190 protein-coding genes, 1 tRNA gene, 1 other RNA gene and 1 pseudogene are annotated in these 195,108 nt (G+C 42.9%); 90 read left to right on the top strand and 103 right to left on the bottom strand.

Annotation, left to right across the window (positions count from 1 at the left end; genetic code table 11):
- Nucleotides 1-2 precede the first annotated feature (2 nt).
- A complete protein-coding gene (locus FTU95_RS15135) occupies nt 3-530 on the top strand; it encodes a M15 family metallopeptidase (RefSeq protein WP_373688055.1) in 528 nt (175 codons plus the stop codon).
- 7 nt (nt 531-537) lie between these two features.
- Here FTU95_RS15135 and FTU95_RS02855 read toward each other — a convergent pair whose 3' ends face one another.
- The 7 genes from FTU95_RS02855 to FTU95_RS02825 form a co-directional block, all read right to left on the bottom strand.
- Nucleotides 538-1,299: an alpha/beta fold hydrolase gene (locus FTU95_RS02855; protein ID WP_180077450.1), complete on the bottom strand. Its 762-nt coding sequence runs from the start codon at nt 1,297-1,299 to the stop codon at nt 538-540.
- 861 nt (nt 1,300-2,160) lie between these two features.
- A complete protein-coding gene (locus FTU95_RS02850; protein ID WP_180077448.1) occupies nt 2,161-2,529 on the bottom strand; it encodes a hypothetical protein in 369 nt (122 codons plus the stop codon).
- The gene (locus tag FTU95_RS02845) at nt 2,530-2,892 is read right to left on the bottom strand and encodes a hypothetical protein (protein WP_005171032.1); all 363 of its coding nucleotides are present in this window, start codon (nt 2,890-2,892) and stop codon (nt 2,530-2,532) included.
- Nucleotides 2,893-3,021: 129 nt separating this feature from the next.
- Nucleotides 3,022-3,624 carry a nitroreductase family protein gene (locus FTU95_RS02840; RefSeq protein ID WP_180000770.1) on the bottom strand — a complete coding sequence of 201 codons (603 nt, stop codon included), beginning with the start codon at nt 3,622-3,624 and terminating at the stop codon, nt 3,022-3,024.
- 462 nt (nt 3,625-4,086) lie between these two features.
- The gene (locus tag FTU95_RS02835; protein ID WP_100357164.1) at nt 4,087-4,578 is read right to left on the bottom strand and encodes a hypothetical protein; all 492 of its coding nucleotides are present in this window, start codon (nt 4,576-4,578) and stop codon (nt 4,087-4,089) included.
- Between the two features lie 126 nt (nt 4,579-4,704).
- Nucleotides 4,705-6,099 carry a class II fumarate hydratase gene (gene fumC, locus FTU95_RS02830; protein WP_180077445.1) on the bottom strand — a complete coding sequence of 465 codons (1,395 nt, stop codon included), beginning with the start codon at nt 6,097-6,099 and terminating at the stop codon, nt 4,705-4,707.
- A gap of 136 nt (nt 6,100-6,235) precedes the next feature.
- Nucleotides 6,236-7,246, bottom strand: coding sequence for an NAD-dependent epimerase/dehydratase family protein (locus tag FTU95_RS02825; protein ID WP_005096840.1), 1,011 nt, complete (start codon nt 7,244-7,246; stop codon nt 6,236-6,238).
- Nucleotides 7,247-7,317: 71 nt separating this feature from the next.
- Between FTU95_RS02825 and tusD the strand changes: the two genes are divergently transcribed.
- The 4 genes from tusD to FTU95_RS02805 are packed head-to-tail and all read left to right on the top strand — an operon-like array spanning nt 7,318 to nt 8,711.
- Nucleotides 7,318-7,686 (top strand): sulfurtransferase complex subunit TusD, encoded by a 369-nt coding sequence (gene tusD, locus FTU95_RS02820; protein WP_005096839.1) that lies wholly within the window; start codon nt 7,318-7,320, stop codon nt 7,684-7,686.
- Between the two features lie 44 nt (nt 7,687-7,730).
- On the top strand, nt 7,731-8,081 hold the full coding sequence (locus tag FTU95_RS02815) for a hypothetical protein (RefSeq protein WP_005096837.1): 351 nt from the start codon (nt 7,731-7,733) through the stop codon (nt 8,079-8,081).
- A gap of 19 nt (nt 8,082-8,100) precedes the next feature.
- Complete coding sequence (locus FTU95_RS02810) at nt 8,101-8,385, top strand: DsrH/TusB family sulfur metabolism protein (protein WP_005171040.1); 285 nt, start codon at nt 8,101-8,103, stop codon at nt 8,383-8,385.
- A gap of 14 nt (nt 8,386-8,399) precedes the next feature.
- Nucleotides 8,400-8,711, top strand: a complete 312-nt coding sequence (locus FTU95_RS02805) for a TusE/DsrC/DsvC family sulfur relay protein (RefSeq protein ID WP_005096835.1) — start codon at nt 8,400-8,402, stop codon at nt 8,709-8,711.
- Between the two features lie 112 nt (nt 8,712-8,823).
- Here the strand turns inward: FTU95_RS02805 and FTU95_RS02800 are convergent, their stop codons facing one another.
- From FTU95_RS02800 to ybaK, 3 genes are all read right to left on the bottom strand, one after another.
- Nucleotides 8,824-9,312, bottom strand: coding sequence for a hypothetical protein (locus FTU95_RS02800; protein WP_180075824.1), 489 nt, complete (start codon nt 9,310-9,312; stop codon nt 8,824-8,826).
- A gap of 62 nt (nt 9,313-9,374) precedes the next feature.
- On the bottom strand, nt 9,375-10,628 hold the full coding sequence (locus FTU95_RS02795; RefSeq protein WP_180077443.1) for a YncE family protein: 1,254 nt from the start codon (nt 10,626-10,628) through the stop codon (nt 9,375-9,377).
- Between the two features lie 172 nt (nt 10,629-10,800).
- Nucleotides 10,801-11,268, bottom strand: a complete 468-nt coding sequence (gene ybaK / locus FTU95_RS02790; protein ID WP_005171051.1) for a Cys-tRNA(Pro) deacylase — start codon at nt 11,266-11,268, stop codon at nt 10,801-10,803.
- A 913-nt stretch (nt 11,269-12,181) separates the two neighbouring features.
- Here ybaK and aroQ point away from each other — a divergent pair.
- The 3 genes from aroQ to accC are packed head-to-tail and all read left to right on the top strand — an operon-like array spanning nt 12,182 to nt 14,456.
- The gene (gene aroQ / locus FTU95_RS02785) at nt 12,182-12,637 is read left to right on the top strand and encodes a type II 3-dehydroquinate dehydratase (RefSeq protein WP_005096831.1); all 456 of its coding nucleotides are present in this window, start codon (nt 12,182-12,184) and stop codon (nt 12,635-12,637) included.
- A 16-nt stretch (nt 12,638-12,653) separates the two neighbouring features.
- Nucleotides 12,654-13,070 (top strand): acetyl-CoA carboxylase biotin carboxyl carrier protein, encoded by a 417-nt coding sequence (gene accB / locus FTU95_RS02780; RefSeq protein WP_005096830.1) that lies wholly within the window; start codon nt 12,654-12,656, stop codon nt 13,068-13,070.
- Nucleotides 13,071-13,088: 18 nt separating this feature from the next.
- Complete coding sequence (gene accC / locus FTU95_RS02775) at nt 13,089-14,456, top strand: acetyl-CoA carboxylase biotin carboxylase subunit (protein ID WP_100535033.1); 1,368 nt, start codon at nt 13,089-13,091, stop codon at nt 14,454-14,456.
- A 59-nt stretch (nt 14,457-14,515) separates the two neighbouring features.
- Here accC and FTU95_RS02770 read toward each other — a convergent pair whose 3' ends face one another.
- A complete protein-coding gene (locus tag FTU95_RS02770; RefSeq protein WP_005096827.1) occupies nt 14,516-14,959 on the bottom strand; it encodes a hypothetical protein in 444 nt (147 codons plus the stop codon).
- Nucleotides 14,960-15,274: 315 nt separating this feature from the next.
- On the opposite strand from FTU95_RS02770, the gene FTU95_RS02765 reads away from it, so the two are divergent.
- Both FTU95_RS02765 and FTU95_RS02760 read left to right on the top strand, forming a co-directional pair.
- The gene (locus FTU95_RS02765; protein ID WP_180077441.1) at nt 15,275-16,705 is read left to right on the top strand and encodes a diguanylate cyclase; all 1,431 of its coding nucleotides are present in this window, start codon (nt 15,275-15,277) and stop codon (nt 16,703-16,705) included.
- Nucleotides 16,706-16,753: 48 nt separating this feature from the next.
- Nucleotides 16,754-18,244, top strand: coding sequence for an amidase (locus FTU95_RS02760; protein WP_159515793.1), 1,491 nt, complete (start codon nt 16,754-16,756; stop codon nt 18,242-18,244).
- Between the two features lie 19 nt (nt 18,245-18,263).
- Here the strand turns inward: FTU95_RS02760 and FTU95_RS02755 are convergent, their stop codons facing one another.
- A complete protein-coding gene (locus tag FTU95_RS02755) occupies nt 18,264-19,433 on the bottom strand; it encodes an MFS transporter (RefSeq protein ID WP_074382824.1) in 1,170 nt (389 codons plus the stop codon).
- Between the two features lie 680 nt (nt 19,434-20,113).
- On the opposite strand from FTU95_RS02755, the gene FTU95_RS02750 reads away from it, so the two are divergent.
- Nucleotides 20,114-20,290, top strand: a complete 177-nt coding sequence (locus FTU95_RS02750; RefSeq protein ID WP_180077439.1) for a hypothetical protein — start codon at nt 20,114-20,116, stop codon at nt 20,288-20,290.
- A gap of 137 nt (nt 20,291-20,427) precedes the next feature.
- On the opposite strand, the gene FTU95_RS02745 is transcribed toward FTU95_RS02750, so the two are convergent.
- The gene (locus tag FTU95_RS02745) at nt 20,428-20,571 is read right to left on the bottom strand and encodes a hypothetical protein (protein WP_005171065.1); all 144 of its coding nucleotides are present in this window, start codon (nt 20,569-20,571) and stop codon (nt 20,428-20,430) included.
- A gap of 159 nt (nt 20,572-20,730) precedes the next feature.
- On the bottom strand, nt 20,731-21,000 hold the full coding sequence (locus FTU95_RS02740) for a hypothetical protein (RefSeq protein ID WP_074382825.1): 270 nt from the start codon (nt 20,998-21,000) through the stop codon (nt 20,731-20,733).
- A gap of 458 nt (nt 21,001-21,458) precedes the next feature.
- On the opposite strand from FTU95_RS02740, the gene FTU95_RS02735 reads away from it, so the two are divergent.
- A complete protein-coding gene (locus FTU95_RS02735; RefSeq protein WP_180077437.1) occupies nt 21,459-22,094 on the top strand; it encodes an SOS response-associated peptidase in 636 nt (211 codons plus the stop codon).
- 40 nt (nt 22,095-22,134) lie between these two features.
- Here the strand turns inward: FTU95_RS02735 and FTU95_RS02730 are convergent, their stop codons facing one another.
- The 3 genes from FTU95_RS02730 to FTU95_RS02720 all read right to left on the bottom strand — a co-directional run bounded on the left by FTU95_RS02730 (nt 22,135) and on the right by FTU95_RS02720 (nt 23,180).
- Entirely contained in the window at nt 22,135-22,275 is a 141-nt protein-coding gene (locus FTU95_RS02730) for a hypothetical protein (RefSeq protein WP_005096816.1), read from the bottom strand.
- Between the two features lie 211 nt (nt 22,276-22,486).
- Complete coding sequence (locus FTU95_RS02725; RefSeq protein WP_180075069.1) at nt 22,487-22,888, bottom strand: type II toxin-antitoxin system HigA family antitoxin; 402 nt, start codon at nt 22,886-22,888, stop codon at nt 22,487-22,489.
- 1 nt (nt 22,889) lies between these two features.
- The gene (locus tag FTU95_RS02720) at nt 22,890-23,180 is read right to left on the bottom strand and encodes a type II toxin-antitoxin system HigB family toxin (protein WP_180001698.1); all 291 of its coding nucleotides are present in this window, start codon (nt 23,178-23,180) and stop codon (nt 22,890-22,892) included.
- 1,294 nt (nt 23,181-24,474) lie between these two features.
- Between FTU95_RS02720 and FTU95_RS02715 the strand changes: the two genes are divergently transcribed.
- Entirely contained in the window at nt 24,475-24,816 is a 342-nt protein-coding gene (locus tag FTU95_RS02715) for a hypothetical protein (RefSeq protein WP_005096809.1), read from the top strand.
- Between the two features lie 172 nt (nt 24,817-24,988).
- Here FTU95_RS02715 and FTU95_RS02710 read toward each other — a convergent pair whose 3' ends face one another.
- Nucleotides 24,989-25,225: a hypothetical protein gene (locus FTU95_RS02710; RefSeq protein WP_005096808.1), complete on the bottom strand. Its 237-nt coding sequence runs from the start codon at nt 25,223-25,225 to the stop codon at nt 24,989-24,991.
- Between the two features lie 646 nt (nt 25,226-25,871).
- Complete coding sequence (locus tag FTU95_RS02705; RefSeq protein ID WP_004280185.1) at nt 25,872-26,102, bottom strand: hypothetical protein; 231 nt, start codon at nt 26,100-26,102, stop codon at nt 25,872-25,874.
- Between the two features lie 253 nt (nt 26,103-26,355).
- On the opposite strand from FTU95_RS02705, the gene FTU95_RS02700 reads away from it, so the two are divergent.
- The gene (locus FTU95_RS02700) at nt 26,356-26,829 is read left to right on the top strand and encodes a CinA family protein (RefSeq protein ID WP_005171076.1); all 474 of its coding nucleotides are present in this window, start codon (nt 26,356-26,358) and stop codon (nt 26,827-26,829) included.
- 98 nt (nt 26,830-26,927) lie between these two features.
- Nucleotides 26,928-27,548 carry an aminotransferase gene (locus FTU95_RS02695; RefSeq protein WP_213064370.1) on the top strand — a complete coding sequence of 207 codons (621 nt, stop codon included), beginning with the start codon at nt 26,928-26,930 and terminating at the stop codon, nt 27,546-27,548.
- A gap of 52 nt (nt 27,549-27,600) precedes the next feature.
- On the opposite strand, the gene prpC is transcribed toward FTU95_RS02695, so the two are convergent.
- Together prpC and prpB are read right to left on the bottom strand one after the other, a co-directional pair.
- Complete coding sequence (gene prpC, locus FTU95_RS02690; protein WP_005096804.1) at nt 27,601-28,740, bottom strand: 2-methylcitrate synthase; 1,140 nt, start codon at nt 28,738-28,740, stop codon at nt 27,601-27,603.
- Nucleotides 28,741-28,744: 4 nt separating this feature from the next.
- Nucleotides 28,745-29,629, bottom strand: a complete 885-nt coding sequence (gene prpB / locus FTU95_RS02685; protein WP_005096803.1) for a methylisocitrate lyase — start codon at nt 29,627-29,629, stop codon at nt 28,745-28,747.
- 231 nt (nt 29,630-29,860) lie between these two features.
- Here prpB and FTU95_RS02680 point away from each other — a divergent pair, with 231 nt between their 5' ends.
- The 3 genes from FTU95_RS02680 to FTU95_RS02670 all read left to right on the top strand — a co-directional run bounded on the left by FTU95_RS02680 (nt 29,861) and on the right by FTU95_RS02670 (nt 32,119).
- The gene (locus FTU95_RS02680) at nt 29,861-30,508 is read left to right on the top strand and encodes a TetR/AcrR family transcriptional regulator (protein WP_005171084.1); all 648 of its coding nucleotides are present in this window, start codon (nt 29,861-29,863) and stop codon (nt 30,506-30,508) included.
- Between the two features lie 113 nt (nt 30,509-30,621).
- Nucleotides 30,622-31,542, top strand: a complete 921-nt coding sequence (argF, locus tag FTU95_RS02675) for an ornithine carbamoyltransferase (protein WP_005171086.1) — start codon at nt 30,622-30,624, stop codon at nt 31,540-31,542.
- Nucleotides 31,543-31,645: 103 nt separating this feature from the next.
- Entirely contained in the window at nt 31,646-32,119 is a 474-nt protein-coding gene (locus tag FTU95_RS02670) for a hypothetical protein (RefSeq protein ID WP_180077435.1), read from the top strand.
- 104 nt (nt 32,120-32,223) lie between these two features.
- Here FTU95_RS02670 and FTU95_RS02665 read toward each other — a convergent pair whose 3' ends face one another.
- The 7 genes from FTU95_RS02665 to rpiA form a co-directional block, all read right to left on the bottom strand.
- The gene (locus FTU95_RS02665; RefSeq protein WP_005096798.1) at nt 32,224-32,577 is read right to left on the bottom strand and encodes a YnfA family protein; all 354 of its coding nucleotides are present in this window, start codon (nt 32,575-32,577) and stop codon (nt 32,224-32,226) included.
- Between the two features lie 96 nt (nt 32,578-32,673).
- Complete coding sequence (gene clpA / locus FTU95_RS02660; RefSeq protein WP_005171089.1) at nt 32,674-34,950, bottom strand: ATP-dependent Clp protease ATP-binding subunit ClpA; 2,277 nt, start codon at nt 34,948-34,950, stop codon at nt 32,674-32,676.
- A gap of 9 nt (nt 34,951-34,959) precedes the next feature.
- Complete coding sequence (gene clpS, locus FTU95_RS02655; protein ID WP_005171093.1) at nt 34,960-35,373, bottom strand: ATP-dependent Clp protease adapter ClpS; 414 nt, start codon at nt 35,371-35,373, stop codon at nt 34,960-34,962.
- Nucleotides 35,374-35,391: 18 nt separating this feature from the next.
- Nucleotides 35,392-36,141 carry a DUF6776 family protein gene (locus FTU95_RS02650; protein ID WP_074382830.1) on the bottom strand — a complete coding sequence of 250 codons (750 nt, stop codon included), beginning with the start codon at nt 36,139-36,141 and terminating at the stop codon, nt 35,392-35,394.
- Between the two features lie 77 nt (nt 36,142-36,218).
- Nucleotides 36,219-37,274 carry an N-acetyl-gamma-glutamyl-phosphate reductase gene (gene argC, locus FTU95_RS02645; protein WP_180039757.1) on the bottom strand — a complete coding sequence of 352 codons (1,056 nt, stop codon included), beginning with the start codon at nt 37,272-37,274 and terminating at the stop codon, nt 36,219-36,221.
- Nucleotides 37,275-37,476: 202 nt separating this feature from the next.
- Nucleotides 37,477-38,154 carry a M48 family metallopeptidase gene (locus tag FTU95_RS02640; RefSeq protein ID WP_074382831.1) on the bottom strand — a complete coding sequence of 226 codons (678 nt, stop codon included), beginning with the start codon at nt 38,152-38,154 and terminating at the stop codon, nt 37,477-37,479.
- 149 nt (nt 38,155-38,303) lie between these two features.
- Complete coding sequence (gene rpiA, locus FTU95_RS02635; protein WP_005096791.1) at nt 38,304-38,975, bottom strand: ribose-5-phosphate isomerase RpiA; 672 nt, start codon at nt 38,973-38,975, stop codon at nt 38,304-38,306.
- 104 nt (nt 38,976-39,079) lie between these two features.
- On the opposite strand from rpiA, the gene ilvA reads away from it, so the two are divergent.
- The 3 genes from ilvA (at nt 39,080) to FTU95_RS02620 (ending at nt 42,774) form a co-directional block, all read left to right on the top strand.
- Entirely contained in the window at nt 39,080-40,618 is a 1,539-nt protein-coding gene (gene ilvA / locus FTU95_RS02630) for a threonine ammonia-lyase, biosynthetic (protein WP_180049477.1), read from the top strand.
- Between the two features lie 162 nt (nt 40,619-40,780).
- Nucleotides 40,781-41,437 carry a TrkA family potassium uptake protein gene (locus FTU95_RS02625; protein WP_005171105.1) on the top strand — a complete coding sequence of 219 codons (657 nt, stop codon included), beginning with the start codon at nt 40,781-40,783 and terminating at the stop codon, nt 41,435-41,437.
- A complete protein-coding gene (locus FTU95_RS02620) occupies nt 41,434-42,774 on the top strand; it encodes a TrkH family potassium uptake protein (RefSeq protein WP_180077433.1) in 1,341 nt (446 codons plus the stop codon). Before FTU95_RS02625 ends, FTU95_RS02620 begins: the two co-directional genes overlap by 4 nt.
- A gap of 71 nt (nt 42,775-42,845) precedes the next feature.
- Here FTU95_RS02620 and FTU95_RS02615 read toward each other — a convergent pair whose 3' ends face one another.
- From FTU95_RS02615 to FTU95_RS02605, 3 genes are all read right to left on the bottom strand, one after another.
- Entirely contained in the window at nt 42,846-43,988 is a 1,143-nt protein-coding gene (locus FTU95_RS02615; protein WP_074382833.1) for a phospholipase A, read from the bottom strand.
- Between the two features lie 21 nt (nt 43,989-44,009).
- Nucleotides 44,010-46,949, bottom strand: a complete 2,940-nt coding sequence (locus tag FTU95_RS02610; protein WP_005171109.1) for an insulinase family protein — start codon at nt 46,947-46,949, stop codon at nt 44,010-44,012.
- A 165-nt stretch (nt 46,950-47,114) separates the two neighbouring features.
- Nucleotides 47,115-47,567, bottom strand: a complete 453-nt coding sequence (locus FTU95_RS02605; RefSeq protein ID WP_100535023.1) for a GNAT family N-acetyltransferase — start codon at nt 47,565-47,567, stop codon at nt 47,115-47,117.
- A 277-nt stretch (nt 47,568-47,844) separates the two neighbouring features.
- Between FTU95_RS02605 and FTU95_RS02600 the strand changes: the two genes are divergently transcribed.
- The 3 genes from FTU95_RS02600 to FTU95_RS02590 are packed head-to-tail and all read left to right on the top strand — an operon-like array spanning nt 47,845 to nt 49,807.
- On the top strand, nt 47,845-48,849 hold the full coding sequence (locus FTU95_RS02600; RefSeq protein ID WP_180039767.1) for an adenosine kinase: 1,005 nt from the start codon (nt 47,845-47,847) through the stop codon (nt 48,847-48,849).
- A 14-nt stretch (nt 48,850-48,863) separates the two neighbouring features.
- Nucleotides 48,864-49,172: a Rieske (2Fe-2S) protein gene (locus FTU95_RS02595; RefSeq protein ID WP_171304337.1), complete on the top strand. Its 309-nt coding sequence runs from the start codon at nt 48,864-48,866 to the stop codon at nt 49,170-49,172.
- A gap of 20 nt (nt 49,173-49,192) precedes the next feature.
- Entirely contained in the window at nt 49,193-49,807 is a 615-nt protein-coding gene (locus FTU95_RS02590; protein ID WP_005096777.1) for an OB-fold-containig protein, read from the top strand.
- Nucleotides 49,808-49,872: 65 nt separating this feature from the next.
- Here FTU95_RS02590 and FTU95_RS02585 read toward each other — a convergent pair whose 3' ends face one another.
- Both FTU95_RS02585 and FTU95_RS02580 read right to left on the bottom strand, forming a co-directional pair.
- Nucleotides 49,873-50,553 carry a YidB family protein gene (locus tag FTU95_RS02585; protein WP_100355015.1) on the bottom strand — a complete coding sequence of 227 codons (681 nt, stop codon included), beginning with the start codon at nt 50,551-50,553 and terminating at the stop codon, nt 49,873-49,875.
- Nucleotides 50,554-50,651: 98 nt separating this feature from the next.
- Nucleotides 50,652-51,122 (bottom strand): DUF6231 family protein, encoded by a 471-nt coding sequence (locus FTU95_RS02580; RefSeq protein WP_074382836.1) that lies wholly within the window; start codon nt 51,120-51,122, stop codon nt 50,652-50,654.
- A 34-nt stretch (nt 51,123-51,156) separates the two neighbouring features.
- Here FTU95_RS02580 and FTU95_RS02575 point away from each other — a divergent pair, with 34 nt between their 5' ends.
- The gene (locus FTU95_RS02575) at nt 51,157-52,026 is read left to right on the top strand and encodes a DUF2797 domain-containing protein (RefSeq protein WP_180000903.1); all 870 of its coding nucleotides are present in this window, start codon (nt 51,157-51,159) and stop codon (nt 52,024-52,026) included.
- 63 nt (nt 52,027-52,089) lie between these two features.
- Here the strand turns inward: FTU95_RS02575 and FTU95_RS02570 are convergent, their stop codons facing one another.
- The 3 genes from FTU95_RS02570 to FTU95_RS02560 form a co-directional block, all read right to left on the bottom strand.
- Nucleotides 52,090-53,955, bottom strand: coding sequence for a SurA N-terminal domain-containing protein (locus FTU95_RS02570; RefSeq protein ID WP_074382837.1), 1,866 nt, complete (start codon nt 53,953-53,955; stop codon nt 52,090-52,092).
- Nucleotides 53,956-54,085: 130 nt separating this feature from the next.
- Nucleotides 54,086-54,358, bottom strand: a complete 273-nt coding sequence (locus FTU95_RS02565; protein ID WP_004786051.1) for an HU family DNA-binding protein — start codon at nt 54,356-54,358, stop codon at nt 54,086-54,088.
- 157 nt (nt 54,359-54,515) lie between these two features.
- Nucleotides 54,516-54,995 (bottom strand): phasin family protein, encoded by a 480-nt coding sequence (locus FTU95_RS02560; RefSeq protein ID WP_005096772.1) that lies wholly within the window; start codon nt 54,993-54,995, stop codon nt 54,516-54,518.
- A 203-nt stretch (nt 54,996-55,198) separates the two neighbouring features.
- On the opposite strand from FTU95_RS02560, the gene FTU95_RS02555 reads away from it, so the two are divergent.
- The 8 genes from FTU95_RS02555 to fdx all read left to right on the top strand — a co-directional run bounded on the left by FTU95_RS02555 (nt 55,199) and on the right by fdx (nt 61,370).
- Nucleotides 55,199-55,849 (top strand): hypothetical protein, encoded by a 651-nt coding sequence (locus tag FTU95_RS02555; protein ID WP_005171121.1) that lies wholly within the window; start codon nt 55,199-55,201, stop codon nt 55,847-55,849.
- Nucleotides 55,850-55,961: 112 nt separating this feature from the next.
- On the top strand, nt 55,962-56,435 hold the full coding sequence (locus FTU95_RS02550) for an Rrf2 family transcriptional regulator (RefSeq protein ID WP_005171122.1): 474 nt from the start codon (nt 55,962-55,964) through the stop codon (nt 56,433-56,435).
- A gap of 1 nt (nt 56,436) precedes the next feature.
- On the top strand, nt 56,437-57,654 hold the full coding sequence (locus tag FTU95_RS02545) for an IscS subfamily cysteine desulfurase (RefSeq protein ID WP_180077431.1): 1,218 nt from the start codon (nt 56,437-56,439) through the stop codon (nt 57,652-57,654).
- A gap of 107 nt (nt 57,655-57,761) precedes the next feature.
- A complete protein-coding gene (gene iscU / locus FTU95_RS02540; protein ID WP_005096767.1) occupies nt 57,762-58,148 on the top strand; it encodes a Fe-S cluster assembly scaffold IscU in 387 nt (128 codons plus the stop codon).
- Between the two features lie 34 nt (nt 58,149-58,182).
- Nucleotides 58,183-58,503, top strand: a complete 321-nt coding sequence (iscA, locus tag FTU95_RS02535) for an iron-sulfur cluster assembly protein IscA (protein WP_005096766.1) — start codon at nt 58,183-58,185, stop codon at nt 58,501-58,503.
- A 103-nt stretch (nt 58,504-58,606) separates the two neighbouring features.
- Nucleotides 58,607-59,122 carry a Fe-S protein assembly co-chaperone HscB gene (gene hscB, locus FTU95_RS02530; protein ID WP_100328683.1) on the top strand — a complete coding sequence of 172 codons (516 nt, stop codon included), beginning with the start codon at nt 58,607-58,609 and terminating at the stop codon, nt 59,120-59,122.
- Between the two features lie 34 nt (nt 59,123-59,156).
- Nucleotides 59,157-61,016: a Fe-S protein assembly chaperone HscA gene (gene hscA, locus FTU95_RS02525; RefSeq protein WP_180077429.1), complete on the top strand. Its 1,860-nt coding sequence runs from the start codon at nt 59,157-59,159 to the stop codon at nt 61,014-61,016.
- A 15-nt stretch (nt 61,017-61,031) separates the two neighbouring features.
- Nucleotides 61,032-61,370, top strand: coding sequence for an ISC system 2Fe-2S type ferredoxin (fdx, locus tag FTU95_RS02520; protein ID WP_005171126.1), 339 nt, complete (start codon nt 61,032-61,034; stop codon nt 61,368-61,370).
- 66 nt (nt 61,371-61,436) lie between these two features.
- Here fdx and FTU95_RS02515 read toward each other — a convergent pair whose 3' ends face one another.
- The 5 genes from FTU95_RS02515 to aspA form a co-directional block, all read right to left on the bottom strand.
- The gene (locus tag FTU95_RS02515; protein ID WP_179999929.1) at nt 61,437-62,927 is read right to left on the bottom strand and encodes an adenylate/guanylate cyclase domain-containing protein; all 1,491 of its coding nucleotides are present in this window, start codon (nt 62,925-62,927) and stop codon (nt 61,437-61,439) included.
- A 56-nt stretch (nt 62,928-62,983) separates the two neighbouring features.
- A complete protein-coding gene (locus tag FTU95_RS02510; protein ID WP_004646760.1) occupies nt 62,984-63,418 on the bottom strand; it encodes an HIT domain-containing protein in 435 nt (144 codons plus the stop codon).
- 229 nt (nt 63,419-63,647) lie between these two features.
- Entirely contained in the window at nt 63,648-67,106 is a 3,459-nt protein-coding gene (mfd, locus tag FTU95_RS02505; protein ID WP_179999927.1) for a transcription-repair coupling factor, read from the bottom strand.
- A 123-nt stretch (nt 67,107-67,229) separates the two neighbouring features.
- On the bottom strand, nt 67,230-67,595 hold the full coding sequence (locus tag FTU95_RS02500) for a hypothetical protein (protein WP_005171129.1): 366 nt from the start codon (nt 67,593-67,595) through the stop codon (nt 67,230-67,232).
- A 130-nt stretch (nt 67,596-67,725) separates the two neighbouring features.
- Complete coding sequence (gene aspA / locus FTU95_RS02495) at nt 67,726-69,168, bottom strand: aspartate ammonia-lyase (protein WP_218944608.1); 1,443 nt, start codon at nt 69,166-69,168, stop codon at nt 67,726-67,728.
- Nucleotides 69,169-69,587: 419 nt separating this feature from the next.
- Between aspA and putP the strand changes: the two genes are divergently transcribed.
- Nucleotides 69,588-71,096 (top strand): sodium/proline symporter PutP, encoded by a 1,509-nt coding sequence (gene putP, locus FTU95_RS02490; RefSeq protein ID WP_074383168.1) that lies wholly within the window; start codon nt 69,588-69,590, stop codon nt 71,094-71,096.
- A gap of 77 nt (nt 71,097-71,173) precedes the next feature.
- Here putP and FTU95_RS02485 read toward each other — a convergent pair whose 3' ends face one another.
- Nucleotides 71,174-71,668 carry an Lrp/AsnC ligand binding domain-containing protein gene (locus FTU95_RS02485; RefSeq protein WP_005096755.1) on the bottom strand — a complete coding sequence of 165 codons (495 nt, stop codon included), beginning with the start codon at nt 71,666-71,668 and terminating at the stop codon, nt 71,174-71,176.
- Nucleotides 71,669-71,826: 158 nt separating this feature from the next.
- Here FTU95_RS02485 and putA point away from each other — a divergent pair, with 158 nt between their 5' ends.
- The 4 genes from putA (at nt 71,827) to FTU95_RS02465 (ending at nt 78,241) form a co-directional block, all read left to right on the top strand.
- The gene (putA, locus tag FTU95_RS02480; protein WP_373688056.1) at nt 71,827-75,540 is read left to right on the top strand and encodes a trifunctional transcriptional regulator/proline dehydrogenase/L-glutamate gamma-semialdehyde dehydrogenase; all 3,714 of its coding nucleotides are present in this window, start codon (nt 71,827-71,829) and stop codon (nt 75,538-75,540) included.
- 184 nt (nt 75,541-75,724) lie between these two features.
- Nucleotides 75,725-76,807: a tRNA (uridine(54)-C5)-methyltransferase TrmA gene (trmA, locus tag FTU95_RS02475; RefSeq protein WP_005096751.1), complete on the top strand. Its 1,083-nt coding sequence runs from the start codon at nt 75,725-75,727 to the stop codon at nt 76,805-76,807.
- A 243-nt stretch (nt 76,808-77,050) separates the two neighbouring features.
- Nucleotides 77,051-77,275 carry a hypothetical protein gene (locus FTU95_RS02470; protein WP_005096749.1) on the top strand — a complete coding sequence of 75 codons (225 nt, stop codon included), beginning with the start codon at nt 77,051-77,053 and terminating at the stop codon, nt 77,273-77,275.
- Between the two features lie 405 nt (nt 77,276-77,680).
- A complete protein-coding gene (locus tag FTU95_RS02465) occupies nt 77,681-78,241 on the top strand; it encodes a lecithin retinol acyltransferase family protein (RefSeq protein ID WP_034608524.1) in 561 nt (186 codons plus the stop codon).
- Nucleotides 78,242-78,323: 82 nt separating this feature from the next.
- On the opposite strand, the gene FTU95_RS02460 is transcribed toward FTU95_RS02465, so the two are convergent.
- Together FTU95_RS02460 and FTU95_RS02455 are read right to left on the bottom strand one after the other, a co-directional pair.
- The gene (locus FTU95_RS02460; RefSeq protein WP_005096746.1) at nt 78,324-79,235 is read right to left on the bottom strand and encodes a bestrophin family protein; all 912 of its coding nucleotides are present in this window, start codon (nt 79,233-79,235) and stop codon (nt 78,324-78,326) included.
- Between the two features lie 68 nt (nt 79,236-79,303).
- The gene (locus tag FTU95_RS02455) at nt 79,304-81,031 is read right to left on the bottom strand and encodes a glutamine--tRNA ligase/YqeY domain fusion protein (protein WP_005171137.1); all 1,728 of its coding nucleotides are present in this window, start codon (nt 81,029-81,031) and stop codon (nt 79,304-79,306) included.
- 422 nt (nt 81,032-81,453) lie between these two features.
- Here FTU95_RS02455 and FTU95_RS02450 point away from each other — a divergent pair, with 422 nt between their 5' ends.
- Both FTU95_RS02450 and FTU95_RS02445 read left to right on the top strand, forming a co-directional pair.
- Nucleotides 81,454-81,963 carry a peptidylprolyl isomerase gene (locus FTU95_RS02450; RefSeq protein WP_005171140.1) on the top strand — a complete coding sequence of 170 codons (510 nt, stop codon included), beginning with the start codon at nt 81,454-81,456 and terminating at the stop codon, nt 81,961-81,963.
- Nucleotides 81,964-82,088: 125 nt separating this feature from the next.
- Nucleotides 82,089-82,808 (top strand): UDP-2,3-diacylglucosamine diphosphatase, encoded by a 720-nt coding sequence (locus tag FTU95_RS02445; RefSeq protein WP_074382842.1) that lies wholly within the window; start codon nt 82,089-82,091, stop codon nt 82,806-82,808.
- Between the two features lie 30 nt (nt 82,809-82,838).
- Here FTU95_RS02445 and FTU95_RS02440 read toward each other — a convergent pair whose 3' ends face one another.
- A complete protein-coding gene (locus tag FTU95_RS02440) occupies nt 82,839-83,057 on the bottom strand; it encodes a hypothetical protein (protein ID WP_005096740.1) in 219 nt (72 codons plus the stop codon).
- Between the two features lie 733 nt (nt 83,058-83,790).
- Here FTU95_RS02440 and nfsB point away from each other — a divergent pair.
- Together nfsB and FTU95_RS14970 are read left to right on the top strand one after the other, a co-directional pair.
- Complete coding sequence (gene nfsB / locus FTU95_RS02435; protein WP_005096739.1) at nt 83,791-84,444, top strand: oxygen-insensitive NAD(P)H nitroreductase; 654 nt, start codon at nt 83,791-83,793, stop codon at nt 84,442-84,444.
- Nucleotides 84,445-84,550: 106 nt separating this feature from the next.
- A complete protein-coding gene (locus tag FTU95_RS14970) occupies nt 84,551-84,778 on the top strand; it encodes a hypothetical protein (protein WP_005096738.1) in 228 nt (75 codons plus the stop codon).
- On the opposite strand, the gene FTU95_RS02425 is transcribed toward FTU95_RS14970, so the two are convergent.
- The 4 genes from FTU95_RS02425 to FTU95_RS02410 form a co-directional block, all read right to left on the bottom strand.
- Nucleotides 84,741-85,595, bottom strand: coding sequence for a DMT family transporter (locus tag FTU95_RS02425; protein ID WP_005096737.1), 855 nt, complete (start codon nt 85,593-85,595; stop codon nt 84,741-84,743). The genes FTU95_RS14970 and FTU95_RS02425 overlap by 38 nt on opposite strands.
- Before the next feature lie 85 nt (nt 85,596-85,680).
- Nucleotides 85,681-86,721: a class II fructose-bisphosphate aldolase gene (fba, locus tag FTU95_RS02420; protein WP_180077423.1), complete on the bottom strand. Its 1,041-nt coding sequence runs from the start codon at nt 86,719-86,721 to the stop codon at nt 85,681-85,683.
- Nucleotides 86,722-86,840: 119 nt separating this feature from the next.
- Nucleotides 86,841-87,119 (bottom strand): hypothetical protein, encoded by a 279-nt coding sequence (locus tag FTU95_RS02415; protein ID WP_100535005.1) that lies wholly within the window; start codon nt 87,117-87,119, stop codon nt 86,841-86,843.
- 153 nt (nt 87,120-87,272) lie between these two features.
- On the bottom strand, nt 87,273-88,460 hold the full coding sequence (locus FTU95_RS02410) for a phosphoglycerate kinase (protein WP_074382847.1): 1,188 nt from the start codon (nt 88,458-88,460) through the stop codon (nt 87,273-87,275).
- A gap of 139 nt (nt 88,461-88,599) precedes the next feature.
- On the opposite strand from FTU95_RS02410, the gene FTU95_RS02405 reads away from it, so the two are divergent.
- Genes FTU95_RS02405 through FTU95_RS02395 form a run of 3 tightly spaced genes read left to right on the top strand, consistent with a single transcriptional unit; the run spans nt 88,600 to nt 90,772 of the window.
- A complete protein-coding gene (locus tag FTU95_RS02405) occupies nt 88,600-88,983 on the top strand; it encodes a DUF2237 family protein (RefSeq protein ID WP_005096732.1) in 384 nt (127 codons plus the stop codon).
- A complete protein-coding gene (locus FTU95_RS02400) occupies nt 88,983-89,576 on the top strand; it encodes a nucleoside triphosphate pyrophosphatase (protein ID WP_005171155.1) in 594 nt (197 codons plus the stop codon). The genes FTU95_RS02405 and FTU95_RS02400 overlap by 1 nt, the downstream gene beginning before the upstream one ends.
- A 26-nt stretch (nt 89,577-89,602) precedes the next feature.
- Nucleotides 89,603-90,772, top strand: coding sequence for a cupin domain-containing protein (locus tag FTU95_RS02395; RefSeq protein ID WP_180077421.1), 1,170 nt, complete (start codon nt 89,603-89,605; stop codon nt 90,770-90,772).
- A gap of 58 nt (nt 90,773-90,830) precedes the next feature.
- Here FTU95_RS02395 and FTU95_RS02390 read toward each other — a convergent pair whose 3' ends face one another.
- From FTU95_RS02390 to FTU95_RS02370, 5 genes are all read right to left on the bottom strand, one after another.
- Nucleotides 90,831-92,753 (bottom strand): ATP-binding protein, encoded by a 1,923-nt coding sequence (locus FTU95_RS02390; RefSeq protein ID WP_180077419.1) that lies wholly within the window; start codon nt 92,751-92,753, stop codon nt 90,831-90,833.
- Nucleotides 92,753-93,436: a response regulator transcription factor gene (locus FTU95_RS02385; RefSeq protein WP_005096728.1), complete on the bottom strand. Its 684-nt coding sequence runs from the start codon at nt 93,434-93,436 to the stop codon at nt 92,753-92,755. Before FTU95_RS02385 ends, FTU95_RS02390 begins: the two co-directional genes overlap by 1 nt.
- Nucleotides 93,437-93,656: 220 nt before the next feature.
- Nucleotides 93,657-94,439, bottom strand: coding sequence for a glutathione S-transferase N-terminal domain-containing protein (locus FTU95_RS02380; RefSeq protein WP_180039791.1), 783 nt, complete (start codon nt 94,437-94,439; stop codon nt 93,657-93,659).
- 117 nt (nt 94,440-94,556) lie between these two features.
- A complete protein-coding gene (gene rraA / locus FTU95_RS02375) occupies nt 94,557-95,066 on the bottom strand; it encodes a ribonuclease E activity regulator RraA (protein WP_005096725.1) in 510 nt (169 codons plus the stop codon).
- 11 nt (nt 95,067-95,077) lie between these two features.
- On the bottom strand, nt 95,078-95,743 hold the full coding sequence (locus FTU95_RS02370; RefSeq protein ID WP_005171169.1) for an NAD(P)H-binding protein: 666 nt from the start codon (nt 95,741-95,743) through the stop codon (nt 95,078-95,080).
- A 214-nt stretch (nt 95,744-95,957) separates the two neighbouring features.
- Between FTU95_RS02370 and rpsT the strand changes: the two genes are divergently transcribed.
- Nucleotides 95,958-96,224, top strand: a complete 267-nt coding sequence (gene rpsT / locus FTU95_RS02365) for a 30S ribosomal protein S20 (protein ID WP_005171172.1) — start codon at nt 95,958-95,960, stop codon at nt 96,222-96,224.
- Nucleotides 96,225-96,426: 202 nt separating this feature from the next.
- A complete protein-coding gene (locus tag FTU95_RS02360; protein ID WP_180077417.1) occupies nt 96,427-96,867 on the top strand; it encodes a hypothetical protein in 441 nt (146 codons plus the stop codon).
- An 85-nt stretch (nt 96,868-96,952) separates the two neighbouring features.
- Here FTU95_RS02360 and FTU95_RS02355 read toward each other — a convergent pair whose 3' ends face one another.
- Nucleotides 96,953-97,687, bottom strand: coding sequence for a phosphoglycerate mutase family protein (locus FTU95_RS02355; protein ID WP_034608526.1), 735 nt, complete (start codon nt 97,685-97,687; stop codon nt 96,953-96,955).
- A gap of 60 nt (nt 97,688-97,747) precedes the next feature.
- Entirely contained in the window at nt 97,748-98,599 is an 852-nt protein-coding gene (locus FTU95_RS02350; RefSeq protein WP_100355033.1) for a 3'(2'),5'-bisphosphate nucleotidase CysQ, read from the bottom strand.
- Nucleotides 98,600-98,612: 13 nt separating this feature from the next.
- Between FTU95_RS02350 and FTU95_RS02345 the strand changes: the two genes are divergently transcribed.
- The 4 genes from FTU95_RS02345 (at nt 98,613) to FTU95_RS02330 (ending at nt 101,620) form a co-directional block, all read left to right on the top strand.
- Nucleotides 98,613-99,299, top strand: coding sequence for an HAD-IA family hydrolase (locus FTU95_RS02345; RefSeq protein ID WP_034608527.1), 687 nt, complete (start codon nt 98,613-98,615; stop codon nt 99,297-99,299).
- Complete coding sequence (locus FTU95_RS02340) at nt 99,292-99,732, top strand: RNA-binding S4 domain-containing protein (protein ID WP_005096718.1); 441 nt, start codon at nt 99,292-99,294, stop codon at nt 99,730-99,732. The genes FTU95_RS02345 and FTU95_RS02340 overlap by 8 nt, the downstream gene beginning before the upstream one ends.
- Before the next feature lie 145 nt (nt 99,733-99,877).
- Nucleotides 99,878-100,918 carry a recombinase RecA gene (gene recA, locus FTU95_RS02335; RefSeq protein WP_100328697.1) on the top strand — a complete coding sequence of 347 codons (1,041 nt, stop codon included), beginning with the start codon at nt 99,878-99,880 and terminating at the stop codon, nt 100,916-100,918.
- Between the two features lie 90 nt (nt 100,919-101,008).
- A complete protein-coding gene (locus FTU95_RS02330; protein WP_180077415.1) occupies nt 101,009-101,620 on the top strand; it encodes a regulatory protein RecX in 612 nt (203 codons plus the stop codon).
- A gap of 192 nt (nt 101,621-101,812) precedes the next feature.
- On the opposite strand, the gene ffs is transcribed toward FTU95_RS02330, so the two are convergent.
- An RNA gene (gene ffs, locus FTU95_RS02325) (signal recognition particle sRNA small type) lies at nt 101,813-101,909 on the bottom strand.
- Between the two features lie 293 nt (nt 101,910-102,202).
- On the opposite strand from ffs, the gene FTU95_RS02320 reads away from it, so the two are divergent.
- Nucleotides 102,203-103,000, top strand: coding sequence for a YbgF trimerization domain-containing protein (locus FTU95_RS02320; protein ID WP_074382857.1), 798 nt, complete (start codon nt 102,203-102,205; stop codon nt 102,998-103,000).
- A 72-nt stretch (nt 103,001-103,072) separates the two neighbouring features.
- Here FTU95_RS02320 and lpxA read toward each other — a convergent pair whose 3' ends face one another.
- The 12 genes from lpxA to rimO all read right to left on the bottom strand — a co-directional run bounded on the left by lpxA (nt 103,073) and on the right by rimO (nt 115,382).
- Complete coding sequence (gene lpxA / locus FTU95_RS02315; RefSeq protein WP_074382858.1) at nt 103,073-103,861, bottom strand: acyl-ACP--UDP-N-acetylglucosamine O-acyltransferase; 789 nt, start codon at nt 103,859-103,861, stop codon at nt 103,073-103,075.
- Complete coding sequence (gene fabZ / locus FTU95_RS02310; protein WP_171063349.1) at nt 103,858-104,343, bottom strand: 3-hydroxyacyl-ACP dehydratase FabZ; 486 nt, start codon at nt 104,341-104,343, stop codon at nt 103,858-103,860. The genes lpxA and fabZ overlap by 4 nt, the downstream gene beginning before the upstream one ends.
- A 5-nt stretch (nt 104,344-104,348) precedes the next feature.
- Complete coding sequence (gene lpxD, locus FTU95_RS02305) at nt 104,349-105,419, bottom strand: UDP-3-O-(3-hydroxymyristoyl)glucosamine N-acyltransferase (protein ID WP_005096712.1); 1,071 nt, start codon at nt 105,417-105,419, stop codon at nt 104,349-104,351.
- 3 nt (nt 105,420-105,422) lie between these two features.
- On the bottom strand, nt 105,423-105,920 hold the full coding sequence (locus FTU95_RS02300) for an OmpH family outer membrane protein (RefSeq protein WP_180077412.1): 498 nt from the start codon (nt 105,918-105,920) through the stop codon (nt 105,423-105,425).
- An 82-nt stretch (nt 105,921-106,002) separates the two neighbouring features.
- Nucleotides 106,003-108,447, bottom strand: a complete 2,445-nt coding sequence (gene bamA, locus FTU95_RS02295; RefSeq protein ID WP_180077410.1) for an outer membrane protein assembly factor BamA — start codon at nt 108,445-108,447, stop codon at nt 106,003-106,005.
- A gap of 39 nt (nt 108,448-108,486) precedes the next feature.
- Nucleotides 108,487-109,842 carry an RIP metalloprotease RseP gene (gene rseP, locus FTU95_RS02290; protein WP_180077408.1) on the bottom strand — a complete coding sequence of 452 codons (1,356 nt, stop codon included), beginning with the start codon at nt 109,840-109,842 and terminating at the stop codon, nt 108,487-108,489.
- A 3-nt stretch (nt 109,843-109,845) separates the two neighbouring features.
- The gene (gene ispC, locus FTU95_RS02285) at nt 109,846-111,042 is read right to left on the bottom strand and encodes a 1-deoxy-D-xylulose-5-phosphate reductoisomerase (protein ID WP_100534993.1); all 1,197 of its coding nucleotides are present in this window, start codon (nt 111,040-111,042) and stop codon (nt 109,846-109,848) included.
- The gene (locus FTU95_RS02280; protein ID WP_005096707.1) at nt 111,043-111,867 is read right to left on the bottom strand and encodes a phosphatidate cytidylyltransferase; all 825 of its coding nucleotides are present in this window, start codon (nt 111,865-111,867) and stop codon (nt 111,043-111,045) included. It abuts the gene before it with no gap.
- Between the two features lie 3 nt (nt 111,868-111,870).
- Complete coding sequence (gene uppS, locus FTU95_RS02275; RefSeq protein ID WP_005096706.1) at nt 111,871-112,623, bottom strand: polyprenyl diphosphate synthase; 753 nt, start codon at nt 112,621-112,623, stop codon at nt 111,871-111,873.
- 7 nt (nt 112,624-112,630) lie between these two features.
- Nucleotides 112,631-113,185 (bottom strand): ribosome recycling factor, encoded by a 555-nt coding sequence (frr, locus tag FTU95_RS02270; protein ID WP_005096705.1) that lies wholly within the window; start codon nt 113,183-113,185, stop codon nt 112,631-112,633.
- Nucleotides 113,186-113,263: 78 nt separating this feature from the next.
- Nucleotides 113,264-113,992, bottom strand: a complete 729-nt coding sequence (gene pyrH / locus FTU95_RS02265) for a UMP kinase (RefSeq protein WP_004279886.1) — start codon at nt 113,990-113,992, stop codon at nt 113,264-113,266.
- A 46-nt stretch (nt 113,993-114,038) separates the two neighbouring features.
- On the bottom strand, nt 114,039-115,382 hold the full coding sequence (gene rimO, locus FTU95_RS02260; RefSeq protein ID WP_005096703.1) for a 30S ribosomal protein S12 methylthiotransferase RimO: 1,344 nt from the start codon (nt 115,380-115,382) through the stop codon (nt 114,039-114,041).
- A 341-nt stretch (nt 115,383-115,723) separates the two neighbouring features.
- Between rimO and glnL the strand changes: the two genes are divergently transcribed.
- Nucleotides 115,724-116,833, top strand: coding sequence for a nitrogen regulation protein NR(II) (gene glnL / locus FTU95_RS02255; RefSeq protein WP_005096702.1), 1,110 nt, complete (start codon nt 115,724-115,726; stop codon nt 116,831-116,833).
- Nucleotides 116,820-118,301 (top strand): nitrogen regulation protein NR(I), encoded by a 1,482-nt coding sequence (gene glnG / locus FTU95_RS02250; protein ID WP_180000891.1) that lies wholly within the window; start codon nt 116,820-116,822, stop codon nt 118,299-118,301. Before glnL ends, glnG begins: the two co-directional genes overlap by 14 nt.
- 42 nt (nt 118,302-118,343) lie before the next feature.
- On the opposite strand, the gene FTU95_RS02245 is transcribed toward glnG, so the two are convergent.
- The 3 genes from FTU95_RS02245 to mnmG form a co-directional block, all read right to left on the bottom strand.
- Entirely contained in the window at nt 118,344-118,670 is a 327-nt protein-coding gene (locus tag FTU95_RS02245; RefSeq protein WP_035337926.1) for a hypothetical protein, read from the bottom strand.
- Between the two features lie 132 nt (nt 118,671-118,802).
- Nucleotides 118,803-120,008: a 3-(3-hydroxy-phenyl)propionate transporter MhpT gene (gene mhpT / locus FTU95_RS02240; RefSeq protein ID WP_180077406.1), complete on the bottom strand. Its 1,206-nt coding sequence runs from the start codon at nt 120,006-120,008 to the stop codon at nt 118,803-118,805.
- Nucleotides 120,009-120,324: 316 nt separating this feature from the next.
- Complete coding sequence (gene mnmG, locus FTU95_RS02235) at nt 120,325-122,205, bottom strand: tRNA uridine-5-carboxymethylaminomethyl(34) synthesis enzyme MnmG (RefSeq protein ID WP_100328704.1); 1,881 nt, start codon at nt 122,203-122,205, stop codon at nt 120,325-120,327.
- 255 nt (nt 122,206-122,460) lie between these two features.
- Here mnmG and FTU95_RS02230 point away from each other — a divergent pair, with 255 nt between their 5' ends.
- The 20 genes from FTU95_RS02230 (at nt 122,461) to FTU95_RS02135 (ending at nt 148,432) form a co-directional block, all read left to right on the top strand.
- A complete protein-coding gene (locus FTU95_RS02230) occupies nt 122,461-122,931 on the top strand; it encodes a hypothetical protein (protein WP_180077404.1) in 471 nt (156 codons plus the stop codon).
- A 145-nt stretch (nt 122,932-123,076) separates the two neighbouring features.
- On the top strand, nt 123,077-123,964 hold the full coding sequence (locus tag FTU95_RS02225; RefSeq protein ID WP_005096695.1) for a bile acid:sodium symporter family protein: 888 nt from the start codon (nt 123,077-123,079) through the stop codon (nt 123,962-123,964).
- A gap of 88 nt (nt 123,965-124,052) precedes the next feature.
- Nucleotides 124,053-124,940 (top strand): bile acid:sodium symporter family protein, encoded by an 888-nt coding sequence (locus FTU95_RS02220; RefSeq protein ID WP_005096694.1) that lies wholly within the window; start codon nt 124,053-124,055, stop codon nt 124,938-124,940.
- A gap of 130 nt (nt 124,941-125,070) precedes the next feature.
- Nucleotides 125,071-125,976, top strand: coding sequence for a 50S ribosomal protein L11 methyltransferase (gene prmA, locus FTU95_RS02215; protein ID WP_005096693.1), 906 nt, complete (start codon nt 125,071-125,073; stop codon nt 125,974-125,976).
- A gap of 15 nt (nt 125,977-125,991) precedes the next feature.
- Nucleotides 125,992-126,846: a DUF3426 domain-containing protein gene (locus FTU95_RS02210; RefSeq protein WP_180077403.1), complete on the top strand. Its 855-nt coding sequence runs from the start codon at nt 125,992-125,994 to the stop codon at nt 126,844-126,846.
- A gap of 396 nt (nt 126,847-127,242) precedes the next feature.
- Complete coding sequence (gene fis / locus FTU95_RS02205) at nt 127,243-127,512, top strand: DNA-binding transcriptional regulator Fis (RefSeq protein WP_001086304.1); 270 nt, start codon at nt 127,243-127,245, stop codon at nt 127,510-127,512.
- 95 nt (nt 127,513-127,607) lie between these two features.
- Nucleotides 127,608-129,182 (top strand): bifunctional phosphoribosylaminoimidazolecarboxamide formyltransferase/IMP cyclohydrolase, encoded by a 1,575-nt coding sequence (purH, locus tag FTU95_RS02200; RefSeq protein WP_005096691.1) that lies wholly within the window; start codon nt 127,608-127,610, stop codon nt 129,180-129,182.
- A 162-nt stretch (nt 129,183-129,344) separates the two neighbouring features.
- On the top strand, nt 129,345-130,628 hold the full coding sequence (purD, locus tag FTU95_RS02195; RefSeq protein ID WP_100357115.1) for a phosphoribosylamine--glycine ligase: 1,284 nt from the start codon (nt 129,345-129,347) through the stop codon (nt 130,626-130,628).
- A 942-nt stretch (nt 130,629-131,570) separates the two neighbouring features.
- Nucleotides 131,571-132,446 carry a MetQ/NlpA family ABC transporter substrate-binding protein gene (locus FTU95_RS02190; RefSeq protein ID WP_005096689.1) on the top strand — a complete coding sequence of 292 codons (876 nt, stop codon included), beginning with the start codon at nt 131,571-131,573 and terminating at the stop codon, nt 132,444-132,446.
- Nucleotides 132,447-132,522: 76 nt separating this feature from the next.
- Nucleotides 132,523-133,548 carry a methionine ABC transporter ATP-binding protein gene (locus FTU95_RS02185; RefSeq protein ID WP_005171261.1) on the top strand — a complete coding sequence of 342 codons (1,026 nt, stop codon included), beginning with the start codon at nt 132,523-132,525 and terminating at the stop codon, nt 133,546-133,548.
- Nucleotides 133,545-134,240, top strand: a complete 696-nt coding sequence (locus FTU95_RS02180; protein WP_005096687.1) for a methionine ABC transporter permease — start codon at nt 133,545-133,547, stop codon at nt 134,238-134,240. The genes FTU95_RS02185 and FTU95_RS02180 overlap by 4 nt, the downstream gene beginning before the upstream one ends.
- A gap of 576 nt (nt 134,241-134,816) precedes the next feature.
- Entirely contained in the window at nt 134,817-138,389 is a 3,573-nt protein-coding gene (gene dnaE, locus FTU95_RS02175; protein WP_180077401.1) for a DNA polymerase III subunit alpha, read from the top strand.
- A gap of 37 nt (nt 138,390-138,426) precedes the next feature.
- Entirely contained in the window at nt 138,427-139,275 is an 849-nt protein-coding gene (locus tag FTU95_RS02170) for an RNA methyltransferase (protein WP_180077399.1), read from the top strand.
- Complete coding sequence (cysE, locus tag FTU95_RS02165; RefSeq protein WP_005096684.1) at nt 139,275-140,084, top strand: serine O-acetyltransferase; 810 nt, start codon at nt 139,275-139,277, stop codon at nt 140,082-140,084. Before FTU95_RS02170 ends, cysE begins: the two co-directional genes overlap by 1 nt.
- 120 nt (nt 140,085-140,204) lie before the next feature.
- Entirely contained in the window at nt 140,205-141,146 is a 942-nt protein-coding gene (locus FTU95_RS02160) for an ABUW_2363 family tetratricopeptide repeat lipoprotein (protein ID WP_005171266.1), read from the top strand.
- 123 nt (nt 141,147-141,269) lie between these two features.
- Nucleotides 141,270-143,276, top strand: a complete 2,007-nt coding sequence (locus FTU95_RS02155; RefSeq protein WP_180077397.1) for a triacylglycerol lipase — start codon at nt 141,270-141,272, stop codon at nt 143,274-143,276.
- A 335-nt stretch (nt 143,277-143,611) separates the two neighbouring features.
- Entirely contained in the window at nt 143,612-146,260 is a 2,649-nt protein-coding gene (gene mutS / locus FTU95_RS02150; protein ID WP_180077395.1) for a DNA mismatch repair protein MutS, read from the top strand.
- 196 nt (nt 146,261-146,456) lie between these two features.
- Complete coding sequence (gene fdxA, locus FTU95_RS02145; RefSeq protein ID WP_180077393.1) at nt 146,457-146,780, top strand: ferredoxin FdxA; 324 nt, start codon at nt 146,457-146,459, stop codon at nt 146,778-146,780.
- Nucleotides 146,781-146,916: 136 nt separating this feature from the next.
- The gene (locus tag FTU95_RS02140) at nt 146,917-147,633 is read left to right on the top strand and encodes a D-Ala-D-Ala carboxypeptidase family metallohydrolase (RefSeq protein ID WP_005096679.1); all 717 of its coding nucleotides are present in this window, start codon (nt 146,917-146,919) and stop codon (nt 147,631-147,633) included.
- Nucleotides 147,634-147,766: 133 nt separating this feature from the next.
- Complete coding sequence (locus FTU95_RS02135; protein WP_180077391.1) at nt 147,767-148,432, top strand: O-methyltransferase; 666 nt, start codon at nt 147,767-147,769, stop codon at nt 148,430-148,432.
- Between the two features lie 170 nt (nt 148,433-148,602).
- Here the strand turns inward: FTU95_RS02135 and FTU95_RS02130 are convergent, their stop codons facing one another.
- From FTU95_RS02130 to FTU95_RS02080, 11 genes and pseudogenes are all read right to left on the bottom strand, one after another.
- Nucleotides 148,603-149,445, bottom strand: coding sequence for a universal stress protein (locus FTU95_RS02130; RefSeq protein ID WP_005171275.1), 843 nt, complete (start codon nt 149,443-149,445; stop codon nt 148,603-148,605).
- A gap of 351 nt (nt 149,446-149,796) precedes the next feature.
- Entirely contained in the window at nt 149,797-150,414 is a 618-nt protein-coding gene (locus FTU95_RS02125; protein ID WP_100355049.1) for an acyltransferase, read from the bottom strand.
- A complete protein-coding gene (locus tag FTU95_RS02120) occupies nt 150,407-151,006 on the bottom strand; it encodes a YigZ family protein (RefSeq protein ID WP_159515872.1) in 600 nt (199 codons plus the stop codon). Before FTU95_RS02120 ends, FTU95_RS02125 begins: the two co-directional genes overlap by 8 nt.
- Nucleotides 151,007-151,124: 118 nt before the next feature.
- Nucleotides 151,125-152,312, bottom strand: coding sequence for an HlyD family efflux transporter periplasmic adaptor subunit (locus FTU95_RS02115; protein WP_100534979.1), 1,188 nt, complete (start codon nt 152,310-152,312; stop codon nt 151,125-151,127).
- Nucleotides 152,309-154,447, bottom strand: a complete 2,139-nt coding sequence (locus FTU95_RS02110) for a type I secretion system permease/ATPase (protein WP_180077389.1) — start codon at nt 154,445-154,447, stop codon at nt 152,309-152,311. Before FTU95_RS02110 ends, FTU95_RS02115 begins: the two co-directional genes overlap by 4 nt.
- Nucleotides 154,444-155,919: pseudogene (locus FTU95_RS02105) on the bottom strand (TolC family protein). The gene FTU95_RS02110 and the pseudogene FTU95_RS02105 overlap by 4 nt, the downstream one beginning before the upstream one ends.
- A 207-nt stretch (nt 155,920-156,126) precedes the next feature.
- Nucleotides 156,127-156,870: an LPS export ABC transporter ATP-binding protein gene (lptB, locus tag FTU95_RS02100; RefSeq protein WP_005096670.1), complete on the bottom strand. Its 744-nt coding sequence runs from the start codon at nt 156,868-156,870 to the stop codon at nt 156,127-156,129.
- The gene (gene lptA, locus FTU95_RS02095) at nt 156,870-157,436 is read right to left on the bottom strand and encodes a lipopolysaccharide transport periplasmic protein LptA (protein WP_005171293.1); all 567 of its coding nucleotides are present in this window, start codon (nt 157,434-157,436) and stop codon (nt 156,870-156,872) included. The genes lptB and lptA overlap by 1 nt, the downstream gene beginning before the upstream one ends.
- Nucleotides 157,420-157,968 (bottom strand): LPS export ABC transporter periplasmic protein LptC, encoded by a 549-nt coding sequence (gene lptC / locus FTU95_RS02090; RefSeq protein ID WP_005096668.1) that lies wholly within the window; start codon nt 157,966-157,968, stop codon nt 157,420-157,422. The genes lptA and lptC overlap by 17 nt, the downstream gene beginning before the upstream one ends.
- 33 nt (nt 157,969-158,001) lie before the next feature.
- Nucleotides 158,002-158,541 carry an HAD family hydrolase gene (locus FTU95_RS02085; protein WP_005096667.1) on the bottom strand — a complete coding sequence of 180 codons (540 nt, stop codon included), beginning with the start codon at nt 158,539-158,541 and terminating at the stop codon, nt 158,002-158,004.
- 3 nt (nt 158,542-158,544) lie between these two features.
- Nucleotides 158,545-159,537 carry a KpsF/GutQ family sugar-phosphate isomerase gene (locus FTU95_RS02080; RefSeq protein WP_071851229.1) on the bottom strand — a complete coding sequence of 331 codons (993 nt, stop codon included), beginning with the start codon at nt 159,535-159,537 and terminating at the stop codon, nt 158,545-158,547.
- 484 nt (nt 159,538-160,021) lie between these two features.
- On the opposite strand from FTU95_RS02080, the gene cysS reads away from it, so the two are divergent.
- From cysS to FTU95_RS02060, 4 genes are all read left to right on the top strand, one after another.
- Nucleotides 160,022-161,443 carry a cysteine--tRNA ligase gene (gene cysS, locus FTU95_RS02075; RefSeq protein WP_005171297.1) on the top strand — a complete coding sequence of 474 codons (1,422 nt, stop codon included), beginning with the start codon at nt 160,022-160,024 and terminating at the stop codon, nt 161,441-161,443.
- Nucleotides 161,444-161,505: 62 nt separating this feature from the next.
- Nucleotides 161,506-161,581, top strand: a tRNA-Gly gene (locus FTU95_RS02070).
- Between the two features lie 189 nt (nt 161,582-161,770).
- Entirely contained in the window at nt 161,771-162,559 is a 789-nt protein-coding gene (locus FTU95_RS02065; RefSeq protein ID WP_159138181.1) for a PaaX family transcriptional regulator C-terminal domain-containing protein, read from the top strand.
- Nucleotides 162,560-162,650: 91 nt separating this feature from the next.
- Complete coding sequence (locus FTU95_RS02060) at nt 162,651-163,631, top strand: fatty acid desaturase family protein (RefSeq protein ID WP_180077387.1); 981 nt, start codon at nt 162,651-162,653, stop codon at nt 163,629-163,631.
- A 26-nt stretch (nt 163,632-163,657) separates the two neighbouring features.
- Here FTU95_RS02060 and FTU95_RS02055 read toward each other — a convergent pair whose 3' ends face one another.
- Nucleotides 163,658-164,599: a cation diffusion facilitator family transporter gene (locus tag FTU95_RS02055; protein ID WP_180000879.1), complete on the bottom strand. Its 942-nt coding sequence runs from the start codon at nt 164,597-164,599 to the stop codon at nt 163,658-163,660.
- A 132-nt stretch (nt 164,600-164,731) separates the two neighbouring features.
- Nucleotides 164,732-165,373 (bottom strand): glutathione transferase, encoded by a 642-nt coding sequence (yfcF, locus tag FTU95_RS02050; RefSeq protein ID WP_180077384.1) that lies wholly within the window; start codon nt 165,371-165,373, stop codon nt 164,732-164,734.
- Between the two features lie 239 nt (nt 165,374-165,612).
- On the opposite strand from yfcF, the gene FTU95_RS02045 reads away from it, so the two are divergent.
- Both FTU95_RS02045 and FTU95_RS02040 read left to right on the top strand, forming a co-directional pair.
- Entirely contained in the window at nt 165,613-166,332 is a 720-nt protein-coding gene (locus tag FTU95_RS02045) for a glutamine amidotransferase (RefSeq protein WP_180077382.1), read from the top strand.
- Between the two features lie 49 nt (nt 166,333-166,381).
- Nucleotides 166,382-167,014: a LysE family transporter gene (locus FTU95_RS02040; RefSeq protein WP_100357102.1), complete on the top strand. Its 633-nt coding sequence runs from the start codon at nt 166,382-166,384 to the stop codon at nt 167,012-167,014.
- A gap of 71 nt (nt 167,015-167,085) precedes the next feature.
- Here FTU95_RS02040 and FTU95_RS02035 read toward each other — a convergent pair whose 3' ends face one another.
- From FTU95_RS02035 to FTU95_RS02015, 5 genes are all read right to left on the bottom strand, one after another.
- On the bottom strand, nt 167,086-167,676 hold the full coding sequence (locus tag FTU95_RS02035) for a YceI family protein (protein WP_005171307.1): 591 nt from the start codon (nt 167,674-167,676) through the stop codon (nt 167,086-167,088).
- 128 nt (nt 167,677-167,804) lie between these two features.
- Complete coding sequence (locus tag FTU95_RS02030) at nt 167,805-168,260, bottom strand: GNAT family N-acetyltransferase (RefSeq protein ID WP_005171309.1); 456 nt, start codon at nt 168,258-168,260, stop codon at nt 167,805-167,807.
- Between the two features lie 174 nt (nt 168,261-168,434).
- A complete protein-coding gene (locus FTU95_RS02025) occupies nt 168,435-168,650 on the bottom strand; it encodes a hypothetical protein (RefSeq protein WP_005096650.1) in 216 nt (71 codons plus the stop codon).
- Between the two features lie 134 nt (nt 168,651-168,784).
- Nucleotides 168,785-170,773: a transketolase gene (gene tkt, locus FTU95_RS02020; RefSeq protein ID WP_180077380.1), complete on the bottom strand. Its 1,989-nt coding sequence runs from the start codon at nt 170,771-170,773 to the stop codon at nt 168,785-168,787.
- A gap of 452 nt (nt 170,774-171,225) precedes the next feature.
- The gene (locus tag FTU95_RS02015; protein WP_074382886.1) at nt 171,226-171,609 is read right to left on the bottom strand and encodes a prepilin-type N-terminal cleavage/methylation domain-containing protein; all 384 of its coding nucleotides are present in this window, start codon (nt 171,607-171,609) and stop codon (nt 171,226-171,228) included.
- A 473-nt stretch (nt 171,610-172,082) separates the two neighbouring features.
- On the opposite strand from FTU95_RS02015, the gene metK reads away from it, so the two are divergent.
- The 3 genes from metK (at nt 172,083) to FTU95_RS02000 (ending at nt 175,506) form a co-directional block, all read left to right on the top strand.
- The gene (gene metK / locus FTU95_RS02010; RefSeq protein WP_005096646.1) at nt 172,083-173,249 is read left to right on the top strand and encodes a methionine adenosyltransferase; all 1,167 of its coding nucleotides are present in this window, start codon (nt 172,083-172,085) and stop codon (nt 173,247-173,249) included.
- 353 nt (nt 173,250-173,602) lie between these two features.
- Complete coding sequence (locus FTU95_RS02005) at nt 173,603-173,947, top strand: hypothetical protein (protein WP_005096643.1); 345 nt, start codon at nt 173,603-173,605, stop codon at nt 173,945-173,947.
- 347 nt (nt 173,948-174,294) lie between these two features.
- On the top strand, nt 174,295-175,506 hold the full coding sequence (locus FTU95_RS02000) for a YeeE/YedE family protein (protein ID WP_180077378.1): 1,212 nt from the start codon (nt 174,295-174,297) through the stop codon (nt 175,504-175,506).
- Between the two features lie 52 nt (nt 175,507-175,558).
- Here the strand turns inward: FTU95_RS02000 and FTU95_RS01995 are convergent, their stop codons facing one another.
- The 3 genes from FTU95_RS01995 to FTU95_RS01985 all read right to left on the bottom strand — a co-directional run bounded on the left by FTU95_RS01995 (nt 175,559) and on the right by FTU95_RS01985 (nt 178,168).
- Entirely contained in the window at nt 175,559-176,068 is a 510-nt protein-coding gene (locus FTU95_RS01995) for a hypothetical protein (RefSeq protein WP_180077376.1), read from the bottom strand.
- A gap of 61 nt (nt 176,069-176,129) precedes the next feature.
- A complete protein-coding gene (locus FTU95_RS01990; RefSeq protein WP_180077374.1) occupies nt 176,130-176,909 on the bottom strand; it encodes a TIGR03915 family putative DNA repair protein in 780 nt (259 codons plus the stop codon).
- Nucleotides 176,909-178,168, bottom strand: coding sequence for a putative DNA modification/repair radical SAM protein (locus FTU95_RS01985; protein ID WP_100355061.1), 1,260 nt, complete (start codon nt 178,166-178,168; stop codon nt 176,909-176,911). Before FTU95_RS01985 ends, FTU95_RS01990 begins: the two co-directional genes overlap by 1 nt.
- A gap of 206 nt (nt 178,169-178,374) precedes the next feature.
- Here FTU95_RS01985 and FTU95_RS01980 point away from each other — a divergent pair, with 206 nt between their 5' ends.
- Nucleotides 178,375-179,418: a nitronate monooxygenase family protein gene (locus FTU95_RS01980; RefSeq protein WP_180077372.1), complete on the top strand. Its 1,044-nt coding sequence runs from the start codon at nt 178,375-178,377 to the stop codon at nt 179,416-179,418.
- A 55-nt stretch (nt 179,419-179,473) separates the two neighbouring features.
- Here FTU95_RS01980 and FTU95_RS01975 read toward each other — a convergent pair whose 3' ends face one another.
- Both FTU95_RS01975 and dusB read right to left on the bottom strand, forming a co-directional pair.
- Nucleotides 179,474-180,151, bottom strand: a complete 678-nt coding sequence (locus tag FTU95_RS01975; protein ID WP_180077370.1) for a hypothetical protein — start codon at nt 180,149-180,151, stop codon at nt 179,474-179,476.
- A 248-nt stretch (nt 180,152-180,399) separates the two neighbouring features.
- Entirely contained in the window at nt 180,400-181,425 is a 1,026-nt protein-coding gene (gene dusB, locus FTU95_RS01970) for a tRNA dihydrouridine synthase DusB (protein WP_100328724.1), read from the bottom strand.
- A gap of 80 nt (nt 181,426-181,505) precedes the next feature.
- Here dusB and FTU95_RS01965 point away from each other — a divergent pair, with 80 nt between their 5' ends.
- Together FTU95_RS01965 and FTU95_RS01960 are read left to right on the top strand one after the other, a co-directional pair.
- On the top strand, nt 181,506-182,714 hold the full coding sequence (locus FTU95_RS01965; RefSeq protein WP_180077367.1) for a DUF1615 family protein: 1,209 nt from the start codon (nt 181,506-181,508) through the stop codon (nt 182,712-182,714).
- Nucleotides 182,681-183,334, top strand: coding sequence for an HAD family hydrolase (locus FTU95_RS01960; RefSeq protein ID WP_005096629.1), 654 nt, complete (start codon nt 182,681-182,683; stop codon nt 183,332-183,334). The genes FTU95_RS01965 and FTU95_RS01960 overlap by 34 nt, the downstream gene beginning before the upstream one ends.
- A 193-nt stretch (nt 183,335-183,527) precedes the next feature.
- On the opposite strand, the gene FTU95_RS01955 is transcribed toward FTU95_RS01960, so the two are convergent.
- Nucleotides 183,528-184,622: an acyl-CoA desaturase gene (locus FTU95_RS01955; protein ID WP_005096627.1), complete on the bottom strand. Its 1,095-nt coding sequence runs from the start codon at nt 184,620-184,622 to the stop codon at nt 183,528-183,530.
- 14 nt (nt 184,623-184,636) lie between these two features.
- Complete coding sequence (locus FTU95_RS01950) at nt 184,637-185,701, bottom strand: flavin reductase family protein (protein WP_218944606.1); 1,065 nt, start codon at nt 185,699-185,701, stop codon at nt 184,637-184,639.
- Nucleotides 185,702-185,854: 153 nt separating this feature from the next.
- Between FTU95_RS01950 and fabR the strand changes: the two genes are divergently transcribed.
- Nucleotides 185,855-186,535, top strand: coding sequence for an HTH-type transcriptional repressor FabR (gene fabR / locus FTU95_RS01945; RefSeq protein ID WP_005096625.1), 681 nt, complete (start codon nt 185,855-185,857; stop codon nt 186,533-186,535).
- A 366-nt stretch (nt 186,536-186,901) separates the two neighbouring features.
- Here the strand turns inward: fabR and FTU95_RS01940 are convergent, their stop codons facing one another.
- The 5 genes from FTU95_RS01940 to FTU95_RS01920 all read right to left on the bottom strand — a co-directional run bounded on the left by FTU95_RS01940 (nt 186,902) and on the right by FTU95_RS01920 (nt 192,715).
- On the bottom strand, nt 186,902-187,702 hold the full coding sequence (locus FTU95_RS01940; RefSeq protein ID WP_180077365.1) for an alpha/beta fold hydrolase: 801 nt from the start codon (nt 187,700-187,702) through the stop codon (nt 186,902-186,904).
- Nucleotides 187,703-187,841: 139 nt separating this feature from the next.
- Nucleotides 187,842-188,108 carry a PAAR domain-containing protein gene (locus tag FTU95_RS01935; RefSeq protein ID WP_180077363.1) on the bottom strand — a complete coding sequence of 89 codons (267 nt, stop codon included), beginning with the start codon at nt 188,106-188,108 and terminating at the stop codon, nt 187,842-187,844.
- Nucleotides 188,109-188,249: 141 nt separating this feature from the next.
- Nucleotides 188,250-191,087 carry an RNA polymerase-associated protein RapA gene (gene rapA / locus FTU95_RS01930; RefSeq protein ID WP_180077361.1) on the bottom strand — a complete coding sequence of 946 codons (2,838 nt, stop codon included), beginning with the start codon at nt 191,085-191,087 and terminating at the stop codon, nt 188,250-188,252.
- A 143-nt stretch (nt 191,088-191,230) separates the two neighbouring features.
- On the bottom strand, nt 191,231-191,875 hold the full coding sequence (locus FTU95_RS01925) for an RluA family pseudouridine synthase (RefSeq protein WP_180077359.1): 645 nt from the start codon (nt 191,873-191,875) through the stop codon (nt 191,231-191,233).
- Between the two features lie 132 nt (nt 191,876-192,007).
- Nucleotides 192,008-192,715 carry a phosphopantetheine-binding protein gene (locus FTU95_RS01920; protein ID WP_180077357.1) on the bottom strand — a complete coding sequence of 236 codons (708 nt, stop codon included), beginning with the start codon at nt 192,713-192,715 and terminating at the stop codon, nt 192,008-192,010.
- Between the two features lie 248 nt (nt 192,716-192,963).
- Here FTU95_RS01920 and FTU95_RS01915 point away from each other — a divergent pair, with 248 nt between their 5' ends.
- The 3 genes from FTU95_RS01915 to FTU95_RS01905 are packed head-to-tail and all read left to right on the top strand — an operon-like array spanning nt 192,964 to nt 194,485.
- On the top strand, nt 192,964-193,566 hold the full coding sequence (locus FTU95_RS01915) for a PAAR domain-containing protein (RefSeq protein WP_159138062.1): 603 nt from the start codon (nt 192,964-192,966) through the stop codon (nt 193,564-193,566).
- A 2-nt stretch (nt 193,567-193,568) separates the two neighbouring features.
- Nucleotides 193,569-194,111, top strand: coding sequence for a type VI secretion system amidase effector protein Tae4 (locus FTU95_RS01910; RefSeq protein WP_005171502.1), 543 nt, complete (start codon nt 193,569-193,571; stop codon nt 194,109-194,111).
- Complete coding sequence (locus FTU95_RS01905; RefSeq protein WP_005171505.1) at nt 194,111-194,485, top strand: hypothetical protein; 375 nt, start codon at nt 194,111-194,113, stop codon at nt 194,483-194,485. Before FTU95_RS01910 ends, FTU95_RS01905 begins: the two co-directional genes overlap by 1 nt.
- Nucleotides 194,486-194,537: 52 nt before the next feature.
- Here FTU95_RS01905 and FTU95_RS01900 read toward each other — a convergent pair whose 3' ends face one another.
- Nucleotides 194,538-194,954: a heme-binding protein gene (locus tag FTU95_RS01900; protein WP_005096613.1), complete on the bottom strand. Its 417-nt coding sequence runs from the start codon at nt 194,952-194,954 to the stop codon at nt 194,538-194,540.
- Between the last annotated feature and the right edge of the window lie 154 nt (nt 194,955-195,108).

Raw genomic sequence — 195,108 nt, 5'->3', positions numbered from 1 at the left:
TGATCACTATGTCTGACAAAGAAATTCAACGTCTTGCTGTTCTGCAAGACGTTCGAGATCATCGTATTACACAAGTCCGTGCTGCTGAAATCCTTAATCTTTCAACCCGTCAAATTACCCGGTTATTACAGAAGCTCAATCAAGATGGTGTTTCAGGTATGGCGCATGCCAGCCGTGGTCAACCTGGCCATCGTCGCCATGATGATTTATTAAAATCAAAATGTCTTTCCATTATTTCCGAACATCTGCTGGGATTTGGACCTACCTTGGCATTTGGATTGGCTGCAGATATTGCCTTTAAACGGCATGGCAAAGTAGTCATTACAGAACGTGATCCTTGGGCCATGCGCGGTTATGAATTATATGGTCAGGTCGCTGAATCGGTAGGTTTGACCTGGGGCGGCCGCTGGAAATCCATTAAAGATTTCGGACATACTGAATATCGTATGCCCGGTTTAAAGAAAACTGCTGAGATGGCGCATCAACTGATCCATGAAGGTCAATTACAGGTACATACATTACATCCGTAAATATTACTTAATTAAGGAATGCTTGCATGTATTTAATGACTTCATCTGGTTTTTCACCATGTAGCCAATGACCGGTATTTTCAATAACTTCAATTTTTGCCTGAGAAAACTGTTCATTAATTGCTGCAAAATGTTCTGGTTTTGAGATATAAAAAGAATCACCACCACGCAGAAATAAGGCTGGCCGATTAATTTTTTCGACCTTTTCCCAAGCCATAATATCTGGATAATGATCAAATAAAGCCTGAACATTAAACAGCCACTGCCCTTTATTAAAGGATTTTAATAAAAATTGAATCACCATTTCTTCATGAAGATATTTACGCATAATTTTTGCTGCTTCCAGTCGTGAAGCAACATTTGCTTGCTGTACTGCAAATAAGGCTTTAAAAATTTCAGCATGATGACTTTCATGATATTGGATCGGTGTAATATCAAGCACGACGAGTTTTTCAGTCTGTTCACGAGCTAAATCTGCCAGTTTCATAGCAATTTTCCCACCCATAGAATGTCCAACAACGACAAACTTATGAACATTTAAACTGGATAAAGTTTCCAATACATCTTCTGCCATGAGCTGATAGTTAATATCAGAGCTATGACCAGAAAGACCATGATTACGCACATCAATTTGGATCGCGGTTCTCTGTTCAGAAAAATGTCGAGCCAATACTCCTAAATTACTCAAACTACCAAATAAACCATGAATAAAGATCATTGGAGATACTGTTGAAGTTTCATGATGGTGTAATTGATAGTTAAGGATCATTTGAGAATTCCGTGATTTCTTGATTTAAATGTTAATAGTGGGTTGATATTGAAAATTAATCAATTGCCAAATTTTTAAAATAAAAATTTGCTTAGGCTATTTGTAATAGGTTGATCAATTTTGCTTAGGCTAAATTGATCATTAGATTAAAAGTGTTCAAAGCTTAATTATTAATTTGAATTAAAGAAAAATGCCTCATCAATATGAAAGACGATCTAATACATTTTTAAAATAGTCTTGGGATTAAGAGAAATCGCACCCATATTTTATTTTTAATTTCAGAATGATAATGATACTAGAACAAATAGATCCCTATCACACTACTTTTGCAGAATAGGAATTTGTAAATACACTCCTTTTTTCGTTTTAGAGCATGTAATAAATTAACAGCGAGATCTGCTGCTAAAATATATAAAATACTTAGGCTATTTTATAAATACAACAGGATTAGTTTTGTAGCATAAATATAAGATATAACTTCACTACCCTGCTTGGAATACCATTCATTTATGTATGAAGACAAAATTCACGCTATTCGTTATGAAGTCATTTCTATAATGCTTATGTGTGACATGATCAAGCAACAATATTATGCAGTATTAAAAGATCTCTCGACAAAGCTTAGAAAAATATTAAAGTTTAATTATTAAATTATAGTTATCAATTTTCTTATTTCCCGGATATATCCCCGGGATAATGAGTAACAATCATGTTTATACTTTAGTTTAACTTTACAAAAAACCCTACAGATAGATGCATCTTATTTAAGATGATATTTTTTGGTCAAAATCCAGCCAAGATTAAAATAATAATATTCTCTTTATTTTCATTAATGCGTGATGAGAAGAAGTACCACTCGCCCTATTCAACATCCCTATTTTTACAGAATAAGGTGGTGGTCATTCCTGATTTACTCAGGCTCTGATCCTGTCGATCAAGAAAACTTTTGGCGACCATAGCCATCATGGGCGCCATATCCAGATTGTTATTTTCTTCAGAAACTTTTTGAATGTCCTGATAGGCTTTCAGTCGATTACAGAAAGCCTGACGTTGGGTTTTGGCATCGGCCTTTGGATCATCTTCATCTAAAATGTGCTTGGTTTCATTGACGATTTTAGTCTGTTCTAAAATAAACTGGTCATACGCACTTTGTGAAAGTGGTTCTGCAAAGACCATGCTATTCAGTAAGAATAACAATCCTGCACAAATGAAAGATGATTTTTTTAGCATTTAGATTTCTTCTTTCCAGACATCTTCATAATCATCGGCATCAATCATGAAACGAAAACCTGTTTCCAGAGCAAGATATGGTAATACTTCTGGTGCGATGTCCTGTAATTCACGTACGGTCATCGTTTCAAAAGCATCTTCACTTGAAGGTTCTCCGCCATAAATATACCAGCTGATATTTTCCGCTGTCTCAGGCTTTTTACGAATACCAACTATCGGATCCTGCTTTAAGGTATGTACGGCCACAGCAACAACATCATCACCCGTGACTTCAACATAAGCTGAGCCTACTTCTTCACAAAGTAACTTTTGCTCTGCGATCAGTTCTTGTAAAGGTGATAGATTTTGCGTGTTTTTCGACATTCGATATTACTCATTTATTTGCATTAGCACGCTATTTTAACTGAATTTTAGCAATGCTGATGAGGATTTCGTCGAGATGTTAAAATATCTGCGCTTAAAATTGTTTAAGCGCAGATATGAATTTCAGGCTTATTTGAAAATTTTAAAACGCTCTTCGTCCGCAAGATAATCTTTGGCATGTGTTTCGCCTTCGATTGAACCAAAGACCAGCTGTGCGCGAAGCTTCCAGTTGGCTGGAATGTCCCACTCAGCATGCACCTGCTCATCTACGATCGGATTATAATGCTGTAAAGATGCACCTAGGCCTTCAGTATGTAATGCTGTCCATGTGGCAAATTGCGCAATCGCAGTAGAATGCTCTGCCCAGATGGGGAAGTTATCCGCATAAGACGGGAATTGCTCCTGCAACGCTTGTACCACTGTTTGATCTTCAAAAAACAGTACCGTACCTACACCAGCAGCGAAGCTGGCCATTTTAGCAGTGGTTTTTGCTGCACTTGCTTCGTCTTTTGCATAACTTTTTAATTTATCTGCAACGATGCCCCAAAACTTTTCATGTTCTGTGTTGAATAAAATGACGGCGCGTGAAGACTGAGAATTAAAAGCAGATGGACTTTGTTTAATTGCAGTTTGAATTAAATCAGTTAAACGTTCAGGAGATTGTTCAATATTCTTGCCAATGGCATAAATAGTACGGCGTTTAGTAATTAAATCTAAAAACTGATTCGACATTTTTAAAAATCCTGGGATATATCTTCGGGAAAATTGGAACCTTTAGCTATTTTTGTGAAGCACAGCTAATCAATTAAACTTTTAGCTTATCTAAAAATAAAACTTATATACATTAAAAAATAATAGACAGAATTACCAGGCTATTTGCTTGATATTTTTATATATTTTTTAGCTAAAACTAATTCTTTTCACCTATTTTTTAAACAAAGGTTAAAATTACTGCCCAATCAAAATACTTTAGGATAAATAGTGGGCTATCTTGCTTTGTTCTCGGGCGAAATTCTAGGAATCATTATTTTTATAAGGTTTATTTTTTGAAGATCCCTGTTAAAGAGAATCTAATAATATAGCTTAGGCTATTTCCAAGCATCTCCGATCATGAAGGAAAGCTTATGCTGCAGATAAAATTAATCCCCCAAGAATGGAGGACTAATTTTTATCAATGAAAACTATAAATTTAAATTAAAATTTTGCATTCAAAATTTGAGCTGATACTTTACTTTTCCACAGCTCACGTAGTGTCGGTAAATAGAATTTCTCACCTAGTTCAACCAGTTCTGCATCGATCAGTGCATGCATTTCCTGCATAAACAGATAGTCCAGTTCAACTGTGCTCAGTTTTGCCTGCTGCTTTTGATAGTCCTTACGTTTTTGCTGGGCTTGTTTAACCAAACGATCCGCAAATGCTTTATCTTTAAACTGGCTAATCGCCTTTAAACGCAGTTCAATAATGCCCCAACCGGTTAACAACATTTGGAAAGTCTCAAAGTCATCGCTGGTCGATTCCCAAGACATTTCTTCCAGATTTTCATCATCTGGAAGCACCGGCAAAAGAAGTTCCATGACACTTGGAAAAATCTTTTTAAAATTCAGAATAAATTTAACAGGATGCTCACCTGGATAATCCTTGAATTGCACCTTTCTTTGAACATCTGTTAAATAAATATCAAGCATAAAACAATCATCAGTGGTTAATCTCATCGAGTTCTATTGTACGCAACTCTGCCTGAGATAAAAACCACTGCTGACGATTCCATGATAAAACAGGCTGAAAGATTGAAAATAAAAGCCTTAAACGCTTTATTTTGTATTCGGTGAGACCATCTGTTCAGGACGCACCACCTCATCAAACTGTTCAGCTGTGACTAAACCAAGTTCAACAGCCACCTGCTTTAAGGTTTTAGCTTCTTTATAGGCAGTTTTGGCAACCTTGGCTGCATTCTCGTAACCAATCACCGGGTTTAATGCAGTGACCAGCATTAATGAGTCATGCAAGAAATGATCAATCTTGTCACGGTTCGGCTCAATACCTACGGCGCAGTGATCATTGAAACTATTACAGGCATCGCCCAAAAGCTGGATGGATTGCAGTAAGTTATAGGCAATCACAGGCATAAACACATTCAGCTCAAAGTTACCCGATGCACCTGCCACATTAATCGTGGTGTCATTTCCAAGCACTTGCGCCACCACCATGGTCATGGCTTCACTTTGCGTCGGATTGACCTTACCCGGCATAATGCTTGAACCTGGCTCATTTTCAGGAATACGCAGTTCACCAAATCCACAACGAGGCCCACTGGCTAACCAACGAATATCGTTGGCAATTTTATTTAGGCTGACTGCAAGGGTTTTTAATGCGCCTGAAGCAAATACCGCAGCATCACGGCCGGCCAAAGCTTCAAATTTATTCGGAGCAGTGACAAATGGTAGACCTGTCAGCTTCTCCAGTGTCTCTGCGGCCTGAACTGCATAATCAGGATGGGCATTTAGACCTGTACCAACAGCCGTCCCGCCCAATGGCAACTCATACAAACCCAGTAAAGCTTGCTGTAAGCGAATCAAGCCATGATCAAGTTGGGATACATAACCACTAAATTCCTGACCTAGGGTTAAAGGTGTCGCATCCTGTAAATGCGTCCGGCCAATTTTGACAATATCGGCAAAAGCTAAAGATTTTACATGCAAGGTATCGCGTAGACGGGTAAGCGCTGGAATAAGAAGTTGATTAATCTGCAAACTCGCTGCGACATGAATCGCAGTCGGGAAAGAGTCATTGGTCGATTGGGCACGGTTGACATGATCATTTGGATGAACCGGTTTTTGCGCACCTAAATGATTGCCCAATTTTTGATTGGCAATATTAGCTATCACCTCATTACAGTTCATATTACTTTGCGTGCCTGAACCGGTTTGCCAGACCACCAGTGGAAACTGGCTATCCCACTGCCCGCTAATCACCTCATCTGCTGCATCCACAATATAGCCCGACAGCTCTTGAGGAATCTGATCCAGTTTAGCATTGGTCAAGGCTGCAGCTTTTTTTACCAGTCCCATTGCACCAATCATTGCCCGTGGCAAGCGTTCATTGCCGATCTTGAAGTTTTGCAAGCTACGCTGGGTCTGAGCGCCCCATAAAGCCTCACTCGGTACGGCCACTTCGCCCATGGTGTCATGTTCAATACGTGTTTGCATGTTCAACCTCAATTTTTTACATATCGCTGATTTTAAAAGCATCTATCACGATACTTTGCTAGATTAATTAAAAGTAATCGATTATATTAAATATGTAAATGATAATTATTATCAAATATTTTTTTACTTATCTCATTTACTGTCCTCTCAGTATATTTTGATAAAATAGCCATTCATCCTCAAGCATCTTTTTCAGTGAACGCTGCGGTTGCCAATGCAAAATCTGCTGTGCCTTTTCAATATTCGCGCCTAGCTGGTCAAGCTCTGCATGAGGATAAGGCAAGGCATCGACTGTTCTAATTACAGACTGGGTCACTTCTGCCAGTTGATCCAACAAATCCTGTATCGAAATGAGCGTTCCAGCAATATTGAAGGCTTCACATTTTAATTCCTGTTGTTGCCATAGCCACTGCAAGGATTTAATCACCGCATCACAACTGTCTGCCACATGCAGAAAACTCCGCTCTACTGTTCCATCCGCAGTATAAGCCTGACGGCGTAATTCCAGATATTCGCGCTGCTGCGCAGCGACCTGCATTGCCAAAGGCACAATATTTTTCGGTAAAGGTGGCACCGCCTCGCCTAGGACACCATGCTCGAAGGCGCCGCTAATATTAGATAGTCTTAAGATGGCAATGCGCCACTCGTTATCTGTTTTGACAGTATCCCGAATAATTTCCTCAACCATCTGTTGCGATTTAATATAGGGATTGGGATAAGTATAGTTAAAAGGTAGATCTTCATTGAGATCCGTACCGGATTGTCCATAGACTGCCAGACTGGATAAATGCACCAGATGCCGTACGCCGGTACGTTGCATGGCGCGCATTAAGCTCATAATACAGCTGACATTATCATTATAATATTCAAGGGGTTTTAATACTGATTCTTCTAGCGACTTAAAATTGGCAGCATGTACTACAGCCTGAATCGAATGCTGTTCAAATACTTTGTTTAATGCAGGCGTATTGCGAATATCAATTTTGATAAAAGGCACATACATCCCGGAAATATATTCAAGTCGCTCCAGCGTCTGCAAGTTGGCATTGGCCAAATTATCGACCACAATGACCTCTAATCCTTGTGCTAACAGACTTAAAGCAATATGTGAGCCTAAAAAGCCTAATCCACCCGTCACTAAAATCATTGTATACTACCTACTTTCTGATGAAGCCCAGATCAAGCTGTTGCTATTGATCAAGCCTGTAGTGAATTTCGATGAGCACCTTAATTCTTGTTACCTCCGCACCAACTTCTATTTATGCCTGGCATGCCCTTGGTTTGGCGCAGGCATTACACAACAAAAACCAAGAATTCCGCGTATTCTTTTATCAGGACGGCGTGTCGGTCGCAAATGCACTGCAATGGGTGCCCGACGATCAACGTCATCTTACACATGCCTGGCAAGCACTCAATATTCGCCTACCGGTCTGTGTAAGTGCAGCACTGGCGCGAGGGATTACAGATCAGGACAATGCTCAACGTCACAATATTCAGCAGCATAATCTGGCGGATGCCTTTGAATTGGTCGGTTTAGGTGAACTTGCCGATGCTGTTCAATCCTCACAACGTCTGATTCAATTCTAGATGTTCCATTTTTTAGAATGTGTTGCTTTTCCAAGGAATCTTGTGTGAAATCTGTACTTGTTATATTAACCCAAGCCAATCTGACCAGCCTGCAAGTGCATGAAAGCCTGTCTGCGACCATGGTTTTGGCGACATTTGGTGCGGAAGTGAAAGTTCTGCTACAAGGTGCAGGCCTTAGTCTTCTACGCTCAGAACTGCAATTTGATCAGTTACAACATGCCTTTAAACTGGCATCGAATATGGTCGACAGTTTTGAGTTTTATGACCTGACTCCAATTCTGATTGAACAGAAAAACCAGAACTCGCCCTTTGTGGCTCAGAGCGAACAAGAGATTGAATTTATTGAGCTAAGCCCAGCGTTTATTCAAGGCTTTGATCATGTGCTGTATTGGTAAGGAATAAAGGATATATAAAATGTCAAATCACACACTTTATCTGATCCAATCGAACTATGCGGCAACGGCGCAGATTCTGGAACAACTCGCTCAAATTTATACCCCAGTTGATCAGATCATACTGATGGGTGAAGCCGTATTACAGCTGGAGCATTCATTTCTACAAAATTTGCCGCAAATTTACATGCTGGAAAATGATGCAGAGCTTTTGACACAGCCTTTGCCGGATCAAGTCAAGCTTGTCAATTTTGCCGATTTTGCAGATCTTTGCCTCGGGTTTAATCGCTGTATTTCAATGAAATAATCAATGAGTTAAATATGAATTTAGAACTGGATCAAGATGGTCATCTGATCGATTACACCATTTGGAATGAAGAAGTCGCGCAAGTCCTGGCCAATAACCTGGAACTGAACTTAACCCCGTGGCATTTTGAAATTCTGCAAGCAGTGCGTCAGTTCTATCAGCAGTTTGGCCATTCACCGGCCACACGTCCCTTAATTAAATTCCTAATGAAAACGGTTAGTGCTGACATTAACAATGCCATGCTTCAGGAAAAGTTTAATACGGGTCTGGTCGCGCGGCATTTAAGCCGTTTGGCCGGCGTACCCAAGCCTGCGAATTGTTTATAAAAGTACGCTGTATTCAATACTTATATCTAAACGCCTGAATTCTCATTTGGGCTTTTTTATGAAAGCAATTTTCACATCTAAAATAATAAAAGATATTCGTGGCTTGAATTCCTCAACTTCGGATTTGTTCTAAGGTTCGCAAAGCCCGATGCAATTCATGATCCATTTCTGGCAGAACTTTCAGCAGAAACTCAATTTGTGCTTTCGCCTCGTCTCGAGTCACCAGTTTAGCTTCTACCAGCGTCTGCTGTAGACTAACCAGCAAACTGACCTGTCTAGGATCTGGTTGTTGCCCCTGACCTAAAGCACTGATGATTTGAGCAAAGTCTAGATATAACTGTTGTTGTTGCTTTAACAATAGGCTTTGCTTTGTAGCTACATTATTTGGTTCAGCCTGTGTATTTTGGCTATTGCTCTTAAAACTCAGAGACATATAGCTGGGTGATTTTTCAAGTCGGGCAACCTGATCACGATGGGCTTGGACTTGATTGGCAAAATCAGTCCGATAGATGTCTTGTCGTATCTGGTAAGCAATAGCCACCAAAATGCCGAACAAGAGTAATCCGATGATGAGATATAAAAGAACGGTCTTATCTTTCATCTTGATCTCCTCAACCCAATAAAGACAGCTCTTATCAAAACGCCGCCTGTATCGTTGCTCGACTACGGCGTTGACCAGTCTATTGGTACATAGCCGATCCGGACACGTTGTGGATGATTCCCAACTGGTACACTGAGCACTTTATCCCCTGTGGCAAAATCAATCACGGTCACCACATCGGTTTCACTTTCGGAAATCACACAGCTTTTACCATCTGGACTACGCGTTGCCCAATAGGGTTTGCCGGCAGGAATCAGTTTGCCGGCAGTCAGCGTCTTACGATTTACAATCGTGGCATAATCATCCATGGTTCCTGCAACACAGAGCTTTTCACCATCAGCACTGATTGACAAACCATGATGACGCGAATCATTGACCCATTTTGTCCGGTCTTTCGGGATACTATCACTGCCAGGGAACTGTCCGATCCGGCTAATCTTGTTCTGATTCAGATCGTACTCAATCAGACCATTAAAAAATGAAACCTGGGCATAAAGTTTCGTTTCATCCTTGCTAAATACCATTGGGCGAACTGAATTGGATAAATCCTTGCGACCAAATGCATCGAGTGCAGGTCTGAAATCAATTTTTCTCAGCACTTGATGGGTATTGGCATCCGCGATGCTAATGTAGCGTTTTCCTTTGGTGAAATCCTGCCACTGTGCATCCATTGACGTTTCAACATTACCAATCGCGGAGTTCAGGATTTTGTTACCATCATCGAAGTAGATATTTTCATGCGGTTTATCACCCGTAGCAAAACGCCCTAACTCTTTGCCAGTGTGAATATCCAGGACATGTACCACATTGCCTGAAGATGCTGACACCGCCACGCGTTGACCATCTGGCGAAACCGCCATGTGATCGGCGCGAAAACCTTCAACCGGTGTACGCCAGTTCATCTTGCCTGTTTTGATATTAATAGAGACCACATCAGCGAAACTTGGACGCGATGCCACGATGGACTGACCATCTGGCGTCGAGTACATATCATCTACCAACTGATCATTACCTTCACCCGCTGTGGCCTGAATATAGGTATAGGCAATCAGCTTGATAGGATTGAGATGAATTTCTTTGAGACGCTCTTTACGGTCAGGAATCATGTTAATGACGCCAATTTTGCCAAAATCACCCGATGGACGAATCACAGTCACTGTACCATCCCAGTTGTTTCCGACAAAGAAAACCTGCTGTGAATTGGCAGGTGCAGCTGAAGGCGCAGAAGCGGCCTGTACACTCGGAAACGCAGACAGCATAGCCATTGCAGATAAGGTCAGATAGAATCGTGGCCATTTTTTATTTTGAACTTTCATCCTTTATGCTCCGCATAATCATTTTTATTATTTTTAATTCTTTGTTGCGCACATTTCCGCTGTGCTTATTCGTGATCTAATATACAAAGGTATAAAATGATTTGCTGATTTTTCCGACCAAAAAAAGATCACTTCAAACGCTATTCATTTAAATCTTCAGGGGAATTTGACCTTATACATCCAGCACATCGACAAACTGTGCATTCAGCACTTTGGCAAGATCAGCCGGTTTCAGTCCGATATCCAAGCCTCTTTTACCGCCACTCACATATATTTTATTGAGCTTTTCTGCCGATACATCAATGACTGTTTTTAAACGTTTCTTTTGTCCGATTGGACTGATTCCACCGACCAGATAACCGGTTAAACGTTCTGCATGTTTCGGATCTGCCATTTGCAGTTTTTTACAACCACAAGCTGCCGCTACTTTTTTTAGATTAAGTTGATGATGTACCGGCAATACGGCAACAAAATACTGTTTTTCATCTGTTACCAATAGCGTTTTAAAGACTTCTTCGACTTGTAATCCTAATTTTTCTGCAGCCTCTAAACCAAAGCTTTTCGCATTGGCATCATGTTCATATTCATGAATACTATATTCAATTTTTTGAGTTTTTAAGAGTTTACATGCAGGTGTCATAATCTTCTGGCTCAAGTCTGATCGCCTTAGTATATAAATATTCGCTCAAGAAGTTAATATTTTTGCCCCATACCTCTGCTCCATATGCATGACTACAAGCTGTTTCTGAGATTTTTTGCAAAGAGAGTGACGTGTAAAATACCAACAAAGATATGTGTTTTTGCCACTATCTAGATATCAGATGCGCCTGTGCCTAGCGACTTAGAATGCTTTGAAATGAACATATTCGTCATTTCATTAAGATATCGACAATCTAAATTTTTCCAAACCCTTCGCTATAAATCTCTTTAAATTCGATGTCTGTTTCTTAGTCAGCTTTATAAATTTAGAAACAGAACATAAAACTGATCTCTAAATTGAAGTAACTCATTTTTATCTGGTATTTTGTAATAAAATGCATATAAAAACACAGACTAAAATATTAAAATAAGCTTATTAACATATTGTCTTATCTTGCCTTTTTAAGTATTTCTCCATCTTTTCAAGATGAGATTTTGACATTAAGGGAAGCACGGTTAAAGGCAAAGTTAGGCTAGTCATCCTCTCACGCAAGTCAAGGATCTCTCGATTGAATGTCCTAATCGTTTTGGCCAGACATGAATTTTTGCAAGATTAAAATATGATCAAACAGCAGAGCTGATCCTTAACATGAAGATACAGTTACATAAAGGATATTAACTGTTTTTGCCAATTGGGTTTACAATGAAAACAATCTGAATACCCTGCGAATTGTAATTTTTTAACATTGCCAAATCTCTGCAAAGTTTTCATTATAGCGCCACTGTTTAGGATATGCTTTCTACGTCAATTCAAAGAAATTATAAATAGTCATGTAGAAAATCATGCAATAATAAGCAGAGTTTGCAGCTATCTTGCAAACAAACCTCGACACTTTTTAATTGGAGCATGCTGGATGAGTTCGACCATTTTGGTTATTCATGGACCGAATTTAAATTTGCTTGGAAAGCGCGAACCAGAAGTTTATGGTCATCTTACGCTTGGCGATATTAATCAGCAACTGACTGCTCAGGCTCAACAGGCCACATTACAACTCGATACCTTCCAAAGCAACTGGGAAGGCGCAATCGTTGACCGAATTCATCAAGCCCAACTCGACGGCGTACAATATATCATTATCAATCCGGCAGCATTGACACATAGTTCTGTTGCGGTTCGCGATGCCCTGCTTGGTGTCGCCATTCCTTTTATTGAAGTCCATTTGTCAAACGTCCATGCACGCGAGGCATTTCGACATCATTCGTACTTGTCCGATAAAGCCATCGGCGTGATCTGTGGTCTGGGTGCAAAAGGCTATGCTGCTGCGCTCGACTATGTCATTGAAAAAATACAATCTTCTACAAAATCTTAATTAGGAATACTGTCTCATGGATATCCGTAAAATCAAGAAACTCATCGACTTGATGATTGAATCTGACTTACAGGCGATCGAAGTTAAAGAAGGCGATCAATCGATTGCATTAACTCGTCGTAATCCAGTGGTTGCAGCGGCTGTTCCTGCAATGCCTGCACCTGCAGCTGAAGTACCTGCGGCGAAGTCTCCGCGCGGTGCTGTTGAAACATCTCCAATGGTTGGGGTGTTTTACTCTGCACCAAGCCCAGGCGAAGCGACATTTGTCAAAGTGGGTCAAACCGTTTCTGCTGGTGATACCTTAGGTATTATCGAAGCAATGAAAATCATGAACCCGATTGAAGCAACTCAAAGTGGTGTGATCGAAGAAATTCTAGTGAAAAATGGTGAAGTGATTCAATTCGGCCAACCACTTTTCCGCTACCGCGCTTAATCACCCCGGGGATTTATAATGTTGCAAAAAGTTTTAATTGCAAACCGTGGTGAAATTGCTTTACGCATCACCCGGGCTTGCAGAACTTTAGGGATCAAAACCGTAGGTGTCTATTCTGACGCAGACAAAGACCTGATGCATTTGCGTTTCTGTGATGAAGCGGTTTGTATCGGTCCGGGTGCGAGCAGTGACAGCTACCTGAATATTCCTGCGATTATTACAGCTGCTGAAATTACTGGCGCAGATGCCATCCATCCTGGTTATGGTTTTCTCGCTGAAAATGCTGAATTTGCTGAAATCGTAGAAAATTCTGGTTTTATCTTTATCGGTCCACGTCCAGAACATATTCGCTTAATGGGGAACAAGGTTTCTGCCATTATTGCCATGAAAAAAGCGGGTGTACCAACTGTACCGGGCTGCGACCATGCCGTAACCATTCACAATGCACTCGCTGAAGCGAAAGAGATCGGTTTCCCGCTGATTGTCAAAGCTGCTTCTGGTGGTGGTGGTCGTGGTATGCGTATCGTCGAAAATGTCGACACCCTGCTGGAGTCTGTTCAGGCTGCACAGCGTGATGCAGAAATGTGGTTTGGTGATGATACGGTCTATATGGAGCGTTTCCTGCAAAAACCACGTCACGTTGAAGTACAGGTACTGGCTGATGGTAATGGCCATGCGATTCATCTCTATGATCGTGACTGCTCGCTACAGCGTCGCCATCAAAAAGTACTGGAAGAAGCGCCAGCACCGAACTTACCAGAGCAAGCACGTGCCGATATTCTAGAAGCCTGTGTCAATGCCTGTAAACTGATGCAATATCGTGGTGCAGGTACATTCGAATTCCTGTTTGAAGATGATGGATTCTTCTTCATTGAAATGAATACGCGTGTTCAGGTTGAACATCCGGTAACTGAAATGGTAACCGGTATTGATATTATCGAACAGCAATTGCGTATTGCTGGTGGCTTAGGTCTCGATATTCAGCAAGAAGATGTCAAGGTTTTAGGACATGCAATTGAATGCCGTATTAACGCAGAAGATCCATCAACCTTCTTGCCTTCACCCGGCAAGATTGAGAGCTTCTATGCACCAGGCGGCGCAGGTATCCGCTTAGACTCGCACATCTATCCAGGCTATAGCATTCCGCCGTATTATGATTCGATGATCGCCAAACTGATTTCGCATGGCAAGGACCGTGAGACGTCTATTTCTCGCATGAGAAATGCCTTGGAAGAAATGATTTTGACTGGTGTTAAAACCAACATTCCTTTGCACAAAGATTTAATCCTTCAGGATAAAAACTTCTGCAAACAGGCGATGGACATTCATTATCTGGAAAAACATTTGTTGAAACAGCTAGAAGGTGCTGAAGACAAAGCTCAATAAGCTTTAAGCTTATAAAAAAACCGCTGAAATTCAGCGGTTTTTTTATGTTGATGATTCATTTATGGTAATACACGTCTGAGCACGGCAAAGCATTGCTCGGCCTTGTCATTGGCACAGAAATTAATCGTGTACGGATTTTGCCATTTCACAAAATACTGGGAAATTTCACCGGATTGATCAACCTGATTGCCTGAGCAGTCTTTTTCATTATTATCATATTTAACCTGAAGAATCAGTGCGGGAATCTGAACGGTCGGATCCTGTGCAGGCTGATAATCATATAATCCTGAAGTCCACTCTTCACCACTTTTAATTACGACATTATTATTGCTTTTAAAATTATAATATTCGATACATTTTTTATTATCCGGAATTTCCATCCCCCACAACCCCACAATTTCAGGCCGGGTTTTCACGGTAAATGTATTTGGGATTTCAGCAGCTTTAGCAGAAACTTCCGCTGGTTTTTTATTTTCTGTCGCCATTAGCCAAGGTGAGCTCATGAGTAAGATAAGGCTAAGACATATTTTTTTCATATTTACCGGCATCGTTTTAACAATTGATTCTAAGTTAGCATATTTTTTCAGAATCGTATCCCACTCTGGAGCAGTTTAAATCTGAGTCCATAAAGTTTTTATCATATTGTTTAAAAACATGGATTTCTTTTCCAGTTTATTTTGTATATATTTCGTATATAAGAATCTTAATAGTTCGTATTAATAACAGATTAATCAAACAATAAAATTATATTTTGGGTCAAACTTAGTTGCTGAACAAAGTGATCATTCACACTTAAAAATTTGAATAGGATTTTAAATTTGCAATTAGCTCGAATAACAGAACAACAATTAAATCATGAAACCTATGCTTATTTTGTCATTGTTTTCGCTGTTTTAGTCTGTTGTTTTATTGGGATCGCAACCAGACCGATTGAGTACCTGGCCTTATTGTGGCCGGCCAATGCTGCCTTGTTAGCCCTGTTCTTACGCTTTCCACATTTAAATAATATGGGCGGTTGGCTGGGTGCATTCAGTGCTTTTATGTTTGCAGATCTGGTCACAGGCAACAGTCTGCTGCAAAGCCTGTTTCTTACCCTGTCTAATCTGATCAGTACTATTGTCTCGATATTTTTTATTCGATATTTCAAGATTAATTACAAATACTATAATACCGGTTATACCTTCGTTCATTTATTTGGCATCTTCGCTTTTGCAGGCTGCCTGGCCAGTGCGGCTTTTGCAGTTATCACCTTGCCCAATCTACCCAATTCATTCATGACCAAAGAAAATTTATGGATTGATTTTGGTCTGTGGTGGACCGGTGAAATGGTGAATTATATTGTGTTTCTTCCTTTAATCTTGGCATTCCCAAGAATAAAAGACATGCAGTACTTATTTAAAAACCGTCGTCAAAAACGTAATTACTTCAGCTATTTTTTACCTGCATCTTCAGTCGTGGCCTGTGTCATCATTACCAATATTTTTGCAGGCCCGGGTGCAATGCTCTACCCTCTGGCTGCACTGATCTGGGCTGCGTTGACCTATCGCCTGTTTACCATGACCATGATCAACGCTTTTGTGATTATCCTGACCTATTACAGCCTGACGCGGTTTTATGCCACAACGCATGACACCTTGGCAGATTCTACGATTTATATTTCGCTCCGGATCGGGCTGTTTATGCTGGCCTTATCGCCGCTTATTCTTTGTATTATTAGTCAAAACCGCAATGAGCTGTTTAAACGGGTTCTCTATCTGGCCAATCATGACAGTCTGACCCGCACCATGAACCGTCATTTTTTCTTTCAGAAAGGTGAATATTTACTGCAATATGCCAACAGAATGGAATTTTCGGTCATCATGCTGGATATTGATCATTTCAAACGTCTGAACGATGATTTTGGCCATCATGTCGGTGACAAAGTGCTGCAACATTTTGCGGAAATCATTCGCTGCAATTTACGTGCTGAAGATCTGTTTGCACGAATTGGTGGGGAAGAATTTGTGCTGTTACTCTGGAACACCGAGCCTTTTGAGGCTCAGGATATTGCAGAACGCATACGTAAACGTGTAGAAAAAACCCCGATGCATCAATCAGATGGTTCAGATCTCTACATTACCGTGAGTGTAGGGATTACCCATCAAAATGAACCACAATCACAAGACCTGCAAAACCTGATCAATATTGCAGATCAGGCCTTATATCAGGCCAAACATCGTGGACGTAATCAGGTGGTACTTGCATCTTAAACTAAAATCATCTACAACCTTGAACAGCATTAACGCTAGGGAATGGCAATGAAATTAGAAGAATATCTACAATATGACGGTTTAGGATTGGCTGAACTGGTCGCCAATAAACAGGTACATTCCAGTGAACTTTTATCCGCTGCCTTAGAGCGTAGCTCAATTGCCAATCCCGAACTGAATGCTATTATTATTCCCATGCATGAGCATGCATTAAAACGGACCCAGCAGAATTTATCCGGACCTTTTGCCGGTGTGCCTTTTCTGGTCAAAGACCTGTTTCAGGAATATGCAGGTTATCCAACCTCTTATGGCTGTCAGGGCTTAAAACGGATCGGTTATATTGCCGAAACCAATGCCGAGATTGTCAATCGTTGGGAAAAAGCTGGAATTGTCACTTTTGGCCGTACCAATACGCCTGAATTTGGCATTAAAGGGATTACCGAACCAGATGCCTGGGGTAGCTGTAAAAATCCATGGAATTTACAACATAATAGCGGCGGCTCATCGGGTGGCTCGGCTTCTGCTGTGGCTGCCGGCATTGTACCAATTGCGGGTGCAGGCGATGGCGGCGGTTCGATACGTATCCCCGCTTCATATTGCGGGCTGTTTGGTCTAAAACCAAGTCGTGGCCGTACCCCCTGGGGGCCGCAAATGAGTGAGGCCATGCATGGTGCAGCGATTCAGCATGTCCTGACTAAAACAGTGCGGGACAGTGCTGCAATGCTGGATGCCACGCATGGTGAAGATCACAGCTCGCTATTTAAGATTCAGCGTCCACAGCATCATTATCTGGATGTGATTCAGCAACCACCGAAAAAACTGAAAATTGCCTTTAATCCCCATTCTACCATTGGCACGCCTGTCTCTCCGGATGCTGTGAAAGCCATCGAACAGACGGCCAAACTGCTGGAATCTTTGGGACATGAGGTGGTTGAAGACCGTCCGGCCATCGATGGCATGCAACTGGCCAAGGATTTTATTACCACCTGGTTTAGCCAGTTTTCATTTATGCTGGATGAAATCCAGAAAGGCTACCCGTCTAAAGCGAAGGATTTTGAACTGGACTCTTTAGCACTGGCGGCTTTTGGAGCTAAAACCAGCGCACTTGATTATATCCAGAACCTGAATAACTGGGGCCAGTACGTGACCCAGATGAATCATTTCTTTGATGATTATGATCTGTATCTGACGCCTGCAACCGCAACCGTCGCACCGAAAAATGGCGAAGTCAAAACACCTGCATGGCAGAAGCCAATTTTAAAGGCTTTATTGGGTGTAGGTAAGGCCCATCTGCTGGCACAAGGTAAACTGGTCGATCAGATTGTCAAAGAAAACCTGAAATGGGTACCTTTTACTCAACTTGCCAATATTACCGGGCTTCCAGCCATGTCAGTGCCGTTGTACTGGAATGAACAAAACCTGCCGCTCGGTTCGCAGTTTATTGCACCCTTTGCCCGTGAAGACCTGCTATTGCAATTAGCTGCTCAACTGGAACAGGCACAGCCTTGGGTTCATCAGTACGCCAAAATTCGGATCTAAATTTTAAGCATCAGAGACATCATGAAGATATCTTTGATTGCTCAACTGTATTGGGCAACCCAAAAATCAATAACAAACCAAACAAAGTCGATGCGGCGGCAAACATAAAGATGGTTTCTCCGCCAATTTTATCCCAATAATAGCCCGCCAGAATGCTGCCACTTGCTACGCCTAAGCCCCACATGGTGCTATATAAAGCCTGTCCACGGCCTTGCTGTGCAGCAGAGAAATTCTGGAAAATAACCCGCATGGCGATCATGTGAAATAAACCAAAACTCAAGGCATGAATCGTTTGGGCAAAAAATTGTGCCACAAATGCAGATGGAAATACGCCTACAATCAGCCATCTTAAGCCAGTCATCAACAGGCAAAGTATCACCAAATGACGCCATGACCAGCGTGTCAGAAAGAAGGTAGCATAAGCAAACATAATAATTTCGGCAATAACCCCAATGGACCAAAGCAATCCGATCTGACTGCTACTAAATCCCGCCTGACTAAGATAATTACTATAAAAACTATAAAACGGCGCATGTGAAAACAGCATGATCAGTTCAATCAGAAAAAAACTGTATACAACCGGGCGCTTGAAAATCGGCCAGAGGGCTTCCAGCTTTTTCTGTGCAGTAGGCGCCGCCGTAGGTTCTTTAATGCTAAAAGACCAGAGAAAAGCCAGAAATGAAATACACAGCAATAAAACTGGAAGCATGCTAATGCTGATAATTTCAAAGATGGCGCCCAAGCCGAATACACCGATAATAAATCCAACCGAACCCCATTTCCGGACTTTGCCATAAAGTTCTGCTCTTTTTTCCCCGAGCCAGAATAGAGTCACGCCTTCAAATTGTGCCAAAATCGCATTTTGAAAAAAGCTGAAAATCAGCATCAGTAAAGCCACTGACTGAAAGCTGTTAGGAATGATAAACATCATCAACCAGATACAGGCTTCCATCCAGGTGGCAATCCGTACCAGCAACATGCGCTTACCAGATTTATCTGCAATCCAGCCCCAAATAAAAGGCGCAAAAAACCGAGTGAGAATCGCAATAGAAGATAAAATACCGATTTCCTGATAGTTAAAGCCTTGATCTTCCAGATACAGACTCCAGAACGGCATGAATGCGCCCACAATCGCATAGTAGAAAAAATAGAATCCTCCCAGTCTGGTACTGATTGCAAGTGCTTGCATTAAATTGTATTCCCTTGCATCTTCAATGGCTTATAAATACTAATAGTTGCGTCATATTGCATTGAATTGCCCTTACTTGCTGTTCAAAGGTCTACAAATCCACAGAAAATATATTTTAAAAAAATTTGTAGAGTGCACCCTAAGGCACGAAATTTTCGTAAGTTTATGGCTAAATGTGGCTAAAGTAAAAAATCAATATTGAAAGGCATTTACAATGCGTAAAACATGAATCTATTTTTATAGAGCAACCTCGGATAAAAATGGGAATATTTTTAAGAAGGAGTTATTTCAATTCACCTTTGATACTTAATAAAGCAAAGTTACGGGAATATTGAATACTTTTGAAATAAAAACACGCTTTAAATCTTCTCTCCAAATAGCTAAGCCACTGATTTAAAATCTTCAATCCTCTATTTAAGAGGCCTATTTTTAGAACTAAAATACTCATTGTGGAGTTTAGGTATCGAAGCAATATCCGATAATTCCACTAACTTCGCACTTTAGTAGACAAATCATCTACCTGCACCATGATTCAAAAATATGGTGAAATATGAATAAGATATAAATCTCGAAATCCTACATATCGCTACACTCGCATCTCTAAATCATCTCATTGTAAGTGCTTTTAATATACCATTCTAGGCAGGTCGAATCTTCGACAATTAAAAATTGAGAAACTTATGTTAGTTAATACAAATACTGCTCAAAAAGCGTCTTTCAATCAATTTTCTAATAATGCGACTGAGAACAAACCCAAGCAAAATGAGCAAGAGCAAAAACCGAATCAAGGAGAGCCAGCTCCTATAACCAAAGAGCAAAATGATCAAAAAAATCAGGCGGATAAGAAAAACTCATAATATTATGTTGAATTAATAAAAGAAGCCTATCTCCCTGATAGGCTTTTTGCATTCAAAAGATAAACATTTTCCATAAAAGCCTGAGAAATAAAAAAGCCCATCCTATGATGAGCTCTTTAATCCAATAGATCTAATTCTTACGAAGCTGCGAATTCTTGCAGTACAAATTGTTTTACACTTTCATCAAAATTTGGTCTGGAAAGAGCGAGCTTGCCATTTTTCATAGATTTATAACAATAGCTTGCGGCTACGCCTACACCAAACAAAGTCAACAACTTCATTGCTCACCTCATTAACTGTCAGATTTGAATACAAAAATTAGCATTCAAATGTGTAGTTTTCCAACTTAATTTAGAGTGTTTTTTGTACTCCATGTTAATTAATGTATGGGTAGAAAATAACAAAGCTGACCATTGGATAAGCTGTTCTAACGTCAAAACCTAATTGTTGATGTGCATATCAACCCAATTAAGGAAGCTGTTTTTATCCGTAAATTTAGGTGCAGAACTTATGCTCAGTATTTCTTTATTTCCAAATTTACCACTAATGTTATGGAATGCTTGGACTTTAAATTCCTGAGGCTCTCCTTCGTGCAGCGTTCTAAAATACTCTACTGACTTATCAAACTCACTTTTCTCTTTAAAGCCAGGACGTTCTTTTAAAAACTCATAAACTTGTTCTAGAGCGGGTAAATAATTATTTCTAGGCATTCTATATTCTCTAAAATTATGAGTTTTATTGTGAATGCCTATTCTGAATTAATAGTGATAAGAATTTTTAAGCTTTTCTTACCGTTTATGTAACTCTTTCTTCTTTCAAGCAGTCACGACATACTTTCACTTCTTTACCATCCGCTTGGCATTCGATTTCTGTGACACCATGAAGACCGAATAAACAAAAGATAAAATGCAGCATGACCTTTCTGCGCAAAAGATAGCTCCTTCAGGCAAAGGAGGCAAAACTGGAAATAAAACTATAGCAATGGAATCTGGGCGCTCATTTTATCGAAGATTATTTTTCATCCATTGGCGAAAAATTACATTCATATTCACCATAAAAATTCCGTTTCCAGACCCAACTACATTTACGATTTCGAATTGTTTTGAGGTCATCATTCTTATAGTTTAATTGTTATCGCAGATCAGAATGCTAAGCAAAGAGGTCGGTCATGTGTTCAAACTATGAATTCCCCTCAAAAAGTCAGCTCTCTTTATTAGATCTTCATGCAGAACAACTTGAATTGAACATGAAATCACATGTTTACCCCTTAGCACCTGCTCCTATCATGATGCGAGGTGCTGAGGGGTTTGAGTTAGATATTGCACGTTTCGGACTGATTCCCTTTTGGGCGAAAGAATTAAAATATGGTCGACATACTTACAATGCCCGAACTGAAACAATAGCGTCCAAGCCAAGTTTTCGACATGCCTGGAAAAATAACCAGTTTGCTTTAGTGCCCGTGGATACTTTCTATGAACCTAAATATATCGATGGAAAACCGCACTGGTTTGGTATTTCACGTGAAGATGGCAACCCTTTTACCGTTGCAGCCATTTATGATGATGTGCTCATTGAGGGTGAAAAAATCAGATCATTTTCGATGCTGACTATAAATTCCGATCAACACCTATTGATGAAACAGTTCCACCATCCAGATGACGAGAAGCGCTCGATTATTGTGATTCCTGAAGAATCACGCCATGATTGGTTATGCTGCAATCATGAACAAGCTCATGAGCTTTTCTTTGAAATGAGAGATGAGTTTAGAGCGACACCCAGAGATCACCGGTTGTCGAAAAACTAAAAGCCCTAAAGCAAGTTAGGGCTTTTAAAATGTGAAAGAGCTATTTTTGTTCTCTCAATGGATTTTCCGGTTCTGCATTGGGTTTTTTCTCTGGCTTCACGCCCTTATACGAATCCTGATTGCCTTTATCATCATTAGATTCTTTTTGCGGATTTGATTCTTGCTCTGATTTATTGGTCATGTGTATCTCCTTTATCGATCCATTAAGAAATAAATATGACATCTGATCCTAAACATCAATATTATTTATGTTTCACATTCACTTTTTAGAAAAGCAAACTTTTCTGGAGGCGCTCTCACCTTTCACGACACTTGAAATTTAAATAATCAAATGAGCAGCGCTACCTGATTAGACAGCACAGCATGGAAATATCAGCTTAGGCGGGCATCGATTAAAAGAAAGTATCTGCCGATACATCAAAGCGCTCAGACAAAGCCTTGATATGACGGATATTCAGCTGACGTTTGCCATTCAATATTTCTGAAATTACTGATTGTGTCGCGACATCAGACAAGTCTGCTTGACTAAGCCCGTGTTGCTCCATCAACAAGGCCAAAGCCGTTCGTCCATCACCTTCTGGCATGGGTAGATGTTCATGCTCATACGCCGAAACCAGATCACCCAGTTGATGAATAAGCCCCATTAAAGGATGTGATTCATCATCGCCGACAATGTCCAGAAGCTCATCCAGAGCTTCAGTTAGTGTATGAAAGTCATCTTTATTTTCCGGCTTGCTGAGCAATGGTGCAACATAACGCCAGTGATCAACGGCCTGTTTAATCATTGCATTCATTCTAACCTTCCTTCCAATGACCTTTATCATATTCATGGTGAGACAAGACATGGCGAATATAAACGCGTTTTGCCTGATACATCACCACAGCAATCAGCCGAAGCTTGTTTCCACCGATATCGAATATATGAAACTTTCCAACCTTATCTACTGCGGGAAAGAGTCTCTTCATCTCAGCAAAATCCTTAGGATGATTGGCCTTCATCAGTCGATACCAACCATCTAATGCCGTTCCAGCCTGTGGCCACTTTTGCGTTGCTTCAAGAATTCGAGCGTGGGTGATCACATGCATATATTTTATCGCATTTTGCTATATTTCTAGTATATATAAATTATCGCATTTTTGCAATATATTCTTATCCGGCTATTTTAGTTCTCAATTTTAATCATTAATCGACATGTAATCCTATTTAAATCATACTCTCATAAAGTATAGACTGTGACCCGTATCATTTAAATCCAGTTGAGTTCAATCGTTATCTTGGATTTTTATTATAAAAATTTCACCCACAAACAAAAACCCCGCCAACTGATGATTGAACGGGGATTGAGCTTCATTAACACATCCGGTGAATTGGAACATTATTCAATATCTTTCAAGCAATCACGACACTCTTTCACCTCTTCATGATCACAGGTGTAATTGATTTCAGTCGCACCATGAAGGCCAAATAAACAAAATATAAACTGGATCATGCTTTTCTCCTGAATGTAACAAGCTTAATCAGTGATTAAGCTTGTATTGATTTTAAGACTCAATAACTCGATACGGAATAATCGGATCACGACCTGAGTAATAACTTAACCGCCTGAATACATTTCACAATTCAAGCAAAGTTAAGTTTTTGGCATTTAAGTTCGTGCAGGCTCTTCACTTTTAGTCTTTTGATCCTTCTTACAATGATCATTGCCCATCATATGACACATTTTTTCTTTGCAAGATTTAAAACAACAACCTACCATCACGCCCATGCCAAATGCACATATACATCTCATCATAGCTTTGTCCTGTCTTTTTATAAAAAGAGATATATAAATACCATCTATTCATGTTTCACTCTTGAGAGAATTTTCAGGCTTTATGTTGTATATGAAAACTTATGTGAAAGAGAATAATTAAAGTAAAAAGCTCTCATTGAGCAATCCGTGTTTATAAACAAGAAAAAGCCTGCTTAACTCTCCTAAATTAAGCAGGCTTTATAATGTGCTGATTTTCTAATTATTTTCATTAAGTTCTTGGAATGAAGCCAAGATATCACTGGCCCAGCAGTCAATCTGTGTGTGATATATAGAGGCTATGTTTCTAAATGTGCAATAAGCGTTACTTTTCTTAATTGAATGGCTTTAATTTAGGCAAAATATATTTTATTCGTTAAATTTTATGCTTAAGAGAAAACAGATGGACACTTTAGATCAATATGCATAACAATAAATTTGTTCATTTTTTAGGATAAAATTCCCTGTTGCTGTACTGTATGTGAATATCAGGAATTTTTGACTTCTTCTAAAGTTGGTAGATGACTGCTTTCTTTTTGGCTATTTCTCTCTATAATTTTTGATATGACAAATAACAAGATTTTGACATCATGATAAATCGTATACTGATTACTTTATTGATAAGTCTGACAATAAGTGGCTGCCAAAAGCAGCAAGCCGACAGTTCAGCGGAACCTGATCAAGCCCTCAAAGCCCAATTTGAACAATCAGATAATCAACTCAGTGCTTATCTGGACAAACTAGATTCTTCCAGTATTAGTCCAGAAGAAAGAACACGCATACTCTGTGAACAATATCCTAAAGAATATAAAACTCGTTATATGCCGGCTTTATTAAAACTTATGCCTCAGGAATATACAGAAAAAGGACTGCTTACAGATTTAGACAATGCCTTAAGCTTTTATAAGCAGAAAGCCAATATCCAGTGTTAATTCATACTGATTAACGTCTATAACCAAATTTTTACCCTAAAAAAACCGCCTGATTCAGGCGGTTTTTTTATGAACGTACAGCTTAAACAGAATTAACGCTACAGTTTTGGCAGATCTTATGAATCATACCCACGCTGCTAGTTAATTCTATTATGGCTGCTAGTTCTGTTGATTATTCCAGATCTTGTTGAGATTGCTGGTTTTTTTGCTGATTACGCTGTGGCTGCTGTTGTTGCTGCTGATCGCGCTGTTGTTGGTTATTTTGTCCCTGCGGCTGTTGTTGCTGCTGGTTATTTTGTTGCTGGTTTGGGTTTTGCTGGTTGTTTTGCTGACGCTGTTGATCTTGCGTGCCTTGTTGGTTTTGCTGTTGTTGCTGTTTCTGTTGGTCTTGCTGTTGATTATTAGCCATGGTGTAACTCCTTACTATTTGCTTTAAATTAATTAAAAGCCGATAGAGTTTCGACTTAATATCTACTCTATGCATTTTTCAGAATTCTCCAACCTATAACCTGTTACAGATTAATTCAATGTAAAAAATGGTAAGCCAAGTAGTTGAAATCAAGATTAATAAGCAACATAAATTACTTTATCCAATAAAATAGACACATGATGAAAGATAATATGTTTCGAAATTTTTATTATTCAATAAAAGGAATAACTTAACCTGAGTAAAATATATAAAAAAGACATTTAAAATATTTTAAAAAATAACAATATATTATCAAGTAAAATATATTAAAAACCTATGCTCATGATATTTATGATTAAATTCAATAACTCAGCCTAAGTATTAATATTTTTAAAAATGGAATAAAACATGCAAAAGGTAATTGTTCTAAACAGTTTTTTAATAAACGAATATACGATACGTAACATTGAATCACGTATAACGACTAAGTTGTTTCCAATTTATCTTGACTTTAATAAAAGATATTTATCAATCAGACTGACATTAATTTTGGTAATTTTTTATTTTTAAAAAGCTTTTATTAACTTAATGTTAGCCAAATAATAAGCCTCTTAAAAAAAGAGGCTTATTCACTTTAAGGTTTATCTTAGATATTCACAACTTTAACAATAATCGTTTGGGTATCTTCCTGCTCTTCAGCCAGATGTAAACGTTTAAGCTCTTTGCTTTTTACTTTGAACTGTAAATTCTGATAAGAAATCGTGCTTGGAATCTGATCAAAATATTGACCATCAGCATCAATTTCTTCCTGAAATAATGGTGTACCCAATTGGTAGTCAAGACTTTTTAAGACTACATATTTTACTGTGGTTTTCATTCTAACGCCCTACTTTCACTAAGCACTTTATTTTTATTTTTACCACTGTTCAGCTTGAGAAGAAACCTCTATTTGAAAAAATAGTCTAAGCTTTAACCACTCAGGTTTTGTGATCAAATCAGTATCAAATTGTACTAATCCATGAAAAATTTTAACTTTCATAAAAATATAAATATACTCGGAGTTGAACGACAGAAAAAATCTGTCTAAATTAAGCTAAAACCACTCGGATCATAAAGAAAATATAGAGACTATGATAAAGACCTGTTGCAACTTACTCGAAGAGAAAAATATAAAAATTGCCTTTATTGAAAGTGCGAGCTCTGGATATCTATGTAGCCAGTTTTCCATCTGTAAAAGTGACGGCGCCGAAATTCTGGCTGGCGGATTGGTCTGCTACGATGTTGGTGTAAAAACTTCGGTATTAAACATTCCCCAGACTTTGATCAATAGTTACACTGCCGAATCCATGCCAGTTACTGTTGCCTTGGCAGAAGCGGGTAAAAAGATGTTCCGGGATGCAGACTGGATTATTGCCTGTACAGGTTTGCTTAAACCCGGTGGTAGTGCGACACCAGAGAAACCGGAAGGGACTTTTTTTGTAGCAATTAATGATGGTACTCAAGTGCATCAATTCCAGTATTATTTGAAAGGTACTCCACTCGAACGTCTGAATAAACTGTCTGCCGTGGTTGCACACGATATGATTAATCTACTCAATCATTAATCTAGTTTTATAATTACGCCGCAACAAGCTTCATTATTTCTACTGTATTTTAAGATAGATTAGCATGATCAAATGCTAATCTATTTTTTGCGGGTAGAATAACCATGAATATTAAAACTGCGCTGTTTCTGCTCCCTCTTGGCTTGCCCAGTCTGGCTTTTGCTACGGTCGGTGGCCCACAAAATATTGAAATTCTAGGCTATGAAGTCAAAGAGCAAAAGCTCTATGTCATGCGTCATTACCTTGATGGTCGTGGGCGCTTACCACAGCTGTATTATTATAATTTTAAATCCGCAAAACCGAATCAGTTGATTCAGGTCAACTCCTTATATATCAATCCAAAAACCAAACGTATTGATTATGACCAAGACAGTCGCAAGTTTGATCAGGACATTGCCAAAATCAAAAAGCGTTTAGTTCCGCTGAGTCCGATTCAAAGTTCAAAGCCACAACTTAAAATGTTAAAAACCACAACAGGGACGGCAGCTGCCTGGTACGATCCACAAGAAAAAGTGCCAAAATGGACTTATCAATATCAAGTCAAATCTGGCTCACAAAAAAGTCCGACCCATCAAGCGGTCAGTTATCAGCAAGGTCTAAAAATTAGTCAGGCCTATAAAGTTCCTAAACAGAATAAAACGCTGGTGACAGTCAAGTATCTGGGGATTCCTTTTGAAACAGGCTATAGCATTGAAGATCCAGTCCTGTTAAGTCGATAAAAAATAAGGTCTCGATTGAGACCTTATTTTTTATTCAAGATATTAATAAATATTAAGCCGCTGTAGAACGCTCGGCGATCGGTACTACTTTACGCAGTTCCGGCCCAGTATAATCCGCGCTTGGACGGATAATACGGTTGTCTGCACGCTGTTCCATCACATGTGCTGCCCAACCTGTGACACGTGACATGACAAAAATCGGGGTAAACAGCTTGGTTGGAATGCCCATAAAGTGATAAGCCGAAGCATGGAAGAAATCGGCATTACAGAATAATTTCTTCTCACGCCACATCACTTCTTCGCAGCGCACTGAGACCGGATAAAGTACCGTATCACCGACATCTTTGGCTAAACGCTCAGACCAGATTTTGATGATGCCATTACGCGGATCATTGTCTTTATAAATCGCATGACCGAAGCCCATAATTTTTTCTTTACGTTCCAACATGCCCAGCATTTCACGTTCAGCTTCTTCAGGCGAGGTCCAGTTTTCGATCATATCCATTGCAGCTTCGTTAGCACCGCCATGTAGAGGGCCACGCAAGGAACCGATTGCGCCGGTAATACAAGAATGCATGTCAGATAAAGTCGATGCACATACACGCGCCGTAAAAGTCGAAGCATTAAATTCATGCTCTGCATATAGAATCAAAGAGACATTCATCACCTGTTCATGCAGTTCATTTGGCTTTTCGCCACGTAATAAATGCAGGAACTGTGCACCGATTGAATCATCATCGGTATTTTCTTCAATACGCACGCCGTCATGGCTATAACGATACCAGTAACAGATAATTGCCGGTAAAGTGGCAAGAATACGGTCTGCAATATCCTGTTGCTGTTCAAAAGACAGTTCAGTTTCAAGATTGCCCAGCATCGATACGCCAGTACGCATCACATCCATCGGATGAGAATCGGCAGGAATCCGTTCTAGCACTTCTTTTAAGGCTTGAGGTAGCGTGCGCAAAGATTTTAATTTGGCTTTATAGGCAACTAACTGCTCTGAAGTTGGCAGTTCGCCAAAGAAAATCAGATAAGCCACTTCTTCAAACTGGCAATGTTCAGCCAGATCCTGTACGTCATAACCGCGATAGGTCAGACCTGCGCCACTTTTGCCTACAGTTGAGAGTGAAGTTTTCCCTGCCACTTGTCCACGCAATCCTGCGCCGGTGAGTACTTTTCCTTCAGCCATTTTTTTAATTCTCCTGTTTAAACAGTTTATCTAATGTGTCTTCGAAGCTGTGATAATCTAAAAATTCGTAGAGTTCTTTGCGTTGCTGCATAATATCCAACACATTCACCTGAGTGCCGTGTTCACGCACCGAACGCATCACTTCAAGGGCTGCCTTTTGCATGGCACGTGTCGCTGATAATGGATACAGCACCATGCCAATACCCTGCTCTGCCAACTCATTTACCGTATAATACGGTGTATCACCAAATTCGGTAATATTTGCCAAGACTGGCACACCAACTGCATCGCATACGGTGCGATACATGGTGATATCGGTCATCGCTTCGGCAAAAATTGCATCTGCACCCGCTTCAACACAGGCACAAGCACGATCAATCACCGCTTGCAGGCCTTCTTTTTGTAGCGCATCGGTACGCGCCATGACCACAAAGTTTGCATCGGTTTTCGCATCGACCGCCGCTTTAATACGATCGACCATTTCCTGCTGTGACACAATTTCTTTATTTGGACGATGACCACAACGCTTTTGTGCCACCTGATCTTCAATATGCACCGCGGCTGCACCAGCTGCAATCATCTGTTTGATCGTGCGGGCAATATTTAATGCGCCGCCCCAACCGGTATCGATGTCGACCAATAAAGGTGTATCAACACGTTCTGTAATCCTGCGTACATCTTCCAGAACATTATCCAGACTGGTCATGCCCAGGTCAGGCAAACCATAAGAATAATTCGCGACACCCGCACCTGATAAATAAATGGCTTTATAACCGACTTGTTTGGCCATCATGGCAGCATAGGCATTTACCGTACCCATAATTTGCAATGGTTTCTCGACTTCAAGTGCTTGTCTAAATCTTAGACCTGCAGACATTTGTTCTGTCATCTTCCTTTTCCACAGTCTTGGCTATAATTATTGAAACTCGAGTATACTCATTTGGCTTGTTCATTCCACAATCTGATAGAACAAATACTCTAAAACTTTAGTCAAATTTTTAAGTTTTACTTTACCTAATCCGGCAAATACTGCGCTTATGCGGTGCAATTATGAAATATGTACATATATTTGCTATGATGGCGTTTCAATCTTTATTGACATGTTGATGTATTATCTCCTATGCAAGACCTCGTCCTAGAACCGCTCGCCAAAGACCTGCCGCAGACCAAACGTGGTCATGAGCGCTGTATTGCGCTGCTGAACAGTGCAACCGAGCTGTTTCTGGAACGGGGTTATGATGCTGTGTCTCTCGATGATATTGTTCAGCACGCAGGTGGCTCCAAGGCCTCCATTTATAAGTACTTTGGCAATAAAGAAGGCTTGTTTAAGGCCATCTGTGATTATCGTCGTATCAAGTTTTTTGAAGATATCAGCATTCCGATCGAACTGATGGCACTGGATTTTCGTAGTTATCTGGTTCACACCTTGCTGAATTTTTATCATCAGATCATGCAACCTGAAAACTCAGCCTTCATGCGTCTGGTTCTGGAACAGAGTCAGCGTAATCCAGAACTGGCTCAGCATATTCATGAACACGGTCCTGTACATGTCCAGAGTGCGATTGCCACTGCATTAGAACAGGCAGATGCACAAGGCTTATTGCATTGTGAAAATCCGCAATATTCGGCTCAGCTATATTTTGGTATTTTGCGTAATCTGGAATGGCGCATCCTGATGGGAATTTCCATACAAGAAGATGATCAGGAAATCGACAAATACATCAGTTATTGTGTGGATCGCTTTTTAGACGGTCATCAAAAAGTCTAGTTTTTTTGCATTTTTCATTGCTTATAGTATATTAGCCGATTCCGTATTTTTTCTTAAACTAACCAACAACTGATTGTTGATCGAGTTTTTCGGCAATTATTGTGGAGTAACGAATGGCTCTCCGTCACTTTCTCACCTTACGCGATTTATCAACTTTAGAACTTAACCAGATTTTGCAACGCGCAATTGAGCTTAAGCGCAAACAGCATAACAATGAAGTGTTCCAACCATTTGTTGGTAAAGTGATGGGCATGATTTTTGAGAAATCGAGTACCCGTACGCGTGTTTCGTTTGAAGCTGGCATGAGCCAATTTGGTGGTAGCGCAATTTTCCTGTCTTCTCGCGATACCCAGTTAGGCCGCGGTGAACCGATTGAAGATTCTGCACGCGTGATTTCAAGCATGCTAGATATCGTGATGATCCGTACTTTCGGTCATGATATCGTGGAACGTTTTGCATCTTATTCAAAAGTTCCTGTGATTAATGCTTTAACAGATGATCACCATCCTTGCCAGTTACTTGCTGACATGCAGACCTATGTAGAGCAACGCGGCTCAATCGAAGGTAAAACTGTTGCCTGGATCGGTGATGGCAACAACATGTGTAATTCATATATTGAAGCAGCACACATGTGGGGCTTTAATCTGAAAATTGCAGCGCCAAAAGGTTATGAACCACAAGAAAAATTCCTGTCTGAATTTGCGCATTGTGTTGAACTGGTCGATACCGCTGAAGATGCAGCCGTGAATGCTGACCTGATTGTGACTGACGTTTGGGCAAGCATGGGCCAAGAAGAAGAACAAAAAATCCGTGAGAAAGCATTTGCAGACTATCAAGTGAATGAACGCCTGATGGATCTTGCGCATCCGGATTGTTTGTTTATGCACTGCTTACCTGCGCACCGCGGCGAAGAAATTTCAGAAAACTTGCTTGACCATAAAAATGCCGTGGTTTGGGATGAAGCTGAAAATCGCTTGCACGCACAGAAAGCCCTGGTTGAATTCCTGATTAATGAAAATCTGAAAAAAGACTAAATTAAAAGCTGAATCTTCACAAATTAAGCACCAATCTCTGGTGCTTTTTTTGTCTCAGCTCTTATAATCATGATTGAAATGGAATAAAAAGTGATGTTATACAATGCAAAAAAAATATTGGGCTTTGGCACTATTGGTAGGTTTTAGCAGTGCCACCTTCTCCGTTCATGCTTCTGAATTTGATCAATATCTTCAGGAAAAAAATATTATTGACAGCAAATTTAAAATTCAGAAAAAAGCTGAACTGAATGAATTACTCGCAGTACTGAGTGCAGAAGATTCCAGAACTTTACCTTTACAGATCGATCAGAATACAATTATTGAACAATTACAGTTAAGTGCCAATAAAACCACATTGAAAGGTTTAATCACCACACCGGATTTTAGCCAATTTGAAAAAGATCTGGGCCGCAAAGAAGTGATGAAAATGATCCGTAATAATCTGCTCAATAATTGCGAGATTTTCTTTGAGCATCGCTATCAGATTGAAAACCCATACAAGGTCGAGCTCAGCCTGAGCTCGCAAACACAAACCTATAAAACTGATATTTCCCAGAAAGATTGCAAATTGAAATAGTCTAAAGAAATAAGATATTGGCTTTTATTCAGGATTAAAACATCAAGAAAACAAAGAGGTCGCTATAGCTGCCTCTTTTTGATGAGGTTTGCTGTTATATCCTGCTAACGCACCAAACCTTGCGGCTGTAGAATTATAATCAGTGCCCCCAGTATTACTACCATCCCGCCAAGCAAATCCCAACGTGACAGTGTGACTTGATCAACGAAGCGCAACCACATTAGCGCCGAAAAAATATAGATGCCACCATAAGCGGCATAAATCCGTCCAGAAGCAGCCGGATGCAAGGTGAGTAGCCAGACGAAAGCCGCCAAAGCCAGAGCTGTTGGAATCCACAACCAGTGACTTCTTCCCTGATTTAAAATCAGGTAGGGAAAATAACAGCCTAAAATTTCCATCAATGCCGTGACCAGAAACAGGCAAAAAGTGGTGAGCAGCTTGGTAATTTGAATATCCATGATTTGTCTTTTGAACTGTATGAATGAATTTGATGATTTAAAATATGAGTGCATGAAAAAACCCGTGCTTGCACGGGTTTTATTTTTTCATATTGATTAAGCAGGTTCAGCAGTCTGGTCTTCAAAGACTTCAAGTTTTAAGCCAACAGCTTTACCATTTTCTTTCTTCACCGACACTGCAACATTACCGCCATTTTCAGCCAGTTCACCAAACAGGATCATTTCTGCCAATGGTTTTTTCAGGTGTTCCTGAATCAGACGCTGCATTGGGCGTGCGCCCATTAAACGGTCATAGCCTTGCTCTGACATCCATTCACGCGCACTCTGATCCACTTCCAGCATGACTTTCTTATCATCAAGTTGCGCTTGAAGTTCGGTCAGGAATTTATCCACGACATTTTCAATGATGCTGCTTGGCAATGCCTTGAACTGAATCACGCCGTCAAGACGGTTACGGAATTCCGGAGAGAAGGCTTTCTTCATCGCTTCCTGGTTATCGTTGCTATTGTCCTGTTCCATAAAGCCAATGCTAATACGTGAAATACTTTCAGCACCAATATTGGTGGTGAGTACCAAGACCACGTTACGGAAATCCGATTTACGTCCGTTATTGTCGGTCAAGGAACCATGATCCATAATCTGCAATAACAGGTTAAAGACATCTGGATGCGCTTTTTCGATCTCATCAAGCAATAGCACACAATGTGGATTTTTATGGATCGCATCAGTCAACAAACCACCCTGATCAAAACCGACATAGCCCGGAGGTGCACCGATTAAACGCGACACCGCGTGGCGTTCCATGTACTCGGACATATCAAAGCGAACCAGCTCTACGCCCATCTGCTTAGCCAGCTGCTTGGTCACTTCGGTTTTACCGACACCGGTTGGGCCAGCAAAAACAAAGCTGCCCACAGGTTTATCTGGAGATTTCAAACCGGCACGAGACAGTTTAATGGCAGACGCTAAAGCTTCGATCGCTTCATCCTGACCAAAGACCACCCGTTTCAGATCGCGCTCAAGATTTTCCAGTACGCTCTTGTCATCTTTAGAGACCGTTTTTGGTGGTATACGCGCAATTTTCGACACGATATCTTCGATGTTTTCTACCGTGATCAAACTGTCATCTTGTTCAGCTTTTAAACGGCGCTGCGCACCTGCTTCATCAATCACGTCAATGGCTTTATCTGGCAAGAAACGGTCATTGATGAACTTCGCAGAAAGTTCAACCGCAGATACCAATGCCTGATCGTCATATTGCACATGATGGAAATCTTCAAACTTCGATTTCAAGCCACGTAGGATATCAATGGTTTCAGAAATAGATGGCTCATTCACATCGATTTTCTGGAAACGGCGTGACAAAGCATGATCTTTTTCAAAGACCTGACGGTATTCCTGAAAAGTGGTTGAACCAATGCAACGTAAAGTGCCATTGGCCAATGCAGGCTTGATCAGATTCGATGCATCCATGGTGCTGCCCATACTGGAGCCTGCACCAATAATCATGTGAATTTCATCAATAAACAGCACAGCTTCAGGTTTCTTTTTCAGCGCATTTAAAAGCTGTTTCAAGCGTTTTTCAAAGTCACCACGGTATTTTGTTCCGGCAACTAATGCTCCAATATCCAGACTGAAAATTTCAGCATTTTCGAGTGGTTTTGGCGCTTTACCATTAACGATCAACCATGCCAAACCTTCTGCAATCGAGGTTTTACCGACCCCCGGATCACCGACAAGAAGTGGGTTATTTTTACGGCGGCGGCACAGAATTTGAGCGGCACGTTCAATTTCTTTTTCACGACCAATCAGTGGATCGGTCTTGCCCTTTTGCGCTTCGATATTGAGATTAGTCGTATACAGTTCAAGCGGACCTGAACTGGCTGAAGATGCAGACTCACCATCGAGGTCTTCAATTTCTTCTTCACCCTGTACTTCTTCTTTACGCGTACCATGAGACAGGTACTGAGTTAGCGTAAGGCGATTAATTTGATGACGTTTCAATAGATAGACGGCAAATGAGTCACGCTCAGAATACATCGCAACCAGAATATCAGCACCTTCTACAGTCCGATCACCACCGCTAGATTGCACGTGAAAAATCGCGCGCTGCAAGATCCGGTCAAAACTTTCTGTTGGATGTGGTGCCTGATCACTATTTTCACCAAGCTTAGGGGTATGCTGTTCTACGTATTCTTCTAATTCCTTGCGCAACACGATAATGTCTGCGCCACATGCTTTAAGCGCATTTACGGCAGAGTCATTGTCAAGCAAGGCTAATAATAAATGTTCTACGGTCAGGAACTCATGTCTCTTTTGACGAGCCATGCTGACAGCCAAACGTAGTGATACTTCTAATTGACGACTGAGCATGTAACCCCCTTAATCTTTAGGCTCTATTTGGCAAAGTAATGGATGACCTTGTGATCGAGCATAATTATTGACTTGGTTCGCTTTGGTTTCCGCAATGTCTCGAGGATAGACCCCAGCTACACCCTTTCCTTCATAATGTACAGTTAGCATTACTTGTGTAGCTTGGTCAAGATTCATTGCAAAGTATTGTTGTAAAATTTCAATTACAAATTCCATCGGGGTATAGTCGTCGTTCATTAAAACGACAGCATATAAGGGCGGACGTTTCAGTTCTGGCGGTGCAGTCTGCACAGCAAGGTCAGAATCATCACCTTCCAAAGGTTCATTTGCTAAACGCGGGCTGATATGCCAATCAACAATTCCAGATTCATAAAAAGAATTTTTGATATCACTTAAACACATTTGACGTTTATTGCTTGGCATAAGATTTATATTTCACACTTAATTTGCATTTGCTTCGGTTTTCGGAATTTCTGACAAGGCGGCAGACTGATTTTCAACTGCTTTGCCCTGTTCCCAGCTAAAACGACGGATCACCGGTTTGGCACCGCTGAGACGTATCTCAATAAATTCTGGCTTAAAGCCTTTTGGCATGCTCCAGCGACCTGTTAAACGCTCATAATTTTCAAAATTAAAGTTTTTGTCTTCCAGTGGCACCACCAGAATTTCAGTCCCTTTAATCAAGCGTAATTCAATACTCCCGGAGGCACGACTTTTGCCCGGACTAACTTGAACCAGATCAATCTGATATTCAAAGGCATTTTCAGGCAAAGGCTTAATCGACAGGTTTTGCACGGCCAAAGCCAAACCGCCACGCTGACGTAAGACCTCGCGATAAATGGTTCCGACACTTTCAGCCTGCACCTGTTCATCACGCGCCTTGGTCATGGCCAGATAGAGATCATTGGCATTACTCACCGCCAGATCACGCTCCTGAACCGCAGTATTCAGATTCTTATTTAATGTTTCCAGACTGGCTTTTTGTGTCTGTACCACATCGACCAGTTGCTCTGCATCTGCATCATAACCCGCCGCAGTCAAACCCTGACGGTGTCCTACGGTATATCCGAGCACACCACTGCTCAAGATCAATACAGCCGCACCAATGACCAAGGGCGTATTGCCTTTCATCAAAGATTTTTTTGCAGCTGGTTCCTGAGGAATGGTCGTATTTGACTCGTTATTCGGCATTTTGATCTCTTGTTTGCTTTATTCAAGACACACATTTAAATCCAAATCTAAATGTGTGTGAAGTTCTAATACGTTTCTTATGGTAATAAACCAATATTATTTAAGCCAGCATCTTCGGCAAATCCGAACATCAGGTTCATGTTTTGTACGGCCTGACCTGCTGCACCTTTCACCAAGTTATCCTGTACAACCAGGACTACCAGCTTGGTCGGTTGCGGCTTGTACAAGGCTATACGCAACTGATTGGCACCACGCACTGAACGGGTTTCTGGTGAGCTGCCTGCTGGCATGACATCGACAAAAGTTTCATTGGCATAGAACTGTTCATACAATGCCTGTAAATCTGCTGCTTGTCCTGCTTCAGTGAGATCGATGTAGATGGTCGACAACATACCACGGATCATTGGCACCAAATGCGGAACAAATAAAATGTGATCAAACACATCTTTTTGACCTGAGATATTTTCCAGGGCTTCGACAATTTCAGGGTGATGGCGGTGACCTGCTACGCCATAGGCTTTAAAGTTATCGGCATTTTCAGTATAGATGCCGCCCAAGCTTGCTTTACGACCTGCACCCGACACACCTGATTTCGCATCAATAATAATGCTTTCAGGTTTCACTAATGCGTCACTTGATGTTAATACTGGCGCCAGACCTAACTGAACCGTGGTTGGATAACAACCCGGGTTTCCAACTACATTGGCCTGTTTAATTTGTTCACGATTCAATTCAGATAAACCGTAAACAGAGTCTTTTAACAGTTCTGGACAAGTATGTTGCATGCCATACCATTTTTCAAACTGTTGCAGATCTTGTAAACGGAAATCTGCCGCCAGGTCAATGACTTTGGTCTTTGCAGCCACAAGCGCTTCGGCATGTTTCATTGCAACACCATGCGGCGTTGCAAAAAACACGACATCACATTTTTTAAGTTCATCGATATTTAAATCTGAATATTGAAGATCGGTATGTCCGCGTAAACTTGGGAACATGTCATCTACACGGCGACCATTTTCGGTACGTGATGTTAATACATTCACCTGTACATTTGGGTGTCGTAGCAAAAGACGCAACAATTCAACGCCTGTATAACCTGTACCACCGACAATACCAACAGTAATCACGATCACTACCTCAAATCAAAGTTTCCATTTCATAACTGCGTAGTATGACAGGAAGTTGAGGTTTTCTAAACTGTTTCAGCGGGGATTACTGGTTTTTTATAAGCACTGAAGACAATTTTAAAATTAAAGAGAGATGGAAAACCAATATCTATATTGCTTAGGCTATTTTAAGCCTTTATCTTCCTCTCATTCTCTATTCAGTTCAATTTTAAGCTTCCCACCAATATGGCAACGGCGTATTTTTTAGCATTTTCCGATGCTGTTGAAAATTTGCATCATGTTTCTGAACTTCCGCCCAAAAAAGTGAACTATGATCAAAATATTGGGTATGTGCCAGTTCATGTACCGCGACATAACGGGTAATTTCTTCGGGAAATAGCACCAAAGCACTATTCAGCATAATGTCATGCTGAGCAGAACAACTGCCCCAGCGGGTTTTGGGTTGGCGAATATTGCACTTTTTAAAAGGCAGATTGCATTGCTGTGAGACAAGATTTAAATATAGGGGAAGCTGTTCTTTGGCATAGCTGATGACAAAGGCTTTTAAATATTCTTCAGGATGTCGATCACTGACACAGAGCTGTAACTTCTCAGAATCGAAAACAAAGTTATGTTTCTGGCTTTGATAATGAATCTGAACTGGTACGTTTAAATTAAACAGCTGCAGCTCAGTTGGTAGCGTTCGGTCTATTTTTTGGAATTTTTCCTGCTGCGATTGCCAGGTTTTAATCAGCCATTGTTCTGATTGTTTTAAAAATTCTTGAACTTGGCGCTGTGTGCAAAACTGCGGCACAGTTAATTTAATTTGCGTCGGCTCTACACGCAGTCTCAAGCGTGTTGCGCGTAATTTTCGAGTAATTTGGATTTCAGGCAGGTTTGGGGTCATATTTTATTGATTTTATTTTTAATCCTCCCTAACCCTCCTTTTTCAAAGAGGGGCTTTTAAAAGTCTCCCTTCTTGCACTTGTTCTAAAGCAGTGCTTTAAAACTTCGCTCAGGGAGATTTAGGGGAATTTAATTTATAAAATTAAAGGATTAAACCGCAGTACGTTCTTCAATACCGTCATTGGTTGCCACAATTGCGATGTCCGCTTTATTAATCGCAAAAATTCCGTTACAGACCACGCCAGGAATGTTGTTGAGCGTTTTTTCAAGCTCAAGTGCATTTAAGATATTCAGATTATGCACATCTAAAATCACATTACCATTGTCAGTCACGACACCTTCACGATATGCAGGATCACCGCCCAAAGAGACAATTTTACGTGCAACCGCAGAACGTGCCATAGGAATCACTTCAACTGGCAGCGGGAAATCGTGTCCCAATTGTCCGACCCATTTTGAATCATCGACAATACACACAAATTTTTTCGCAATCGATGCCACAATTTTTTCACGTGTCAGTGCTGCACCACCACCTTTGATCATATGCAAATGACGATCAATTTCATCTGCGCCGTCGACATAAGCATCTAGTCCGCCGACAGAGTTCATATCGACCACTTCAATGCCTAACTTCTTAAGACGTTGCGCCGTTGCTTCAGAACTTGCCACAGCCGCTTCTAACTGAAGTTCTGGCAATAAATCGATTAAAAAGTTAACCGTACTTCCGGTACCTACGCCTAAAATGCCGCCTTTTGGTAAGTGTTTCAGAGCAGCACGGGCCGCTGCTTGTTTTTTCTCATCTTGGGTTGCATATAGACTCATGGCTTCACTCAACTATTTTGGACTTTTGCAGTATTTTCGAACCGCAAAGCCGTATGGTTTGTTACAATAAGCGCCTATTTTAAACTGTTAGATGGAAAATTAACATGCTGTCTCGTTTGGTTCGACAAATATTACAAGCAACGGTCTACGATGTTGCAATCGAAACTCCACTCGAAGCAGCACCACGAATTAGCGAACGACTCAATAATAACATCCGCTTTAAACGTGAAGATTTACAACCGGTTTTTTCATTCAAGCTACGCGGTGCTTATAACCGCATTAGTCAATTGCCTAAATCTCAACTGGAACGTGGTGTCATCACAGCTTCAGCAGGCAACCATGCGCAAGGCGTGGCATTATCGGGTAAAAAATTGGGTATTCGCGCCATTATCGTAATGCCAAAAACAACACCAGATATTAAAGTCCAAGCGGTAAAACGTCTGGGTGGTGAAGTCGTCTTGCATGGTGACTCATTCGACGTTGCCAACAAATATGCAATTCAACACGCTCAAGAAGATGGCATGACTTTTATTCCGCCTTATGATGATGAGCTGGTGATGGCGGGTCAAGGTACCATTGCCAATGAAATCTTGCGTCAATGGCGCGATGTTGATTATGTATTTGTAGCGGTAGGTGGCGGTGGCCTGATCGCAGGTGTGGCAGCCTACCTGGGTGATGTTGCCCCGCATGTCAAAGTCATTCCGGTGGAATATGACGAATCGGCATGCTTAAAAGCAGCTTTAGAGGCCAATGAACGTGTCATTTTACCTTCTGTGGGTTTATTCGCTGACGGTACAGCCGTTGCACAAATTGGTGAAAAACCATTTGAAGTGATTCGCCTGCAAAAGTCAGATAATTCTGGCCCGATCGTAGAACCACATGTGGTACTGGTCAATACCGACGAAATTTGTGCAGCCATTAAAGATACTTATGACGAATGCCGCAGCATTGTCGAACCCTCAGGTGCTATGGCATTGGCCGGCATTAAAAAATATGTCGAAGAACATAAAATCGAAGGCAAAAATATGGTGTCGATTGTATGCGGTGCCAATATGAACTTCGACCGTTTGCGTTATATCGCCGAACGTACCGAACTCGGTGAACGTAAAGAAGCGATTTTTGCCGTGACGATTCCGGAACAGAAAGGTTCATTCCTCAACTTCTGTCGCGCTTTGCAAGGTCGCAATATTACCGAATTTAATTACCGTGCCAGTGATGTCTCTGCTGCTCAAGTATTTGTTGGGATCAGCTTAAAAAATGGTGAAAAAGAACGTCAGGAAATTTATGAAACGCTAAAATTCCAGTATGACGTCGATGACCTGTCTGATGATGAAGTGGCAAAACTGCATATTCGTTACCTGATTGGTGGTCATGCCGATATTGAAAATGAACGCCTGTTCCGGGTGGAATTTCCAGAACGTCCTGGTGCTTTATTAATGTTCCTGGAACGTCTTGGCCCAACGCATAACATTACCCTGTTCCATTACCGTAACCACGGCGCTGCGGAAGGGCGTGTTCTGGTGGGTCTGGAGGCGACCGATGCGCAGCAGAATCCGGATGGCTTGATTGAAACCCTTGAAACCATTACATATCCATATCAGGAAATTACCAATAATCTGGGCTATCAGCGCTTCCTGAAGTAATTGTTAAAATATAGACCGCCTTTCGAGGCGGTTTTTTATGTGCAACTCAAAATCATGATCATACTATTTATCTCGGCATAGCTTGCTGAATAGCAGCGCAATTTTTACGAAATTCTCTTACACTAAAATTGAGATGTAATAAAAATAGTTAGGACAATATTCATGGCATTATTTGCAGTGATTGGGCTGGGTAGTTTTGGTGCGACTGTGGCCACGCAACTGATCAGTCTGAATCATGAAGTGATCGGAATCGATCTGAATAAAAAATATGTAGAAAATATTTCTGATCAACTGACCCATGCTGTAATTGCCGATGCAACCGATGAGCATGTGCTGGATGAACTGAATGTGCAGCGTTGTGATGCCGTAGTCGTGGCGATCGGAGAAGATATTGAAGCCAGTATTTTGTGTGTATTGCACCTGAAAAATATGGGTGTCAAAAAAATCTGGGTAAAAGCCAAATCCAAATCCCATCACATGATTCTGACCCATCTCAATGTCGAGAAAATCATTCATCCTGAAGAAGATATGGGCGTGCGTGTGGCTCAGTCTTTAAGCTACCCGATGGTCAGTCGTTATATGGCACTGGAAGATGATCATTATATTGTCAAAATTGAGATTCATGCCGATCATCATGCTACGCCGCTCAACCAGCTGATGAAGCACGCCCCTGAAATCACCACCTTATTACATAAGCGCGGATCAGTGGTGCAATACCAGGTCGCATCCGACCTGATTCTGCAGGAAGGCGATATTCTTGTGGTTGAAGGATTACTGGAGCCTTTACGCCATCTCGCCAGATATTTTAAAGCGCTATGAGAAGTTCTGACTTAAAGCAACATAGAACCATTAATCTCAGCCCGCCGAGTTTATTGGCCTTGGGTTTTCTCGGATTAATCCTGATCGGTTCACTGCTACTGATGTTACCTATTGCCCATCAGGGTGATATCAGCTGGTTGCAAGCCATTTTCACGGCTACTTCTGCGGTGACCATTACCGGACTGTCCGTAGTGAATGTCGGTGAAGCCTATACGGTATTTGGCCAGATTGTCATTATGTTTCTGCTGCAATGCGGTGGACTGGGTTTTATGACCTTTGCCATTCTGGCAGTGATGAGTCTGGCACCCAAGATGGGGCTCAAACAGCAAGTCATGGCACAGGAATCGATTGGCCAGACCAGCCTGAAAAAAGTCAGTTTTACCATTAAAGCGGTATTTTTATATTCCCTGTTTTTTGAAGCTATCGGTACGCTGATTCTGACCTTGTCCTGGCTCAAAGAATATCCGTTCAGTGAAGCACTCTTTTATGCTGCCTTTTATAGTGTGTCAGCGTTCAATAATGGTGGATTTTCGCTTTTTCCAAATAGCTTGATGAGCTTTTCAGGGCAGTATCTGATCACCTTTACCATCAGTATGCTGTATATCATTGGTGGTATCGGCTTTCTGGTGCTGATGGATGTCAAGCAACATAGACGCTGGCGCAAGTTAAGTACCAATAGCAAGCTCATTCTTTCGACGATTCTGGGGCTCAATCTGAGTGCGTTTATTGTGCTATGGCTGCTCGAAGCCTCTAATCCGCAAACTTTGGGCCTGATGAGTCTAGGCGATCAAGCCGTGAATGCCTGGTTCCATGCCACTGTTCCCCGCTCTTCAGGCTTTAATAGCTTACCGATGGAGCAAATGAGTGATGCATCGACCCTCGTCACCATGTTTCTGATGTTTATTGGCGGCGGCTCCTTAAGTACGGCGGGCGGAATTAAAGTCGGCACGTTTATTATTGTATTGATTAGCGTGATCAGTTTTTTAAGACGCGAAGATGAAATCCGTCTGTTTAATCATTCTATTCCCGAAAAAACCACGTTTAAGGCACTGGCCGTGGTCTGTATTACAGCGGCCTTAATTGTGATGGGCTTTATGAGTTTATTAATTCTGGAACCTGAACATGACTTTCTCGATCTGTTGTTTGAAGCCGTGTCAGCAGCCTGCACGGTCGGCTTGACCCGAGGAATAACCGAAGAGCTGCAACCTGCCAGTTTGATTATTTTGATGCTGTTAATGTTTGCAGGGCGTTTAGGGCCACTGACTTTAGCTTATTTCATTGCTACCCCGAAAAAGAGCCGAATCAAACATCCGCCTTCAGAAATCCAGATTGGTTAAACCACCCAATAAAAAACCATGCCACAGCATGGTTTTTTTATATTAATTCTAAAATGATGAAGCCTGGAAACTTAGAACCAGTTCATTAAGGAAACACCCAAGCCCACATAAGTGGCACGATGGTTATAATCAATCAGACTTTCGCCATAGCCATCAAAAAGCTGGAATTGACCACGTAAGCGCCCACTGATTGGGAATGACCAGTCGAACTGGACTGCACCACGATTGTCATCTCCGCCTTTTAAGGTATGACGCAGCATCAAGGAAAAATCATGCTCGTTATGACGATAAAAAGCCGTCATGTCGCCGCGTCCAATATAGTTCTTGATCTCGGGATTGTTATCGTCGTCACGATTCTCTTCAAAGCGATACCAAGGGCGAACCATCAGGGCAAAATTGTCTTTTTCAAAGCCCAGATTCAGCATGACGCGGTTCCAGCTACGCGACAACGGGTCAGAACGGCCATTGGACTGATGATTAATGGTTAGTCCCAACATACGCCAGTTAAGACCAAAAAGGTCATAATTGGTACGCAAAACAAAACTTGCTTCGGGTTCATAATTGGTTTCACGAAACGGACGTGACTCTTCCGAGTTATAGACCTGCCAACGTGAAGACTGAGTATAACCGAGCCAGAGATCCCCATTATTCCCCAGAATATTTTCAACGGCCTTGGTTTTTAGAGACAGTTGAAACTTTGCTTCGATTGAGGTGAGATTTTGATCCTCTTCTACCGTATTTTGTGGATTTTCACTCTGTGGAAATTCATTTTTCTTTGAAGTCCAAAAACCGGGCATCAGGTAAATTGGCTGATAAGAACGGATGTTCCAGGTACCCAGTTTACTTTCCGGAGACAATTCCCAGCGACTATCCAGCAAAGACAGATTTGGTGTCAGCTTTGATCCTTCAGAAGCATAAATATTAGAAACGGTTTGTCCCATTCTGGCTTTTAAATTATCAGGTTCAGGCGCAATTTCTACTGCTGCACGACGTTCAGAAACGATCACCGGCTTATCGATAATCGCTATTTTAAACAAGCTATCATAACAGGCCAGACGTTCTGCACTGATTTCCAGTGCTGCACAGGCTTCAGCCGTTGCCGGCATGGGACTATTCACCACTATTTTTTCTTCCGCATTCACTTGCGTCCCAACTGTACAGCCCAGCACAACGCTCAGCTGCAGAGTTGAGCGCCTAAACGAATTAAGCGCCATCCCTTATCCTCATTTTTTTATTTATAGAACTTGTTGAATTACAAAACCAAGCTGCTCCAGCGTTTCACGTTTTGCCACTGGCGCCACGACTGCCTTAGTAGCCTGCTGCTCAAGCAGATAAGTTTGTGCAACACGCTTTAAATCATCCAGTGTGACATTTAACAGACGTTCACGTAATTTCTTACGGAATGCTGGTGTACGCTGATGCAGATAGGCATAACATGCAGTGATTGCCTCGCCCGCTGGTGAACCCGGTTTATCCATACTGGCAATCAGACCCAGAATCGCTTCTTCCAGTTGATGCGGCTGTTGCGGCGCATTGAGTAACCACTGAATACTGGCATCAAAGTCCTGAAAGGTTTCTGCCAGACGCGGGTCACGGTAGCTGTAGAAACGGAATGAACAGGCATTGCCGTCATAGCTGGCACCACCGCCATAAGCACCACCTTTTTCACGGATTGCACTGTGCAGGAAGCCATTACGTAAATAACCCGCCAGCACCATCAAGGCAGCAGCATCAGGATGCGCCACTTCGACCGCCGGATAAGCAGCCGCGCAGAACTGGACATTGGCCTGAATTAACCAGGCTTCATGCTGATCATGCGTCACTTTTTCGATTTGAGTCAGTGCAACCGGTGCAGGATCAACCGCCAGTTTGTCCCAGACATTCTGGATTTCTTCAATCAAGCTATCAGATTGCGGCTCTTCACACACCAGCAGGAACTGCTTCGGGGCTTGCAACAAGACACGATGAATTCGTTTTAACTCGTCAATCAGCAGATCATATTCAGCCGGATCTTTTTCAATTTTAGAGACCAGCTCGATCAGCCAGTTTAATGCACCCAAACCAGTATTGTGATAATCACGCAATGCCAAAGCACTGTGCTGACGAGATGCAGATTGCATCGCATAGCTATGCCCCGAACCGGAAACACGTGACTGCCAGCGTGTTTTACGCTGTTGTAACAGTTCAATAATACGGTCTTTTTCATCAAAACGCAGCTGTTCAAAACCAATCTTCAACAGACGAATGGCATCTAAATGATTCACCAGTGATTTGGTGGTCAGCGTCAGCCAAGCCGTGATCTTGTTTTTGTCATCGACTTTAGAGCGCAGCGATGCGCCCATACCCAGACCGCCACTTACTGCAGTTTGCAGTTGCTGGAATTCCAGATAATCATATTCACCCGCACCGACTTCACCCATCAAAATCGAAAGCAGATTGAAGTATGGCGACTGCACCACGTCATCTGGAATATTCACTAAAACCTGTTGATAATAAATACCATTGGTACCGGCATGATACAGATTCAACGGCGTATCGACCTGATTACAGATAATCTCGCGTAACTGGCCCTGAACAATCTGTAATTCCGCAGGTACATCTTCCAGGCCAACTTTCGGCAATAAATTCAAGTCATCCGGTGTATCCTGACGCACATTCAATGCTTCAGTCTGGGCAATAATGTCTGCTTTCTGCTCTTCGGTCAGATTCTTGCCAATTTCAGCCAGACGGGCTTTTTCATCGGCCGCTTCTTTGGCAGATTTGGTCGCATCAGGAACCAGGGTCAGTTGTACACGATGCGGATTATCCAGCAGATGCTCTTGAATCAGGTTGGATAACCACATTGGATCTTGTAGTTCTTCTTTCACCGCAGCAATCGCGGAATCCACATCCCAGACTTCGACCGGATCACGGTGATGAATCGCACTGCCCAAACCGCTCAGAATCAGGCTCAGACCATAAGGCGTGCCATCCCCATTGATTTCACGCTGATGCAGTTCAATTTGATGCAAAATTGCATCGACCATGTTCTGATCGACCGGTTTAGAGGCGACATCTTCTAAAACTTTAAACACGCCATTTTTAAATTCTTCTGCATGTTCAGGATTTGAACCCTGCACCGCACAGTAAAAAGTCATTTCAAAATTAGAATCATCCACGCCCATAAATGGACCACTAGACTGTGCATAATCACAGGTTTCCAGATAATGACGCAGTGGTGATGCTGAATCTTCCAGCAGAATCCCTTCGACTAAACGCATACCCAAACGCAGTTTAATATTGCTGGCTTCTGGCAATAACCATGACAGCACATGATAGGTTTTATCCTGCAAATCTTCAGCATCGACCGCATAGCTGTCTGTCACAGTCAATGGTGCAGTCAAACGGGTTTCAGGCGTTGGATATAAGGTCTGACCTTGCTCAAATTTGGACAATGCCAGTTTTTCAAACTGTTCTTGCAGTTCAAATGCAGATTGATTACCAAAAGTCATGAAGACTGCATTACTTGGATGATAATGTGACTTATAGAAATCGACTAACTCTTGGTAAGTTAAGTCAGGAATATCTTTTGGATCACCGCCAGAATTATAATGATAAGTGGTATGCGGATATAAATGATGCGCCAGCGTATGATAAAGCTGGTCTGAAGGCGAACTCATCGCCCCTTTCATTTCATTAAAGACCACGCCTTTATAGACTGGCTCGCCATTTTCCAGTTCAATGCGAATGCCTTCCTGAGCAAAATCCAGTGGATTCAGGTTCGCAGCAAATGCCGCGTCCATATACACTTCAAGCAGGTTTTGAAAATCTTTGCTGTTTTGCGTTGCAAATGGATAAGCCGTCCAGTCTGCCGCAGTAAAGGCATTCATAAAGGTGTTCAATGAACGGCGGATCATCAGGAAGAATGGATCACGCACCGGGAACTTTTCTGAACCGCATAATGCAGTATGTTCCAAAATATGTGCTTCGCCTTTAGAATCCATCGGCTGGGTACGAAACGCCACCAGAAAGACATTTTCATCGTGATTGGTCGCCAGATGATAATGTGTGGCACCAGTCACTTTATGTTTATATTCAGACACAAAAATGTCTAAAGCTTCAACATGTTGTTGACGTAACAACTGAAACGCAGGATGTACAGTTTGAGAAATGGTTTCAGTGACATCTACAGTCATGCGATCTCCTAATGCTTTAATTAAAATAACTAAGGACATTATAGCTTTAGTTATCTGAATTATTCACGTTGAAAACCGAGGATTTTGATCGAATTAAGTAAACTTGATCATTTGAAAATTAAATCATCAAATTTACTGGCTAAGTCTGGCTCAACAGCAGCAAGATCACGAAATCAAATATTTGAAGTAGTTATAACTTGGATTATTTTCCACAAATACATAATTCTGTTTTTGATAAAAACTTGCAGCCAGTCGGGTATCTGTTTGCAGACATAAGGCCGAATAATGCGGAGCTGCCAACTGTTCCAGATAAGCCAGAAGCTGTTTACCGACCCCATGCAGCCGATATTTTGGATGGACATAGAAACGGCGCACACGACCAATCCGCTCTTCAATGCCATTATCGCCCCATTGCTGGTTTAGGCCACCACAGGCAATCAGTTTTTTGCCATCATGCGCGACCAGTAAATGTTCATTGGCTTGAGCAAAGCAGTTTTTACCGGTGCGATATTCTTCAATTAACTTATCCATCACATCTAAGCCTTCTTTACGCGCAAGGGTCGCTAGCGTTTCGACCTGGTCAGGAAGTTGTTCAACTTTTACAATTTTAATATCCATATACGCACACTATTTGAAATGATTGTGAAGAATGATCTTCGCAGAGCGACTTTAAAGTATCATGTCGAACGCGATATATCCTTATAAATAAAATTTGATGCTTAAATCAATGCTACAGCAACGTAGTGCATAAAAATAAGTCAAATCTTAGACCAAAGATAGTCACTGAACAAAATACAGTATTTTTGGAAAATATTTGAAAATGATTCAGCAAACTACAGCAATCCCAAGCAATCGTGTAAACTTGGCACTTTCATTTTTAATGTGATATTTGAACATGGCAAATGTTGATCTTTTTGCAATTGGTAATGCGCTGATTGACCAAGAATTTAAAGTGTCTGAAGACTTTTTAACTGCACATCACTTGCAAAAAGGCACCATGCAGCTGACAGATGGTGATACTCAGGCCACGCTTTATCAAAATCTTCAAGCGACTCAAGTTTATAAGGGTCAGGCTTCAGGCGGTTCAGCAGCCAACACTACCGTGGCATTTTCTGCACTTGGCGGTTCTGCATTTTATGGTTGCCGTGTTGGTAATGATGAACTGGGGCAAATCTATCTGAAAGGTTTAAATGATGCGGGCATTCAGACCACAATCCAGTCGATCAGCGAAGGTGTAACGGGAACTTGTATGGTTCTGGTGAGTCCTGATTCTGAACGTACCATGCATACTTATCTAGGTATTACTGCTGAACTCACGGATCAACAAATTGATTTTAGTGCGCTAAATACTGCGAAATGGCTATATATCGAAGGTTATTTATCGACTTCTGAAACAGCACGCCATGCCGTCAAACAGGCACGTGAAATTGCCCGCGCTAACGGAGTTAAAATTGCTTTAACTTTATCGGATCCTGCCATGGTGCAATATGCGCGTGCCGGTCTGGATGAAATGATTGCAGAAGGTGTCGACCTGTTGCTGTGTAACCAGCAAGAAGCCCTGATGTATACAGAGACCGATAATATTGACGCGGCTCTAGTTAAATTAAAAACACTCAGTCAACACGTTGTCATTACATTGTCAGCCGAGGGTGCACTTATTTCGGATCACGACAATACATTTAAAGTTCCTGGCCGCAAAGTTACTGCAGTAGATGCGAATGGTGCCGGTGATGCATTTGCCGGGGCTTTCCTGTATGCCTTGAATGCCAACCTAGGTCTTAAAACTGCGGCTGAACTGGCGATTTTAATTTCCAGTCAGGTGGTTTCGCAATTTGGCCCACGTTTAGCGATTGAAGACTATGCGGCATTATTACAAGACTTTCAGAAGGAATGTGCTTAATGTTTAAAATTTGTATGACCGAAGATATTCCAGAGCGTGAAGCCCGAGCTTTTGAACTGGAGAATGGGGATATTATTTTTATTACCCAGCGCGATGGAGCCTTTTATGCCTATCAAAACCTGTGTCCGCATTTGCAAGTCGAGCTGGAATTTCTGGAAAACCAGTTTTTGGATCGTGATCAGGAATTTATTGAATGTTCAACGCATGGTGCACTGTTTTTGGTAGAAAGCGGTGAATGTATTTCCGGGCCTTGCCAAGGTCAGTCACTTGAAAAAGTAGAAATTACCGTGCATTCTGATGGTGGAATTTACCTCACAGAATAAGACCTAAAACGGACTTCACCATGCCTGCATTTTTTCTAGACTATAATCTGATGCCTTTTCATCTCAGTTTATTGGCGATTATTTTGTTTGGCGTGGTGAAAACCATTGGTTTCTATTTTGGACTCAGATCCAGCAAATTTTTGCAAAAAATTTCACCTTATAATTTTCAACAATTAGACCTGTTAAATGTCAAATTCTCCAAAACTCTAATTGTATTTTTCTTTCTGATGAATTTCAGCTTTGCTGGCTATGTTTTACAATTCCTGATCTATTCTCAGGAGTTTGAGTTTCTGCCGGCTTATTATCTGATTATTCCGGCTTTAATTATTGCCACTTTTTTTACGATTTTCATGATTCATTGCCTGGATCAGGTCATTCCACCCAAATATAAAAAGAATAATGTCAATTTGCTCGGCCGTCTGGCAACGATTTCAAGTGGCAATGCCCGCCCTGGATTTTCTGCTCAAGCGCGGGTTCGAGATGAATATGGACAACTGCATTATGTACAGGTAGAACCGGAATTTGGTGAACTGGGTTTTCAATCGCAAATTATTTTAATTCGCACCCGAAAATCTCATTATATTGCCAAAAAAATCTGCGACTCTAACCAGCTGTTTAGCCTGAACCTAGATTAGCGATTTTAAAGTCTGCATAGCATTAAAAAATCCCGACTCAAATCGGGATTTTTACATGATGGAATTTATTTTTTGAGAAGCCCTGAGACCATATTCAAGACATTTTGAATATCATTATTGGCTTCCTGCTTACTGGTCTGTTCACCCTGTGGCGTAAGTGAGTCAATAATCTGCGGCAAGACTTGTGAAATTGCACTATACACATCCTGTTTAGGCGCATGAGTTTGCTGTGCAACTTCTTCAATTTCCTGATCATCAAACAGATTTTGTACCTGCTGCGGATCGACATTCGCATTTTCACCCGGGCCAGTCGACACCCAGTCATCAACCTGACTATTCAACCCCTGTCCTTTAAGCTTATCCAATGCACCCTGTAAACCACCCTGTTTTTGAATCCAGGCCAGTACCAGAGGTAGCACCGCAATCAATAAGGTTTTGCCAGTCGAACCTCCTCCCAATCCTGAACGGGGTTGAGCAGTACTTTGACGATTTGCCCCACCTAACTGACTGAGAACTGAACCTAAAATTGCACCCAAACCATTTTGTCGGGTCTGCTGGCCGGCTTGATTCTGCTGATTCTGATTGTGTTGACTCTGATCTTGTTGAGTCTGAGATTTATTCAAATGACCTAGTACCGATCCCAGGATATCTGCCAGACCACCCTGCTGTGAAGATTGCTTTTGAGACTGCCCGCCACCCAATGCCTGCTTAGCCAATATTTCCACGATATTACTCAGATTCGTCATGCTCTATATCCTGTATGCATCATAGTTACAGAATACGGTCTGTCCTCATATTGTCTAGGCAGGATTGTGTTAATATTTGCAATTAAGCAGGCATAGGCTTACCAGCGAAATTTATCCCAGTTTTCCGGATTGGCCCAGAACTTGGAATTAAACCAGTCGGGCACATGCTTATAGGTTAAAATATTAAACTGCCACAGCGCAAAATCCGCCCCGTGCGTGGTCTTGTCAATCAGCTGGGTAAATCCCAAAGCTCTCAATAGTTTTTCATCTTGCAGCCGACTGATCACCACCAGACGTTTAGCAAATAAATCACGCAATTTCACCAAGATTTGACTCATGATCTGTTCAGACAAGTTTTCGGTTTCTATCGTATCCAGCATTACCACAGCCAGGTCATAACGCTGCTGAAAAGGCAGATTTAAAAAGCCAGATACGCTAAAATAGTGCCATTGAATAGATGGCTGAAACTGGACTTGCCTTAAGTCCTGCCCAATACAAATAGCAGTATGAATTGGCTGTTCCTGTGCGAAATCGTCTAGCATTGAAGTAATGACATTCTGCTCAGCCATAACTGCATCCTTATGATTTAAGTGAGTAATCTTTATGGAACTTCAGGGCATTTGCCATAAAATGCATGTCGGCCTCAAAGACCTTAGTGTAACTGATCAACAGATACAGCGGGCAAATGTTGAGTATAAATTAATTCTGGATCGTGCAGAAATCGATCTTCCATTTAATTTGGGCCAAGACATCGAGATTGAATGGACAGGGAAAATTTATTGCGTATCTTGTGGCAATAAAACCTCAAAATCTTTCTCGCAAGGTCACTGTTTTAAATGTTTTAAGACCAATGCTTCATGTGATATGTGCATCATGAAGCCAGAAACCTGTCATTATCATTTAGGCACTTGCCGCGAAGATGAATTTGCCCAGAATGTCTGCTTTCAACCGCATATTGTCTATCTAGCCAATTCCAGTGCATTAAAGGTCGGGATTACCCGTACCAGCCAAATGCCGACCCGCTGGCTGGATCAGGGCGCAACCCAAGCCCTGCCGATTATGAAAGTTGGCTCACGTCGCCTCTCTGGCAAATTGGAAGTCATGTTTGGTACGCAGGTCGCAGACAAAACAGACTGGCGCAAGCTGCTCAAAGGTGAAGCAGAACCACTGAATCTGATTGAAATCCGTGAACAGCTGTTAGAAGAATTTGCACCTAAAATTCAAAGCATTCGTGAAGAATTTAATCAGAATCTTGAGTTTAATGAAAATATTGAAGTGCTTGAGCAGGAATTGGCACGCGAGTTTATTTATCCGGTCGAGCAATATCCAGAAAAGATTAAATCACATAATCTGGATAAAACTCCGGTGATTCGTGGCAAATTACAGGGTATTAAAGGTCAGTATTTAATTCTGGATACCGGTGTAATCAATATGCGTAAATATACCGGTTATGAACTGATTATTCGTGCTTAAACCCTCATTTGGCTAGAGCATAAAAAACCAGCCCGCAGGCTGGTTTTTTTATTTAAGAGCGTCTTATTTGATTTTTGCCTGAGATTTCAGGTAGCGCGTATAGTCATCAAATTCTTGCTGACCACGAAGTTGCTGATACAACTTCACCAACTCACTACGTTGCTCTGCACTCAATACATCCACCGGGTTTTTCTTTACTTCTGATACCGCAACCACGACCAGCTCATTTGGCATTTTCGCTGTGGTCACTGACCAATGGCCTGCTTTTGGTGTCGGAAGACTAAAAGCGGCACGTTGTACATCACGTTTTAGCAAACCTTCAGCACGGGTATACACGCCAGCATCTTCAAAAATCAAAGCACCTTTGGCGACTGATGCAGCAGGTTTGGTTTTGAACTCATCCAGAGCTTTCTGAATTTTTGCTTTTGCCAAAGCAGCGGCTTTGTCTTCAATCAATTGAGCCTGAACACGCGGTTTCGCTTCTGCCAGTGTTTGTTCACCAGCTGCATGATAGTCACGCACCTTGATCCAGGCCACATCACCATTGGCCAACTGAATGCTTGATGAAGCATTACGATCACCATTTTTGACATCATCATTAAACAGTTTGACTTTAAGGTTGGCATCGCTCAACACTGGGTCACGGGTTGAAAGTTTTACTCCTTGGGCTTTCTGAACCTGCACGCCTTTCACTTCTTGTGTAACAACCTCCAGAGAATCACTTCCCACCACCATATCATTCAAGCTATTCACCGTATCGGAGAATGCATTGGATTTTTTAGCAGCCAAAACCTCTTCAGATAAACGTGCTTTTTGTGACTCAAAAGATGGCACAGCCACATCAGGTGATTGCACAGAAATAATATGATAGCCATAATCTGTTTTCACAGGAGCAGAGACCTGACCTGATTTTAAAGAGCTAACAGTCTGGTCAAATGTGCTACCAAATACGCCAGTTTCATAAACTGCAATTGCTCCGCCTTTAGACTTGGATTCAGGATCTTCAGAATATTGTGCTGCAGCCTGTGCAAAAGTGTTACCGGCTTTAATTTTCGCTGCCACTTCTGCAGCCAGTTTTTGTGCTTCAGCATCACTACGACTGTCCGCCGTAATCAAAATATGCTTCACCTCTGGTTTAACTGCCTGTTTTTGTGTCGCAACAAAGGCTGTATACGCTTCCTGAAGTTCAGCATCTGTCACTGCCAAACCCTGTGCTTGAATATCACTTGGCTTCAACACCACATAGTCTACATCGACACTGGTCGGCTGTGTAAACGATGCCTTGTGCTGTTCATAATAGGCAGCGACTTCAGCATCGCTGACTTTGACATCTTGTTTATAACTGTCCAGATTAATACTGGAAATATGAATATGACGTTGTTCAGTCTGTAAATCGGCAATTTGCTGCATTTCGACCGGACTCACCAGTGGATAGTCCAGGAATGTCGAAGACAGCATTTTCAGCGCATGATCTTTACGCAAACTTTCGACTAAAGCACGATTGGTCATGCCAATTGATTTAAGATAGTTCTCATATAAAGCATCAGAGAACTTACCATCTTGCTGGAAAGTCGGCTGCTGGGCAATCATCTGTACAATTTGCTGGTCACTCAGGCTGATGCCTAATTCTTCTGCCTGTTGTAGCAATAAGGTACGTGAAACCAAAGTATCCATGGCTTTCTGGTCAATGAAGCTTTGATTCAGCAAGGTTTCATCGCCATTGGCATAACTGAGATATTGTTCTTTAAATGATTTCGTCAGTGACTCTAATTCTTTTTGAGATATTTCAGTTCCGTTCACGGATTTTGCCGCATCAGAGCTCCCGCCGCTAAAATATCCTTCAATACCTACAAGCGCTAACGGGGTCAAAAACAGAACGAGTAAAACTTTACCCAACCAACCCTTAATAACTTTACGAAAAGCTTCCATAAGTATTCCAATATTTTATTTGCAAAGGATTTTAACCGAAAATACCCATTGAATGAATGTGTTAATCATCACAATTTATTTTATCAATAAAAAACGCGCCAAAGAAGGCGCGTTTCATCGCTGGGTAAGCTTAAGCTACAGCGTCTTTTAAGCCTTTACCCGCTTTGAAGCTAGGCACTTTGCTTGCTTTGATCTCAAGAGTAGCGCCAGTCTGTGGGTTACGGCCAGTACGTGCAGCACGTTCTTTTACACCGAAAGTACCAAAACCAACCAAAGTAACTGTATCACCCGCTTTTAAAGCTTCAGTAACAGAAGCAATTGTAGCATCTAAAGCTTTACCTGCGTCAGCCTTAGATAATCCCCCTTTCTCTGCAATTGCATCAATTAATTCTGATTTATTCATGAAGATTACGTCCTCTTAATATCGTTTATTTAAGGTTCAAGAATTTGTTTAACATGCCATAACGCCTTTATAGCAATGCTTTAGGTATAAACGCAATACTTAAGAACCTCTTTTTTTTCAAAAAATATGCGAAAAAAACATTGAATAATAAATAAAGTCATTTTATTTGTGTTTTTTTCGACAATTCTTCCTGCATTTTTTCTTGTTCCGCAGTCAACTGATCAACTTTGGCATGTAACTGAAGGATTAAACGTTCCAAATGTTGTACATCCTTGAGTGTGACTAATCCTATACGATTCAATGAGTGATGAACAGAGTTGTCGATCAGCTTTTCCACTTTATCTTTGGTCTCTGTGACCGACTCTTTGGCCTTTTCTGAGACCTTTTCTACAGTTTGATCTGCAATATCTGCAGTTTTAGACTCCAGTTCTTCTCCAACCTTGACCAGTGAGTCAAACAGTTTATTGCCTTCTTCTTCGGCACGTGAAAATGCTCCCAGTCCAGCCAACCAGATCTGTTTGGTATATTTACGAAAATCAAGAGCCGATTTGCGCTCCGAGGCAGATTTGGACTTGGCTTTCATTGTTTTCTGGTTTAAAGCTTCAGCTGAGTCTTGTGCTGTTTTTGACTTGTCCATGTGCACGGCTCCTGTTTGTTTTCTGCTCAATTATTATAAATTATTCTACAAAATCACTGCATAATAGCAAATTTAGTACTTGATAGATTTGCTAAACTGTTCTACAAAGCAATTTATTTCAAGTCTAATTTGATTTAACCCTGAAATCTCTTCACAGGCAGGAAGCTTTTTCACTTTATATTTCAGGTAAGGATTGGTTGTATATGAGCGAATCGCAACAAAGTCAAAATCAACCGCATTTGTTGCTTACGATGACGTTAATTGTTTTAGAAACAATATTTACCTTCATTCTCAAGCATGATCGTGTCGTTGCATTACAAGCCAAGAAGTTTGTAGATGAAAATATCTCGATTAAAATCAATAGCTATATTCCATATTTCGACTTTTATGTGCAATTCACCACAAATGGTCTTTTATTTGACCATAAAGCACCGGGTCGCATTGTAGATCTGGATGTGCGTACCACACTTCCCGATCTGATCAAAATTTTTATTTTTGGCAATCGTCGTAGCATTCGTAGTATGCGCATTGATGGTCATCAGGTTTTGAAAGACGAATTTCGTGATTTATTAACCGTATTCAGCTTGCCAAAAGTATTAGCCGACTGGAAACACTGGCTGTCTGAAACACCTACTGATGAAACGGAAATTATTGCGTCCAAAAAGCGTATAGCACCACTCTTAAAGAAAATTGAAGAGCAGCGTTCCAAGATCAATACCTTGCAAGTAGAAGTCAAACAGTATAAAAACCGCCTGAAACGGATCGAACGCCGTCAAAAGCGCATTAATATTGTTTTTGGCCTGAGTAGCATACTTTTGATTACGTTATTAGTGTATAATTGGCTCAGTATCTAAATCTTTCATTATGAAAAAATTAAATCCCACTAAGGTCTACTAAAAATAACTTGACTAATTTAGTCGGGATTCTTAAAATCGACACATCTAGTCTAACCATGTGTATCGAATCATGCGCCTAACCACTCGCGGTCGCTACGCTGTGACTGCTCTACTTGATCTAGCTTTGCAGCCTTCTGAAAAAACGATTACGCTCGCCGAAATTGCGGCACGTCAAACTATTTCTGTTGCGTATCTTGAGCAGTTATTTGCGAAACTCAAGCGCCATGGCTTAGTTTCAAGTGTTCGTGGAGCAAATGGTGGATACCATTTAGCACGTAATGCAGATGAAATTACTGTGTTAGCAATTATCGAAGCTGTAAACGAAACAGTTGATGCGACTCGCTGTGACCATAAAGGCAACTGCCAGAATGGTGCGATGTGCTTGACTCATGATTTATGGCAGGAACTCTCCCACCACATTGCCGATTATTTAGCAAAAATCTCGCTTGCTGATCTGGTTGCACGTGACAATGTACAAACAGTGTCATTACGCCAAAATTCAGCATCCTTTGATTCAGCCCTTTTATCGGTTACAGGTATTTGACATGAAACGTCCGATTTATCTTGATTATGCAGCTACGACTCCGGTAGATCCTCAGGTTGCTGAACGTATGATGGAATGTTTAACATTCGAAGGTACCTTCGGTAATGCTGCATCTCGTTCACATGCTTATGGCTGGCAAGCAGAAGAAAAAATTGAATATGCACGTGAACAGGTCGCTAATTTAATTAAAGCTGATCCACGTGAAATCGTATGGACTTCAGGTGCAACCGAATCAGACAACCTTGCGCTTAAAGGTGTGGCTCATTTCTATGCATCGAAAGGTAAACATATCATTACCTCTAAAATCGAACACAAGGCAATTTTAGATACGTGCCGTGAGTTAGAGTCTGAAGGTTTTGAGATTACCTATATTGAACCACAGCCGCAAACCGGTTTAATTACTCCGGAAATGGTTCAAGCAGAAATTCGTCCAGATACGATTCTGGTTTCACTGATGATGGTGAACAACGAAATCGGTACGGTTACTGATGTTGCAGCGATTGGTGAAATCACTCGTGCCAACAAAATTTTCTTCCATGTCGATGCAGCACAAGCAGCAGGTAAAGTTGAAATTGATCTTTCAACTTTAAAAGTAGACCTGATGAGCTTCTCTGCGCACAAGATCTACGGCCCTAAAGGTATTGGTGCCCTGTTTGTACGTCGTAGCCCACGTGTACGCCTAAAAGCTGAAATGCATGGTGGCGGTCATGAACGTGGTATGCGTTCAGGTACGCTGGCAACGCATCAAATCGTGGGGATGGGTGAAGCATTCGAACTTGCAGGCAAGAATCTGGAAGCTGAACAAACCCGCTTACGTGTACTTCGCGACAAGCTTTGGAATGGCGTACAAGACCTTGAACAGGTGTTCTTGAATGGTCATCCTACACAAAACGTAGCGAACTACTTGAATATCAGCTTCAACTTTGTTGAAGGTGAATCACTGATGATGGCCTTGAAAGATGCTGCGGTATCTTCAGGTTCAGCATGTACCTCTGCAACACTGGAACCCTCTTATGTACTTCGTGCATTGGGTCTTTCAGACGAGCTTGCACACAGTTCGATCCGCTTCAGCTTTGGTAAATACACCACTGAAGAAGATATCGACCATGTATTGAGTATCACTAAAGCTGCTGTTGAGAAGTTACGTGAACTTTCTCCGCTTTGGGATATGTATAAAGAAGGTATCGACCTTTCTAAAGTTGAATGGGCTGAGCACTAATCTTCATTCTGAGATAGTGACCAATCGGTTGCTATCTCATTGAGAAAAGTTTTTTAACCCCCATATTTAATAATACTAAGGCTGACCCCGAGGTTTGGAGAAGCAACATGGCTTATAGCGAAAAAGTAATTGATCATTACGAAAACCCTCGTAATGTTGGCGTTTTAGATAAAAATGCTGAAAACGTTGGTACGGGTATGGTTGGTGCACCCGCATGTGGTGACGTGATGCGTTTACAGATTCAAGTCAACGATGCAGGCGTAATTGAAGAAGCACGTTTTAAAACCTATGGTTGTGGTTCAGCAATCGCATCAAGTTCTTTGGTGACTGAATGGCTCAAAGGTAAAACTTTGGATCAAGCTCAAGCAATCAAGAATATCGATATTGCAACTGAACTGGCACTTCCACCAGTAAAAGTACACTGCTCTGTTCTTGCAGAAGATGCAATCAAAGCAGCTGTAGAAGACTACCGTAGCAAGAAAGTTAAAGCTTAATTGTTCCACGTTTTGAAATTTTAACGGAGTTTTCATGATCCATTTAACTGAAAATGCTGCAACTCATATCAGCAATTATTTAAAAAATCGCGGTAAGGGTGAAGGCATTCGCGTTGGTGTGAAAACTTCAGGCTGTTCTGGTCTGGCTTATGTACTCGAGTTTGTTGATGAAGTCGATACACATGACCAAGCATTTGAGCAGTTTGGGGTTAAAGTATTCATTGATCCGAAAAGTCTGGTTTATCTTGAAGGTATGGAGATGGACTATGTTAAAAACGGCTTGAACGAAGGCTTTGAATTTAACAACCCCAACAAAAAAGGCGAATGCGGTTGTGGTGAATCCTTCACTGTATAAACCCGGCAGTTATTCTCTTTTGACATTAAAACAGTGTGTTTCACACTGTTTTAATTGCATTTATACAGTTATTTTTGCACATTAATCGCGGACCCCATCTCCCATGAATCATTTTGAGCTGTTCAATCTTCCAGTAGCACTCGATATTGATTTGACAACTTTAAAAACTGAATTTTTAAAGTTACAGCAACAATATCATCCCGATAAAGCTGAAGACAAAGATCAGGCCCTGATTAAATCAAGTGATATCAATCAGGCTTTTAAAGTTTTGTCAGCGGTCGATAGCCGTGCAGCGTATTTATTGTCCCTCAAGAAACAGGATTATCACTTAGATCAATCGATCAGTGATTTTGAATTCTTGCAGGACGCTCTGGAAATTCGTGAACAACTCGACGATGCCACCTCTGCTGAAGATTTAACTTCACTGAAAGTTGAAGTACAGCAATGGATTGACGGTCTGGTTCGTGAGTTTAAAATTGACTATACCGATGAAGACTGGGCTGAAGCACGCGATACAGTGCGTAAACTACGCTTCTTTGTTAAAGTCATGGCAGATATCGACAAGGCGGAAGACCGCTTCCTGGACGATGACAGCTTTGACCTTGATGATGATTTCTAATTTTTAATATTTAACGTGCAAAGGATGTAACACTATGGCTCTCTTGCAAATTGCAGAACCAGGTCAATCAAGTGCACCACATGAACACCGCATTGCGATTGGTATCGATTTAGGCACCACCCACTCTTTGGTTGCCACGGTTCTTTCAGGTAAAGCCAAAGTGCTGAATGACGAACAAGGTCGTGTGCTACTTCCTTCTATCGTGCATTATGCAGAACAGCAGACTCAATATGGTAATGAAGCCGCGCCTTTTATTACCAGCGATCCTAAAAATACCATCGTTTCAGTCAAGCGTTTCATGGGGCGCTCTCAAGCGGATATCAAATTCCAGCATCCTTATGCCTTGGTGGGCGAAGCGAATGAAATGCCGGCTTTTGAAACCGCACAAGGTCGTAAAACTCCGGTTGAAATTTCTGCAGAAATTTTAAAGCAGCTCAAAGATCGTGCTGAAGCAAGTCTGCAAAATCCGGTGAATGGTGCAGTGATTACCGTTCCAGCGTATTTTGATGAAGCACAGCGTCAGGCAACCCGAGATGCTGCCCAGCTTGCCGGTTTGAATGTTTTACGTTTATTGAATGAGCCAACCGCTGCTGCTGTGGCTTATGGCCTCGATCAGGAAAGCAACTTGAGTACAGATCGCAACTATGTGATTTATGACTTGGGTGGCGGTACTTTCGACGTTTCGATTTTGCGTTTTTCGCAAGGCGTGTTTGAAGTGCTTGCGACTGGTGGCCACACTGCCCTCGGTGGTGATGACCTGGACCGTTTAATTTTGAAATGGGCCAAGAAACAGCTAAACATCGAAACTTTAGATGATGCTGAATATGCACATTTTATTGTGGCAGCACGTAAGGCCAAAGAAGCACTTTCAGATGCTGAAACCGTTCAGATTCAATTACTCGATCAAGTATTAACCCTTGACCGTTCAACCTTTGAAGAAATCATTAAAGTTGCTTTGGACAAAACCATCAGCGTATGTAAACGTGTGATGCGTGATGCCAAGCTTGAACTCGATGACATTCAAAATGTGGTTCTGGTGGGTGGCTCAACCCGTTCTTATGCCGTACAAAAAGCAGTTGGTGACGTATTTAGCCAAGAACCGCTGTGCACGATTAACCCGGATGAAGTGGTTGCCATTGGCGCATCGATTACGGCAAACCAACTGATTGGCAACTCGACTGATGGTTCCTTATTACTGGATGTTACCCCACTGTCTTTAGGTTTAGAAACCATGGGCGGACTGGTGGAACGTTTAATTTCACGTAATACTGCGATTCCTGTAGCACGTCGTCAGGAATTCACCACCTATCAAGATGGCCAGACTGCCATGTTGATCCATGTGGTTCAAGGTGAACGTGATCTGGTTGAACATTGTCGTAGTCTGGGTCGTTTTGTCTTGCATGGCATTCCACCAATGACAGCCGGTCAGGCACGTATCGAAGTAACTTTCCAGGTCGATGCTGATGGTTTGTTGATGGTATCTGCCAAAGAAACAACATCTGGCGTGCATGCGCAAATTGATATTAAGCCATCTTATGGCTTATCTGGTGAAGATACCGAGCGCCTGTTGCTTGACGGTTATAAATTTGCCGAGGAAGATAAAAATCTGCGTCATTTGAATGAAACCAAAGTTGAAGCCCAGCGTGAGCTGGAAGCACTGGTTCAGGCACTAAAAGTAGATGCCGCTCTGTTGACTGAAGAGCAACTGGCAGCACTGCAAACTGCACAGGCACAACTTGAAACCGAGCTTCAAGGTTCAGACATCAAAGCGATTGAATCTGCAGTTGAACAGCTTAAAATACATAGTGATGCTTTTGCAGCAGCACGTATGAATCAACATATTGATGCCGCTCTTAAGGGCACTAAACTCGACGACTGGTCAAACTCAAACTAATTTAAGGTAACGACTATGCCACGTATTAAAGTTCTTCCACATGCGCAGATTTGCCCCGAAGGTGCTGAGTTTGAAGTCGAACACAATGCCAACCTGTGCGAAAGCCTGCTCAAAAATGGCATTAAAATCGAACATGCCTGCGATATGTCAGCTGCATGTACGACGTGCCACGTTGTGGTACGTCAAGGCTTCGACAGCCTCGAAGAAATGGATGATGTAGAAGCAGATTTACTGGATCGCGCTTGGGGTCTGGAACCTGATTCGCGTCTTTCTTGTCAGGTCACACTGGTCGATGAAGATCTGGAAATTGAAATTCCAAAATACACCATCAATCATGCTTCGGAAAATCATTAAGATTTTTCTTGAAAGATCATATAAAAAACCACGCTTAGACGTGGTTTTTTATATTTATGAGAATGATTAAATTATTTTGGAGTCTTTGAGTGATTCAAATTCGTCTTGTGGCTGGAGATGCTCAATCACTTCATCTTCAAGTTTAAGCTTGACGATGCCCTGAGAGTTGGTCAATTTCTGCTGAGTTTCAATGCGTTTAATCATTTTTTCCAGTACATGAATCAATTCTGGATATTCAAAGTTTTGTACTTCGTCTAGATTGAGCAGTAAATGAAAGCCTTTATATTCATAGTCGAACCAACGTTGATACTCAACTTTCTGCGATGCATATTTTTCCATTAGCTGCCAGGTTCTTACCGGTGCTTTAATGCCTTTCAAGAAAATTGGTTTCTTCGGCGCACATAAATAATCATTTTTGATCAGATTATGAGTATCTTCTGAAATCAGGATTTCATCCACTTCAGCTGCACTCTGTAAGCGCGCTGCCAAGTTGGCATCTCGTCCTACAATGGTATAGGCCATCCGATGCGTCGCACCATAATTCCCGACGTGGCAATAACCGGTCGAAATACCCATACGGATATGCAGTGGCGGATAACCCATTTTAATCCAGCGCTCACGCAGCAGTTTCATTTGCTGACGCATGGCAATCGCCATTTCCATACAGTTCTTGGCATCCTGCTCTACGCCTTCAGAGTTTGGATCACCAAAGAAAATCAGGATGGCATCCCCCATGAATTTATCAACAGTCGCTTCATAATTTTTGGCGATTTCGGTCATATGCCGCAAATAATCATTGAGCAAGAATGCTAAATCATCTGGAATAAGCGTTTCAGACAGTTCTGTAAAGCCTTGAATATCCGAGAAGAAAATTGTTAACTTTTTACGTTTATATTCAATTTTCGCTTCAGATTCACCTTTCATGATGGATTGCCACAACTGCACAGGCGCATAACGACTCAGCTGATTGGCAAATTCCATATAACGGTTCATCTGTTCAAAATAATGATTTTTCTTCTGGGTCATATATTGCACACGACCACTTTGATAAAAACTTCCGACACCAAAATAGGTAATCAGGCAGATGAAGCCTAAAACCGTCAGTTCACTGCTGGTCGGTTCAAAATAAGTCCCAAAACCAAAGACCAGAATATTGGCCAGATAAAAAACGGTGATCCCGACCAGACTGGCCAGAGAAGCCATCATCAATGAAATTTTATTACTGATTGCGGTATAGAGTATTGCCACCAAACCCAGCAAGGACAATACCAGATCTAGCTGTACTGCGGCTAAAACCACTACAATGACAATAACATCAATCAGAAAAAGAACATTGCGCCGAATACGATAATCATGGCGATAGATTAACCAGCGCGACAGTTTCGAGCTAATCAATAAAATCAGGAATAAAAATACAGGAACAAAGAGCTGATACTGGGTATCCGGTTCAGTGTAATGAAAGACGACCAGAACCAGAGACAGCATGATATAGCCCATCAAGCGATGAAAATATTCAAACTGTTGTGGTTCTTTTTGAATCCAGTCGTCTAATTGCATTCAGTCACTCCCTGAAATCCGCAATCGTTCATAGATCTCGGAATACTTGGGGCTAATCAGTCCATACGCCAGTCAAATGGCATATCGCCTTGACCACGTAGCGCCAGCATGAGTGTTTGACGCATATGTGCTAATACTTCACTGCTATAAGGAACAGCTGGTGTACCCCAAACAGGCTTCGGCCATGCTACATCGTTCTGATAACGAACCACATGATGAAAATGCAATTGCGGAACCATATTGCCCAATGCCGCGACATTCATTTTATCCGCACGGAAAACACGTGCCAGCTGGCTTGATAACCAGCTTGATTCACGTAAAAACTGCTCTTGGTCAGCTTGGCTCAATTCATATAATTCAGAGACACCCGGCACACGTGGAATTAGGATCAGCCAGGGAAATTGCATATCATTCATCAAACGACATGTTGACAAAGGAAAGTCGCCTACAAAAAAAGTATCTTGAGCAAGTTGTGGATGCAAACTAAACATATCTTTATAAATGATGCAAAATTAGAATGATGGCTAATACTAACATATCCAACCGAAGCTGAATATTGAAAGCAATGGGTTTAAAGACAAATTCTCATGATTTGTTGCAAGGCGCATCACGAGAATTTGTTCGAACATTTCATTAAAAAAAGCTGGTTTATCATTCCTGAAAATTTCAATGAAAATGAAATGTATCATGAACTTTCAAACTGATTTAGTCTAAATCAAATTAGCCCACTTCTTTCAATAGACTGTCCAGCAAATCCTGAATAAACTGAATCCGCTTTTGGTAATCTTCCAGCATGACCATGACCTTAAGACGTTGCCCGCCATTCATCCGGAAATAGGTTGGATGTTTCTGCATCATCTGGATAATGGTCATGGCCTGAACCGGGGTATCTGGCGCGAATTCCACATGCCCACCTTGAGCACTAATATCAATTTTGGTGATGCCAAGCTGCTCGGCTTTGAGACGAATCTGATGCACGGCAAAGAGCTGTTTGACCGGTTGTGGCGGTATGCCAAAACGGTCGATCAATTCCATCCGAATATTGTCCAGCTTCTCCTGAGTATCAGTATTACTGATACGCTTATAGAACAACAGACGCTGATGCACATCTCCGAGATAATCATCCGGAATGAGCGCTGGCATATGCAGGGTAATTTCTGCGGTCAATGACAAGGGTGCATCGAAGTTTGGGGTTTTACCTTTTTGAATGGCTTTGGTGGCTTTTTCCAGCATTTCCATATACAGGCTATAACCAATCGCCTGCATTGAACCGCTCTGCTGTTCGCCGAGTAATTCACCTGCCCCGCGAATTTCCAGATCTTCGGTAGCCAGCATAAATCCGGCCCCCAAGGTCGAAGCACGCTGGATCGCATCCAGACGTTTTTCGGCATCGCCTTTTAAGGCTTTTAAAGACGGCACCATTAAATAGGCATAGGCCTGATGATGCGAGCGCCCGACTCGGCCACGCAACTGATGAAGTTGCGCCAGTCCGAGCTTGTCGGCACGTTCAATCAAAATGGTATTGGCATTTGGGACATCAATCCCGGTTTCAATAATGGTCGAACACACCAGAACATTGTATTCCTTGTGATAGAACTGTTGCATCACCTGCTCCAGTTCACGTTCACGCATCTGGCCATGTGCCACAATCACCCGGGCTTCCGGCACCAATGTACGAATATGCGCTGCGGCACGGTCAATCGTATCGACTTCATTGTGCAGGAAATAGACCTGACCACCACGCAGCAATTCACGCAGGATTGCCTCTTTAATGGTGTCATCGGTATGTTCTTGCACAAAGGTTTTCACCGCAAGACGGCGTGCCGGCGGTGTGGCGATAATCGACAGATCACGCATGCCACTAAAGGCCATATTTAGCGTACGCGGAATTGGGGTCGCAGTCAGTGTCAGCATGTCGACATCGGCACGCATGGCCTTAATCCGTTCCTTATCGCGCACCCCGAAACGATGTTCTTCATCGACAATCATCAGGCCAAGATTTTTAAACTGGACATTTTCCTGTAAAATTTTATGCGTACCAATCACGATATCCACTTTGCCTTCAATCAGGTCGTCAATGGTCTTGGTATGTGCTTTGGAAGAACCGAAACGTGACAGCACTTCAATCCGAACTGGCCAATCGGCAAAGCGGTCTTTGAATGAATCATAATGCTGTTGTGCCAGCAAGGTGGTTGGCACCAGAATCGCCACCTGCCGGTTATTCTGTACCGCAACAAATGCAGCACGCATCGCCACTTCCGTTTTACCAAAGCCGACATCACCACAGACCAGTCGATCCATCGGTTTGGCTTGTTGCATGTCATGCAGCGTGGCTTCAATCGCATTGGCCTGATCCAGTGTTTCTTCATAGGCAAAGCCACTGGCAAACTGCATATACAGACTTTGATCAATTTCAAAACTGATGCCGGGTTTAGAGACACGGCGTGCCTGAATATGCAGCAACTCGGCCGCAACATCATGAATCTGTTCCAGCGCTTTATGTTTGGCTTTATTCCATGCATCTGTCCCGAGCTTATGCAATGGTGCCAGATCCGGATCACCACCGCTATATCGGCTGATTAAATGCAGATTGGTCACCGGCACATAGACTTTGGCGGCATCCGCATAATCCAGCTGCAAGAATTCATGATCCTGATCATCAATACTTAAAGTGACCAGACCGGCATAACGCCCAACTCCATAATCAATATGCACCACAGGCGCGCCCATGGTCAGTTCAGTCAGACTGCGAATCAGAAATTCTTCTGAAACTTCCTGCTGACGTTTACGGCGGCGTTGTACCACGCGATGTTCATACAGCTGGTTTTCAGAAATGATGCTGACACGATCGGTCAGCACCAGACCACGCTCTAATGGCGCATTGGTAATCGCAATCGCATACAGGGAGGTGATAAAACTCTCAAAGTTATCAACCGTCGGAATATCACCCAGACTTGGTCGTAACGCATCTTTTAAGCTTTCACGGCGTCCGGCACTCTCGGCCACCAGCAGCACCGGATGATTGGCCTGATCGATATATTTTTTGACTTCAATAAATGGTTTTTCACGTTTTGGATCGACAGGCAGACGTGGTGGCAACTGGGTATCGAGGTTCAATACGCCGGCTTTTTGGTCAAAAGGCGTTTGGGCGGCAATAATACGCGCAAATTGATTCAGCTGCTCCAGAACCTGATTGGTCTGAAAGAACAGGCTGTCTGGGGGTAGGATCGGCTGATCAACATTGTGACGGCGATCTTCATAACGGCGCACCACATCTTGCCAGAATTGGGTCAAACTCTCGTCTAAAGCCCGATCTGTAATGACAATGCCATTCTTTGGTAAGTACGAAATAAGTGAGCTTTGGTCTTGCATGGCCTCAGCACTGAAAAACAGCGGTAAATAAAACTCGATTCCCGGTGAAACAATGCCCTCCATCACATCCAGATAGATCGGGTTTTTCTTTGGATTGGCAGTTGAGAAAAATTCGGCATAACGGTCACGGAAGGTGGCACGGCCTTCCTTGAGTGGAAATTCCTGTGCCGGCAATACGGTAAACTGTTGCAAACTTTGTGTGGTGCGCTGAGTTTCGGAATCGAAAAATTTCAGGCTTTCAATTTCATCATCAAACAGGTCAATCCGAATCGGTGCTTCCTGCCCCGAGGCATAAATATCCATGATACTGCCGCGTACCGCAAACTCACCCGGATCATAAACCGTATCGACCAGATGATAACCGGCCTGAATCAGCTTTTTCTTCTGTTGTTCCAGATCGAATTTCTGTCCGACGTGAATATCAAAATGTTCACCCAAAATCCATGAAGTCGGTGCGATACGCTGTGCCAAGGTTGAGGCAGAAAGTAACAGCACGCCAGTTTTTGGCATATTGGATAAAATCGCCAGACGTTCCGAGACAATATCCTGGTGCGGAGACAGGCGGTCATAAGGCAAAATTTCCCAATCTGGAAAAATCGTGGGTTTAATCCCATAAAATTCCAGTTCACTTTCCAGTTGACCCAAATGCTGGTTATTGCGTGCAATCACAATAAATAAACGCGATTGCTGCTGCACGATTTCTTTGAGCAACAATGCCGTCGAGGAACCTTGCAGATTGCCTAACCAGCGTTTCTCGCCTGCTTTGAGTTGTGGTAAATTGAGTTGGGAAATTTCTTGTTGGAACATGGATATAGCTTTAAAGTCTAAATAACCTGAGGCTTATACTAGCACGATGATCTCAGGATATTTTGTTATTTTTATGCAGTCTTGCCACATCCATACGCTTCGATTTCAAGCCACTTTTAACACTTATTTTTTCTCTCGCAGAAAGTTACGATAATAATCATTTAACTTCTTGAGGATCATTTTAAATTGCAGCAGGTTCTCTTCGGTATTTCCCAAAGTCACATTAAAACGCTGATGGGCAATTTCCAGATCAATCTTTTCATTGATCAGCATCGCGGTGTCGTATAAAGCTTTTAAATCATCAAACTGTTTTAGACGGCGATTGGACAAATATTCTAAGCGTGCGGCCAGTTCCTGATTTAAGTCAATGCCATCCACGATATAACCTGTGCCTTCGACATGCTGGATATTCTGCTCGTCTAAATATAACTGTGCAGCAGTCGGTTTATTAGTTTTAAATAATGCACTGATTTTATCAAACATCGCCATTTACCCAGCCAAATAAAGTTCAGACCCTAGTCTAGATGAAAATGCCTCAAATCCACATATCGAACTTGAGGCAAATTGTCAAAATCACAACAATCAGTTGAGTTGAGCTGTTTCAAGACAATTTATGCTATCAAGAAACCTGTTCGAGCTGACTCTCTACTACAGGTATTTCAGACACCAGATTTTCAAATGCAAAGATTTCTTCTAATTGTGTTTCGCTTAATAAACCGAGTTCCAATACCACTTGCGGCACGGTTTTATTTTCACGCATACATTGTTTACCAATTTCATCACATTTGGCATGCCCCAGAATCGGCTCAAGTAAGGTCACAATCCCGACACTGCGCATGACCGAACTTAAACAGATTTCTTCATTGGCCTGAATGCCAGCAATACATTTCTGATTCAGGGTTTGCATGCCTTGAGTCAACAATTGAATCGACTCATTCATGGTCAGGGCAATCACAGGTTCCATCACATTCAGTTGTAACTGCCCAGCTTCCGCTGCCATAGTAATGGTCAAATCATTACCGATGACCCGGAAGGCAATCTGATTGACCACTTCCGGAATCACAGGATTGATTTTTGCCGGCATAATTGATGAGCCTGCTTGCAATTCCGGTAAGCGAATTTCAGCCAGACCTGTACGTGGTCCCGAGCTAAGCAAGCGCAAGTCATTACAGATTTTGGACAGTTTCACTGCCAGGCGTTTTAAACTGCTCGACAAGATAATAAAGACACCACAATCACTGGTGGCCTCCACATAATCTTCTGCACCTTTTAAAGGCAGCCCCGTCAGGTGCGCCAAAGTTTCGACGACTCGCGTCGCATAACCTGGCGGCGTGTTTACCCCAGTCCCGATCGCTGTTGCACCTAAATTGACTTCCAGCAATAACTGGCGCATCTGCTCAATCAGTTTTAAATCTTCCTTTAATAAAGTCGCAAAAGCCCGGAATTCCTGCTCCATGGTCATCGGGACGGCATCTTGCAACTGGGTACGCCCCATCTTGATCACATACTGAAATTCGGCTGCCTTCGTATATAAACAGTCAATCAGTGCTTTCAGCACTGCCAATAATTCATTCAGGCTGCTATAAGTTGCCAAACGTAAAGCGGTTGGATAGACATCATTGGTCGATTGCGAAGTATTCACATGATCATTCGGATGCAGGATGTGATACTCACCTTTATGATGCCCCAAGATCTCTAAGGCGATATTGGCAATGACTTCATTGGCATTCATATTAATTGACGTACCAGCACCGCCCTGATAAGGATCAAGTGGAAAGGCCGCTTGCCAGTTTTCAGGATGCTGAATCAATTCATTACAGGCTTTTTGAATAGCAGTACTCGTCTGCTCGGATATTTTTTGAAAATGCAGGTTGGTCTGTGCCGAAGCTTTTTTGACCTGAGCCAATGCACGAATAAAATGTGATTGTTGCCCTATAGCCAATCCTGAAATCTGGAAATTTTCGATGGCACGTAAAGTGTGAATCCCATAATAGCTGTGTAATGGGATCTGTTTTTCCCCCAATAAGTCACGTTCAATGCGGGTCGGTTCGATTTGCAGCATATTGTCCACTAAAAAACACCTTGGCGATGCACCGTATTTGGTGTGGTCTCAATATGAGCAAACAAATACAGAGCGAATAGGAGGACTTTAACCTAAATTTGCTACGATTTATTACCAATACAGTAAAGCTGTGAGTTTTGTAAGATCATGTAAATAAAAAGCTAAAATTTAAATCTTTTAATCGCTTATCCTGAATTAGCTTGTTTTGCCTCAATCCAATACTTTATCTCTCGCTGTTAAGTGGCTTAACTTTCCTTAAGTTCCATCTAGTTAAATTGGTATTTACAATAAACATACATAAAAGCTGTGTAAATGTTACAGAGTGTAATTTTTAAACCGTGCTTGAATCACTGCCTTGTGATCTCCGTACAAAAAATCATCTGGAACGATGGTTTCCATATTTACAGGATGCCCTGCCTATGACTTATTTAAATCCGACCCTGATTACCTTCATGTTTTATATTATCGCCATGATTGCAATCGGTTTATATGCTTACCGTGCAACCTCCAATTTTGATGAATATATTTTAGGTGGACGTAGTCTGGGCAGTGTCGTTACAGCTCTTTCCGCAGGTGCATCAGATATGAGTGGCTGGCTGCTGATGGGTCTTCCGGGCGCAATTTACCTGTCTGGCCTGTCAGAAGCCTGGATTGCCATCGGCCTGATTATCGGAGCGTGGCTAAACTGGTTACTGGTGGCAGGTCGTCTACGGGCGCATACCGAATACCAGAATAATGCCCTGACCCTGCCAGATTATTTCACCAGCCGTTTTTCCGACCGCAAACGCATTTTACGGGTCTTGTCTGCCTTGGTGATTCTGGTGTTCTTTGCAATTTATTGTGCCTCGGGCATGGTCGCAGGTGCACGCCTGTTTGAAAGCCTGTTCGGCTGGAATTACACCACGGCGCTTATCATCGGTGCGATGGCGACAATTTTATATGTGTGTATTGGTGGTTTTCTGGCAATCAGCTGGACGGATACTTTTCAGGCCGGTTTGATGATCTTCGCACTGTTGCTGACCCCGATCATTACCTTCCTGGCCTTGGGTGACAATAGCCAGCAAGTGAGTGTCATCCTTGAATCTGCCCGTCCACATGCGTCCAGTATGCTTGAAGGCTTAAGCGTGGTGGCGATTATTTCCAGTCTGGCCTGGGGTTTGGGTTATTTTGGTCAACCACATATTTTAGTGCGCTTCATGGCAGCAGATTCAGTGAAGACCATTCCTGCTGCACGCCGTATTGGCATGACCTGGATGATTCTGTGTCTGGGCGGCGCAGTGGCAGCTGGTTATATCGGGATTGCCTATTTCACCGTTAATCCAGCATTCGCCTCGGTGGTGAACCAGAACCCTGAAACCGTGTTTATGGAATTGACTAAAATCCTGTTTAATCCATGGATCGCTGGCATCGTACTTGCAGCTATTCTGGCCGCGATTATGAGCACCTTGAGCTGTCAGCTTCTGGTCTGTTCAACCACCCTGACTGAAGATTTATACAAGAGCTTCCTGCGCAAAAATGCCTCGCAAAAAGAACTGATCTGGGTCGGTCGTGCTATGGTTTTAGTAATTGCGTTAATTGCGATTGCCTTGGCGATTAATCCGAACAGCAAGGTTTTAGGTCTGGTGGCTTATGCCTGGGCAGGCTTTGGTGCAGCATTTGGCCCGCTGATTATCTTGTCGCTATTCTGGAAGCGTATGACCCTCAACGGCGCGATTGTCGGCATGCTGGTCGGTGCGGTGACGGTAATCGTCTGGAAAAACTATATGGGTGATACCGGCCTGTACGAGATTATTCCCGGTTTTATTCTGGCTACCCTGAGTATCGTGATTGTCAGCTTAGTGGATAAGGCACCGAGTGATGATGTGGTACATCGTTTTGAAATGGCCAAAGCTGAATATCAAAAAGAAATGGCTGAAATGAAAAAATAGTCTGGATATTCAATACAATAAAAGGGACTTTCGAGTCCCTTTTGTGTTTTTTAGATTAGTCGTTAATACGCTACAAATTATTTAGATTTTCCCGGTATTTTTAGATGGATCTGCTGACTTTCTTTAATCACCTCCATCACCGGATAACTGCGTGTTTCCTTGATCCCAGGCAGTTGCCACAAGATTTGCCCGGAAATTTTACGGAATTCATCCATATTGGCGCAGCGGATTTTTACCACGAAATCAAAACCGCCACTGATCATATGACATTCAATAATTTCTGGAATCTGCCGGACTGCATGGGAAAACTCATCTAAAACATTCGGTGTGGTTTTATCCAGTAAAATCTCTACAAAAACCACAAAAGCGTTATTGAGCAGATTTGGATTCAGACGGGCTTCGTAGCCCAGAATATAGCCTTCTTTGCTCAGTTTCTGCACCCGCGCCAGTGCCGCGGTCGGCGATAAATTTACCAGTTCAGCCAGTTTAATATTGGATAATTTGGCATCGGATTGTAATAAACTCAGGATACGAATATCTATACGGTCTAGGCTTAAATAAGGAGGCTGCATTAGAATTATCCTCTAAAAAATGTAAAAACTATAGTGAGATATTCGTCAAATATTCTGTGATTATAGATTAAAACTCGTTAGCCCCGCTAGATCTGATTGCAGCAGTACAGGATGTCACTATGCCGACCACACTAAGCCCCACCTATGGTTCAGATGCCATGAAGCAGCCAAATTATATCGCCGAATTCAAAGATAAAAATGAGTACGAACAACGTATCAACACTGCATGGCGCCGTGCGGAAACTGAATGCGTCGAAGAACTCTTGCTGCATAGTGAAATTTCCTCCGAACTCAGCAACAAGATTCAAGCGCTTGCCTTTGATCTGGCGCATTCCTTGCGTGAACGTAAAAATTCAGGCGGTAAAGCGGGCATCGTACAAGGATTGTTACAGGAATTTTCCCTATCTTCTCAGGAAGGCATTGCCCTGATGTGTCTGGCCGAAGCCTTGCTGCGTATTCCAGACAAAGCCACGCGTGACCTGCTGATCCGCGACAAGATCAATCAGGGCAACTGGAAAGAACATCTCGGTCAAAGCCAGCTGATGTTTGTCAATGCCGCAGCCTGGGGCTTGATGCTGACGGGTAAATTAATGGAAACCCCACAGCAAAAAAGCCTGTCCAGTTTATTAACCGGCATGTTGGCGCGCAGTGGTCGCGGCATTATCCGTAAGGCTGTCGATGTTGCCATGCGCATGATGGGCGAACAGTTTGTGACGGGTGAAACCATTGATGAGGCGCTGAAAAATGCAGAACGTCTGGAAGAAAAAGGCTTTCGTTATTCCTATGACATGCTTGGTGAAGCAGCACTGACCGATCCGGATGCGGAACGCTATTATCAGGATTATCAGCAAGCGATTCATGCCATCGGGCAAGCCTCGCAGGATAAAGACGTTTATGATGGCCCGGGCATTTCCATCAAACTCTCTGCCCTGCATCCGCGTTATCAGCGTTCGCAAATGGATCGAGTGCATGATGAGCTCTATGCAAAAGTACTGAAACTCGCGGTCTTGGCCAAGCAATACAATATTGGTTTAAATATCGATGCTGAAGAAAGCGATCGCCTTGAGATTTCGCTAGAATTATTAGAACGTCTGTGTTTTGAACCACAATTGCAGGACTGGAAAGGTATTGGCTTTGTGATTCAGGCTTATCAGAAACGCTGCTTCTATGTCGTGGATTACATCATTGATCTGGCAAAACGCAGCCAGAAACGCCTGATGATTCGTCTGGTCAAAGGCGCATATTGGGACAGCGAAATAAAGAAAGCCCAAATTGATGGAATGTCGGATTATCCGGTATTTACCCGTAAGGTGCATACCGATCTGTCTTATATCGCCTGTGCGCGTAAGCTGTTGGCTGAGCCAGATTATATCTACCCGCAATTTGCCACACACAATGCACAAACGGTAGCGACGATCTATCAACTGGCGCAACCTGAGCAGTATTATGCCGGCCAATACGAGTTCCAATGTCTGCATGGCATGGGCGAACCGCTGTATGAAAATGTCGTGGGCGATCCATCGAAAAATAAACTGGGTGTACCCTGCCGGATCTATGCGCCAGTCGGCAATCATGAAACGTTACTGGCTTATCTGGTGCGCCGTTTACTGGAAAATGGTGCTAATACTTCATTCGTAAACCGGATTGCCGACAAAACCCTGAAACTTGAAGATTTAATTGAAAATCCACGCCAGACCATTTTAAAAGCGGCTCAACAGGAAGGCGTGATCGGTGCCAAGCATCCGCATATTCCTTATCCGCAAGATCTGTATGGCACACGTATTAACTCATCGGGTCTGGATCTCGCCAATGATGCAGAGCTGAGCGCCTTAAATGAAGTCGCTGCCAGCCTGAAAAACACACAATTTCAGGCAGCAGCCATGGGAACGGCATTTACAGGGACCGACACAAGTAACGCAGTGCAAATCATCAATCCGGCACAACATCAGGATGTAGTCGGTACAGTCTATGAAGCGACTCAGGAACAGGCTGAAATTGCCTTAACGCAAGCTGTCAATGCACAAGGTTTCTGGGCCAATTTGCCAAAAAATGAGCGAGCAGCCTGCCTGAATAAAGCCGCGGATCTGATGGAACAGCGTTTGCTGACACTGATGGTGATTCTGTCCCGTGAAGCTGGCAAAACCTATGCCAATGCCATTGCCGAGGTCCGGGAGGCGGTAGATTTCTTGCGCTACTATGCCGGTCAAGTCATGGATCTGCCTGATAATGTACAGATTCAGCCTTTGGGAAGCGTGCTGTGTATCAGTCCATGGAATTTCCCACTGGCCATTTTTACTGGTCAGATTTCAGCAGCACTGGTTGCCGGCAACACGGTAATTGCCAAACCGGCTGAACAGACCCCATTGATTGCCGCACAAGCGGTGCAGATTCTATGGGAAGCAGGTATTCCACAAGATGTGTTGCAACTGTTGCCTGGTCGTGGTGAAACGATCGGTGCGCAACTCAGTGCGGATTCACGCATTCAGGGCATCATGTTTACCGGCTCGACTGAAGTGGCGCATATTCTGCAAAAAACCGTGGCAACACGTCTGAACCAGTTTGGTGAGAGTGTCACCCTGATTGCCGAAACCGGTGGTCAAAATGCCATGATCGTGGACTCATCCGCCCTGACCGAACAGGTGGTACTGGATGTGGTCAGTTCTGCCTATGACAGTGCCGGTCAGCGCTGTTCTGCTCTGCGTGTGCTTTGTGTGCAGGAGGATAATCTTGATGCGGTACGCACTATGCTGAAAGGTGCCATGCAGCAATTACGTGTGGGCAATCCGGTCTTGCTGGCCACGGATATTGGCCCGGTTATTGATGCAGAAGCCCAGCAAAATATTCAGAAGCATATTGAACAGATGCGCAGCAAAGGTCATAAAGTTCATCAACTGATGTTTAATCCTGATCATACTGAACTCATGCCGGGAACCTTTATTCCACCGATCCTGATTGAACTGCCGAATCTGGATGATCTTGAGCGTGAAGTCTTTGGCCCGGTGCTGCATTTAATCAGCTATAAATATGGCGAACTGGAGCAGTTATTAGCGCAGATCAATGGCAAAGGCTATGGTCTGACCATGGGCTTACATACCCGTATTGATGAAACCATCCAGACTGTGGTGGCTCAGGCCGAAGTCGGGAATCTATATATCAACCGTAATATTGTCGGTGCCGTGGTCGGGGTACAGCCCTTTGGCGGTGAAGGCCTGTCCGGAACGGGTCCCAAAGCAGGCGGACCATTGTATCTGTACCGTTTAATGCATCAGGTTTCCGAGAAGAAACTTACTGCGCCCTATGCGGTGAAATCGGGTCAGGCTCCGGTGGAAAATGAACTGCTGCAGGCATTCAAAGCCTGGGCGTTGCAAACCTTCCCCCATCTAAGTTTACACCCAGCATATCCGATTGCTACCGGCCAAAGTTTTGTCTTGCAAGGCCCAACCGGCGAGGAAAACCAGTACATGATCTTGCCACGTGAAAGTGTGCTGTCTTTGGCACAGACGGATCAAGACCAGATTCAGCAAATTCTGGCGATTTTATCGGTTGGCAGTCGTCCTGCGGTACTGGCTGACAATACTTTTATTCTGAAATATTTACCAACGATGCCAGCCGCTGTCAGCAAGCAATTTAAAGTGGTCCGGGATATTGAAACAGGTGCATTTGATGCTGTACTGCAGCATGGCGATTCTTCTGAGCTGATTAATTTGCAGAAACGCATTGCAGCCCGTAAAGGTGCAATTGTAGGCATCACCCATCTTCGTCCGGGAGATTATAATATTCCGGTCGAGCGTTTTGTGATTGAGCGCGCGATCAGTATCAATACGGCGGCGGCCGGTGGCAATGCCAGCTTGATGACGATGAGTCATCTCTAAATTAATCGAATCATCTTGTCATTTTTCTGTTCATGATTTCCTCTTTACGGCCAAATTTTTCTCCTCAGAGGGTTTGGTCTTTTTTATGCAGTTTTTAAAGCCGCTCAGCCACAATAGGCTTAGGCAGATCAGCAATTATTTGCTACCATTTGCGCTTTAAAATATTTGCGACTTCTTACTGCATATGACTTCATCTTATCAGCAACAACTCGATGCCAAAATTGAACGCATCAGCGCTCAGTTTGCCGAATATCAACCACCTGCCCTCGAAGTATTCCAGTCTCCTGAAAAATATTTCCGCATGCGTGCTGAATTTCGGATCTGGCATACTGAGGATGACATGTTCTATGCCATGTTCGAGCGCAATGAAGATCAACAGAAAAAAGTCATCCGCATTGATGAATTTCCGGTTGCAGACCTCAGTATCAATCAGTTGATGCCTAAATTACTGCAAGCGCTCAAAGCAGATCCAGTATTATCGACACGTCTGTTTGAAGTACATTTTCTGGCGACCTTAAGTGGTCAGGTTCTGGTTTCTCTGATTTATCATCGTAAATTGGATGAAAGCTGGGAACCGGCAGCCAAAGCACTGGCAGAACAGTTAAATATCAAGTTAATTGGCCGCAGCCGTGGACAGAAGTTTGTCCTGTCTGATGAATATGTGGTGGAAGAACTTTCTGTTTTTGATCGTACCTATCAATACAAACAGATCGAAAGCAGCTTTACCCAGCCGAATGCCCAAGTCTGCCAAAACATGCTGGAATGGGCATGTGATGCGGCAGAGCAATCTGATCAAGATTTGCTGGAATTATATTGTGGTAATGGTAACTTTACCCTGCCACTCTCGACCAAGTTCCGCCGTGTTCTGGCAACCGAGTTAGCCAAATCTTCAGTCTATGCGGCTGAGTGGAATATTGAGCAAAACCAGATTGAGAACATTCAGGTCGCGCGTCTTTCTGCAGAAGAGTTCACCCAAGCTTACAACGGCGAGCGTGTGTTCCGCCGCCTGCAAGAAGCCAATATTGATCTTGCGACTTATGACTTTGATACGGTATTTGTCGATCCACCGCGTGCCGGTATTGATGATGAAACGCTTAAACTATTACAGCGCTTCCAACGCATTATTTACATTTCTTGCAATCCAGACACATTGCATGACAATCTGAAACAGTTGTCTCAAACCCATAAAATCAGCAAATTCGCTATGTTTGATCAATTTCCATATACACACCATGTAGAAACGGGCGTATTGTTAGAAAGAAGATAAAGAATTTGTTTCAATTTATTTTCTTGTTACAAAAAAGGAGTTTTTCGAAATTCCTTTTTTTATATCTTAAATCATTAACTTAATAACAAATTATCATTTGTAAAGCTAAAAATATCGTTAGCTCTTTGAGCTTCAATCGGAAATTTTAAAGACCAACTGCTGCTTTTATCACATAGGTCCTATTGCTTTATTTATTTAATTGGCTATATTTCACTCTATGTTAGGTTGTTGTATGAAGGCTCTATGAGTTTTTGGCAAAAGTTGTTTTCTGTGGAACAACACAATGAACACAAGAATCAGATTGCTTGTGTAGAAAATGATTGCTCTTTCAAGACAAATGAACAGCTTCTTGAAGCTTTGTCTAAAGCAACTGATGAAGAGATCATCATCGGAATCAAAAAGGTTCTTGTATCACGCGGCTATAGTCGTAAGGAACTGAATGAACTTCAACACTTGCCCTTGCAGTAATCGGCAAAGGCTCTAGCCTGATCAAAAAAAGCACTTGTGTAACCAGGTGCTTTTTTTTATATCTGTCGCTTTAATTACATTGAAGAAGAACCAAACTTAGAGAGTTCAATTGTATAAATCCGACTACACAACCTTCTGCCTTCTATTGAGTAATTGGTAATAAATCTGAACACTTCTTCCTCTCACTTTTTCTGATTTTATTGAAATGTAAAAGTTAGCTTAGGCTATTTATGGGTGTTGCTGAACAGATGTTCATCTGAATTCTGCCATACAGGTGATCAAGTCACTTGCTGCATACGCCTATTGCTTGTCTGCCTAAACTCAAGCAAAGCGTCGATTAATTTAGCAAAAGGCAGTACACTTGCTATTAAACTACAATGCTTTTTTAAATGGCTTAATTCTGATATGCAACAGACTAAACGGTTTCCCATAGGAGCACATCTTATGGTTAAACATTTCGGTTATACCCATCATGGGATATACGCTGGACGTGGTCGTGTTATTCATTATTCGGGCTTTGCACATTTATTTAAGAAACGCCCCATTGAAATAACCTCTATTGAAAAATTCAGTCATGGCAAAGCGATTCATGTGCAACATTATGACTCGGCGAAATATAAAGGCCGTAAAGTTGTGCGTCGCATGCGTTCCAGAATGCATGAAAATAATTATCATTTAATTATCAATAATTGCGAACATCTGTGTACTTGGGCGATTACTGGCGTAGAAAGCAGCCCGCAAGTGATCTATATGATGAATCGCCTGACCACGATTGGTTATATCAGCTCGATGATGAGCTTCATGAACAGCATGTTCCTGACCCTGACCACGACGAGTTTTGCCTTGGCCTTGTACATCAAGAAGAAGCTTAGAGATAAAGCCAATCTGCGTTTGCAACAATACCGTGAATTGCAAGATCAGGCTAAAACGAAAGTGTCAGACCTGACTAATCTTAAACATCGTTAATTTAAAGCTCAGCCTGCCGATGATTTTTTGTTAGTAAGAAATTTTGAGTTCGGGTTTAAACTTTGATATTAAAAGGAACAGATCAGGTTAAATAACCTTTTTTGGCCTGAATCGCTTCAGGTAAACCTTTACCCAAAGAGCTTAAGGTTTCCCGTTCTACCAGTCGTACCATTGAATCGAGTGGCAGATCATTATCCTGTAGCCCAAAAGGCTCTTCTAGCTCAGCACTGAGCTCATCTAGGCCTAAGAGCATATAAGCAATCAACCCGACCAGAATCGGCGTCCACAGGCCCAGATTGGCCTGCAAACTAAAAGGTAAAATAAAACAGAACGAATACACTGCACGATGTAACAGTACCGAATAAGAAAATGGCAATGGCGTCGACAGTATCCGGTCACAACCGGCCTGAATATTGCCCAAGGCCACAGTATGCTGATTCAAATTGTTATAAATAATATCGCTGATGTTGCCCTGCTTATATTGCTGAACCAACTCCTTTTGCATCTGTTCCAGCACCCATTGTGAAGGATTGATTTGCACGAGCAACTGATCGAATGCCATATTTTCAAAATGCGTGGTTGTTTGGTAATGCTGAATACTTTGTACTTGCTGTCTGAGCCGGTCACGCAACAGATGGCTAAACAGCATCATGCGATATAACAAGACCTCGCGGGTCTGATCATCCAGCACATGGCTGTCCCGGCATAAATGACGTGTGGTGGCGATTAGCGCTCCCCAGAGCTTGCGCCCTTCCCACCAGCGCTCATAACATGCCGTATTTCTAAAGCTGAGAAAGATCGAAAGAATCACACCAAAAATGGTAAAGCCGATTGCGGGTACGGCAGGAAGATTCACAAAATGTGCCTGACTCAAATAGACCAGTAGGCCGGAAATAAAGACCACCAAGACTAAAGCCGGCAATACCTTAGGCAAAATTGTGCCCTGCCAGGCAAACAGTAAACCGATACTATTGTTTTTATCACGCACAATCATGGCATTTTCCCTGCTGTATTGAAAAAGCCCAACCGAAGTTGGGCTTTTAATATCTGATTTAAACCTGATTATTTGCCTGGCTTGAAACTGTCTTTCAAGTCAAGAATACGGTTAAATACTGGTTTCTTGCTATTATGATCGTATTGATCGGCAACGAAGTAACCTTCACGCTCAAACTGGAAGCGATCTTCCGGTTGAGCTTGCGCCAATGCCGGCTCAATCACGGCTTGAACCACCTTTAATGATTCAGGGTTCAGGTTGGCCAGGAAGTCATCACCCACTTCAGGATCCGACTCAGTGAACAGACGTTCATAAATACGGACTTCGGCAGGCACACCTTTAGTCGCAGATACCCAGTGAACCACGCCTTTCACCTTGCGGCCTTCAGGGTTCTTACCCAAAGTTTCAGGATCAATCGAACATTTCAGCTCAACCACTTCACCATTTTCATCTTTAATGACTTCATCACATTTGATCACATAGGCATGACGTAAACGTACTTCACCACCTGGAATCAGACGTTTAAAGCCTTTTGGTGGTTCTTCCTCAAAGTCTTTACGGTCAATAAACAGCTCAGTGGTTAAAGGAATCACGCGTTCGCCCATGTCCACGTTCGGATGACGTGAATGGGTCAGATCCATATCGGCTGGCAAGTTGCTTAAGGTCACTTTCAGTGGATTTAACACGGCCATACCACGCGCTGCGGTATTTTCCAGAGACTGGCGGATGCAATATTCCAGCATCGCGACATCGACAATACTACCATCCACTTTCGATACACCGACACGCTGGCAGAAATCACGCAGACCTTCAGGTGTAAAACCACGGCGACGCATACCGACTACAGTTGGCATACGTGGATCGTCCCAACCATTCACATGAGCACCTTCAACCAGTTTACGTAATTTACGTTTCGAGGTGATAGTGTAATCCACATTCAAACGGCTAGATTCGTACTGACGTGGCACAGATGGTGATTTAACCTTTGCCACCACCCAGTCATAGAACGGACGGTGATCCTGGAACTCTAATGTACAAAGCGAGTGGGTAATGCCTTCAATCGCATCAGACAATGGATGCGCATAGTCGTACATTGGATAAATTTTCCATGTATCGCCCGTCTGATGGTGCGCTGAATGCAAAATACGATACAAGATCGGATCACGCATATGTACGTTCGGTGAGGTCATATCGATTTTAGCGCGTAAAACAGCCTGACCTTCAGCATATTCGCCGCTACGCATCTTCTCAAAACGTTCCAGATTCTCTGCAACAGTTGCATCACGTTGTGGCGAGTTCTTACCCGGCTCGACAAAATTACCGCGGTTTAAACGGATGTCTTCGGGGCTTTGTAAATCCACATAGGCATCACCCTGTTCAATCAGCTGAACCGCCCATGTATAAAGTTGATCAAAATAGCTCGATGCATAGCGCGGCTCGCCCTCCCACTGGAAGCCCAACCATTTCACATCATTGGCAATACCATCAACATATTCCTGTTCTTCAGCATCCGGATTGGTATCATCAAAACGAAGATTACACACCCCCTGGAATTCTTCAGCAATCCCAAAGTTCAAGCAAATTGCTTTCACATGGCCAATATGTAAGTAGCCATTTGGCTCAGGCGGAAAACGCGTGACGATCTGTTGGGTACGACCAGCGGCTAAATCATCCGTAATGACCTGACGTACAAAGTCCAAGCCCGGTTGTTGTTCTTGCTGCTGCACTGAATCGACTGCATTGTTCTTTTGGGTCGGGTTCTCGGGCAGAGATGTCACAACATCATTTGGCTTCATGATCAATCATTCACTTCTAAAGTTAAAAAGGGATTAACGAATATTTAATCGCACAGGTTGTACGCATATTCATTATCAAAGTTCCTTAGTTTAACTAGAGGTGAATAATCTCTCAACCGCTAACTATGGTATTTGATTTCAATTCACCCATTTTAAAAAATGAAAATACGGCGAGTTGCCTGAAACTAAAATATCAGTGCCTGTACAAGCAGTAAAATCATTAATTTACGCCAATTCAAAATAGGGTGCCTGATAGGGCAATATCTGAAATGCCTTGATAAATCAACGTATAAATAAGGTACTATTTTTATGCTTTTAACAAAGAAAATAATGTTTTTACTTGCCTAGTCGATTGTAGTTTGCTTATGCTTCACTCATTCAGAAAAAACCATGGCACTCGTCCATGATTAGGAGATTACACAATGAGTTTTCCTCAAGTCGAATTAAACACCAATAAAGGTCGTATTGTTCTTGAACTCAATGCTGAAAAAGCACCTAAAACAGTGGCTAACTTTTTAGAATATGTGCGTGACGGTTTTTATGACGGCGTAATTTTCCACCGTGTGATTGATGGTTTCATGATCCAGGGTGGTGGTATGGATGAAAACTTCAAAGAAAAAGCGACCCGTGATGCAATCGAAAATGAAGCAGACAATGGCTTAACTAACGATTTGGGCACAATTGCCATGGCGCGTACGCAAGCTCCACATTCTGCATCTGCTCAATTCTTCATTAACGTTGGCAACAACGCATTCCTCAACCATTCTGGTAAAACAGCACAAGGTTGGGGTTATGCAGTATTTGGTAAAGTGACTGACGGCATGGACATTGTCAACGAAATTAAAGGCGTTCGTACTGGCAACCGTGGCTACCACGCTGATGTTCCACTAGAAAATGTGGTTATTGAGTCTGCAAAAATCATTTCTGAATAATTAATCTCCCTAAATCCCTCTTTAAAAAAGAGGGACTTTCCTTCCTGAATAAAATTTAAAGCACTGCTTTAAATGAAGTACAAGTAAGGGAGGTTAGGTGGGATTAAAAAATAAGGAAAAGATTCGTGACCTATCTGTTTATCTCAGATTTACATTTGTCACCTGATCACCCTCGACTTGTTCGGGGGTTTTTAGATTTATTGACCGAATATCAAGATCAAAATACCCGATTGTATATTTTGGGTGACTGGTTCAATGCCTGGATCGGTGATGACTATACAGCCCCATGGCTGGACGAAATTATCACTGCCTTAAAACAGTTTATTCAGGCTGGCAATCAGGTATATTTTCAGGCAGGCAACCGGGATTTTGTTCTCGGCAGCAAGTTTTTAGCTCAATTTGGCGGAAAGCTGCTTCCTGAGATAGACCAACTGAACATTGCAAGAACACGTTTTCGCCTGGAACATGGTGATGCACTGTGTACCGATGACATCGCTTATCAGCGCTTTAAAAAGATTATCCGGCATCCACTTCTGCTAGGCTTATTAAAGCGTACACCGCTGTCTTTCCGTAAAAAATTAGCCAATGGCTTTCGTCAGCAAAGTCATCAGGCGCAGCAGTTTAAAAGCTATGAAGTGATGGATGTTAATGATCAGGCCGTTGAGCTGGCATTACAAGACGTTGACGTATTGATCCATGGCCATACGCATCGCGCAGCCATTCATCCGCTAGGTCAGAAAAAAAGAATCGTACTGGGTGACTGGAAGGAAGACAGTGCCGAGATACTGGAAATTCAGGAAAACCAAGATTTCGAGACCCTAAAACTAAAAAAGTGGCGATATTAATCGGCCACTTTTTTTAAGATATGTGTTTGCTTAGCACAGACGATAAAGCTTATTCACACCGGTATAGAAACTTTTACCATCAAGGTTAAACAGAATTTCTTCACCTGTTTGTAGCTGGATCATTTTTCCAACTTCTACCCAGATAAAACCATCCTGAGTGTTTTGCTTACGCTTTAAAGGAACCAGTTTAACATTAATTTCGCCACCATTTACGGCTGTAGCGGTATGCCATTCATTTAATATATTCAAAATATTTACTCATAAAATGAGCTTTTTGTGACTGTACAAAGAGATTAAGAAAACCAAATTTGTATAATAATTCTGTAGTTACTAGATGTTATTCAAGCTCAAGCTTGAACCAAAAGTGAATCACAATTAGCTAGAAATAATAAAAGCGGGAACTATACCCGCTCGAAGTATCTATAAGTATACATGCTTATTTAATAGAAAGCAAACATACATTGTCATTACAAATAAAGATTAACCCTATTCTTTTAAATAATTATTTTGCACACTTTATCAGCGCTATTCTCTAAGCTGTTTTTCGTACAAATTGTTCCTCTTTGTAGCGGTTCATTAACATTCACTTGGATTTAAATAACCAGATTATTCCTGATAGAAAATAAAAATCTCTACAGCCTATTAACTCAGATTCATTTCCGGCATTTTACAGTCCAATCCACCACGCGATTTGCTGCCAGGTCTTCAGTTTATCTTTAAAATAATTGTAAACCGCATTCACTGCCCCATTTGCACATTGCCGGCGATACTTACTCTTCCACGCTTCTTGCTAAAAAATGCCAATAGACAAAAACCGGGTTTTCATCTGATTCAACACTAAGTTTTGCTTGAATCTATATCAAGATCATTAAACAACAGACTTTGCCTGATGCTGTTTTATTGTAATAATCTCCAGATCTGAAAAATTTTATAGATCCAGAGCATCTACCCTCATTTTATTTAAAAAAATTGGAGTCCATTGATGGATTTACTCAAGATCACACAGACCCGCTATGCCACCAAAGCCTATGATCCTAGCAAGAAAATCCCGGCAGCCCAGTTTGAACGTTTATTAGAAGTTTTGCGTTTTGCACCTTCCTCAATCAATATTCAGCCTTGGCATTTTTTTATTGCCGATCATGATGCCGCCAAACAGCGCATTGCCAAAGCCTTGATCGGTACTTATGCCTACAATGCACCCAAAGTTCTGGATTCTTCGCATACTATTTTATTTTGCACCAAAGCCGATATTAATGAGCTGCATCTGGAAAACTTACTGAATCGCGACGATCTCAGCGGGCGTTTTAAAGATGAATCGGCCAAAGAAGGCCAGAAAAATACCCGTGCAGGCTATATTCATTATTATCGTAATGAAAAAGGTGATATTCAGCGCTGGGCTGAAAATCAGACCTTTATTGCGCTCGGTCAGATGCTGTTGGCTGCCGGAATTGAAGGTGTCGATGCCACACCAATTGGCGGCTTTGATGAAGAGATAATTAGTGAAGAATTACAACTCGCAGAACAGGGTTTAATTCCCTCTGTCTTGCTGACTTTGGGTTATCGCAGTGAAAATGACTTCAATGCCAAACTGCCGAAATCACGTCTACCTGCTGAAGACATTTTCACCAAACTGTAAGGATTTTATGCTATAAAAGGGGCCAGGCGCCCCTTTCCATATCAGTTCGGGCCTATTTTTTGCTTTATTTAATTGTCATCCAATAGAATAACAATAGAGGTCATCTATGTCGCTCCTTACCTCCAAATCCCTGAAATTTGCATGCCATCATTGCGATAAAATTTATCTCCAACACTATAAAGATCAACAGCATCGTTATCCGCACTGTCCTGACTGCCAACAGGCGGGTTTACTGCTTGGACTGGCCGAGGCAGGCGACCTGCTGCGACATCCGATTGAATTTGCATCGTCTTATGTCAAACAGACATTGCATAAGCTAGGCAAATCACACTAGTGAGACCTAGCAGTAAACCCGCGGCACTTGCAGGTTTGAGTCGCTCTTTAAAGAACATCAGACCTGCAATGACTCCAAATACCACCACCAGAATATTCATGCCAGCAAAGACAATTGCCGGCGAATCCTTGAGCAGCATATGAGCTTTGACATAAAACGCAATATTGGCAAAATTCAGCACACCCAATAACAGACCAGCGCCGATATTCTGTATCGACCCCAAGCTTTTATATTTAAGTAGTAGATAGCCCATCGACATGATCAGAGCGCAAATAAACATCAGATTGAGTGCAACGGCGAACTGCAAACCTAAACTGGTTGTATATTTTAATAATACATCAATCAGTGCATAACCCACCCAGACCAGCCCCAGATACAACATGCCCTGACTGCCCTGTCCTGATCCTTGCCGATGTGAAAATAAAATACACAGCACTGCGCCAATACCTAGGGCAATACCGAGTATTTTCAGCTGATTAAACTGTTCCTGAAAAATAAAATAAGCCGCCGCCAGTGACAAGACTACAGAAAGCCGCTGGGCGATTTCTGTTTTTAAAATTCCAGCGCTTTCTAAGGCTTTGGCCAGCAACAGAAATACGCTCGGAAGCAAAATACCCAATGCCAGAATGAGGAACCATGGTGTCTGGCTTGGCGAAATATGCTGGATATCCGGCTTGAACCAGAAAAAGCACAACAAGCTGGCGGTGGCATAATTCCAGCTAATCATGTGGATCGGACTCAGTCCTCTGTTTTTGGCGACTTTTAATAATATTGAGACCACAACGCTACACAGCGCTGCTGCGAAAATCAGTTCCATATGCTGCTCTTATTCTTGATCTTTATCAGTCTACAAAAAAGCCCACATTCGCTGTGGGCTTTTTCTATAAATGATTCACTGGGAATTATTTATTATAGTACGACACCATTTTCTCTAAAGAAATTGGGCGAATCTTGTCTGCATTACCGGCAGTACCAAATGCTTCATAACGATCGATACAGATTTGCTTCATGGCATCAACCGTTGCGCTGAAGAATTTACGAGGATCGAATTCGCTTGGTTTTTCTGACATCATACGACGCATTGCACCTGTAGATGCTAAACGCAAGTCAGTATCGATGTTGATTTTACGCACGCCATGTTTGATCGCTTCAACCAGCTGCTCAACCGGAACACCATAAGTTTCCTTGATGTCGCCGCCATACTGGTTAATTACTGCCAACCACTCTTGTGGCACAGAGCTTGAACCGTGCATAACCAAATGCGTATTTGGAAGTGCCGCATGAATTTCTTTAATGCGGTCAATCGCCAGAATATCGCCTGTAGGTGGACGCGTAAATTTGTACGCACCGTGTGAAGTACCTACAGCAATCGCCAGCGCATCCACATTGGTATCTGCAACGAAACTACGTGCTTCTTCAACTGAAGTCAGGAGTTGAGAATGATCCAGTACGCCTTCTGCGCCCACGCCATCTTCTTCACCCGCCATACCTGTTTCAAGACTACCTAAACAACCGATCTCCCCTTCTACAGAAACGCCACATGCATGTGCCATTTGAACCGTACGACGAGTCACATCAACGTTGTATTCGTATGAAGTTGGGGTTTTGCCATCTTCACCAAGTGAGCCGTCCATCATCACTGATGAAAAGCCGAGCTGGATTGAACGTTGGCAAATGTCAGGGCTGGTTCCGTGGTCTTGGTGCATTACCACTGGAATATGTGGCCATTCTTCAATTGCAGCCAAAATCAGGTGACGCAAGAACGGAGCGCCTGCATATTTACGCGCACCCGCAGATGCTTGTACGATAACAGGTGAATTGGTTGCATCTGCTGCAAGCATAATTGCACGCATTTGTTCTAAGTTGTTTACGTTAAATGCTGGTACGCCGTAAGCATGTTCGCCGGCGTGATCCAAGAGCTGGCGCAATGAAATAAGAGCCATAATATCCTCCCAGTGAATGCCACATATTCTACATGTTCAAAGGTTTCAATTCAGCAACAAATAACACTATTTAAAAAAAATCCCTGCTTTTGCAGGGATTTTGTCTCACATGCACTGGATTAAGGTGCTACAGGCTCAGAAGTCGCTGCAACTGACTGGTCTGCAGTTGCTTCATCTGCTGGCGCATTGGCAATTTCAGCTGGAATATCGGTATTTTTTTCATCTAAAACTGGCTGGTCAATAGCATCAATGGCTGCTTGCTGCTCTGGCGTTATAGTCTCATTGGCTACTGCTGCCGAGCTTTCTGTTTCAGCGACCGGTGCATTTTCCTGTTTCGCACATGCAGTCAGTGCCAATGATGCAGCGAATAAAGCCGCCAAAGTTAACTGTTTTTTCATCACGTGATCTCATCATTTGGTGATTTAATGACTGCATCTTATGACAGATTTATTGCATTTTCATGACGAAGCTATGAAGGGTAAGTTTTCATTGTCAAAAAAATGACATAAAAAAGCTGGCACTTGGCCAGCTTTTTAGCTTAGGACATGCAATCAAGCACGTTCTAAGAGTACGGCAACTGCAGGAAGGGTTTTACCTTCAACGAATTCGAGGAATGCACCACCACCCGTAGAAATATAGCCAATTTTATCTGCTACTTCGTACTTGTCGATTGCAGCTAATGTGTCACCACCACCCGCGATCGAGAAACCGGCAGATTCAGCAATCGCTAAAGATAAAGTTTTGGTACCTTCGCCGAATTGATCGACTTCAAACACACCCACCGGGCCATTCCAGAGAATGGTTTTAGAGGTTTTCAGGATTTCTGCAAATGCTTTCGCAGTTTCCGGACCTACATCCAGAATCATGTCGTTATCAGCAACATCGGCAACATTTTTCACAGTTGCTTTCGCAGCAGCCAATGAACCCAGGAAATCTTCAAAGTTGATTTCAGAAGCATCGGCAACCACAACGTCAGTTGGAAGTGGCACTGATACTTTTGCAGCAATGGCTTTTGCAGTATCGATCAGATCTTTTTCACACAGTGACTTACCAACGTTATAGCCTGCCGCAGCAAGGAAAGTATTGGCAATACCACCACCCACGATCAATTGATCGCAGATGTCAGACAGTGAAGTCAATACATCAAGTTTAGTCGATACTTTAGAACCCGCAACAATTGCCACCATTGGCTTTTCAGGTGTCTTAAGTGCACGGCCTAGTGCATCAAGTTCAGCTGCCAATAAAGGACCTGCTGCTGCAACTTTAGCAAGACGCGCTACGCCTTCAGTCGATGCTTCTGCACGGTGCGCTGTACCGAATGCATCCATCACGAATACATCACACAGCGCTGCATATTTTGCAGCAAGTTCAGGATTGTTTTTCTTCTCACCAACGTTAAAACGGCAGTTCTCAAGTAACACAACTTGACCCGGCTGAACCTCAACGCCATCTAGGTAGTCGGTAAATAATTTTACGTCTTGACCCAAAGCTTCAGTCAAGTAAGCCGCTACAGGTGCAAGCGATTGTTCAGCTTTAGGCTCACCTTCAACCGGACGACCAAGGTGAGAATACACCATCACTGCAGCGCCTTTTTCAACTGCTGCTTGAATGGTTGGCAATGCTGCACGAAGACGCGCATCGCTGGTGATCACACCATTTTTAACAGGAACGTTTAAATCTTCACGGATCAGAACACGTTTACCTGCTAAATCGAGGTCAGTCATACGCTGAAAGTTCATGTAGAGCTCACTTTATAGATATTAAAACCAGCCGATTTTAAATGATTATGCAGAAAAAGGTTAGCATCTTTTGCAGAAAACATTCTGAATGCCAAAGTTTTGTTATGATAGAAAAAAGCTTCTTTTAGATTCAGTGCCTATGTCGATACATCCTGATCCAAATCTTAACCGTTTGAATGTGTTAGGTGAGCCTTTATCAAGCTGCTGCTTCGATCCGATTACCGGTTATTTCCGCAATGGCTTTTGCCATACTGCGACCACTGATCTGGGGCAGCATACGGTATGCGCGCAGATGACGTCGGAATTTCTCAATTTCTCGCAAAAAGTGGGCAATGACCTGATCACACCTTTGCCAGAGCTGGACTTCCCTGGCCTGCAACCCGGTGATTTCTGGTGCCTCTGCGTGACACGCTGGGTCGAAGCCTATGAAGCAGGTCAAGCGCCCCCGATCAAGCTGCAAGCCTGCCATAAAGCGGTGCTGTCTTATGTACCTTTAAATATTCTTGAGGAATATGCTGTCTAATGAATGCTGTACAGATTATTTTGGCATCCTCCAGCCAAACCCGTAAAGAGTTGATGGATCGCCTGCATATTGATTATATTTCTCTAGTACCGGATATCGATGAATCTCCTCGCGGTGAAAATCACGCAGATGATTTGGCCAAGCGTCTGGCTTTTGAGAAAGCCAAATATATTGCTGAGAAAAATCCTGAAGCGATTGTGATTGGTTCGGATCAGGTGGCATGGCGTGAAGGCGCACCAGATATTTTTATTGGCAAACCTTTAACCCCTGAAAAAGCCATTCGCCAGTTACAGGCCAATTCGGACAAGATTGTCTATTTCAGTACTGCACTCAGTGTGCAACAGCAGGCTACTGGTTATGAACGAACGCTGGTCGAGCACTATAAAGTCAAGTTCCGTAAACTGTCCAAAGCCGAAATTGAACGCTATGTCACGATTGAACAGCCACTGCATTGTGCCGGCAGTTTCAAATGTGAAAGCCTCGGCATCAGCCTGTTTGAAGAAATGATCGGGCAAGACCAGACCACTTTGATGGGCATGCCGATGATCAAGCTGTGTCACATTCTTCGTGAATTGAAAATTTTAGTTCCTTAATCTCCCCTTAATTCAGGCTGTAATCTATGTCTCAATCTTTAGACGTTTTAGGCGGAATCACCGCTGAACAATTTTTGAGTGAATACTGGCAAAAAAAACCGTTACTGGTGCGTAATGCGATGCCTGAAATTGCCAATCTGCTTGAACCTGACGACGTGATGGAACTTGCGCTTGAAGAACACGTCACTGCGCGTTTAATCAAGCAAAAAGACCGTGATCCGAATCAGTGGAGCGTGAAATCTTCGCCTTTACTTAAAGCTGATTTTCAGAAAATGCCCAAGCTATGGACACTTTTGGTTCAGGCGGTAGATCATTATTCATTTGACCTGTCGGAAATGTGGAAAAAGTTCCCGTTTATTCCACAGTGGCGCCGCGATGACATCATGGTGTCTTATGCACCTCAAGGCGGCTCTGTAGGAAAACATTTTGATTTTTACGATGTCTTTCTGGTACAAGGCTACGGGCATCGTAGCTGGCAGCTCGGACAAATGTGTGATGCCGAAACTGCATTGGTTCCGGGTCAGCCACTGAAATTATTGCCTGAAATTGAGGTGAATTTTGACGAAGTTCTGGCACCTGGCGACTTGCTGTATGTGCCACCTGGTTTGGCGCATTACGGCGTTGCAGAAGATGATTGTCTAACCTTTTCCTTTGGCTTCCGTATGCCAAATGTGAGCGACATGATGGACCGTGTTGGTGATAAATTTTCTGAGAATGAAAGTTTACGCAATCCGCTGGTTGATATTATTCGTGACCAAGTCGGAGCCATTGGTGAAGTCAGCGGCAATGAGCTGGAATATCTAAAAGAACAGATCATGCAGCAACTGCATAATTCGAATGTTTTAGAAGATGCCATTATGACTTTAATGTCAGAACCCAAATATCCAGAGAACCTTCCGGAAGCGGAAGAAATCGGCACAGGTGATCTGGAGGAAGCACTGGATCAGGGTTATAGCCTGATGCTCGAACCGGCTTCACGCTTGCTCTACACTGAAGCAGACGGCGATGTTCTGTTCTGGGCCAATGGTGAAGGGATTGAGATCTCTGAGGCATTTACCACAAAACTCAAGCAGCTTGCAGACGGTGAAATCATATTGCTGGATGAAAACTTCGCTGATGAAGATATTCTGGAAGATGTCGCGGCATTATTAAATGATGCGGTACTGATGCTGGTTCCGCCAGCAGAACAAGACTAATTCTAAGCTAAAGCCAAATAAAAAGAGGATTAAATAATGCTCTTTTTATTTGAAAAGATTAGGGTTGATAGAGCTCCAATACGACCTGAATCACTGTATGCCCTTTCTCAGACTCAATCTGAAACACGCCTCCCATACGTTCGACCCGCATTTTCATGCTGCGCATCCCAATACTCAGACCATTTTTTTGCACTATTTCAGCATCAAACCCAACGCCATTGTCCTGAATGCTTAAAGTGAGTTGATGTGGCAGAAAATATTCCAGACTGACTTTCGCCTGACTGGCCTGACTGTGCTTAATGATATTGGTCAGACTTTCTTCGACCACCCGAATCAGGGTCAAACATTGCAATGCGGTCGGTTCACGCTGCCAGACTTTTGGAAATAACCATTCAACCTCAATATTTATCTCTTCCAGCAACTGGGTAAAACGATAACGTACCGGGGCAATCCAAAGTAGCGGGGTTTCCGGTACTTTATTTTCGATAGACGAACCACTATCAATGATTTGTCTGAGATCATCTCTAAGCAATTTCAGCATAGAAAGAAACTGTCGGTTGGGAATGCTGTCAGTACTCTGATCGACCAGAATCATAGAGCGCACAATCGAGCCTCCTAGCCCATCATGCAGTTCATGCGATAAGTTAATCCGCTCCTGTAAGCGGACATTATCCAGCTCCAGTTGATGTTTATCGTTCAGGCTTTTATTCAGATCAGCGCTGACCTGCTGGACTTTACGTTCTAACTGGCTATTAAATTTTTCGATTTTCCTGACATTACGATTCAACCGCGTGGCCATAATCAGCACCACAAACAGGGTAATAATTGGTGAGGTATAGGGTGATAAAGGTGAAAAATCACTAATTGCCGTTTGACTTAAAATGATCAGATCTACGATTACACATAACAAAATCCCCCAGAGACACAGCATCAGGAAAAGATATTCCCCATTGCGGGTTTTAATTGCGTAATAGCTCACATAAATAATACAGCTTATAAATAATCCCACATAGAAAATAAATGCTGTGCCCAGTATCTGCCCCAGATAATCCAAGGAACTCATCACAATCAGCAGAGCAAATAAAAGCGTGATCAGGATAAATCCCCGCTCCACATACTTAAATCTCTGTTTTAAAAAGCGGATCAAATACAGACTAAAACAGTGGATATAGGCAATAAAACAAAGCATATTGGCTTTGCTGGCCGCGATGCTGGAGCGAAACGGAAAGCTTTCTGTGGTCAGCATATTGGAAATAAACAGAATCCATAGGAATGAACTGAGTGCCAGCCAGCCAAAGGTGGTTTCTGAACGTCGAAATTGCCAGACAATGAAGCAGATGATCCCAATCATTGCTGAGAAAATCATATTCATCTGAAACAGCGTGCGGCGATCCCAGATTTCGCCTAAATGCTTCTGGCTATTGACCAGCACATTATTAAATTCAATTTTACCCAGTCCGGCGTTCTGAAAACTATAACCCTGTACATAAACCAGAATTTCATTACTGCCCTTGTTTAAGCCACTGATGGGCAAAATCCAGTAACGCGGCATATTCCAACTTTTTGACAATGGCTCTTGCAGGTGTTGATCTGACCAGAGTAAATCACCATTCAGGAACACGGCGCCGGCCGAATTAATATAATCAATGGAAAAGGCAATCGGTTCTGCAAGACGAATATTGTCTTGGCATGACCAGTCCCAAACAATTTTATACCAGGCCCCACCATGATAATCTTTCCAGTTACGCTGCCAGTTATCCGGCAAACTGACACTTTGCCAGCCAGATGCAGGCATCTGGCTAGGATTTTGCACCTGAACCTTTTGAATGTAGTCAATCTTTACATCACAGAGATCATTGACCTGAAAATGGTCTTGCGCCTGACTCATACCACTTAACAGACACAGCCAGCAGCAAAAGAGCAAAATACCGATCCATTGCAATCTCTGTCGCTGCCTGCTTCCAGAACGAGCTGGATGCATCACAGAATTCCTAAATGCCGTGCGGTACTGACTGCCTTGGTACGCCGACTGACGGACAGTTTCCGGTAAATATGCTTGATATGACTTTCGACGGTATAACGTGACACACAAAGTTGCTCGGCAATCTCTCGATTACTCAGGCCTTGTGCGACCAGTGACAGAATTTCTTTTTCTCGATGGGTCAGCACTTCCTGCTCGGCATCCGAATGGTTGCGTTCGACTGGTGGTGATGAAGCAGGTATAGAAATCTGTTTGAGAATTTCCCGCGCAATAAAAGGATCAATTGGCGCGCCACCCCGTAAAATACTGCGGATCGCCAGAGTGACCTCCACATCATCGCGTTCTTTTAATACATAACCGGTGGCACCCGCCTGAATTGCAGTAAATAAACTGTTCTGCGTACTCCAGGCCGAAACCACCAAAATCAGAGTTTGTGCGTCATTTTCGCGAATTTTTTCAATAATCGAAATCCCACTCCCATCTGGCAGCCCCAAATCGACCAATGCCAGTGAAATCGGCTGTTGTTTTAAAATGAAATATGCTTCTTTAAGATTATTGGCAAAGAGCAGAACATCTTCGCTATAGCCCAAATTGGTTAATATAATTTTTAAACGTCGTTGAATGACATACTCATCTTCAACGATTAATACAGGTACTGGCAAGACTGCCTCTAGTGCTGTCATAAGCACGCCCCTTATATTTATTGTTATGTCACCTTGAAGAGTAAAATATAACCAAAAAAACTCTAAAAATCATGATTTATTTCATTTTTATGCTATTTCTTTCTAGCCTCATAGGGATATTCTAAATACCGTCTGCTTAAAACCAGCATAAAAAAATGCCATCTATGCAGTGAATGGCATTTCTTAAGCACAATTTTAGAGTTTTAATAGGCTGAATATTTTAAGCGGCGCCGTATTGCTGTTTTAAATATTTTACAATCTCAGCTGATTCAAACATATTCACGCCTGTATTTGGATCGACCAGATAAGGAACCTGAATATTATTTCCCATCATTTCAAATAAATGTTCACGCTTCCCGCCTGGTAGTGGTTCATATTTCCCCGGTCTTAAGCGCAACTTGGCTGGCCCATAATCCTGCCAACGTTCTTTGGCGACATTATGAAAAACAAAGGGAATTTCAAGCTCTGAGAGAACGCCACGTACCACTCGGACAAAAGGACTGGCTTCAAAACCCCATAATTCCAATAGCTGTTCCGGTGCCGGACGATCAACCACCTGTTTATTGATCCAGACTCCGCGCGCACCATTAATAATCGTTCCAGCAAAAGCAGCGACTGGAATTTTCGGATAAGTTGCATATTTCTTTGGCGTTTTGCCACTTTTGCCATAATGCTTGAAGAGATGATGGATAATATCTTGCGACTCATACATCTGATCGCCTGTATTTTCATCCACCAAAAATGGAAAGCGAGTCTTGCCGCCCAACTGTTTTACGACCGGACGATATTTCGTACCACCCTTAGGGCACGGATAAACTTCATAGTCCAAATTAAGTAAGGTCAGCACTTCTCGCACCCGACGACAAAAAGGTGAACCTTCAAATTCATAGAGCTTAATTGATTTTTCAGGCTGATTCGGAAATGGCGTTCCAACCATGCCACGTCCTCCTTGGGCGACTGAAGAGGCTAATGCTTGTGCAACCTTGATTTGATGACTCAACATAGTATTTTCCTATTTTTGTTTTATATGAATGAAAGACAGAATCTAAGCATCCTGTCTTTCAGGGTACAAATGAGTTTTGTTGTTATTCTTGCATGCAGAAATGCAGATTCTAGCCGATTAAGCCACTAAGGCTGTTTTGGACACCACAATACCATTATTGTCTGCATAGACATAATCGCCAGCATTAAACGTTACACCACCAAAACAGAGAGAGATATCAACTTCACCCACACCCTTGCGATTACTCTTTTGCGGAATAGCCGCCAATGCATGCACACCAAGATCAAGTTCAGCAATCGCATCGACATCACGCACACAACCATAAATAATCACGCCATTCCAGTGATTTTTTACCGCTGATTCTGCAATCAGGTCACCCATCAAGGCACAGCGCATCGATGCACCGCCATCGACCACCAGTACCTTGCCTGTTCCATCTGTGGCCAGTAACTCTTTCACCCGGGAGTTATCTTCAAAACATTTCACCGTCACAATCTGACCGCCAAAAGTTTTCCGGGCCCCATAACTCTTAAAAAATTTACCGTCCAGACAAGGTGTCACCACTTGAAGCTCTAATTCCGGATGATCATCTAATAAGTCACAGGTGACAAATGCTGCTGTAGACACGGTGTTTCCCCTCATTTCATTTTTTGTATGCGTAAATTATCATAAATTTCAAATTTTACCGTCTGAGTCAGCGCGGCCTCGACCATAGTATGAGCTACCTGCTCGGCTGTCACTGGCTTATAAGCAAAACCATCCGGAATAAAACGCGATATTTTATGATAAACCTGCTGTGCGGCATCCTCCAAAAAACGCTGCTCGGGACGTTCGCCAATTAATAATGAAGGCCGAATCAGGCTGATTTTATCCAGACTCAAGGTCTGTACATATTCTTCTAGCTGGCCTTTAACCTGATTATAATAAAAATGAGACTGGGAGTTGGCGCCCATCGCACTCAACAGCAAGTAATGCGCTGAAGTCTGTTGCAGCAATTCGGCAAAATGGGCATTAATAGTATAATCAATATTATAAAAGGCCTGCTTGGATCCGGCTTGTTTCATGGTACTGCCCAAACAGCTAAAACCGTGACTGTGCTCGCTGACATCCTGATCATTCAGCATCAGAAAATCTTCAAGTACCAATTGCTGGACTTTATCCAAACTATCCAGATCATTTTGATATTTTCTGACCACTGCAGTAATATGCTGGCAAGTTGGCTCGTCTTGCAGACGTTTTAAGAGTTGTTTTCCCACCAAACCGGTGGCACCTATGACGATGGGATGAATCAGCGATTTAGTCATTTTTTATACGATCTCCTAGGTAGAATACTAATCTAACGTTTTCTTTAGAATTTTTCTGCATCTAAAATGTTGTCAAAGCATGTCAAGACTTGACTTCGGTGCTCAGTTTAATCAAAATATGGCACTTGTTTACGGGCTGGTGATAATTCCTCTGATGATGGTTTTCAGTTGAGTTTCAGCCCGCCCAGACCAATCTATTTCAAGGAGTGCACGAGTGGCAAACTCTGCTCAAGCTAAAAAACGTGCTCGTCAAAACGTTAAAGCACGCAAACACAACGCAAGCTTGCGTTCTATGGTTCGTACCTATCTTAAACGTACATTAGCTGCTATCGGCACTAATGACTATGCTGTTGCTACTGAAGCGTACAAAACGCTTGTTCCAGTAATCGACCGCATGGCTGACAAAGGCATCATCCATAAAAACAAAGCAGCTCGTCACAAGAGCCGCTTGAACGCACAAGTTAAAGCATTAGCTAACTAATTTGTTGCAATGAAAAAAGCCCTTTTTAGGGCTTTTTTTTATGTCTGCTAAAAAATGATTCTGTATTTTTCTCATTTTTATTTTCAATTTTTTACTCTGATACAATCCCATATAAAAATTATGGTATTCTCAATCATATTGCTTACATCACTATAATTTTAAGCTTGTCACTATTTTGCTGGCTGTGAAGGGAATAAAAACCATGATTACAAAATATTTACCATCTTTAGAGAAGTTTCTAGCAATCGAACAGCAATATATTGAATACTTTAAGACCCAAGGTGAAAAAGACATTTTAGGCCGGGTGATTTCCAATATGAAAGGCACTGCTGAACTTCAGGCATCTCAAGGCGTAGATGCCTGGTTAGGCTATGGTGTGTATTTGCCCGCAGTAGAATATATCTTTGCCCGATATAAGGTTGAAAATGAAGTAGATTTTTATATACGCACCCGCTATCCCCAACAAGTCGTTGCAGCTTACAGCCTTCCGGAACATGACATCGCAACACTGATCGCCGCCGACAAATATAGTCGCATTCATCAGCAACAGGTTCCAGTCAATAGTCCTCTTTGGCCGCTGAATGATACAGGTGACCTGCTTGATCTCAATGCCTATCCTCAGCGCTTAAAAGCCAACATTTAGAAAAAACAGACCTATATGTAAAAAGCCCAATCATATCTGCGATTGGGCTTTTTATATGATAAATGAATGACCTATTAAATTAAAATTACTGGGAACGCTTAAAATCAGCAATATCTAGCTCATGTACCTGACCACGCCAGATCCATTTCAGTTTTGATTCCAGAAAAACATCGCCCTCGAACCAGACAAACAGACCTTCCATCATTTTGGGCCAGTCTTCTCGGCTGATGTCCTGACGCCCGGACATTACGGCAATCATCGCTGCCAGAATCGTGTCATGACTGACTGCCAGACTCAGCCCATACTTATTTTGCGGATGGGTGTTATAAATCAGTTCCAGCACATCCACCACACCATGAATCGGCTGTTTCATCCCCGGCAAGGCATTATTCACAAAACTGTTCACAAAACCGAGAGCGCCCTGCTTGGCAAAATAAGGACCGGCTTTTTGAATATCCAGCACAAAACTGCCCGGCTCGACCAGCAATCCCTGTTCGATAATTTCAATACGATGGGTATTCTGTTCAGGGGTAACCGCATCTGCACCTTCAATCATGAGCGCAGCAGTATCAATACAGCGCTGGATCGGGCTCGAAATACAGTGATGAATTACACGATCTGTCTGATCAGCCAGATAAGCGCCCCATTCCTGTGCCAGATCCCGCCCCTGACCAGTCAATTGCAGGTCATAACCTGCCAGACCTTGACCCGGAACATCTTCACGAACCGAATGGCGTGTGAATAAGGTGACAGGCGTCTGTACATCAGGCAATAAATCAATTGCACTTAACATACTCGGTGGAAGCAGTTTCAGGGACACGTGACAGCCAACTGGATTGGTAATGAGTTAATCATCACTATACCATGCTCAGGATTTTGCTCAATGCTCGGCCTGCATGTCAGCCACCGCCTGTAATGCAATATTTTTCATATTATTATTTTTATAGGCAATAAATCCGCCATTGAGTAAGGTATCGCGATGATTATAAATAAATGGCCGCCCTTTTAAATCGACCAAACCACCACCAATCCGTTCGAGCATACATTGACCAGCACTGGTGTCCCATTCCGAAGTTGGGTGAAAACGTGGATAGATATCCACCTGATCTTCCAGCATCATACAAAACTTGTAGGCGCTGCCCGCTTTGAACTCTGTATATTCGGTAAGTTTGGCCAGATGCTGTAAATAGTCGACATATTTCGGTTTCTGCTGGCTACTTTGACTCAGACCAATCGCAATTCTTTGGTCTGTTGGCGCTGCTTCATAGCCAAACCACGTATCTCGCTGAAGGTCATATTTATAAGGTAGCCCCTGCTCTGCACAGAAATAAATCATTTGCTGCTCTGGTACTGCCAATATGGCAAAAGTCGTCAAACTTCCACGAACCAAACTCAAATTGATGGTGAATTCAGGCCGCTGATGCAAAAACTCCTTGGTGCCGTCTAGCGGATCTAATAACCAGAATTCTGGCCATGAACGACGCTCATGTTCTTTTCCTTCTTCTGACAATAAGGGCAAGTCTGAAATATCTGCCAAAGCCTGAGTTAGAAAAGTATTGACCCTCAAGTCTGCCTGAGTTACCGGAGAATTATCATTTTTTTGGATGACATCAAAAGCCGCACCAGAACAATAACGCTGATATTCTTCTCGCAAAATTTCACAGGCTTGTGTCAAAATGGGCACAAACTGCAAAATCATCGGATCTTGTGGTGCTGCTATTGCTTTAAACATAGAAAACCTAAATATGTCAAAATGCTCTGAAAAACCTACCATAATTTTCGATATGGATGGAACTTTACTTGATCTTGCCTACGATGATTTCATCTGGAATGAGTTGCTGCCTGTGCGTTATGCTGCCACACATGGCTGTAGCATGGAACACAGTCAGGCGACCCTCTCCGCATTCTATCAGGAACATAATCATACCCTAAACTGGTACTCCTCACGCTTCTGGACGGCTAAAGTCGAAGTTGATGTTCTGGCGATGCAGATTGAACATAAAGACAAAGTCGCCTTACGCCCGTATTGTCTCGAATTACTGGATTATCTTAAAACGAATGGCTACCCGATCTGGCTGGCCACCAATGCCGATTGTGCCGGACTGGCCTTTAAACTGGATCACTTAAATTTAAGCCATTATTTTGATGTGATTGTCAGTTCAGAAACGATTGGGCATGCCAAAGAATTTGTTGAATTCTGGCAAGGCTTGAATGCCATGCATCCCTTCGATCCGCAACATGCTTATTTTATTGATGATACCGAAAAAGTCCTGAATGGTGCCAAAGCCTACGGGATTGAAAACCTGTTCAGTATCCAGCACCCCTCCTCGGCCAAAGTCGCACGCGAGACTTGCAATTATCCGATGCTGCACCAATTAACAGATTTAATCACTTATTTAAATCAGGCTGAGGTAGAGAAAAAATATGCGTAAATCGTCTTTACCCGAAGATGCGGTAGGCATGCGTATAGACAAATGGCTTTGGGCAGCACGGTTTTTCAAGACCCGTTCCATTGCCAAACATGCAATTGAAGGTGGTAAAGTCCACCACAATGGTGAACGTGTCAAAGTATCACGCGAAGTCCGTGTTGGCATGGAACTAACGATTCAGCAAGGCATCGACAAGAAAACCGTCCTGGTGAAAGAACTTTCCGATGTTCGTGGGCCCGCACCTGTGGCACAAAAACTGTATGAAGAAACCGAAGTCAGTATTGCTCGACGGGAATTGATTACCTCACAAAGAAAGTTGCATAATCTAGCTCGTCCCGATCATCGTCCAAGCAAGAAAGATCGCCGGGATATCAGTAAATTTAAAAATGAAAATAGTCAGAGTTTTGATCAGTCATGGTCGTATAATGACGATTAAATTCAAGCGTCAGAATGTGTCGTACATGCGCTGACATTGATAGAACACTAGGGAAAATTCTGTCACTATACACCTGTGGAACGAAGCTCTAATTTAAGACATCCACTTGAGTATGAATTCAGTGACATCGTATTGAGGTTGTAAGATGGATGAGAATAAAAACAAGGCGCTCAATGCTGCCTTAAGCCAGATTGAAAAACAGTTTGGTAAAAACACAGTAATGCGTCTTGGTGACAATACCGTTCAGGCAGTTGAAGCAGTATCTACAGGTTCTTTAACTCTGGATATCGCACTCGGTATTGGTGGCCTACCGAAGGGCCGTATCGTCGAGATTTATGGTCCTGAATCATCAGGTAAAACCACGATGACCCTGCAAGCAATTGCAGAATGTCAAAAAGCCGGTGGTACATGTGCATTTATCGATGCCGAACATGCACTTGATCCGCAATATGCGCGTAAACTTGGCGTAGATATCGACAACCTGCTGGTATCGCAGCCCGATCACGGTGAACAGGCGCTTGAAATCGCGGATATGCTGGTACGCTCTGGTGCAATTGACATGATCGTGGTCGATTCTGTAGCTGCTCTAACGCCACGTGCGGAAATTGAAGGCGAAATGGGTGACTCGCATATGGGTCTGCAAGCCCGTTTGATGAGCCAGGCACTGCGTAAAATCACCGGTAATGCCAAGCGTTCCAACTGTATGGTGATCTTCATTAACCAGATTCGTATGAAGATTGGTGTCATGTTCGGTAGCCCGGAAACCACGACTGGCGGTAACGCATTGAAGTTCTATGCATCTGTACGTCTAGACATCCGTCGTATTGGTCAGGTGAAAGAAGGTGATGAGATCGTTGGTTCTGAAACCAAAGTCAAAGTCGTAAAAAACAAAATGGCACCTCCATTTAGAGAAGCCCTGTTCCAGATTCTGTACGGCAAAGGCGTGAACCATCTGGGTGAATTGATCGATCTGGCTGTACAGCAAGAAATCGTGCAGAAAGCCGGTGCGTGGTATTCTTATCAAGGCGACAAAATTGGCCAAGGCAAGAACAATACCATCCGTTATCTGGAAGAGCATAAAGAAATGGCGCAAACCATTGAAAAGCTGATTCGCGAGCAACTGCTGACCAAAGCCGTGATCACTGAAGAAGATAATAAAGAAGAAGCAGATCTTTTAGATACCTAATCTATTATCTGCCTAGTCTTTAAACATCACGACACAGCGCCCTACGGGGCGTTTTGTTATTATGGGTAGATGATAAAATGCGAGAGAAAGATGTCAGAGGCAAAATTCAGCAAACTGCTCGATTATGAAACTTTAAAACAGCAATTTGGCGATGCTGATGATCAAGCGACCCAGCAAAACACATCGAAACAAAAACCCACTTTCGATTCAGAAGAGCGCCTGTTTGATACCTCTGGTGATGAAAAGAAAAAACCGGGCTTAACTGGCTCGCGTTTGCGTTCTTATGCCTTTGCCGTACTGACCCGCAAGGAATATGCCAAAGCCGAACTGATCGAGAAGCTATGCCTATATGCAGAGGATCGCGATGAAGTACTAGAATTAGTTGAAGAATTATCACGAGAGAATTACCAGAGTGATCAGCGTGTCGCAGAAACCATGCTGTCGAGCCAAAAGCGTAAAGGCAAAGGCCCCAATCAGATTAAAATGAAATTAAAAAACAAGAAAGTTGATACGGCTTTAATCGCAGAAGAACTGAAAGAAACTGACTGGGTGCAGCAAGCCTATGCGCTGAAAGTCAAAAAATATGGGGCGGAAGTTACTAAAGATCCGAAGCTCAAGGCCAAACAGATCCGTTTTCTGATGTACCGTGGTTTTGAAATGGATACGATTATTAAGGCGATTAGCCGTAAAGTGGAAGATTAATTTGTATTCAGATTCATTAATAGACCCACTACAAAAGTGTTTGCATATTGATCTTAAAATGAGAAAATCAGTTCGCTAGCAGAACGAATTATCGGGATAATAAAATATTAAAAATTAGCTGATATTAGAAGTGAGCTTTGAGATTAATAGGCTGGGATAAAATGTTTTTATTATTTAAAAATATGGTGGCAACCCTACCAGCAAAGCTCCGGCACATCATAGTTCTATTACCGTTGCTACCTTCCGGTCCTGGCGGGGTTCATAGAGTACAATTGCGAAGTAACCAGCAGGGCTACCATTACAAAAACAGAGTATAGAGATTTTTAATCAAGTTGCAAGCTTTGTTCCTTAAAATAATCCATCAAGCTATCCGTTTGATTATTTTAAAAACAATATTAATATTTCTGCTGATTTTCAAGCGATCTTCACAATCAATCCATCAACACCCAGATTCGCATGATCTTTGTAAAACCTTGTTGCAATTTCTAAAAATGCCGTTTTTAATGTGTGCAATGTATATGAATGATCTTCTTTAAAAGATGAGCAGCGGATACGTATCTCACAAAGAATTATGGAAATTTTATGATGTTTAAAAAGACCGTATTGTGTGCAGTGACAGCACTCTTTACCACACCGCTATTTGCCAATATTCCAATTGAATCGCGTGGCTTGAGCCAGACTGCCAATCAAGCGTCAATGAATACCCAGTCTGCGAGTTCTGCCGGCGTATCGACACCTGTGCAAACCAATACCAGCTGGCAGATTATGCAAAAAAACCAGCAACTGGAAAGTGATCTGCGGATCTTGCGCGGCAAAATGGAAGAACAGGAAAATGAAATTGCCCAACTGAAAAGCGAACTGACCAATCGCTATGCCGATCTCGATCAGCGCCTGGAACTGTTACAGCAAAAAATTGAACCGGCTGAAGAAAACCCAACGGAGGACAACCCACAGGATAGTTCTCCCAGTTTAAATGCGAATGAGATCAATACAGCGAGCAGCGGACAACAGCCCACCGAGCTGGACAAAGCAGCCTATACAGTAGCCTTAGATGCCTATAAAAATGGCGGTGCAGCCAAAGCCATTGCACCCATGCAGAACTTTATTAAAAACAATCCGAATAGTGTGTATATCAGCAATGCCTATTTCTGGTTAGCAGAATTCAATCTGGCCATCGATCCGCCAAATTTTGAAGAAGCAAAACGCAATTACACCATTGTGGCAGACCGCTATCCAAAGTCGACCCGTGCTTCGCGTGCGCTTTATCAACTGCATAACATTAGCAAGGACGTCGAGCAAAAACCGGCCATTGCCACCCAGTACAAGAACAAATTACTCAGTAATTACCCGCAATCTGAAGAAGCTAAATTTTTTAAGTAATAATCTTCTAGATAACCCTTAATTCAGCAATAAAAAAGACACCTTAAAGGTGTCTTTTTTACTTGAAATATTTTAGCGCACAATGCCACGCTTGGATTGTTCAAGAGAATCAATCAAACGTTGTGCTTCGGCAACTTCCGGCAAGATATCTTTACGAATCTGCTCGATTGCTTCCTGCGTGGTTAAACCTGATTTATAAATCAGTTTAAAGGCAGTACGCAAACCGTCAATTATGGCCTTAGACCAGCCCTTACGACGCATTCCCTCAATATTCATAGCAAAAGCGTGCGCAGGATTACCTGACACCATCACATAGGCCGGCACATCTTTCAAAATCAGTGATGCTCCGCCAATCATGCTATAAGAGTCAATCTTGCAGAATTGATGAATCCCTGAGTTTCCACCAATGACCACATAATCCCCGACATGAACATGTCCAGCCACACCGACATTATTGGCAAAGATATTGTGATCACCGACCATGCAGTCATGGGCAATATGGGTGTTGACCATTAGAAGATTATGACTGCCAATCTTGGTTAAACCCTGATCCTGAACGGTACCACGATGCAAACTACAATGCTCACGGATCTTGTTGTGATCGCCAATCTCAAGCCAGGTTTCTTCACCGGCATACTTAAGATCCTGACAAACCTCGCCTACACTGGCGAACTGGAAAATTTCATTATATTCACCTATACGCGTATAGCCACCCACCACTACATGTGAATGAAGTTTGCTACCCGCACCAATAGTGACGTTTGGCCCAATAATACAGTATGGACCAATTTCTACATCAGCAGCGATGACTGCTGATGCGTCAATAATGGCAGTTGGATGAATAAGGGGATTATTGCTCATGCCTGCTCGACTTTTTGATGCGAAACCATAATTTCCGCGGTTGTTGCGACGACGCCATCTACAGTGGCAATACAATTATATTTGTAAATGCCGCGCTTTTGCATCACCAATTCAGCTTTTAATACCAATTGATCGCCTGCAACCACCTGTTTTTTAAACCTAACCTTCTCCGCACCGGCAAAAAGGAACAATGAACCCGCACTTGGTGTTTCATTGTTCATCACAAAACCCAGAATTCCCGAGATTTGTGCCAGTGCTTCAACAATCAGCACACCCGGCATAATTGGATAATTCGGAAAATGGCCTTGCAAAAACTCTTCATTAATTGAGACGTTTTTATAACCAACAATGCCATTTTCGGTAATCTCGACCACGCGATCAACCAATAAAAATGGATAACGATGGGGCAAATATTCACGAATCTTTTGAATATTCATTGGCAATTCAGGTTTCGTGAATGTAGGCAAATTCGACTCTGTCATCATAATTATTTACGCAACTTAAATGTTGATTCAATGGACTCAATTTGAGATTGCATATGATCTAGTCGTTTCATCACCTGGGTCAATGGCACATCTGCTAATTGTTTAAAACGCACAGCAGCACGTTTCCAGTGCAAACTTTCCAACATAGGTGTACCAGAAGAATAACTGCCCGCCTCAGAAATATTTTTTGTCACCATTGACATGCCAGTAATTGTGACATTATCTGCGATATTAATGTGCCCTACTACCCCCACCGCACCTGCAAATACACAGTTTTTGCCAATTGTAGTGCTTCCGGCGATTCCGCATTTTGCTGCGAGTGCGGTATTGGCACCAATCTTGACGTTATGCGCGATTTGCACAAGATTATCAATAATCACACCCTGTTGCAAAATCGTATCATCCAATGCACCGCGGTCTATACTACAGTTTGACCCGATACGCACATCATCAGCAATACGCACAGAACCAAGCTGGGCAATACGATGCCATTTACCTTGATAAGGTGCAAAACCAAAACCTTCGCTGCCAATCACGGTATTGGCATGAATACGAACGCGATTGCCAATTTTGGCGCCACCCGTCAGCGTCACATGCGCATCAATAAAACAGTCCTGACCGATTTCCACATCATTATCGACATGTACATGAGGCTGAATAACGGTATTGGCGCCCACAACACAATGCTCGCCAATCACCACATAGTGTCCAATATACGCATCATCGGCGATGATCGCTGAAGGATGAATTTGAGCAGTACTTTCGATACCACGCTGGGTATTTTTTTTCTCAAATACATGGGTCAGGATCGCAAAAGCCAGATAAGGATTTGCAACAACAATAAAGTTTTGATGTGACGTTATTTGTTGTTTCAGTTCAGCCGTGACAATTAAAGCAGCTGCCTGACTTTGATTGGCTTGCTCTACATATTTGTCTGCATTGACGAATGCCAAATCTTGCGATGTCGCATGCTCAAGACTGGCCAAAGCGCTCAAACGCAAATCTGCCTGACCTACGCACTCGCCTTGAACCAGGCGAGCAAGGTCAGCTAACTGAAGCTGTTGATGATTCATTGATTACTTAATTGCATTAACCTTTTGAATCATTTTATCAGTTAAATCATATTTAGCGTCATAAGCAAGTGCTGAATTTTTATTTAAAACCACATCCAGGTTATTTTCTTTACGTAATTGTTCAGCAATTTGCTTTACACGTGCATCAAATACCGTCCGAATTTGCTGAATCGAACTCTGAACATTACTCTGCACAGATTGTTGCAACTGATTCAATTCCTGAAATTTAGCCTGATATTGCGTAGACATCTTCTGCTTTTCAGCATCGCCCAGTTTGGTATTAGACTGAGCACGCTGCTGCAAAGCTTCCAGTTCTTTACTGAGTTGTTCAATCTTGCTGGTTTGTGGCTGAATTTTTTGTTGAAATGCCGTGTTTTGCTGTTTCAGATAAGTACTGCCTTCGACTACACGCTCCAAGTCAATCACACCAATACCAGCTGCTTGAGTCAAAGGTGCAACACTTGCCAAAGCCAGGCTCATCGCCATGATCATTTTTTTCATATTCTTACTCATTCAAAAAAATTTGCTCATAAAGCCTCGCAACCTCATGAGCAAAATCTATATTCAGGATTAGCTAATAATCTTAGAAAGTACGGCCAATTTCGAACTGGATATTTTTAATTTCATCACCATCTTTCTTATTCAACGGATAAGCATAGCTCAGTGACAATGGGCCAATCATGGTAATCCAGGTGAAACCCGCACCGACGCTATAGCGCATATTGCCTGCATCGAAACCGAAGTTATCTTTACAATATTGACGTAAGTCACCAGATTGTGAAACATCGCAGTTTGTATCGAAAACTTGTGCACCTTCGGCAAAAATCACTGGACGTACCTGACGTGCCCAATCGCCTTTAAATGGCACTGGCAGTACCAGTTCAGTACCAAACTGAACCAATGCATTACCACCAACCTCCTCTAGATCAAAGTCACTAATGCCTGCATTTTCTGCATAGACACTGTCATATTTTGGACCTAAAGTACTGTTTTCATAACCACGCACTGAACCAAAACCGCCAGCATAGAAGTTTTTATAGAATGGTAAGTCATTACCATAGCCCAACTTCCCATAACCGCGCAGCACAAAATCTTTGCCTAGCGGGAAGAAAGCCTGAGCATCATAAGTCACTTTTTGATATTCAACATCACTACCTGGCAAGGCTATTTCAGCATTGACACGATGTGACATTCCTGTCGTCGGAAACATTGGACGGTTTAAAGTATTGTAAGACCAGCCTAAGTTTAAGTTATATGTTAAAAATTCACCTTGAAAGCGGTCTGATTTTAAATCAGTTTTACAAGGATCAGCATTGTCGATACAGTAAGGACTTTGGCCTATTGACTTACCGTCATTTGCTAATAGGTAATCACGAACATAGGTGGAAACACCATTACCAGTCGTTACTTCAGTATTGTCGACATTTAGGCCTAAGCTAACACTCTGGTTTTCATCAATTGGATAACCGAAGTTGATTCCACCACCTAAACTATCTGTGACATAGTTGTTGACGTTATAGTTATCATCGAGCTTGGTTTTACGGTAGTACATGTTATAGCCGCGACGTACACCATCAATGGTAAAGTACGGGTCCATCACACTCAGATTATAATAATCTTGGGTTTCAGAACGCGACAAGTCGATCGATACACTATTACCAGTGCCCAGGAAGTTGGTCTGACTTAAACCTGCCTGGAACGTCACACCGCCACTTTGCGAGAAACCCACTGCCAAGGTACTGGTACCTGAATGCTGTTCTTCTACTGCGACATTTAGATCGACCTGATCCGGTGAACCCGGAATACGTGCAGGCTTGATATCGACTGTTTTAAAGAACCCGGTACGTTCCAGACGGACTTTAGACAAGTCAATTTTTTCATTACTGGCTAAAGCACCTTCCATCTGGCGCATTTCACGACGCAATACTTCATCTGCAGTTTTGGTATTACCGGTAAAATTAATACGTCGTACTGTAACTTGCTGACCCGGATTGATATAGTAATTTAAATCAACCTGTTTGGTTTCATTATTAATTTGAGGAACAATATTCACTTCTGCATAATAATAACCAGCATTACCATATTTACGCTGTAATAGCTGCTTAACCACATTTACTTTTTCTTGCGAATAAGTTTCACCTTCTTTAAACAGCTGTAAGGCTTGCAATTCTTCAGTTTGATAAAGTGCATCACCTAAATATTTGGTTTGACCAAATTTAAATTGTTCGCCTTCATCTACAGACACTTCAATAAAGACATTCTTTTTATCTTCACTCAAGTTCAAACTGGAATTGGTAATATTAAAGTTAATATAACCCTGGTTCAGATACATAGCACGCAATGCTTCAAGGCTTGCAGCCATTTTTTCACGTGCATAACGGTCATTACGTGAAATCACCGAGTTCCAGCTACTTTCTTTAACAGCAAATACCTGTTTAATATCTGATTCTTTGAAAACAGTATTGCCAATGATATTGATATCAAAAACTTTTGCGGCTTTACCTTCAATAAAATCAATCTGCAATTCAACCCGGTTATTCGGTCTTGCTGTCGTCGTGACTGTAACATCTGCATCATAGCGACCTTGCTGCATGTATTGCTGCTCAAGCTCGGTTTCGACTGTCTGTAAAGCAGATTTTTTCAGCACTTCACCTTCAGCCAGACCCATTTTTTTCAGGCCATCTTCAAGTGCTTCCTTTGGAATCAGCTTATTGCCTTTCAGTTCGATTTTCGAAATGACTGGGCGCTCTACCACCTGAAAAACTAGAGTATTGCCTTGCTGAACAGCTTTGATGTCATCAAATAAGCCTGATGCATATAAACTGCGAATTGCATTGGCAATGACCGGATCATTGACCCGATCACCACTGTTAATTGGCACGAGGCCATATACATTCTCAGGAGTTAAACGCACTAATCCATCAAATTTTATATCTTGTACAATGAATTCATCTGCTGCATATACTTGTTGTGCTACTGCCATTGCACTAACGAGTGCCAGAGGCATAAATAAATGTGTGTGCTGCATGCCAGTCTTTTCCGCTGTTAATTTATTCCATCTACGTTGTTATAAACGCATAAAATCATTAAATAATGCCAGAAGCATCATACTGCCGAGCAGTACCATACCAATTTTTAGTCCAACCAATTGTATTTGTTCGGAAACAGGTTTACCACGAATTAATTCAACAAAATAGTAAACCAGATGTCCGCCATCAAGCATTGGAATCGGCAGTAGATTTAATATTCCTAAACTTACACTCATTAGCGCCATAAAGGAAATAAAAGTTTCCCAACCCATTTCTGCGCTTTGTCCTGCGACTTTGGCAATGGTGATCGGTCCAGATAAGTTATCCAGTCCAATCATGCCACGTACCATTTTGACAATCGAGTTCAGAATCATCGAAGATAAGTGCACCGTTTTATCAAATGCCATCACCAGTGCTTCAGCTGGATTGTAGTGAATGGTCTGCTTATATTCTGCGGGAATCGAGATTTTACCCGGATCACTTTGTACACCGAGCATACCCGTGACATTGCCCATATTGTCACGCTTGCCCTGTGGCATCACTTCAAGTTGCACCACCTGGTTTTCGCGCAATACATCCATCTTCAGTAATTTTTCTGGTGATGCCTGTACAATTTGTACCACATCAAACCAGTCTTTCATCTGGACACCATCAATGGCCAGAATTTTGTCACCTTGCTTCAGGCCTTGGCGAATTGCTGCACCATCTTCAGTCAGCTTGCTAATCACAGCCGGAATTTCCGGTCGATAAGGCAAGAAGCCCAGACTGTCTAACGGAGATTGACTCTGGTCTTTTAAATAGTCCCGAATCGGTAACTGGAACAGCTTGTTTTCCCCGGCACGTTCTGCCTGAATAGACACTACACCGGTTTCACCCACACGATCCACCAGCGCATAACTCAGTTTTTCCCAGGTTTCGACTGGAGTCCCGTCCACAGCAACAATTTTGTCACCCGGCTGCATTTGTACTTTTGCAGCCGGCGTATCTGGTAAAACTTTACCAACGCGGGTATTCAGCTGCTCTTGTGCCGGTAAAAACAGCACCCAGAATAACAGCACCGCAAGAATGAGGTTGATCAATGGTCCCGCTGCCACAATGGCAATCCGTTTCCAGGGATGCTGACGGTTAAATGCTTTGGGCAAGTCTTCTTCAGCAACATTGCCTTCACGTTCATCCAGCATTTTCACATAACCGCCTAAAGGTAAGGCGGATAGCTGATATTGAATGCCGGATTTTTTTGAGGTCCACTTTAACAGCGTTGGTCCAAAACCAATCGAATACACCAACACTTTAACGCCCAGTTTACGCGCCACAATATAGTGACCAAACTCATGAATCGCAATTAAGGGACCGAGTAACAGGATTGCGGCTGCAATAATAAACAAGGCGTTCATGTCTTAACTTCCTTTATTCACAACATACTGCTGTGATAAACCTCGTGCCATTTGATCTGCCTGCAAGATAGCCTCCAGATCATTTGCCGGCTGATTGTCCATCTGATTCAGGACATGTTCAACCACTTGAGGAATTTGGGTAAACCTAATTTGCTGATGTAAAAATGCGTCAACTGCAATTTCATTGGCCGCATTTAAAATCGTGGGTGCAATTCCGCCGCTCTGCATCGCCTGACGCGCCAACTTTAATGCAGGAAAACGAATCACATCCGGTTCCTGAAAGTTAAGCTGCGAGTGCATAAACAGATCTAAGGGTGGTACATGCGTACTGATTCGCTCAGGCCATGCCAATGCATGTGCAATAGGTGTGCCCATATCCGGATTACCCATTTGTGCCAAAGTTGAACCATCAACGTATTGAACCATGGAGTGAATAATACTCTGTGGATGCACCACGACTGTAACAAATTGTTCTTGAACTGCAAACAAATGACAGGCTTCGATCAATTCCAGACCTTTATTCATTAAAGTCGCTGAATCGACCGAAATTTTTTGGCCCATTGACCAGTTGGGATGCTTGCAGGCCTGTGCAGGCGTCACATCTTCAAGCTGTTGTAGACTATGATTGAGAAACGGCCCACCAGATGCAGTTAACAAAATTTGCGAGACACCCAGCTTGGGCTTGCCATGACGCTCTGCCTCAAAATAGTGCTGTGGTAAACACTGGAAAATCGCATTGTGTTCGGAATCCACCGGAAGCAATAATGCACCATGATCGCGTGCAGCCTGCATCATGACGTCACCGGACATCACCAAAGCTTCTTTATTGGCCAACAGTACGCGCTTGCCTGCTTTTACTGCAGCCAGTGTCGGCAACAATCCGGCAGCACCGACAATGGCAGCCATGACAATATCGACATCCGCATGTTCAGCCACAGCAATTAAACCGGCTTCATCTTGCAGAATTTCAATATCAGCCAGACCATGTTGCTGAAGGAGTTTTGAAAACTCCTCCACTTTTGCCGCAGGCACCACCGCCACTTTAGGGCGATATTGCTGGCAAATCTTGACCAGCTCATCAATACGACTTTGCGCGGTTACAGCAAAAACCGAGTACGCTTCAGGATGTCGCTGCAAGATTTTTAAAGTACTTTGACCAATAGAACCTGTAGCACCCAGTATACAAACCGCTTGTGACATTTATAAATCTACACCAATAAGTTTTAGAACAGCAATACCTGCCGCAAAGATTGGAGCTGCAGCAAGCAAAGAATCAATACGATCCAGCACCCCACCATGACCCGGTAAAATACGGCCCGAGTCTTTAATACCGGCACGTCGTTTGATCATGGATTCAAACAGATCTCCCAGTACTGAACTGAAGACCGTGATCACCGATAAGATCAGGAATAAAATAAGTTCTGGCCAGGTCATCTCCAGATAAAGCAAAGCAACTGCAATCACAATCAGCATTGAGGTGACCACACCACCATACAGCCCTTCTACAGATTTGTTTGGGCTGACATTTGGTGCAAGTTTTTTCCTACCGAATTTACGGCCGACAAAATATGCACCGCTGTCTGCGCCCCATACCAGTAAAAACAGGTACATCAACCACCACGGTGAACTTTGCCAAACCGAGAAAATTGCGGTGACAGCAGCAGAAATCAGCACTACACCAATGCCATTTAGGCTTGCGTTGTACCAGCCGTCATACTCAGGATAAGACTTGACCCAGTAAATACTGAGTAACCAGGTAATAATAGAAGCCACCCATAACAACAAAGCGACTTCAGCAAAATACAATGCCAATGCTGATAGAGCCGCGGTCAGCAACCCATATCCCCATGCAACGGGCTTGATGACCTGCTTAAATTTTCGCGGCATGAGTTTAAACCACTCATAACCGGCAACCCCGGCAGCAAGAACCATCAATACAAACATTGGATAATGTGATTCAGTAGCAAACATACAGCTCAGTACAACTGCTACCAACACCAATGCGGTTATAATCCGCTCAAACATGTATTAATTCTCAAGTTTTTCCTGATGAACCTGTTCTGATGTTTTACCGAAACGACGTTCACGCCCACCAAATACGGCAAGTGCATCATCAAGTTCTTCAACGGTAAATTCTGGCCACAGCGTCTCAGTGAAATAAAGCTCTGCATAGGCTGCCTGCCATAACAGAAAATTCGACAGACGGAAATCTCCGCCAGTACGAATCAGCAGATCAACTGCTGGTAAGTCACCGAGGCTGACATATTGACCAAATACATCAGTATCAATTGCATCAAGATCTAATTTATTTGTTAAAACATCACTGGCAATTTGCTTTGCAGCTTGTGCCATATCCCACATACCGCCATAACTGATTGCAATAGTGAGTGTCATACTATTGAAATTAGCAGTCCTTTGTTCGGCTTGCAACATAAGTCCCTGCAATTCAGCGGACAAACGGCTGCGATCACCGATAAAACGTAAGGCAATATTGAATTTTTCCATGCGGGGGAGTTGCTCATGAATCGTGTCAAGCAGGAGTTTCATGAGCAATTCGACTTCAAACTGTGGACGATTCCAGTTTTCACTGGAAAAGGCAAAAACAGTTAAAGCCTGGATATTTCTTTTTCTACAGTGTTCTACAATCGGATCTAGAACCGTTTTTCCTTCACGGTGTCCATCACCTTTCTGCATCTGATTTTTTTTGGCGAAACGATTGTTGCCATCCATAATGATGGCAACATGTTTCGGAAGACAGGGGTTTTCTTCAGCAGCGGTCATCGATGAATTAGACCTTCATCAATTCAGCTTCTTTCGCAGCCAAGCGTTTGTCAACTTCAGCAACAAATTTGTCGGTAATTTTCTGGATTTCATCAGCAGCACGACGTTCTTCATCTTCAGAAATTTCTTTTTCTTTCAATAAAGCTTTGATATCACCCAATACATCACGGCGAATGTTACGAATTGCCACTTTTGCATTTTCTGCTTCAGTACGGGCAACTTTCTGCATGTCACGACGTGTTTCTTCAGTGAGTGCTGCCATAGGTACACGGATCGCATCTGCTGAAATCGGGTTAAGACCCAAGTCAGATTCACGAATCGCTTTATCAATTGCAGCCACCATTGAACGTTCAAACGGTTGAACCAACAGGGTACGTGAATCTTCAACACCAACGTTTGCCACCTGGTTCAATGGAACGTCTGAACCATAGTAAGAAACCATCACATTATTTAAAATAGATGGATGCGCGCGACCGGTACGAACTTTTGCAAAACCATGCTCTAGAGATTCTAGAGTTTTGTTCATACGGTCTTCGCTGTCTTTTTTAAGATCGTTAATCATATGATCTTCCTTACTTAATTCTAAAAAAGTTAATTGCTAAATTAGCGCGTAGTATAAAGTGCTTTGGTGCTCACGTCATTAATTGGTAACGTGAGTCCCTTCTTTTTCGCCCATCACCACTGAAAGTAATGCGCCAGATTTATTCATATCGAATACTTGTAGTGGCACATTGTGGTCACGACATAAACAGATCGCAGTTAAGTCCATGACACCCAGTTTTTCATCCAGCACCTGATCAAAGGTTAAAGTGTCATATTTAACCGCATCGTCATATTTGCTTGGATCTTTGTTATATACGCCATCGACTTTAGTGGCTTTCAAAATCAAATCTGATTCGATTTCAATACCACGCAAACATGCTGCGGTATCTGTGGTAAAGAATGGATTACCTGTACCTGCCACGAATACACACACTTCACCCTGAGTCAGGTGACGGATCGCATCACGGCTCGAGTAAGACTCAACCACTGCACCAATTGGCAGTGCAGACATCAAACGGGTTTTAATATTACGGCGCACCAAAGCGTCGCGTAGTGCCAGACCGTTCATCACGGTTGCCAGCATACCCATCTGGTCGCCAGTGACCCGGCCAACCAGACCGTCTTTTTGCAGCTGGCTACCGCGGTACAGGTTACCACCACCAACCACGATACCTACTTGTACGCCTAAACCCACAAGGTGCGCAATAGAAAGCGACATCTGGTCGAGCACTTGTGCATCGATTCCCATGTCTTTATTGCCTGCCAGTGCTTCACCAGAAAGCTTTAACAGGATGCGACCAAAGCGTGGCTTTTTAGAATCCAACATCATCAAACTCCAAAGTATTCAATTTAAATTTTTTTAATTCAAAATTTTAAGCAGATTTGACTGAAATGAGTTTTGCATACAGATCGTACTCGTCTGCATCGGTAATCTCGACTTCAAGCAAATCCCCTGCCTTAATGACGCTTTTATCGATATCTTCAACAAAAACATTGCCATCAATTTCAGGTGCATCTGCATAAGAACGCGCAACTGCCACCGGGAATTCTTCTTCCAGATCATCTACCAGCACGGTCATGGTCTGACCAATACGTTTTTGGAGTTTGGCTGCCGAGATTTCTTGCTGAACCTGCATGAAACGCTCATAACGCTCTTGTTTAATTTCTTCAGGAACGTGGTCTGGCAAATCGTTTGCTGTCGCACCTTCAACTGGTGAATAGGTAAAGCAACCTACACGATCCAATTGAGCTTGTTTCAGCCAATCGAGCAGCATCTGGAAGTCTTCTTCGGTTTCACCCGGGAAGCCCACCACAAATGTTGAACGGATAACCAGATCAGGACATTTTTCACGCCAGATATTCAATCGCTCCAGTGTGTTTTCACTGTGCGCAGGACGTTTCATCAGCTTGAGAATTTTTGGACTCGCATGCTGAAATGGAATATCCAGATAAGGCAGGATTTTGCCTTGAGCCATCAGGTCAATCACGGCATCGACATGCGGATATGGATAAACATAGTGCAAACGCACCCAGATTCCCAACTGACCGAGTGCTTCACACATGTCATAGAATTTGGTTTTCACCGGCTGGCCGTTCCAGAAATCCAGCTTGTATTTGGTGTCCAGACCGTAAGCAGAAGTATCCTGGGAGATAACGAGTACTTCTTTAACACCGGCACGTTTCAGCGCTGCGGCTTCTTCAAGCACAGAACCAACTGGACGGGAGACCAAATCACCACGCATGCTTGGAATAATACAGAAAGTACAACGATGGTTGCAGCCTTCCGATATTTTCAAATAGGCATAATGTTTAGGTGTTAGGCGGATACCTTGCTCTGGAACTAAATCAATAAATGGATTGTGTTTTGGCGGTTCAGGCACGTATTGATGAACCGCATCCATAACATCTTTATATGCCGCTGCACCTGTCACTTTCAGGACATTCGGATGCATCTGGCGAATCTTGTCTTCGTCTTTACCTAGACAGCCTGTTACGATGACGCGACCATTCGCGCTCATCGCCTCACCAATCGCGTCTAGCGATTCTTGCACTGCGGATTCAATGAAACCACAGGTATTTACTACAACTAAATCAGCACCGTCATAATCCGAAGCGACGTCATAACCTTCAGTCTTTAACTGGGTTAAAATACGTTCAGAATCTACCAATGCCTTAGGACAACCTAAAGATACAAAACCGACTTTGGGGGACTTCATGAATTTTCGCTCTACTAGAATGCGCGTATTGTATGTCTTTTCGCATCATAAAAATAGTTGAAAACCTGACTCTTTGCATCATGCACTAAAATAACGCCATAAAATATACAACATATTTGCGCGCGCACCAAAATAGAACATTTTAGATTTACAGCCTCAATTTAATCCGCTATACCTAAGATGAATTGTGTCGCTGTGGCACATTTCTGCATTTCATCGCAATAAATAAGCTTTAGTCATAAAAGTTGGCGTGCATCTTGCATCAAATCAGAACTTAAAATTGATTAAATTGCTTTATGAAGATGCCATTGCGCCATTTTAATACAGGAAAAAAACCGCGAATGGATCAGCTTATTCCGATCGACTATCGTGTTTTAGTGGACAATATGACCACGTGTATCTTATTGGTAGACCGCGATCTTAATATTTATTATCTCAACTCTGCCTGCGAAGCCTTATTTGATGTGAGCTTATTTCGCGCCAGTGGAAGTCCGGCACTGGGTCTTCTGCAACATCCGACCGATGAGTTTAATACTGAAGAAGCGCTGAACAACACTTTAACTACAGGCCAACCTTATACGCGCCGTGAAGCCACACTGATTGTCAACTTTAAGGACATTCATGTCGATTACACGGTTTCTCAACTAAATCTGGGTAAGCCCTATCACCCACTGTTGTTAATCGAGCTCAATCCTCGTGACCGTATGCTTAAAATTTCGCGTGAAGAAAACCTGATTCAGCAACATCAAGTGGCTCGCCAGCTGATTCGCGGTGTCGCGCACGAAATCAAGAACCCACTCGGCGGAATTCGGGGGGCAACACAACTTCTGGCTCGCAGTCTGAATGATCCACAATACAAAGAATTTACCGATATTATTATTAGTGAAGTCGATCGACTCCGAAATCTGGCCGACACCATGCTCGGTTCACGCCAACTGCCAAGCTATGAGCTGGTAAATGTACATGAGCCACTTGAGCGGGTGCGCTCACTCATCGCCAATCAAAGCAAAAAGAAAATCAAGATTATTCGGGATTATGACCTGTCCTTACCTGAAGTGCTGGCAGACCGTGATCAACTGATTCAGGTGATCTTGAATATTTGCGCCAATGCAGTACAGGCCATGACCGAGAACAAAGAGTTTTTTGTCGATCACCAGCCTGAACTGGTTTTAAGAACCCGGATTCAGCGCCTATTTACCATTAACGGGGCAATTCATCGCTCTGTGGTACGCATTGATATTGAAGACAATGGCCCTGGGGTCCCCGAAGACATTATCGAATCTGTGTTTTATCCACTGGTCACCAGTCGCGCCAAAGGTACCGGACTGGGTCTCAGTATTGCTCAAAATATTATTCATCAGCATAACGGCATGATTGAATGTCAGTCCGTGGCTGGAAAAACCGTGTTTAGCTTATATTTACCTTGGGAGTCGAATCATGTCGCGAAATAAAATATGGGTGATTGATGACGATCGTGCCATGCGCTGGGTACTGGAAAAAACCTTTAAAGAAGAAGGCTTGGACGTGACCAGCTTTGAAGAAGCACAATCTGCACTAGATCAACTCAGTATTGATGCACCAGATGTGATTCTGACCGATATCCGTATGCCGGGGATTGATGGACTCACCTTCTTGGGTAAGGTCAAACACAATTATCCTGACCTGCCTGTGATTATTATGACGGCGCATTCAGACCTAGAGTCTGCTGTATCAAGTTATCAAACTGGTGCTTTTGAATATCTGCCAAAGCCTTTTGATATTGATGAAGCGCTGGCACTGGTCAATCGTGCGATTTTGCATATTACCAAGCTGCAACAACAAGAATCAGCAAAAGTTGCCCCGCCGATTCAATCGACTGAAATTATCGGTGAATCTCCCGCCATGCAGGAAGTGTTTCGCGCCATCGGCCGTTTAGCGCAATCGCATATTACTGTACTCATTAATGGTGAGTCCGGTACAGGGAAAGAATTGGTGGCACATGCCTTGCACCGCCATTCACCGCGTAGTGCAAAGCCCTTTATTGCCCTCAATATGGCAGCTATTCCAAAAGACCTGATCGAAACCGAACTTTTTGGTCACGAAAAAGGTGCATTTACCGGTGCCAATACCCAGCGTCAAGGTCGTTTTGAACAGGCCAACGGCGGCACGCTGTTTCTGGATGAAATTGGCGACATGCCTTTTGAAACCCAAACCCGTTTATTGCGTGTTTTGGCCGATGGCGAGTTCTACCGTGTTGGCGGTCATATTCCAGTTAAGGTCGATGTGCGTATCGTGGCAGCGACACATCAGGATCTGGAAAAACTGGTACATGACGGCCGTTTCCGTGAAGACTTGTATCACCGCCTGAATGTGATTCGGATTCACATTCCAAAACTGGCACATCGTAGTGAAGACATTCCGATGCTGGCGCAGCACTTCCTGGCACGTGCTGGTAAAGAACTCGGCGTTAATCCCAAAATTTTGCGTCCTGAAACCCAGGAATATATGCAAAAACTGCCGTGGCAAGGTAATGTGCGTCAACTTGAAAATACCTGTCGCTGGCTGACCGTGATGATCACAGGTCGTGAAGTCTATCCAGAAGACCTACCACCTGAGCTGAAACAAATCCCAATTCAAGATTTAGATTTAGGCTCACCAATTCCAAACTTAAACCAAGTGGGTCCACAGCACTGGGATGAATTGCTGGGTCAATGGGCCATGCAAAAACTCAAAAATGGCGAGATGAAACTTCTGGATGTTGCGACGCCGATGTTTGAACGCACCCTGATTAATGCTGCGCTACAACAAACCCGTGGTCGCAAACGTCATGCAGCTGAACTTTTGGGCTGGGGCCGTAACACGCTGACCCGCAAGCTCAAAGAACTCGGTATGGATACGGCCGATGATGAGGTAGAAGAAGAAATCGAAAGTCCAAGCTAATCTATAAAAGCACCTTCGGGTGCTTTTTTATACTGAGATGAGTTAAACAGTTAAGCCGATATAACGCGAATAACCTGCTGCGCCCAAGTCTGACTTTAAGATCAGATAGTCTGAATAAGTACTGGCGGTAATTTCATCAAACATATTCACCTGATCGTCATTGGCATGCAGATCATCTACCGAACGCGGCATACTGTGCTCAAATTCATCGGTCATATATTCAAAGCCAATATCCATGGCAATAAATAAAGTATGTTCACATGGCTGTACATATTGTTCTTCAGTCCAGTCAATAATGTTCTGCTGGCAATGTGGACAGGCAATATTATCGGTGGCCTGAATATCGAGTTCGATCAATTGGTAAGGCATATAAAAACCAGTCTGTTTGCTATCCATCTATTTTAGCAAATTTTATCTGCCGATTTTACTCAATTAAAATATGAGCCATAACAAAGGAATCCGTAGATTCCTTTTTAATAGCAATAAAAATAGAAAACTGGCTTATTTATGAGCTGCCTTATAACGTGACAGTGCCGTGACTGCTACCGCTGATACAACCACCGCAGGTAAACTTGCCATAAGGATACCTGTAGTTCCCAAACCTAATGCCAAAATTTTCCCGGTTAATAACGGACCGGTCATGGCACCTAAACGACCTAAAGAAATGGCGCTGCCTACGCCTGTAACTTTACCTGCACCTGAATAAAAAATCGGTGAGATGCCATACAGAATAGATTGACCACCTGTAGAAAAGATCCCACCCATCACGCCGGCTAAAATTAATAGCGGAATCGAGGTACTGGTGAACAACAAAACCAAGGCAACAAATAAGCCGCTGTAAATAAGGGTTGCCATTTGCCACAATTTTAAACGATCTAGCAAATAACCCAAACCCAAGGTTCCTATCACCGCACCCACCTGAAACACCAGCATCACCAGAAATGCCTGCTGTTTTTGCAAGCCTTGTTCCATTAGCAGATTAGGCAACCAGCTAATCAGAATATAGTTGATCATCAAGGTAAAAAAGAAACCCACCCAAAGCGGCACTGTATTTTTATACTGTTGCTGCTTGAACAAAACCTCGACCATGCCCGGTACAGCTTCGCCAGATCTTTTTTGCGCTACCGCTGCTTTAGGTTGATCTTTAAGAATAAAGCCCATAAAAGGGAGAAGCGCTAAAGGCGTTAAACCACCAATTAAAAATAAAGTCTGCCATTGAATATCTGGAAGCAGCATAGCCAAACCGGCGACAAAAATAGCACCAACAGGCAGGCCACAATACATCAAGCTATTGAGCTTACCGCGATTGGCTTCAGTTGCTTCATCTCCAACCACGGAAATCATGGTCGGCATTGCAGCACCCAGACCCAAACCGGTCAAGAAACGCGCAGCATATAAAACCTCGATGCTCGGTGCAATTGCAGTCAGTGACATGAACACACCAAAAATAGCCACAGACAACATCAGGACTTTCTTTTGTCCCAAATAATCCGCGATACGTCCGCCAAAGAATGCACCAAAGAGCATTCCAAAGACACCCAGACTAAACACATAGCCCATCTGAACCTGATCTAAAGCAAAGCTTGCCGCAATTCCTTTTGCTGCAATTCCAGGAGCCTGAAGATCGAAACCCTCAAAAAATGCCACCCAAAAGCACAAGAAAATCGTCAATATTTTTCGTAATTTTTCACTATAAGGCTGCATCATGATTGATCTCCATCAATAACCTATAAATCGTTTGATAGCCTGACGATCCTATTTCCCCTATTCTTATCCTAATCTGGTCAGAGAAATACCACGACAATAGTCGGATTTAAGTCCATCAACTCTACTTAATACCCTTTCCATTAGACCTAAAAGCTAAAATTTATAGACTTTTTACATCTTAATAATTTTTATTATCTTTATAAATAAGTCACTTAGTTAAATAGTAGTTATTTATAATTGAAAGATAGCCGAGACTTATACAAAAATATCAGCCGATAAAAAGCCCGCATTGCGCGGGCTTTTTCACACTGTATTCTTAAGCAGATTTTTTCGTTTGTGCATTCTTACGAATCGTAATCATCACCAATTGAACAGCCGCAGGCGTCACACCCGGAATACGGCTGGCTTGCGCCAATGTTTCAGGACGTACATCCTTCAGTTTCAACGTGATTTCACGCGACAGCCCCGACACGATGTCATAATCGAAGTCGCCTGGAATACGGGTTTCTTCAAGACGTTTCATTTGTGCCACATCTTCATGCTGACGGTTGATATAACCCGCATATTTCACTGCGATTTCAATCTGATCACCGACCTGCGCAGATACATCAGAACCGGTTAACTCGGCAATTTGCGCAAATGAAATATTTGGACGTTTCAAAAGATCGATCGCTGAACATTCTTTAGATAAATCTGCGCCAGTCATCTCAACGAATTTCTTGCCCATCGGATTGTTTGGAGCCGCCCAAAGATGCTGCAAACGACCGGTTTCTTTTTCAACTGCTTCCATTTTTTCGCAGTAAACCGCCCAACGTGCATCATCGACCAGACCCAATTCACGACCGATCGCAGTTAAACGCTGGTCAGCATTGTCTTCACGTAACATCAAACGATATTCAGCACGTGAGGTAAACATACGGTACGGTTCTTTGGTGCCTAACGTAATCAGGTCATCTACCAATACACCCATATAGGCTTCATCGCGTTTTGGTGTCCACTGCTCTTGATCCCAGGCACGACGTGCAGCATTTAAACCTGCCAGCAAACCTTGTGCACCTGCTTCTTCATAACCAGTGGTTCCATTAATTTGACCAGCAAAATACAGGTTATTAATCGCTTTGGTTTCAAGGGTAAATTTCAACGCTTGCGGGTTGAAATAGTCGTATTCAATGGCGTAGCCTGGACGCAAAATATGCGCATTTTCCATACCACGGATTGAGCGAACCAACTCAAACTGCACATCAAATGGCAATGAAGTTGAAATACCATTTGGATAAAGCTCGTGCGTATCCAGACCTTCCGGTTCCAAGAATACTTGATGCGAGTCTTTATCGGCAAAACGGTGAATCTTATCTTCAATTGATGGGCAATAACGCGGCCCCACACCTTCAATTTTACCGGTATACATTGGTGATCGATCTAGACCACCGCGAATAATCTCATGCGTACGTTCATTGGTATGGGTGATATAGCAGTTCACCTGTTCCGGATGCATAGACGCATCGCCCATAAACGACATGGTTGGAGATGGGAAATCACCCGGCTGCGGTGTCATTACAGAAAAGTCGACCGAACGTGCATCGATACGCGGTGGTGTACCGGTTTTTAAACGCCCCACAGGTAAATTCAATTCGCGCAAACGTGCTGCCAATGAAATCGACGGCGGATCACCGGCACGACCACCACTGGATTTTTCCAGACCAACGTGAATTACGCCACCCAAGAATGTACCCGCAGTCAACACCACAGTTTTGGCATCAAAACGAATGCCCATTTGGGTAACCACACCTTTGACGGTATCGCCTTCGACAATCAGGTCATCAGCCGCTTGCTGGAAAATATCCAAGTTCGCCTGATTCTCTAAGGTTTCACGAATTGCCGCTTTAAAACGGACACGGTCTGCCTGCGCACGTGTTGCACGAACTGCTGCACCTTTACGCGAGTTCAAAATACGGAACTGAATACCGCCTTTGTCGGCAGCCAGCGCCATTGCACCGCCCAAGGCATCAATTTCACGCACCAAGTGCGATTTACCAATACCACCGATGGCCGGGTTACAGCTCATCTGCCCTAAAGTCTCAATGTTATGAGTTAAGAGTAAAGTCTGTCGACCCATACGCGCTGCAGCCAGAGCTGCTTCTGTACCGGCGTGACCGCCACCGATAACAATGACATCGTATACTTTAGGATAATGCATAGTGGTAATTGAGAGATAAAAAAGGATAGCTGAGTATTATAGCAAATTTCATTCTAAAGTAGACAGATTCAGTCGAATTTATCCTGAGATAAAAAATGAATCATCCTGTACAAGAATCAAGCACTGTAATTTAACTTTGCAGAGGGACTATATAAATTAAACATATAAGTTCAGAAAATTACTCGATTTACACTGTTTAATTTTGAGTATTTTTTAAGCTATATACTGCTTACATTACAAACAAAGGTATAACTGATGAATAAGAATATTTTTCTCTCAACTGTTCTGTGTGGTTTATGTTTTGCGCCATTTGTAGCCTCAGCAAATGATAAGGTCGAAACCACTTATAATGCGCAAAAGTATCAACAGGTTTGTAAAGGCAAAACCCAAGGTGCTCAAGTCAGTTTTGCTCATCGAGGCATTATCTGGAATGGAACCTGTGAGCCACAGTTTTTCGCTTCATCAAAAAATGCTTCAATCAAAGGTGATGAAGCTGAACTCATGAGTACCTGTAGTGGCAATAGTAGCGCGACCACTGCCACCATTAATGGAACCGAAGTCAAAGGTAAATGTGCTTTAGGCTTTATGCCGCCACGCCCTCAGGGACAATCCCAAATGCACAGTCAGCCAATGCAACCACAAATGAGTCAGCCGCAAATGCAGCAACCAATGAATGACCAGCAGACTCCGCCTGATGCGCAAATGCAAACTCAGCCAGGAATGTAAGCCGTCATAGCTCTAAATAGCTTACATTTCAAGTAAAAGCTTTGACGGGCAAAGTGAATACATTTTGCCCGTTTTATATTGCTTATTTATTCAGCTAGGCTACACTTAAAATCTATCTAAAAATCAATAATAAAAAGGGTTTTTCATGGATTCGGGGTTTTTTAACTTTTTTTTGCCTATTACCTTGGCAATCATGATGATGGGGCTGGGACTCGAATTAAAAATCAAGGATTTCCTGCGCTTAAGCCGCTATCCTAAAGTCATTTTTATTGCCCTATTTACACAGCTCGTGCTGTTGACCAGTATTGCTTTCTTTATTTGCCTGATTCTAGACTTAGCTCCTTTACTCGCAGTAGGTTTAATGCTTCTGGCCGCTTCACCAGGAGGCCCAACCGCCAACCTGTTTAGCTATCTGTATAAAGGCGACGTCGCGCTGAATATCACCCTGACTGCCATCAATACCATCATTTCTATTTTCACCCTACCCTTTATTATCAATCTGTCATTACAATATTTTATGAGTCACGACTCGACTGTGACATTTCCAGTTGAAAAAATGATACAGGTGTTTTTAATTACCCTGATCCCCGTGATCATCGGGATGCTGCTTCGAGCCAAATTTCCACGCTTATCCATTACCGTCAGCAAATCGATGCGCTTCGTTTCAATTAGTTTTTTAAGCATACTCTTGATATTTGCCGTTTTTAGAGATCGTTTTAATCTCTTTGAATATTTTTCCAGTATTGGTTTAGCCACTGTGATTTTATGTTTTTCCAGCCTGTTTATTGGTTATTGCATTCCGCTACTGATGGGTATTCCAGAAAAAATGGCACGGGCCTGTACCTTTGAAATCGGCATTCATAATACGGCGATTGCGATCACCATTGCGATTTCGGTCTTAGGCAATGTCACCATGGCGATTCCGGCCGGCATTTACACCATTGTCATGTATAGTTTTGCGACTATTTTCGGGGTGATGATGAGTCGCCAATATATCGCTTATCGCCATAAAAATCGTTTATCGGATTTGTAATTTATTTGGCTGAGTCTGCGATAAAGCTGTATGCTTTTCCCAAGAAAAGCAAAAGTATTAAAATAATTTTTAACAAGGAGCATGACAGATGGATTCTGGCATTATTACGATTTTACTGCCGCTTGCGCTCGCAATTATTATGGTGGGTTTAGGTCTCGAACTTACCCTCAAAGATTTCGCCCGGGTCACCCAACATCCTAAAGCTGTTTTAGTCGCATTATTTTGTCAACTGGTCTTATTGGTCGGTATTGCATTTATCCTGTGTAAAGTTTTGGCCCTACCCCCACTTCTTGCCGTGGGTCTGATGCTGTTAGCCGCCTCACCCGGCGGCAGTACGGCCAATCTGTTTAGCTATCTTTTCAAAGGTGATCTGGCACTCAACATCACCCTGACTGCAATTAATTCAGTGATTGCAGCCTTAACTTTACCGTTGATCGTTAATTTTTCGATTATGCATTTCATGCAGGACAGCCAGCAGATCACGCTCCAGCTTGGCAAAATTCTTCAGGTGTTTGGCATCATTATTATTCCTGTCGCGATTGGTATGCTGATTCGACATCATGCACCACGCCTGACTGAAAAACTGAATAGACCGCTGCGCATTTTTGCAGTCATATTCTTGATTCTGATTATTGTCGGGGCCATCTATAGTGAACGCACCAATATTGCCGAATATCTGACTCAGGTCGGTGTCGCCACGGCATTGTTCTGTATTTTCAGCCTGACCATCGGCTATTTTGTCCCCCGCTTAATGAATATAGATACCGCTCAGGCACGGGCCAGTGCCTTTGAAATCGGCATTCACAACAGCACATTAGCCATGACTATTGCCCTGACCGTGATGTCCAGCACTGCTGTGGCCATGCCTGCCGCAGTTTATTCAATCTTCATGTATATTTTTGCTGCCATTTTTGGTCTGCTGCTTAACCGCTTTGCACCATTAGACAGAACACCTCTTCTCTCTAAGGTTTCATAAGTCTTTATAGAGCCTTATATAGGGTGCTTCGGCATCCTTTTTTATTTTGGGTATGCATCAAGAAGATAGCAGCGTTGTGTCTGAACTTCCGTTACAATAGCTTTTTGAAAAATGTATAAAGGTTATTTCTGTGAAGTGGTTACAAATTCATATTACGGTTGAACAAGCTCAGGTCGATTATACTGAGACATTACTCAGCTCACTAGGCGCAGTGAGTGTGACCCTGGATGATGCTGAAAACCAGGATTTGCTGGAACCACTTCCAGGCGAAACACCACTATGGAATAAAGTGATTGTGACTGGTATTTATGCACAGGAAGAAGGCGAAGAAATTGACGTTGCTGCACTAGAAACCTTTATTGGTGCGCAAATGCCAGAAGCGCCGATCAAGCACGAATTCATTGAAGATCAGGCTTGGGAACGCACCTGGATGGATGCGTATGAGCCAATCCAGATTGCTGAAAAATACTGGATTGTACCGGAATGGATGCAAGCACCTGAAGCCGATGCAGTCAATATCAAGCTTGATCCGGGTCTGGCATTCGGTACAGGGAACCACGCCTCTACATTCTTGTGCTTACAATGGCTCGGCAAAATTGACGTTAAAGACAAAATCGTCATCGATTATGGCTGTGGTTCAGGCATTCTCGCGGTAGCTGCCCTGCTCTTAGGTGCTAAAAAAGCATATGCCACTGATATTGACCCACAAGCAGTTCTGGCCACCCAGCAAAACGCTGAACTGAATGGTGTACTGGACAAACTTTATGTCGGCCTGCCAGAAGAATTTAGAGATGAACTCGGCACTAGCAAAGCTGACGTATTTGTTGCCAATATTTTGGCTGCGCCACTAATGATGCTGGCTCCTGAGTTCGCAACTTTAATTAAATCTGAGGGACAGTTCGCACTTGCAGGAGTTATCGAAGAGCAAGTTGCTGATGTTACTAGCATTTACTCAAATTATTTTGATATATTAGACGTAGAAAAACGAGACGAGCACTGGTGCCGTATCTCGGGTAAACGCCATAAGAATGAATGAGTCTACAAATAGTTTATGAGTGACAAACGAACCCATTGCCCTACCTGTTCCACCACTTACAAGGTCACAGTTGCTCAACTCACCATTGCGCAGGGTATGGTTTGCTGTCCCAAATGTACCACTTCATTTAATGCCTTATCGCATCTGGTGGCCGAAGCCCAAAACTCGGTCACCACCTCAGCGTCTCAGGATCAAACCTATTCTCGATATAACCCACTTGCATATGGTCGCGATCAACAGCAAAATACGCACAGTCTTTTATATATTTTCGATCAGAAAGTTGAACATTCAAATATCGATCTGGAAACCTATTTAAACAATCTGAACTATTTCAGTACCGAACCTATCTCGGTACTGCCGAGCATGAACTGGGAAGATCAGGCAGAAAAACAGATATACCGCGGGCCAATGTACTATATTGGCTGGAGCATCTTGAACCTGATGCTATTTGGCATATTGCTGTTCCAGTTTTTCTGGTTTAATCCGCAATACATCAAAAATAGTCATATCATGAGTCTGGCCTTTAACAATATATGCGAGGTGTTTAATTGTTCCAATCTGGAAAAATACTACACGCTGATTCAGGTCAATAAAGTCAAGATCAAGGCAACCAGTCACAAGAAAACTGAATTTAGCGGTGAGCTGATCAACTTCCATGACCGCAGCCTGGCTTTACCGATTTTAAGAATCAATCTGGAACAGCGCGGTGAAGTTGTTGCGACCTATAACCTGTCTGCCAAAGAGTACCTGATTGAAAGTCTGGTCAATATTGAACGTATCCCGAAAAACAGTCCATTCAAATTCAAATTTGAGCTTCCTGTCGATCGTAAAAGCTTTGATCGCTATAGTTTGGAAATAATTCGCCCTTAATCTGAATAGAAAGCATTAAAAAGTTAAAAAAAGTTAAAAAAAATGCAGTTTTCTTGCTCACTTTTGCTTAGACAATGGTATGATACGCGCCACGAAAGCTATGTGCTGCAACTCCTCGCTACTTTTTCACAACAAATACAGTCTTGCCTAATGCGCTATAAAATTTATTGCGTATCGTGCAGATTTTTTTGTTTTGATTTTGGTCAGTAACAAAACTTTAACTATTGTTACGCTTATTTTTCGACCAAAACGTTGAGATGTGTCAAGCTATTGGCTCAATGCAATGATTAAGTTTTAGAACTCCAGTTTTAGGATCTAAAGCGGAGTTCATTTCAATTTTAGACCACTTTTTATATCGCTTTACCCAAGCGATATTTGTTTTTCGGATTAATTCGCATGAATAGCAAATCTCCTATTTTTACTGCACAATCTGATGTTGCTTTACGTATCCACGTAGATCGCGCAGTTCGCCACTATTTTGCACAACTGCAGGGCGAGCAACCATCTCAGGTATACGACATGGTGCTAGCAGAAATGGAGAAACCTCTTCTATCTGTAGTTCTAGAATATACACGTGGTAACCAAACACGTGCTGCCGAGATTCTCGGACTCAACCGTGGTACTTTACGTAAAAAGTTAAAAGCTCACGGTTTAATGAGTGAATAAATGATAAAATGCTTGCGGCTTCCGCAGGCATTTTTTTTAACCTGTAAATTGCTGATTTTGTTTTATTCTGTTCCTTGAAAACTGTGACGAAGATCATGACTATTAAACGCGCTTTAATCTCTGTGTCTGACAAGACTGGTATTGTTGAATTTGCACAAGAACTTGCTGCTCTAGGGGTAGAAATTTTATCTACAGGTGGTACCTACAAATTGTTGAAAGACAATAGTGTCGCTGTAGTAGAAGTTTCAGAGCATACTGGTTTCCCAGAGATGATGGACGGCCGTGTAAAAACGCTACATCCTAAAATTCATGGTGGTATTCTGGCTCGTCGTGGTCTAGACGAAGCTGTGATGGCTGAACACAACATTGATGCTATTGATTTAGTCGTTGTAAACCTCTATCCATTTGCTGCAACTGTAGCAAAACCAAACTGTTCACTGGCTGATGCGATTGAAAACATCGACATCGGTGGCCCTACCATGGTTCGCGCTGCGGCAAAAAACCATGCATCTGTAGGCATCGTGGTGAATGCTTCTGACTATGCCACTGTTGTAGCTGAGCTTAAAGCTGAAGGTGCTTTATCGCATGCGACTCGTTTCGACCTTGCAGTAAAAGCATTTGAACATACTGCACAATATGACGGCATGATCGCATCTTACTTAGGCGCTCGCGTAGGCAAACAAGAAGGTGAAGCGGACAAGTTTGCACGTACCTTCAATACACAATTGAACAAAGTCCAAGATCTTCGTTACGGTGAAAACCCGCACCAGTCTGCTGCGTTCTACGTTGAAGACACAGCGACAGAAGCCTCAGTTTCAACTGCGAAACAGCTACAAGGTAAAGAACTCTCTTATAACAACATTGCAGACACAGACGCTGCGCTTGAATGTGTTAAATCTTTTGCGAAACCTGCTTGTGTAATCGTTAAGCACGCAAACCCATGTGGCGTTGCAGTGTCTTTAGACGGCATTCAAGCGGCTTATGACCTTGCGTATGCAACAGATCCCGAATCTGCATTTGGCGGCATCATTGCATTCAACCGTGAATTAGACGTTGCAACGGCTCAAGCGATTGTTGAGCGTCAATTCGTTGAAGTGATCATTGCACCAAGTATTGCTGATGGCGTACTTGAAGTGACTGGTGCGAAGAAAAACGTACGTGTTTTAGTTTGCGGTGAACTTCCAGCAATCGATGCGCGTCAATCGCAACTTGATTACAAACGCGTGAATGGCGGCTTGTTAGTACAAGATCAAGACTTGGGCATGATTACTAAAGCTGATCTTAAAGTGGTGACCAAGCGTGCTCCGACTGAACAAGAAATTGATGACATGATCTTTGCCTGGAAAGTCGCAAAATACGTGAAATCTAATGCGATTGTTTATGCGAAAAACCGTCAAACGATTGGTGTTGGCGCAGGTCAAATGAGCCGTGTGAACTCTGCTCGTATTGCTGCAATTAAAGCTGAACATGCTGGCTTGGTGGTTGAGGGTGCAGTCATGGCGTCTGACGCATTCTTCCCATTCCGTGATGGTATTGATAACGCCGCTAAAGCGGGTATCAAATGTATTATCCAGCCGGGTGGTTCTATGCGTGACGAAGAAACCATTGCGGCTGCTGACGAAGCAGGTATTGCGATGGTGTTCACTGGCATGCGTCATTTCCGTCACTAATTGATTCAAAGTCGTATTTATTAATCCCCCTAAATCCCCCTTTGTAAAAAGGGGGACTTTTCACAAATAAAGGGACATTTTTATTCGTGAAGCCCTTCTTTTTTACAGGGTGAGAAGCATGGCTTCGCAAGGTGGGATTCTATTCTTTTGAGGGATTTTTAGATGAATATTTTAGTTTTGGGTAATGGCGGTCGTGAACATGCATTGGCATGGAAAATCGCACAAGACGATAAAGTTGCAAAAGTCTTTGTTGCTCCGGGCAACGCAGGTACAGCCACTGAAAATAAATGTGAAAACGTAAATTTAAGCATTTTAGACAATGCTGCGATTATCGATTTCGCAAAAAACAATGCAGTTGAGCTTGTCATTGTCGGCCCAGAAGCTCCATTGGTAAACGGTGTCGTTGATGCTTGCCGTGAGGCGGGTGTAAAAATTTGGGGTCCAACTCAATTTGCTGCGCAGCTTGAAGGCTCTAAAGCTTTCGCGAAACATTTCTTAAAACGCCACAACATTCCAACTGCGTTCTACGATGTATTTACAGAAGTAGATGCTGCGAAAGCATTTGTTGAAAAAAATGGTGCGCCGATCGTCATTAAGGCCGACGGTCTTGCTGCGGGCAAAGGCGTGATCGTTGCCATGACCAATCAAGAAGCATTTGATGCGATCGATGACATGCTTGCAGGCAACAAATTTGGCGATGCAGGTTCTCGCGTTGTAATTGAAGAATTCCTTGCAGGCGAAGAAGCATCTTTCATTTGCATGATTGATGGCGACAACATCTTACCTATGGCGACTTCACAAGATCACAAACGTATCTTTGAAGGCGACCAAGGTCCAAACACTGGCGGTATGGGTGCTTATTCTCCTGCACCTGTTGTGACTGCAGATGTATTTGAAAAAACCATGAATGAAGTGATGCGTCCTACCGTTGAAGGTATGAAAAAAGACGGTCACGTTTATACAGGTTTCTTATACGCAGGCTTGATGATTGATGAACAAGGTCAACCAAAAGTGATCGAGTTCAACTGCCGTTTTGGCGACCCTGAAACTCAACCAATTATGATGCGTTTAAAATCATCTTTAGTTGATTTGGTTGAAGCTGGTATTGCGGGTAACTTACCTGCGGAAGCTGAATGGGATGAACGTAAAACTGTAGGTATCGTACTTGCATCTAAAGGCTACCCAGAAACTTCTAGCAATGGTGATGTAATTTCTGGTTTAGACACAGAAATGGCAGATGCGAAAGTATTCCATGCAGGTACGAAAGCACTTGAGAATGGTGACATCGTAACGGCTGGTGGTCGTGTACTTTGTGTGACTGCACTCGGTAATACCATTGGTGAAGCGCAAGCAAAAGCGCTCGAGCTTTGTCAAAAAGTGACTTTTGATGGTGTTCAATACCGTAAAGATATTGGTTACCGTGCGATTGCTCGTGAAAATGCTTAACCATTCATTTGATTAAGTAAAAACCCCGCTGAGTGCGGGGTTTTCTTATTTTGCAATAAGGTAATTTTTAGCTAGTTTTTCATAATTTTCTTTATTTTCAAGAAATTATTGGTAATAGTCATACAAATATGGGAATTTATCGTTATAAGTTTGAACATCTACTTCAATTTTTTATATCTAAAGCATAGGTGTTTTCCTCATGCAACTTATTCAAAGCTTTATATAACTCATTAAACTCGGCGTTACCTAAGCCCCTTAACGCAACCTTTTGAAATTACATAAATTTTTAAAAAAAAACTGTATGCTCATCCCTAATAAGTTTATGCAAATCTAATACCAAGACGCCGACACCGACCCATTTATCCAAATGTGCACAGACGATGAAGTTATGTGCTATTTCCCAAAGAAGCTGAATCGAGATAACACCCTGATGTCTAGAACAGCGCAACGCTACTTTGATTCCATCAATAAATCATATATATCCATTTTTATGATTTAGATTGGATAAAATCTTATAAAGCTCACTATTTAAACAACTCCCTAAAAACCATACTCCTAATATAAATAAAATATTGTTTTAATTAATATTTTTATAAAACAACTTGGTTTTTTATTCAATTAAAGAGCTAAACAAGGCTTTGCTATCCAGTATATCGAATATAGTTTTATTGCTATGATATCGACAATCCCAGAATGCTCAAACTACTTCATGTGCTTATAAACTATCTATTTTTTCTCTCCAAAATAGATTATTTACAATCAGGTTTGTGGCATTTCTGACTTGATCGCGTTCACCAGAACGATTGCTGTAGGCTTGGATTCTTTTAGTTTAAGGCCAGTACCAACAACGATCAGGACACATACTTAGATCGTATAAAAATCTTATTTAACACGATTTAAAAATGCTTATACTCTAGGCAAGATTAAAATTAGGAAAATTTCATGAAAAAATTACTTGGCGTTTTATTGAGTGCCTCTGTATTAACTTTGACTGGGTGTGGCAAACAAGAAGCGCCTGCCAATGATGCAGCACAAGCCAATGATGCGAATGGCCTCCAAACCGTAACCATGGCATCGACCGGTTCAGATGCAGATGTATGGCGCTATATCGCCACATTACCTGAAACCAAAGCAGCCGGCATTAAACTTGATGTGAAAAATTTCACTGACTATGTGTCAATGAACACAGCCGTTGCCAATAAAGAAATCGATGTCAATGCATTCCAGTCATATGCCTATATGGTTGCGTATAACGATGCCAATACAGCAAAAATTGCACCATTGTCTACCACCTATTTAGAACCAATGGGAATTTACTCAAGCAAAGTAAAATCTTTGAATGAGTTTAAAACAGGTGCAACCATTGCCATTCCAAACGACGGTGCAAATGAATCACGCGCGTTATTACTTTTACAATCGGCAGGTCTGGTCAAATTAAAAGCTGGCTTTGACAATGTAAAAGGCACAACAGCTGATGTGGCTGAAAATGCAAAACAAATCGTGATTAAGCCTATTCAAATGGCAACTGCAGTACGTGTAAAAGATGAAGTTGATGCAATTGTGCTAGGCAATACGCTGGCAATGGAAGGCGGTTTAAACGTATTAAAAGATGCGGTTTACTATGAGCCAATTGATCAAAGCACAAAAATGAATGTAAACGTATTAGCGGTTGCAGCAGATCGTCAAACGGATCCTGTACTGCAAAAAGTAGGTGCCTTGTATCATACGCCAGCAGTTCAAGCGTATGTCGATGAAAATTTTGGTGGCACTAAAGTTGCAGTAAACAAGCCGGTGACGTATTTAACTGAATCAAAATAGTACTATAATAGTCTTTTAGAACAGGCAAGGACGATTTCTTGCCTGTTTTTTTATCCGTGATGCAGTTTTTGACACTATGATTGAATTTAAAGATATTTCAAAACAGTATGAGCTTAAGGGTCAAACCTTGCATGCCTTGAATCAGATTAATCTATCGATTCCAACCGGCAGTATTTTTGGCATCATCGGTTATAGTGGTGCCGGTAAAAGTACCCTCATCCGTCTGATTAATTTACTTGAGCGTCCAAGCTCAGGTCAGATTATCATTAATGGAACAGATTTTACCGCACTCGATGCCAAAACATTGCGTCAAGAACGTGCCAATATCGGCATGATTTTCCAGCATTTTAATTTAATGCAAACCAAAACCGTGGCGGCCAATATCGAAATGCCTATGAAGCTTCTGGGCTGGAGCAAGGCTGAACGGGAAAAACGCCTCGAAGAATTATTAGATTTTATTGACCTGAAACATAAACGGCAGGCTTTTCCGGATGAATTGTCTGGTGGTCAAAAACAGCGCGTCGGGATTGCCCGTGCCCTTGCCAACCATCCCAAGATTTTACTTTGTGATGAAGCGACTTCGGCACTCGATCCACAAACCACCAAATCAGTTCTGCAATTACTCAAAAAAATCAATCAAGAGCAAGGTATTACCATTGTCATGGTCACTCATGAAATGGATGTAATTGAAACCGTCTGTGATTATGTCGCTGTGATGGAAAAAGGTGATGTGATTGAAACCGGCAGCACGCTACAGATCTTCAGTCAGCCGCAACACCCGACCACCAAAAATTTTATTCAAACCGTGCTTCAGCAACATTTGCCGGTCAATATTCTGAATAATCTGGAAAACCAGAATCATCACAGTATTTATTGTTTAAAATTCCTTGGCAGCTCGGCTCAGGAAACGGTGATTCAGGCCGTGATTAAACAGTTTGATATCAGTTTAAATATCCTGTTTGCCAACATGACCGAAATTAATGGTTCGGTGATTGGTCAGATGTTTATTCAGCTCCTGGGTGATTCCGCAGAGATTAGCGCTGCAGTGCAATATCTGAAAGATAACGGCGTACAGGTAGATCAAGCAGGAGTACAGGCATGAGAGATTTAATTGTACAGTGGCTGACGACAATTACTGCGCCGTTCTGGAAAAGCTCGCTGTCGATGGATCAATTTGTGACAGCGCTGCAAGAAACCTTTCATATGGTGTTCTTCGCAATGCTGTTTGGCTGTATCTGGGGTTTTATTCAGGCAATTACTTTAGTGGTGACGCGTCCTAACGGCATCTTGCAAAATCGTGTGATTTATCACGGTCTCAATCCGATTGTCAATGCGCTACGTTCACTACCATTTATTATTCTACTGATTGCCGTTATTCCGCTGACCAAGTTTTTGGTCGGCACTTCAATTGGTACTTGGGCCGCAATTGTACCACTGACTATTTATGTCGGCCCTTATATTGGTCGCTTGGTTGAAACCTCATTACTGGAAGTGAATGAAGGCATTATTGAATCTGCGCAAGCGATGGGTGCAACCCCAATGCAGATTATCTTCAAGTTTGTCTTACCTGAAGCACGTAGTTCACTGATTCTGAACCTGACCACTGCCACCATCAGCTTGATTGGTGCAACAGCAATGGCGGGTGCTGTCGGTGCCGGCGGTATCGGTGATCTGGCCATTTCTTACGGTTATCAGCGTTTCGATACCTCTGTGGTGATCATGACGGTGATTGTGTTATTGATTTTGGTACAGATTGTACAAAGTCTGGGGGACTGGTTGTCCCGACTTCGTTAATCTAGTTTTTATGTATGAATAAAGCCCTCTAAAAGAGGGTTTTATTGTTTTTAATACTTACGAACCCTTTCTCATTATTTCAAAGTAAAGTCCTGCAACTATTTGATACGTGCCACGGCGACAGGAAGTCGCCCGTTGATCTGTGGTACTGGGATGTACCATCAGATAAAGGGGTTTTGTTACTTTTGCCCCGTCAAAAGTAAGGCACAAATATTACAAAGTTAAAATTGAAGTAAAAATAACGAAATTCTATTTTTCAAATAATGTCATGAATAAACTTACTAATATTTAAAATTCTTCTTTTACTTTTGAAAGATGAATAGCACTGCTATGCAAGGTAACAAAAATCTTCTGTTGGCTTGATGATACTTCCTTGTGCCACAGATCAACTAGCGACATCCATGTCGCTAGTCAGAAATTCAATTTCGGTTAACAATGCCGTCTCGTTATAGATATGAACAAAGCCCCAAATCAACATTTAATTAAAATCTAAAAGTTCAGCATTTCCCCTCATTTTCAAACTGAAACAATAAATCCCATGTTAAACTATTCAATGGTTTTAGCAGGGACTCATCTATGCACTTTGTTCATCTTGGTATTCATACAGAATTTTCGATTACTGAATCCATCGTACGGATACCTGACCTGGTCAAAGCTGCCGAAAAAGAACAGATGCCTGCCCTCGCGCTGACGGATCTGTCTAACCTGCATGCCGCAGTCAAGTTCTATGGCAAATGTTTAGGCAAAGGCATCAAGCCGATCCTCGGTTCTGAAATTCGCCTGAATGATGCCGAACATCGTATGACCTTATTGGCGATGACCAATAAAGGCTGGCGTAACCTGACTGAACTGGTGTCTGAAGGCTTTATCAGTGGTCAGCAATTAGACATTCCCTGCGTACAAAAACAATGGATTTTAAACCAGTCCGAGGACATGATTGCCCTGCTCGGCATGCATTCCGATGTCGGCAAGATGCTGATGAGTTCAAATCCGCAAAAAGCGGAACCCTTGCTGGAAGAATGGGTCGAAAAATTCGGCAATCGCGTTTATATCGCCCTGACCCGCACCAACCGTCCGGATGAAGATGACTTCATTCTGGAAGCAGTGAAACTGGCCAAAAAATATAATATCGGTGTAGTGGCACATAACGACGTGCACTTCATGACCCGCAATGATTATGAAGCCCACGAAGCCCGGGTGTGTATCGCCGATGGTTATGTACTGGGGGATAACCGCCGCCCTAAAACCTATTCACCTGAACAATATTTTAAATCTGCTGAGGAAATGGCAGAGCTGTTCTCGGATATTCCCTCTGCGATTGAGAACACTTACCACATTGCCAAACGCTGTAATGTCACATTGCGACTGGGTCAATACTTTCTGCCGGATTATCCGATTCCTGAAGGTCATACCATTGATACTTTCTTTGCACACTTGTCCAAAGAAGGTCTGGAAGAACGTCTGAATTTCCTGTATCCACCTGAACAGCGTGATGAACACTGGCCAGAAGTTCGCAAGCCTTATGATGAGCGAATCGAGTACGAGATTAATATCATTAACTCGATGGGGTTTCCGGGCTACTTTCTGATCGTGATGGACTTTATTCAGTGGTCGAAAAGTAACGGCGTTCCAGTAGGCCCGGGGCGTGGTTCAGGTGCAGGCTCACTGGTGGCTTATAGCTTAAAAATCACCGATCTTGATCCGCTACGTTATGAATTACTCTTCGAACGTTTCTTGAACCCGGAACGTGTGTCGATGCCCGATTTCGACGTCGATTTCTGTATCGCAGGTCGTGACCGCGTGATTGACTATGTGGCGCGTACTTATGGCCGTGATGCAGTTTCGCAAATTGCCACCTTCGGTACCATGGCGGCCAAAGGTGCGATTCGTGATGTGGCGCGTGTCTTGGGTAAATCTTATGGTCTGGCCGATCGTATCTCGAAAATGATCCCGACCAAGCCTTTAGGCCTGAGTCTGCTGGAATCCTTAGAAGCCGAACCACAGCTTAAAGATATCGTCACCAATCCATCCAACCCAGATAATGATGATGCGGCTGAAATCTGGGAAATGGCACTAAAACTGGAAGGTATTACCCGAAATACCGGTAAACATGCCGGTGGTGTGGTCATCTCGCCAACCAAAATTACCGATTTCTCTGCCGTTATGTGTGAGGCTGATGGTACTTCACGCGTGGCACAGTTCGATAAAGACGATGTTGAATCTGCTGGTCTGGTCAAGTTTGACTTCTTGGGTCTGCGTAACCTGACCGTAATTGAAGATGCAGTTAAAAATATTAATAAACGTATCAAATCTGACAAGCCTTTAGACATTGCCTATATCCCGCTTGAAGATAAAGACGCGTATCTGGTTTTTGCCAATGCCAACACCACCGCGGTATTCCAGTTTGAATCCGTGGGCATGAAGAAGATGCTGAAAGAGGCACGCCCAAGCAAATTTGAAGAAATTATTGCCTTCGTGTCGCTGTACCGTCCGGGCCCGATGGATCTGATTCCTGACTTTATCCACCGGATGCATGGAGGCGATTTTGAATATCTGCATCCCTTGCTTGAAGGCGTACTAGAACCCACCTACGGGATTATGGTCTATCAGGAACAGGTCATGCAGGCTGCACAGTACTGTGCCGGCTATACCCTCGGTGGCGCGGACTTGTTACGTCGTGCCATGGGTAAGAAAAAACCGGAAGAGATGGTCAAACAGCGCCAGATCTTTATTGAAGGTGCATCGAAAAAAGACATTGATGAAGCCACTGCCAACCATATTTTCGACTATATGGAAAAGTTTGCCGGCTATGGCTTTAACAAATCACATGCTGCGGCCTATGCTTTGGTTGCCTATCAGACTGCATGGCTAAAAGCGCATTATCCGGCGGAATTCCTGTCTGCGGTGTTGACCTCGGAGATGCAGAACACCGACAACGTGGTATTCCTGATTGATGACTGTCGCAAGAATCATCTGGAAGTTTTACCACCTTCCGTGAATATGTCGCTGTATCAGTTCCATGCCACGGATGAACAAACCATTGTCTATGGTCTGGGTGCGATTAAAGGTGTCGGTGAAGCTGCGATGCAATCAGTGATTGACGCGCGTACACAAGAAGGTCCTTTCCGTGACCTGTTTGATTTCTGTCATCGTATTGACCTGAAAAAAATCAATAAACGTACCCTGGAAGCATTGATTCGCTCCGGTGCGCTGGATTGTTTAGGCATTGATCGTGCCGACCTGATGGCACAACTGCCTGAAGCGGTGCAAGCTGCGGAACAGGCGCGCTCCAACCGTGAAACCGGCATCATGGATCTGTTTGGTGAAGTGGAAGAAGTTCAGCGCAAACCCTCTAAACCGGTCAAGCCATGGGCGGATGAAGTTCGCCTGAAAGGTGAAAAAGACACCCTCGGCCTGTACCTCACCGGCCACCCGATTGATGTCTATCGTAATGAACTGAAATCCTTTGTACCTAGTCAGATCAATGAGCTGACGCCGACCCGCCGTGGCGTGACCACCGTATTTGCAGGACTGGTGGTGGATATTGCCAATTTCCCGAACCGGATGATGATGACTCTGGATGATGGTACGGCGCGTATTGAAATTTCAGCCAATCATGAACGTTTTAACCGCTTTAAAGAGATTATCCAGCTGGATAAAGTTGTGGTGATTGAAGGTGAAATCTATGAGCGTGAAGGCTTTGACCGCCCAATGGGACGTCTTACTAAAGCCTTTAGCCTGAATGAAATTCGCCAGAAGCGTGCCAACAGCATTAAAATCACCCTAACTGCCGAGCATTTCAGTAAAAGTCTGAGTCGTGACTTGCAGCAGATTTTGACGCCATATACCAATATCGACATGTCAGCGCATATTCCGGTAATTCTGTATTTAGACTATCCTTATGCTACGACCGAACTTCATCTGGGTCTCAACTGGAAAGTGGCGCCACGGGACGAACTATTGGCTAAATTGCGTGATTATTTTGGTAAAGAAGCATTGCATATTGAATATCAGGTCAAGTCCAAAGCCGCCAAAGCTGTTTCTTATGAACAGGCCAAACCGGTCAATGTTCCACCGCCACCTGCTGGCATGAGCATGGACAATGCGCTGGAACTGTATCAGGCTGAATCCCAGCCACAATATTCATAAATCCTGATCTTTAAAACACCTTTAAATTGGAATCCTCATGAGTCAAATTGACAATGCTGCTGTTTCAGCACATCTCTCCCATGTGCGTATTGTCATGGTCAATACCACTTTACCTGCCAACATCGGCAGTGCTTTACGCGCCATGAAAACCATGGGCCTGTCCAAGCTGGTTCTGGTGGCGCCAAAAACCTATCCGCATCCGGATATTGATGCACTGGCCGCAGGCGCAACTGACCTGATCGAGCAGATCGAGATTGTAGAAACGCTCGAAGATGCCATTAAAGACTGTCAGATTGTATTCGGTACCAGCGCACGTAGCCGTACCATTCCCTGGCCGCTGTTAGATGTGCGCCCTGCTGCGACAAAAGCCATGAGCGCCGTGGTACAAGAGCAGCAAGAAGTTGCAATTCTATTTGGCCGTGAAGACCGCGGTCTGACCAATGAAGAACTGGCAATGGCCAACTATCACCTGACCATTCCAGTCAATACCGATTACGGCGTACTGAATGTGGCTCAAGCCATTCAGGTGATCTGCTATGAAATGCGCATGGCAGCCATGAGCCAGATTGAACAACCACGTGATGCTAAAGCAACCATGCAAGTCATTGATGGCATTGAAATGGAATGGGATGAGCCTTTGGTGAATCATGCGCAGATGGAACAGTTCTATCCGCATTTGGAAAAAATGCTGGCCGAAATTGAATTTATGGACCCAAAAAATCCAAGATTATTGCCTTTACGCTTGCGTCGTCTTTTTGGACGTATACAATTAGATCGTATGGAATATCATTCACTTCGTGGTATTTTCAGCCGCGTTCAGGCCTTAAATAACGGCACCTGGAAAAAATCTTCACATACATCATCACAGGACGAGGATCAAATCTAATGCTAAAACAGCTCAAAGAAGATATACAAGCTGTCTTTGCGCGCGATCCTGCAGCACGCAATACCTTAGAAGTCTTAACCACTTACCCTGGCATCCATGCGCTGATCATGCATCGCATGGCACATGAGCTATGGAACAAAGACTGTAAGGGAACTGCACGTGCATTGTCTTCATTTAGCCGTTTTGCGACTGGTATTGAAATACATCCGGGCGCCAAGATAGGCCGTCGTTTCTTTATTGATCACGGCATGGGTGTCGTAATTGGGGAAACTGCAGAAATTGGCGATGATGTTACCCTCTATCATGGGGTGACTTTGGGTGGAACGACCTGGAATAAAGGCAAACGCCATCCAACTTTAGAAGATGGCGTGGTGGTTGGTGCTGGTGCCAAGATTTTAGGGCCATTTACTGTCGGGAAAAATGCCAAGGTCGGTTCTAATGCGGTCGTGACTAAAGCAGTTCCTGAAAACACGACGGCTGTGGGTAACCCTGCACGCTTTATTACCAAAAACAAACCGAAGGATGATGCAGAAACCCGTCGTCGTGATTATGCAGAAAGTATCGGCTTCCAGCCCTATGCTGCAACTGAAGACCAGTCTGATCCAATTCTGGAGGGTATGCGCATTCTGCTGGACCGTATTCAGCAAAATGAAAAACGCATGAACAACTTGTGCAACCGTCTTTCTTTGCTGGATCCGACCTTTAATAAACAGCAACAAGATGGGCAGCCTTTAAGCAAAAAAGAATTACAGATTCTGGAAGAAGCGCGCCGTGAATGTGAAGCTCAAACCAGTCAGTCTAAAGCCTGAATAGAGCGTTCAATTCTGTAACATGCATTTACTTGCATGATCGTTAGAGTTTTCATAGACTGACGGTCATGTGATTTTTGTACTAGCTGTTTTAAAAAATAACACGAATGGATGAATATTATGACCTTTAAGCCCTTGGCACTTGCTTGTTTAGCATTCACAATGACTGCATGTTCGACCGTCTCTCAGAAGTCTGCTGAGAAACCTGTGGATCAAGTGGTTTTTGTAGAACCTGAATTAAGTCCGCCATTTTATGCATTAAATCCATTCAATTATAATGAACCACCTCCGTTTGAGGTGCATTTGCAAAAAGCTGCGGCTCAACCCGTGACCAAAATGGTCGTGACTCATCCAAATGATCCATCCAAGCAATTAACCTTGGATGTCAATAAACTGATTATTCCCATTGTAGACAGCAATACACGTTCAATGCGTTATGCGGCTCTGGCAAATACCAATGAAATCGACATCACCGAGATTGATGATTTCCTGCAAATGGTGGAAGGTAAAGCACGTCATTATCCACCACGTTTTAGCGATCGTCAGGAACGTCGTGGCTTTGAAGCCAAACTGCGTGAAGTCACTCAACAGCTGGATACTTTAGCTGCACGTGAAAATGCCTCTTTCGATGTTCTGGTACGTGCATTTAAAGCCAGTGTCATGGCACGTAATCTGGATCTGGGTTCAGTCTATACCACCAAATCCCTGACCTATGCACAACGAATTCTTAAGATCAACCAAGATGATCCTGAAGTGAACTTCTGGTTCGGCTTTGGCCTGTCCGAAGGTGGCGGTCAACGTGAAGCGATCCCTTATCTGGACAAAGCCATGAAAGCTGGCGTTCAGGAAGCCTATCTTGCTGCAGCCAATAATTATATTGCGCTGGAACAGAAAAAAAATGCGGCTCAAACCTTGGCAAACTATAAAGTGAAATACCCGCAAGAAGCTGAAGTGGCAGACCGTCTGATTCAGGAAATTGAGAAACAAGGTCGCTGGAATGTTTGGCAAGTTCTGCAAACCGCAAATCAAGCTCCAGCTGCTGCAACGCCTAAAACGCCATAATCAAAATTTATCTTCTTTCTCTGATTACAAATAGACTGCTACGGCGGTCTATTTTTATGAGAAAAAATTAGTAAAATACAAACCATTATCCAAACTTACAACTTAAATTCAGTGAAAGGTTTTATGCACGAAAAAATAAATAAAAGATTAATACTGTGCACTTTAGTCATCACCAGCGTGCTGAGCGGCTGTCAGGTGGTCAGTGTTAAGGAACAGGCACTTAATGTCACACTCAGCAATGAGCGTGACAGTATTTTGACGCGCGACAAACTGAGCGAAGCCAGTCTAAATGTGTTGTCCATGACGGGGCGTGAAGCCCAGATCTGTATTGACCAGCCCGAAGAATGTGTAAAGGATCTTAAAAAGATTCCCCAGATTTTAGATGAACAATTACTTTCTACAGCAAGTGAGTTGTATCTCGCCAATTCTTTACAGAATGCCAAGTCAGCCGAGTGCAACACCAGTGTTTTGAGCAAGACCCAATCTCAGGAAAAGCAACAGCTGCAAAAACAGAATATCCAGAAATGTCTGGATCAGCAGCTCAGCATGCTGGATAAAAGCATTCGTTATAGTTATGCCTACCTGTTTAAAACCGAGCGTGCCCCGCAAGACCGTATTTTCGACAACCGTCAGGTTCAGATTCGTGATTTTTACAACCTGGCGATTGCCCATCTGATTCAACGCTATGCTGAACGTTATGAAACCAAGCGTTCCGGCCAACGGATTCAGGTGGGTAACAGTGTGTATAGCATTGATCTGGAAAATTTTCCGCAGCTGAAAAACCAGCCCATTGAGCAACTACTGTCCACCTACAACATGAACTTCTCTGGACTGCGTTCAATTACCCGTCGTGACGGTTTTGGTTCAGAGTTTTTAGTGGTTCTACCGGAGCAGCAACCATCCGAAAAGGATAAAAAATATATTACTGACCCACTCAATCACAAATATCCGAATGGTATCAATCCCAATATCCATGCAGCACGATATCTGGCCACCACGATCACCGCTGTACCTAAATCAGCCAATAGTACTGAACAGATTTTATCGACCTCCGAATTTCATCTGAAACTCTATGATCCCTATAAATATGAAAAAATTAAGGTCGCTTCTAAGGAATATGCTCTGGCAGCCAATTTTTCAGCACCTTATGGTTTATGGCTGGCCGAGAACAATCTGGGGCGTCTGGCCTATCTGACCCTGATTGATCGGGATGATAGTCTGAGCATGCCCCACCTGTATATGCTGGAACCTTATAATCCGAACAAGAAGATCCTGGTATTGGTCCATGGTCTGGCCAGCAGCCCCGAAGCCTGGATTCGTATGACCAACGATATTATGGGGGATCCGGTTCTAAGAGAAAACTTTCAGGTCTGGCAGGTGTTTTATTCCACCAACATGCCGATTCTGGAAAGCCATTTTCAAATCAATGCACTGGTTCAGCAAGGATTTGCCCAGGTCGCGAACAATGCCGCAGCTAAAAAAGATGCCGTACTGGTCGGACATAGTATGGGCGGCGTGATTGCCCGTTTGATGGTCAGCAATGCCGATATCAGCCAAGATGCTTTTAAACTGGTACAAAATACCCGTATTGAACAGTTTAAGGATAAACCGCTGTTTCAAGCACGCCTGCAAATGCAGCCGATTCCAAATTTTAGTCGGGCGATTTTCTTGGCCACACCGCATCGTGGCACAGAATATGCCAATCGCTGGCATACCAAACTGGCGCGTAAAATTATTCGGGTTCCAGGTGCATTTTTAGGTGCCTTTGCTGATACTTTACAAGGCGAAATCGGATTAAAAGAATTTGTCAAAGAACTGGGACATGACCTGATTCAAAATGGCCCGAGTGATTTGAGTGAAAATTCGAAATTCAATGCGCTGACTAAAAACATTCAGCCCTATACCGGCTTCAAATTTCACTCCATCATCGGTAATACCGTAGATACTACAGAACCTCAGCTGATGAGTGATGGCATTGTTTCCTACGAAAGTGCTTATTTGCAAGGTGCGGTATCCAGTAAAGTGATCAAGGGTGGCCATTCCATTCAGGAAACCCCTGAGGCTGTACTGGAATTGCGCCGGATTCTCAGATTACACCTGTCTGACCTTGGTCTTTATGATCCCGAATAAACAATTCCCTTAATTTAAATCAACCACTGCATGTTCACATCCAGTGGTTTGTTTTTTAAAATTGGAAATCATGCTGAATAAAAACTCAGACCGACAGATCTGTCGCATGACTTAAACATTCATCTGGATTTCATTTCTTTCTAAAAATTAAATTTGATAGACTTGTGTCAATCTTGATTTAAAGCACCCTAAGATAAGCGACCTCATTCACTATGCTCCTGAGCAGATCCTCGATAAAATATTTTTATAGATCTGTTTAGATGTGCTTTAATTTTTTGTGCATACGCTGCTTATCAGTATTTGCATTTCTCTCTTGTTGAAAGGATTTATTTTTAATGACCAGTTCGGAAATTATGGCTGATCTTTCTACCTTAACGCCCATGATGCAGCAATACATGTCGGTGAAAGTGCAGCATCCACACTCATTGATGTTTTATCGTATGGGTGATTTTTATGAACTGTTCTTTGAAGATGCACACAAGGCAGCCAAAATTTTAGGCATTACCCTGACCCATCGCGGTAAAGCCAATGGTCAGCCGATCCCAATGGCAGGTGTGCCTTTCCATGCAGCCGAAGGCTATCTGGCCCGTCTGGTCAAAAAAGGCGAAACGGTGGTGATCTGTGAACAGATTGGTGAGGGCGAGAGCACAAGTACTCGTGGTAAGGCTCCCATGGAGCGCGGCGTGGTAAGGATTATCACCCCGGGCACCCTGACCGATGATGCCATGCTCGGTGCACATCAAAGCTCTAATCTGGTGGCTTTATGTATTCAGCAAAATCAGATCGGGATTGCACTGCTCGATCTCAGCGCCGGCCTGTTTAAAGTACAGCAGCAGGATTATGATCTCAACCAGCTCATGATTGAACTGGCGCGCCTAATGCCAAGCGAAATTTTGCTGGATGAAAATACGACTGATCCGATGCTGACCGAGCAACTCAAGCAGCAACTTGATATTTCCGTGACGAAGCGTCCTAATGTGGACTTTAACCTGAACAATGCACAAAAAACCTTGTGCGACCAGTTTGCCGTCAGCACACTTTCCGGTTTCGGGATTGATCATTTGCCGTTGGCAAAAGCTGCCGCTGCGGCACTGATTCACTATGCCAAAGAAACCCAGAAAACCGCTTTACCACATATTCGTTCGATTCAGCTAGAACAGAGTTCCGACTTTATTGCCCTAGATCCAGTGACACGTCGCAATCTGGAACTGATTGAGCCTTTATTTGAGCATGGTACTTCACTGTTTCAGTTAATTAATGATTGCCAGACGGCTATGGGTGGACGCTTGCTGAGTCGCACCCTGATGCAGCCTTTGCGTGACACTGCCTTGCTGGATGAACGTCTGGATGCCATCCAGGCCCTGCTAAAAGGTTTCCATGAAGCACCTGTACGTTTGGTACTTAAGGAAATTAGCGATATTGAACGTGTTCTGAGCCGAATTGCTTTGGGCAGTGCCCGACCGCGGGATCTGGTACAACTACGTCAGGCCTGTGCGCAAATTCCATTTTTACGCCATGCCCTACAGCCGATTGTCAGTCAACAACAGCCTGAGCTATTAATCCAGCTCAATGAAGAACTCGGAGATTTCCATGGCCTGCATCAACGCTTGATGTCTGCCATCGTAGAAAATCCGCCGGTATTGCTGCGTGATGGGAATGTGATTGCCGAAGGCTTTGATAGTGAACTGGATGAATTACGTCAGATTCGTGATCACGCCAGCCAGTTCCTGATTGATCTGGAAATTAAAGAACGTGAAGCCAGCGGAATTCCGGGACTGAAAATTGGTTATAACCGAGTGAGTGGTTATTATATTGAACTCTCACGTGCTCAGGCCGAACAGGCACCCGAGCACTATATCCGCCGTCAGACTCTGAAAAATGCTGAACGCTATATCACACCTGAACTGAAAGCCTTTGAAGATAAGATTTTATCCAGTGAATCCCGTGCTCTGGCGCGTGAAAAAATGCTGTTTGAAATGCTGCTGGATGAATTACGTCAGGATATCGGCAATTTACAGATGATGAGCAGTGCCATTGCCCAGATTGATCTGGTGGCAAACTTTGCCCATCAGGCACGTTTACGCAACTGGTCACGGCCAAAATTCAGCCCTGAAGTCGGTGTAAGTATCACTGCTGGCCGTCATCCGGTGGTGGAAGCTTTAAGCAAAACTGCTTTTACACCGAACGATACGCGACTGGACTTTTCCCATCGCATGGCGATTATTACCGGACCCAATATGGGCGGTAAATCGACCTTTATGCGCCAGACCGCATTGATCGTCTTGCTGGCGTATTGCGGGGCTTATGTTCCTGCACAAGCTGCGACTTTAGGGCCTATTGACCGGGTTTTCACCCGTATTGGTTCTGCCGATGATTTATCAACTGGCAAATCGACCTTTATGGTGGAAATGACCGAGACTTCGCAAATTCTGCATCATGCCACCAGTCAGTCGCTGGTACTGATGGATGAAGTCGGTCGTGGCACCAGTACCTATGATGGCCTGTCTCTGGCCTGGGCCTGTGTACTGGATCTGAGCAAACGCATTCAATGCCTGTGTCTATTCGCAACCCATTATTTTGAGCTGACCGAACTCGATAAAGAAAGCGGCATCGACAACTATCATGTCACGGCTAAAGAACTGAATGGCAATCTGATTTTGTTACATAAGGTACAACATGGCCCTGCCAGCCAGAGTCATGGCTTACAGGTGGCGAAACTTGCCGGTATTCCGGCATCAGTCATTAAAGAAGCACAAAACCGCTTAAAGATTCTGGAAAAGCAACAACTGGTCAAACCAAAGAGTCTACAACACGATCTATTTGCACTGCCGGAAATTGTAGAGCCAGTGGAACGTATTGTCGCAATTGAGAAAGAATCTCCAGCTCTCGAATTACTCGAAGACATCGATGTAGACAACCTGAGTCCACGCGAAGCCTTAGCACAATTATATGCACTAAAAGATTTACTCAAACAGCCGGGGTAATTCTCTGAGCCATAGACCTCATCCCGTATGGGGTCTAGCACTGATTTATACTTGAATTTAGCCCTATTCTGGCTTTTTTCAAATTTAACAGCCCTATATATAACAAATATCAATAAAAGGAATTGTTAGTTCCCCCTGTTTTTGCCTAAAATACAGTATTCGTAAATAGAACCATATTTTTTAGGTAGCTGTCGCCATGACCTTCGTTGTCACTGAAAATTGTATTAAATGTAAATATCAAGACTGTGTTGAAGTTTGCCCTGTAGACTGTTTCTATGAAGGTCCTAACTTCCTGGTGATTAACCCGGACGAATGCATCGATTGTGCCTTATGCGAACCTGAATGTCCGGCGAATGCAATTTTCTCTGAAGATGAATTACCAGAAGGCCAAGAAGTATTCATTGAACTGAATGCTGACCTGTCGCAAAAATGGCCAAATATCACACAAATTGGTGACCAGCCAGCAGATCGTGAAGAATGGAATGGTAAAGCTGAAAAATTACAATATCTTGAAAAGTAATTAATTTCAGTTAAAAAAGATCAGCACATGCTGATCTTTTTTATACTCAATCCACACATTTTATTGCAATATTCTCCAAATTTCTCCGTATATTTAGTCTAAAATGGCGCTATTTATAAATATCTGATTTCTATAAATGAAGAATTTTGCAAAGGGATTATTGAGTCTGTGTGTAATCCCTCTCGTTTTTGTGGGTTGTACCACGACCCCAAAACCACCGGGACAGACCGTGCCCGATGGAAAGCGGATTTATATTCCCCAAGAACGTGTTCAATACGACCGCAAAGTCCAACCCAAAACTGTACCTTATCTGTATACCCACTGGGTCTCTGCGCTGGATAATTTATCACGTGTACGTGAGTATGAAGTGTTTCTGGAACGCAATGGCGTAGGCAATATTATTCCCAGTTTTGAATTAATGCGTACCGCGCGGGACTGGGCCAAATGTGGTCGTTCACAGTACATGATTCCAAGCCGTGAATTATGGGCCAATCAGGTTCCAACCTTGCGTGTATTTAAATATTTAGTAGCCGCCAATGTCCTGACTGATTTTGAAGTCACTTCCGTCTATCGTGACCTGCCTTTAAACCAGTGTGCCGGTGGCGCCAATTCTTCACGCCATCTGTATAATTCTGCCATCGATTTTCGTATTGGCCCAGAATATCCACAAGCGCAAGACTATAGTTATATTGAAAATACCAAGTTCAAACTGTGCCAGTTCTGGGCGCAACATGGTCAAAGTCTGAATATGGGACTCGGCATGTATGCTTCTGGTCAGATCCACATCGATACCCAAGGTTACCGTACCTGGGGGCCAAGTCTGGGGCGAAATTCTTCAATGTGTAATTACTAAGTCATGACAACGGCTATACAAAGTTCATTTAAGACTTTATATAGCCTAAAAAAACAGCAGCTATAGCACAATAAATTGCGCTATGCCGCGAAAAGTTTAAAATGCACCCATCGCAATTGATGGTGCTAAAACTATGCAACACATGTGGACAGACATTGACAACTACATTGAGTCACATTTAATTCCTGAAGATTCCATCCTGAACCAGACGCTGGAAAATACTGCTGCGCATGGTCTGCCAGATCATCTGGCTGTAGCAGCAAATCAAGGCATGTTGTTGCAGATGCTGATCCAGATGAATCAATGTAAACGTGTACTGGAACTCGGAACATTTGCCGCATACAGCACCATGTGGTTGGCACGTGCTTTGCCCGATGATGGTTATATCCTGACAATTGAAGGACGTGATACCCACGCGGCAATGGGTCAGGAAAATATTGACCGTGCCCAGCTCAAGCAAACTGTTGAACTGAAATGTGGTCGTGCAGCAGATGTACTCAAAGCTCTACCCGCAGAGACCGAGGCTTTTGATTTTATCTTCATTGATGCAGACAAACAGAGTTATCCGGAATATCTGGAACTCAGTTTAAATCTGTCGCATTCAGGTACACTTATTTTTCTGGACAATGTAATCCGTGCAGGCGAGATTATCAATCCGGACAATCACAAGCCAAGTATTGAAGGCATCCGTGCCATGTTTAAAGCGCTGCAAAATCATCCACGTATATTATCTTGTACCGCTTTACAGACTGTAGGCAGTAAAGGACATGATGGTTTTGCACTTGCGATTGTCAAATAAAATCAGAAGAACAAAAATTACCCAGCACCATATTTACTATATATAACATTAACTTAAAAACATTAACCACAGAGTTATCCACAATATATGAGGATAACTCTGATCATTTTTAAATCAAGCTGTAACAATTTACGTTGAAATTTTCATTTTGTTTGCTTTTTAGGCAATCCTCACTTTGCAACCAGTAAAGGCACCTTGGAATTACGGAAAATTGTGGTGGCAATACTACCGAGGAAAAACTGATGGATTTTGCTGTGACTAAATGCGCCCAGAACAATCAGTTGAATACCCATCTCCTGTTGATAGGTCAAAATATTCTCGGCGACATCGCCATAGCGATATTGCGGCACTACATCTAGACCCGCTTGAGTCAGATATTGCAGCGGCTCAGTTAAAATTTCGGCATGATCGCCAATATATAACAGGTGACATTGTAATAAACGCAGCAGATCACTTTCCGCAATCCGTCTCATCATTTTGATACAGGTCGGAGAATATTCATAGGCAAAAATAAATCGTGTTGGCGGTTTAAACTGCTCCCCAACGGTCATGACCGTACAATTGGCACCACGAATAAAATTCTCGACATTGGTGCCGATCGGTTTATTCTTTTCAGCTGAGCGCTCACCGAGCAATCCAATTAATGCGATATCATCCGGCTCAAGAATCTGGAAACTTTGCTCCAGAAAATCCCCTTTTTCCTGAATATGTGTGGTTTGAATACCATGTTCGGCTAAAATCCGCTCGGAAATATGTTGCAGCAGATTATTGCTATAATCCAAGGCAATTTCGCTTTGTTTTTGTTCAAGCTCGGCCAATTCCTTCAGCAACATGGCATTGCTTTCAAACCCGATTACCCCACTGATTTCGCCCAGATGATAACTGGCCGGGTAATAATCCAAGACCTGTAACAAAACCAGTTCACGTCCAGTCTGTTTGGCAATCCATGCAGCCGCGTCTGCCAGCGCGTTTATACATGGTGAAGAGTCGATGCAGGCGATGACACGTTTCATGTTTAGCCTCTCTATTTATGATAAAAATTTCTTTGTTATTTTTAACTTAGCATAAGCTTTATAAAATGTGCAGCAAAATCTGTAAGGCTTGAATTGAAATATGTTAACTTTTATGTGATTGACCGATAATTAGAAGAATAATTCAGCCATTAGGCCAAACACTTAAATTCAGATCATTAAAATGCTTTTAAAATCATTTTCTAATTTATACCAGCGAAATTCCCTCTTGCTGTTAGGAAGTCAGCAATACTGTTGCATAAGGAAGAAAGGGCTTTTAATATCTCGTGGATTTAAATATCAATAGAACCATCATTTTCTGATTGATGAAAGAGATCTACCGAGTGTAAAGCTTTATTTGCGGTATCGAATAAAGCTTGCAGGATTCCCAGCAACGATAGCCCGTGCTTCGACATCTTTGGTGACCATACTGTCCATTCCGACAATGGCCTGATCTGCGATTTTAACGCCATCTTTAATACCGACATGTGCGCCGAGCCAGACATCCCGGCCAATTTCGATGCCTTGTGAGCGTACCGCTTGCTGATAAATTGGCTGTTCTAGCTGCATACCGTGATCAAATGCATACAGATGACAATACGCTGCGATACGCACCTGATCATGCAGTTTAATCCCCAGCCGGCCACCATCCAGAATACAGTGATGATTGATCGCCACTTCATTGCCAATGTCCAGTGGGCCATGCAGGGTGCAATCTGCGGCGATAAAGGTATTATCGCCAATGACGATCTTGCGTCCCGGTTCCGCAAAAATATGTGCCAGTGGCGAAATGAAACAGTTTTCACCAATCTCGACGGTTTCCATTTCCATCAGATAAGCCTGATATTCTTTTTGCCAAGCTTCTGCCCAGCCACGGTTTTTCGCCTTTAAGGACCAGTATAGCCAAGGCATATAGTTCAGGCGATGTTTATGCTGCTCACGATATTTCAGTAATGGATCTGCTTCAGTCATCTGTCGCTTCTTCTATGATTTTGAGCTGTTCACGGCCACGAGTCACATCCTGAATTTTTAAAGCAAAAGCTTCAATCTGATGCTTCTGCAACTGCGCCTGAACCTGAACGCCTTCGGCACTATAGTCTTCCTGATAATCGATTTGCTGCTGATTCAGTTCATACTGAAAAATGGCCCATTCATTAAACTGACAGAAAAATTGCACTTTTTTCTTTTCAATCAGTTCAATTTTGTCTGCCAGCAGCAAGCATTGTCCAGCGCAGCCGCCATAGGCACGAACCAAACCTCCGGTGCCGAGTTTAATCCCGCCATACCAGCGATTGACCAGCACCAGTACATTAGTCAATTCATTACCTTCAATGGTGGCGAGAATCGGGCGCCCCGCAGTGCCTGAAGGTTCACCATCATCATTAAAGCGCACCTGATGGCCAATTTTCCAGGCCCAGCATTGATGCGTGGTACTTGGATCACGATAAGCGTCCAGAAAATCTTTGACCTGCTGTTCATTTTCTACAGGGGTCGCAAATGCCTGAAATCGGCTTTTTTTGATGTCTTCCTCAAAACTGACCAGGCTGGCAAGCGTATATGGCATAACTTCGGGCTTTAAAATCGAACCCTGGCAGTATACCTGCTTTACTCCAACAAATAAAAAGCCTCTCCATGGAGAGGCCTGATTTGACTCGATTGTTTGACTCAATGGCCTGAAAGGATTAGCGTTCCCGCAACGCTTCTTTGGCCTTGTTGAATGGCTTGATCAGATAATCCATGACAGTTTTTGAACCGGTGCGAATGTCTACCGTGGCCACCATACCTGGGGTGATATTAAACTCCTGACCCGCATTATTATTCAGTTTGTCACTGTCCGTGCGGATATAGACCCGGTAATAGAACTGATCCTGCTTGACTTCATCACGGATGGTGTCTGGTGAAATCATCGCAACTTTACCATTTAACCCACCATAGATTGAATAATCATAGGCTGTAATTTTAACCAGTGCCTCCTGATCTGGACGAATAAAGGCAATATCACGTGGTGAAATCCGCGCTTCAACCAGTAGTTTTTCGTCGAGTGGCACGATGGTCATCAACTTGCCATTTTGTGGAATCACGCCGCCCAAGGTCATCACATCAATTTCTTTTACGATACCGCGTACCGGTGATTTAAAAATAGTCCGGCTCAAGGTATCTGACTTGCCGCGTACCACCTGCTGCTGAGTTTCCACATCGGTATTGGCTTTGGACAGCTCTTCCCGCGCACTCACATAATATTGATTACGAATATCATTCATTTGATTACGCAGGTCGTTGGCTTCACGTTTTAAGCGCAGCACTTCAACCTCACTGGCTGCCCCTTTAGCCACCAGTGGTGCTGTCATTTCCAGCTCTTGCTGTACCAGTACCAAGGCCTGTTCTAGACCGGCCACGGATTCCTCCAGATTGGCACGACGTGACTGATACAGTGCCGTTTCTTCTTTCACCAGTTTTGGGTATTTCAAGACTTCTTCGGGAAATACCAATGGCGTACCGCTCACTTCCGCGCGTAAGCGAGCTGAGGTCGCACGTGATGAAATCAGTAAGGATTCAGATTCACCGACATTGGATTCAAAACGGGTCGGGTCAAGCTGAGCCAACACTTGGCCGCGCTCTACAATTTCACCTTCTCTAACATTGAGTGTGGTCAAAATACCGCCTTCTAAAGACTGAACCACCTGCTCTTTAGAAGATGGAATCACTTTACCCGTACCGGTAGAGACTTCTTCCAAGCTAAATAACCAGGCCCAGATCAGCAATACCAATAAACCAATGCCGACAATCCAGATAATGACACTCGATTTAGGTAAAGGTGGTTCCTGAAAGCTGACTTTGCTTGAACGTTTTAGTTCTTTGAGTTCACTCATGCACTTGCTCCAACAACCCGCTTATTACCACCCTGTGACTGATTCAGGATCTGATCTCGTGGACCATCCATGACAATTTTCCCATCATTCACCACAATAATACGATCCACCAGCTCCAGTACCGCACGGCGATGCGTCGCAACCACCATGGTACGATGGCTCAAATAACTTTTAAGATGATCAATCAACTGCTTTTCTGACACATCATCAATCGCAGCAGTAGGTTCATCTAGCAGTAGAATTTTCGGTTGACGGATCAATAACCGTGTTAATAACAGCGCCTGACGCTGACCGCCAGAAAAGCCAACACCACCTTCCAGAATGATATGATCCAGACCTTCTTTTTTCTCCTGCACAAAAGCGAATGCACCCGTGATTTGCAGCGCTTCCAGAATTTGCTGATCGGTGGCCAAGGGCGCACCCAAGCTGAGATTTTCACGAATCGAACCATAAAATAGCTGCGAATTCTGGTTCAGCAAGCCCATATCACGACGTACATCTGAAGGATCAATCAGGGTCAGGTCAATACCATCCAGTTTGACCTTGCCCTGTAACGGCGTCTGCATACCAGACAAGAGCTGCAACAAGGTTGATTTCCCGGCACCGTTACGGCCCAGAATCGCAATCTTTTCACCCGGTTTGATCTCAAGCTTTGGAATCATCAGGCTTGGTTTTGGATCATCTTCGCCATATTTGAATACCACACCACTGAGTTCATAATGGCCATCCAGAGCTGGGCGATGAATCAGATGAGAATAATCCGGCTGATCGACCGATTTTTTCATCAACTCATCCAGACCGGCTTTGGCCACTTTGGCCTGTTGCAGACGACCCAACACGCCAGTAATTTGTGAAATGGGTGCCAGCATTCGTGAAGACAGAATCGAACAGGCCACCAATGCACCTGTGGTCATCTCGCCGTCCATCACCGCAAAAGCACCGACCAATACCACAATGGCAAAGGTCAAGCCTTGGATTTTTTGGGTCCAGGCCGTCATCAAACCCACAATCTTACGTTGCTGCATGCTGACATCGGCTGAAACTTCATTCATATGGTTCCACTGATTCTGGAAGCGTGTTTCAGCTCTGAGCAGCTTGATATCTTCAATCCCTTGCACGGCTTCTACCAGCAAGGCATTACGGATGACAGATTCACGCATGCCCAGCTGAGCCAGTTCTGCCAGTTTTTTCTGCGCCAGAATGCCAGGCAGAATCATCAGTGGCACCACCAGCAGCATCACCCAGAACAGGTTGCCGCCAATCACCCAGAAAATCCCTAAGAACAGGAAGAAAAATGGCAGGTCGGCAATCGCAGTCACTGTGGTTGAAGTGACCAGTTCGCGTACCCCTTCCAGTTCCCGAATCTGCGAGATAAAGGTACCAGTCGATTTGGAACGTTCACTATTTTTGATGCGCAAAGAATGGCCAAATACCCGATCCGAAATTTTCAGATCAGCACGTTTACCAATAATGTCTGACAGATAGATTCGGGAGACGCGTAAAACAAACTCGAAAATTGCCGCAATCAGCACACCGCCAGCCAAAACCCATAAGGTAGGAATCGATTGTGATGGAATCACGCGGTCATACACGTTCATCGAGAAAACAATCGTGGCCAGTGCCAGAATATTCGCGATTAAAGAGGCGAACATGACATCGATATAACGTTTCCAGTCATTCAAGACAATTGACCAGAACCAGTTTTTCTCGAACGGCTTGATATATTCATCCACCCGCGCATCCGGCACAGAAGATTCGGGACGCAGAACATACAGATGCTTTACGCCCGTCTCTAACTGTTCAACCGTGAAACTTTGAGACAAGCCTTCATCGCCACTGAGCTGTATACTGACGTTAGCTTGGGTGTCGATGCGTTCAATCACACCCACATCCCCACTCTCAAACTCCACCAGCAAAGGCAAACGCCACGGATTCAGCAAGCTGCTGTCAAATTTATTTTTACGGACATTTAAACCAATCTGCCGGCTGACAATTTTGAGCATCTCGTCGATGTCATGATGCTGGTTCCAGTCCAGTTGCAGACGAATCCGCTCCTCAGAAGGTTCAATCCGGTAATGTCTGGCAATATTCAAAACCGCTTTAAGCCACGGTTGATAATTTATTGTAGTACTCATGGCTGAACTTCAAACCCCTGAATAGAAATACGGTTAAGCGCGTAAATATCCCGTGTACGGCCGGTAACCTGAATATATTGCACAATCGCCGAATAGATGTCATAGCCCGCAGATTCAATTTCCTGTGCTGCACTATGAATCGCCTGTTCTGCGTTGAGCAAATCCACCACGGTTCGGGTACCCAATTTATATTGTTCTTGATACAGCTCTTTGGCTCGTACCGTGGTTGCACGACGTTGGGATAAAACTCCCATTTGTTTTTGCTTATTCTCAATCTGCTCACGAATCAAGCGAACCTGATCCAGCACATCCAGATAGACCGTATTGACCTGTGCGCGTGCAGCTTCTTCGGCATAACTGGCAGAACGTGCCTGAGAGCGTGCTGCGCCACCCTGATAAAAATTACTGCTGGCTTCAATCATGATTGAATTATAAAAGCCGTCATCTTCATTATTATTCGGATTCCGCCCATTAACAGCCTGACTTAAACTGCCTTTCAGATGAATGCTTGGATAACGACTTAAACGTGCCTGATCTTTTTGCAAACGGGCAACATTGACCCCGGCATGGGCCAAAATCATATTGGGAATCTGGGTAAATTCCGGATCCTGATAAAGATCGGCCTGTGCCACAATACGCTCAGGAATCTCCCATTCAACGGCAGATACATCAAACCCCAGCAAAGTGCGTAAACGTTGCTGATATTATCTGAGCTGGGTCTGCTGCACCAGCAGGTTCGATTGTGCCGCTTCCAGATTGGACTGAGCCTGAATTGGATCGGCCTGACTGCTGATACCGGCACGGGCACGCAAATTGGCAATTTCTGCAATCCGTGCAATGCCCTGAATCTGCTGTTGGGCAATCTGGGTAATTTCCTGATAACGCTTGATATTGACAATCGCATCTGCCACTTCAAAAGCCACCTGATCCAGACTGACCAGCACCCTTGCCTGCTCTTCTGCCAATCTGGCTTCCTCGATACTGACATTGGTTTTGATCTTGCCAAAGTCATACAGCATCTGTGTTGCATTTAAGGAAACCACTTGACGTCCACGCTCACCCGAGGTCAGATCACCGGTCCCCAATCCGCCCGATAACTGCGGATAATAGGCTGCTTTTGCCACATCAATATTGGCCGCCTGTGCAGACAAGGTAGAAATACTCTGGCTAATTTCAGGACGTCGCTGAACTGCGGTATGGATCGCTTCCACCACATTCATCTTTTGTGGAATAGGAGCCACGATAGGGCCGGTAGCAGACTGTCCCTGTTGTGGCCGGGTAATCTGTGGCAGTTCAGCTACCTGAGAAGTGTCTAATGAGTAGCGACTGAGTGACGTAATATCAACTGAATGCGCTGACCGTGTTGGCTCTGGTGCAATCAGTTTACTTAAACCGTTTTTAATATTTGCAAAATGGTTTTGCGAAGTTTCTGCATGTGCCAAGGAAATAGATAAAGGCAAAAGAAGACTCATGAAGATCCCCTTTTTTTATCGGTTTTCCCCCTGAACATTTTTTATGTGCTGTACCCTAAATCGCATAATAATTAATGTTTCGTGTTTTAGCCTAACAATATATCAAATCGTTGTAAAAGATACTTTTTTAACGTTGATTTGATGAAAAAAAACCCTCATCCGACAATTGGTGCCGTGATGTGGGTATCTTACAGACATAAAAGCTGTTTATACGGTAAAATCATCACCTAAATAAACTTTTCTTACTGTTTCATTGGCCAGAATTTCAGCTGGCGTACCTTCAGCAAGCAATGCCCCCTCACTCACAATATAAGCATGTTCACAAATCGCCAGCGTTTCACGCACATTATGATCGGTAATCAATACCCCAATCCCACGATCTTTCAAAGTGGTGATGATATCTTTAATATCACCAACCGAGATCGGGTCGACACCAGCAAAAGGTTCATCGAGTAACATAAATTTTGGATCTGCCGCCAATGCACGAGCAATCTCGGCACGGCGTCGCTCACCACCGGAAACACTCATTCCTAAAGAATCTTTGATATGAGTGATTTTAAAGTCGGCCAAAAGTTCCGCCAGACGTTGCTGACGCTGAGCCTTGGTCAAATCCTTGCGGGTTTCCAGAATCGCCATAATATTTTGTGAAATTGTCAGCTTGCGGAAAATCGATGCTTCTTGCGGCAAATAGCCAATTCCCTTGCGTGCCCGTTCATGCATGGCCAGATCAGAAAGATCCAGATCATCCAGATAGATTTCACCTTTATCCATACGTACCAGACCGACGACCATATAGAAGCTGGTGGTTTTACCTGCACCATTAGGTCCGAGCAATCCGACAATCTGGCCACTTTCCATACTAAAAGACACATCTTTCACCACCCAGCGCTTATTATAATTTTTCGCCAGATGTTTGATGGTCAAGGTTTGAACTTGCTGCGATTGTTCCATTAATCACGTGCTCCTGGAAAGGATTGTGAAGCTGATGGTGGAATCACAATTTTTACGCGACCTTCAGCTGAACCGGTTTTATTCGGTGTACCAATCGCTTCAACATCACCTTTATTCATACTATATTTTAAAGTCGCACCACGAATACTGGCCCCATCCTGCTGCAATAAGGCATTACCAGACAGGGTAATAATTCCGGTTTCAGCATTGTAGACAATTTTCTGAGCCTGACCTTTGGTCAGACCTTTGGAGGCATCTACTTTTTGCTGGAACTGTGTCGGGCTACCGGTAGCCGTGATCAGGCTAATCTGGCGCTTATTGTTCAGATTGGCCACAATTGAATTGGCTTGTAGCTTCATGGTGCCCTGTTCAATGATGACATTGCCAGAATAGGTCGTCACCCCAGTACGCTCATTAAAAGTCGCGCGATCCGCCAGTAAAGTGATCGGCTGGTTACGGTCAGATGGCAAGGCAAAGGCCGCGATTGAAGCAAGTCCAATCACAGTCGCCAGCGCAGTGCGCTTCAGGAAAGTGTGCATCATTTTGACTTTAGGAATTTGGTTCATACTTTCCTCGAATATTAAAGAATTCGTATTGACCATCATTAAGATTGGCTTTAAGACCCTGGCTGATAAATTCAGCCTGTGGAGACTCCACGATCACCGTTTTATCAGTTTCAATTTCACGTGTTTTTGGAAAAGCCGTCAGCTCCTCAGTACGGAACTCTAACTGTCCATTTTGCATGATTTTGGTGGCAAGCACTTCTTGAGAGAGTACAACTTTTGTATTGTCATCATAGCCATGCGCCATTTTGGCAGAGAAAGTCGCATCGACTTGAGCATTGTCATAGGTCGAAGCTTGCAGATTTTCCAGCTTGGAGGTCTGTTGCTGCAAGTTCTGCTCAAGTCGATCCACTTGGGCGCGAACCGATAACATGCCTGATTCATCTGTCTGGGTTAAGTTAATATCTTGAGCGGAATAGGTCATGCTGCGCGCGGAGTCCGTCTGCAGCTTATTGCCCTTGCCACTGTAATAATAATAACCACCACTTATTGCGGCAATCATCACAGCCGTAATATATAAAACTTTAGTATCCATAAGCGGTGTACTTAATCCAAAAGATATGACTTATTAATAAGGCGCACGAGTATATTTTTCAAGTAACTCTTGGTATACGCCTTTGGACATCAGCAGCATATCGCAGATTTCACGTACTGCACCACGGCCACCCAGCGCCTGAGTCACCAGGTCTGCACGGCGACGAACTTCGACATGACCATTTGGTACGGTCACTTTCATGCCAGCAATGGCAAAAGCAGACAGATCAGGCCAGTCATCGCCCATATATAAGCAGTCTTCAGGGTCGATATTGAGCTGTGCACATGCTTCGCGTAGTGCTGTGCCTTTATCTTCACGGCCCTGATAGACCAGATCCACACCCAGATCCGACATTCGTTTTTCGACAATATTACTTTTACGGCCAGTGATAATAATCACCTTGATTCCAGCCTGCTGAACCAGTTTCATACCCAGACCATCGCGGATATCGAATGATTTGATTTCATCACCAGTATTGGTCAGCGTTACAAAACCGTCACTTAAAATACCATCTACATCAAGCACTAATGCTGCAATATGACGTGCCTGCTCTAATAATACATAAGATGCCATTTATTAATTTACCCCAGCCTGAATCAGGTCATGCATACTAATCACACCAATCACTTTATTGGCCTCATCAACCACTACAAACTGGTTGATTTTACGTTCATTCATACGTTCCAGCGCCACGACTGCACGTGCTTCCTGAGAAATCGTAAGCGGATTCTTGGTCATCACGTCCTGAATTGCCAGATTGACATCAAAACCTTGCTGTTTATCAATTAAACGACGCAAGTCACCATCGGTAAAAATTCCCAGCAAGACATCATTTGCATCTACGACCGTGGTCAATCCCAGACGTTTGTTGGAAATTTCATACAATACTTTGTTCATGGCGGTATCTGGTGAAACTTTAGGTAAATCATCACCCGTACGCATCAGATGTTTTACATGTAATAACAGGCGCTTACCCAAAGCTCCGGCGGGATGCGAGCGGGCGAAATCATCTGAAGTAAAACCACGCGCATCCAGTAACGCCACCGCCAAAGCATCGCCTAAGGCCAAGGTGGCAGTCGTTGATGAGGTGGGTGCCAACCCGAGCGGACAGGCTTCCTGAATATTACCCAGGGTCAAAGCCACATCGGCATTTTGTGGCATTGGGCCACGCTCATCGCCGCTAATGGTAATTAAAGGAATTTCAAGATGTTTGATGAGTGGCATCAGCATCATGATCTCATCACTCTTGCCTGAGTTTGAAATCGCAATCAGCACATCACCCGCGACCAGCATGCCCAAGTCGCCATGACCGGCTTCACCCGGATGCATAAAGAATGAGGGTGTTCCGGTCGAAGCAAAGGTCGCCGCCATTTTACGGCCAATATGACCTGATTTGCCCATTCCGGTAATTACCAGACGACCAGTACACTGTAGAATAATTTCACAGGCCCGGCTAAAACGGCCATCAATCTGTGTGGCTAAAATCTGTAATGCATTTTCTTCGATGCGCAGTGTTTCAAGTGCGACTTTCTGAAAATCGAGTTGATTCGCTGTTTTTTGTGAATTCAAAGCCTGTTTACCTACGTTAAGGACAGAGAAAAACTCTCATTTGATGGGCACAATTTTCGCAATTTTAGCATAGCTATGCAATTGCAAGCTTTCTAAATGTAGAAGATTCGACAGATTTTTAATATATCTTGATTGTATGTGACTTACGCAGTCTGGTATCTCCACCTCTACATTTACTTCATTTTTGACGCTGTAAAATATGCTTGTTTTTTATTTTCTATCGACACACGCCTACTCTCTCCTCAATAAGTTGGGTTCAAATGAGATCATACTCACGCCAATACCACCTAATCTCCCTGGCAAACACTAGTTCTGTAAAGCTGAGCTCAATATTCTGACTTCCGTCCAAGAATCACCTTTTTATCAATCAGTATCTCTGCCTAACTATGCTAAATATCTGAGGCTTTTTACGCTTTTGTCTTTATGAATAATTATGCTTAGGTTAAGATGATTCATCCTTTTATTTGAAGTCTTTTGAACAGCTATGCAACCATTTGTTCTATATAACTCAGAGCAACGCAAAAAAGTAGAATTCGTACCTCGTGTTGAAGGTCAAATTGATTTGTATGTCTGTGGTATGACCGTCTATGACTACTGTCATATTGGACACGCACGTACAGTGGTTGCATTTGACTATATTATCCGTTTCCTGCGCAGCCAAGGCTGGAAAGTCAAATACGTGCGCAATATTACCGATATTGATGACAAAATTATTAAACGTGCCAATGAAAATGGCGAAAGTATCTCTGAGTTGACCGGCCGCTTTATTGATGCGATGAATGAAGACTTTGCCAAACTAGGCTGTCTCCCGCCTGATGCTGCGCCTAAAGCCACAGACTATATTGACCAAATGCAAGATATGATTGGCAATCTGGTCGACAAAGGCACGGCATATCCATCTAATAATGGCGATGTCTATTTTGAAGTCGAGAAATTTGCCAAATATGGCCGTCTTTCTGGTCGCAAGTTAGAAGATATGCAAGCTGGAGCTTCTGAACGTGTTGATGTCGAAGTTCAAAAGAAACATCCATTTGACTTTGTCCTCTGGAAACACGCCAAAGAAAATGAACCTGCATGGCCTTCACCTTGGGGTAATGGCCGCCCGGGTTGGCATATTGAATGTTCAGCGATGTCGACCTGCTGCCTGGGCAATCATTTCGACATTCATGGCGGCGGTGCCGATTTGACCTTCCCGCATCATGAAAATGAGATTGCACAATCTGAAGCAGCAACCGGTGAACAATATGTGAATTACTGGATGCATGCCGGATTCATTAATGTCGATGGCGAGAAAATGTCGAAGTCTTTAGGCAATTTCTTCACCATTCGCGACGTGATCGAAAAGTTCCATCCGGAAGTGGTGCGTTACTTTATTGTGTCTTCACACTATCGCAGTCCGGTGAACTATTCGGATGTTGCCTTAAAAGAAGCGAAAAATACTTTGTCTCGTTTCTACCATTCATTTAAAACCTATCAGGCGGTTTATGGCGATCATCTGGTGGAAACCTTGGATGATGCTTTGGTTGAACGTTTTAATGCCGCCATGCGTGATGATTTCAATACACCTGAAGCGATTGCAGTGCTATTTGAAATTAACAAAGAACTGAATCGTGCCGTGAAAGAAGAAAATGCGGAACAGGCAGCAATCTACTACGCAACTTTACGCCATTTGACCAATATTCTCGGTCTGGTACAACAAGATGCAGATGAATTTCTCAAATCTGATATTGGTCAGGAAGCCCTAGGATTATCACCTGAACAAATTGAAGGTTTAATTCAACAGCGTCAAGATGCCAAAAAAGCCAAAGAATTTTCGCGTGCGGATGAAATCCGCCAATCTTTACTTGATCAAGGTGTTGTTCTTGAAGATACCCGTCAAGGTACGGTTTGGCGCCGTGCTGATTAATTAATCAAACAGATTTATAGAGAGTTGACACTGCTGTGGAATTCTCTATAATTCATCTCATTGCGGGAATAGCTCAGTTGGTAGAGCATAACCTTGCCAAGGTTGGGGTCGGGAGTTCGAGTCTCCTTTCCCGCTCCAGAATACGAAAAGCCCTTATCGAAAGATAAGGGCTTTTTTATTGTGTTTAAAAAAATTCATTAATAAAAAGCATATCTCAAATCACTTATTCATCCTCTTTCACCCTGACATTTTTTGGGTTATTCACAACAAAGTGCTATTGTAAAAAAACTTCAAAACTTTCAATTCCTTTAATTACGATATCATTTCATGACTTATAAATTGAATGCCCGTCATCTGGTTTTAGACTTGTTATATGCGTCTCAAAATTCTACTGCCAGCATTAAACAGATGCTATGTGCAGCAGACTTATTAAGCATTTCTCACAATAGTTTGCGAGTTGCTGTAGCCCGATTGAATCAGGAAAATATCATTCAAGCTGTAGAGCGCGGCGTGTATCAATTGCTAGAAAAAAAATTTGATACTTCTTTTATCAGTTTAAACAAGCATCCCAATATGCAAATGGCGACCGCGTGGAATGGAAAATATGTACTGGTTTATACCGGTGCTTTGGGACGTGTAGATCGCACTGCATTATCCAAACGGGAAAAAGCACTAGGTTATTATGGCTTTCAGGAAATGGAGCAGAATGTTTTTATTCGTCCAGACAACTTAATGCTGAGCTTAACCGAATTAAAAACGGCTGCAATCCAGTTTGGATTAGATCCAGATGCACGTTTTTTTCAAGTCAGTGAGATAGATCAGGAAATAGATGTCAGTGCACTTTGGGATGTTCAAGCCTTACATCAAACTTATCTGGAGGTGAATCAAGACATTCATCAATGGTTTGATTACTCTCAAAGCTTGCCTTTATCTGATGCAGCAAAAACCGCCTTCTATCTCGGTAAATCTGCCTTATTTAGTTTACGTGCCGATCCCCTACTTCCTGCAGAATGGATAGAAGCCGAAGCTCGGCAACAATTTGAGCGGGCGGTTCGTAAAATAGAAAAACAGGGGCAATTTTTATGGCAGCAATATTTTAACAATCAGGGTGTATAATTTATTTCATATTTATTCACAAAAATAAATTGACTGTAATATTTAGGACAAATATATTGAAAGTAATGATAAGAACGCTATAGGCAAAACAATGAACACTAAGCTCAGTGTCACCGATTTTTTTAGCCGCGAAGAAATTAAAGAACTCACCACGACTTCTGACTTACATGGTGCTTGGTCTATAGCTTCAACTTGGGCTGTGATTGTGATGACCTTCGGTACAGTGGCCTATAGCTGGGAATATTTGCCCATTTGGGGAAAGGTTTTAATGTGTGCAGTGGCATTGGCTATTTTGGCAGGTCGTCAGCTGGCCATGGCGATTTTGATGCACGATGCCTCACACCATAGCCTGTTTAAAACCAAATGGCTAAATACACATTTGACCGATTGGCTGTGTGCACGCCCAATCTGGAATGAGGTCAGCAAATATCGTCCTTATCACTTGAAACATCATGCTAAAACCTCTCAACCAGACGACCCGGATTTAGGCCTGGTGAAAAACTTCCCCATTACTCAAAGCTCATTATTCCGAAAATTCTTTCGCGACTTAAACGGGCAATCTGGATTGAAATTTCTGGCAGGTCGGGTATTGATGGATTTGGAGCTTCTGGAATGGAGTGTGTCCAACGATCCCAAACCTATTCCACGTGGCGATCGTAGCAAGGTAGATTTGGCCAAAAATCTGCTGAAAAACAGTTCCGGTATGCTGCTCGCGAATGCCACGATTTTCTCTGTGCTTTGGGCCAGTGGCCATCCTAAGCTGTATTTGCTATGGCCTTTGGCTTATATCACACCATTTCCTTTATTTATTCGTATCCGGGCAATGGCTGAACATGCCGGTCTGCAAACCAGTCATTCTGCCCTAAGCAACACCCGTACCACCCGAGCAGGTTATCTGGCACGGGCTTTTGTTGCACCGATTCATGTGAACTATCATATTGAACATCATTTAATGGCATCTGTTCCGCATCAAAATCTACCCAAGATGCACCGGATGTTAAGGAAGCGCAATTATGTGGATGCTCCACCAAGTTATTTGAAGGTCATCCGCTCACTGTTAAAAAATGATTAAGCACTCCAATGCTCAAGTGGTGTGCTTTAATGCTGATGTGGTTCGGTATGTGAATGCCGATGAGGAAACTGCTCGCGCTGTTCTGGCAAGCAGTCTTCTGCCTCAATCTGTAAGGTCATTTCGGTAATATGATGCTGATGGCTTAACATCTCAAAAGCCTGATGATGCAGCTTTTTATAATCGACATGCGGCGCGACCAGATGTACCGTCAGCATGACTTTCTTCGAGGTAATCGCCCAGACTTTAAGCTGATGAATATCTTGTACGCCTTCGAGTGCTAAAAGATCATGACGCAGTTTTTCAATATCAATTTCATCCGGTACACCTTCCAGCAGAATATTGATGCTCTGTTTCAGTAAAATCCAGGTACGTGGCAAAACCCAAAATCCGATCAAGACTGCAATCAGTGTATCTACCCACATCCAGCCGGTAAAATAAATCACCAGCGCCCCGATTATAACACCGACTGAACCCAGCGCATCACTCAGTACTTCCAGATAAGCGCCTTTGATATTCAGACTTTCCTGACTGCTCGATACCAGAATTTTCATCGATATCAGGTTAATGACGAGTCCTAAACTTGCCACAATCATCATCGCCAGACTCTGGATTTCAGCAGGATTACTTAAACGTTGATAGGCTTCGAATAAAATATACATCGCCACCACAAAGAGCATTAAGGCATTAAACAAGGCCGCCAGAATTTCAAAGCGTTGATAGCCAAACGTGCGTTTGTTATCTGCCGGTTTTTGCCCAATCTTGATAGCCACCAGTGCAATCGCCAGTGCCGCAGCATCAGTAAACATATGTGCGGCATCAGAAAGCAAGGCCAGACTTTGAGTCAGAAAACCGGCAATCACTTCCACAATTAAAAAAGTCGTGGTTAATGCCAACGCTATTGATAATTTTTTGGCATTTTTTGCAGTCACAGTGACATGACTATGTTCATGATGATGTGAATTCCCCACCGGCCACTACCTCCTTCTTATTCAACGAGGACTGTATCCTCAGCATCTTTTCAAGTTTTGTTCTGATTCATATTACGCTTGAGTTTTATCTATTTAAGTAGATTTTTTTATGAACTGTTTTATCAGTCGGCATTAAATTAAAGTTTTAGCTTTTTCGTGTTCTGCCAGCCAGGCCTGTACCGAAGCCCGCCTAAAATTACGCTCGATATATTCTATTATTTTCACAGGAAGTTTCACCTGATGGCTCAGCAAACGATGCAACATAAAGGCCAGATCAAAGTCTGCAATTGACCAGTGTTCAGCCAACCATATGTCCTCTAGCATATGTTCTGCCACATTTAACAATCGCTGAATTTCTTCAGTGATCGAAGCTGTAAGAGGTGTAGATATTTTTGGTGGATGAAATACCGAATCGGAAGGCATTTGCTGACGGATTTGCATAAAATCGCTTTTGACCAAGGCTTGTATGGCGCGACATTTGGCTCTGGCCTGAATTTCCTTTGGATATAAGGCCGGATAACTTGGAGCTGGAAAGGCATCTTCCAAGTATTCAGTGATTACCCATGATTCAAACAGGCTAAAGTTATCTACTATTAAACACGGAACTTTAGCACTTGGACAAATGGCTTGATAAGTCGCAGATTTCTGTTGCTGCTGATCTAAATCAATCACAATTTCCTGAAAATCTAAACCCTTTTCTTTTAAGGCAACATAAACCGACATGGCATAAGGGCTGATTCTATTTTTATCGACATATAAACGTATATTTTGCATATCCTTGTTCCTGATAGACTTGTTGTTTTTATTCAGTACGGCAGTCTTACTCTACTCTCTTTCCTATACAAAAGAAAAAATGAACTGCTTCATGTAGCGATCACCCGAAAATGTTTAGAAACTTTCTGATAGCGCAGCGATGTTCATTGCTTTCTATTTTGCACAGGATCGGTAGATAAACCTTTTATTTTGCTTTTGATTCACGTTAAATTAAATCATTCTCTTGATATCAAAAAACTATGCTGAACTTAGCCCACCTCTCCGATACCGTGTATGCCATTCAACATCTGGCTTTTGAAGACTTAGGCGCTTGGGAAGATATTTTTTATCAGCTCGGCTTACGTGTGCGTTATTTCGAAGCTGGCATCGATGATCTTACCAAGGCTTTTAAACATCCTGGATTAACAATTATTCTCGGTGGCCCGATTGCAGTCTATGAAACTGAGGATTACCCTTTCTTACAACAAGAAATAGACTTACTTAAAGTTCGACTGGAAAAGAATTTACCGACTTTAGGCATCTGTTTAGGTGCGCAGTTAATTGCTGCTGCATTGAATGCTAAAGTCTACCCCGGAGATGTGAAGGAAATTGGCTGGTCTAAACTCAGTCTTGCTTCTATTGAAAACAATCCACTAAAAGCTCTGGAGGATATTGACGTCCTGCATTGGCATGGTGATACCTTTGACCTACCTGAACAGGTAGAATTACTGGCCAGCTCTGATCTTTATCCAAATCAGGCCTTTCGGGTAGGACAGAATATTCTAGCACTACAATTCCATGCTGAAGTGGCCAGTGAAAGTTTAGAGAAATGGCTGATTGGCCATAGCTGTGAATTGAGTCAGGCTAAAATTGATATTCCTGCACTACGCGCTGCCAATCTTCAGTTTGCGCCTGTACTGGAAACTACCTCGCAAACTGTACTAGAGCAATATCTGGCGCAATTAAATATCGTATCCTAGTCTCAGATACATTCCAGGCTAAACTCTTCCTCTCGACTGTAGAAACATTATGAGCGCATTATTCGGCATTGCCGTGATTCATTTTTTTGCCCTGATTAGTCCAGGGCCGGACTTTTTCTTTGTCACCCAAAGTGCCATCCGGCAGTCCAGAAAGCATGCTTTATGTGCAGCCCTCGGCATTTCATTGAGCATTCTGGTCTGGTCAATTTGCGCACTTGGCGGCCTGCATTTTTTATTTCAGAAAATGGTCTGGTTACAGCAGATCTTAATGCTATTGGGTGGATTATATCTGCTCTATCTGGGCAGTTTGATGTTGAAGTCGAGCTTTAAGACACCTCTACCTTTAACAAATTCGAAAGCAGAAGCTCTTTCTATCGTTCAGCCGTCGTATCTTAAATTATTGCTGCAAGGTTTTTTCACCAACATGGCCAACCCCAAAGCCCTGATTTACTTTAGCAGTGTATTTGCATTGGCGATTAGCCCTAATGCAAAACTATCAGAACAATCTTCTCTTTTAGCTCTGGTCTTTATCGAAAGTTTGCTCTGGTTTACGGTTGTAGCCATTATTTTTTCAATGCCGAAGATGACGACTTATTATCAAAAATTTGCCAAATGGATTGATGGAGTTACAGGCGGGATCTTTATCAGTTTTGGCTGTCTGCTGATTCTGAATCGTGATTAGATCTAAGTCATTTTATTTGATAAAAAAGCACCTGAATCAGGTGCTTTTTCATACTACCCATACAGAGAATCTTATTTCTTTGTAGGCGCAGGTACAGTGGCTTCAGTGGTAATCTGAACAGTAATTTTATCACCCACACTCGGTACGTTTGCTCCTAAACCAAATGCAGAGCGGTCAAATGAAGTGGTTGCATTGAAACCAATTGCTGGAACTTTCATCATTGGATGTTCAGCCTGTTTGTTTAAAACAGCATCCAATACCACAGGTTTGGTCACGCCTTTAATAGTTAAGTCACCAGTAATTTTGAAGTTCTTTTTGTTCTGCGTTTCTACTTTGGTACTTTTAAAGCTGATGTTTGGATATTTTGCTGCATCAAAGAAATCGGCTTTCTTTAAGTGATCATCTAAAGCTGTCACGTTGGTATTAATACTGGATACTGGAATTGTCACATGCACAGCTGACTTTGCCGGTTGTTCATTGTCCACCACGATTTTGCCCTGAATATCAGAGAAATTACCAGATGGCGTAGAAAAACCGAAATGATCCCAGCTAAATACGGCTGCAGTATGGGTCGGGTCAATTGTATAGGTTACTGGTTTTGCAATAGAAAATGTTGCTACAGATGAAACCGCTAAGCCTAATGCTAATGTTTTGAAATTCATGTTTTTATCTCTCGTTTTGGATGTTATTCAGTGTATAGAATTAAGAAATATTTACAGCTCTAAAGATAAAACGTTTTGTTGCAGCGATGAAACGATAAATTTGTAAGTTATTTTTTAAATTTCTATTATTAATCCATACGGTACTGGATAAATCCGGTCTTTTTGGCCACTTTATCATAGAGCATTTGTGCCTGACGATTTGATTCATGCGTGAGCCAGTAAACGCGGTCACAATTACGCTGTTCTGCCACCTGATAAACCTGTTCAATCAACTTGCAAGCGATACCTTGACCTCGATACTGCGAAGGCACAAATAAATCCTGCAAATAAGCATAAGGCCGTAGCGTCCAACTGCTGTCATGCTCGACCACATGTACAATGCCCACCACTTTTTCATCAAGCAATGCAGCAAATCCATACATCGAATCTAGCTCAGTACTGTGTAATTTCGCCCAGGTATTTTCACTGACCTCGTCACAGATCTTCGCATGATAAAAAGCCTGATATTCTTGCCATAAAGGCAGCCATTGGTACTGTGATATTTGCTCTAAAGATTTGATCTGAATCTGGGAATTTATTTTCATGTTTACCAACTTCTTTTGCCTATTTCATCAATATAAGCCGTTTCGATAGGGTGCTGAGTTCTATAGCGAGTTACAAGCTTATCTTTATCTCATCTGGTTTTGATAAGCAACTTCCAGACAAAAATCATCTGGCATAAAAAAAGCCCCAATCAGGGACTTTTTAGTATTTTAGCTTTACAGTTTTTCAACCAGAATACGATCAACCTGTTTTAGGCCAGTCGTCTTTTCATGGTTTTTACGGCGGACTTTGATGACTTTTTCTTCCGCGAGTTCTTGCAGCATTAACTCAACCGCCATCATGGCCTCAAGAGGTAGATCCTGCCCGATCCATTTCTGTTCGCCTGCATCCATCAGAGTAATTTCTTCGCTAATTTGCTCGTACAAGCTCATGTTCATCTCACTTTTTGCATTCAATTATCAAGAGAACTCTTCAACTCTTGTCACATGAAAACAGAGCTAAAAAGACCAAAAAACAAAAAGACGCCCCAAAACTGGGACGCCATTTTAAACTTTTAAAGGGCTGATTAAGCAGTAATTTCTTTTACTGCTGCAACAACGGCTTCAGTGGTAATACCAAAGTGCTGGAACAAGTCTTTTGCAGGTGCAGATTCACCATAAGTACTCATACCAATTACGCGACCATCTAGACCAACGAATTTCCACCAATAATCTACATGCGCTGCTTCAACCGCAACACGCGCACGAATATTGGATGGAAGAACTGCTTCACGGTACGCTGCATCTTGCTTCATGAATTCTTCAGCACATGGCATAGACACAACACGCACGCCTTCAAGCTGTGCATAAGCTTCCATTGCCAAAGCAACCTCTGAACCTGTTGCAATAATAATCGCTTTTAATTCGCCTTTTTCTTCAGCCAATACATAACCACCTTTCGCAGCGTTCTCAATTTGTGTTTGAGTACGAGTTTGGAAAGCTAAGTTTTGACGAGAGAAGATTAATGCTGTCGGACCCTCAGAACGAGTCAATGCAGACTTCCAAGAAATTGCAGCTTCAACGGTGTCACATGGACGCCAGGTATTCAGGTTTGGTGTACCACGTAAAGATGCAATTTGCTCGATTGGCTGATGCGTAGGACCATCTTCACCGAGACCAATAGAGTCATGTGTGTACACATGAATCACACGTTGCTTCATCAAGGCAGACATACGTACTGCATTACGTGCATATTCCATAAACATCAGGAATGTAGCCACATAAGGAATGAAACCGCCATGCAGCGCAACACCATTGGCGATTGCAGTCATACCGAATTCACGCACGCCATAATGTACGTAGTTACCCGCTGCATTGTCTTGTACACCTTGCGCACCTTTCCACAGCGTCAGGTTAGAACCAGCCAAGTCAGCAGAACCGCCTAGAACTTCTGGCAATAATGGAACCAGTGCTTGCAATGCATTTTGGCTTGCTTTACGTGTCGCGATGGTTTCAGCTTTAGCATTCACTTCAGCGATATAAGCATCTGCTTTTGCAACGAAGTCCGCTGGCAAATCACCTGACATACGGCGTTTTAGCTCTGCCGCTTCAGTCGGATATTTTGCAGCATAGGCAGCAAATGTTTCATTCCACGCTGCTTCAGTTTTAGCGCCCTTGTCTTTGGCATCCCAAGCTGCATACACATCTTCAGGAATAACAAATGCTTCGTCAGTCCAGCCTAATGCTGCACGCGTCAAGAAAATTTCATCATGCCCGAGTGGCGCACCATGGCTGTCTTCTTTACCTTGCTTGTTTGGTGAACCCAAACCAATCACTGTTTTACAGATAATGATGGTTGGCTTAGCAGTTTCAGCTTTAGCTGCTAAAGTTGCAGCACGAAGCGCTTCGCTATCATGACCATCTACTTTAAGTACTTGCCAGCCGTAAGCCAAGAAGCGTTGTTCGGTATCGTCAGAGAACCAGCCTTCTACTTCACCATCAATCGAGATGCCATTGTCGTCATAATAGGCAATTAATTTACCAAGACCTAAGGTACCTGCCAATGAACACACTTCATGTGAAATACCTTCCATCAGGCAGCCATCGCCCAGGAAGCAGTAAGTAAAGTGATCCACAACCTGAAGGTCATCTTTATTAAATTGTGCGGCTAAGGTTTTTTCAGCCAGCGCAAAACCAACAGCATTGGCAATCCCTTGACCTAGAGGACCAGTCGTCGTTTCAATCCCGGGTGCATAACCCAATTCCGGGTGACCAGGTGTTTTAGAATGAAGTTGACGGAATGCTTTTAGATCTTCAATCGAAAGATCGTAGCCCGTTAAATGAAGCAGTGCATATTGAAGCATAGAGCCATGGCCATTTGACAATACAAAACGGTCACGGTTAGCCCAATTCGGGTTGGTCGGGTTGTGGTTCAGGAATTCACGCCAAACCACATCAGCGATATCTGCCATCCCCATTGGAGCACCTGGATGTCCTGAGTTTGCTTTTTGCACAGCATCCATTGCCAATACACGAATTGCGTTTGCAATACGACGTTCATTAAGCGGGGTTGTCATAAATCAGAGTCCAAAATATTCAGAAATAGGAAATGATGAAAAGACTTTCAAAACTATGGTCTATTGTCTTAAAAAAACAGCGAGGGGTAAAGACTAAGCAACAACATTTATCAGTTTATTAGTCTTGTATTTCCTTATCGGGTAATTATTCCACATTTTTCTCTCTAGTTCTGTTTTCTCTGGTCACTTTTGCGAGGGATTTATTAGACATGATAGTTAGCATATTATTGTCTGATTGAGCTTTTCAACTCTGGATTTTTTAGAATTGGCTGTTAATTCGTTTTTAATCTAAAGTCGGCTCCATCCGTTCAAAGCGAGATGTGTCATATAATTTTCTCGTTGATGATGGAAAGCATTGATGATTCATTCTTATCAATAGATCGATCAACGTATTTATTTTTTAGATGAAAAGCTTACATCTATTTAGGCTCAATCATAAGCAACAAGCGTGCTTAGCGCCCCTGGCAGCTTTTAGGTAAATAGCGCTGATAAATATCAGTCGAGAAGCATTTTCCCGTATAGACATCAAATGCAATTGATTTACCCCGAATCGCTGCATCTAGGCCTTGCTGTCGCAGCTTAAACTCAATTCGGCATGTTGCATTAATCACCACTTTTTCGATATATCGTGTATTCCCTCCAATCTCGCGTCCAGCATCACAATGCTGACCTGAGGCAATGAACTGAGTTCGATATGTGCCAGCCTGCTCAAACACTTCAGCCAGTTGAGCGCGTACCACATAGCCCTGATAGCTCATAAACGCCATGGTGGCTAAAATCGCCATCATCGTCAGTACAATCATCACCTCAATTAAGGTAAATGCCTTTTGATACATCATGACTTATCTCCGTACAGTCTTACTTCAAGAAGCCCATACAAAAAGAATCTTGGCCATGCTTAACCGGCCAGTAGTGAAACCTTAGGCCTAATATGCAGAGAAGCCGATGCAACAACAATACAGCTAGTCGAATCATGTTGAATCACATGCGAGCGTATTAATGTAATAATCATTTTCCTGAAAATTGCTCAGATTTTAGCTTTATATTTTTCCAATCAGCGATCTTTTAAAATTTATTCGAGAATATAACTGTTTAATTTTGCTACATCTGGGAAAATCCGGATTAATTTGTCGCTCCTTGCCAAATCAGCAATGACGGTTAAATCGACATATCAATTTTTTTAATTCTATTAATCAATTAAAAACACAATAATTTGAAACAATTTCGACCAATTTTGTCGTGTTAAGCTAGTCCTAGAGCGCAACTCGATGTAACATATCGGGTCTTTAAAATTAACTGTGATAGGACTATGCGCGAGTACGCTGTATTTACTTCGGAATCTGTAAGCGAAGGCCATCCAGATAAAATGGCTGACCAAATCAGTGACGCTATTTTGGATGCAATCTTAAAAGAAGACCCTTATGCACGGGTTGCTTGTGAAACGCTTGTAAAAACAGGTGCGGTTGTACTTGCCGGTGAAATCACAACGACGGCCAATATCGATTTTGAAGCGGTAGTACGCCATACCGTGAACGGTATTGGTTATCACCATTCTGATCTGGGTTTTGATGGTTCGACCTGTGCCGTAATCAACATGATTGGCAAACAGTCACCTGAAATTGCTCAGGGTGTAGACCGTCAGAAACCTGAAGATCAAGGTGCCGGCGACCAAGGTTTGATGTTTGGTTATGCCAGCCGTGAAACTGACGTTTTAATGCCTGCGCCAATTACCTATGCACATCGCTTAATGGAAAAACAAGCAGAGCTTCGTCGTAATGGAACTTTGCCTTGGTTACGCCCAGATGCGAAAAGCCAAGTGACCTTTGCTTATGAAAATGGCAAACCTGTTCGTTTAGATGCTGTGGTTTTGTCGACTCAACACGATCCTGAAATTTCACAAGCCAATCTTAAAGAAGCTGTGATTGAAGAAATCGTGAAGAAAATCATTCCTGCCGATATGTTCCATGCAGAGACCAAATTCCACATCAACCCAACGGGTATGTTCGTGATTGGCGGCCCTGTCGGTGACTGTGGTTTGACAGGTCGTAAAATTATCGTAGATACCTACGGTGGTATGGCGCGTCATGGCGGTGGTGCTTTCTCTGGCAAAGATCCATCTAAGGTTGACCGTTCTGCTGCCTATGCAGGGCGTTATGTAGCAAAAAATATCGTTGCGGCTGGTCTTGCAGACAAGTGTGAAATCCAGGTGTCTTATGCGATTGGTGTTGCTGAACCTACTTCAATTTCAATCAACACTTTTAATACTGCAAAAGTATCTGAAGAATTGATTATTGCCTTGGTTCGTGAGCACTTTGACCTACGCCCATATGGCATTACCCGCATGCTGGATCTGATTCAGCCAATGTATAAGCAGACTGCGGCTTATGGTCATTTTGGCCGTGAAGGCTCTGATACGGCCTTTACTTGGGAAAAAACCGACAAAGTGGAAGCACTTAAAGCCTCTGCTGGTCTCTAATTTTCTCTTTAAAAAGCCCGCACCCTGCGGGCTTTTTTTATGACTGGGATTTTATTGCTTAAAATCATCTTTTTTACACGACTGACAACTTAAATCGCAAGATTAATAATATACCCTGTTCACCTCCATCATCCTTGAATGCTTATTAAATTAGAAATTTCTTAGTTTCTGGATCTGACTCATCTAATACACTTAAAACAACTTATTAAATAAGTTATGAGCGAGTTAAAGCAGCATAAGTATTGAAAAAAGTTACAGTTAATCAACAAATTTTGATCTATTTTCTAGCATAAACTTTAAGAAATGACTGTTAAATTAGTTGGCAGCTATACAACAACAAGGGATATTACTCGATGAATAAATTAATGATTGCTTTAGGTTTAGTGGCAACTGTTGCCTTGGTCGGCTGTAACAAAGATAAAGCACCTGAAACCGGGGCAACGACAGGTGAGCATTTAGAAAATGCAGCAGATCAAGCCGGTCATGATATGCAAGATGCAAGCCGTGAAGCTGCGGTAGACACTGAAAGAGCCTTGGATAATGCAGCGGAAAATACAGCTCAAGCAGCTGACGAAGCTGCTGCTGCAACGTCTCGAGCAGCAGATGCTACTGCTGAAGCAGCACGAAAAGCCACTGCGGCCACTGCAGCTGCGGTTGAAGAAGGTGCTGGCAATGTTCGAGAAAAAGCTGAAAACTGATTTTAGCTCTCAGTTTAATGCTTAAAAAGCCTGCGATTCAATTTGCAGGCTTTTTTATGTACTTCATTTGAAAACCCAGAAACTCAAAAATGCTCGATACTGATCTATAGGCATAAAACCATACGATTAAATCTGCAATTTATTTAAGCTGCTTAAGTATAGAGAATTACAGAATAATGAAATGTTCCATTAGATTTATTTTTATAATTCACTCCCATCAATCAGATAAAGTGATAAAACTTATTAACTATAAGAATGACTTAATACTCACTCATTGGCCAAAATGGGCTGCATTTAAGCTGAAATTCAGTAGAATACCAGCCTTTATTTTTAAAATTTAATCTCCCATGTCAGTCATTGCTGCTGCTTCCCAACGGTCGAATATTTCGGTCTGGGTGGCTTTTATTTTACTTGTGATCGGTACAATCGGTGCCTATCAGATCGTTGGCTTAAATCAGGCCTTGTTATTTTTAATCGGTGGTGCGCTAGGCATGACCCTGTACCATGCCTCATTTGGTTTTACCTCGAGTTGGCGCGTCTTTATCAAGGAACGTCGCGGTCGTGGTCTGCGTGCACAAATGATTATGCTCGCTCTAGCAGTATTGTTATTCTTCCCGGCTTTAGGTGCGGGTGAATTGTTTGGCAACCCGGTCACAGGTAACGTCAATCCTATTTCCATGTCAGTCATGATTGGTGCCTTTATTTTCGGCATCGGCATGCAGCTCGGTGGTGGTTGTGCATCGGGTACGCTGTATACCGTGGGTGGTGGTAGTGCACGTATGCTGGTAACACTCTTGTTCTTCTGTATCGGCTCTGTGATTGCAACCTCACACTTAGACTGGTGGTTTGCCCTGCCGCATCTGGAACCTATTTCTCTGGTACAGAGTTTAGGGGTGATGCCTGGATTACTGCTGAGCTTTGTTATTTTTGCACTGATTGCTGCGGCGACTGTTTATTTCGAAAAGAAACGTCATGGTCGTCTGGAAGTAGAACCAAGCAGTGAGCATCAAGGCTGGAAACGCTTTATTCGTGGTCCATGGCCTCTGATTTGGGGCGGGATTATTCTGACCCTGCTCAACTTTGCGACGTTGGCACTTGCAGGTCGTCCTTGGGGCGTGACTTCTGCCCTGGCAGTTTGGGGTGCAAAAGGCGCCACTTTAGTGGGTGTTGATGTAACTGCATGGGATTATTGGCAGAAAGCTGGCAATGCCAAAGCACTTGCAGAGTCGTTGTGGTTTGATATTACCTCGATGATGAACTTTGGCATCATGCTCGGTGCTTTGCTGGCAGCCAGTCTGGCTGGTAAATTTGCCCCGAATTTCAACATTCCGAAACGCTCGCTCATTGCTGCTGTTGTCGGTGGCATCATGCTCGGCTATGGTGCACGCCTGGCTTATGGCTGTAATATTGGTGCGTATTTCAGTGGCATCGCTTCAGGCAGTTTACATGGCTGGTTATGGCTGGTGTTTGCCTTTATCGGTAATGGTATTGGGGTGAAACTTCGTCCAATCTTCTTCCCGGAAGAAAAACCACAAGCTGAAAAAATTACAGGTTGTTAATCATTTAAATTAAAAAGCCCATCTTAATGATGGGCTTTTTTATCTTTAAGATTTAAAGCGCGGCTTTTAAATTACAACCATAACCCATGGTCTGCTGAACCTGACGATAAGTGGTATAGCGATCCAGAATAAAAGTATAGAAGTGATCGGCATTCGAAAAATTGTCTTTTAGATTTTCATTGGCAGCATTCGGCAATTGGATGCCATCGACCAGTTCCAGATTATAATGCCCCAAACGATACATATCGGCAAAATAAGCATTCATCATATCGCAATAGGCAATTTTACTTGGTTTTAATGCCGTACTGCTGACCAAATGACGGTTTAAAGTTTGCAGATTATTCACATCTAAAGGAAACTGGTGTGAGAAAGCAATACTTTCTAGTTTTTTAAATTTCTGAAAATCCTGAGCCAATTGGCTATTGAGTGCATCAAAACGTTGCTGCAATTCCTGCGCTGTCTGAACCTGATATTTGACTGGATCGACGACCGGTTTTTGTGGCTCTTTCGAGCATGCGGTTAATCCAATGAGCAGCGCCAATGACGTTAGCCATACCTTCATATCTATGCACTCAATCTAAATATAAACGCTTATTATGCCTGAAAGATGCCAGATGTACTGTTTAAAGTGTTTTCTCATTCATATAACGCCAGTAGCGTTTCGGTACATATTGAATATGCAGTTTCATATTGTTACGTGTCTGAATATTCACACTATTAAAATAATCTTTCCAGAGCTGATCATACAGCCATTCATCATCATCCAGTTCGATACTGAATGACTGACTGTGCCCAATCTGGATTTGTGAATCAATTGCTTCAGCATTCATCTCGACCTGATGTACCTGCTCTAAATCATAATAAATCCCGTAATTGCGCAGCTCATCATAAATCAGCCAGGATTGATCCTGATAGCGCTCCTGAAAATGTCGGGAAATAATCGGTAGAACATTAAAGTCTGGCTTAACCAGACTCAGGAATAGTCCATCCTTGGCCTTTTTAAAGCGTACAAAAGCCTCCATACGGTGCTTTTCCCGTCCGACTTGCTTGGCCCATTGCGACATACCGATAACCGCATGATGACCATAATCTTTATCGACAGGTCGCTGGTTTTGAAATACATAAACCGCGAAATCAAATAGAATCTGAAACGCTGCTTCTTGTTCCGACAGAAAAGTATAGTAAAAGGCACGCAAGCTGCTGGAGGAGACTTTTTGCTTGAGCCCCTGCCAGACCCGCTGTCCATGCTCATCATTAGAGCTAACATAAATAAATTCATCAAACAGGCCATTTTGTGCTTGTGGATTGGCAGTGATGCGGGCATTCAATTCCTTAAACTCAAAAGCCCGAAATACACAACTGAGCAAGCCGGTCATGCTGCCATCAAAACAGTAACAGGCCATCAGAATGCCAGTCCAAGCTGTGGTGAAAGCTGCTGCTGATATTTAGATTGACCAGACTGTAAAATTTGCTGACGGATCTGATGCGATTGCTGATCTTTCTTAAATTTTGGCGTATCAGCACAGCGGATAAAATGCTGTGCGCGGTTATATGCCACACCCATGCGTTTTAGCTGATCGATATGAATCTGACCAAAACGGCGTGCCTGTACAATTTTTTTGGCCGAACTTACCCCAATACCCGGTACACGCAAAATCATTTTATAGTCGGCATGGTTAATATCAACTGGAAAAGCTTCAGGATGTCGCAAGGCCCAGCTGAGTTTGGGATCAATATCCAGATCCAGATTCGGATGCTGGTCATCGACAATTTCATCGGCAGAAAATTCATAAAAACGCATTAACCAGTCGGATTGATATAGACGGTTTTCTCTTAATAATGGCGGCGCTGAACCGACAACCGGTAAGGCTTTTTCTTCAGGATTAATCGGAATATAGCCGGAAAAATACACCCGTTTCAGCTTAAATTCCTTGTAATGCCGATCGGCCATTAAAATAATGTCTTGGTCAGTTTCACTGTGTGCGCCCACCACCATCTGTGTGGTTTGTCCGGCAGGTACAAATTTTGGCACCGATTTAATCAATTTGCGTTCATCTTTGAGCTGGATCAGTCGATCCCGCACAATCCCCAAATCTTTTTGTACTTCGGCATGGGTTTTTTCAGGCGCAAACTTCTGTAATCCGGCTTCAGTCGGCATTTCCAGATTAATACTCATGCGGTCTACGTATAGTCCGGCTTCGGTAATGATTTCCTGAGATGCACCCGGAATGGTTTTCAAATGAATATAGCCATTAAAGTTTTCTTCTAGTCGCAGTTTTTTCACCACCTGTAGCATCCGCTCCATAGTGTGATCGGCTGATTTAAAAATACCCGAGCTTAAAAACAGACCTTCAATATAATTACGGCGGTAAAAGTTCATGGTCAAATCCACCACTTCCTGCACGGTAAATGCTGCTCGCTTGACGTCATTGGAACGGCGCGAAACACAATAAGAGCAATTAAAAATACAGACATTGGAAAATAGAATTTTCAGCAAGGAAACGCAGCGGCCATCTTCGGTGTAGCTATGACAAATACCATTGCCGGTATTTCCTACCCCTTTGTCTTTATTTTTACGATTGCTTCCACTGGATGAACAGGACACATCATACTTGGCAGCATCGGCTAAAATTTGCAGTTTTTCACGGATACGATCAGACATGAGCTCAGAAAGATTTGACCAAAATGCTATTATAAAGTCTTCAATTGCAGCGCTATAGTTGATCTGTCTGGCTAGCGACATAGCGTGTCGTGAGAAATGTAAATGACAGCTAAGCAAAGTTTAAGTATTTCAAAATAAAATAACCAATATGATTTGCTTAATTTTGAACTCAAGGGCAAAGTAAAAACATAACAAGGAGCAAATCTATGTCTTTATTAGAAAATCTCGGAATTAAACATCCTATTTTCTTGGCGCCGATGGCAGGTGTCTCTACAGCTGAACTTGCAGCTGATGTGTCCAATCAAGGCGGCTTGGGTTCACTCGGTTTGGGAGCCAGCAGTATCGAGGCAGCACGACAACAGATTTTAAAAACTCAGGAATTGACAGACTGCCCTTTTCAGGTGAATTTTTTCTGTCATGACAGTGTGCCCCTAGATGAAGCTGTCGCGCAGGCATGGATCGCACAGTTTAAAAATAAATTTATTGAATATGGGGCGCAGCCACCCGAGCATTTAAACTGTATTTATCCGAGCTTTAAAGACAATGATGACTTCCTGAATCTGGTGCTGGAAACCAAACCACGGGCGGTCAGTTTTCATTTTGGCATTCCGCATCCACATCAGATTCAAGCCTTAAAACAGGCGAGAATTTTAACCATGGTTTCTGCGACCAATTTTGCCGAAGCCAAAGCCATTGAAGCTGCCGGAATTGATATTATTATTGCCCAAGGCATTGAAGCCGGCGGTCATCGTGGAATTTTCAGTACCAAATTCGATGCTTCGGTCAAAACCTCTAATCTGGTGAAACTGATCAAACAGCATTGTTCCCTGCCGATTGTGGCCGCAGGCGGGATTATGGACGGCCAACAGGCAAGACAAATGCTGGATTTCGGTGCCGATGCCGTGCAACTTGGCACTGCATTTGTACAGTGCAAATCGTCCAATGCCAATGAGGCTTATCGTAAAGCCCTGCTTTCCAAGCCACTCACTCAAGTCAGTGCCAGTATTTCCGGCCGCCCTGCTCGCGGAATCATCAACCACTGGCATATGGATGTCGACACACCCGATCGTCTGGATGTGCCGGCTTATCCTTATACCTATGATCTGGCCAAGCAATTACATGCTGCTGCAGCCGAGCATGGTGATCAGGGTTATGGCGCGTTCTGGGCAGGCTCAAATGTGGCACAAATTCGTGAAATGGAAGCATCCGATCTGATCAATCAGCTGGTGCTGGAAATGAAACATCTCTAAAATTTATCAGCATAAAAAACCTCTCTAATTAGAGAGGTTTTTTATTCAGTCGGACTTAGCGGGTAAGTCGATGCCAGGCATCTTTGACTGCAAACTTGGCTTCTTCCCAATTTAAACGGGATTCACCTTTCACCTGTTCCCACTTGGTCCGTAGTTCAGGTTCCGCATGGTCAAAATCTGTATCACGATCATACATGGCACGGTTTTCATAACCTACGCGATAAGCGCCGCGATAGTCACGATCATAATCTAGATCGCTGTAGCTATTCCGCGTTTCATTAAAATACGGGCGATTATGATACTCATCGCGCCAGTAATTATCTTCGGCAATCAACTGGTCAGGATGCTGATAATTATCTGCCTCACTTCGAACTTCTGGATGCTGGTAGTTATCTGCCTGTTTTTGGCGATCTGATGTTGCAATATCATTACCGGCAATGCCACCAACCACACCACCGATAATGCCGCCCACCACTGCACCTGGAGGACCACCGACCAGACCTGCAACGGCCCCTACAGCAGCACCACCTACTGTACCCGCACTGGTCGCAGCCAGATTATCTTTGCCTTCATTCATATCTGGCACATTCGGATTATCTTTTTCAGGAGTATTTAAATCCGGACGTGCATTGGCATCAGTAGGATCTATATTTAAGCCTTCGCTGCGTTCTTGTGGCAATTCCGTTGACGTTTTATGGCTAAATTCTGTGACTGGACGATTGGTATTTGTCATTACAGATCTCCCTTGGTGATGACTACAAACAAGAAGGATCACCTCCTGTTCATATTAGATGAATCCATCATAGAACAAGTTTAAGTAAGCAATGTCCAAGTCCTGTCCGGTTTAAGTCAACAAAATGTTGTGCTATGTATTTGACCGGCTTAAGTGTAAACAGCGTGCTAAAATCGACGCGCTCAAGATAAAAAAGGTAGTATTTCTACACAAAACATATTTCTTGATTACCTCCTACTAGCCTGCCATCATTTGGTCTCTAATAAATTGACCTGTTCGACCTGAACATCACTCATGGTTGAGCCATGTTCAAGTAAAGTATTAAAATAATCTTCTACTACACGATATTGATCAGCTGTATTTTCTACCTGATACATGCCCTGACGAAACTCGTTGCTTGAACGCAGACCTTTGGTATACCAGGCAATATGTTTCCGGGAAATTCGGCAACCGGAATACTCGCCATAAAACTCATATAGCTCAGCCAAATGTCCCAATAGAACATCCTTAACTTCTGTAATACTCGGCGCATCCAGATATTGGCCAGTTTTTAAATAATGGGCAATTTCACGAAAAATCCAGGGACGACCTTGTGCTGCACGTCCGATCATGATGGCATCTGCACCGGTATAATCCAGTACATATTTGGCTTTTTCAGGACTGTCGATATCTCCGTTGGCAATCACGGGAATATTCAACATGTCTTTTACATCTTTAATGAGTGAATAGCGGGCGGTATTTAAATACATATCTTCACGGGTACGGCCATGTAAAGCCAGCGCCGCAATTCCGGCATCTTCCGCACGTTTTGCCACCCGCATGATATTTTCATGACCATTTAAATACCCCAGACGGGTTTTTAAAGTTACCGGCACATCGACCGCAGCCACGACGGTATCCAAGATACGGGCAACTAAATCTTCATCCTGTAGCAAGGCTGAACCGGCTAATCGATTGCAGACCTTTTTGGCTGGACAGCCCATATTAATATCAACAATTTGTGCACCATTGGCCACCTGATAACGCGCAGCCTCAGCCAGATCTTGTGGATCTGAACCGGCAATCTGGGCTGAGATAGGTGCCAGTTCCCCATCAAAATTGGCACGGTAGAGACTTTTTTTGCTCATACGCAAAGTTTTGTCTGAGGTCATCATTTCACTGACCGCATGACCTGCACCAAAATACTTGCACAAGGTTCTAAACGGACGGTCAGTCACACCTGCCATCGGGGCGACAATCAAATTGTTGGACAGTTGATATGGACCAATATACATATAAATTCATCACTTTTTTGATGGGCATAGTATACTGCATCTGCCTTATTCGCTCATCTTTTCAATTAATTTACCACACCATGAATAAAACTTTTGCTGATTGTTTTTCTGTTAAGTCATTGTCTGTACTTGCACTTTCTCTGGGTCTTGCCGGCTGTGGCAATGGCTCATGGTGGTCAAAAGATGATGAACCGACACTTGAAGTTGAACATATTCATAAAGCAATTCCGAGTCGGGTAAATCAGCGTGAGTCCTGGGCACAAGATATTTACGACATCACCGAACAGTTGGGTATTCCTCAAACCAAGGAAAATGTCTGCACGATTGTGGCCGTGGTCGATCAGGAATCCAATTTTGTGGCAGACCCTACAGTACCAGGTCTGGGAGAAAAAGCGGTTAAAGAAGTTCAGGATCGTCTTGAAGAAAAATTCAAAGATAAACTCGGACAAGCAATCGGTGGAACAGTTGCGGGATATTTCCAGGAAGTACTCAAGAACCATCCAAGCCCAGAAGATAACTATTTAAGCCAGATGCGCCGGGTAAAAACCGAACGCGAACTGGATGAGTTATATCGTGAAATATTTGACTATATGTCGAAGCATTACCATGTCAGCGCACTGACCGGTGCTGCAAAACTGGTCGGCCAGAACATTGGCGAGAAAATGAATCCGATTACCACTTTGGGTTCAATGCAAGTGCATATTAGTTATGTCAAGGAATATAAACGTCAAGGTGGCAACATCGCAGCCTTACGCTCCGATGTCTATACGCAATATGGCGGCCTATATTACGGGATTCATCGTCTGATGATGTATCCTGCAGATTATGACAAACCGATCTACCGTTTTGCAGACTATAACTCGGGCATGTATTCCAGCCGAAATGCCGCTTTTCAGAGCATGCTCAATGATTTAACTGAAGCTGAACTCGATCTGGATGGCGATTTATTACTCTATAACAAAGATGGCGCGATCCGTTCGCAGAAGAGTCAATCCGAGCGTGAGCTGATCAGTGTATTTGCGAAAAATAATTTTATTATTACCGAACGTCAAATCCGCGCCGATTTAAAGAAAGAAAAAGAGAAAGATTTTGAAGATACCATGACCTATCGTGGGATCAGCAAGCTCTATCAGGAAAAAACAGGCAAAGATCCGATGTATGCAATCATGCCGGAAGTGGTCATTTCTGGACCAAAACTGAGTCGTGATTACAATACCAACTGGTTTGCCACCCGTGTCGATGGTCGATATCAAACATGCATGCGCAAAATCAAACACCTAAAACTCTAGCCTTATTTGATTTTGATGGCACCCTGTATACAGACGACAGTTTTACCGGGTTCATTTTCTATGCCTTGAAAAAACGGCATATTTTAAGACGCGGCATTCGTCTCCTGCCCTGGATTCAGGCCTATTATCTGAAGCTGTACCCTGCCCATGCGATGCGTCCAAAATTGTATGGCAACATGTTTAAGGACAGCGATGCAGAAGAAATTTTACAACTGGCGCAGGACTATGCCCAGCAGCTGGTCTTTAAGTTTAATCCAAAACTGTTGCAGCAACTTCGGCAACATCAGCAACTGGGTCATGAGATCGCGCTGGTTTCAGCATCACTGGATTTATACTTGAAACCGGTCTGTACCTATTTAAATATCGATTTACTGTGTAGCGAAGTTGAAATCAAAGCTGGAAAAATAACAGGATTTTATCAGACTCCAGATTGTAGTAATGCGCAGAAGAAACTGAGAATTTTAGAAAAATATCGTCTGGAAGATTATGCTGAAATTTATGCCTATGGTAACAGCGAAGAAGATCAGGAAATGCTGAGTTTGGCACATCAACGCTATCTGGAAGGACAAGATCAGCAATTGCCAAAAATTAATCTACCATCCGATTCAATGACATATTAGGGCTTTAAAATTTCCGCTTTATTGATACGCCATAATAATCTTTAACAAGCACTTAAATGACAGATGAGTTGTCGCTCAATGATACTTTTAAGGCAGATCTGATGACTGAATCATCCAGACTTTTTTGTTTAAATATAAGCTTCATCCATAAAAAAACCACCTCAAATAAGGTGGTTTTTAGCTTTAAGAAATATTATTTCTTAAACGGAAATGCATATTTCACAATACGTTTGATTACGCTGCCATACTGTTTTACCAGACTGGCATTGTTGTAGTTCAAACCATATTTTTCACACACCGCCTGAACTTTTGGCGCCATTTGGCGGTAACGACGGGCAGGCACATCAGGATACAGATGATGTTCAATCTGGTGACTTAAATGACCCGTCAAGATATGGAATGCTTCAGAACCGGTCAGGTTAGATGAACCACGAATCTGGCGCATATACCAGTGACCACGGCTCTCATTTTGCAGTACCGATTTCGGGAACACCTCTACATCTTTGGTAAAGTGGCCACAGAAAATAATACTGAACGTCCAGATATTACGCAGACCATTGGCCACCATATTACCCGTCAAAACTGGCAAAGCAGCAGGACCTGCAATCAATGGAAAGAACACATAATCTTTAAACAATTGTTTACCGATTTTGTTCTGCATTGGGCGCCATTCTTCTTTGGTCTGCTCTTTGCTTTTGCGACCTTTGAAATATTTACCCAATTCAAGGTTCTGAATGGCCACGCCCCACTGGAACAGCAAACAGAATGGCACCGCATAAATCGGTTGTAATAAATAACCCGGTTTCCAGCGCTGTTCTGGGAACAGACGCAATAGACCATAACCGATATCATCATCCATACCTTTAATATTGGTATAAGTATGATGTTTAAAGTTATGGGTTTGACGCCAGTTATCCGAAGTACCTACGATATCCCATTCATAGGTCTGACCATTCATTTTAGGATCATTCATCCAGTCATACTGACCATGCATGACATTGTGACCCAGTTCCATGTTTTCCATGATTTTGGCAAAGCCTAATAGACCTGTGCCTAGCAACCATGCTGGTGGGAACCAGCCTGCAAACAATAGCGCACGACCGGCAATTGATGAATAACGGATGGTTGAATAGACACGACGGATATATTTCGCGTCTTTTTCACCTAAATCATCCAGCACTTCTTGCTTGATCGCATCAAGTTCACGTGCAAGTTCATCGAGTTCTACTTGTGATAATTCACGGTTTTTAGGATTTTTAAAATATTGAAATTTTACTGGCATATTCATAGGATAAAACTCGCTTATAGGTCGATGACTAGATCAGTCTGCGCTGAGTTAACACAAATTTTGAGCAGATTACCTGGCTCAGTATTTCGTGCGCCGTTTACCAAATTCTTGGTCGAACCTTCCACTTTATTGCAGGCGCATTTATTACAAATGCCCATACGGCAACCATGTGTCGGTTTGATATTTTGTTGTTCCAGACTCACCAAAATGGACTGGCCTTTTGGAATACTGACAATTTTTTTCGACTGAGTCAGGGTGACATTAATAAAGCCGATATCGGATTGATCCGCCAGACTCATGCTAAAGGCTTCACCCTTAAACTCTTTGGCTGAAGCAAACAGCTGCTCTGCAGTCGATACAAAACCTGACGGGCCGCAGCAATAGACCGTGCTATTTTCCAGATTTTGCAAATCTGTCAGATAAGTTTCATTCAGACGAGCTGCCGCAGCTTGTTCTTGCGTGGCATAAACATGAAATGAGAAATTTGCATGTTTCTGAGTAAGTTCTTCGAAACGTGCTTTAAATGCTGCATCTTGATGTTTTTTAACCCAGTACCACAAGCTCACTGGTGTTGATAATTCACCCTTTTTGCTCAGGCTTTCCAGCATGCTCAGCATTGGGGTAATCCCGCTGCCTGCTGCAAGCAAGATCAGTGGACTCGCCTGCTGAGGCACAGTCATATCGCCATAAGGCTGACCAAATTCGATGACATCACCCACTTGCGCCTGCTCTGCAAACCAGGTGCTGACTTTACCGGCATGGACTTTTTTCACAGTCAATAACACATGCTGGGCATCTACATGGGTCAAACTATAGCTACGTTCATAACGGATGCCCTTCACCACCACATAGACCGGATGGTGTTGCCCCGCTTTACCAAACTTAAATAAACGATTCACTTGAATTTTCAGACTCAGCATATCCTGTGCAGCATTTTCCTTGTGCACAATCTTGCCCAATGGCTGATTCAACGACCATATCGGATTGAGTTTCTGAATCCAGAAATTAATCGCATGCTGATCGACGACACTGTCAGACAGTGCATTCAACGGCATTTTAAGTTTTTGGAGTACATGCATCGTTATCGACATCATCTTGAGGTTTTGAATTATTATACACATGTATATATATTTGTATATACATGTGTATTGTTTCCATTCATTTCACAAGCCTGTCGTGCTCGGTTATAATCAAACGATTCATGCATGAACCTATTGATGAACGAGCCTTCAATGAAAATAAGCAGTGACGCATCTCTACTACAATCGAAAAGCATTGATGAGCCGATTATCGTACGGAGTGTCGGTCGCAAGGCCACCATTACCAAAGAAGAACTGTTTCAGGCAGCATTAAACCTGATTGGTCCACAAAAAAGTATTGCATCGTTGAGCCTGCGCGAAGTCGCACGTGAGGCCGGTATTGCGCCAAACAGTTTCTATCGTCATTTTAAAGATATTGATGAGCTGGCCATTGAGCTGATTGATCGTGCCGGGATTGTATTACGTCAGATTCTGCATGAAGCACGCTTAAAAGCCTCCCGACAAAGCAGTATTATTCGTAGTTCGGTCGAAATTTTTATTGCTCAGCTGGATGCAGATGAAGGCAATTTAAGCCTGTTATTGCGTGAAGGTTATACCGGTTCAAAATCGTATAAACAGGCTGTAGAACGCCAGTTAAATTATTTTCAGCAGGAATTGCAGGATGATTTGATTCGTCTGGAACGCCTGAATAATAGAAAGTTATTACATGCCGATATTGCCGCCAAAGCCATTACTCAACTGGTGTTTAACATGGGGGCCAATGTCATTGACATGCCGGCTGAAGACCGCCAGGAAATTGCCGAACAGACCATGCTCATGATTCGGATGATTCTGGAAGGCGCTCGCCATCTGGAAGATTCGCAGCTGCGTTAATTTTCCGATTTGCGTAAAATGATATAAAAAGAGACGTACTAGACGGATTACTGTCCCAAAGTTAAAGTGATTAGCTTTAAGTTACGCGCGTGTGGCAGGGATGCCACACACTACCTATCACGACAGGACGTCGTGTATGGGTAATAAGAGACTTTTGCCTACTTTGGGGCTTTCCAAAGTAGGGTTGCGCCTGCACAAATCCATTTAAACTTTTAAAGGAAAGATGAGGCTGCGCAATATCCAAGTATAAATATCAGATATTTAAAAACACTATCGAATTGCTTTTATTACTCCATACAATTCAAACTATAGCCTAGTTAAAATTGTGGAACAGTAGTGGTACCAGTCGTCTCTTTTTTATGACGATTACAACAGTATAAGTTGAGCTTTGACCGCCTTTGCAGTCTCTTCCGGATACTCAAGCGGAAACATATGTCCGCCCTCGACCACTGAATAATCGATCCGATAAATCTTGTGCATGCCTTGCGGCAAACCCTGCTGATAAAACTGGCTCTGCTCTGCAGTCATCAGATGAATCGGCACTTCAGGTGGTCGTCTTGGCGTACGCCACCACCATGCCGGTACAGTCCGGAAAATCTCCGCTTCTACCTGTTTTGGAATGCTCAAAGTCACCCCACCGCGTTCAGGTTCTGGCTGAATGCCACTCTCGATATAATCAGCAAAACATTGCTCATCAAAATTACTAAATAAGCGGTTTGATCTGAGTGCATCAACTGCGGCCTGTTTCGATGGCCAGTGATCCTTGCGTTTTAGCGTAATTCCTGCAGGTGTATAGCGATCGATACTTTTCAGATTCAGCTTTTTAACCAGTTCAAACATGGCGCTGTTTTTTCCAATAATAAATGGCGGATCCATAATTAACAGTTTGGAAAACAGTTCCGGACGTCGATACGCTGCCATCAAAGTCACCAGACCACCAAAGGAATGTCCGAGACCCACCACCTGCTGCTGAGGAAATTGCTGCTCGATATCTGCAATGACTTCATCGACCAGATAGTGCCAGTCTGGCGTAATCGGATATTGCGACTTCATGCCAATCAAGGGAATCGCTTTGACCTCATATTCAGGCTGGAAACAGTCCAGAAATTTCTGATAGGTTGCCGCAGGGATGCCATTGGCATGGGTAAAATGTAGGGCTTGTTTCATTATTTTCCAAACGCAGCGCGTATTCCTCCTGAAATCATCGGATGAGCTTACTGATCTGAAAAGTCATGTGATAGTGCCAAAACGCTCAAAGCATGACCTTGAAGTCAGCTCTTCTTATTTTATTAAACGAATTTAAGATTTATTTCTGCGATACCGTCAAATGCTGCATGGCTAGAAAAGTCGCGCCGCAACTTGCCTTATCCCCTGCGATAAGCATTGCCCGTCCTTTGACAGTAATAGATAAATCGCTGGAGATTGCGGTGACCATGGTCTGGCATTTGGGACAATAATGCGTCATGCCATTTAAATGTACGGCGATGCCATTCATAATCAAAGACGGCTCACCTTCTACCACAATACCACCGTGGGTGGTTTTGGCTCCCAGACCAATAAAGGCTTTGGACATGTTTATTATTTCTGGTTATTGGTTAGACTGATTTTAAACACAAGGAAAATGACAGACCAGCATTCTCCGACAAAAAATAATAAAACTGGATTTTGCCTATAAAAAAGCAGCCCGAAAGCTGCATTTTTAATTGCGTAAAACTTAAGGCTTGACGACGACCATCACCTGAATTGCTTCCGGTGTTACCGATAGACCATCCAGCAGGCTTAGACCTTCTTTCTGCAACTTCTGTAAACGCGCAATTTCATCTTCACGGATACTTGGGTTGAACTGTTTCAGATAGGTCAGACGGTCAATTTCATATTGCCATTTATTACCATACACTTCTTTGGCTTGCTGCTTGAAGTTTGGCAATGCACTGCGTGCCAATTCAAGTGCTTGCTGATAACGTGCCTCAATCACATCACGACGTGCTTTCACTACTTGGCGGCAGCTGTTGCCATCTAAATGATGCAGATACGGTTTTAAAATTTCAGGCGCAATTTTTTGTGAAAGATCCTGACCTTTCTCGCTTAATAACACACGAACCAATTGTTGCGGCAGGCTTGATGGCAAGTTCAATGCTTTCGGTGCAACCACATCGACCTTGAACCAGACTTCCAGCAATACCGAACCTTGTGGCAGTGCCGCAGATTTTAATACCGCAACGTTGGTGCTACCAAAGCCTTGAGTATTGATCATTTCCATCACACTTTCAGTGAATGGATGTTCCAGGGTCAGGTATTGCGCATCTTCGCGGATTTGTGCCTGATCACGATAGAAAGTGGCAGTGATGCCTTCTTCATCCAGCGTCAAACCTTGAACCTGCATTTGATCTGTTGGCTTGATGATCACGGTACCGTTACTTTGCTCGTCAAAGTCAATATTCGTGGACGCCATAAAGCGTTTCATGAAGATCGGCAAAGTAGTATTGTCATCATAGTCTTCAAGTGCGTTGACAATTTCCTGTGCCACCACCGGACGGCAAGAGTTGTATTCCAGCAAACGGTCACGACCTTCCTGCAATTCAGCTTCCAAAGCTTCACGTTGCACGCTGACTTCTTCCAGCAGGTCTTCAAACACTTGACCTTTGTCTGCCAATAGACAGTCTTTCAAGCGAACAATAAAGTTTTCTTGCAAGGTTTGTGCGGTTGGGGAAATGTTGCCGAAAATATTTAAAGCTTCGTTATACCAGCGGAACATACGTTCTTGCGCAGTTCCCACCAGATACGGCACATGAATCTGAATCCGGTTTTCCTGACCGATACGATCCAGACGGCCAATACGCTGCTCTAAAACGTCCGGGTTGGCAGGAAGATCGAACAGAATTAAATCAGATGCAAACTGGAAGTTACGTCCTTCTGAACCAATTTCCGAACAAAGTAAAATCTGTGCACCATAAGAATCTTCAGCAAAATAAGCGGCAGCCTGATCACGCTCTAACAAGCTCATGCCTTCATGGAACATCGCGGTACGAATACCGGCATGTAAGCGAAGTACATTTTCCAGCGCTTCAACCACTGGCCCGCTACGCGCAATCAGTAAGACTTTCTTGTGTTTAAGATCGGTACGTAAACGCTCCATCAGCCACATCACGCGTGGATCGGCTTCCATCCATGCGCCATCGAGCTGGGCTTCTTCAGGCCACATTTGCTCACGCAACTTACCATCTTTCGACCAGTGTTCCGGTGCTGGTAATGGTGCCGGCTGACAGTCACGACCCGGGAAGCCCTGAATGGCTTCACGCGTATTACGAAACAGGATACGACCGGTACCATGACGGTCTAAAAGTTCGTGAATGGCACGGAAACGCTGCTCAGGATGATCTTCAATTGAATGACCCAACAAGGCCTCAATCGCAGTCAAATGTTCTGCTTCAAGTGGCAGATTTGACATCAACACTTCTGCAATTTTAGCGGTGTGCTGATATTGCGCTTCTTCATCCAGGAAACGATCCAGCGAGTTAAAGCGCTGCGGATCGAGTAAACGCAGGCGTGCAAAGTGACTTTCTACCCCGAGCTGTTCCGGTGTTGCCGTCAATAACAATACGCCCGGCGTATGTTCAGCCAGTTCTTCGACCAGATCATAACGGTCATTACCGCCATCTTCTTCGCTCCACATCAAATGATGTGCTTCATCGACCACCAGCAAGTCGAAACCGGCTTCGAGCGCCTGTTCACGCAGATCTTCATGGTCGACCATCAAATCGACAGAGGCAATAATTTTTTGTTCGGTCAGGAATGGGTTTTGTTCAGGATCATGCTCTTTGATTGATGCAGTACGGGTCAAATCAAATAACGAGAACTCAAGATTGAAACGACGGCGCATCTCAATCATCCACTGATATTGCAGCGAATCTGGTACTAAAATCAGGATGCGTTCAGAACGGCCAGTTTTCAGCTGTTGATGGATAATCAAACCCGCTTCGATGGTTTTACCCAGACCGACTTCATCGGCCAGTAATACACGCGGAGCAAAACGCTGACCGACTTCATGCGCAATATACAACTGGTGCGGAATCAGGCCGACACGTGAACCGACCAAACCGCGCAGTGGACTGCTTTGCATATTGGCCTGCATCAGCAGCGCTTCAATGCGCAAGTCATACCATTCTTTATAATCGACCTGACTGGCCAGTAGACGGTCTAGAGGCTTGGACAGCTGGATGGTGGCACCAATGCGGGTTTCATTCAGCGATTTACGTTCTTCAGTCCCATCTTCCAGGGTACGAATGACGTGATAACGCACCACGCCATTGCGGTCTTCCACGGATTCTACAATCCATTTGGTCCCTTCCTGATCATGTAATTCATCTTTCACATTAAATACGATACGAGATAAGGGTGCATTGCTACGTGCATAGACGCGAGTTTCATCGCTTTTCGGGAATAAAATGCTAACCGACCGCTCATCAACATCAATAAGAACGCCTAAACCGAGTTCTGTTTCAGTATCTGATAACCAACGTTGACCAATAGCAAATTGCTGCAATTTTTCCACCTTTATCTTAAGTACAAGATTATGAATATTAGGCTCAATCACGAAACGTCATTGGAGCAAAATTTCACACCTTCAAGCAATGTATTTTGACATAAAGCCCACTAAAAAGTGAGCATAATTCACGCCGATTCAAGAAGTATTTCCTAGAACGGCGCCGGACAATAAAATTCGACCAGCTGATCTGTTTGAGGATGATAAAAACTCAAACGTTCAGCATGTAAATGTAGACGCGAGCTGAGCTGTTGCTGTTCGGCTGTGGCATATAAGGTATCGCCGATAATCGGATGCCCCAGATATTGCATATGCACACGCAACTGATGTGAACGGCCGGTAATTGGCGTAAGTTTCATCCGGGTCACGGCTTGTCCCTGAATATTAAAGTGTTCGATCGCCTGCCAATGCGTGATGGCCGGCTTGTTATGTGCGGGATCTGCGATATGTAAGGGCGGACGGCTTGGGTCATATACCACGGGCACCTCAATGCTACCTTCACCTTCGAGTGTACCGGCGACCACGGCCTGATAGGTTTTGTCGGTCTGGCGTTCCTGAAACTGGCGGGAAATGGTTTTTTGTCCCCATTTTGTGAGACCAAACACGAGAATGCCGGAAGTATCGCGATCCAGTCGATGGATCAGTAAGGTTTTTGGTTCTATTTTTAATAATCGGTTAATCAGGCAATCTTGTAAATCTTCTGTTTTACCGGGAACTGTGAGTAAACCTGCAGGTTTGTGGATGACCATAAAATCGTCATCACGATGTATCAGATGTTCGGTTAGAAAATTACTCAAAGTTCAATCCCAGGCTGATCGCGAAAAACAAGGCGGCCATGATAGAAAGCTTCGCCCATAATTACAATGCGCTTTTATGTAAATGCTGATGAAATTTCCGATTTAGGTATAAAAATGCTCAATCGCAGCGTATCAACCTGAGGATTGTAAAATGAAGCCTGCCAATTCATGCAAAGATGCATGCTGTCGTACATCTTCATAACGAATATTGGCACCATGTGCACGCCATACACCGACCAAACTCACCACGGCTACAGAGTCCAATCCATAATTTCTTAAATCGACATAGGGATCAATCTCCAGAGCATCTATGTCTAGCTGTTCTGCCACAGCCAACATAATACCTTTGGTTGATAATACATAGTCTGAGGGCGCACTTAAATCCCACAACCGGGTCAGACTATAAGTATTTAAGTGATGCACACCTTGACTGGAAATATTTTCGACCCACTGAATATGCTGTTCCTGATTGGCCAATAAGATCGCGTCATCGACCACACCAATTTGATCTGTCACACTCATCAAATGCGGTAAGATTTGCTTGAGCATCGGTGTGACCTGCCCTGTAAAAATCAGTTGTGGATGCGTGGAGGCATATTCACCAAGCTGTTGCATACCCTGCATCAGGTCATCACCATATAAATCGACAATGGGAATATCCAGTGCTTTGGCTTTATTGGTCAATTGAATCAAATTCGCCATGAGTCCACTTTCTTGTATGCCCTGTTGCATACGCAAGTTTTGTAATCCAACTAAGACCAAAACCGATTGGTTCGATGCAAGCTGCCATTTGGCTTGAGATGGGGCAAGTTGGATTTTTTTGGGTATTGGGTACAGCATGGGAGACTCTTTGGCTTCAGACAGTCGGCTTTTTCGTAACTGTATATGCTAACTCAGATTGAGGGTTACTCAATACTTTAAAAGTCAACAGGGCTATATTTAAAAAATTAAAAGCAAAAATGCTTGTATCTATATTCAGATACATTCAGTCATTATATACAAACTGATTAAATGAATTTTAAACTAAACCTTTCATTTTATATTGTCATGTTATTATGGTCTTTAATAAAAATAATAACCAAATAATAATGAGAGCATTAATAACAGTCGGCTGTAAAACCGATCATGGGGGAATCATTACTTTTGGCGACCCTTCCTTTCTGGTGGAAGGAAAAGCTGTGCATTTGGATGGAATGGTACATTATTGTCCTAAATGTAATGTCCTAGCGAAAGCTCTTGCTTCTAACCGAGGCTTTATAGTCGTCCTGGGTAGAAGCATTGTTGCGGCAGGAGACACATCAACTTGTGGTTCAAAATTTCTAAAAACTTCTGATTTGGCTGTCATAAGTAATGGTATTATCTCAAGTAAAATTGATCAATTAATATCAGATACAGCTACTAAATACATTGAAGAAAAAGAAGAAAAGATCATTAATAATATTTATTGGAGTTATGGAGATAACCTTATTCTTCTAAAAAGAAAATCTAGATTTTTTGATGACTTGAATTTGCATATAGAAACTTCAGGTTATGCACAAGGAGATACTATTGATATAGAAATAAAACCAGAATCTTCTGAGATAAACTCATTTCATCCATTTACGATTTCACTTGATATTGATGCTGAAGGTAAGGGAGTGCTTAAAAATATTTTTAAAGGAAAAACTATATTAATTGATACGGAATATTAAATATGGTGAGTATAACTGCAAGGGCTGGTGGTCGGTCTTCGACCATACAAGCAAAAAGACCTTTATTTTCCGAATTATGGAAATATTATCCGGTAAAAATGTCAGCAAGTGATGTGTATTCTATGGTGGGAGGTCAAGCTATGGCTTTATATCAAGAAAATCCTACAGGATACGCAAATGCTTGTGCTTTAAGATTAAGTAGATCTTTCAACTACGGCGGAATGCCAATTAAACAGTCAACCAGAGGTTATAAAGTCAGAGGCGCTGATCATAAACCTTATTTACTTAGGGTTCGCGAGATGATCAGCTTTGTTGAACAAAATTTAGGAACTGCAGATCTCTCCTTCAAGCCTCAAAATAACCAGGATTTATCATCACAATTAAAAGGGAAAAAAGGAATTATTATTTTTAAAGTCTCTGGTTGGGGAGATGCTTCTGGACATGTCACTTTATGGAATGGAAATGATTGTGGAGATAGTTGCTACTTTATTCATGATACACCGAGCCTAAGAACCACAGATATTCTGTTTTGGAATTTAAGATAATGAAAATAATTGCTGTACTTTTTAGTTGTCTAGTGATAAGTGCATGTTATGCAAAAGACTTAATTCCATCCATATCAAATGCGGATGAGCTCAATATCAAAAATTTTGGCTTTAGTTATTGTCTGACGAGGGCTCAGGATCAATCCCTCAGTTCTGAGGCTGCTCTAGCGATGGGCGGGTATTTCCAACAGGGTGCATATGAAGAACCCGCGTATAAAAATTTGAAAGAATATATAAACCAATCTATGAAAGCAAAAACTGAGGTATATAAAAATCAAGCAAGGCCAGCCATATTAATGAGCTGTTTAGAGCTGTATAACTCGACAGAATATAATGAAATGGTTAAACAACAGCATCACTATCTTATCCGATAGTTATTTTTAACTTAGACTTGAGAAGATAAGTACATTCTCAAGCGTATAATGTCTAGCTCTGCTGCGCCAAAAACTTCTTAATCGCCACCTGCGCAATCTCTGCATCTTCAAATGATTTCACACCTGATACACCCATCGCACCCACCAGTTGCCCTTGATACAGAATCGGTTCGCCACCTTCCAGCATTCCCGAGAAACTTTCCATAGTCAGAAAGCCCATCTGCCCGCCTTTGATAATATCTTCAAACAGCTTGGATGGACGACGACTCATCGCCGAGCATCTGGCTTTTTCAATGGCCAGATTTGCAGTCATCGGTGCTGCACCATCCATACGTTTCATCGCAAGCAAATTGCCCGTTTCATCGACTACGGCAATACTGACATTGAAGCTGTTCTGAATTGCGTATTGATGGGCGTGATCCAATAGAAATTCCGCATCACTTAGAGTCAAATAGTGTTTGGTTTGCATGAATGAATATCCATAATTTTAGCATTTAATCTCCCCTAACCCTGAGCCAGATATGGCACAAGGAAAAGAGGGGAAATTTATTATTTGTACAGATAAAATTCCCTCCTTTGAAAAGGTGAAAAGCACCGCTTCGCAAGAGGGAGGATTTTAAAAA

The organism is Acinetobacter sp. YH12208 (assembly GCF_013418055.1).
In the GTDB taxonomy this organism is placed as follows: Bacteria; Pseudomonadota; Gammaproteobacteria; order Pseudomonadales; family Moraxellaceae; genus Acinetobacter; species Acinetobacter pseudolwoffii.
Note: the sequence above shows the minus strand (reverse complement) of the source record. Positions and strands in the feature narration are given on the sequence as shown.

Bases quoted from the DNA above. Each gene is read 5' to 3' on its own strand.
- FTU95_RS02395 (WP_180077421.1), top strand. From the start codon at position 89,603: ATGTCTCAATCTTTAGACGTTTTAGGCGGAATCACCGCTGAACAATTT.
- FTU95_RS02735 (WP_180077437.1), top strand. From the start codon at position 21,459: ATGTGTTCAAACTATGAATTCCCCTCAAAAAGTCAGCTCTCTTTATTA.
- FTU95_RS02220 (WP_005096694.1), top strand. From the start codon at position 124,053: ATGGATTCTGGCATTATTACGATTTTACTGCCGCTTGCGCTCGCAATT.
- uppS (WP_005096706.1), bottom strand. From the start codon at position 112,623: ATGACCGCTGCTGAAGAAAACCCCTGTCTTCCGAAACATGTTGCCATC.
- FTU95_RS02085 (WP_005096667.1), bottom strand. From the start codon at position 158,541: ATGGCATCTTATGTATTATTAGAGCAGGCACGTCATATTGCAGCATTA.
- FTU95_RS02570 (WP_074382837.1), bottom strand. From the start codon at position 53,955: ATGGAAGCTTTTCGTAAAGTTATTAAGGGTTGGTTGGGTAAAGTTTTA.
- hscA (WP_180077429.1), top strand. From the start codon at position 59,157: ATGGCTCTCTTGCAAATTGCAGAACCAGGTCAATCAAGTGCACCACAT.
- dusB (WP_100328724.1), bottom strand. From the start codon at position 181,425: ATGTATATTGGTCCATATCAACTGTCCAACAATTTGATTGTCGCCCCG.
- FTU95_RS02005 (WP_005096643.1), top strand. From the start codon at position 173,603: ATGAATAAATTAATGATTGCTTTAGGTTTAGTGGCAACTGTTGCCTTG.
- FTU95_RS02245 (WP_035337926.1), bottom strand. From the start codon at position 118,670: ATGCCTTACCAATTGATCGAACTCGATATTCAGGCCACCGATAATATT.
- FTU95_RS02015 (WP_074382886.1), bottom strand. From the start codon at position 171,609: ATGTATCAAAAGGCATTTACCTTAATTGAGGTGATGATTGTACTGACG.
- FTU95_RS02185 (WP_005171261.1), top strand. From the start codon at position 132,523: ATGATTGAATTTAAAGATATTTCAAAACAGTATGAGCTTAAGGGTCAA.
- FTU95_RS01965 (WP_180077367.1), top strand. From the start codon at position 181,506: ATGAATAAAACTTTTGCTGATTGTTTTTCTGTTAAGTCATTGTCTGTA.
- FTU95_RS02720 (WP_180001698.1), bottom strand. From the start codon at position 23,180: ATGCATGTGATCACCCACGCTCGAATTCTTGAAGCAACGCAAAAGTGG.
- FTU95_RS02590 (WP_005096777.1), top strand. From the start codon at position 49,193: ATGCCTGCATTTTTTCTAGACTATAATCTGATGCCTTTTCATCTCAGT.
- FTU95_RS02190 (WP_005096689.1), top strand. From the start codon at position 131,571: ATGAAAAAATTACTTGGCGTTTTATTGAGTGCCTCTGTATTAACTTTG.
- mutS (WP_180077395.1), top strand. From the start codon at position 143,612: ATGACCAGTTCGGAAATTATGGCTGATCTTTCTACCTTAACGCCCATG.
- purD (WP_100357115.1), top strand. From the start codon at position 129,345: ATGAATATTTTAGTTTTGGGTAATGGCGGTCGTGAACATGCATTGGCA.
- FTU95_RS02470 (WP_005096749.1), top strand. From the start codon at position 77,051: ATGAGTTTTTGGCAAAAGTTGTTTTCTGTGGAACAACACAATGAACAC.
- FTU95_RS01915 (WP_159138062.1), top strand. From the start codon at position 192,964: ATGAGAGCATTAATAACAGTCGGCTGTAAAACCGATCATGGGGGAATC.
- accC (WP_100535033.1), top strand. From the start codon at position 13,089: ATGTTGCAAAAAGTTTTAATTGCAAACCGTGGTGAAATTGCTTTACGC.
- ybaK (WP_005171051.1), bottom strand. From the start codon at position 11,268: ATGACACCTGCATGTAAACTCTTAAAAACTCAAAAAATTGAATATAGT.
- FTU95_RS02725 (WP_180075069.1), bottom strand. From the start codon at position 22,888: ATGAATGCAATGATTAAACAGGCCGTTGATCACTGGCGTTATGTTGCA.
- FTU95_RS02045 (WP_180077382.1), top strand. From the start codon at position 165,613: ATGCTGAACTTAGCCCACCTCTCCGATACCGTGTATGCCATTCAACAT.
- FTU95_RS02585 (WP_100355015.1), bottom strand. From the start codon at position 50,553: ATGACGAATCTGAGTAATATCGTGGAAATATTGGCTAAGCAGGCATTG.
- FTU95_RS01985 (WP_100355061.1), bottom strand. From the start codon at position 178,168: ATGTCTGATCGTATCCGTGAAAAACTGCAAATTTTAGCCGATGCTGCC.
- clpA (WP_005171089.1), bottom strand. From the start codon at position 34,950: ATGCTCAGTCGTCAATTAGAAGTATCACTACGTTTGGCTGTCAGCATG.
- FTU95_RS02025 (WP_005096650.1), bottom strand. From the start codon at position 168,650: ATGAGCTTGTACGAGCAAATTAGCGAAGAAATTACTCTGATGGATGCA.
- FTU95_RS01935 (WP_180077363.1), bottom strand. From the start codon at position 188,108: ATGTCCAAAGCCTTTATTGGTCTGGGAGCCAAAACCACCCACGGTGGT.
- FTU95_RS02610 (WP_005171109.1), bottom strand. From the start codon at position 46,949: ATGACTGTAGATGTCACTGAAACCATTTCTCAAACTGTACATCCTGCG.
- FTU95_RS01960 (WP_005096629.1), top strand. From the start codon at position 182,681: ATGCATGCGCAAAATCAAACACCTAAAACTCTAGCCTTATTTGATTTT.
- FTU95_RS02595 (WP_171304337.1), top strand. From the start codon at position 48,864: ATGACCGAAGATATTCCAGAGCGTGAAGCCCGAGCTTTTGAACTGGAG.
- FTU95_RS02855 (WP_180077450.1), bottom strand. From the start codon at position 1,299: ATGATCCTTAACTATCAATTACACCATCATGAAACTTCAACAGTATCT.
- FTU95_RS01955 (WP_005096627.1), bottom strand. From the start codon at position 184,622: ATGAATATGCCAGTAAAATTTCAATATTTTAAAAATCCTAAAAACCGT.
- FTU95_RS02155 (WP_180077397.1), top strand. From the start codon at position 141,270: ATGCACGAAAAAATAAATAAAAGATTAATACTGTGCACTTTAGTCATC.
- FTU95_RS02840 (WP_180000770.1), bottom strand. From the start codon at position 3,624: ATGTCGAATCAGTTTTTAGATTTAATTACTAAACGCCGTACTATTTAT.
- aroQ (WP_005096831.1), top strand. From the start codon at position 12,182: ATGAGTTCGACCATTTTGGTTATTCATGGACCGAATTTAAATTTGCTT.
- clpS (WP_005171093.1), bottom strand. From the start codon at position 35,373: ATGCCAAGCAATAAACGTCAAATGTGTTTAAGTGATATCAAAAATTCT.
- lpxD (WP_005096712.1), bottom strand. From the start codon at position 105,419: ATGAATCATCAACAGCTTCAGTTAGCTGACCTTGCTCGCCTGGTTCAA.
- putA (WP_373688056.1), top strand. From the start codon at position 71,827: ATGAAGCAGCCAAATTATATCGCCGAATTCAAAGATAAAAATGAGTAC.
- mfd (WP_179999927.1), bottom strand. From the start codon at position 67,106: ATGTTCCAACAAGAAATTTCCCAACTCAATTTACCACAACTCAAAGCA.
- FTU95_RS02370 (WP_005171169.1), bottom strand. From the start codon at position 95,743: ATGACTAAATCGCTGATTCATCCCATCGTCATAGGTGCCACCGGTTTG.
- FTU95_RS02625 (WP_005171105.1), top strand. From the start codon at position 40,781: ATGGCATTATTTGCAGTGATTGGGCTGGGTAGTTTTGGTGCGACTGTG.
- FTU95_RS02180 (WP_005096687.1), top strand. From the start codon at position 133,545: ATGAGAGATTTAATTGTACAGTGGCTGACGACAATTACTGCGCCGTTC.
- yfcF (WP_180077384.1), bottom strand. From the start codon at position 165,373: ATGCAAAATATACGTTTATATGTCGATAAAAATAGAATCAGCCCTTAT.
- FTU95_RS02600 (WP_180039767.1), top strand. From the start codon at position 47,845: ATGGCAAATGTTGATCTTTTTGCAATTGGTAATGCGCTGATTGACCAA.
- mnmG (WP_100328704.1), bottom strand. From the start codon at position 122,205: ATGCATTATCCTAAAGTATACGATGTCATTGTTATCGGTGGCGGTCAC.
- FTU95_RS02705 (WP_004280185.1), bottom strand. From the start codon at position 26,102: ATGAAAACCACAGTAAAATATGTAGTCTTAAAAAGTCTTGACTACCAA.
- FTU95_RS02405 (WP_005096732.1), top strand. From the start codon at position 88,600: ATGTCGATACATCCTGATCCAAATCTTAACCGTTTGAATGTGTTAGGT.
- FTU95_RS02615 (WP_074382833.1), bottom strand. From the start codon at position 43,988: ATGGCGCTTAATTCGTTTAGGCGCTCAACTCTGCAGCTGAGCGTTGTG.
- FTU95_RS02110 (WP_180077389.1), bottom strand. From the start codon at position 154,447: ATGAGTACTACAATAAATTATCAACCGTGGCTTAAAGCGGTTTTGAAT.
- rseP (WP_180077408.1), bottom strand. From the start codon at position 109,842: ATGAACGCCTTGTTTATTATTGCAGCCGCAATCCTGTTACTCGGTCCC.
- glnL (WP_005096702.1), top strand. From the start codon at position 115,724: ATGGATCAGCTTATTCCGATCGACTATCGTGTTTTAGTGGACAATATG.
- trmA (WP_005096751.1), top strand. From the start codon at position 75,725: ATGACTTCATCTTATCAGCAACAACTCGATGCCAAAATTGAACGCATC.
- hscB (WP_100328683.1), top strand. From the start codon at position 58,607: ATGAATCATTTTGAGCTGTTCAATCTTCCAGTAGCACTCGATATTGAT.
- FTU95_RS02115 (WP_100534979.1), bottom strand. From the start codon at position 152,312: ATGAGTGAACTCAAAGAACTAAAACGTTCAAGCAAAGTCAGCTTTCAG.
- FTU95_RS02135 (WP_180077391.1), top strand. From the start codon at position 147,767: ATGCAACACATGTGGACAGACATTGACAACTACATTGAGTCACATTTA.
- FTU95_RS02730 (WP_005096816.1), bottom strand. From the start codon at position 22,275: ATGACCAATAAATCAGAGCAAGAATCAAATCCGCAAAAAGAATCTAAT.
- FTU95_RS01910 (WP_005171502.1), top strand. From the start codon at position 193,569: ATGGTGAGTATAACTGCAAGGGCTGGTGGTCGGTCTTCGACCATACAA.
- FTU95_RS02425 (WP_005096737.1), bottom strand. From the start codon at position 85,595: ATGGAACTGATTTTCGCAGCAGCGCTGTGTAGCGTTGTGGTCTCAATA.
- FTU95_RS02715 (WP_005096809.1), top strand. From the start codon at position 24,475: ATGATAAATCGTATACTGATTACTTTATTGATAAGTCTGACAATAAGT.
- FTU95_RS02450 (WP_005171140.1), top strand. From the start codon at position 81,454: ATGAGTTTTCCTCAAGTCGAATTAAACACCAATAAAGGTCGTATTGTT.
- FTU95_RS02575 (WP_180000903.1), top strand. From the start codon at position 51,157: ATGGAACTTCAGGGCATTTGCCATAAAATGCATGTCGGCCTCAAAGAC.
- fabR (WP_005096625.1), top strand. From the start codon at position 185,855: ATGAAAATAAGCAGTGACGCATCTCTACTACAATCGAAAAGCATTGAT.
- FTU95_RS02040 (WP_100357102.1), top strand. From the start codon at position 166,382: ATGAGCGCATTATTCGGCATTGCCGTGATTCATTTTTTTGCCCTGATT.
- FTU95_RS02560 (WP_005096772.1), bottom strand. From the start codon at position 54,995: ATGGACAAGTCAAAAACAGCACAAGACTCAGCTGAAGCTTTAAACCAG.
- rimO (WP_005096703.1), bottom strand. From the start codon at position 115,382: ATGAAGTCCCCCAAAGTCGGTTTTGTATCTTTAGGTTGTCCTAAGGCA.
- FTU95_RS02745 (WP_005171065.1), bottom strand. From the start codon at position 20,571: ATGAAGTTGTTGACTTTGTTTGGTGTAGGCGTAGCCGCAAGCTATTGT.
- FTU95_RS02340 (WP_005096718.1), top strand. From the start codon at position 99,292: ATGCGTAAATCGTCTTTACCCGAAGATGCGGTAGGCATGCGTATAGAC.
- mhpT (WP_180077406.1), bottom strand. From the start codon at position 120,008: ATGATGCAGCCTTATAGTGAAAAATTACGAAAAATATTGACGATTTTC.
- FTU95_RS02465 (WP_034608524.1), top strand. From the start codon at position 77,681: ATGCAACAGACTAAACGGTTTCCCATAGGAGCACATCTTATGGTTAAA.
- FTU95_RS02225 (WP_005096695.1), top strand. From the start codon at position 123,077: ATGGATTCGGGGTTTTTTAACTTTTTTTTGCCTATTACCTTGGCAATC.
- FTU95_RS02850 (WP_180077448.1), bottom strand. From the start codon at position 2,529: ATGCTAAAAAAATCATCTTTCATTTGTGCAGGATTGTTATTCTTACTG.
- FTU95_RS02845 (WP_005171032.1), bottom strand. From the start codon at position 2,892: ATGTCGAAAAACACGCAAAATCTATCACCTTTACAAGAACTGATCGCA.
- FTU95_RS02345 (WP_034608527.1), top strand. From the start codon at position 98,613: ATGTCAAAATGCTCTGAAAAACCTACCATAATTTTCGATATGGATGGA.
- FTU95_RS02170 (WP_180077399.1), top strand. From the start codon at position 138,427: ATGAGTCAAATTGACAATGCTGCTGTTTCAGCACATCTCTCCCATGTG.
- lptA (WP_005171293.1), bottom strand. From the start codon at position 157,436: ATGAACCAAATTCCTAAAGTCAAAATGATGCACACTTTCCTGAAGCGC.
- FTU95_RS02605 (WP_100535023.1), bottom strand. From the start codon at position 47,567: ATGGATATTAAAATTGTAAAAGTTGAACAACTTCCTGACCAGGTCGAA.
- FTU95_RS02485 (WP_005096755.1), bottom strand. From the start codon at position 71,668: ATGCAGCCTCCTTATTTAAGCCTAGACCGTATAGATATTCGTATCCTG.
- FTU95_RS02380 (WP_180039791.1), bottom strand. From the start codon at position 94,439: ATGTTGAGTCATCAAATCAAGGTTGCACAAGCATTAGCCTCTTCAGTC.
- FTU95_RS02795 (WP_180077443.1), bottom strand. From the start codon at position 10,628: ATGAAAGTTCAAAATAAAAAATGGCCACGATTCTATCTGACCTTATCT.
- FTU95_RS01920 (WP_180077357.1), bottom strand. From the start codon at position 192,715: ATGCTGTACCCAATACCCAAAAAAATCCAACTTGCCCCATCTCAAGCC.
- FTU95_RS02360 (WP_180077417.1), top strand. From the start codon at position 96,427: ATGATTACAAAATATTTACCATCTTTAGAGAAGTTTCTAGCAATCGAA.
- metK (WP_005096646.1), top strand. From the start codon at position 172,083: ATGCGCGAGTACGCTGTATTTACTTCGGAATCTGTAAGCGAAGGCCAT.
- FTU95_RS01990 (WP_180077374.1), bottom strand. From the start codon at position 176,909: ATGGCCTGTTACTGTTTTGATGGCAGCATGACCGGCTTGCTCAGTTGT.
- cysS (WP_005171297.1), top strand. From the start codon at position 160,022: ATGCAACCATTTGTTCTATATAACTCAGAGCAACGCAAAAAAGTAGAA.
- FTU95_RS02640 (WP_074382831.1), bottom strand. From the start codon at position 38,154: ATGACCCCAAACCTGCCTGAAATCCAAATTACTCGAAAATTACGCGCA.
- FTU95_RS02825 (WP_005096840.1), bottom strand. From the start codon at position 7,246: ATGATTTTAGTGACGGGTGGATTAGGCTTTTTAGGCTCACATATTGCT.
- FTU95_RS02500 (WP_005171129.1), bottom strand. From the start codon at position 67,595: ATGGCGATGTTTGATAAAATCAGTGCATTATTTAAAACTAATAAACCG.
- lpxA (WP_074382858.1), bottom strand. From the start codon at position 103,861: ATGAGCAATAATCCCCTTATTCATCCAACTGCCATTATTGACGCATCA.
- FTU95_RS02390 (WP_180077419.1), bottom strand. From the start codon at position 92,753: ATGCATCCAGCTCGTTCTGGAAGCAGGCAGCGACAGAGATTGCAATGG.
- FTU95_RS02750 (WP_180077439.1), top strand. From the start codon at position 20,114: ATGTTAGTTAATACAAATACTGCTCAAAAAGCGTCTTTCAATCAATTT.
- FTU95_RS01940 (WP_180077365.1), bottom strand. From the start codon at position 187,702: ATGAAACAAGCCCTACATTTTACCCATGCCAATGGCATCCCTGCGGCA.
- FTU95_RS01950 (WP_218944606.1), bottom strand. From the start codon at position 185,701: ATGCATGTACTCCAAAAACTTAAAATGCCGTTGAATGCACTGTCTGAC.
- fba (WP_180077423.1), bottom strand. From the start codon at position 86,721: ATGGCTCTTATTTCATTGCGCCAGCTCTTGGATCACGCCGGCGAACAT.
- FTU95_RS02130 (WP_005171275.1), bottom strand. From the start codon at position 149,445: ATGAAACGTGTCATCGCCTGCATCGACTCTTCACCATGTATAAACGCG.
- tusD (WP_005096839.1), top strand. From the start codon at position 7,318: ATGAGCACCTTAATTCTTGTTACCTCCGCACCAACTTCTATTTATGCC.
- bamA (WP_180077410.1), bottom strand. From the start codon at position 108,447: ATGCAGCACACACATTTATTTATGCCTCTGGCACTCGTTAGTGCAATG.
- frr (WP_005096705.1), bottom strand. From the start codon at position 113,185: ATGATTAACGATCTTAAAAAAGACAGCGAAGACCGTATGAACAAAACT.
- fabZ (WP_171063349.1), bottom strand. From the start codon at position 104,343: ATGACAGAGTCGAATTTGCCTACATTCACGAAACCTGAATTGCCAATG.
- fdx (WP_005171126.1), top strand. From the start codon at position 61,032: ATGCCACGTATTAAAGTTCTTCCACATGCGCAGATTTGCCCCGAAGGT.
- FTU95_RS02650 (WP_074382830.1), bottom strand. From the start codon at position 36,141: ATGCCGAATAACGAGTCAAATACGACCATTCCTCAGGAACCAGCTGCA.
- FTU95_RS02555 (WP_005171121.1), top strand. From the start codon at position 55,199: ATGAGCGAATCGCAACAAAGTCAAAATCAACCGCATTTGTTGCTTACG.
- FTU95_RS02400 (WP_005171155.1), top strand. From the start codon at position 88,983: ATGAATGCTGTACAGATTATTTTGGCATCCTCCAGCCAAACCCGTAAA.
- lptC (WP_005096668.1), bottom strand. From the start codon at position 157,968: ATGGATACTAAAGTTTTATATATTACGGCTGTGATGATTGCCGCAATA.
- FTU95_RS01900 (WP_005096613.1), bottom strand. From the start codon at position 194,954: ATGCAAACCAAACACTATTTGACTCTAAGTGATGCGGAATTTCTATTG.
- fumC (WP_180077445.1), bottom strand. From the start codon at position 6,099: ATGCAAACACGTATTGAACATGACACCATGGGCGAAGTGGCCGTACCG.
- iscU (WP_005096767.1), top strand. From the start codon at position 57,762: ATGGCTTATAGCGAAAAAGTAATTGATCATTACGAAAACCCTCGTAAT.
- FTU95_RS02755 (WP_074382824.1), bottom strand. From the start codon at position 19,433: ATGCAAGCACTTGCAATCAGTACCAGACTGGGAGGATTCTATTTTTTC.
- pyrH (WP_004279886.1), bottom strand. From the start codon at position 113,992: ATGTTGGATTCTAAAAAGCCACGCTTTGGTCGCATCCTGTTAAAGCTT.
- dnaE (WP_180077401.1), top strand. From the start codon at position 134,817: ATGCACTTTGTTCATCTTGGTATTCATACAGAATTTTCGATTACTGAA.
- aspA (WP_218944608.1), bottom strand. From the start codon at position 69,168: ATGCTGCAAATCGAACCGACCCGCATTGAACGTGACTTATTGGGGGAA.
- FTU95_RS02760 (WP_159515793.1), top strand. From the start codon at position 16,754: ATGAAATTAGAAGAATATCTACAATATGACGGTTTAGGATTGGCTGAA.
- FTU95_RS02580 (WP_074382836.1), bottom strand. From the start codon at position 51,122: ATGGCTGAGCAGAATGTCATTACTTCAATGCTAGACGATTTCGCACAG.
- FTU95_RS02710 (WP_005096808.1), bottom strand. From the start codon at position 25,225: ATGGCTAATAATCAACAGCAAGACCAACAGAAACAGCAACAACAGCAA.
- FTU95_RS02230 (WP_180077404.1), top strand. From the start codon at position 122,461: ATGAATAAGAATATTTTTCTCTCAACTGTTCTGTGTGGTTTATGTTTT.
- FTU95_RS02700 (WP_005171076.1), top strand. From the start codon at position 26,356: ATGATAAAGACCTGTTGCAACTTACTCGAAGAGAAAAATATAAAAATT.
- FTU95_RS02160 (WP_005171266.1), top strand. From the start codon at position 140,205: ATGACCTTTAAGCCCTTGGCACTTGCTTGTTTAGCATTCACAATGACT.
- FTU95_RS02565 (WP_004786051.1), bottom strand. From the start codon at position 54,358: ATGAATAAATCAGAATTAATTGATGCAATTGCAGAGAAAGGGGGATTA.
- rpiA (WP_005096791.1), bottom strand. From the start codon at position 38,975: ATGAGTCTATATGCAACCCAAGATGAGAAAAAACAAGCAGCGGCCCGT.
- iscA (WP_005096766.1), top strand. From the start codon at position 58,183: ATGATCCATTTAACTGAAAATGCTGCAACTCATATCAGCAATTATTTA.
- FTU95_RS02770 (WP_005096827.1), bottom strand. From the start codon at position 14,959: ATGAGCTCACCTTGGCTAATGGCGACAGAAAATAAAAAACCAGCGGAA.
- FTU95_RS02280 (WP_005096707.1), bottom strand. From the start codon at position 111,867: ATGTTTGAGCGGATTATAACCGCATTGGTGTTGGTAGCAGTTGTACTG.
- glnG (WP_180000891.1), top strand. From the start codon at position 116,820: ATGTCGCGAAATAAAATATGGGTGATTGATGACGATCGTGCCATGCGC.
- FTU95_RS02330 (WP_180077415.1), top strand. From the start codon at position 101,009: ATGTCAGAGGCAAAATTCAGCAAACTGCTCGATTATGAAACTTTAAAA.
- FTU95_RS01905 (WP_005171505.1), top strand. From the start codon at position 194,111: ATGAAAATAATTGCTGTACTTTTTAGTTGTCTAGTGATAAGTGCATGT.
- ilvA (WP_180049477.1), top strand. From the start codon at position 39,080: ATGCTGTCTCGTTTGGTTCGACAAATATTACAAGCAACGGTCTACGAT.
- fdxA (WP_180077393.1), top strand. From the start codon at position 146,457: ATGACCTTCGTTGTCACTGAAAATTGTATTAAATGTAAATATCAAGAC.
- FTU95_RS02740 (WP_074382825.1), bottom strand. From the start codon at position 21,000: ATGCCTAGAAATAATTATTTACCCGCTCTAGAACAAGTTTATGAGTTT.
- putP (WP_074383168.1), top strand. From the start codon at position 69,588: ATGACTTATTTAAATCCGACCCTGATTACCTTCATGTTTTATATTATC.
- FTU95_RS02060 (WP_180077387.1), top strand. From the start codon at position 162,651: ATGAACACTAAGCTCAGTGTCACCGATTTTTTTAGCCGCGAAGAAATT.
- cysE (WP_005096684.1), top strand. From the start codon at position 139,275: ATGCTAAAACAGCTCAAAGAAGATATACAAGCTGTCTTTGCGCGCGAT.
- FTU95_RS02670 (WP_180077435.1), top strand. From the start codon at position 31,646: ATGCAAAAAAAATATTGGGCTTTGGCACTATTGGTAGGTTTTAGCAGT.
- FTU95_RS02510 (WP_004646760.1), bottom strand. From the start codon at position 63,418: ATGTTTAGTTTGCATCCACAACTTGCTCAAGATACTTTTTTTGTAGGC.
- FTU95_RS01995 (WP_180077376.1), bottom strand. From the start codon at position 176,068: ATGAAGGTATGGCTAACGTCATTGGCGCTGCTCATTGGATTAACCGCA.
- FTU95_RS02460 (WP_005096746.1), bottom strand. From the start codon at position 79,235: ATGATTGTGCGTGATAAAAACAATAGTATCGGTTTACTGTTTGCCTGG.
- tkt (WP_180077380.1), bottom strand. From the start codon at position 170,773: ATGACAACCCCGCTTAATGAACGTCGTATTGCAAACGCAATTCGTGTA.
- ispC (WP_100534993.1), bottom strand. From the start codon at position 111,042: ATGTCACAAGCGGTTTGTATACTGGGTGCTACAGGTTCTATTGGTCAA.
- nfsB (WP_005096739.1), top strand. From the start codon at position 83,791: ATGGATTTACTCAAGATCACACAGACCCGCTATGCCACCAAAGCCTAT.
- FTU95_RS02835 (WP_100357164.1), bottom strand. From the start codon at position 4,578: ATGCTTGATATTTATTTAACAGATGTTCAAAGAAAGGTGCAATTCAAG.
- FTU95_RS02415 (WP_100535005.1), bottom strand. From the start codon at position 87,119: ATGAAAAAACAGTTAACTTTGGCGGCTTTATTCGCTGCATCATTGGCA.
- argF (WP_005171086.1), top strand. From the start codon at position 30,622: ATGGCTCTCCGTCACTTTCTCACCTTACGCGATTTATCAACTTTAGAA.
- FTU95_RS02065 (WP_159138181.1), top strand. From the start codon at position 161,771: ATGACTTATAAATTGAATGCCCGTCATCTGGTTTTAGACTTGTTATAT.
- FTU95_RS02320 (WP_074382857.1), top strand. From the start codon at position 102,203: ATGATGTTTAAAAAGACCGTATTGTGTGCAGTGACAGCACTCTTTACC.
- FTU95_RS02385 (WP_005096728.1), bottom strand. From the start codon at position 93,436: ATGACAGCACTAGAGGCAGTCTTGCCAGTACCTGTATTAATCGTTGAA.
- FTU95_RS02620 (WP_180077433.1), top strand. From the start codon at position 41,434: ATGAGAAGTTCTGACTTAAAGCAACATAGAACCATTAATCTCAGCCCG.
- FTU95_RS01980 (WP_180077372.1), top strand. From the start codon at position 178,375: ATGTCTTTATTAGAAAATCTCGGAATTAAACATCCTATTTTCTTGGCG.
- FTU95_RS02030 (WP_005171309.1), bottom strand. From the start codon at position 168,260: ATGAAAATAAATTCCCAGATTCAGATCAAATCTTTAGAGCAAATATCA.
- FTU95_RS02550 (WP_005171122.1), top strand. From the start codon at position 55,962: ATGCGCCTAACCACTCGCGGTCGCTACGCTGTGACTGCTCTACTTGAT.
- recA (WP_100328697.1), top strand. From the start codon at position 99,878: ATGGATGAGAATAAAAACAAGGCGCTCAATGCTGCCTTAAGCCAGATT.
- FTU95_RS02410 (WP_074382847.1), bottom strand. From the start codon at position 88,460: ATGAACTTTCAGCGTATGACTGACCTCGATTTAGCAGGTAAACGTGTT.
- prpC (WP_005096804.1), bottom strand. From the start codon at position 28,740: ATGGCTGAAGGAAAAGTACTCACCGGCGCAGGATTGCGTGGACAAGTG.
- FTU95_RS02680 (WP_005171084.1), top strand. From the start codon at position 29,861: ATGCAAGACCTCGTCCTAGAACCGCTCGCCAAAGACCTGCCGCAGACC.
- FTU95_RS02800 (WP_180075824.1), bottom strand. From the start codon at position 9,312: ATGAAAGATAAGACCGTTCTTTTATATCTCATCATCGGATTACTCTTG.
- FTU95_RS02515 (WP_179999929.1), bottom strand. From the start codon at position 62,927: ATGCAATTAGACGACTGGATTCAAAAAGAACCACAACAGTTTGAATAT.
- FTU95_RS02665 (WP_005096798.1), bottom strand. From the start codon at position 32,577: ATGGATATTCAAATTACCAAGCTGCTCACCACTTTTTGCCTGTTTCTG.
- FTU95_RS02455 (WP_005171137.1), bottom strand. From the start codon at position 81,031: ATGAAGCCAAATGATGTTGTGACATCTCTGCCCGAGAACCCGACCCAA.
- fis (WP_001086304.1), top strand. From the start codon at position 127,243: ATGAATAGCAAATCTCCTATTTTTACTGCACAATCTGATGTTGCTTTA.
- FTU95_RS02350 (WP_100355033.1), bottom strand. From the start codon at position 98,599: ATGTTTAAAGCAATAGCAGCACCACAAGATCCGATGATTTTGCAGTTT.
- FTU95_RS02210 (WP_180077403.1), top strand. From the start codon at position 125,992: ATGAGTGACAAACGAACCCATTGCCCTACCTGTTCCACCACTTACAAG.
- FTU95_RS02140 (WP_005096679.1), top strand. From the start codon at position 146,917: ATGAAGAATTTTGCAAAGGGATTATTGAGTCTGTGTGTAATCCCTCTC.
- accB (WP_005096830.1), top strand. From the start codon at position 12,654: ATGGATATCCGTAAAATCAAGAAACTCATCGACTTGATGATTGAATCT.
- FTU95_RS01975 (WP_180077370.1), bottom strand. From the start codon at position 180,151: ATGACAAATACCAATCGTCCAGTCACAGAATTTAGCCATAAAACGTCA.
- FTU95_RS02125 (WP_100355049.1), bottom strand. From the start codon at position 150,414: ATGACTGAAGCAGATCCATTACTGAAATATCGTGAGCAGCATAAACAT.
- FTU95_RS02120 (WP_159515872.1), bottom strand. From the start codon at position 151,006: ATGCCATATACGCTTGCCAGCCTGGTCAGTTTTGAGGAAGACATCAAA.
- FTU95_RS14970 (WP_005096738.1), top strand. From the start codon at position 84,551: ATGTCGCTCCTTACCTCCAAATCCCTGAAATTTGCATGCCATCATTGC.
- FTU95_RS02810 (WP_005171040.1), top strand. From the start codon at position 8,101: ATGTCAAATCACACACTTTATCTGATCCAATCGAACTATGCGGCAACG.
- FTU95_RS02035 (WP_005171307.1), bottom strand. From the start codon at position 167,676: ATGAATTTCAAAACATTAGCATTAGGCTTAGCGGTTTCATCTGTAGCA.
- FTU95_RS02805 (WP_005096835.1), top strand. From the start codon at position 8,400: ATGAATTTAGAACTGGATCAAGATGGTCATCTGATCGATTACACCATT.
- FTU95_RS02300 (WP_180077412.1), bottom strand. From the start codon at position 105,920: ATGAAAAAAATGATCATGGCGATGAGCCTGGCTTTGGCAAGTGTTGCA.
- FTU95_RS02000 (WP_180077378.1), top strand. From the start codon at position 174,295: ATGTCAGTCATTGCTGCTGCTTCCCAACGGTCGAATATTTCGGTCTGG.
- lptB (WP_005096670.1), bottom strand. From the start codon at position 156,870: ATGGAACAATCGCAGCAAGTTCAAACCTTGACCATCAAACATCTGGCG.
- FTU95_RS02545 (WP_180077431.1), top strand. From the start codon at position 56,437: ATGAAACGTCCGATTTATCTTGATTATGCAGCTACGACTCCGGTAGAT.
- prpB (WP_005096803.1), bottom strand. From the start codon at position 29,629: ATGACAGAACAAATGTCTGCAGGTCTAAGATTTAGACAAGCACTTGAA.
- purH (WP_005096691.1), top strand. From the start codon at position 127,608: ATGACTATTAAACGCGCTTTAATCTCTGTGTCTGACAAGACTGGTATT.